The 230686-nt window shown below is 43.4% G+C and carries 177 protein-coding genes, 3 tRNA genes and 5 pseudogenes (1 of these 185 only partly in view); 153 read left to right on the forward strand and 32 right to left on the reverse strand.

The features are described 5' to 3' along the window. The first annotated feature begins 75 nt into the window (after positions 1–75). The 8 genes from AC0YN7_RS01755 to AC0YN7_RS01790 all read left to right on the forward strand — a co-directional run bounded on the left by AC0YN7_RS01755 (position 76) and on the right by AC0YN7_RS01790 (position 5961). On the forward strand, positions 76–1053 hold the full coding sequence (locus tag AC0YN7_RS01755) for an ABC transporter ATP-binding protein (protein WP_475808223.1): 978 nt from the start codon (positions 76–78) through the stop codon (positions 1051–1053). Next, positions 1053–1856: an ABC transporter permease gene (locus AC0YN7_RS01760; RefSeq protein WP_475808224.1), complete on the forward strand. Its 804-nt coding sequence runs from the start codon at positions 1053–1055 to the stop codon at positions 1854–1856. The genes AC0YN7_RS01755 and AC0YN7_RS01760 overlap by 1 nt, the downstream gene beginning before the upstream one ends. Before the next feature lie 5 nt (positions 1857–1861). Next, positions 1862–2644 carry an ABC transporter permease gene (locus tag AC0YN7_RS01765; RefSeq protein ID WP_475808225.1) on the forward strand — a complete coding sequence of 261 codons (783 nt, stop codon included), beginning with the start codon at positions 1862–1864 and terminating at the stop codon, positions 2642–2644. A 122-nt stretch (positions 2645–2766) separates the two neighbouring features. Then, the gene (hprK, locus tag AC0YN7_RS01770; RefSeq protein ID WP_475808226.1) at positions 2767–3675 is read left to right on the forward strand and encodes an HPr(Ser) kinase/phosphatase; all 909 of its coding nucleotides are present in this window, start codon (positions 2767–2769) and stop codon (positions 3673–3675) included. Positions 3676–3774: 99 nt separating this feature from the next. Beyond that, positions 3775–4227, forward strand: coding sequence for a GyrI-like domain-containing protein (locus AC0YN7_RS01775; protein ID WP_475808227.1), 453 nt, complete (start codon positions 3775–3777; stop codon positions 4225–4227). Positions 4228–4373: 146 nt separating this feature from the next. Then, positions 4374–5165, forward strand: a complete 792-nt coding sequence (locus AC0YN7_RS01780; RefSeq protein ID WP_475808228.1) for a PhzF family phenazine biosynthesis protein — start codon at positions 4374–4376, stop codon at positions 5163–5165. Positions 5166–5169: 4 nt separating this feature from the next. Beyond that, positions 5170–5424 (forward strand): DUF2164 domain-containing protein, encoded by a 255-nt coding sequence (locus AC0YN7_RS01785; protein ID WP_475808229.1) that lies wholly within the window; start codon positions 5170–5172, stop codon positions 5422–5424. A 60-nt stretch (positions 5425–5484) separates the two neighbouring features. Beyond that, positions 5485–5961 carry a GNAT family N-acetyltransferase gene (locus AC0YN7_RS01790; protein ID WP_475808230.1) on the forward strand — a complete coding sequence of 159 codons (477 nt, stop codon included), beginning with the start codon at positions 5485–5487 and terminating at the stop codon, positions 5959–5961. 630 nt (positions 5962–6591) lie between these two features. Here AC0YN7_RS01790 and AC0YN7_RS01795 read toward each other — a convergent pair. From AC0YN7_RS01795 to AC0YN7_RS01810, 4 genes are all read right to left on the reverse strand, one after another. Next, positions 6592–7464 (reverse strand): carbohydrate ABC transporter permease, encoded by an 873-nt coding sequence (locus AC0YN7_RS01795; protein ID WP_475808231.1) that lies wholly within the window; start codon positions 7462–7464, stop codon positions 6592–6594. Positions 7465–7487: 23 nt separating this feature from the next. Next, a complete protein-coding gene (locus AC0YN7_RS01800) occupies positions 7488–8345 on the reverse strand; it encodes a carbohydrate ABC transporter permease (protein ID WP_475808232.1) in 858 nt (285 codons plus the stop codon). 122 nt (positions 8346–8467) lie between these two features. Further along, positions 8468–9835: an ABC transporter substrate-binding protein gene (locus AC0YN7_RS01805; protein WP_475808233.1), complete on the reverse strand. Its 1368-nt coding sequence runs from the start codon at positions 9833–9835 to the stop codon at positions 8468–8470. 463 nt (positions 9836–10298) lie between these two features. Continuing rightward, positions 10299–10904: a DUF2087 domain-containing protein gene (locus AC0YN7_RS01810; protein WP_475808234.1), complete on the reverse strand. Its 606-nt coding sequence runs from the start codon at positions 10902–10904 to the stop codon at positions 10299–10301. A 234-nt stretch (positions 10905–11138) separates the two neighbouring features. Between AC0YN7_RS01810 and AC0YN7_RS01815 the strand changes: the two genes are divergently transcribed. From AC0YN7_RS01815 to AC0YN7_RS01905, 19 genes are all read left to right on the forward strand, one after another. Beyond that, positions 11139–11585, forward strand: coding sequence for a carboxymuconolactone decarboxylase family protein (locus tag AC0YN7_RS01815; RefSeq protein WP_475808235.1), 447 nt, complete (start codon positions 11139–11141; stop codon positions 11583–11585). A gap of 104 nt (positions 11586–11689) precedes the next feature. Beyond that, complete coding sequence (locus AC0YN7_RS01820; protein WP_475808236.1) at positions 11690–12631, forward strand: RNA polymerase sigma-70 factor; 942 nt, start codon at positions 11690–11692, stop codon at positions 12629–12631. Positions 12632–12675: 44 nt separating this feature from the next. Then, positions 12676–12804, forward strand: a complete 129-nt coding sequence (locus tag AC0YN7_RS01825; protein WP_475808237.1) for a hypothetical protein — start codon at positions 12676–12678, stop codon at positions 12802–12804. A 16-nt stretch (positions 12805–12820) separates the two neighbouring features. Continuing rightward, a complete protein-coding gene (locus AC0YN7_RS01830; RefSeq protein WP_475808238.1) occupies positions 12821–13138 on the forward strand; it encodes a nucleoside triphosphate pyrophosphohydrolase in 318 nt (105 codons plus the stop codon). Between the two features lie 80 nt (positions 13139–13218). Next, positions 13219–13566 (forward strand): hypothetical protein, encoded by a 348-nt coding sequence (locus AC0YN7_RS01835; RefSeq protein WP_475808239.1) that lies wholly within the window; start codon positions 13219–13221, stop codon positions 13564–13566. Positions 13567–13862: 296 nt separating this feature from the next. Beyond that, positions 13863–14558 carry a response regulator transcription factor gene (locus AC0YN7_RS01840; RefSeq protein ID WP_475808240.1) on the forward strand — a complete coding sequence of 232 codons (696 nt, stop codon included), beginning with the start codon at positions 13863–13865 and terminating at the stop codon, positions 14556–14558. Next, a complete protein-coding gene (locus AC0YN7_RS01845) occupies positions 14555–15946 on the forward strand; it encodes a sensor histidine kinase (RefSeq protein ID WP_475808241.1) in 1392 nt (463 codons plus the stop codon). Before AC0YN7_RS01840 ends, AC0YN7_RS01845 begins: the two co-directional genes overlap by 4 nt. Positions 15947–15958: 12 nt before the next feature. Then, complete coding sequence (locus AC0YN7_RS01850) at positions 15959–16738, forward strand: hypothetical protein (protein ID WP_475808242.1); 780 nt, start codon at positions 15959–15961, stop codon at positions 16736–16738. Positions 16739–17174: 436 nt separating this feature from the next. Continuing rightward, positions 17175–18551 carry an ABC transporter substrate-binding protein gene (locus AC0YN7_RS01855; RefSeq protein WP_475808243.1) on the forward strand — a complete coding sequence of 459 codons (1377 nt, stop codon included), beginning with the start codon at positions 17175–17177 and terminating at the stop codon, positions 18549–18551. 97 nt (positions 18552–18648) lie between these two features. After that, a complete protein-coding gene (locus AC0YN7_RS01860) occupies positions 18649–19767 on the forward strand; it encodes an ABC transporter ATP-binding protein (protein WP_475808244.1) in 1119 nt (372 codons plus the stop codon). Positions 19768–19781: 14 nt separating this feature from the next. Continuing rightward, positions 19782–22772, forward strand: a complete 2991-nt coding sequence (locus tag AC0YN7_RS01865; RefSeq protein WP_475808245.1) for an extracellular solute-binding protein — start codon at positions 19782–19784, stop codon at positions 22770–22772. Beyond that, a complete protein-coding gene (locus tag AC0YN7_RS01870; RefSeq protein ID WP_475808246.1) occupies positions 22762–23757 on the forward strand; it encodes a carbohydrate ABC transporter permease in 996 nt (331 codons plus the stop codon). Before AC0YN7_RS01865 ends, AC0YN7_RS01870 begins: the two co-directional genes overlap by 11 nt. Continuing rightward, entirely contained in the window at positions 23754–24665 is a 912-nt protein-coding gene (locus tag AC0YN7_RS01875) for a carbohydrate ABC transporter permease (protein WP_475808247.1), read from the forward strand. The genes AC0YN7_RS01870 and AC0YN7_RS01875 overlap by 4 nt, the downstream gene beginning before the upstream one ends. 18 nt (positions 24666–24683) lie before the next feature. After that, entirely contained in the window at positions 24684–26792 is a 2109-nt protein-coding gene (locus AC0YN7_RS01880; RefSeq protein WP_475808248.1) for a YIP1 family protein, read from the forward strand. Continuing rightward, positions 26792–29170 (forward strand): DUF5696 domain-containing protein, encoded by a 2379-nt coding sequence (locus AC0YN7_RS01885; protein WP_475808481.1) that lies wholly within the window; start codon positions 26792–26794, stop codon positions 29168–29170. Before AC0YN7_RS01880 ends, AC0YN7_RS01885 begins: the two co-directional genes overlap by 1 nt. A gap of 4 nt (positions 29171–29174) precedes the next feature. Beyond that, a complete protein-coding gene (locus AC0YN7_RS01890; protein ID WP_475808249.1) occupies positions 29175–30047 on the forward strand; it encodes a carbohydrate ABC transporter permease in 873 nt (290 codons plus the stop codon). Positions 30048–30059: 12 nt separating this feature from the next. Next, positions 30060–31049, forward strand: a complete 990-nt coding sequence (locus AC0YN7_RS01895) for a carbohydrate ABC transporter permease (protein WP_475808250.1) — start codon at positions 30060–30062, stop codon at positions 31047–31049. Positions 31050–31129: 80 nt separating this feature from the next. Next, positions 31130–32410: a Gfo/Idh/MocA family protein gene (locus AC0YN7_RS01900; protein ID WP_475808251.1), complete on the forward strand. Its 1281-nt coding sequence runs from the start codon at positions 31130–31132 to the stop codon at positions 32408–32410. A 242-nt stretch (positions 32411–32652) separates the two neighbouring features. Further along, on the forward strand, positions 32653–38385 hold the full coding sequence (locus AC0YN7_RS01905) for a discoidin domain-containing protein (protein ID WP_475808252.1): 5733 nt from the start codon (positions 32653–32655) through the stop codon (positions 38383–38385). 281 nt (positions 38386–38666) lie between these two features. Here the strand turns inward: AC0YN7_RS01905 and AC0YN7_RS01910 are convergent, their stop codons facing one another. Continuing rightward, the gene (locus AC0YN7_RS01910; RefSeq protein WP_475808253.1) at positions 38667–39833 is read right to left on the reverse strand and encodes a GGDEF domain-containing protein; all 1167 of its coding nucleotides are present in this window, start codon (positions 39831–39833) and stop codon (positions 38667–38669) included. A gap of 222 nt (positions 39834–40055) precedes the next feature. On the opposite strand from AC0YN7_RS01910, the gene AC0YN7_RS01915 reads away from it, so the two are divergent. From AC0YN7_RS01915 to AC0YN7_RS01925, 3 genes are all read left to right on the forward strand, one after another. Further along, positions 40056–41189, forward strand: a complete 1134-nt coding sequence (locus AC0YN7_RS01915) for a glycosyltransferase family 4 protein (RefSeq protein ID WP_475808254.1) — start codon at positions 40056–40058, stop codon at positions 41187–41189. A 28-nt stretch (positions 41190–41217) separates the two neighbouring features. Next, positions 41218–42504, forward strand: a complete 1287-nt coding sequence (locus AC0YN7_RS01920) for a metallophosphoesterase family protein (RefSeq protein ID WP_475808255.1) — start codon at positions 41218–41220, stop codon at positions 42502–42504. A gap of 905 nt (positions 42505–43409) precedes the next feature. Continuing rightward, positions 43410–46940, forward strand: a complete 3531-nt coding sequence (locus AC0YN7_RS01925) for an AAA family ATPase (protein WP_475808256.1) — start codon at positions 43410–43412, stop codon at positions 46938–46940. A gap of 28 nt (positions 46941–46968) precedes the next feature. Here AC0YN7_RS01925 and AC0YN7_RS01930 read toward each other — a convergent pair whose 3' ends face one another. Both AC0YN7_RS01930 and AC0YN7_RS01935 read right to left on the reverse strand, forming a co-directional pair. Next, positions 46969–48009, reverse strand: coding sequence for a YkvI family membrane protein (locus tag AC0YN7_RS01930; RefSeq protein WP_475808257.1), 1041 nt, complete (start codon positions 48007–48009; stop codon positions 46969–46971). Positions 48010–48133: 124 nt separating this feature from the next. Then, positions 48134–48859, reverse strand: a complete 726-nt coding sequence (locus AC0YN7_RS01935) for a hypothetical protein (RefSeq protein ID WP_475808258.1) — start codon at positions 48857–48859, stop codon at positions 48134–48136. A 231-nt stretch (positions 48860–49090) separates the two neighbouring features. Here AC0YN7_RS01935 and AC0YN7_RS01940 point away from each other — a divergent pair, with 231 nt between their 5' ends. From AC0YN7_RS01940 to AC0YN7_RS01955, 4 genes are all read left to right on the forward strand, one after another. Continuing rightward, a complete protein-coding gene (locus AC0YN7_RS01940; RefSeq protein WP_475808259.1) occupies positions 49091–49660 on the forward strand; it encodes a xanthine phosphoribosyltransferase in 570 nt (189 codons plus the stop codon). An 83-nt stretch (positions 49661–49743) separates the two neighbouring features. Continuing rightward, positions 49744–50064, forward strand: a complete 321-nt coding sequence (locus AC0YN7_RS01945; RefSeq protein ID WP_475808260.1) for a hypothetical protein — start codon at positions 49744–49746, stop codon at positions 50062–50064. Positions 50065–50167: 103 nt separating this feature from the next. Next, a complete protein-coding gene (locus tag AC0YN7_RS01950) occupies positions 50168–50392 on the forward strand; it encodes a hypothetical protein (protein ID WP_475808261.1) in 225 nt (74 codons plus the stop codon). Positions 50393–50474: 82 nt separating this feature from the next. Further along, positions 50475–50858 carry a TFIIB-type zinc ribbon-containing protein gene (locus tag AC0YN7_RS01955; RefSeq protein ID WP_475808262.1) on the forward strand — a complete coding sequence of 128 codons (384 nt, stop codon included), beginning with the start codon at positions 50475–50477 and terminating at the stop codon, positions 50856–50858. 174 nt (positions 50859–51032) lie between these two features. Here the strand turns inward: AC0YN7_RS01955 and AC0YN7_RS01960 are convergent, their stop codons facing one another. Continuing rightward, positions 51033–51203: a hypothetical protein gene (locus tag AC0YN7_RS01960; RefSeq protein WP_475808263.1), complete on the reverse strand. Its 171-nt coding sequence runs from the start codon at positions 51201–51203 to the stop codon at positions 51033–51035. Between the two features lie 334 nt (positions 51204–51537). Here AC0YN7_RS01960 and AC0YN7_RS01965 point away from each other — a divergent pair, with 334 nt between their 5' ends. Together AC0YN7_RS01965 and AC0YN7_RS01970 are read left to right on the forward strand one after the other, a co-directional pair. Further along, positions 51538–53292, forward strand: a complete 1755-nt coding sequence (locus AC0YN7_RS01965; protein ID WP_475808264.1) for an ABC transporter ATP-binding protein — start codon at positions 51538–51540, stop codon at positions 53290–53292. After that, complete coding sequence (locus AC0YN7_RS01970; protein WP_475808265.1) at positions 53276–55099, forward strand: ABC transporter ATP-binding protein; 1824 nt, start codon at positions 53276–53278, stop codon at positions 55097–55099. The genes AC0YN7_RS01965 and AC0YN7_RS01970 overlap by 17 nt, the downstream gene beginning before the upstream one ends. Before the next feature lie 75 nt (positions 55100–55174). Here AC0YN7_RS01970 and AC0YN7_RS01975 read toward each other — a convergent pair whose 3' ends face one another. Next, positions 55175–56365: an MFS transporter gene (locus AC0YN7_RS01975; RefSeq protein ID WP_475808266.1), complete on the reverse strand. Its 1191-nt coding sequence runs from the start codon at positions 56363–56365 to the stop codon at positions 55175–55177. A 186-nt stretch (positions 56366–56551) separates the two neighbouring features. Here AC0YN7_RS01975 and AC0YN7_RS01980 point away from each other — a divergent pair, with 186 nt between their 5' ends. The 14 genes from AC0YN7_RS01980 (at position 56552) to AC0YN7_RS02045 (ending at position 79547) form a co-directional block, all read left to right on the forward strand. Beyond that, on the forward strand, positions 56552–58660 hold the full coding sequence (locus tag AC0YN7_RS01980) for a methyl-accepting chemotaxis protein (RefSeq protein ID WP_475808267.1): 2109 nt from the start codon (positions 56552–56554) through the stop codon (positions 58658–58660). A gap of 296 nt (positions 58661–58956) precedes the next feature. Next, positions 58957–60066 carry a GntR family transcriptional regulator gene (locus AC0YN7_RS01985; protein ID WP_475808268.1) on the forward strand — a complete coding sequence of 370 codons (1110 nt, stop codon included), beginning with the start codon at positions 58957–58959 and terminating at the stop codon, positions 60064–60066. A 450-nt stretch (positions 60067–60516) separates the two neighbouring features. Further along, positions 60517–61887, forward strand: coding sequence for an ABC transporter substrate-binding protein (locus tag AC0YN7_RS01990; protein WP_475808269.1), 1371 nt, complete (start codon positions 60517–60519; stop codon positions 61885–61887). 96 nt (positions 61888–61983) lie between these two features. Next, positions 61984–64917: an extracellular solute-binding protein gene (locus tag AC0YN7_RS01995; protein WP_475808270.1), complete on the forward strand. Its 2934-nt coding sequence runs from the start codon at positions 61984–61986 to the stop codon at positions 64915–64917. 94 nt (positions 64918–65011) lie between these two features. Then, positions 65012–65884 (forward strand): carbohydrate ABC transporter permease, encoded by an 873-nt coding sequence (locus AC0YN7_RS02000; RefSeq protein WP_475808482.1) that lies wholly within the window; start codon positions 65012–65014, stop codon positions 65882–65884. A 5-nt stretch (positions 65885–65889) separates the two neighbouring features. Next, a complete protein-coding gene (locus tag AC0YN7_RS02005; RefSeq protein WP_475808271.1) occupies positions 65890–66759 on the forward strand; it encodes a carbohydrate ABC transporter permease in 870 nt (289 codons plus the stop codon). Positions 66760–66775: 16 nt separating this feature from the next. After that, entirely contained in the window at positions 66776–68839 is a 2064-nt protein-coding gene (locus AC0YN7_RS02010) for a YIP1 family protein (protein WP_475808272.1), read from the forward strand. Positions 68840–68855: 16 nt separating this feature from the next. Beyond that, entirely contained in the window at positions 68856–71390 is a 2535-nt protein-coding gene (locus AC0YN7_RS02015) for a DUF5696 domain-containing protein (protein ID WP_475808273.1), read from the forward strand. Then, positions 71383–72291, forward strand: coding sequence for a carbohydrate ABC transporter permease (locus tag AC0YN7_RS02020; RefSeq protein ID WP_475808274.1), 909 nt, complete (start codon positions 71383–71385; stop codon positions 72289–72291). Before AC0YN7_RS02015 ends, AC0YN7_RS02020 begins: the two co-directional genes overlap by 8 nt. Before the next feature lie 117 nt (positions 72292–72408). After that, on the forward strand, positions 72409–73365 hold the full coding sequence (locus tag AC0YN7_RS02025; RefSeq protein WP_475808275.1) for a carbohydrate ABC transporter permease: 957 nt from the start codon (positions 72409–72411) through the stop codon (positions 73363–73365). Positions 73366–73506: 141 nt separating this feature from the next. Beyond that, positions 73507–74793: an alpha-L-fucosidase gene (locus AC0YN7_RS02030; protein ID WP_475808276.1), complete on the forward strand. Its 1287-nt coding sequence runs from the start codon at positions 73507–73509 to the stop codon at positions 74791–74793. A gap of 47 nt (positions 74794–74840) precedes the next feature. Then, the gene (locus AC0YN7_RS02035) at positions 74841–75863 is read left to right on the forward strand and encodes a carbohydrate-binding family 9-like protein (RefSeq protein ID WP_475808277.1); all 1023 of its coding nucleotides are present in this window, start codon (positions 74841–74843) and stop codon (positions 75861–75863) included. 6 nt (positions 75864–75869) lie between these two features. Beyond that, positions 75870–78485: a transglutaminase family protein gene (locus AC0YN7_RS02040; RefSeq protein ID WP_475808278.1), complete on the forward strand. Its 2616-nt coding sequence runs from the start codon at positions 75870–75872 to the stop codon at positions 78483–78485. Between the two features lie 30 nt (positions 78486–78515). Further along, positions 78516–79547 (forward strand): glycoside hydrolase family 18 protein, encoded by a 1032-nt coding sequence (locus tag AC0YN7_RS02045; RefSeq protein WP_475808483.1) that lies wholly within the window; start codon positions 78516–78518, stop codon positions 79545–79547. A gap of 1415 nt (positions 79548–80962) precedes the next feature. Here AC0YN7_RS02045 and AC0YN7_RS02050 read toward each other — a convergent pair. Both AC0YN7_RS02050 and AC0YN7_RS02055 read right to left on the reverse strand, forming a co-directional pair. Beyond that, complete coding sequence (locus AC0YN7_RS02050; RefSeq protein WP_475808279.1) at positions 80963–82855, reverse strand: ABC transporter ATP-binding protein; 1893 nt, start codon at positions 82853–82855, stop codon at positions 80963–80965. A gap of 334 nt (positions 82856–83189) precedes the next feature. Next, on the reverse strand, positions 83190–84233 hold the full coding sequence (locus AC0YN7_RS02055; protein WP_475808280.1) for a LacI family DNA-binding transcriptional regulator: 1044 nt from the start codon (positions 84231–84233) through the stop codon (positions 83190–83192). 107 nt (positions 84234–84340) lie between these two features. Here AC0YN7_RS02055 and AC0YN7_RS02060 point away from each other — a divergent pair, with 107 nt between their 5' ends. The 6 genes from AC0YN7_RS02060 to AC0YN7_RS02085 all read left to right on the forward strand — a co-directional run bounded on the left by AC0YN7_RS02060 (position 84341) and on the right by AC0YN7_RS02085 (position 92050). Then, positions 84341–87475 carry a glycoside hydrolase 5 family protein gene (locus AC0YN7_RS02060; protein WP_475808281.1) on the forward strand — a complete coding sequence of 1045 codons (3135 nt, stop codon included), beginning with the start codon at positions 84341–84343 and terminating at the stop codon, positions 87473–87475. An 85-nt stretch (positions 87476–87560) separates the two neighbouring features. After that, complete coding sequence (locus AC0YN7_RS02065) at positions 87561–88880, forward strand: glycoside hydrolase family 125 protein (protein WP_475808282.1); 1320 nt, start codon at positions 87561–87563, stop codon at positions 88878–88880. A gap of 106 nt (positions 88881–88986) precedes the next feature. Then, positions 88987–89871, forward strand: a complete 885-nt coding sequence (locus AC0YN7_RS02070) for a sugar phosphate isomerase/epimerase family protein (RefSeq protein WP_475808283.1) — start codon at positions 88987–88989, stop codon at positions 89869–89871. Positions 89872–90302: 431 nt separating this feature from the next. After that, complete coding sequence (locus AC0YN7_RS02075) at positions 90303–90848, forward strand: hypothetical protein (protein WP_475808284.1); 546 nt, start codon at positions 90303–90305, stop codon at positions 90846–90848. 511 nt (positions 90849–91359) lie between these two features. Continuing rightward, complete coding sequence (locus tag AC0YN7_RS02080; protein WP_475808285.1) at positions 91360–91563, forward strand: cysteine-rich CWC family protein; 204 nt, start codon at positions 91360–91362, stop codon at positions 91561–91563. A 52-nt stretch (positions 91564–91615) separates the two neighbouring features. Continuing rightward, positions 91616–92050 carry an N-acetyltransferase gene (locus AC0YN7_RS02085; protein WP_475808286.1) on the forward strand — a complete coding sequence of 145 codons (435 nt, stop codon included), beginning with the start codon at positions 91616–91618 and terminating at the stop codon, positions 92048–92050. A 272-nt stretch (positions 92051–92322) separates the two neighbouring features. On the opposite strand, the gene AC0YN7_RS02090 is transcribed toward AC0YN7_RS02085, so the two are convergent. The 3 genes from AC0YN7_RS02090 to AC0YN7_RS02100 form a co-directional block, all read right to left on the reverse strand. After that, complete coding sequence (locus tag AC0YN7_RS02090) at positions 92323–92865, reverse strand: ribonuclease H family protein (RefSeq protein WP_475808287.1); 543 nt, start codon at positions 92863–92865, stop codon at positions 92323–92325. Between the two features lie 414 nt (positions 92866–93279). Then, positions 93280–93366, reverse strand: a complete 87-nt coding sequence (locus AC0YN7_RS02095) for a putative holin-like toxin (RefSeq protein WP_268760193.1) — start codon at positions 93364–93366, stop codon at positions 93280–93282. Positions 93367–93961: 595 nt separating this feature from the next. Beyond that, positions 93962–94048: transfer RNA gene (locus AC0YN7_RS02100), tRNA-Leu, on the reverse strand. Between the two features lie 159 nt (positions 94049–94207). Between AC0YN7_RS02100 and AC0YN7_RS02105 the strand changes: the two genes are divergently transcribed. Then, positions 94208–95110 (forward strand): divergent polysaccharide deacetylase family protein, encoded by a 903-nt coding sequence (locus AC0YN7_RS02105; RefSeq protein WP_475808288.1) that lies wholly within the window; start codon positions 94208–94210, stop codon positions 95108–95110. Here the strand turns inward: AC0YN7_RS02105 and AC0YN7_RS02110 are convergent. Continuing rightward, the gene (locus AC0YN7_RS02110; protein ID WP_475808289.1) at positions 95075–95779 is read right to left on the reverse strand and encodes an N-acetylmuramoyl-L-alanine amidase family protein; all 705 of its coding nucleotides are present in this window, start codon (positions 95777–95779) and stop codon (positions 95075–95077) included. The genes AC0YN7_RS02105 and AC0YN7_RS02110 overlap by 36 nt on opposite strands. A 130-nt stretch (positions 95780–95909) precedes the next feature. Here AC0YN7_RS02110 and AC0YN7_RS02115 point away from each other — a divergent pair, with 130 nt between their 5' ends. Beyond that, the gene (locus tag AC0YN7_RS02115) at positions 95910–96104 is read left to right on the forward strand and encodes a YqzE family protein (protein ID WP_475808290.1); all 195 of its coding nucleotides are present in this window, start codon (positions 95910–95912) and stop codon (positions 96102–96104) included. On the opposite strand, the gene AC0YN7_RS02120 is transcribed toward AC0YN7_RS02115, so the two are convergent. From AC0YN7_RS02120 to AC0YN7_RS02130, 3 genes are all read right to left on the reverse strand, one after another. Continuing rightward, positions 96095–96994, reverse strand: a complete 900-nt coding sequence (locus AC0YN7_RS02120; protein ID WP_475808291.1) for a hypothetical protein — start codon at positions 96992–96994, stop codon at positions 96095–96097. The genes AC0YN7_RS02115 and AC0YN7_RS02120 overlap by 10 nt on opposite strands. A gap of 124 nt (positions 96995–97118) precedes the next feature. Then, positions 97119–98066: a YqhG family protein gene (locus AC0YN7_RS02125; protein WP_475808292.1), complete on the reverse strand. Its 948-nt coding sequence runs from the start codon at positions 98064–98066 to the stop codon at positions 97119–97121. Next, positions 98063–99886, reverse strand: coding sequence for a DEAD/DEAH box helicase (locus AC0YN7_RS02130; protein WP_475808293.1), 1824 nt, complete (start codon positions 99884–99886; stop codon positions 98063–98065). The genes AC0YN7_RS02125 and AC0YN7_RS02130 overlap by 4 nt, the downstream gene beginning before the upstream one ends. 276 nt (positions 99887–100162) lie before the next feature. Between AC0YN7_RS02130 and AC0YN7_RS02135 the strand changes: the two genes are divergently transcribed. From AC0YN7_RS02135 to AC0YN7_RS02160, 6 genes and pseudogenes are all read left to right on the forward strand, one after another. Then, positions 100163–102793, forward strand: a complete 2631-nt coding sequence (locus AC0YN7_RS02135; protein WP_475808484.1) for an adenosylcobalamin-dependent ribonucleoside-diphosphate reductase — start codon at positions 100163–100165, stop codon at positions 102791–102793. 462 nt (positions 102794–103255) lie between these two features. Further along, on the forward strand, positions 103256–104623 hold the full coding sequence (locus AC0YN7_RS02140) for an extracellular solute-binding protein (protein ID WP_475808294.1): 1368 nt from the start codon (positions 103256–103258) through the stop codon (positions 104621–104623). Positions 104624–104956: 333 nt separating this feature from the next. Continuing rightward, entirely contained in the window at positions 104957–109624 is a 4668-nt protein-coding gene (locus AC0YN7_RS02145; RefSeq protein ID WP_475808295.1) for an OmpL47-type beta-barrel domain-containing protein, read from the forward strand. A gap of 212 nt (positions 109625–109836) precedes the next feature. Further along, positions 109837–109959: pseudogene (locus AC0YN7_RS02150) on the forward strand (CsbD family protein); the annotation flags it as partial. A 752-nt stretch (positions 109960–110711) separates the two neighbouring features. Next, positions 110712–111158: pseudogene (locus AC0YN7_RS02155) on the forward strand (winged helix-turn-helix domain-containing protein); the annotation flags it as partial. A gap of 64 nt (positions 111159–111222) precedes the next feature. Further along, positions 111223–111510, forward strand: coding sequence for a hypothetical protein (locus tag AC0YN7_RS02160; protein WP_475808296.1), 288 nt, complete (start codon positions 111223–111225; stop codon positions 111508–111510). Positions 111511–111708: 198 nt separating this feature from the next. Here the strand turns inward: AC0YN7_RS02160 and AC0YN7_RS02165 are convergent, their stop codons facing one another. Then, on the reverse strand, positions 111709–112239 hold the full coding sequence (locus AC0YN7_RS02165; protein WP_475808297.1) for a hypothetical protein: 531 nt from the start codon (positions 112237–112239) through the stop codon (positions 111709–111711). Between the two features lie 181 nt (positions 112240–112420). Here AC0YN7_RS02165 and glf point away from each other — a divergent pair, with 181 nt between their 5' ends. The 6 genes from glf (at position 112421) to AC0YN7_RS02195 (ending at position 121892) form a co-directional block, all read left to right on the forward strand. Continuing rightward, entirely contained in the window at positions 112421–113545 is a 1125-nt protein-coding gene (gene glf / locus AC0YN7_RS02170) for a UDP-galactopyranose mutase (RefSeq protein ID WP_475808298.1), read from the forward strand. Between the two features lie 63 nt (positions 113546–113608). Next, positions 113609–114394, forward strand: a complete 786-nt coding sequence (locus AC0YN7_RS02175; RefSeq protein WP_475808299.1) for a hypothetical protein — start codon at positions 113609–113611, stop codon at positions 114392–114394. A gap of 328 nt (positions 114395–114722) precedes the next feature. Then, the gene (locus AC0YN7_RS02180) at positions 114723–117179 is read left to right on the forward strand and encodes a GH39 family glycosyl hydrolase (RefSeq protein WP_475808485.1); all 2457 of its coding nucleotides are present in this window, start codon (positions 114723–114725) and stop codon (positions 117177–117179) included. A gap of 353 nt (positions 117180–117532) precedes the next feature. Further along, entirely contained in the window at positions 117533–118645 is a 1113-nt protein-coding gene (locus AC0YN7_RS02185) for an alpha/beta hydrolase (protein ID WP_475808300.1), read from the forward strand. After that, positions 118645–119514 (forward strand): phosphatase PAP2 family protein, encoded by an 870-nt coding sequence (locus AC0YN7_RS02190; protein ID WP_475808301.1) that lies wholly within the window; start codon positions 118645–118647, stop codon positions 119512–119514. Before AC0YN7_RS02185 ends, AC0YN7_RS02190 begins: the two co-directional genes overlap by 1 nt. Then, positions 119511–121892, forward strand: a complete 2382-nt coding sequence (locus AC0YN7_RS02195; protein ID WP_475808302.1) for a glycoside hydrolase family 3 C-terminal domain-containing protein — start codon at positions 119511–119513, stop codon at positions 121890–121892. Before AC0YN7_RS02190 ends, AC0YN7_RS02195 begins: the two co-directional genes overlap by 4 nt. Before the next feature lie 189 nt (positions 121893–122081). Here the strand turns inward: AC0YN7_RS02195 and AC0YN7_RS02200 are convergent, their stop codons facing one another. Continuing rightward, entirely contained in the window at positions 122082–122441 is a 360-nt protein-coding gene (locus tag AC0YN7_RS02200) for a winged helix-turn-helix transcriptional regulator (RefSeq protein ID WP_475808303.1), read from the reverse strand. Between the two features lie 137 nt (positions 122442–122578). On the opposite strand from AC0YN7_RS02200, the gene wrbA reads away from it, so the two are divergent. The 7 genes and pseudogenes from wrbA to AC0YN7_RS02235 all read left to right on the forward strand — a co-directional run bounded on the left by wrbA (position 122579) and on the right by AC0YN7_RS02235 (position 131685). After that, positions 122579–123190 carry an NAD(P)H:quinone oxidoreductase gene (gene wrbA, locus AC0YN7_RS02205; RefSeq protein ID WP_475808304.1) on the forward strand — a complete coding sequence of 204 codons (612 nt, stop codon included), beginning with the start codon at positions 122579–122581 and terminating at the stop codon, positions 123188–123190. 180 nt (positions 123191–123370) lie between these two features. Then, positions 123371–124303 (forward strand): DMT family transporter, encoded by a 933-nt coding sequence (locus tag AC0YN7_RS02210; RefSeq protein ID WP_475808305.1) that lies wholly within the window; start codon positions 123371–123373, stop codon positions 124301–124303. Between the two features lie 116 nt (positions 124304–124419). Then, entirely contained in the window at positions 124420–125079 is a 660-nt protein-coding gene (locus AC0YN7_RS02215) for a mandelate racemase/muconate lactonizing enzyme family protein (RefSeq protein ID WP_475808306.1), read from the forward strand. Positions 125080–125104: 25 nt separating this feature from the next. Then, positions 125105–125494, forward strand: a pseudogene (locus tag AC0YN7_RS02220) (sulfatase/phosphatase domain-containing protein); the annotation flags it as partial. Between the two features lie 964 nt (positions 125495–126458). Next, entirely contained in the window at positions 126459–128027 is a 1569-nt protein-coding gene (locus AC0YN7_RS02225) for a response regulator transcription factor (protein WP_475808307.1), read from the forward strand. Positions 128028–128123: 96 nt separating this feature from the next. Further along, positions 128124–129827 (forward strand): sensor histidine kinase, encoded by a 1704-nt coding sequence (locus AC0YN7_RS02230; protein ID WP_475808308.1) that lies wholly within the window; start codon positions 128124–128126, stop codon positions 129825–129827. Positions 129828–130056: 229 nt separating this feature from the next. After that, positions 130057–131685, forward strand: a complete 1629-nt coding sequence (locus tag AC0YN7_RS02235; RefSeq protein ID WP_475808309.1) for a type 2 periplasmic-binding domain-containing protein — start codon at positions 130057–130059, stop codon at positions 131683–131685. 89 nt (positions 131686–131774) lie between these two features. On the opposite strand, the gene AC0YN7_RS02240 is transcribed toward AC0YN7_RS02235, so the two are convergent. Both AC0YN7_RS02240 and AC0YN7_RS02245 read right to left on the reverse strand, forming a co-directional pair. Next, positions 131775–133571 carry an ABC transporter ATP-binding protein/permease gene (locus AC0YN7_RS02240; RefSeq protein ID WP_475808310.1) on the reverse strand — a complete coding sequence of 599 codons (1797 nt, stop codon included), beginning with the start codon at positions 133569–133571 and terminating at the stop codon, positions 131775–131777. Continuing rightward, positions 133571–135514 (reverse strand): ATP-binding cassette domain-containing protein, encoded by a 1944-nt coding sequence (locus tag AC0YN7_RS02245; protein ID WP_475808311.1) that lies wholly within the window; start codon positions 135512–135514, stop codon positions 133571–133573. Before AC0YN7_RS02245 ends, AC0YN7_RS02240 begins: the two co-directional genes overlap by 1 nt. Positions 135515–135740: 226 nt before the next feature. Between AC0YN7_RS02245 and AC0YN7_RS02250 the strand changes: the two genes are divergently transcribed. From AC0YN7_RS02250 to AC0YN7_RS02260, 3 genes are all read left to right on the forward strand, one after another. Further along, a complete protein-coding gene (locus AC0YN7_RS02250; protein ID WP_475808312.1) occupies positions 135741–136430 on the forward strand; it encodes a response regulator transcription factor in 690 nt (229 codons plus the stop codon). Further along, entirely contained in the window at positions 136417–137571 is a 1155-nt protein-coding gene (locus tag AC0YN7_RS02255; RefSeq protein WP_475808313.1) for a sensor histidine kinase, read from the forward strand. The genes AC0YN7_RS02250 and AC0YN7_RS02255 overlap by 14 nt, the downstream gene beginning before the upstream one ends. Before the next feature lie 217 nt (positions 137572–137788). Beyond that, positions 137789–139216 (forward strand): sialate O-acetylesterase, encoded by a 1428-nt coding sequence (locus AC0YN7_RS02260; protein ID WP_475808314.1) that lies wholly within the window; start codon positions 137789–137791, stop codon positions 139214–139216. Positions 139217–139307: 91 nt separating this feature from the next. Here the strand turns inward: AC0YN7_RS02260 and AC0YN7_RS02265 are convergent, their stop codons facing one another. Next, positions 139308–139514: a DUF3502 domain-containing protein gene (locus AC0YN7_RS02265; protein WP_475808315.1), complete on the reverse strand. Its 207-nt coding sequence runs from the start codon at positions 139512–139514 to the stop codon at positions 139308–139310. A gap of 87 nt (positions 139515–139601) precedes the next feature. On the opposite strand from AC0YN7_RS02265, the gene AC0YN7_RS02270 reads away from it, so the two are divergent. From AC0YN7_RS02270 to AC0YN7_RS02375, 22 genes and pseudogenes are all read left to right on the forward strand, one after another. Then, the gene (locus AC0YN7_RS02270; RefSeq protein WP_475808316.1) at positions 139602–140057 is read left to right on the forward strand and encodes a response regulator; all 456 of its coding nucleotides are present in this window, start codon (positions 139602–139604) and stop codon (positions 140055–140057) included. Between the two features lie 331 nt (positions 140058–140388). Further along, on the forward strand, positions 140389–140844 hold the full coding sequence (locus tag AC0YN7_RS02275; protein ID WP_475808317.1) for a hypothetical protein: 456 nt from the start codon (positions 140389–140391) through the stop codon (positions 140842–140844). Between the two features lie 239 nt (positions 140845–141083). Then, positions 141084–142715, forward strand: coding sequence for a type 2 periplasmic-binding domain-containing protein (locus AC0YN7_RS02280; protein WP_475808318.1), 1632 nt, complete (start codon positions 141084–141086; stop codon positions 142713–142715). A gap of 319 nt (positions 142716–143034) precedes the next feature. Continuing rightward, positions 143035–143142, forward strand: coding sequence for an AraC family transcriptional regulator (locus tag AC0YN7_RS02285; RefSeq protein WP_475808486.1), 108 nt, complete (start codon positions 143035–143037; stop codon positions 143140–143142). A 134-nt stretch (positions 143143–143276) separates the two neighbouring features. Then, the gene (locus AC0YN7_RS02290) at positions 143277–144248 is read left to right on the forward strand and encodes an ABC transporter permease (protein WP_475808319.1); all 972 of its coding nucleotides are present in this window, start codon (positions 143277–143279) and stop codon (positions 144246–144248) included. Further along, the gene (locus AC0YN7_RS02295; protein ID WP_475808320.1) at positions 144242–145111 is read left to right on the forward strand and encodes a carbohydrate ABC transporter permease; all 870 of its coding nucleotides are present in this window, start codon (positions 144242–144244) and stop codon (positions 145109–145111) included. The genes AC0YN7_RS02290 and AC0YN7_RS02295 overlap by 7 nt, the downstream gene beginning before the upstream one ends. Positions 145112–145239: 128 nt before the next feature. After that, positions 145240–147159, forward strand: a complete 1920-nt coding sequence (locus tag AC0YN7_RS02300) for an alpha-galactosidase (RefSeq protein WP_475808321.1) — start codon at positions 145240–145242, stop codon at positions 147157–147159. Between the two features lie 9 nt (positions 147160–147168). Then, positions 147169–147339: pseudogene (locus tag AC0YN7_RS02305) on the forward strand (formaldehyde dehydrogenase, glutathione-independent); the annotation flags it as partial. Between the two features lie 132 nt (positions 147340–147471). Beyond that, the gene (locus tag AC0YN7_RS02310) at positions 147472–149400 is read left to right on the forward strand and encodes an alpha-galactosidase (RefSeq protein ID WP_475808322.1); all 1929 of its coding nucleotides are present in this window, start codon (positions 147472–147474) and stop codon (positions 149398–149400) included. Beyond that, on the forward strand, positions 149397–151673 hold the full coding sequence (locus tag AC0YN7_RS02315) for a hypothetical protein (RefSeq protein WP_475808323.1): 2277 nt from the start codon (positions 149397–149399) through the stop codon (positions 151671–151673). The genes AC0YN7_RS02310 and AC0YN7_RS02315 overlap by 4 nt, the downstream gene beginning before the upstream one ends. A 52-nt stretch (positions 151674–151725) precedes the next feature. Next, positions 151726–152745, forward strand: a complete 1020-nt coding sequence (locus tag AC0YN7_RS02320; RefSeq protein ID WP_475808324.1) for a Gfo/Idh/MocA family protein — start codon at positions 151726–151728, stop codon at positions 152743–152745. 105 nt (positions 152746–152850) lie between these two features. After that, positions 152851–154491 carry a ThuA domain-containing protein gene (locus AC0YN7_RS02325; RefSeq protein ID WP_475808325.1) on the forward strand — a complete coding sequence of 547 codons (1641 nt, stop codon included), beginning with the start codon at positions 152851–152853 and terminating at the stop codon, positions 154489–154491. 81 nt (positions 154492–154572) lie between these two features. Beyond that, the gene (locus AC0YN7_RS02330; RefSeq protein ID WP_475808326.1) at positions 154573–157731 is read left to right on the forward strand and encodes an Ig-like domain-containing protein; all 3159 of its coding nucleotides are present in this window, start codon (positions 154573–154575) and stop codon (positions 157729–157731) included. A gap of 117 nt (positions 157732–157848) precedes the next feature. Then, the gene (locus AC0YN7_RS02335) at positions 157849–159123 is read left to right on the forward strand and encodes a Gfo/Idh/MocA family protein (protein ID WP_475808327.1); all 1275 of its coding nucleotides are present in this window, start codon (positions 157849–157851) and stop codon (positions 159121–159123) included. A 296-nt stretch (positions 159124–159419) separates the two neighbouring features. After that, complete coding sequence (locus tag AC0YN7_RS02340; protein WP_475808328.1) at positions 159420–159575, forward strand: hypothetical protein; 156 nt, start codon at positions 159420–159422, stop codon at positions 159573–159575. Continuing rightward, positions 159554–159928, forward strand: a complete 375-nt coding sequence (locus AC0YN7_RS02345; protein ID WP_475808329.1) for a hypothetical protein — start codon at positions 159554–159556, stop codon at positions 159926–159928. The genes AC0YN7_RS02340 and AC0YN7_RS02345 overlap by 22 nt, the downstream gene beginning before the upstream one ends. Beyond that, positions 159922–160152: a hypothetical protein gene (locus AC0YN7_RS02350; protein WP_475808330.1), complete on the forward strand. Its 231-nt coding sequence runs from the start codon at positions 159922–159924 to the stop codon at positions 160150–160152. Before AC0YN7_RS02345 ends, AC0YN7_RS02350 begins: the two co-directional genes overlap by 7 nt. A 690-nt stretch (positions 160153–160842) precedes the next feature. Then, entirely contained in the window at positions 160843–161358 is a 516-nt protein-coding gene (locus tag AC0YN7_RS02355) for a C40 family peptidase (protein ID WP_475808331.1), read from the forward strand. A 620-nt stretch (positions 161359–161978) separates the two neighbouring features. After that, on the forward strand, positions 161979–162758 hold the full coding sequence (locus AC0YN7_RS02360; protein ID WP_475808332.1) for a creatininase family protein: 780 nt from the start codon (positions 161979–161981) through the stop codon (positions 162756–162758). Positions 162759–162788: 30 nt separating this feature from the next. Then, positions 162789–163619 (forward strand): SMP-30/gluconolactonase/LRE family protein, encoded by an 831-nt coding sequence (locus tag AC0YN7_RS02365; RefSeq protein WP_475808333.1) that lies wholly within the window; start codon positions 162789–162791, stop codon positions 163617–163619. 845 nt (positions 163620–164464) lie between these two features. Then, entirely contained in the window at positions 164465–165358 is an 894-nt protein-coding gene (locus tag AC0YN7_RS02370; RefSeq protein ID WP_475808334.1) for a DUF4275 family protein, read from the forward strand. Positions 165359–165400: 42 nt separating this feature from the next. Next, positions 165401–166198, forward strand: coding sequence for a lipid II flippase Amj family protein (locus AC0YN7_RS02375; protein WP_475808335.1), 798 nt, complete (start codon positions 165401–165403; stop codon positions 166196–166198). An 886-nt stretch (positions 166199–167084) separates the two neighbouring features. Here the strand turns inward: AC0YN7_RS02375 and AC0YN7_RS02380 are convergent. Continuing rightward, the gene (locus AC0YN7_RS02380) at positions 167085–167939 is read right to left on the reverse strand and encodes an SDR family oxidoreductase (protein WP_475808336.1); all 855 of its coding nucleotides are present in this window, start codon (positions 167937–167939) and stop codon (positions 167085–167087) included. A gap of 544 nt (positions 167940–168483) precedes the next feature. Between AC0YN7_RS02380 and AC0YN7_RS02385 the strand changes: the two genes are divergently transcribed. The 7 genes and pseudogenes from AC0YN7_RS02385 (at position 168484) to mnhG (ending at position 174827) form a co-directional block, all read left to right on the forward strand. Beyond that, on the forward strand, positions 168484–168900 hold the full coding sequence (locus tag AC0YN7_RS02385) for a DUF2203 family protein (protein WP_475808337.1): 417 nt from the start codon (positions 168484–168486) through the stop codon (positions 168898–168900). 240 nt (positions 168901–169140) lie between these two features. After that, the gene (locus tag AC0YN7_RS02390) at positions 169141–172014 is read left to right on the forward strand and encodes a Na+/H+ antiporter subunit A (RefSeq protein ID WP_475808338.1); all 2874 of its coding nucleotides are present in this window, start codon (positions 169141–169143) and stop codon (positions 172012–172014) included. A 2-nt stretch (positions 172015–172016) separates the two neighbouring features. Next, positions 172017–172355: a Na(+)/H(+) antiporter subunit C gene (locus tag AC0YN7_RS02395; RefSeq protein WP_475808339.1), complete on the forward strand. Its 339-nt coding sequence runs from the start codon at positions 172017–172019 to the stop codon at positions 172353–172355. Next, a complete protein-coding gene (locus tag AC0YN7_RS02400; RefSeq protein ID WP_475808340.1) occupies positions 172348–173844 on the forward strand; it encodes a Na+/H+ antiporter subunit D in 1497 nt (498 codons plus the stop codon). Before AC0YN7_RS02395 ends, AC0YN7_RS02400 begins: the two co-directional genes overlap by 8 nt. A gap of 23 nt (positions 173845–173867) precedes the next feature. After that, positions 173868–174203: pseudogene (locus AC0YN7_RS02405) on the forward strand (Na+/H+ antiporter subunit E); the annotation flags it as partial. After that, positions 174200–174484 carry a Na(+)/H(+) antiporter subunit F1 gene (locus tag AC0YN7_RS02410; protein WP_475808341.1) on the forward strand — a complete coding sequence of 95 codons (285 nt, stop codon included), beginning with the start codon at positions 174200–174202 and terminating at the stop codon, positions 174482–174484. The pseudogene AC0YN7_RS02405 and the gene AC0YN7_RS02410, both read left to right, overlap by 4 nt. Further along, a complete protein-coding gene (gene mnhG, locus AC0YN7_RS02415) occupies positions 174477–174827 on the forward strand; it encodes a monovalent cation/H(+) antiporter subunit G (RefSeq protein ID WP_475808487.1) in 351 nt (116 codons plus the stop codon). The genes AC0YN7_RS02410 and mnhG overlap by 8 nt, the downstream gene beginning before the upstream one ends. 369 nt (positions 174828–175196) lie before the next feature. Here the strand turns inward: mnhG and AC0YN7_RS02420 are convergent, their stop codons facing one another. Further along, positions 175197–175406 (reverse strand): DUF2536 family protein, encoded by a 210-nt coding sequence (locus tag AC0YN7_RS02420; protein WP_475808342.1) that lies wholly within the window; start codon positions 175404–175406, stop codon positions 175197–175199. Positions 175407–175550: 144 nt separating this feature from the next. On the opposite strand from AC0YN7_RS02420, the gene AC0YN7_RS02425 reads away from it, so the two are divergent. Beyond that, positions 175551–177230 (forward strand): hypothetical protein, encoded by a 1680-nt coding sequence (locus tag AC0YN7_RS02425; protein ID WP_475808343.1) that lies wholly within the window; start codon positions 175551–175553, stop codon positions 177228–177230. 404 nt (positions 177231–177634) lie between these two features. Further along, positions 177635–179029, forward strand: a complete 1395-nt coding sequence (locus AC0YN7_RS02430; RefSeq protein ID WP_475808344.1) for a M48 family metallopeptidase — start codon at positions 177635–177637, stop codon at positions 179027–179029. Positions 179030–179086: 57 nt separating this feature from the next. On the opposite strand, the gene AC0YN7_RS02435 is transcribed toward AC0YN7_RS02430, so the two are convergent. The 3 genes from AC0YN7_RS02435 to AC0YN7_RS02445 all read right to left on the reverse strand — a co-directional run bounded on the left by AC0YN7_RS02435 (position 179087) and on the right by AC0YN7_RS02445 (position 180721). Then, positions 179087–179163 (reverse strand) — tRNA-Pro (locus AC0YN7_RS02435). A 9-nt stretch (positions 179164–179172) separates the two neighbouring features. After that, positions 179173–179248: transfer RNA gene (locus AC0YN7_RS02440), tRNA-Thr, on the reverse strand. Between the two features lie 147 nt (positions 179249–179395). Then, positions 179396–180721, reverse strand: a complete 1326-nt coding sequence (locus AC0YN7_RS02445) for a hemolysin family protein (protein ID WP_475808345.1) — start codon at positions 180719–180721, stop codon at positions 179396–179398. Positions 180722–181018: 297 nt separating this feature from the next. On the opposite strand from AC0YN7_RS02445, the gene AC0YN7_RS02450 reads away from it, so the two are divergent. From AC0YN7_RS02450 to thiI, 10 genes are all read left to right on the forward strand, one after another. Beyond that, entirely contained in the window at positions 181019–181789 is a 771-nt protein-coding gene (locus tag AC0YN7_RS02450; protein WP_475808346.1) for a DUF1836 domain-containing protein, read from the forward strand. 209 nt (positions 181790–181998) lie between these two features. Further along, on the forward strand, positions 181999–182910 hold the full coding sequence (locus AC0YN7_RS02455; RefSeq protein WP_475808347.1) for a prenyltransferase: 912 nt from the start codon (positions 181999–182001) through the stop codon (positions 182908–182910). A gap of 29 nt (positions 182911–182939) precedes the next feature. Then, positions 182940–183668, forward strand: a complete 729-nt coding sequence (locus AC0YN7_RS02460) for a DUF6081 family protein (protein WP_475808488.1) — start codon at positions 182940–182942, stop codon at positions 183666–183668. A gap of 20 nt (positions 183669–183688) precedes the next feature. Beyond that, positions 183689–185092, forward strand: coding sequence for an ATP-binding protein (locus AC0YN7_RS02465; protein ID WP_475808348.1), 1404 nt, complete (start codon positions 183689–183691; stop codon positions 185090–185092). Continuing rightward, positions 185085–185783, forward strand: coding sequence for a response regulator transcription factor (locus tag AC0YN7_RS02470; protein WP_475808349.1), 699 nt, complete (start codon positions 185085–185087; stop codon positions 185781–185783). The genes AC0YN7_RS02465 and AC0YN7_RS02470 overlap by 8 nt, the downstream gene beginning before the upstream one ends. 64 nt (positions 185784–185847) lie before the next feature. Then, positions 185848–186588, forward strand: coding sequence for a YwaF family protein (locus AC0YN7_RS02475; protein WP_475808350.1), 741 nt, complete (start codon positions 185848–185850; stop codon positions 186586–186588). Between the two features lie 138 nt (positions 186589–186726). Next, positions 186727–187329 (forward strand): nitroreductase family protein, encoded by a 603-nt coding sequence (locus AC0YN7_RS02480; RefSeq protein WP_475808351.1) that lies wholly within the window; start codon positions 186727–186729, stop codon positions 187327–187329. Between the two features lie 191 nt (positions 187330–187520). Next, positions 187521–188201 carry a lytic transglycosylase domain-containing protein gene (locus AC0YN7_RS02485; protein WP_475808352.1) on the forward strand — a complete coding sequence of 227 codons (681 nt, stop codon included), beginning with the start codon at positions 187521–187523 and terminating at the stop codon, positions 188199–188201. Between the two features lie 93 nt (positions 188202–188294). Beyond that, positions 188295–189443: a cysteine desulfurase family protein gene (locus tag AC0YN7_RS02490; RefSeq protein ID WP_475808353.1), complete on the forward strand. Its 1149-nt coding sequence runs from the start codon at positions 188295–188297 to the stop codon at positions 189441–189443. Between the two features lies 1 nt (position 189444). Continuing rightward, positions 189445–190665, forward strand: coding sequence for a tRNA uracil 4-sulfurtransferase ThiI (gene thiI, locus AC0YN7_RS02495; RefSeq protein ID WP_475808354.1), 1221 nt, complete (start codon positions 189445–189447; stop codon positions 190663–190665). A 34-nt stretch (positions 190666–190699) separates the two neighbouring features. Here the strand turns inward: thiI and AC0YN7_RS02500 are convergent, their stop codons facing one another. Next, positions 190700–191398: a TerC family protein gene (locus AC0YN7_RS02500; RefSeq protein ID WP_475808355.1), complete on the reverse strand. Its 699-nt coding sequence runs from the start codon at positions 191396–191398 to the stop codon at positions 190700–190702. A gap of 141 nt (positions 191399–191539) precedes the next feature. Between AC0YN7_RS02500 and AC0YN7_RS02505 the strand changes: the two genes are divergently transcribed. The 7 genes from AC0YN7_RS02505 to AC0YN7_RS02535 all read left to right on the forward strand — a co-directional run bounded on the left by AC0YN7_RS02505 (position 191540) and on the right by AC0YN7_RS02535 (position 196794). Beyond that, a complete protein-coding gene (locus tag AC0YN7_RS02505; protein ID WP_475808356.1) occupies positions 191540–192199 on the forward strand; it encodes a TerC family protein in 660 nt (219 codons plus the stop codon). Between the two features lie 169 nt (positions 192200–192368). Beyond that, on the forward strand, positions 192369–192851 hold the full coding sequence (locus tag AC0YN7_RS02510; protein WP_475808357.1) for a hypothetical protein: 483 nt from the start codon (positions 192369–192371) through the stop codon (positions 192849–192851). A gap of 38 nt (positions 192852–192889) precedes the next feature. Beyond that, the gene (typA, locus tag AC0YN7_RS02515) at positions 192890–194731 is read left to right on the forward strand and encodes a translational GTPase TypA (protein ID WP_475808358.1); all 1842 of its coding nucleotides are present in this window, start codon (positions 192890–192892) and stop codon (positions 194729–194731) included. A 185-nt stretch (positions 194732–194916) separates the two neighbouring features. Then, positions 194917–195228: a YlaH-like family protein gene (locus tag AC0YN7_RS02520; protein ID WP_475808359.1), complete on the forward strand. Its 312-nt coding sequence runs from the start codon at positions 194917–194919 to the stop codon at positions 195226–195228. Then, positions 195225–195497, forward strand: coding sequence for a hypothetical protein (locus AC0YN7_RS02525; RefSeq protein WP_475808360.1), 273 nt, complete (start codon positions 195225–195227; stop codon positions 195495–195497). The genes AC0YN7_RS02520 and AC0YN7_RS02525 overlap by 4 nt, the downstream gene beginning before the upstream one ends. 17 nt (positions 195498–195514) lie before the next feature. Further along, the gene (locus AC0YN7_RS02530) at positions 195515–196558 is read left to right on the forward strand and encodes an LCP family protein (RefSeq protein ID WP_475808361.1); all 1044 of its coding nucleotides are present in this window, start codon (positions 195515–195517) and stop codon (positions 196556–196558) included. Positions 196559–196638: 80 nt separating this feature from the next. Beyond that, positions 196639–196794 carry a hypothetical protein gene (locus AC0YN7_RS02535; protein ID WP_475808362.1) on the forward strand — a complete coding sequence of 52 codons (156 nt, stop codon included), beginning with the start codon at positions 196639–196641 and terminating at the stop codon, positions 196792–196794. Between the two features lie 73 nt (positions 196795–196867). Here the strand turns inward: AC0YN7_RS02535 and AC0YN7_RS02540 are convergent, their stop codons facing one another. Further along, positions 196868–197374, reverse strand: coding sequence for a YhcN/YlaJ family sporulation lipoprotein (locus AC0YN7_RS02540; protein WP_475808363.1), 507 nt, complete (start codon positions 197372–197374; stop codon positions 196868–196870). A gap of 120 nt (positions 197375–197494) precedes the next feature. Between AC0YN7_RS02540 and AC0YN7_RS02545 the strand changes: the two genes are divergently transcribed. Both AC0YN7_RS02545 and AC0YN7_RS02550 read left to right on the forward strand, forming a co-directional pair. Next, entirely contained in the window at positions 197495–198826 is a 1332-nt protein-coding gene (locus AC0YN7_RS02545) for a PhoH family protein (protein ID WP_475808364.1), read from the forward strand. A gap of 177 nt (positions 198827–199003) precedes the next feature. Next, positions 199004–200314: an extracellular solute-binding protein gene (locus AC0YN7_RS02550; protein WP_475808365.1), complete on the forward strand. Its 1311-nt coding sequence runs from the start codon at positions 199004–199006 to the stop codon at positions 200312–200314. 17 nt (positions 200315–200331) lie between these two features. Here the strand turns inward: AC0YN7_RS02550 and AC0YN7_RS02555 are convergent, their stop codons facing one another. Next, positions 200332–201432, reverse strand: coding sequence for a coiled-coil domain-containing protein (locus AC0YN7_RS02555; RefSeq protein ID WP_475808366.1), 1101 nt, complete (start codon positions 201430–201432; stop codon positions 200332–200334). Between the two features lie 83 nt (positions 201433–201515). Between AC0YN7_RS02555 and AC0YN7_RS02560 the strand changes: the two genes are divergently transcribed. Then, on the forward strand, positions 201516–202688 hold the full coding sequence (locus tag AC0YN7_RS02560) for a class I SAM-dependent methyltransferase (protein WP_475808367.1): 1173 nt from the start codon (positions 201516–201518) through the stop codon (positions 202686–202688). A gap of 123 nt (positions 202689–202811) precedes the next feature. On the opposite strand, the gene AC0YN7_RS02565 is transcribed toward AC0YN7_RS02560, so the two are convergent. Beyond that, entirely contained in the window at positions 202812–203048 is a 237-nt protein-coding gene (locus tag AC0YN7_RS02565; RefSeq protein ID WP_475808368.1) for a DUF2626 domain-containing protein, read from the reverse strand. A 266-nt stretch (positions 203049–203314) separates the two neighbouring features. On the opposite strand from AC0YN7_RS02565, the gene AC0YN7_RS02570 reads away from it, so the two are divergent. From AC0YN7_RS02570 to ftsZ, 22 genes are all read left to right on the forward strand, one after another. Beyond that, the gene (locus AC0YN7_RS02570; RefSeq protein ID WP_475808369.1) at positions 203315–203965 is read left to right on the forward strand and encodes an RsfA family transcriptional regulator; all 651 of its coding nucleotides are present in this window, start codon (positions 203315–203317) and stop codon (positions 203963–203965) included. A gap of 192 nt (positions 203966–204157) precedes the next feature. Further along, positions 204158–205156, forward strand: a complete 999-nt coding sequence (locus AC0YN7_RS02575) for a ketopantoate reductase family protein (protein ID WP_475808370.1) — start codon at positions 204158–204160, stop codon at positions 205154–205156. A 6-nt stretch (positions 205157–205162) separates the two neighbouring features. After that, entirely contained in the window at positions 205163–205558 is a 396-nt protein-coding gene (locus tag AC0YN7_RS02580) for a DUF3397 domain-containing protein (RefSeq protein ID WP_475808371.1), read from the forward strand. 147 nt (positions 205559–205705) lie between these two features. Beyond that, positions 205706–207346 carry a bacillithiol biosynthesis cysteine-adding enzyme BshC gene (bshC, locus tag AC0YN7_RS02585; protein ID WP_475808372.1) on the forward strand — a complete coding sequence of 547 codons (1641 nt, stop codon included), beginning with the start codon at positions 205706–205708 and terminating at the stop codon, positions 207344–207346. 33 nt (positions 207347–207379) lie between these two features. Continuing rightward, complete coding sequence (locus tag AC0YN7_RS02590) at positions 207380–208645, forward strand: adenosylhomocysteinase (RefSeq protein ID WP_475808373.1); 1266 nt, start codon at positions 207380–207382, stop codon at positions 208643–208645. Positions 208646–209307: 662 nt separating this feature from the next. Next, positions 209308–210297, forward strand: a complete 990-nt coding sequence (locus tag AC0YN7_RS02595) for a DUF4349 domain-containing protein (protein WP_475808374.1) — start codon at positions 209308–209310, stop codon at positions 210295–210297. A gap of 239 nt (positions 210298–210536) precedes the next feature. Then, positions 210537–210974 carry a division/cell wall cluster transcriptional repressor MraZ gene (mraZ, locus tag AC0YN7_RS02600; RefSeq protein ID WP_475808375.1) on the forward strand — a complete coding sequence of 146 codons (438 nt, stop codon included), beginning with the start codon at positions 210537–210539 and terminating at the stop codon, positions 210972–210974. A gap of 30 nt (positions 210975–211004) precedes the next feature. Beyond that, positions 211005–211955, forward strand: coding sequence for a 16S rRNA (cytosine(1402)-N(4))-methyltransferase RsmH (gene rsmH / locus AC0YN7_RS02605; RefSeq protein WP_475808376.1), 951 nt, complete (start codon positions 211005–211007; stop codon positions 211953–211955). Positions 211956–211969: 14 nt separating this feature from the next. After that, positions 211970–212371 carry a cell division protein FtsL gene (gene ftsL / locus AC0YN7_RS02610; protein WP_475808377.1) on the forward strand — a complete coding sequence of 134 codons (402 nt, stop codon included), beginning with the start codon at positions 211970–211972 and terminating at the stop codon, positions 212369–212371. An 11-nt stretch (positions 212372–212382) separates the two neighbouring features. Beyond that, positions 212383–214725 carry a penicillin-binding transpeptidase domain-containing protein gene (locus tag AC0YN7_RS02615; protein WP_475808378.1) on the forward strand — a complete coding sequence of 781 codons (2343 nt, stop codon included), beginning with the start codon at positions 212383–212385 and terminating at the stop codon, positions 214723–214725. A 116-nt stretch (positions 214726–214841) separates the two neighbouring features. After that, positions 214842–216782 (forward strand): stage V sporulation protein D, encoded by a 1941-nt coding sequence (locus AC0YN7_RS02620; protein ID WP_475808379.1) that lies wholly within the window; start codon positions 214842–214844, stop codon positions 216780–216782. Positions 216783–216859: 77 nt separating this feature from the next. Next, entirely contained in the window at positions 216860–218347 is a 1488-nt protein-coding gene (locus tag AC0YN7_RS02625; RefSeq protein WP_475808380.1) for a UDP-N-acetylmuramoyl-L-alanyl-D-glutamate--2,6-diaminopimelate ligase, read from the forward strand. Then, entirely contained in the window at positions 218344–219759 is a 1416-nt protein-coding gene (locus tag AC0YN7_RS02630) for a UDP-N-acetylmuramoyl-tripeptide--D-alanyl-D-alanine ligase (protein ID WP_475808381.1), read from the forward strand. Before AC0YN7_RS02625 ends, AC0YN7_RS02630 begins: the two co-directional genes overlap by 4 nt. A 4-nt stretch (positions 219760–219763) precedes the next feature. Continuing rightward, a complete protein-coding gene (gene mraY, locus AC0YN7_RS02635; protein WP_475808382.1) occupies positions 219764–220720 on the forward strand; it encodes a phospho-N-acetylmuramoyl-pentapeptide-transferase in 957 nt (318 codons plus the stop codon). 75 nt (positions 220721–220795) lie between these two features. Beyond that, positions 220796–222247: a UDP-N-acetylmuramoyl-L-alanine--D-glutamate ligase gene (gene murD, locus AC0YN7_RS02640; RefSeq protein ID WP_475808383.1), complete on the forward strand. Its 1452-nt coding sequence runs from the start codon at positions 220796–220798 to the stop codon at positions 222245–222247. Between the two features lie 46 nt (positions 222248–222293). Next, on the forward strand, positions 222294–223391 hold the full coding sequence (spoVE, locus tag AC0YN7_RS02645; protein WP_475808384.1) for a stage V sporulation protein E: 1098 nt from the start codon (positions 222294–222296) through the stop codon (positions 223389–223391). A 6-nt stretch (positions 223392–223397) separates the two neighbouring features. Then, a complete protein-coding gene (gene murG, locus AC0YN7_RS02650) occupies positions 223398–224507 on the forward strand; it encodes an undecaprenyldiphospho-muramoylpentapeptide beta-N-acetylglucosaminyltransferase (RefSeq protein ID WP_475808385.1) in 1110 nt (369 codons plus the stop codon). Positions 224508–224809: 302 nt separating this feature from the next. Beyond that, positions 224810–225715 (forward strand): UDP-N-acetylmuramate dehydrogenase, encoded by a 906-nt coding sequence (gene murB, locus AC0YN7_RS02655; RefSeq protein WP_475808386.1) that lies wholly within the window; start codon positions 224810–224812, stop codon positions 225713–225715. Positions 225716–225730: 15 nt separating this feature from the next. Further along, on the forward strand, positions 225731–226999 hold the full coding sequence (gene murA / locus AC0YN7_RS02660) for a UDP-N-acetylglucosamine 1-carboxyvinyltransferase (protein ID WP_475808387.1): 1269 nt from the start codon (positions 225731–225733) through the stop codon (positions 226997–226999). Between the two features lie 215 nt (positions 227000–227214). Continuing rightward, the gene (locus AC0YN7_RS02665) at positions 227215–227967 is read left to right on the forward strand and encodes a cell division protein FtsQ/DivIB (RefSeq protein WP_475808388.1); all 753 of its coding nucleotides are present in this window, start codon (positions 227215–227217) and stop codon (positions 227965–227967) included. A 258-nt stretch (positions 227968–228225) separates the two neighbouring features. After that, positions 228226–229467, forward strand: coding sequence for a cell division protein FtsA (ftsA, locus tag AC0YN7_RS02670; RefSeq protein ID WP_475808389.1), 1242 nt, complete (start codon positions 228226–228228; stop codon positions 229465–229467). A 118-nt stretch (positions 229468–229585) separates the two neighbouring features. Continuing rightward, positions 229586–230686, forward strand: partial view of a cell division protein FtsZ gene (gene ftsZ / locus AC0YN7_RS02675; RefSeq protein ID WP_475808390.1) — the 5' portion only. 12 nt of this gene lie beyond the right edge of the window; 1101 of the gene's 1113 nt are visible here — the first part of the coding sequence; it begins with the start codon at positions 229586–229588; its stop codon lies beyond the right edge, outside the window.

Here is a 230686-nt window from a genome sequence, read left to right on the forward strand (position 1 = left end):
TGAATAAAAGGATAGACAAGTATATTTTGCTATGTTATTATACGTTTCCTATAACTAGAGCGGAGGTCAAAAAAATTGATTACGATAAGTGGTTTAAATAAAACCTATCAGGTTGCAAAGCGTTCGTCAGGACTAGGACAAGCGTTTAAGTCATTGTTTCGCAGGGAGTTCACCAAATTGGAAGCGCTTAATGATATTTCATTTTCAATCGAGCCCGGTGAAATTGTCGGCTATATCGGTCCTAATGGCGCAGGCAAATCAACAACAATCAAGGTAATGAGCGGCATCCTCGTACCTGACAGCGGGACATGTACGATCAAAGGCTTTACACCATGGAAGGATCGAGTCGCATACGTAAAGCATATCGGCGTTGTATTTGGTCAACGATCGCAGCTGTGGTGGGATGTTCCGGTAATCGATTCCTTCGAGCTGCTGCGGGATATTTATAAAGTGCCTGAGCAGGAATATCAAAGTAATTTGGCGCTGTTAACCGAAACGCTCGAGCTGCAGGAAATCATCCAAATGCCGGTTAGACAGCTCAGCCTAGGTCAACGAATGCGCTGCGAAATCGCTGCTTCCTTGCTGCATAGTCCGAGCATACTTTTTCTAGACGAGCCTACAATTGGTCTGGATGCGGTATCTAAAATTGCTGTTCGCCGATTTATTCGCAAGATTAATGAAGAGAAGGGTGTAACCGTCATTTTGACAACTCATGATATGAACGATATTGAAGCGCTGGCGCAGCGAATTATTCTGATTGGCAAGGGGAAGCTGCTCTATGATGGCAGTATTAATGGGATTCGCAATCAATTTGGTACACGCAAAACAATTACTGTTGAATATCGGCATCAAGCTGAGCCTCTTCAGGTGCCAGGAGCGGTGCTTGAATCATGGTCGCCTGAAAGAGCAGTGCTGAGTGTTGACACAGAGCAGGCGGTCATTTCAGAGGTGTTGATTCGATTGTCTGAGCAGGTGGATCTGCTGGATGTATCGATCGACACGATGCCGATTGAGGATATGATTGTACAGCTTTATAAGGAGCATCAAATATAATGAAGGCGTATGTATCGGTTTTTAAGCTACGTCTATATCATGGTTTGCAGTATCGCGCCGCTGCTCTCGCGGGAGTAGCAACACAGTTTTTCTGGGGCTTCATTATCATTATGGTATACGAGGCGTTCTACAGCGGATCATTAACGTCCAGTCCTATATCTTTATCCCAGCTAATTTCTTATGTATGGCTGCAGCAAGCTTTCTTAGCCTTTATAATGTTATGGTTCCGAGACAACGAGCTATTTCAGCTGATTACAAGCGGAAATATAGCATATGAGCTTTGCAGACCAAGCGGAATTTATGGATTATGGTATGCCAAGTTGCTTGCGCAGCGTCTGGCGAGTGCGCTTTTGCGAAGTATGCCCATTTTGGCAGTTGCCTTTTTTTTGCCTGAGCCATATCGGCTGCTGATTCCCTCAGATCTGGCCACCGCGCTGCTATTTATAAGCGCGTTACTAATCGGGCTGCTTATGATTGTGGCAATCTCCATGATGATGTACATAACGGTATTTTATACAATGTCTCCAACGGGGTCACTGCTGTTGTTTGGTGTAATCGGTGAATTTCTGGCGGGGATGATCATTCCGATTCCGCTCATGCCTGCTTGGCTGCAAACTATCGTCTATGTGCTTCCGTTTCGTTGGACGGCTGATTTTCCATTTCGCGTATACTCTGGTCATATTTCGAAAGAGGACGCGTTGATTGGAATACTCATACAGCTTGTTTGGCTTCTCGTATTGGTTGGAGCAGGAAGAATGGCTATGGCGAAATCGCTGCGAAGAGTAGTCGTACAAGGGGGCTGATGGAAATGACGCTTTATTTCAAATATGTATTTATTTTATTAAAATCACAAATGCAGTACAGAACCTCGTTTTGGCTGCTTACATTAGGGCAATTTCTTGTTCCTTTTTCTGTTTTTGCCGGTTTGTATTTTCTATTTGAACGCTTTGGACAGATTAAGGGCTGGGACTTTCAGGAGGTAGCACTTTGCTTCTCAGTTATTCATATGGCATTCGCAATAAGCGAGTGCTTTGCTCGCGGGTTCGATTCTTTCTCCAGCATGGTCGTAAACGGCGAATTTGACCGAGTATTAGTCCGTCCGAGGGGCACGATTATCCAAGTGCTTGGTTCCAGGTTTGAATTTACTCGTGTTGGGAGACTGCTGCAGAGCGCGATGGTTTTGATCTGGGCGATAAGTGAGCTATCGGTGGACTGGACCTTGCTCAAGGCGTTCACACTACTATTTATGATTATAAGTGGTGTATTTATTTTTGCAGGTATTTTTATACTGACGGCAACGATGTGCTTTTGGACGATTCAAGGGCTTGAGATCGCAAACATATTTACGGATGGCGGGAAAGAGATGGCTCAGTACCCGCTGAACATTTATCAGAAGTGGGTAACGCGGTTTTTCACCTTTATTATACCGTTCGGCAGCGTCAACTACTTGCCCTTGCTCTATATTTTAGACAAAACGACTGGGAATGAGCTGGTCTATATTTTATCTCCAGTCGCTGGAATCATCTTTATAATACCTTGTCTACTCGTGTGGCGTGTCGGTGTGAGACATTATCTGTCAACCGGCTCATAACGTCACTTTCAGCGTGTTAACAGTTGACGATTTCGTTACAGTGGCAGGGATATGGGATACGATGTAGAATATAATTTTAGAAAATGGCTCTGTTTTCATAGCAGCAAAGAGGAGGCAAGGCATTGAAATCAATCGTTGTAAGAGAGCTTGCTGAGCGATTCTCGTTAGAAGTGTTAGCAGGAGCGGATCAACTGGATCGTCATGTCATGAAGGCGCGAGCGTATCGTCCTGGACTCGAATTTGTAGGATATTTTGATTTTTTTCCGCAGGAGCATGTGCAAATTTTGGGCAAGAAGGAAATTAACTATTTGCACACATTGACTGAAGAGGAACGAAATCATCATATCGGTAATATTGTAAAATATCATCCGCCTTGCTTTGTCGTTACTTCTGGTCAGGATGGTTTGAAATATTTGACTAAGTATTGTGATGAGGAAGGTATCCCGTTACTGCGTACTAAGGTTATGACAGCATCGTTTATAGGTATGCTGGATGCGTATCTGCTCAAATCTTTGGCACCCGAAATCTCGGTTCACGGCGTTTGCCTTAATGTGTCGGGTATAGGCATTTTACTGCGAGGCAAATCAGGCGTTGGTAAAAGTGAAACGGCGCATACATTAATTAGACGCGGACATCGCCTTGTAGCTGATGATATCGTTGTGCTAAAAAAACTGAGCTCGCAAACGCTGCTTGGCAGTCATAATGAGAAGACAAAGGAATTTCTTGCTCTTCGCAGTGTCGGCCTTGTCAATGTGGTGCGATTGTACGGCAGAAAGGCTTTTCAAGACGAGACGCGAATTGTGCTTGATATCGAGCTGAGCATGTGGCGAGACAACGAGCTGAACAATGAACTGGAGCTGGAGCCTACATTCACGGATTATATGGGCGTACAGATCCCGCATATCGAAATTCAGCTGCAGCCGGGAAGAGATGTGGCAGGTCTAATTGAAGCGGCTGCCAATAATTGGTATCTAAAGCAGCAGGGCTATAGTGCGGTGGAAGAATTCATGAGGCGACTGGAATTAGATTGATTCACGTGCTTTCCATTTACTAGTAAACCATGATACACTATGGGCAGATAAAGCTCATCCTAGCGCACAAGTCCTGACAGATTAGAAGGAGGAAATCGCGTGGAAAACTGCTCAATCGTCACAAAGCCTGCACTCCAATTAATTGGAATTAGCTACTGCGGCCCCTATTCATCGTTTCCGGATGAGGCCATTCGGTTGCAATCCGAATTTTTGACACGAAAGCATGAGTTGAACGATGGATTGAAGTCTACGGTGCTGTACAGTCCGTATTTCGGTAATGAAGTGTTCGCGACATACTGGGCTTGTTACGAGGCGCAGCACATGGAAGAGCTTCCTCCAGGAATGGCTCAGTTTACGATCCCAGCACATCGCTATGCGATGGTTGCCTGCTCGAACAAACGTATTGGAGAAGGGTATGAGCAACTGAATATTTGGATAAACGAGATGCGATTGGAGAAGCATGAAAACGCCGTTTCGATCGAATTATTTTATATCGATGAGCATCATTTGGAGGAAGAGCCGGTCGAATTGCTAATTCCCCTCAAAGGATAACCTTTATAAGAACTTGCGCGTGAAATGTTAAGAAGAATGGGCGGCCATTCGTCTCTAACATTTACGAGAGCAGGTTCTTTTTTGTTTGGTCAGTCTCGAAGTGGTATATTTAAAAGATCTGTAATAATGAAAGGAATGATGGCACCATGCAAGTCGCGATCTTTATCGTAGATGCCTTTACCAAGGAGCGTTTTAAAGGGAATCCTGCCGCAGTATGTTTGCTGGATACTCCGCAGGAGGAGGGATGGATGCAGAAGGTCGCATCGGAAATGAATTTGTCCGAGACAGCGTTTGTTGTTCCTAGTGCGGATGGTTATGATCTGCGTTGGTTTACTCCGCGGGCTGAGGTCGACCTGTGCGGCCATGCTACACTTGCGGCCGCTCATACATTATGGGAGACAGGAGGGCTGTCTCAAACAGAAACGGCACGGTTCATGACGAAGAGCGGGCTGCTTACTGCGGTTTGTGAGAAGGATTGGATTGTGATGGACTTTCCTGCCGAGCCGCCAGAAGCATCTAATGTGCCCGAGGAGCTAGTGCAGGGACTAGGACTAATACCTCGGTTTGCCGGACGAAATCGGATGGACTATTTCGTTGAAGTGGACAGCGAACAGACGGTTCGTACGTTGAAGCCTGATTTTAAGCTGTTCGCAACGCTTCCAGCGCGTGGTGTCATTGTAACGAGCCGTTCTTCGAATGCTTCATTTGACTTTGTATCGAGAGCATTCTTTCCAGGTATAGGAGTCGATGAGGATCCGGTAACCGGTTCGGCACACTGCGCATTAGCTCCATATTGGGCCAAGCGACTTCGCAAGGAAGAGCTTGTCGGCTATCAAGCGTCAGAGCGCGGCGGCATCGTAAAGGTTAAGCAGGGTGGAGAACGCGTTTTCTTGTCGGGACAAGCAGTGACCGTACTTAAAGGAAAAATAGGGGGCTGAGAAGATGATAGGAATGAAACTGCCAAAGGAGCAGAGGGATCAGATCATTGAGCAGATTCAGCAGTTTTTTGAGCTGGAGCGATCAGAAACGATCGGAGCGCTTGCGGCGGGCGAAGTGCTTGATTTTATGATAAAGGAAATTGGGCCTCATCTGTATAATCATGCTATAAATGACGCGCGCACTACGGTGCTCGAACGGATGCAAACACTCGAGGATGAGCTTTACGCGCTGGAGAAACCGATTATAACGAGTCGCTAGATGGGCATTTTGTAGTATTATAAGACTATACAAGCTAGACATAACAAAAGGAGATTCAAAATGCCGACGATTATCGAGAAACGATTTGATCAAGAAATGCAAAATATACTACGTGATTTAAGCTCTGGCTATCATGCAGGTGAGTTGAGTAAAAGAGAAAGCTCGGAGCTGCCGAAGGATATCTATGTCATTGAAGTTGAAAATAGTATGGCAGGGTATGGCGTGATTTGGGAATATAATAGCGGCAAACAGCTCGTTCATAAGGCGGAAAATTATTATTTCAGCCCTGATGAGAAATATTTAGAAAGTGACTTCTATATAGATATCAAAAACAAAACCGACTTCATATTTATTGAGGCTTTGGATGTTCTGAAGGAATTTGAAGGCAAGGGATACGCTGCTTACTTTATGAACTGGTTAAAAGAGAAATACCCGAATAAAAAAATGTATGTGTATACGCTAGATAATACAAGGAATTTTTGGTACAAACAAGGATTTGAAGCTTTAGGGAGTACGGTATGGATGACTTATAATTAATGTTATTAACTCAACTTTCGCAGATCAAAAACGATCTGGAAATGTTTATATCCATGCGATTTTGACCTCATATTCAAGAGGCTTGACAAAGCGTAAACGTCTGTCGTCTTCCTTGGCGGCAAAGCAATGTTTCGTGCTAAATGTTAAGCCTATTATTAGAGTGAAACTTATAAATTCTTATTATAAAAAACGGACGGTTTGAATGGAATTTGTACAGTCTAATCGTCTTTTAATCCATTTCCTTTGTGTTTGAATGGAATTTATCCACTCTAATACGACGCTAGCAACCTTTTCAGGACCAAACAGTCGATTTGACTGGATGAAATACAGTCAAACTCCAACCCGGCGCTTAGAATGAAATTTTGATAGGATAAAATACAGTCAAACTGAGATAATCATCTACATCTATCCCTCATACAAGGTAATCCATTTTTAATTAACACTCATTCAAACACAATCCCAGCAATGGATCGCGTGTTTGCCCAGCCACATCAAGGGTTACCTGCCTATTTTAGGATGCGAAAGTTGAGTTATTAAAAAGGGCTTTCAATTAACAATTGCTAATCTACAAAAAAAGGCAAGTCAAGGAGGATAACGATCTCATTGACTTGCCTTTTTAATGTTAACTTACTAGCCTTTAACAGCACCTTCAGTTAAACCCTTCTCAATAAATTTCGAAATGAATAGATAAATAATCAATACAGGTATAACGGTAAGGGCTACTGCTGTTGCCATGAGACCGAAGTCAGTTCCATATTGCGAGCTGATTTCATTCAACAAGGCTACAATTGGGCGTACGCTCTCTTTATTAACAAAGATCAATGCAGAGAACAAGTCATTGTACGACCATAAGAACACGAATATACTTACCGATGCGAAAGCCGGTCTGGATACCGGGAAAAAGATTTTAATGAACATTTGCCATCTGTTGCAGCCGTCAATAAACGCTGCTTCTTCCAGCTCCTTAGGGATGGTAGCCATATAGCCTGCAATAACCAATGTAGCAAAGGTTAAATTACCAGCGGTTTGCGGCAAGATCAATCCCCAATACGTATTAACTAAACTCGTTTTAATGAGAATCTCATATACAGGAACGACAGTAGCAAAGGCTGGTACAAGCAAGGTTGCGTAGAGTAGCGAAAAAATGGCTCTCTTTCCCTTAAAGTTGAATCTAGATAATACATAGGCTGCTAGTCCGCCTAGCAATAATACGAATAATACTGTGCCTCCAGACATGATCAAGCTGTTAATGTAGCTTTTTCCTATCGATATTCGATCAAATGCATTCGTATAGTTAACTAACACCGGGTCCAAGGCTAATGAAAAGGATTTATTCATAACATCACTTGATATCTTGAATGAGTTGTTAACTATCCAGAATAGTGGATATATTGTCGTTAGGGACCATGCTGTCAACACAACATACATGAGGGTGGTTCCTAAACTAAACCGGCTTTGTTTTACTCGCCGAATTTTATGTTCATCATTAATGGTTTGTTGCATAAAAGTACACCCCTAATAACAGCTTAGTATGTGATTTCTTCGCTTTTTAACAAACGGTTGGCAAGCAAAGCTAGCAAAACACCGAAAACAACCATATAAATTGCAACAGTTGAGCCGTAACCGAAGTTTTGATCGACCATCGCTTTCTTATACATATAAGTTCCCAATACTTCTGTACCGTTCTGACCTCTTGAAACGACCCAAATGAACTCGAATACCTTCATAGTACCGGTAATAGCCAATGTAATAACAACCTTTATGTCACTCAAAATCAAAGGAATCGTCAGCATCGTCGTTTTCTTGAAACCTGTAATCCCTTCAAGCTTAGCCGCTTCATAATAATCAGCAGGGATTTTTGACATCGCCGTCAAAAATAATACAAAATAAAAACCAACATAATGCCATACCGTAGGAACGGATACTGCTTTCAGAGCATTACTTTCACTGAGCCAAAGCACTTTCTCTAATCCAAAGCTAGTTAAAATACTGTTTAATAGACCAAAGTTATAGTTGTAGAAGAGAACGAACAGTAACGAAATCGCTGTACCAGAAATAACAACTGGGAAGAAAAACACGGTACGGAAAAAGCCCTTGAACTTCGTAATATTATCAACGAGTACGGCAAGTATCAGCGCGATACCAACTTGAAAAACAATGACATAAAGCATAATTTCTAATGTGTGCAATGTTGCTGCACCCAGCAGCTTATCCGATATCGCCCGTTCATAGTTATCCCAACCAACAAAGTTCTTTTCAAAGAAGCCCGTTGTACGATAAAAGCTAAGATATAAACTTTTAAAGAACGGATAATAAATAAAGATCGACATTAAAGCTAGCATAGGGAACAAAAACATCAAGATATACTTTTTATCGCCCTTCATATTTATCACCTTTGATGTTTATTTTTCTTCCAGTACAGTTTAAATGATTACGCCGCCCGCACAGAGAAGAGGGGCGGCATATATCGTATTAGATCATAATGCTTATAATATTGAGACTATTATTATTTTTTAGCAGCAGCTGCCACTGCAGCATCCTCAATTGCTTTCGCTTCAGTAAGCGCCTCAGCAGGTGACTTCTTGCCAGTTACAACTTTTTGAACGTTTGCACGAAGTGTTGAGAAAGTTTCAGGTGAAACTTTGCTATCTACTGGGTTGTTGATTGAAGCGGATTTTGCAGCCATTGCAAAGCCATCAAGTGCCGCTTGTTTCAAACCATCAATTTGCACTTCAGCGGCAGGAGTACCACCGTTAGCAGTAGCGATTTTTTGAATAACAGCAGGAGAAGTCATATGTTTCAGCAATTCAACAGCAGCGTCTTTCTTATCTGCATTATCATAAGTAGCCTTAGGCAGGTAGAAACCAGAGCCGAATCCGCCAACAATGTCATTACCGCTGCCAGCTCCGCCTGGTACTACAGGGAAAGGAAGAACAGTAGTATTGTCAATTACATCTGGTTTGTCGCTCCAACCGCCAAGTGCCCATGAACCTTCAAGAATCATTGCTGCTTGACCTTGGCCGTAGTAGTTGGAAGCCATACCAAGATCGATTGTTGCAGCATCTTTAGGGAACGCGCCAAGATCATAAAGTTCTTTCATAGCCGCGTAGCCTTTTTCCCAGTTCGGTTCAATTCCATCCTTCAAGCCTTTATCTTGACCAGCTGGACCAGCTGCTGAAAGAATGAAATGCTCGATGATATAATGAGATTGGTCAAATGGAGCAGCCAATGGCGTGATGCCTTTAGCAGATAACGTCGAAACTGCTGTTTTCAACTTTTCCCAATCTGTAGGAAGCTCAAGTTTGTTATCAGCAAATATTTTTTTGTTAACGAACAAACCTTCATAGAAGCCAGTTAGTGGAGCTGCATAGATGTTGCCATCTTTTTGTCTTGCAAACTCAAGAGCACTTGGAGTGAAGCCAGCTTGCCACTCAGGATTAGCGTCAAGTACTTCATTTAGTGGAACTACTTTGCCTGCATCTATGAAGCCTTTAGCGTCAGCACCGATAAAGTAGAAGAGTAGGTCCGGCTCGTTGCCGCTGTTCATATCTGTGTTCACTTTAGTTCTGAAACCGTCATCATTAGCTGACATAGTGTCATTCACGATTTTTACGTTAGGGTTTTTCGTTGTAAACTCATCTAGAGCAGCTTGGAAGCTTTCACGAGCTGCATCGGTACCGCCAAATGTGGAGAATACGCGTAAAGTGATGTTCTTTTTAGGAGCTTCGGTTTCTTTAGGAGCATCAGTTGCTTTCGGGCTTTCACTTGGAGTGCTGCCGCCATTGTTGCTATTGCCACCATTGTTGCCACAAGCCGCCAAAAACATGGTGAATACTAACATCACACTCATAAGAACTAACGACGATCTTTTCACTTTGTAAATCCCCCTCAAAATTGTTTTTTGAAACAGGTTTGCTTTCTTGGTTGCCTACACAAATCTTATGACATGCGCAAGGAAGCGTCAGGGGGTTCATTCATCTAAATAAGGGAGAATATCCTAGGATAGAAATCATCTTTTTTTACCCTTTTTTCAAAACAGGCGACTATTTGATTTCCTTTTAATGGAACATCCACTCGAATTCATGGTAATAAATAGTTAAATATACTTGATAGCACTGTGCTGGCTTAGAAAAAACAGGATTGGCATTTTATCTAGTCATCTAACTAAACATCAGACTGCGATTTTTAGCAGATTCCTAAATAATCAAATATTGTCCCTTGTCATTTTTAATTATTTGTATACTATGTCTCGTGACTCCCAAGCATCTGACCTGTTTAATGTAGATAAAAATAAACCACTCCTAAGTTATGGAGTGGTTTATTGTTTGAATTTATCATCACGTTAAATCTTCCCACCTCGCCCACATTTCTTGTGGATTTAACTCGTAAATTTGATTTTCTCTAAACATGAATTGATGCATAATAAATTCCCTTCGTATTGTTGCGAAATCTTCATGGAAGTTTTTAATAAAATCATTGATTTCCTTCTCGCTGTACTTTCGACCAATTTCCAACTGGATGACTAGATGTTCCAATATAATAAGTTTTTTCTTCAGTTGAACGGGCATACTTTTCAATTTTCCTGCAGGTGTAATGAAGTTTTTAATGACGGAATCCTTTATGCGCTTATGATCTTCATGCAAAATATCCGTACATCCTTTGGAATTAGCTTTTTTATAAATCAAATTTTGTGTAGCGGTGGCGTTATCCTTGATGAAATAATGGTTTAGAGAAAAATAGATCGTGTTTTTATCTCTACGCTCGTTAATCAGACTAGCTTCACGCAGTTTCGTGGCATGGTGAGTTATTGTTGCGGGTGTAACACTTAGTTTTTCCGCTAAATGTTGACCATTAAGTTCTCCGTCAGCAAGCAGAATTAAAATTTTTATTCTTGTAGGGTCTGCAAGAGCCTTATGATAGCTGACTACCTTATCCAATTGCATGGGTTACAATCAACCTCCTATATCCTAATTTAACAAGTGTCTAATTTAAAGGTTATTAAATTAGATGATAGTATATTAGAGATAAACTGTCAAATAATAAGAAAATTAAACTGGAACTTATTTTGGATTGAACTAATGTGAAAAGCCGACTGTCATTCCTATATTTTATCGAAGTGTCACAAAATGAATAGGTTATTTGTCTAATAGGTATACGACAATGAGGAGGAGAATGAAATGAGCCTTAGATTCAACTATCGAACAGCTAATAAACCGGCATTTCAAGCTATGCTGGCATTCGATAAATATGCAAGCAATAGTAGTGTGGATAAAGTATTGTTCGAGTTGGTGAAAATTCGTGTTTCCCAAATTAACGGGTGCTCTTATTGTATCGATTCACATGCAAAAGATTTGATGAAGATGGGCGACCATGCGGATCGAATCCTACTGCTGAGCGTATGGCGGGAAGTTCCACTATTCACGGATAAGGAAAAAGCCGTACTGGAGCTCGCAGAATATGTGACAAATATATCGAATGCCGGCGTACCGTTGTCGGTATACGAGAAAGTCAGGGAGCATGTAGAAGAAATCGAATATGTAGACTTAATTATGGCCATTAATGTAATTAACAGTTGGAATCGGATTGCAATCTCTACCGGTATGTTTCCTGGATGTTTTAAGTGATAAAATGGAGATAAACGGTACTAGAAAGCGTCAATTTTTGGAGCCATCTTGGCTCCTTTTTGGCATTGTAGCAGGAATAACCTAAGTAGAGAGCAGGTGGCGCGTTGAAAAGTTCAATTATTGAGGATGATTTTCATGCTTCTGAACTTTCCGATCTAGACGATCTGTATCGGACATATAAAACATATGCATTTTCCATTGCTTATCGAATGCTCGGAATCGTATCGGATGCAGAAGATGCGGTTCAAGATTGTTTTACAGAGCTTCAAAAGAAGGAACTGAAAGAAATCAAAAATATAAAGGCCTATTTATCCAAAGTGATGACGAACCGCTGCTTGAATATTTTGCAATCAGCACATAAGAAAAAAGAAGTATACATCGGAGAATGGTTACCTGAACCAGTGATTGAACAATATGACTTGCCTGATCAGACTGTAGAACGTAAAGAAACTCTATCTTATGCTTATCTTGTCATGCTTGAACGTCTTACCCCGACGGAAAGAGCCGTTTTTTTGCTAAGGGAAGTATTTGATTTTGATTATGATACAATCTCAGATATTTTGGTTAAGTCAGAGACGAATTGTCGGAAAATATTCAGTCGAGCGAAACGGAGTATGCTTGCCGACTATACTGCAACTATAGCCTCGAAGTCAGTAAGGAAAATGCTCGTGGAGAGGTTTGTTTCTGCCTTCGATAATTATGATATAGAGAAGATGTTGGAGTTGCTGGCTGAAGATGCTGTACTTATCACTGATGGTGGAGGTAAAGTACGTGCAGCTATTAATCCAATCATTAACCAAAAGCGTGTTCTATCCTTGTTAACATCTCCCCGAGCTTTTCAAGCAATACGTAAATGGGATACTTCGATTGTGGAAATTAATAAGGAGATTAATATCGTTTATACTTATCAAGGTACTGTGAGAGGTGTAGTTTGTTTTGAATTGACGCTTGAAAGGGATCGTTTTCAAAACCTGTATATCTTATTAAACCCTGATAAATTAGATCATATTGATTTTAATCTTGTTCAAGCGTTAAAAATGCAATAACTTAAGTCTTTCCTCGCTTATAAAGTCTGAGAAAGAAACGCCAAATGCCTATCCATCCGGGATTTGAAATAGGAGAAGAGTTAGTTGAGTCTGAGAGGTCCATTATCTATCAACAAGCAGAAAATAGGATGCATGTTCAAAAGTCTTTGCTACTGTATTTGCTAAATCAGTGAAAAGGGGGATGGATTAATGATTGTCTATAACAAACTAATACGGGATAAAATTCCACAGATAATAGAGGAAGCAGGTAAAAAAGCTAAGGTTAGTATATTGGATGAGGATGAATATATGGAAATGCTAACTATTAAACTTCAAGAGGAACTAGATGAATATAAAGTAGCTAGCGGTGAGGAACAAATTGCGGAATTAGCTGATTTAGTGGAGGTTGTTTATGCGATATTAGATAATCATAACGTCAGTATAGCGGAATTTGAAAAAATTAGACTATCCAAAAAAGAAGAACGAGGTGGTTTTGAAGAAAAGTTGTTATTAAATAGCGTAGAGTAACCTTTGAAATCCTAACTGGCTTTGTTGTCTTAATTTAAGCCTCCTCGGCATAAATATGTGTTAAGAGGAGAGTGAATAAAGTGGACAATAAGGTTAAACGCTTTTATCAATTGAAGCAAAAGCAGAAAGAGATAGAACAAGAACTAACAGAATTACGAAGCGAGATCATAAGCCATTGTGCAGAACAGGATGTTTCCGATCTTGAGGTCGGAAGCTATCGGATTAAGCTTGTCCGTCAAGAACGGAAGGAATACGACGATAATAAGCTCTACGAGTCGCTGCCTGACCTAGAACTATGGCGTATGTTATCCAAACCGGATTCATCCAAGATAGCAAGCTTGATTAAATTGAATGTCATTTCGGAAGAGAAGATTAAAGATACATTTTCGATTAAGAACATAACGCTGCTGCAAGTGGATAAAAAGTGACTGATTCGTAATCATTAACTATAAAAAAGCATGAACCTAGCAACGAGTGAGTAAGAGAATGCTAACCATTTCGACAGGGTTGGAGCTCTCATCACTCGTTTTTTCTTTGTTTACATAGAGTGAAACCATAGAAATATCCTTGACGATTGGCAAGCTGAGGGATACGATAAAACCAAAGGTGCGCCTTTATCTGGGTATTATGGATGTCGTAACCTTCTTTTTTCTTAGAGGATAAAGATGTCCTTTTTTAATAAATCATTCGATGAAGCTTCATGAAAAGGGGAAAGAAATAAAACATGGAGATACTAATCGTGGAAGATGAAACATCAATACGAGACGTGCTGCAATCCTACTTTGCAAATGAAGGTTGGAAAGTAACCGTTTCCAAAAATGGGAAGGATGCTTTGGAGAAGGTAAGGACAACACGTTTTGATATGGTTGTGTTGGACTTGATGCTTCCAGGAATTTCAGGTGAAGAAGTATGTAGAAGCATTAGACAGTTTTCGAATGTGCCTCTCATTATGTTGACTTCGAAATCAAATGAAAATGATACGATTAATGGTTTGAATTTAGGAGCGGACGACTATATTACCAAACCATTTCGTATGAAAGAAGTAATTGCTCGTATATATGCTCTGCAGCGAAGGATACAGTTGATCACACCGGGAAAAGCAGTCCAAAAATTCAATCGCGGCCGATTTATTGTTTATTTTGAGTCCAAAGAAGTCATTGTTAACGGCCGATCTGTCAATTTAACACTAACAGAGTTTAAAATCATAAACATTCTTACCAAAAACCCGGGAAAATTGTTTAATAGACATGATTTATCCTTTGAGGTTCAAGGATACCGTTTTATTGGTGACGATCGCACTATGGATGCACATATCAAAAACATTCGTAGAAAAGTGGAGGAGGATCCTAAAGCTCCCACTTACATTAGTACAAAGGTTGGGGCTGGATATAAATTCAATTTTCAGCCAGATGACGAATGATGAAGCTTCCTGTTGTATTTAAAAAAACGTTGCCTGTCTATTTTATTGTCCTTGCAGCGTTATCTATCCTATTGATAACTACTATGTATATTCTATTTAATGTGCTATGGGGTCATCTTCTAACCAAATATAAAACGGAGTATTTAAAGGATCAAAGTCTTAAATTAGCTTACTCCTTCCATGACAAAATAACAAAGGAGCCGCCGACTGAACAAGAAATTTCCTGGGCATACAGCTTGTCTGAGCAATTTTCAAGCTGGGTGCGGTATACCAGCGCTTCTGGCAATGAAGTATGGCTAGACTCACTTACTGATCAGCATCCTTTGTCTAAACCCTACGTTGTAGAATTTCCTATGATTACTGATGGCGAGCTTATAGGCAAGCTTTCGATATATTACGATCTGAGCAAAGATAATTTTTTTCCGTACTTCACGATTTTGAATAATAATGCACTGCAATACGCAAGAAACGTCTTTTACTGTATGCTGTTGATTTCATTAATTATTAGCTTCCTTCTAGCTCTAAAGTTGTCCAGACCACTTCGAACGAGCTGGAAAAAGGCTAATAGGATATTGAGTGGCGATCTTGAAGCAAAGCTTCCGCTAGTCGGCACACTAGAACATGTAGAATTGGTTCAGACAATCAATTATGTGTTAATGGAGTTTAAACAACAGGAGAAGTGGCGCAAACAACTTATGCAGGATCTGACTCATGAGCTTCGTACACCGCTAACGTCTGTGCTCTCGCGTCTGGAAGCGATGTCAGATGGCATTTATCCCTTAACAGAAAGTAATATGAATAAGATTTTCTCGGAAATAGAGCGGTTGTCACGTCTGGTGAAAGATGTGGAAAGGTTATCTGAGGCTGAAGGAGCACGCTTTACTTTAAACTTAATGCGTGTCGATATGATGATGCTGCTGAAGGGTGTTCATGAGAACTTTTTTTTCCTTGCTCAAGATAAAAACATTACTTTTACTATCCATCAGGTGTATGTTCCATGTTATGCCGAAATTGATCCGGATCAGGTGATTCAAGTGCTATCCAATATTATTTCAAATGCGATCAAGTATACCCCTCGCGGGGGGCGTATCGAAATTGGTCTGGTGCCAGAGGAGCATGAAGCGGTGATCTACTGCTCGGATAAAGGTATTGGTATTTCCAGCGAAGACTTATCCTTGATTTTTAATCGTTTTTTTCGTGTGGATAAGTCTCGTTCAAGAGATAGTGGTGGACTTGGCGTTGGACTTAGCATTGCACGTGTTCTCGTAGAGGCACATGGTGGAGTGATGAGCGTGGAGAGTGAGCTTGGGGAAGGCTCAACATTCACAATTCGGTTACCGATCGTCTATAAAGCGGATCGCCAAGTCTTGGATGAACCGGCAAGCTAAGGAGGTAAGGTCATGCTCTTCCGTAATGCGTATGCCCAGTTGAATAGAAACTGGACAATCATTTTATACCCAATTGTTCTAGATATCTTTGCTTTGTTGGCAGGGTGGAAGCTCGGTGGGTTTAGCGGAGAACAGAAGTGGTCATTGAAATGGTTGCTCAATATGGGCTTACCATCATTAAGTCATTTATCCAATATCCCTTTATTCGCCAATACGATGGATTTTTTAAGAATATTTGGTCAAGAGGGGTCTGCAGTTTCCACTGTAGTTATTTTTCTTTTGTTGCTCGTTCTTTGTTTTGTTCAAGGTGGTTATATCACAGGATTACATACAATAGCATCGGATAATAAACCAAATTTGGCACAGTTCTTTCGCAATGGAAAAGCCTTCTTTATTCACTTCCTCCTATATAATATGATGGTTTATTTATTAAAAATAGGTTTCACACTTGGATTAACGGCATTTCTTGGGTCGGCAGGGCTCTTTCTTTCCTTACTCGTCTTTATTGCGCTTCGTATCGTATTTATATATTTAGAGTTTACGATGGTTGTCGATCGGTTGTCTTGGGATCAAGTGCTTGGAAAAAGTAGAGTGTATTTCAAAAGCTCGTTATCTCAAACCAGCGCTGCCATACTTGTTATGTATGTTAGTTCGGGGTTACTCAGCCTTCTGCTGCACCGATTGTGGAGTATAGAGGCGGTGATCGTAGGAGTGATCGTTTCCGCTTACGTCATGACGGGAATTCAATTGGCTTTCATGATGATTTTGGGTCAAACGAAGGCAAGGTTATAGACAAGTTATCTCAAAAATGAACACCGACCTTGTATATTTTATACAAAGTCGGTGTTTTATCCTTTCAGGGGATTACTGACAAGGGATGACAACATTTGCTGTCTTTACGTTTCTTATTGTCTACTTTTGTACTGTTCTTCACAGCAAATTCACACAGATCTCACCGTATCTTCACAGGATCCCTGTTATGATCAATTTAGAAAATGATTATCCACTTCATAACATCCGCTATTCTACTTCTTAAAGAAACAAAGGAGGAATTAAACGTTGCTCCGAAGAGGAGTAAACGAGGTGTGAGGTGAACGAAAAAGATTAAAGGAAAATGACTACGCTTACAAAATGTGATAACGGTTCCATACATGGCGTTAAGCTAGTCTGAATGGAAGCTGCTCGAAAGATTTAATAGTCGCATTTATTTGAAAAAGGGGGATTTTGAATGAACTACATTTTACGAAACAAAGTTGTACTCATCAGTATCATTGTACTGTTAACCCTCATCACCGGTGCATGCTCAAATGGAGGAAGTAATAAGCCAAGTAATAAACCCCAAGAGACCGCAGCGCCGAAAGATACGGCTGCAGCTGAGACAGCCAAGCCTGAGCCGCCGGCTGAGCCTGTAACGATCTCTGTAGCTTATCCGTGGGGTGAGGAGCAGTTTAATAATCGGTTTGGTCCGCTTGATGAAAAGCTGGAAAACATCGTTATTAAATGGATGGATGCTGCAGCTACGTATGAACGCTTGCAGGAGCTATTCGCTACTGGGGCTGAACCAGATATTATTATCGGAAATCATGGCTTTGCACCGTTAAACAGTCTCGATCTTCCAGAACCATTGGACGAGTTGATGGCAGCAAATAATTTTGACGAATCAAAGCTGGATCCATCACTTGTCGCTTATCTTCGCGCTCAAGATCCGGAGGGCAGACTTATGGGATTCCCTGATGGGCAAGGCGGGATATCACTATACTACAACAAAGAAATATTTGACCTATTCGGTGTTGCATATCCGGATCCAGAAAAAAGCATGACATGGGATGAGTTGCTCGAGTTAGCTGCCAAAATGACGGCTGAACGCGATGGGAAAAAATATGTAGGGCTGGAGTTTGGCTATGGTTCTAAGGATGGAGATACGTTGGTTCCATTATTAGAAATGGCCTTGAATAAAACGGATCCAGAAACAGGAGAAGTTCGCATTACGACAGATCCTGGATTCACAAAATACTTTGAATGGTTGAAAAAGTTTTATAGCATTCCAGGTATCATCGGTGAGCACACTAATGGAAAAAGCCTTTACAGGGAAAAGCTGGCAGCGATTTCTGTGTACTGGAATGGATCTCTCTTGGGCTTGGGAGACGCTGAGTTTAGAAAAAATTTGGATGTTGCTCCTATTCCGGTGTGGGCAGACGCGCCAACAAACGGTCCAATCATCGGTACTTCTCCAATGATTATTACGAAATTTAGTAAGCATAAAAACGAGGCATTTCAAGTGCTTGCAGAGTATATGTCGGATGAGAATCAGTCGAATATTGTGAAGAAGATGGCTTCTGGCCCTGCGGTTTCCAATCCAGAAATTCGTAAATTGTACGGAACTGACCGTGAAGAGTATACAGGTAAAAATACAGGTGCTTTTTTCAAAGTATGGCCGGCTCTCCCGAAAGAAAAATTCAGCAGGTATGATCAATATGTTGATTTAGGTGGTAGTTTAGCTAAGTTCGCCGATTCTGACAAGGATATCCCTACGTTCTTGCGTCAAGTGAAGGAAGAATCGGAAGCCAAAATTAAAGAAGCATTAGCGAGCGGAGCATTGAAATAACGTAAATGCAACTGTAGGTAAACCCGGATGATCGAATAATAAACTGCTAGGGGAGGGGCTTGCTCCTCCCTGCAGGTTGCGAAAGGGAGATTAGTCGTTGGCCAAAATATTATTCAACCATGTGTATAAACGATACGGGAAATATAAAGATGTGGCTGTTAACGATTTTAATCTTCATGTCGAAGATGGTGAATTTCTCGTTTTTGTAGGACCTTCAGGTTGCGGGAAGTCTACGACGCTGCGAATGCTTGCTGGACTCGAAGATATATCGGAAGGGGAAATATATATCGGTGACAATGTCATCAATGATTTCTCGCCTAAAGATCGAGATATATCGATGGTGTTCCAAAATTATGCCCTATATCCAAATTTGAGCGTGTATGAGAATATTGCTTTTGGCTTAAGGCTGCGCAGGCAGCCTAAGCACGAGATCGACTTAGCTGTGAAGCGAGCGGCTCGTGTATTGGAAATCGAAACTTTTCTCGATCGCAAACCAAGGGAATTGTCTGGGGGACAGCGACAGCGTGTCGCGCTAGGAAGGGCGATTGTTCGCACTCCGCAGGCTTTTTTGTATGATGAGCCGCTATCAAATCTTGATGCGCGGCTGCGTGTGCAAATGCGATCAGAAATTATTAGCTTGCACCGAAAAATGGGAGTCACGTCGATTTATGTAACTCATGATCAGATTGAGGCAATGACGATGGGGGATCGGGTCGTCGTTATGAATAAAGGTGTCATCCAGCAGGTTGATACACCAGAACGTGTTTACAATCGTCCAAACAACATCTTTGTGGCCAACTTTATCGGAAATCCTCCCATGAACTTTATTCCAGGTAAATTAGTTGTGGCGGAAGGCATTCTAGAATTTCACACTAGACGGTTTGCGCTGCGGCTAACGGATATACAAGCGAGTCAGATGAGAGAGCAAAATCTGATCGATAGAACCGTTATCTTGGGCATTCGTCCAGAGCATATAAGCTTCGAGGAGAGTGAAATCGAGAAGCACACGGACGCACTCATCTCAGGAGTGCTGGAATTCGATGAGTTTGTCGGATCTGACCGATATTACCATCTCGATATTGGCATGGAAGGTTTATTCGTTGCTAGAGCGCACCCTCGCTATCATTTCAATGATGGTATGAAAGTGACAGTTGCACTCGATATGGATAAAGCACTGTTCTACCATAGGGAAACGGAAAAACTGTTGACGGATTGACTGGAGGGAAAGTGATGGCAAGACGAAATGTGAAGAAAATAGTCAGTCTGATGACCTTCGTTGCATTATCGCTTACGATCATCAGCGCCCCGCATCATCAGCAGGGGAGTTCGATGGCTTATGCAGAGGAAGGGGCGACTTCCAGAGCAGTATATGAGGAAAGTGAGCTGCCGTCCAGTCTCTCTCCTGAACGAAATGAGCCATTCTATTACGAGGTTCATAAGCAATGGGAGAAAGATAGTGTTCCAGCGGGGACACAGACCATAGAAGTGACCTCTAGTCAATTTTCACGAAAATCAAACGATGCCGAGGTCGGCTCCTACAAGGAGAAAGATAATGTATTGCTGCTCTCCAAGTCAAGAGGATGGGTTGAGTACGAAGTAAATGTAGAGCAAGCGGGCTTATATGAGCTTAACGCCATGTATAACCCGATTGTTGTTGCTGAAAGCGGCGGTTTACAGCGCATTTTATTAGCTGTTCAGTTGAACGATTCTTATCCCTATGTGGAAGCCAGGTCGATGATGCTAGAGAGAAGCTTTAGCGATCGTAAACCGGAAAAATATGATGACAAAGGCAATCAGATACGATCCTTGATCGATGAAACGACAGACTGGAACGTTATGCCGTTGCGGGATACAAATGGAGCGTACGCAGAGCCAACACTTTGGCATTTCAAGAAGGGCAATAATATCATTCGCATAGAGGCGATGCTGCAGCCATTTGCACTGCAGTCGATTACGTTGAAGCCTCAAGCAGCGATTCCCTCTTACAAGGATGTTAAAGAAGCGGAGCCTGCATCTCCAACTCAAGACAGTGTCTCAGTCATACAACTCGAAGCTGAACAATTCAGTATGAAAAATGCTTCTTCGATTCAAGTTCAATATAATCGCGACCCTTTAACGACGCCAAAGTCGCTGAATACGATAAAATTCAATACGGCTGGGGGCTGGAGTTGGTATAAAGGCGGGCAAGCCATTACTTGGGAATTCGACGTCCCTGAGGACGGGTTATATAAATTAGGCATGCGCGCGAACCAGAACTTTCGCTCTAATTTGTCTGTCTATCGGACAATATCAATCGACGGTAAAGTTCCGTTCAAAGAACTTCTACACTATCCATTCCCTTATAGTTCGCGCTGGAAAGGGATAACTCTGCAAGATACGGAGGGCAAGCCTTATTCGTTTTATTTGACTAAAGGCCATCACACCCTTCGAATTGAGGCTAATTATGAGCCCTATATGCCACTTCTTGTTCAAATGGAGAGTATGCTGGACGAATTCCGCGATGTATCGGCTGATCTACGGACGGCTACAGGCAACCGAGAGGATCGTTATCGGGTTTGGGATGTTGAGAAGGATATACCGGGAATAACGGATCGTTTACATCATTTGGAAACCCAATTGCATGAGCTTTCTGATCAGATGATCATATTGAATGGAAGGGTAGATTCAATCTCTCAATCGTTTCTATCGAGCGCCAAAGATATCGAGGATATGCTGAGTAATCCGAATTCCATTCCAAATAGTCAGTTGGCGATCGGAACACTGCAGGAAAAACTAGTTAGTCAGCGCAGAGATTTGATGGATAGTCCACTTGAGCTCGATAAGATTGTTATCGCCCCCGTGGATGTGGATTTTCCAAAAATGACGGCGAAATGGTGGGAGAAATTGAAAGGGATGTTCTCATCACTAGCGTATTCTTTCGATGATCGCAATTCGATCGGAAGCGGTAAAAAGAGCGATGTAATCGACGTATGGATGTTTTGGGGTCGAGATTACGTTAATGAGCTTCAGACACTAGTGGATACGGAGTTTACGCCGAAATACGGTACTAAAGTAAAGATCAATTTAGTGCAGTCTCCGGATTTGCTTATTCTTGGTAATGCAGCCGGAGTTATTCCAGATGTAGCGCTTGGTGTTTCAAGCGGTATGCCCTATGAACTTGCCTTGCGAAATGCGGCCTATGATTTATCGAAGTTGCCTGGGGCCGATGAGGTGTTGAAGCGTTACAGTCCAGGTACCATGCAGCCGTATTATTATGATGGAGGATATTATGGTTTGCCGGAAACCATGAATTTTAAAGTGCTATTTTATCGAAAAGATATTTTAAAGCAGCTCGATTTGACAGTGCCGAATACATGGGATGATGTTTACAATATGATCCCGACATTGCTGCAAAATGAATACAACTTTTTTATCGAACCTGGTGATTTCTCGTATTTGTTTTTCCAGAACGGTGCGGATTTGTTTACACCCGATGGGTTATCGACTGCGCTTAATAAACCAGAAGCCTTCAACGCCTTTAAACGCTGGACTGATCTGTTCAATATGCATGGTCTAGAGCAGCAGGTACAAAGCTTCTACAATCAGTTCCGCAAAGGAACGATTCCAATTGGGATCGCAGATTTTAATCAATATATGCAGCTGCTAGTTGCCGCGCCGGAAATTATGGAAGATTGGGCTATTGCGCCTGTGCCTGGAACAGTAAGTGAAGATGGCACGGTTTCCCGCTGGATTGGAGGCTCGCAATCGGTAAGCTCAATGATGTTCAAAGCGACTCCAGAGAAGAAGCGGACGCAGGCTTGGGAATTTTTGCAATGGTATTTATCGGATGAAATCCAGACGAAGTTTGGCTTGGATCTCGAACAGTATAGCGGTGAAGCGTTTCGCTGGAATTCTTCGAATATAACGGCATTCGCCAATATGCCGTGGAACCCTGACGATTTGGAAGTATTTCTTGAACAGTGGCGATGGATGAAGGAGTTCCCAAATGTACCTGGCGGTTATATGGCTTCACGTGAGCTAGGATTTGCATGGAACCGTGCGGTAATTGATGGTGAGACGCCTCGACTCTCGTTAGAGAAAGCAGTGAGAGAAATCAATAGGGAGCTTATCCGGAAGCAAAGAGAATTCAGGATTATCGACGAGAACGGCAAAGCATTAAAGACGCTAGATTTGCCGCAGATCGTGGAGCCTTGGGAAGGTGCGGAACAATATGTCAAGTAAAGTGCATGCGAATACGCAGCATCTCCCGGAACAAAAAGTCGTAGTACGAAAAGTTAAGAGAGATACGAAGTCGAAGATTGTTGACTTGTTGGCCGATATATGGAAAGACCGTTTATCTTATTTATTTATTACGCCGTTCTTTGCAATGTTCGCCATCTTTATCGTCATACCTATCGCGGTAGGGCTCATGCTGAGCTTTACTTATTTTAACGCGATCGAATTTCCGACTTGGATTGGATGGCTGAACTTTCAAAACTTATTTTCACAGGATATTATTTTTTTGCAGCATGTCTTGCCCAATTCGTTCAAATTCTCATTATTTGTAGGGCCATTAGGATATATATGCGCTTTCTTGCTAGCTTGGTTTATCGCTCAACTGCCAAGCACTTTACGGATGTGGTACGCCTTGGCAATATATGCTCCTTCATTGACGGGAGGAATTGCGATCGGTGTCGTCTGGCAGGTGGCATTTACTGGTGATCGTACTGGGTATATCAATAGCTTCTTACTGAAATTTGGTTTGATCGAGAAGCCGATCCTGTTTCTTGCGGATAAAGATTATTTAATGAACATTATGATTCTTGTATCGATCTGGGGCAGTATGGGGATCGGGTTCCTTGCTTTGCTCGCCGGTATTCTAAGTGTCGACAAGCAGCTCTACGAGGCGGGCAAAATTGACGGTATTGCGAGCAGATTGCAAGAAATATGGTATTTAACGATACCGTCGATGAAGCCGCAGATGCTGTTTGCAGCGGTCATTTCTATCGTAGGTACACTGAAATCGGGGGGAGTCGGCACATCAATGGCAGGTAATCCAACACCGGACTATGCAGGCCAATTGATGATTAGCCATATCGACGATTACGGCTTTATACGGTATGAACTTGGTTATGCGAGTGCTATTTCAATCGTGCTGCTCATTATTATGTTGCTGCTGAATCAACTGCTCCGCCTCTTATTCGCTCCGAAGGAGGATGAGGAATGAAGCTGAGCCGACCCACTATTAGCAAGAGATTTGTATATTTTCTTGAAGATTTGCTCTCACAGGTAAAGAGTATCGATCGAACACAAATCGTCATATTGATTATGTTGACACTTCTGTCTATTTTCATGCTGCTGCCACTCGTTTATTTGTTTAATCATGCGTTTAAACCTCTTCACGAGCTGCTATTGTTCCCGCCCACATTTATCGTAGAAGAGCCGACATTACAAAATTTCACTGATTTGTTAGCGCTGACACAAAGTACAGCTATTCCGGTAAGCCGTTATATTTTCAATAGTGTCATCGTGACAGTTCTCGCTACAATCGGAATGGTGTTTACTGGGGCATTATGTGCTTATCCGCTATCCAAGCATAAGTTCCGAGGGAATAAGTTGTTCTTTGGCTCGATTATGGTTTCACTTTTATTCGCCACGGAGACCATTGCAATACCTCGTTATGTTGTTGTTCAAAGCTTAGGAATCATGAATACATATCTCGGGCATGTTCTGCCCATGATCGCTCTGCCAGTCGGAGTATTTCTGTTAAAACAGTTTATGGATCAAGTTCCGGATGAGCTGATCGATGCGGCCAAAATTGATGGAGCTTCGGAAGTACGTATTTTTTTACGTATCGTTATTCCGCTGGTCACGCCAGCTATGGCGACAATTACAATAATCGCGTTCCAAAGCGCTTGGGGTAATTCCGAAACGTCAGCGCTGTTCATGCAGGACGATGCGATGAAAACATTGCCTTTCTACATGGGCACATTGACATCGAATTTGGCTAATTCAGTTGCTAGACAAGGTGCAGCAGCTGCGGGAGCACTCATTATGTTTTTACCATCGCTAATCATTTTTCTAGTCAACCAGCGCAAATTTATCGCCACGATGGCGCATTCAGGAATCAAGTAAACGAAAGGGAGCGAAACGATGCACGCTTATCGAAGCCAATACAAGATCGTCCTTGCGCTCGTTTGCTTGATTGCGTTGACCGTGTTTCCACTAACGGCGGGAGCGGAGGTTCCTTATACAACCTTATCCAAGGACAGCTATAATCGGACCATATATACGCAGCCTGCTTATGCACCGTCAAAGGTAATAGCGCGAGATATATATATCGTGAATGAAAAAGGCGAAAGAACATATTCACCACTTAAAAGGCCGCAAGATGTTTTTATTGACTCCAAAGATGATATCTATATCGCAGATACGGATAATAACCGAATTGTCCATTTTTCTCCTGATGGAGAGGTTGTTCGAGTATTGACGATACCGGACAGTCCGCTAAATCAGCCGCAAGGTATTTTCGTTACGGGCAATGGGGAAATTTATATTGCTGACACTGGAAATAAACGAATCGTTCGATTGGATAAGGATGGCAAGCTCGTACAACAATATTTGCGTCCGAAATCAAAATTCATCAATGACACTTTTATTTACGAGCCAAAGAATATGGTTGTCGACAAGAGAGGCTTCTTGTACCTAGTGTCCAGCGGTAGTTATCAAGGGATCGTTCAACTCAATCCAAGTGGAGAGTTTTATGGGTTTTTCGGGACGAATACGACAGATGCTAGTTGGATGGAAAAAATACGAGTCGCCTTCTACACAAAGGAACAGCTAAGTAGACAAGTTAGCCTGCTGCCGTCCACCATCCGCAGTGTTGACCTTGATTCGGATGGATTCATTTATTCCGTATCGGGATCGTCATCTGAGCAGGTGAAAAAACTAAATATTCGCGGCAATAATGTGTGGAAGAATTTATCGTTTGGGCAGAAAACCAGATACACCACTTCATTGAAAAAGGAACAGGAATTAGCCGATATTACTGTCGATCGGAACGGTAATATGACGGTTATCGATAAAAATGGAAATATTGTGCTGCAGTACGATTCAACGGGGAAAATACTATTTTATTGGGTCGGTCCGGTCTCTGTAGGTACACCGCAGGTTGGCATCAATCAAAGTCCAGTGGCAGTCGCTTCTAATTCGAAAAACGAATTATTTATATTGGACGATGCACTTAATCTACTTCAAGTGTTCAAGCCAACCGAATTCGGAGCTGCGGTTCATACCGCTTATAAGCTGTCGCAGGAGGGTAAATATCAGGAAAGTGAAAGTCATTGGAATAATGTGGTTAAATTGAACGCCTTGTATTCACCTGCTTACAAAGGGCTGGCACAAGCTGCCTTCTATAAAGGAGACTTTGAACGAGCGCGGCAGCTTTACAAGTTGGCTGGTGATTCGACCGGTTATTCTGATTCATTTTGGCAACTTCGACTGCAATGGTTCCAAAAGAATTTTCCATTGCTCGCTAATAGTGTAGTTATTTTTGCTATCGCATGTATGATTTGGTCGTGGCTAAATAAAAAAACGCGTATTCAATCCCGGCTCAAGCGCAGATTCCGAAAGAAGTGGAAGGAATTCAATCTGATTCGACAACTCAAGCATGCCTTCTTCATCTTAAAGAACCCACTGGAAGGGTTTAGTGATTTGCGATATTTGAATCGGGGGGGCTATATTAGCGCCATAATTCTACTTGTTACCGTAGTAGTAATGCTTTTGGTCAAAACGTATTATACAAGCTTCACATTTAATCCAATTCCAAAAGCGGACCAAAGCAGCACCTCGATCTTGACGATTTTTATCGTTACTTGGACTTCATGGGTCGTATGTAATTTTTTAATTGGCTCTATTTATCAAGGTGAGGCTCGCTTTAAGGATGTTTTCGTAGGGAGTGCTTACGCATTGATGCCGATTGCTATGCTAGGGCTGCCTTTAGCTCTTGTATCCAATGTCATGACGATGAGTGAATCATCCATCTATCAATCTCTTGAAATGGCTATGGTCATATGGAGCGGCATGTTGTTTTTTTGGAATATCCAATCCCTCCAAAATTATAGTGTTGGAGAGACGATCGTTAATGTGCTGCTGACGAGTTTTGCCATAATTATATTGTGGGTGCTGATCTTCATCTTTATCGGCTTGTCCTCCCAGTTGCTTAACTTCATTTATACGATTTATCAGGAGGTGACGATGTGATGAAAAGGATTTTTAGACAACGCTGGCTGTTACTTACTTTGTTAGCAGTCGTGCTGATCACCTCCGTCACGATTATGATTGTAGCTGCAGAGTCCAACGATAAAAAGACGGCAACAGGGATGGCAGATGCGCAGTCATCAGCGACAGTAGAGCAGAAAACGGAAGCTACTAAAACAACTACTGATGCGGTAAAAGAAGAACCAGTGAAAACTGTAGTTGCGCAAAGCGGTCAAGGAGACGTCTTAAAATCGCCGTTACCGGATGAGAGCTCTTTCGAAGCTATGGCGGAGAGTGACCGGCTACAATTAAAGGCTGATCCACAAACCGGACATTTTGCCGTGACAGATAAATCATCCGGAGAGATATGGAGGTCTTATCCTAATCCTGATGGATGGAGCGATGAGCAAACTACGGCAGCTTGGAAACAACATTTACAATCTCCTTTTATGATGCGTTATGTAGAATTTAATGTCCGAAAGGATTTGGATGTTGAATCGAATTTTATTGCACAACAAGGTAAAGTGACATCATTTAAGAAGACAGAGGATGGGTTCCGAATTGTATACGAGCTTCCTAATCTTGGATTTGTCATTCCTGTACAGGTAAGGCTGAAGGATGATTATGTAGAAACCAATATATTGCAAGACGGACTTATAGACGAGAAAATCATTTCGGAAACAGAATCTGGGCAAACAAAAGATCGGAAAGCTAGACTTGTCGCTATTCGTTTGTTCCCGTTCCTCGGAGCGGAGACGTCGGATCATGAGAATGGGTTTTTACTTATCCCTGATGGACCGGGCGCATTGATCGATTTTAAGAAGGATCAGCCGAATCTGATCAACTTCTACAATGAACGTGTCTACGGTGATGATTGGGCTTACAGCTCTAGTTTCTCTAAAAGGCAACCAGTCAAAATGCCGATTTTCGGTATTAAATCAGGTAAACAAGCCGTACTCGGTATTGTGCAAGAAGGTGCAGAATACGCCAATATATTTGCCGTTCCATCCAAGTCATTCAGCGCATACAATTGGGCTACAACAGAGCACCAATTCCGGTTCAAGTTTTTCCAAACAACTGACAAGAAAGGATTTAATGGTTTTTATACGTATAATCAAGACCTGATTGGCGGTGACCGGGCTACGCGCTATTACTTTATCAGTGGTGACAATCCAGATTATGTTGATTTGGCGGTTCGCTACAGAACTTATTTGATGGAAGAATCAGGTATGAACCAACTGCAAGGCAACAGTGAGAAAATACCGCTGCATCTAAATCTGCTTGGAGGAGATATAGAAAAGGGCTTTCTCTGGGACTCCTATTTACCACTTACGACAACCTCTGAGGCCAAGGGTATTGTACAGGAATTGAACAGTCTTGGTGTTGAGCAAATGTCGATTGCCTATATGGGTTGGCAAAAAGGAGGTTATAGCAAATACGGGTCTCAATTTCCAGTTGACGGTAAACTTGGGGGCAATGGCGGTATGAAGACATTCGTCGATTACGCCCATTCCAAAGGGTTTCCAGTCTATCTGGATGGCAGCGCGTATTCCTTTAACAACTCCGGAGGAAATGGCTTCCGAAAAAGCAGGGATGGATTAAGAGATTTAAGTTCAACAGTCGTACAGTTTACCAACAAAACAGTGTCAGCTCTTACGATCGTCGGTCCGAAGTTCATGGAGAAGGTTATAGATAAGGATTTAGATAAGGTCAAACCATTAAATGTAGATGGTTATTTGTATGGGCATACGATCGGTACCTTCCTTAACTCGGATTACAACGAGAAAATCGCAGTGATGCGGCCGGAAGCTCTAAAAGTACAACAAAATATTATGAAGAAAACAAAAGAAACACTCGGCAGTGTAAGAGTAGATGCAGGCAATATGTATACGGCCCGTTATGTTGATCATATGTATGGCATGTTTAGCGATTATTCGTATGATATGTTTGTCGATCGTATCGTACCTTTCGAACAAATAGCATTGCATGGGCTCGTATCCTATTCACACAATTATGCCAATCTGAATGGAGACTATAAAAACAATTACTTGAAGGGTATTGAATACGGTGCTGAGCCATCGTTTTTAATTACGCATGCGCTTTCGAATAAGCTGTTGAAGTCCAGGTCATTAAGTAACTTTTACAGCACCAATTATAATGATTGGATGGAAGAAATGGTGTCTTTATACCAGCAATACAATGAAGCACTAAACGGTTTGCATAACAAATTTATTGTAGGGCACCGCAAGCTGACGGAGGATGTATTCGAAACGACCTATTCGAACGGAAGGCGAATTATCGTGAATTACAAGGACGTCCCTTATTCAAGTGATGGAATTTCCGTGAAGTCGAAAGATTTTATCGCTTTGGGAGGGGAATGAAACGATGAATAAACGAATTTTAAGCGGAAAAACGATTCGGAACATGGAAGGTATGTTATTCATCTTTCCTTGGCTGCTTGGCTTTATGATATTTTTAGCTTTTCCGCTCGTATTTTCGCTATACATGAGTTTCCATAACGTAAAAGTGCTTCCGAAAAAAATGGTATATGACTATGTGGGTCTCAAATATTTCAAAAGTATATTGTTCGAGAGCTCGGCGTTATATGACAATATTATTCCTTTTTTTCAGGAAGCGGTTGTGATGATTCCGATCATCCTTGTATTTTCTTTATTCTTAGCTATGCTTCTGAACCAGAAGCTGCCTGGGAGAATGCTATTTCGAGCAATTTTCTTTCTCCCTGTAATTTTCTCGACAGGCTATGTACTAACGGAATTCATCAATCAAGGTCAAGGAAGCCTCGGATTTCTTGACCGATATGAGCTATCCAGCTATTTGGATCAGTTTCTCGGAGATAGCTCATGGACGAATCCAATTAAACAAGTATTGAATCGTTTTGTACTCGTATTGTGGTTCTCAGGCGTACAGATCATCATTTTTCTGGCGGGGCGGCAAACAATCTCCTCTTCTGCCTATGAATCCGCTCGTATCGATGGAGCATCGCCATGGGAAGTGTTTTGGAAAATTACGTTACCTGCGATGTCTCCTTTCATTTTGCTGAACTTGATCTATACGGTCGTGGATTTATTCACTTATCCGTTTAATCCGATAATGGATTTGATCGGTAGCGGTCAAGGATCATATGGCTTTAATAGTGCTTTAGTTTGGATTTATTTTATGATCATTATTGTATTTCTGTCCATTGTCGTTCTCTTCTACGTTAGAATCAGCCGACAGCGCTCTGGAATGCGGCGATAAAGGAGGTATTTCATGTTAACTAAAGTGAATGACATCAAGAGTAAATGGTCGATCAAGCGAGAGCTTGGACGTAGATCGGGAGTCAAGAACAGAGCTCGGCAAATCCGATATGCGCTATTAGGTCGGGAAATCAATAATGGCTTAATGTTTAAAGTGATTCTTTACGTAATATTTCTGGAGATTTCGTATATTTATATACAGCCGATTTTGAAAATGATCGTCAAGATGGTAATGAGCAGCAAGGATATTATCGATCCGACTATTACATGGATTCCCTCATCGATATATATGGGGCATCTGTCAGCTGCTTGGAATGTATTGAATTATGACAAATCGGTAATGATCAGCATCATCGTCTCTTTGTCTGTAGCCATCTTTCATTGCATTTCTTGTGGTTTTGCTGGGTATGCATTCGCTCGTCTTGAATTCCCGTTCAAACGATTCATATTTTGCTTACTGATTGTCGCATTTATCATCCCGCCGCAAGTTATTATTTTGCCGTTGATTCTCGCATATCGAGAGCTTGGCTTGGATAATTCACTCATTTCGTTAGTCATACCAGCATTATTCGGCTTTGGAGTAAAAGGATCACTGTTTGTGATCATTTATCGGCAATTTTTCAAGACCCAGCCAAAGGAGCTCGAAGAGGCTGCGAAAATCGATGGTGCAACCGCGATTAAATTTTATATTAAGGTTATGTTTCCACTAGCCATGCCAGCTATTATTGTTGTTTTCTTATTTTCCTTCGTATGGACTTGGAACGATACGTATATGCCGCGTATGTTCTTAGGGGGGGCGGAGGATGTGCCGCTGGCCGTACAAATGTCACGTCTTGGTTTATTGCTTGATAACATGGTCAAAACATCAGGGATGACACAATATGTAGTTGAACCAATTAAAATGGCTGCGAGTTTCTTGACTATTTTACCGCCGCTGCTGATCTATTTATTCGCTCAGCGCTATTTTGTGGAAAGTGTAGAACGGACGGGATTGGTGGAGTAGGAATTACTCGAATAAAGTTTATGATCGGCGTGGGCGCAGCAGTTATAGAATAATGATATGACAATAGGGGATGAGAGATATTGAGTAAAATCAAGGTTGCCTTAATCGGTGCTGGTCTGCGAGGAATGATCTATACCAATTACGCTTTGAGCTATCCTGATGAAATGCAGCTAATTGCTGTGGCTGATCCAAACCGTGATCGTGTAAATAAATTTAAGAAGGCTCATAGTATCGAAGAGGATATGTGTTTTACCGATTGGCGAGATATGCTGGCACAGCCGAAGCTTGCAGATGCGGTACTCGTTTGCACACAGGACAAAATGCATTACGAGCCGACGATGGGAGCTTTGGAAGCAGGGTACCACGTCCTGTTGGAAAAGCCAATGTCGCCAGATCCGCAGGAATGTTTCGATATGGGAGAGAAGGCGCGAAGCTTAGGGCAAATTTTGTCGATTTGCCATGTGCTGCGTTATACAAAGTTTTTTGGGACGATTAAGCGGCTGCTGGATGAGGGCGCGATCGGACAGCTTATGTCCATTCAGCACAATGAAAATGTTGCCCACTGGCATCAAGCACACAGCTTTGTACGCGGTAATTGGCGTAACTCCATAGAGTCTAGTCCTATGATATTGGCGAAATCGTGCCATGACTTGGATATTCTGCTCTGGCTTGCAGGTGATGACTGTGTCAGAGTATCATCCTTTGGCAGTTTATCGCATTTCAAAGCGGAGAATGCTCCGGAAGGTGCACCAAAGAGATGTACGGACGGATGCCCTGTTTCGGATAGTTGTTTGTATTATGCCCCAAATATTTATATTACTGAGGAAGACAGCTGGGTAAAGTGGGCTCTTAGTGATGATCAGAGTAATGAATCACTTCTTAAAGCATTGCAGGAAGGTCCATACGGACGCTGTGTCTATCATTGTGATAACGACGTTGTCGATCATCAAGTTGTCAATATGGAATTTGCAAACGAAGTAACCGCAGTGTTCACGATGTCGGCATTCACGAAGGATTGCACTCGGACAATTAAGCTTATGGGCACAAAGGGTGAAATTCGCGGTGCGATGGAGAAGAGTGAGATCGAATTGATCCGGTTCGATCAAGACAAACCAGAGCTGATCTCGCTTGATGTTTTAAGTGATGATATGGGTCATGGTGGTGGCGACGGCGGCTTAATTAAGGATTTCATAAAATTGGTGAAAGGCGAGAGCAGTGGCAAAGGACTCACCTCAGGAGAGACCTCTGTTCAAAGTCATTTGATGGCTTTTGCCGCGGAACAAGCGAGGGTCACGAAAGAGGTTGTTCATTTAGATACCTTCTCGAAACATTTTAAGGACCTTTATTCCATCTGCGATTAGTGACCTACTTCCATTTCAAAAGAAAGAAGTCAGAGGTAAAGGGGATGTGCTTCGTCAAAGTCTGTGAGTTTGCGTGAGTGGAGATCGTAAGCGCCGTAAACCTAAAGGGGAAAGTCAAATCGAGAAGTACGATTCAAACCGCTGTAATTGGCTTACAGAAAATTTACTAAAGAGAAAGAGAGGCAGACGGAGAAAGAAGCAAGGTTTACAAACTTTTGAATAATGAAAGTGAGGTCTAATTAATGAGAAGAAAAATGTTAAGTTTAATTCTTATCTTGAGTCTTTTCTTATCCGTCGCATCTCTACCTGTTCATGCGGATAGTGGCACCGAAAGTAATACGGATAGTGGTGTAACTAATGACATTGCTAGTGAAGTTGCTAGTAACGTGGTTGACTTCTGGGTGGTCAACTCGTTGAAAACGGTATATAGATCCAGTACCATTCCCGCGGAAGCAATCCAAAACATTTCCTTAGTGTCAGCTAAAAACGAATATGAAAGCGCTATAATCGCAGTTAGAAATAAAGAGGCATTTGAAATTACTAAAGTAGAATTCTCAGACTTGGTATCAGCATCAAAAGAAATAATAGCTGGCAGTAATCTTGCTTATCATTTTGTGGAATACGGATTAGAGGATACGATTAAAGAGAATTATATCTTTCCAGATAGAGCGGGGAAGCCTATCTATCCAGAATCTGAGATGCCTGATCCGCTATCCAACGAAGTATCCATGCTAGTAAAGGCCAATTCAACCCAACCCATTTTTATTACTAACTATGTTCCTACATCGACTGCACCTGGAACTTATAGTGGTACAGTTATTGTAAAGACATCTCTAGGAGACTACATTGTACCTATCCGTGTTGAAGTTGCCAATGTTGAAATCCCTAAGACCAAAGAAGCTAATTTCATCAATTATCAATGGTCAATGACCAATGGTTTTGGGTCTGATGGGTATCAATACGGTGAAGGAGTTAATGAGAAGGGATATGACGTAGGAGAGTATTATTATGGCGTGAAGACTTACAGTAAAGAATGGTTCGAACTAATGAAGAATTACGCCAAAACAATGACGGACTACAGACAGAATATGATATGGATACGAACAGACCTATTGCTGAATGCGAAAGGAACTGATCTTAAAGCATTCGAAAAGGGTATTCCTGATAAAATTGACTGGTCGATGTTTGATCAATATGTTCAGACTTTTATTGATAAGGGTGTCACTGATTTTGCTAATATTCATTTGATCAGACAACTGAAGTATATGCCTGAGAACGAACATCTGTCAGCCGATATGTGGAAAACAGGAGTGCCTGAAAAATTACCAGTAACAGATGCATTTCTTACTAATTACTTGACTGCTCTTAGTAAGCATGTGCAAGAAAAAGAAGAGTGGAAGGACATTACATGGTATCAGCATATTTTAGATGAGCCTATTACAGATAGCCAAAAGAATTTCTGGACGTATGTGGCGAGAAAACTTAAAGAGGTTGCGCCAAAGTTTAAAACAATGGACGCAGATCCAAACGGTATACTGATGGCCGAAAGCAGCAAGCCTTATGTAGACGTATGGGTTCCACTAACACCTGCTTTCCAAGAGAAGAAAGAGCTGTACAAAGCGGAGCAATTGGTGGGCAAAGATATGTGGGTTTACACTTGTGAAGTAAATACGCCTCCATGGTTGAACCGATTTTGGACCCAGCCCACTTTAACAGGTAGGCTTTTGTTCTGGAATCTTAGCCAAGATGGTGTTCAAGGTGCTTTGCACTGGGCGTGGAACGCATGGTATGTAGGGCCTTGGAGTGGTGACTCCTCTATTGTCTATCCAGACACGAAAAATATGGGAGTCAAAAGCTCACTGCGTTATGAAGCACAAAGGGATGGCATCGAGGATTACGAGCTGATGTTCAAAATCAAACAAACCAATCCCGAACTAGCGAAGCTTATCGCTGATAGCGCAGTAAGTCCGGACGACCCAAGAAAATATACGCTTGACCCTGAATACATCAAGACGCTTCATGATTACTTGGTTAAAGCGGCAGCAGGTGAGGATGTCGGCGATATTTCTTTTGCTACCAGTCCATATTCGGGCCAAGAAATTCCAATGACATATATGGCTGACAGCAGTAACAGCGTTCTCAAATATACAGGCAGTTGGTATGACAAGATTAGACAATATGCCTATCAGGACGGTGTTAAATCTACGACAACGATCAATGATGCAGTGGAATATCAATTTAGCGGCACTGGCATTGATCTTGTAGTTGAGAAAAATAACGGAGCAGGGAAAATAGCTGTCTATTTAGATCAAAATGATCCAGTAATTCTGGACGCGTATGAGTTAGTGCAGCATGATTACATCACCATTTACAGTATTCGCAATCTTTCACAAGATCAGCGGCACACCATCAAGGTTGTGAATCTAGAAAATAAAAACCTTTATATTGATGCTTTCCGTGTACAAATGGATGAAGGGCGACTCCTGACGCTGATTCAGACCTACAACGAGGCATTGAAGAAGAACAACAACGACTATACTGAGCAGTCATGGTCACAACTAGCCGTCGCCATGTACAGCGCCAAGAATCTCATCGATGGGAACTCCAACGATGAAGCGGCCATGACAGAGGCCACAAATGCGCTGACGCAGGCAATGGCTGGTCTGGTGAAATATCCAAATTATGCGCTTGGCACCAAGGTTACCGCGTCGGAATCTTACAAAGACGGCAACTATGACCTAAAGGCCGAAAACGCGGTAGATGGCGATAAATCCACCTGGTGGGCTACGAAGAACGATTCTGTCAGTGCGACCTTTGAGTTAGCGCTGATAAGCGAAGCAAAGATTAACCGGCTGGTTCTATATGAATACGGCATTTATAACAATCTGAAAACGGTTACCGTCGAGTATAAAAGCGGAGACATCTGGACGGCGGTTTCCAATGCAAAAAAACCTGTATATTCAGGCCAGTCCCGTACCGTCATGTTTGATGAAGTGACGGCTAGTGAATTCCGGCTGACATTGACGACGGTGAATCCTGGGGAAGGCTTGAATTTCAGCGAAATCCAACTGCGGTACGCGCCGCCGATTATTGCGGCCCAGGCGACGGCGACCAATTCCGATGACAGTAATCCCGCCTTCAATTTGGTGGATGAGGACCCTGCCACCGCCTGGCTCTCCGACGGCAGCGAGAAGCAGTCGGTGATCGAAATCGACTACGGTGTTGCCAAGATCATCAATACAATTACAGTAGACGAGGCCAAGCAGACAACCGGCAAGCTCAAGACCATTCAGGTGGAGTACTGGGACGGCACGGAGTGGAAATCGCTGAAAACGGTGGACTGCGCAAAGCTACCGTACAAAAAGAATATTTTCTTTGAGTCTGTCATCACCAGCAAGATTCGGCTGACCGTGAAGACGGACACGAATGGAGCCATGAAAATCAATGAGATCACCGCTCTGGAATCCGCCGCTGCGGATATGCCGCTGGACACGGGCCTGATCGAGTTGGAACCGAATGTGGTGCCCAACGAGCACCAGAAGACGATGGTAGATCGCGGATACACAATGTTCCTCCACTTTGGTCTAAATACATTCACCGAGAGCGAATGGTCTTACGGCGATCTCTCTCCCGCCACATATGCGCCGACCTCCATCGACGCGGATCAGTGGGTAAAAACCGCCATGGAAGCCGGTATGAAGACCGTGCTTCTGGTGACCAAGCACCACGATGGCTTTGCCCTGTGGGACAGCGCCTACACTGATTACGATGTCGGCAATCCGGAGTCTGGAAGCCACATCGATGTATTGCAGGCGGTCTCCGACGCCTGCAACAAGTACGGCATTAATATGGGCGTCTACTACTCTGCGTGGGACAACAATTGGGATCGAAAAAACGGTAAGGAGAATGACGCCAAATACAACGAGTACGCCAGAAATCAGTTGTCGGAGATCATGAGCGGCAAATACGGCCTCAAGGACGAAAAAGGCCGTGGCGTTATATCAGAGTTGTGGATCGACGGCCAATGGGCGAAGGAAGCCCCACGGTGGGAATTTAGTAAACTATACGACACGGTCAAAGAACTCCAGCCCGAAAGTCAGGTTGGCCTGAATTGGACGATCGGAAGCACCGATGGCACGGTGAAAGGCATACCCGATCATAAGGAGGGCGACAACATCTACTATTTCCCCTCTGATTTTAGATTGGGCGACGGCATGGAGACAAGCGACAACGATCCGAAGCTCTTTACCTATCGCGGTCAGACCTATTACCTCCCCTTCGAGGCGACTCTGGTGCTCAACAGCTCTTGGTTCTGGCATACGGGTTATGGCACAAAGCCGTCCATGTCTCCGTATAGTATTACAGCCAAGTACAATAAATACAAGAATGAGGGCAACGTCCTGGTGCTCAATGCCGGCCCCAACCGCCAGGGCAAAATCGAACAGGCTGACATTGATTCGCTGTACGCCGCCGCCAGAAAGCTCGGCATAGCCAGCGGAGATGCATTGAAAAAGAACATTATGGATTTGGAGGACAAGATTTACGGTCGTAATCTCGCGCTGAACGCGACGGGTGCTTCCGATCAAACGTATACGGAGCTTGCCGTTTATGGGGTCGAAAAAATGTTCGACGGCGATTCCACCACGCGCTGGGCTTCGCGTGGCGGCGATACGGACAGCACCGCGAAGATCACCCTCGCCGGGGAGAAGACCTTCAATACGCTGGTGCTAACGGAGGACTCAAAATTCATCGGAAGAACGGACAGTGTCACGATTCAATATGAAAAAGATGGTCAGTGGATCGACATTCAGACAAAAGCGAAGCTGCAAAACGGAATACTGGCTGTCGCACTGGAGACACCGTTGACGGCAACCCAACTGAAGTTGATCGCAATCGACGAGCAAGAGAGTGGCCCGACGTTCTCCGAGTTCGCGCTGTATATGGTAGAATACGGGGCGCTGCCAGAGATCGAGGCTGCCGCAGAAAAATCAGCGCTGAAGGTGGGGGAGAGCACCCAGCTTGTTGTGCAGGATTCGGTGGACAAAGTGGATTTGATGAAAAACGCGAAGTTCGAATCCAAGGATAGCACTGTCGCAACGGTGGATGCTGCAGGTAAGATTAATGCTGTTGCCGTTGGTAAGACTGACATCACTGTCAAGGTGCAGCTGGTGGGCAAGACGTTCACCAAGCAAGTGCACGTGACTGTCACAAACAGCGATGAGATCAAGCCCGTTCCGGGTGAGACCGCGGCCACCCAGTATGAGATCAAAGTGACTCAGGCCGAGGGCGGTGTTATCAGCCCGGCGAACGTCAAGGTCGACAAGGGCGGCAGCGCCTCGTTCACCATCAGGGCCAACGACGGATACGTCATCAATGACGTGCTGGCCGACCGCAAGTCCGTGGGCGCTATGACCAGCTACACCTTTAATAAGGTGTCCGATAACCACACCATCACCGCCGTCTTTGCTAAGGGCGAGAAGCCCGCAGCCAGCTTTACCGATGTGAAGTCTGGAGACTGGTTCTATGAGGCGATTCAATATGCAGTATCCAACAACATCATGCAAGGTGTCTCTGCTACAAGCTTCGCGCCTGAGGCCAAGACCACCCGGGCAATGGTTCTAACCATGATGTACCGGCAGGCAGGATCGCCCAACGCGACCGGTCAGGGCAACTGGTACAACGATGCACGGAAGTGGGCCGTGGAGAACCATATTTCCGATGGTACCAATCTTACTGACAATATTACTCGCGAGCAGCTTGTGACCATGCTGTGGCGGGCGAGTGGCTCGCCAAAAGCGGATACATCCATCGTGGGCAGCTTCGCTGACGGCGGCAATGTGAGCGATTGGGCAATGCCGGCGTTTGCTTGGGCGATTTCCAAGGGCATCTTGATCGGCAAGGGCCAGAACAATCTGGACCCGCAGGGCACGGCCACCCGTGCCGAAACCGCCTCAATCTTCATGCGGCTGAACTGATTTAGTTAGTCTCCTATTTCATTCTAAAGCACGAACCCTGACAGCTGTCTATCAAGGTAGCCATGGCGAGTTCCACCAACTTGTTGATGATCGTCGGGCTCGATTGCGGCCATATGGTATATGATTGCAGTAGGAATAGGCGGGGCAAATGCTGCTCCGCCTATTCTTTATTGTTCGTAAGTTCAAATTAAGGGGATACAATCCATGTAACGGAAACAATAATGGCAGCAGATGCTATTATTATCGGTACACCAATACACCTTTTACTCATCGTATCGAAATCATATTTTTTTGGAGGCAGGCATTGATTTAAACGCAGTCACTTTATTTTTCCCAGTTGTCTTAGAGTGGTACATCGCTTCATCAGCATGCTTAATCATTTCTTGAACAGCAGCTGCCTCCTTGTTCGTACTGAAGCCGACGCTTATCGTAACCATGGTTTCGTCCTGTACTCTTCGGCGGATGGATTCCGCTACAATTTCTGGCTTCACACGCTCTATGCTAATGCAGGCGAGCAGCTCCTCGCCTCCATAACGTCCGGCCGATCCGATGCCGCTTGATTCCTCTTTAATAATCTCAGCGACTTGCTTTAGTACACCGTCCGCTTTGTGATGGCCATGGGTGTCGTTTAATCTTTTGAAATTATCAATGTCACAAAATAGTACAGCCATCGGCTTGTTCCGCCGCAGCAATTGCTCGGCTTTGGATGAGAAATGTCGACGATTATAAAGTCCTGTCAAGCCATCCATTATGGATGATTGATAAGTGGACATTAATCGTTCAATGACCCATTCAAATAGCAAAATAAACAATAAGCTGAAATAAATGATCGGCAGCAGCTGGCTAAGTAAAATTAACCAAGAAAGCGAGCCATGAAAAACGTAGGCATTAGCAAGTCGCGCGAGCTCACAAACAAAAAAGACGATAAGGCTCGTATAATATTTGGAATTCATGTCGGCTTTTCTCGTATCAAGCATAATTATAAAGATGACGATTAATCCGTAAAAGTCGAGCGCTGGAAACGTAAACGATTCAGAACTCTGGAACGTCTCTGTTGTAAAAGGCGTTATGAAAAATTGAATGCCTGCAATGATAAACGTCATCATAATCATAATAATAAAAGGAACGACTTTCAGCTGGGCCGAGCGATGCGTATATAATTTCAAGAATACAAAGTTTATAATAATGAAAGAGATTACTTGCAGTATGGTGGATGATAAATATAACCACGGAGACAAAGACCAACCCGGATAAGCGAGAACAACGAGCAGACATTGTTTGACGATTATAAGTGGTATTGCTGAGATGAGCAGCCGATAAATCCGTTTGTTGCGATAACTCACATAAAGCTTTACCGACATGAAGAGCATTAAGAAGAGGATAACGATTACAGCTGATGATGAGAAAAGTTGTCCATTGGGCCCTGTTAGCCATTGTATAATTGTCATTTGTTACCCACCATAATCTAGTATTTAAGTCAGCAGCTTTACAGAAACATATGTTCTAATATATCATGTTTTACGGCAGACGTATATCCGAAGGTAACGAAGTTAGTTTTGCGAAAGCAAAACTTTGAGGTATATGCTTACGAGGTTTTGCGAAAGCAAAACTTTAAGGTATATGCTTACGAGGTTAGTTTTGCGAAAGCAAAACTTTAAGGAGATGGGAATATGAACATTTTACAAGCGTTGTTTTTTCCACCGGAGCAGCCGGGCGGGGTTTCATCAATGGTTCCGTATATTCAAGAGCGGTTCACAAAGATTGGTTGGCAAATGGAGCTATTCTCACTTCCTAAGCGGGTTAGAGGCAAAGGACAAGAAGAAGTAGTATTTGAAACATTTGATCACACCGCTTATAGCGGTAATATAATAGTAGATAAATATATTCAAACCTATCGAGACTATGTTTGGTGGACGCGTATGCGCATCAAAAAGTGTTATGACATTATTCATGCTCATCATCCTATAGCGGCACTTGTTATGAAGCAGCTCTTCCCAGATACGCCATTGATCGTTACGATTCACTCCAGTTATGAGCGTGAGCTTATTTTGAACGGAAAAATAATAGAGGGTGGACCTGAGCATCGATTTCTAATGAGCCTTTATGGGGAACTAGAGGCGAAAGCAGACCAGATGCTTACTGTATCCGAATCGTTCCGTACTTACCTTTCACAATATGTGAAGGATGCGGATCGCTTCAAGGTTATCCCGAATGGTTTCGATGAAAAACGTTTTAAGCCGATAGCGCATGAAAATGCGGTAACTCAGCTCATTACGGTGTGCAGACTCGTTCCTGCAAAAGGGCTTGATATTTTGCTGCATGCTTGTGCGGAGCTAAAGCGTAGAGGTCATCCTTTTGTACTGCATATTATCGGTGACGGGCCGATTCGCGAAGAGCTTGAAGCTTTAGCTGTCGGGCTGGGATTATATGACGATATTATTTTTTATGGCTATATGCTTCATCCAGAGGAATTTATGCCGTTCTTCGATGTGTTCGTATTGCCATCACGCGCAGAAGCTTTCGGTTCAGTGTTTGCTGAGGCAGCCTTATGCTCACTAGCGCTTGTCGGAACGAATGTAGGCGGGATTGCAGAGCAGATTGATGACGGTATTAACGGTTTGCTTGTGCCGCCTGAAGACCCGATGGCATTAGCATTAGCTTTGGAAATGGTCGTAACAGATCCTACTTATCGTTACAATTTGGCACGGTCTGGTTCGGATAAGGCCAAAAAAGTATATTCACTAACGCGCGTCATTGCACAGATGAAAAAAGTATATATCCAATTTAAGCCAGAGCAACAGTAATCACTATATCGGAATAGGTGGGGATGGAATGGCAGTACCGTTTCGATTCATCCATGCTGCAGATTTACATTTGGATAGTCCTTTTCGCGGGCTGGCGAAAGCGCCAGAACAGGTTCGTGAGTCATTAACCGACTCGACGTTCGCGGCATTACGACATTTAACAGAAACCGCGATTCGTGAGCAGGTCGACTTTCTTGTGCTCTCAGGAGATCTGTTCGATGAAGCGGATCGCTCTTTACGGGCGCAGCTAATGCTGGTGAGAGAATGGGAGAAGCTGGAGAAACATGGCATATCGGTGTTTGTTATTCACGGCAATCACGATCCGTTGAACGGTGTAAGGGCAGAGCTCAAGCTTCCGAAGACGGTGCATGTGTTTGGTGCGGATCAAATGGAATACCGGCCAGCTTATCGCAAAAGCGGTGAGTTGGCTGCTTTTGTTTACGGCAGATCTTATGGGACACGTATCGTGACGGAAAATGTAGCGGCGAGCTATCGGATTCAGCCGGAGGCACCTTTTCATATCGCATTGCTGCATGGCAATGTAGACAGCGATGGTACGCATGATCCTTATGCGCCTTGCACGCTGGATGAGCTTATTGGAGGCAAAGGGTTTGATTATTGGGCGCTTGGTCATATTCATCATCGAAGGGTACTGCATGAATATCCTCATGTTGTCTATGCAGGCAATACGCAAGGAAGAAATCCCCGTGAAACGGGAGCTAAAGGCTGTTATATCATTGATGTGACTGCGGCAAGATCAGTAGAGCTTTCATTTGTGCCGCTAGACGAAGTACGCTGGCTCGATCACTCATTGTCTATCGGAGCAGCGGGTACTGAGCATGAGCTTCTTCAACAGATAGACGCGATGATCGAACAGCTCGCTTCAGAGGCAGATGGTCGTTCTGTCATGCTTCGTATTTATTTGACGGGAAGCGGTCCGATGCACCAGAAGCTTTCTGAGCCAACCGTAATTAAGGCTTTACTAGAACAGCTGCAGGAAAATCGGCAACTTGCTGCAGGTGAAACATGGGTATTTGTATATGCGCTTGAGGTAGATACTCATATCGAGCTGAACCTGGATGAGCTTGCTAAGGAAGACAGCTTTGCTGGCGAGCTTTATCGACTCAGTGATCAGCTTGCGGGAGACGAATTAGCTTGGCGTGATTTTGCTAAGGAATCAATTAGCTCGCTTTCTGGCAACGCGAAGCTGGGAAGGTTATTGCGAGACAAGTGGGACGAGCTTCCTGAGCGGTGGCTGGAGCAGGCAAGGGAGCTGACTTTAGCTCTTATAGCGACTGAGGACCGGGACGGTTGAATGTTTTGGAAGTGAGGTTTGTTTGACAAAATAGCTTCTCGGTATTGGAATGGGTAAGGTGGTAATGAGGTAAGGTGGTAATGAGGTAAAAGATATTGAGATATTGAGATATTGAGATATTGAGATATTGAGATATTGAGATATTCAGGTAAAAATATTGAGATATAGAAGTAATACGATTCGTATGCTCCTTTCTTGATCATCTTAAAGTGAAGCTGGACATCTGGGTCCGACATTATTAGCAGCGATAGTCGATCAATAGTCTTCATTTGCTCTTCAATAAAGTATAGAAGTATAGAGGTATAGAACTATAAAAGTATTGAATTTATGAGGTAATGAGGGAAACTCACTGTTTAGTGAGGCTAATCTCATTAATATCAATAATGTAGGGTGTTGGGTTCTGTATTGTGAGGTATCCCTCATTCCCCATGAGGGTAGCTTCATCGCTAGTGAGGTTTGCCTCACTAATTCAGAAATCGAGAAACAGATGCTTTTAAAATAGTGAACCTAACCTCATGCTTATGAAGATTATCCTCACAATCCAAAGAAACTCGACTAAAGCGGGTCACTTATCTAACGTCAATTCATAAAAAAATATTAAATCGTAAAAAAAATATCATATCATACCAAAAGTATCTCATCACACCAAAATATCTTAATACACCAAAAGTATCTCATTATACCAGAATATCTTAATATACCAAAAATATTTTATCATACCCAAAGTATCATAAGAAGTAATTCACCACAAACGCCTATCTCTATTTACATTGAGCTTGTGGCTGTCATAAAAAAATCTCCTTCGAAAGGAGAAGGGAAGTAATCTGGATGGTTCGAGGAAACTATTGCCCGATCTGCCTCAGTTAATTCCGAGAGGCTATAAAACCTTTGAGGAGGGAAGATTCGTGAAGCTTTTGGAGGCTGAGATTGACGGTTTTGGTCAGCTGTATGGGAAGCGGATACCGCTTGATGCGTCTGTCATCATCGTGTACGGACCGAATGAAGCTGGCAAAAGTACAATGTTTGGATTTATTAGGTCCATGCTTTATGGCTTTGCCAAACGCGGACAAGCTATTGAACGTCAGGAGCCGGTAAATGGCGGCAAGCATGGCGGTAGATTATTTTTTGTCGATCAGAAGGGTAATCAATATGTGTTAGAGCGTTATTCAGCTGACGGTTCCGGCAAGCTTAAGCTTCGCGGATTAGGCGCGTTTGAGAAAGCGGGAAAGCAGCTCGATGAAGGACATGGGGCGTTAAAATACAAGAGCGTTGAAACGGATGTTTCTAAGACTGCGAGCGCACTATACAGCAGGACAATTTCAAGAGATGAATTTGATCAGTTCGTTGAAGAAGCTGTTCTTACTCAGGCTGAGTGGGAACGAAGGTTTCTTGGGGGGATCAGTGAGCGGCTTTTCCGTCAATTGTTCGCAGTGACACTGACAGAGCTGCAAGAGGTTGGCGCCTTGTCAGGAGATGAGCTTGGGCGCTATTTGTACCAAGCGGGTTGGGATAGTGGAAAGGCTATCGCTGCTGCGGAAAAAAAACTAATGGTTGAAATGGAAGCGTTGTTTAAGCCGCGCGGCACGAATCAACCAATCAATCAGCAGTTGAAAACGCTTGATGAGCTGGATGCGACTCTACGAAAACGGGCGGACGCGATTACGGCTTATAATGAGCTGACGCAGCAGACAGAAAAGCTTGATTTCTCTTTGCTGACCCTCGAAGCTGAGCTGCCACTGAAAGAAGCGCGGCAGTTATTGCTGAACAAGGCTTGTGCAGTAAGACCTCTATGGCTCCGTAAGCAGAAGCTGTTGATGGAACGACAAGCGGTAGCCTACGCGTCCAGCCTTTCGTCCCATGAAGAGAAAAGCTGGGAAGACCAGATGAGGCAGCGTGCAGAGCGGCGAGACGAAGTTGAGCAATATCGGCAAAAAACTTTGCTATTAGAGCTTCAACTTCAAGCTTTGAGCTATGACATAAGGTTTATACATATTGCAAATGAAACAGAACAGCTGCTACAGACTAGTGAAAGTATGCGGATGTTAAAGCTAGACAGCACTGAGCTAGAAGCTGAGCTGCGTGAAAATGACGAGGCGATAGCCCGGTTAGTAAGCAGCATTGCGCCGGAGTGGACGGAGCGTCAGCTGCGTGATTTTCATGTGACCGTAGCTGACCGCGATTATGTTCGAAGCGCGAGGCAGCAGGAAACGGATATCGTACGGACGGAGGAACGGTTTGCTGCTGAGCTGGATTCACTCAAGCAGCAGGAGCGAGATGCCGCTTATGCGTGGGAAGAAGCGGAGCTTGCAATCGAGCGCGAGGCCGAGCGGAGCGAGCAGGAGAGCGAGAATGGGTTTGTTCTTTTGCCGCGCACGAGAGAAGTGCTGCGAGGGGCGTGGAACGCCCTGGATGCTGCGCTGCGCGAGTGGGAGATCGAGCGGGTGCGCACTGCCGGCGCCGCTGCAGCTGCCGACGAAAGTAAGGCAGCTGGCCGCGGTGCGGCAGCAGCAGGCCGAGGCGGAGCCGGCCCGATGTGGGCTGCAGCGGCGGGCGCAGGCGGAGCAGCGCTGGCGCTTGGTTTTGCTGCGCTGAGCGGAGCAGGCGCGGGCGAAGCGTTTGGAGCAGCCGGAATGGCTGCGTTGGCGCTGGCGGTAGCAGCGCTAGTGTTTGTAATTGCGGCGCTGGTGCGGAGCCGCGGCGTGAAGGATGACGCAGGAGCAACGAGACATGCGGCAAAACGATCTGGAAGTCCTTCGGTGGTAAACCCAGCTGAATATGCAGCTAATAAGGCTAACGACAGGACTGCGTTCAACGAGGGAAGCGAGCGGGAGCACGCTTTGACAGCTGGTGGACGAATGCGGTCACGTTTTGGCGGTGGAGCATTCGAACGGAATACAGCAGAAGGCGGAGTGCTAAAAGAGCTAGAGCAACGCGTCTTTGCGGCTTTAACATTGCTCGTAAGGGAACCTAAGGAGGCTGCAGCGGTATTAATTGCTGTACCGCTTGCAGCCCAATCGAACCAATCAGCTGAGCACATACTCGCAGCTGAACAAGCGCGCACACAGCTGCGCGCCGCAGTCGACACCCGTCTCGAGGCGCTGCAAAGCAGCCAGCGCCTCATCGACAATAGAAGCGAGCACGCGCGCCGAGTAGAACGGCTGCGCGCGATGCTCGCAGAGCGCAGCGAGGCCGCCGCCGCCGCTGCGCAAACGAGACAAGCCGCCGCCCGGCAATGGGCCGGCTGGCTTGCAGCTCGCGCGCTGCCGGCATCGATGTCGCCGTCAGCCGCGCTCGAAGCGTTCGAGCTTGCCGAGCAAGCGGTGCAGCGGCTGCACCAATATGATCGACTAGCGGCGAAGAAAGCCGCTGTCGATAAACAACTAGCCGCCTTCGCTGCGCAGGCGGCCAACTTGTGCGAGTGCTTCGAGGAAGCTTCTCGCCAGCTTGCAGTTGACCCTGCGCTCGCATTGCGACTGCTGCATGCCGAGACACGCCGGCACGCAGCAGCCGAGCTTGAAGCGCGCCGCATTGAAGCGCGGAGTGAAGAGCTGCTGATTGCGCAGCAATCGGCAGAAGCGCGGCTGCAGGAGCTGCAAGCAGAACTCGCTGCTCAAATGCTGGCAGCTGGTTTAAATAGCGAAGCCGAATATGAAACAGCTCTTGAGCATCGTCGTTTAGCGGCGGATATAGATTTGGAGATCTCCCAGCTGAAACTAGAAATAACAGCAGGAATGTCTGATCAACGGATTGCCGAGTTGGAACAGTTGTTTGCGGATAATGACGAGCAGCAGCTTCTAGCCATCCATGAAATGTCACTGACAGAGCTGGCTCAGCTCGAACAACAGAAGCAGGCGTTGCTTGAACAAAGGGGGAGATTGAGACAATCGCTGGATCATTTGCTTAAGGAAGAGGAGCAGCAGCGTCTGCTTTCACTAAGAGAAATGACATTGACCCAGTTGGAAGCAGACGCGGAACGTTATGCTGTACTTTCAATAAGCGCGGCATTAATTCGAAGAACGAAAAGGGTTTACGAGGAGGAGCGACAGCCGGTTGTGCTGCGTAAAGCTTCTCATTTTATCGGGAAGCTGACGGATGGGAAATACAATCGCGTGCTGACCACACCGGGAGAGCCAGGTATTCACTTAGAATCTTCGGAACGGCGGGTTGTGGATAGCGGGCTCCTCAGCCGAGGAACAGCGGAGCAGCTGTATTTAGCTATGCGATTTGCATTGGCAGAGGAGGCGTCACAGACGGTAAAGCTGCCGCTTTTGCTCGATGATGTATTCGTAAACTTTGATAGAGGCCGCCTTCAAGCAGTAACGAAGCTGGTAGCTGAGCTCTCAAATGATAGGCAAGTAATTATCATGACCTGCCACGAGCATGTGCGAGACGCTTTGCTCGAGCGGTGCCCTAACGCAGTGCTCATCCCCATGTAATTAGCCGCTGTATTTGTTTTTCCCTTAGTCAGCGCTGTGCCACACGCTTACGAATGATGAGAACGAGCCAAGCCATGCTGATTACGCCAAATAACGGATAGAGCGTCCCAAGTAGCGTTCCAAAGCCGATTTGACTTGTGATATAACAAATGACGAGCACCAAAAAGGTTAATAGGCTGCGCGGCCATTTCAAGCGTTCTTGAAGCTGTAACGTAAGCCCGTAGATATCTGCGATGAGCGTTGTAAATATTTCGGCGAAAATAAGAAAGACATAGATGAGCTGAATGCTTTGACCAAGCTGCTTGGCAATTCCGCCCATCGGTATGGAATACTGCTGGATGTCAGGCATGTGAACCGATAAAGCGATATGACCTGCGAGCAGCATGAAGCCAATCCCGATACTGCCGACCCAAGACCCGGCGATGATAACCTTCCGATCTTGAATTTGCGAGCCGAGAGGCACGAGCACCGCTTGTGACATCGACAGGTTAAACGCGGTATATAGAAAGGGAGCGGCCCATGCCGCCCAAGGGGAATAGTCGCTCTTTAATGTCAAAAACTTATCCGCGCCCGGTGTTTGAAATGTATTAATGATAATAAATACGGTGAAAAGCAGCATGATAGGCACAACAATAGCATTAACCGTAAGTATCGCGTTCATCCCTTTGCGAAGAAAAAAATAACAAGCGGCCACAGTAATAAGCAAACCGGATTGATAGGATATATTCCAATGCTCATTAAAAATAGTGCCGGCTCCAGCTAGCATAACGGCAGTTACACCAAGTAGAATGACGAGCATGAAATGACTGATAAATCGTCCGTATTTATCTCCGAAGAGCGCCTTGTTTAAATCCTCGTAGGATTTGGCGCGGATCTCACTCGAAATGAGCATCATTTTTGTTCCGAGCCAGATGAACAGCGCCGTTGACAGCATAATCGTTAAAGAGCCCCAATAGCCAAACCTAGTAAAAAATTGTAAAATCTCTTGACCGGTGGCAAAGCCGGCTCCTACGATTGTTCCTATATAGGTCGAAGCTATTTGCAGTACCTTACCAAAACGTTTCCACATCGTCTTCCGTCCTCCGTTCGATAACCCATCTCTATTAAGATAGTATGTCCGAAGGAGGACAGGCATGACATTTTTACATAATGACTTCTTTTATTACATAAATGGTTGCCGATAAATTAGCAGTTCATTTACTTTGCTTCAGCAGCTTAATCGAAACGATCTGGTCATGCTCTGGATCTAAATCAAGCTTGAGAAATGCGCCCTCTGCAACGTATGTCAGCAAAAAGGTAGTTTGCGTTTTTGGCTTGCCCAGTGTCTTAATCGCTTGACTAGGTGTATCTCCGATTTTTAAGCTGCTTAAGCCGGTTGCAATTTCTTTGCCATAGACTTCTATGTAATGGATCGAGCTATTCTCGTTGATCCCAACCGCGAAGCCGTCATATTCAAGTACCTCAATCGTCTCTTCTTCCTCTTCAAGCTTATAACGATCCTTTTCCTTGCCAAAAAGTTTAATAACGCTTTTGGAACTATCGCCGATTGCCATACCGTTTAATTTAGGATGAGTCTGTGACCATTTTGAAGCATTGCTTTCGATTTCTACATTTGCTTTCCCTTCGTCACGAAAATTCGACAATTCCGCATTCGTGTCAGTCGTAGTATCTGCTTTATTAATATGAGGCTCCTGCGAGCTCGTATTGGCTTTATCTTCAATATAAGTTTTTTGAGGACTGTTGCCCTCATCCTCTATAGGCTCATTATTTACGCTCGTATAGTTCGAATAATTAGAATCAGGCACATCTGTCGGAGTCGTAATTGAGCTTTGACAGCTTGCTAGTAGGATGATCAGCAGCAGGGAAGCAATCACCGTTTGTACAGCTCTTGAGCTGTTTTTAATATATGGCTTCATCATTCATACTCCCTCCCGTTTAAGCCTGCCTTTAAATGTACGGCTTGTTTTATTCTCTCTAATTAAGACGTATAATAATAGGGGGAAGTTGCTCTTTTTTTGTTATTGATTTGAAAATATTACCTATAGAGACAATCATTTATTTTGATTATTAAAGATGTGTTTGTTATGGTTGCACTTTTTGCCTGACCTATGGTACGTTAACCAAAAGGATTTTCGTGGAGGTTATGAAAGATGGATAGATTAAAACAACGTATTTTGGAAGAATCATCTGTATTGTCTGATAATGTGCTTCGGATGGACACTCTGCTCAATCAGCAGGTGGATCCAGCCTTGACTATGGAAATGGGACAAGAGTTCGCTAAACGTTTTGTAGAAGATAAAATTACGAAGGTGATAACGGTTGAGTCATCGGGTATTCCTTCTGCTTTTGCTACTGCTTACACGCTCGGAGTACCGCTAGTATTTGCCCGTCGCAAAAAAACATTGCTTGCTGATCCGGATGCCTACTGCGAGCGAGTGCCTTCATTTACAAAAGGAATGGTAACTGATATTTTGGTATCCAAGCAGTTTTTAAGCAAGGATGATCGCGTGCTGTTCATTGACGATATTATTGCAAACGGCGATGCTGCGCGCGGACTTATAAAAATTATTGAGCAATCTGGCGCTACGCTGGTAGGTCTTGGAATTGTAGTGGAGAAATCGTTCCAAGCAGGCGCTAGATCATTAAGGGAACAGGGGATTAGAGTAGAACCGCTCGTGCGAATCTCATCATTGGATAATGGTGAAATTACATTTGAGTAAACTATTCCAGAGCAAATACCCTTTTCCCAACCGACATTATCGCTTATAATAATACAGAAGTGATAGAGGGGGAGGCACAAGTTATGGGGGAAATGTCTGCTGATTTTATGTATGCTAAGCTGACTGATGCTAAAATTCATTTTGAACGCGCACTAGATTGCAAACATACGGAATTTGATGATTTATATCCTTATATGATTGAGCACCCGCAGTTTTTCTGGTACAAACGTTATGTAGCTTGGTCTGAGCTGCTCACTATTGTGAAGCTGTCCGAGGAATTGTCTATTGAATGGCGTGAGCAATTTACAGATCGACAAGGCGATTATATTAGTAAGCGTGTGATGTCATCGCGCGTTCTTGATGAATGGTATGAAACGAATGACGCGAAAGAGCATGCTGGCTAGTATTATATAGACGCTTTTGCCACTTAGCGAAGTGAACCTCAATGATTAGCGCGAGCAATCATTGAGGTTTTTCAAAATATAAGCAGAGGCAGGAGTGTATGAATTGATTAGCGAAGAGCAATTGGACCAGTTCCGTTTAAGCGGTGAGTCTGTCAGAGTAGTTAGGGACGCGATTGAAAAAAACGACGTGGTTGGGATCGTTGTCGCATGGGATGATTCGACTGTTGTCATTCGCAGGCCAAATCGTCGTGTTGTGAAAGTTAGCCGCGAACATAGCTATACCTTTGCTTCGGAGGAACGTATCAATCCCTTTGAGGATGCTACATAGAGTATACGGTTTGAAACAATCGTAACCGATCAACTAGATAGATCAATTGTTTCTAATCTTCAATACCTAAGGAGTGATTCAAATGAAATGTCCAGTATGTGATAACGTGCGTATGCGTGAGGTTGTTAAGGATGACGTTCTTATTGATGTATGTCCCGATTGTAAAGGGGTATGGCTTGATCGAGGAGAGCTGGATAAGCTGATGCAAGGCGTACGCAATTTGCAGCAAGACGTAGAACGTATGGAGCAGCAGGTAAACGATATTCCGACCTTTACACCACAAGCGCAGCCACAACAGCAACAGTCACCACAACAGCAGCATCCACCCTTCCAGTCTCAAGGCTTTGGACAACAGAGTTATGGCCAACAAAGCTATGGCTACGATAAGCACGGTTACGATAAATACGGTCGTCCTTATAAGAAGAAGAAGACCGTTTTGGACGTCTTTGGAGATTTATTTGATTAATTATGATTAAGAACGTAAACCATTATGCAAGAGCCTCAATCCTTATGGGACTGAGGCTCTTGTTATGTAATCACTTGAGCAGAAATCTGTTCCTTTTTAATCACATATACGACTCGATCTTTTTTTATAAAGGCTGCTTTCCTGTCATGAACGGTAGAGCAGCCTTGTTGTTACTTAAACTTCATCTTTGGGGATACCATTTAAACTTGGGACATAATCGGCAGCTTTATTGCTTGTCAACGACTGAGCTTCTTCAGTGAAGTGAGCGTTATTTTGTTGATTGTCTTTCTTATCAGCACGATTATCTGCGCGGTCCATTTTTGAATCAGCGTTATTTTTGGGCATGACATACACCTCCATCTTCTCACATCTAGTATGAGAAGAAGGTTTGCATTTTATCCCAGACGTTAAGAACTATCGACTAATCGAGCCGCAACAAAATAGGTTTCAACTTCGTATTTTGGTGAATGGACTGTTCATAATTAGCAGAGTTAATAATTCATTGGCGATCAACCACTAAATGGAAAAAGGTGTATAATGGGGAAAACAGCACAAATCAGAACAAGGCTCATCGCGATGGAATCAGATCAGGGCGGTCTACTACTCATCGCTAGTTTGTTGAAGGCGTGGAACCGGACGGGTCTTGTGGAGTAAATAACGGATAGGAAGTGATATTCTTTTGAAGTCACAGAGGCTGTTGGTCGATTTTTTTAAAGAGACATGGCATATTTATTTTTTTTCGATTTTGTTTCATTTAATAGCGAATAGCATTAATGTGCAATTTCCTAGGGTGCTCGGCGACTTTACCAATGCTCTTGAGACGGGAAAATTATCAAAGTCATCTGTAGTGAATTACAGCTGGTTATTACTCGGAATTGGGGCAGGCTTTGCCCTTATTGGGGGCTTAGCGCAATATTTGGTCATGTATGTCGGTCGATTATTCGAGTTTATGACACGTAGAAGGCTATTCAATCATTTCACTGAATTAAGTGAAAGCTTCTATTCGAAAAATGGCGTAGGCAAACTGCTCAGTTACTTTATGAATGACGTGACCTCAGTTCGGGAATCGATCTCGATGGGTGTCAATCAGACGGCCGGGGCGACTATCCTGTTGATTGCTACGGTCACGATGCTGCTGCTTAGCGATATTCCTGTCTACTTAATTATCGCTTGTATCATTCCTCTGCTTCTCATTCCAATTATCGTCGTAAAATTTGGTCCTGTAATCCGTAAGCGCTCGCTAAAGGTTCAGGAGTCGCTTGGCGTTATGACGGAGTCGGCTGAGGAGCAGTTCGGCGGTATTCGTGTAACCAAAAAATTCGCAGTAGAATCGATTATGAATCGCAGATTCGGTGAGACGGTCGACCATATTCGTGACAATCAGCTGAATCTGGTACGTGTCTCTTCCTTCTTTCAAGCACTAATCCCGTTTCTGGGCTCGGTGTCGCTTATTATAGGGCTAACGCTAGGAGGCTATTTGACGATCAAGAATCAAATGTCGCTAGGGAGTTTTGTCGCACTTATGTTTTATATTCGGATGCTTATGAATCCTCTGCAGCAAATTGGCAACGTTATTAACACGATGCAGCGGTCACGAGCTTCACTGGAAAGGCTGAATGAATTGTTAAGCAAGAAGCCGGATATTAAGCAGCTTAAGGATGCACTTGCTCTCGATTTCCGACATGCCGGCATACACATTCATAATCTATCTTTTTCTTATGAGGATACCAACAAAGAAGCGCTTCGAAATATCAGCCTGGACATCAAGTCTGGAACGACAGTTGGCATCGTTGGAAGAACGGGCAGCGGCAAGACAACGTTAATGAAGCTGCTGCTGCGCACGTATGACCCTCCACCAGGAACAATTTGGTTCGATGAGACGGATATACGGGATCTGACTTTAGAAAGCTTACGCAATCAGATTGCTTATGTGCCGCAGGATGGCTTTCTGTTCAGCACAACGATTAGGGAGAACATCGCCTTTTATCGGCGGGATGCAGCGCTTGATGAGGTAGAAGAGGCAGCTAAGCAAGCGCAGATCTACAACAATATTATTGATTTTCCTAATCGATTTGAGACGAAGCTCGGAGAGCGTGGCGTGACGTTGTCAGGTGGACAAAGACAGCGAACCAGTCTGGCGAGAGGCATTATCAAGCAGTCACCTGTTATGATTCTTGATGATAGCGTAAGCGCTGTTGATGCCGTTACCGAGACCGATATTATTGAATCCATCCGTGCAAGCAGAAAAGGGATGACGACGATTTTGATCGCGCATCGAATTAGCGCGTTGAAGCATGCCGATGAAATTATCGTGATGGATGAGGGAGAGATCGTTCAGCGAGGCACACATGAGCAATTGCTCGGGCAGCAGGGACTTTATGCCACGCTCCACTCGATTCAAGAGGAGGGAAGTCAACATGCCGCAGGCCATTAAAAATTGGCAATTGGATCAGAAGGCGGATCTTAATGGACCAGCCGCCAAGCCCAAATATATTTCTACCTTTCGAGTGTTATCAAAGTATATCAAGCCGCATCGATTAGCGTTTATTGGTGTGTTCTTCAGTACGATTATTGCAATCGCGGCAGAGCTGCTTCAGCCCTTTCTTGTGAAAATCGCAATCGATGACAATCTAATGGCTGGCAAAAACTATAGTGGGTTACTCGTTATTGGCGGCGTATATTTATTACTGTCATTACTGAGCCTGCTATTTACTTATATACAAAATAATTTATTGCAATACGCGGGACAAAGCATCGTTGCTAAAATTCGCAAACAGCTGTTTGAGCATATTTCGAAGCTGTCGATGTCCTATTTTGACAAGGTGCCAAGCGGCAGTCTCATTACTCACGTATCTAGTGATACAGAAGCTTTGAATCAGTTCTTTAACCAAGTGCTGTTAAGCTTGCTTCGAGACGGGATGACACTCATCTTCATTATTGTGCTTATGTTCCAGCTGGATGTTTCGTTAACGCTGTATTGTTTAATTTTACTGCCGATTATCGCGTTGATCGCTATTGGATTTCGATCGTACATGCGTAAAACTTATCAAATGGCTCGAACTCGTCTCTCTCGTCTCGTAGCGTTTGTAGCGGAAAATTTATCAGGCATGAACCTGATTCAAGTGTTTCATCAAGAGCGGGAGCAGGGAAAGCAATTCACTGAGCGTAACAATTCCTATTTTCAGGCCAATGTGCGGGAGATCCGCACGAACGTGCTGTTTAATCGATCCTTTGAAATTTTGAGTAATATATCGATCGCATTAGTAATCTGGCTTGGTGGATCGGCTGTACTTGATTCTGCGATAGAGTTTGGCGTACTGTATGCATTTATTACCTATATTCGCCAGTTTTTTCAACCGATTAATACGATAACTCAGCAGTGGAATACACTGCAGGCGGCTTCAGTCGCGGTGAACCGGATCTGGGGCATTTTTGCGATAGCGCCAGATGTGAAGGATAATTCGATAACAAAAGAAATGACGGTATCGGATGTAGAAGGACGGATTGATTTCAATCAGGTTTCCTTTGCCTATACTCCTGAAAGTCCGGTTATTCGTAATCTGGACCTTCATATTCAAGCAGGGGAAATGATCGGCATCGTAGGTACGACCGGAGCAGGCAAGAGCTCGCTAATTAGCTTGTTATGCCGTTTTTATGATGTGCAGCAGGGCAGCGTGCTTATTGATGGAATGGATATTCGAGAATTACCGCAAGCTTCTCTTCATCGAATAGTTGGTCTTGTGCAGCAGGAGCCATATTTATACTCGGGTTCGATCCTTGATAATGTACGATTGTTCGATGAGACAATCTCGAGGGAATCGGTTATACGAGCATGTGAATTTGTTGGTGCGGATACGTTGATTTTGCAAATGAAAAATGGCTACGACTCTAGACTCTCTGAACGAGGCAGTGGTTTATCTGCTGGGGAGCGACAGCTTATCTCGTTCGCTAGAATTATCGTGTTTGAGCCCAAAATACTAATTTTGGACGAGGCGACAGCTAATCTCGACTCACATACGGAACAGCTTATTCAATCAGCACTTCAGCTTGTTTCGGTAGGAAGAACAACACTAGTTATTGCTCATCGATTGTCAACGATCATGCAGGCGAACCGCATTTTGGTCATGAAGAAGGGTGAGATTATCGAATCTGGTACACATACCGAGCTGCTAGAGCATGGAGGCTATTATGAGGAAATGTACCGCCACTCGCAGGGGAGCGCGATGACAGAGGCTGGATAAGCGCATCCGAGTTACAAACAAATAAAAGGGTTGAACAGGATCAAACACCTGTTCAACCCTTTTTACTTCTTCAAACTACGAGGATGCTTGTTTTGATACGGACGATTTTCGATTACCGACTTTCCAGAAAACCAAACCGAATAGCACCATACATAGAAGCGCTATGATCGAATTGTACATAAACACCCGGCGAATTCCAAAGTTTGTAGTTGCGATGCCTCCGGCAAAGCTTCCGATGATACGCGCAACGCCCAGATTCATAAGTCCGTTGAACGTTTGACCGCTCGCTTTTAACTCCTTAGGCACTTCTTGATTGATGTAAGTTGCCATCGTTACAGAAAGAACGATAAAAATAAGGCCGTGCAGCGCTTGTACAGGAAGCACCCAAAGCGGTGCGTCGATGAAGGAAAACAGATACCATCGCAGTGCGGTTGCCGCGGCGGCGCCTAATAATATAAAAGGAATTTTCACACGCTTGAATATTTTATCAGCAAATAATAGAAAGGGGACCTCGCTGAGTGATGAAATAACCATAGACCACCCAAGCATAACGTTATCTCCGCCTAGGTCCTTAAAATACATCGGGAAAAACGAATAATAAAAACCAAGGGTAATCTGAAGTATAAAATTTATTCCGAAATAAAGCATTAACATCCGGTTTCGAAACAGTACAAAAAATGATAGTTTCCGGCCTTGAGATTGATGACCTTCAACCTTCGGGAATTTTAACACTAGCAGGAAGGAGACCACTATAATGCTAGAGTAAACCGCAAACAAGGAGCCTATATGATTTTTGGAAATGATACCGAACACAAGAGACATCACAGCAAATCCGATTGTACCTCCCAAACGTATATGCCCAAAGCTGCCTGATTTTTTTTTGTCCAATACTTCTAAAGTAATTGTGTCACTGATGGCAAAGATAGAGGTCTGGAAAAATGTGAAAATGCAAATCATCAGTAAAAGATAAGCAAATTGGTTCGACAAGGGATACAAAATCATCGTAATTCCACTGCCCGCCAGTAAAATAAGTAGGATGATGTTTTTTGTTTTAGCCCGGTCGCCGAGTGAGCCCCAGAGCGGCTGAGCCAGAATGGCAACGAAAGGTCCAAAACTAAGCAATGTTCCAATTTGTATAGCAGAGAAGCCGATATCCTGGAAATAGACAGGTAGGAATGTTCCGTACACCGCATTGCCGGCATAAATAAACACGTAGAATAACAAAAAGTAATTCAAATTGGCCTTAAAAGCATTACTATTTTTCATCCAAACACTCACCTTTAAACGAATCGTTATGATTTAGCATTATACGGAATTTTATTACAAAAGGATAGAGTAATCATCAACAATCTTTTGATTGAAATAGTTAAAAAGATGTAGGTATATATACCTATAATTTATTTGTGGTATTTTGTCGATTAATGTCATATCAAACTAGATGGAGTTGAGCATATGGCATTGTATAGAAAGCTTTCGTTAACAGTAAAATTTATAGCAGTAGTGGGTGTATTCATTGGGATTGTATTTGTCTCTATTTTGCTAATAAATCTTCAACAGTTAAGGGAAATAAGCATAAATGATGGAGAGCTTACAGCACAAATAGCGGGTAAGGATTATGCTAAACAATTTGAAAATACAGTTATTCGCATGAATACATTACTGAACACTTTATCTGAAATGATGCTCGAGACAACAAAACATCAAAAACTCTCTCGTGAGGATGTTGTTTCTTTACTGAAGGGGGTGCTGGAGCAGCATCCAGAGGCATTGGCAATCTCTACACTTTGGGAGCCTAATGCATTTGATAATAATGATCGGTCGAATGTGAATAAGACACAGTATGACGATGGGTCTGGCCGATTTATTCCTTATGTCGTTCGCGAAGGCGATAAAATAGTTGTTGAGCCTTTGAAGAACTATGAGACAGCAGGCGAAGGCGATTACTATCTAATACCAAGATCAAGTAAGCAGCTTACATACATGGAGCCCTATTCTTACGAAGTAGCAGGAAAAGAGATCCAAATGATGTCTGTCATCCAGCCGATATTGGATGAATCTGGTAAATTCCTTGGAATTATCGGGATAGATCTTTCAATGGAATATTTGCAGGCGGAAGCAAAAAAGTATAAGCCGCTTGGCGGATATGTTTCTCTTATAACTGCCAGCGGGATGTACGCGGCTAATCCAAATGATCTTGAGTCTGTTCTTCAGCACTACGGTAATTCTCCGGAAAAGGCTTCATTGTGGGAACAAGTGAAAAGCGGGAAAACGTTAAAGGGTTATACGAAGAATTCCAATGGAGTTCAAGTACTACGAACCTTCGAGCCAATATTAATGCCTGGCAGTGAGCAGATCTGGTATACGCAAGCATCGGTTGATAAAGAGACGATTTTGGAGAAGTATACGCAAGCCAAGCTCGAGGCTATTATCTCGGCGGTTGCAGCGATGCTTGTATTAGCAGTAATCATGTTTTTACTCATCTGGAGGATGGTTGTGACGCCTCTTCGAATATTAACAGAGAAGCTGCAGCTAATGGCGCAAGGTGATCTGACTCAGCAATTGCAGGTCCGTACAGGTGATGAGTTTGGAAAAATGTCTGGTCATTTCAACGAAATGACAGACAAGCTACGAGGGATGTTCGCGCTCGTAGCGGATTTATCGATGGCAGTTGGAGCGACCTCCCAGCAGTTAACGGCTAGTGCCGAGCAGACTGGGAAAGCGGCTGAGACTATTGCGGTTTCTATTGCTCGTGTAGCTGAAGGAGCTCAACATCAGAATGATTATGCGTCAGAATCTTCTCAAGCGATGAATGAAATGACGCTTGGCGTGCAGCGTATTGCTGATTCCTCGTCAACCGTATCGGAATCGACCCATGAGGTTGCCGAGCAAACGAAACAGGGAAGTATTCAGCTTCAAGAGGCTGTTTCGCAGATGGCAGAGCTTGAGCGTTCGGTAGAGGAGACGGGAAATGCGATTGTACGGTTAGGTGAAAGGTCTGTAGAAATCGGTGGGATGATTGAACTAATAACGAATATTAGTACACAAACTAACCTCCTTGCACTAAACGCGGCAATCGAAGCATCAAGAGTCGGTGAGCATGGCAGAGGTTTTGCTGTTGTTGCTGCGGAGATCCGCAAGCTGGCAGATCAAACGAAAAATGCGGCGGTACAAGTAACTGGGCTCGTAGAGCATGTACGTATCGATACGAATAAAGCTTCTCAGGCTATGACGGTAGGCAGTGAGAAGGTACAGCAAGGGGTTAGGAGTGTAACGGAAAGCGGTGTTCTATTCGAATCTATCCGTGATGAAATAAACCTAGTAAATGGACAGATTCAAGAGGTGTCCGCTGCAGCACAAGAAATGACGGCTAGTACGGAGCAAATTTCAGCGAGCGTTTCCCAGCTTGCGGATCTAGCATCGGAGGCCTCGTCTGATTCTCAGAACGTTGCAGCAGCCTCTGAGGAGCAGCTTGCCTCCATGGAGGAAATTTCCTCTTCAGCCGAAGCGCTGAGCAATATGGTGCAGGAGCTGCTGGAGAAGCTGTCTTATTTTAAAATATAAGACGATCTTATAGTAATAGAACTAGGTGAGTTAACATTAATCTGATATAATAGAACCAGATGATAGGGCTTCGTTGATTATACTATAGGACTGTTGGAGTGAAAAAAAGGGATGAAGATTGTCTTTGGACTAATCGCATTCCCTTTTTCACATAAAGCTAAGCTTATTTAATTTAGTATGTTAATGATTATAACAATAATGGTTGTTTGAAGCTGACTTGCATGGTCTGACTTTTCACACTCTAGATAATTTGATATACTTAATTTACGATGAACAAAGTAGAAAAGAGGCTAGTCATGCCGAAAGATGCCAGACCGCTGTATAGTAGAATATATAAGGATCTGAAAAACAAGATTGAATCAGGGGAATATAAGGTGGAAGAACAGCTTCCAACTGAAAATGATCTCGCTGAGATGCACGGAGTAAGCAGAATCACTTCAAAACGCGCACTTATAGAGTTGGAACGTGACGGGTTGATCTATCGAAAAAGAGGAAGCGGCAGCTTTGTCAAAAAAATAGACAACCGTACGCCGCCGTCAATCTCAGAGAGTATGATTATCTCGATGATTTTGCCATATGCGGTTTCGAATGGTTTGTTAGCTTATATTCATGGCGCGACGGAGTACCTGGACGATAAGGGGTACTATCTAACGATCCATTCGAGCAACTGGAGCACTGAAAAAGAGAAAGAGCTCATATATAGTCTGCCTAAGCGCGGTATCTCGGGCATTATACTATACCCAGTCAGTACATTAAAAAATCTTGATGCTGTATATTCGCTGTACATGAACGGACAGCCGATAGTGACAATCGACCAGTATTATGACAATGTTCCTGTAGGAAGTGTAACGTCTAATAATTTCAAAGGCGGTTACATGGCTACATCTAAGCTAATTGAACTAGGGCATAGGTCTATTGCCTTTATATCAAGCATTAATCTGCAATATAGAACCTCCGTCAGGGATCGATTTTACGGTTATTGCAAAGCGCTAAAGGATGCGGGTATACCAATTGATGGAGAAATCGTCATTGACGATTTTGTGGAAATATATGAATCGCCAGGAAAATTGGAGTTCATTCAATCGCTAATAGATCGTTTGCTCGAGAAGGGTGTTACTGCGATTCAAGCCGAACATGATCATTTGGCTGTAGACCTTGTACGTACAGCTATTGAACGGAACGTATTGGTGCCGAAAGAGCTGTCTATTGTAGGTTTCGATAACCACGAGATTTCCGCAAACATCGAAATACCAATTACGACAATCACACAAAATTTTTATGAAATAGGCAAGCAAGCAGCTGCGATGCTTGTGGATCAGATTAATAATGGAATCGTCCAGAAGCAAAACAAATTAGAGATTGAAGTGGAATGGGTCGGTAGGCAAACAACTGGTCCTGCCAGTTAGGGCAAAGCTTTTTTTAGGCATTGCTGGATTGGACGCCTTTAGTTTAATTATTTGATTTACCTATACATTTGCTAGTACCCGCTGAGAAGCGGGTATTTTTTTGTTTCAACTGAACGCTATAGACAGCGTTGTTGCGTGACTTATAGATAGGTTTAGGGTCTATTTTTGATGTGGTTAAAAGTATACCAAATGTTAATGAGTAAAAATATGTTATGCCAACATATTTACAGAAAACAACAAAGCGAATATAATGGGATAAATTCCCCGCCGGTTGTTATACCTAATTATTCTAGCGGGGTACGCATTAGTTTTTCCATATGGAGAAGATGGAAAGGACAACACTATGTGAATGCGCTTACATGTTGGAGGTGAATCGAGGCAAGGAAAGGCAAGGCAAGGGCTGTTCATTTGAAGTGCATTCTAAATTCCATTTAAAAAAGGGGTAATCGTATGCAAAAATTTAAAGCGCTTAATTTACTTTCTATCATCCTTGTTTTAGTACTTGTTTTCACAGGTTGCAGCAGCAATAGCGGGGGTAAAGGGGAAGAGGCTCCTACGAATGCTCCAACAGCAACAGCGGCACCAGAAGAAACGAAAGTTCCTGAAGAAGAAGTTATAGACATGGGCGGTAAGCCGATCAAGATTGCGGCATGGTGGAACGCTGACCCGCGTGCAGTTGCAGAAGCGGATCGCGATGCTTATAACCAAAAAGAGATTGAAGTTATTGAACAGGTTGAGAAGAAATACAATACAAAAATTGAGTTTGTAACACTCGACTACAACCAATACGTTGAGCAATTCACTACAACATCGTTAGCAGGTGATCCCTTTGCAGACATCGTTCGCATGGAATTGTTCTGGGCGTTCCCGAAGCTTGTAAAAGACGGCTTCATAGCTCCATTTGAGGATTACATTACGATCGACAAAGATAAGGTACCGGCTTGGATGATTGAAGGCGGTACGTATGATGGCAAACAATATGGACTTACAGAGAGCTCCCCTTCAGGTTTTGGGGTATGGTATAACAAAACATTATTCCAAAAGCTAGGTCTTGAAGATCCTTATGAACTGCAGAAAAAGGGTGAATGGACTTGGGATAAATTCGCTGAAGTCGCGAAAAACGCTACGAAAGATTCGGATGGCGACGGTAAACTGGATACAGTTGGTTTGAGCGCTGGACATCAAGATCTTTACAATATGTATGTTTATTCGAACAACGCTTCGGTAGATGTAGCGGAAGACGGTTCTTCGAAAGTTTCGATTGACAGCCCGAACGCGATGGAAGCTGCACAAGCGTTCTATGACTTGTACAATACTCACAAAGCGGTTGATACAGCCGGCCAGAAATTTGTGGATGGCAAAGTAGCAATGACGCTTCATTTCACGTGGGAAGTTGACAACTTTAAGAAAAACATGACGGACGAGATTGGCTTTGTGTTCTTCCCGAAAGGCCCGAAAGCAGAGAAATATACAACTTTTACGCCGTTTGGAAACATGTGGACTGTAGCGAAAATGTCCAAAAATGCGGAAGTGGCTGCTAAAGTAATGGATGAACTAACATTGTGGAGAACAGTTTATCCAGATGTTCAGGAGATGGTCAATGAATCGCAGCAAGCAACATATCCTTCTGCTGAAATTGTAGACACCGTAAGAGAAATGGCGAAAAATGTAGAGTACATGAGTTACAACGTTTTACCAGGAGCTGGTACTATTCTTACTGAAGCTACTAAGAATATGGCTGAAGGAAAAGAAACACCTGCTACGGCAATTGAGAAGATTAAGCCGCTGCTGGAATCTGCAATGAAGCAAATTTTGGAGTAACTCTGAAGTAAGTATCATTTAACGCTCTCATACGATGCACCTTCATGCCATTGTGCTGAAGGTGCACGTGTAAGAGGACGGAGAGGGGAGCTTCAATTGCGCCAGTCATTCAACATTAAAAAATATGTAGCGATCTGCTGTTCAGCAGCGTTGACCATAGGTTTATTGGCGATTGCGCCGCCGACATCAAGCATTGAGGCAGAAGAGAAGACTGTCGAGACGGGTGAATCATCACTGGCGATCGAGGAGACGTTTAGTGCAAACGGATATGACCGATATCTCGATGGATACATAAATGAGGCCAAACCAAAGCAAGTCATTCGAGTTGAAGCTGAACATTATGAGAAAGTTGAAGGAATGGAAGCTGCGCCATTTGAGGATGGTAGCGGGAAAAACGGAAGTGCCGTGCTTGCAGATGAGTCAGGCACAATTAGCTGGAAGCTCGAAGTGAAAAACGCGGGGCTCTACAACATCAAACTACGTTACTTCAATATATCGGGGAAAAATTCGGATATTGAGCGAGAGCTTCGAATTGATGGGCGTACGCCGTTCGCAGAGGCGAACAGTGTTTTTTTGCAAAGAGCTTGGAAGAGTGAAACTAGTGAAATTAAACGAGATAATCGCGGTAACGACATTCGTCCAGATCAAGCCGAAGTGTCAATCTGGCAAGAAGCTACACTTCGCGATATAACTGGTTATTATGAAGAGCCTTATTATTTTTATTTAAGTGAAGGCATTCATACTCTGTCATTAACCTCATTGAAAGAGCCAGTAGTTATTGATTGGATCGAATTATTTCAGACGGAGCAGAAGATTGATTATAAGGATCAATTGGACGTATATAAGCAGAACGGCTATAAGGAAGTTTCCAATGCTTTCATCAAATTGCAAGCTGAGGACGCTGTACTAAAGTCGAGCTCGACACTATATCCGATTATGGACCGTTCGCCTACTTCAGAGCCTTATCATGCCTCGAAAATGCGCATGAATGCGATTGGCGGCACGAATTGGAGAATGCCTGGTCAGTGGGTAGAGTGGGAAATTGAAGTACCCGAAACTGGTTTATATCAAATAGCGATGAAAAGTAAACAAACGGCAAATAGAGGACTTTCATCAACAAGGTCATTATACGTTGACGGGAAGATTCCATTTAAAGAAGCTAGTAGGCTTTCATTCGATTATAGTGGTGATTGGCAAATGAAAGTAGTTGGCTCGGAAAAGAAGGAGCCCTATTTATTCTATTTAACGGAGGGGAAACACCGTCTGCGGATGGAAGTCACGCTCGGAGAGCTTGCTCCGATATTACGGACTGTAGAATCCAGTGTGTTAGGGCTGAATTCACTTTACCGTAAAATCATTAGCTTTACCGGTGTGGTACCGGATCCATTCCGGGACTATCAATTAGAGAAACGGATACCTGAGTTAATAGACGAGTTGGTTCAACAAAGTAAGACGATTAAAGAGGTTGCTGCGTTACTTCAAGGTTTTGACGGTAAAGCGAGCGAACGGACAGCGTTGCTTCAAACAATATCGTACCAATTGGATGATATGGCGAAAAATCCGGATTCGATTCCGTTGCGTCTGGAGTCTCTCAAGACGAATGTAGGTGCGCTCAGCACATGGATGATGCAGGCGAAGGAACAGCCGCTCGCTTTGGATTATCTTCTTGTCACGTCACCTGGCGCAGATTTGCCGAGAGCGAAAGCGACTTTTTTCCAAAAGATTGTCCATGAGAGCACATCATTCTTCTCGTCTTTCTTCGAGGATTACAGCAGCATCAGTACAGCAGAAAATGAAAATGGAAAAGAAGCTATTTCTGTATGGGTACTATCAGGACGAGACCAAGCTCAAACTATAAAGAAAATGATCGACAATGATTTTACATCGGAGACGGGCGTTCCGATTAATCTTCAGCTTGTATCCGCTAATGTGCTGCTATCCGCAACGCTTGCAGGTAAAGGTCCAGACGTGGCGATACAGGTGGGTAATGATGTTCCGGTAAACTTTGCGATGCGCGGTGCGCTCCAGGATTTATCCGTATTCGAAGATTTTAATGAAGTAATTAAACGGTTCCAACCGAGTGCGATGGTTCCCTATCAGTATTTAGGCAAATATTTCGCACTGCCAGAACAGCAAATATTTCCAGTTCTGTTCTATCGAGAAGATATTCTGGGTGAACTTGGGCTAAAAGTTCCTGATACGTGGCAAGACGTTTATAACATGATCCCGGTGCTGCAAAAGAATAACTTGCAGTTCGGTATGCCGCAGACTTCGCTTGATGCAGCTGCAGTAACTGATCAGATGCCGCCAAATCCGGCCTATACGATGATGCTGAATCAGAGCGACGGTGAATTGTACCAAAATGACGGAAAAATCAGTGGGCTAGATACCGAGGTATCCATTCAAGCGTTCCGAAAGTGGACTGAATTGTATGCGAACTATAAGCTGCCGATTACGTTTGACTTCCCGAACCGATTTAGAACCGGGGAAATGCCTATAGGTATTGCAGATTACTCTACATATAACAATTTAAGTGTCAGTGCACCGGAGATCCGAGGCTTATGGGATTTTGCTCCAGTACCAGGCGTTCGCATGGATAATGGAGAGGTGCGCCGTGAAGCTCCAGGTCGCGGATTCGGTGCCGTCATGTTTAAAGGTACTGAGAATAAGGAAGATGCATGGGAGTTTATTAAGTGGTGGACGGCAAAAGAGGCCCAGGTAGATTTTGGTCTTGAGATGGAAGGATTGCTGGGTATATCCGCTCGTTACCCTACCGCCAATATTGAGGCGCTCCAGGAGTTGCCTTGGCCAACAGCCGACTTAAAGAAACTGATCAATCAATGGAACTGGGTAAGGGGAATTCCGGAAGTTCCGGGAGGATACTTTACAGGCAGACATTTAGACAACGCTTTCCGAAGAGTTGTTTTACAGGGGGATGACCCAAGGGAGACGATTGATCAATACGTTCGGTTTATTAATGAAGAAATTACAATCAAACGAAAAGAATTCGGGCTTCCAATAGAGAAATGAGGGGATTCTAATTCAAAGCACAACTCGTGAACGTTCCGCAGTGAACGCGCAGCCCCAGCAAAAGCCGACGAAGCTGAAAACTTTATTACAAGAAATGAAGTTAAATAAGCATTCGTATATTTTATTGGCGCCGTTTTTTATTATTTTTTTCCTATTTACTGCGTTTCCGGTCGTTATGTCTCTATCGCTAAGCTTTACGAACTTCAATATGCTTGAATTTCCGCGTTGGACCGGATGGGACAATTATGTACGGTTATTCGTCAAGGATGATGTGTTCCTAATCGCTTTAAAAAATACATTTTTATTCGCAGCGATTACAGGTCCTCTCAGTTATGTCGCATGCTTTATTTTCGCATGGCTCATTAATGAGTTACCTCCGAAGATTCGGGCTCTCATTACGCTAATTTTATACGCTCCGTCCATTGCAGGAAACGCGTTTATGATTTGGCAAATTATGTTTAATGGAGACTCGTATGGGTACTTCAATTCATTCTTAATGCAGTGGGGCGTTATATCGGAGCCGATTCTTTGGCTTCAAGATCCTAAGTATATGCTTGGAATTGTTATGCTCGTTCAGCTTTGGTTAAGCTTGGGAACCGCTTTCCTTGCCTTTATTGCTGGTCTCCAGGGCATTAATCAGACGTTGTTTGAGGCAGGAGCTATTGATGGGATTCGAAACCGCTGGCAGGAGCTTTGGTTTATCACGCTTCCATCCATGAGGCCGCAGCTCATGTTTGGAGCGGTAATCCAAATAACGACCTCGTTCGCGGTTGCCGAGGTAAGTATGTCTCTGACGGGTTTCCCAAGTACGGATTATGCAGCGCATACCATTGTTACGCATCTTATGGACTATGGTACCATCCGTTTTGAGATGGGATACGCATCAGCTATAGCCACTGTACTGTTTGGGCTTATGATTGGTATGAATCTTATAACTCAGCGGCTTTTAAAGAAAGTGGGTGAATAAGCACAATGTTTCTACGGTGGTTGTTGCCTAAGCGTATAAATCGTTCTATCAGTGTAGACATTTTACTTTTTCTAATGATCGGTTCTGTAGCTGCCTTCATGGCCTTGCCGCTTGTCTTTGCCATTAGCAACGCATTTAAGCCTATGGATGAAATTTTCGTGTTTCCACCACGGTTTTTTGTTAGAAATCCGACGTTGGAAAACTTTTTTGACTTGTTGCATCTGTTTAGTGATTCATGGATCCCGTTTTCACGATACTTATTCAATACGTTTTTCGTTGCAGTAGTAGGAACGTTTGGCCACGTCATTTTAGCGTCGGCAGCAGCTTATCCGCTCGCGAAACATAATTTCCCGGGAAAAGGTTTATTGTTTAGCATCGTCGTTCTGTCACTGATGTTCTCGCCTCATGTTACGTCAATTCCGAACTACATGACGATGTCATGGATGGGGTTAATCGATAGCTATAGCGCGTTAATAATACCTGCATTCGGGTTTTCGCTGGGCTTGTATTTAATGAAGCAATTTATGGATCAAATTCCAGATACGTTGATTGAGGCAGCGAAAATCGATGGAGCATCCGAGTACCGGATTTTCTGGACGATCGTTATGCCGATGGTTAAACCAGCTTGGCTTACGCTAGTTTTGTTTTCATTTCAAAGATTGTGGGCTGCAAATGCTGGAGCTCAAACGTTTATTTATAGTGAGCAGTTGAAGACGATGGATTATGCGTTCAGTCAAATCGTTCAAGGCGGTATCGCCAGAACGGGAGTATTTGCAGCTGTGACTTTTCTAATGATGATGGTCCCAATCTGTGTATTCATTTTGACTCAAAGCAATGTCATGCAAACCATGTCGACCTCGGGCATGAAGGATTAAGAGGGAGGGCAACGTTTTGAGAATAAAAGGTATTCTTGGGGTCCTCATTGCCCTGCTGCTATGTTCAGCTTTTCCAACAGCATCATTCGCTTCTACAGATACAGGATACACTTATTCCTATGATTTTGAGGCTCGCCCTGCACCGGTGCCGTATTTATCGTCAAGAACGATCGACGGCGTGCAGTTGAATGTTGGTGCGTTTCGTTCACCTAGTGATATTTTCATCGATAAGGACGGAGCTTTGTACATTGCTGATACTGGTAATCACAGAATCATTATCGTGGATCAGGATACTAAGCAAGCCAAAGTAATCGATGGGTTCCAAAATAAAGGTGTTGAAGACCATTTTAAAGAGCCGCAAGGCGTGTTTGTAGACTCGGAGAATGGACATATATTTGTATCGGATACATTAAATCGACGGATCGTCGAATTGACCGAGGACGGAAGCCTTGTTCATGTTGTTGAAGAGCCGAAGTCATCACTCATCCGCAACAACTTTCAATTCGCACCTACTAAGCTTGTGCTCGATAAAGCTAAGCGAATGTATGTTGTCAGCAAGGGATCGTATGAAGGACTAATGGAATTTGATGGGGACGGAAAATTTACAGGGTTTATCGGTACAAACCGAGTGATGTTTAATCCGATTGATCTTCTCTGGAAAAAGATTTCAACGCAAGAGCAGCGGGAACAAATGATTTTGTTCGTGCCGCTCGAGTTTAATAACGTCGATATTGATGATGATGGGTTTATGTACACCACTACATCTGAAGTCGGTTCGAACGAGCCTGTTAAACGATTGAATCCATCAGGGGTCGATATTTTGCGACGAGAAGGATTTCATCCGCCTAAGGGTGATATTCTAACTACGCAAACCGGAAGTGTTAAAGGTGGCTCAACATTTATCGATGTAGTATCCGAACGGGCGGGAATTTATAACGCTCTCGACTCAAAGCGAGGCCGGATTTTCACCTATGATAAAGATGGTCAATTGTTGTACCAGTTTGGTGGAATCGGCAGTCAGCTTGGGAGGTTTAAAGCTCCATCGGCGATTGACTCGTTCGAGGACAACATCTATGTCTCGGACCGGATACTTGGAACGATCACTGTTTTTGAACCGACTATTTATGGTAAAGCAATTCGCGAAGCTGTCCTTTCTCATTACGACGGAAAGATGGAGCAAGCTGCTGAAGCATGGAGTAAAACGCTTCAACTAAATCGAAATAATGAGATCGCTTATATCGGAATAGGGAAAGCGTTGTTAAAGCAGGACCGTTACGTAGAAGCGATGGCCCAGTTTGAACTCGGAAACGATCGGAACTATTATTCGGAGGCATTCAAACGTAACCGTGAACTGTGGTTGGAAAGAAATTTCGGTTATCTTGTAGCAGTCATTGCATTGGTCACTGCTGCTATACTGCTTGTTAGAAGAAGGTTCATATCAGCAACTACGGCTAATTATACGGATAGAGGAGTATGGAAAAACCCGTTCTACACAGCTGTTCATCCTTTTGATGGATTCTGGGAAATGAAATATGAGCAAAAGGGCAGGGTCAGAATTGCCTTGGGCATACTGATCGGACTTTTTGTTACGATCATTATAAAACGGCAGTTCAGTGGGTTTATAGTGAACTACAATGATCTCGCTGAATTTAATAGTTTTGATGAATTGAAATTTGTGGTGCTTCCATTTATTCTATGGTGCGTGGCCAACTGGTCGTTAACGACACTTATGGAAGGTGAAGGTTCCTTCAAAGATATCATCATGGCAACCGGGTATGCACTTCTTCCTTTAATTATCATTTATTTACCGCAGGTTGCACTCAGCCATGTCGTGACTGTGGAAGAAAGCACTTTCTATTACTTACTAAATACAGTTGCAATGTTATGGACAATATGGCTATTGTTTGTAGGCACGATGACGGTGCATCAATATACGCCAGGTAAAACGATAGTTACGATGCTTCTTACGCTTGTAATGATCGGTATCATTTTATTCTTATCTTTATTGCTATTCAGTGTAGTGCAGCAAATGCTTTCCTTCATAACATCCATATACAATGAAATCATATTCCGCATATGAAAGAGGGGGGAATAGCGTGAAAAAAAACGGAATTATGCTATTAGCCGCCTGTATCCTAGTGCTCGGGGTTGTAATCGGGGGATATTTGAACCATAAAAACACCGATTCCAATCAAAAAGAAACGCTTGCCGATTCAGTGGATTCTCAAGATGACGCAGCAACAAAATTAGTCTCCTTAACAGGCACAGCGATGGAAAACGGTATGATTGAAGCGGCACAAAATAAAGCGCTTTCTCTCTACATTCATCCGGGAACGACCGAGATTGCCGTACTAGATAGGGCATCAAATGAAATGTGGTACTCGAATCCTCAAGATTTGAAGTCCAATGAGAAGATTACGCCGCTTTATCAATCTTTGTTGGCGTCACAGCTGAAGCTTTCCTATTTTAACGAAAAGGGACAAGTCAGCACGTTTAATAGTTTTGACGACAGTGTGAGTAAAGGGCAATTTGAAATCGGAAAAGTCGACAAAGGTGTAAAAGTTATCTACACGCTTGGTACTGTAGTCAAAGGTCTCGATGTCATTCCGCTCGCAATTAGCGAGAAACGCTTTAATGAGGAAATCATTCAGAAAATTGAAGATGAGAAGACTCAAAAAAGTTTAACTTATAAATTTGCCTTTAATAAAGAGAAAAAAGTCTACACACCTAGAGTGATGCAACCTTTCGTAGTAGAGGAAGTAGCAGGTATATTACAGTCAATCGGGTATACCAGTGAAGATGCTGCTCAAGATAATAAGGAAAACGGATTCGAAAACATTTCGACAGCGAAATCGATTCAATTCAAGGTTTCGGTTGTCTACTCTTTGGAAGAGGATCGTCTTGTCGTATCTGTACCAACGAATGAGCTCGAATATCCCACAAAATTTCCAATTCTTTCACTTAATGTATTGGAATACTTCGGCGCCGCAGGCTTGAAAGATCAAGGTTATATGTTTGTACCTGACGGTTCCGGTGCACTTATTCAGCTCAATAACGGGAAAACGGCGGCAGATCCTTATAAAGCATCTGTTTATGGTGAAGATTCTGCGATCATTCTAAAAGAGAAGTTGCAATCGAATATGCCGGTCCGTATGCCTGTCTTCGGAATGGTCAAAGAAGGTCATGCTCTGATGGGAGTAATTGAAGAGGCAGATGCATTTGCAAGCATAACGGCAGATGTAAGCGGCCGAAATCATACTTATAATTATGTGTCGCCTCAATTCAATCTGATGGTTGCTGACCAAATTTCACTGACCTCCGGTAAAGATACAAGCGCAATCCCAGTATTTCAATCCCGTATTTATGAGGGAGATCTTAAGATCAGCTATAGCTTTCTGAATGGTGAGTCAGCTTCTTATTCAGGTATGGCGAAGCTTTACAGGGAAAGACTTGCGGACCAGTACGGATGGGAGAAAATTTCTACAGACACAAAACTTCCATTTGTATTGCAGGTTGAAGGAGCATTTCCTCGGAAGCAATCGTTTCTCGGCGTTCCATACGAAAGCGTTGAGACTTTAACGAAATACAAGGAAGCGACTGAAATCTCTGAGCAATTGTTGCAAGAGGGTATCTCGAATATTCATCTTCGCTACTCTGGATGGTTTAACGGAGGTATACGGCACGAGTCTCCGAAAGACATTAAATTGGACTCGAAGCTCGGTGGGGCTCGCGAGTTTGAGAAGCTAAAGAAATTTTCGAATGATAACGGCATTACGTTATACCCTGATGTTGCTTTCTTGAAAAAGTATAAAGGCTCATCAGATGTGGCAATGTTTTTGAACAAGAAGAAAGCCAAGGTGTTTGAATATCATCCCGTTTATTATTCGGAGGACAAAAGCCGCTTCTTGAACTATGTTCTCTCACCTTTGGCTCTTGAGCCTACTGTTGAAGCTTTCTCTAAGAAGTACAAGGATCTCGGTGTAACAGGATTATCGTTACGAGACCTTGCTGCTGACCTGAGTTCGGACTTTACAATCGAAGGGATGGTCGATCGGCAACAGTCGAGAAACTTAGCTGAGCAGCAGACGGAAAAATTAGGATCGAGTGTGGATCAAATCATGGTCTCAGGTGGAAACGTGTATGCGGCATCTTATGCCGATATCGTCGTTGAAGCTCCTCTCCAAAGCAGTAGGTATATGATTATTGATCAGGATGTTCCGTTTTATTCCATGGTGTTGAATGGCTATATCGATACAGCAGGACAACCCTGGAATATGAATATGGAATCCGGACGTCAAAAGCTGCTAAAGGCTTTAGAGACAGGTTCATCTGTATACTATGATTGGTTTTATGCAGAGCCTTCTGTTGTGAAAGATACAAAGTACGATTACCTATTCTCTGGCTACTATAAGGATTGGTTGAACGAAGCTTCAGCGTTATATGAAGAAGCGAATGGTGTATTGCAAAGTGTAAGAGGGCAAACCATTCTAACTCATGAGAAGCTCGCGGAAGAAGTATATCAAACAACTTACGAGAATGGATTTAAGATTATAGTAAACTACGGAAATCAAGCGGCCGCAATTGACGGAATTCAAATTGATGCTGAAGGTTACTGGGCGGGGGGTGGCTAAATTGTTAAAGAAAAGGTTATCGTTGGAACAAAAAAAAGCATGGTACGGTGTGTTATTTTCGACACCGTGGCTGATTGGGTTTGCCTTTTTGTTTCTAATCCCGTTGATCCAGTCCTTTCGGTACAGTATCAGCACATTAAAACTTGCATCAGGCGGCTTTGTAACTGAATATGAAGGTCTTGCAAACTTTAAGGCTTTACTATTTACTCACCCGACGTTCAACAGGGAAATAGTGGCGGCAGTAAGCAAGATGCTGGTCAATGTGCCGATCATTATTATTTTCAGTTTATTCGCAGCTGTTCTTTTAAATCAGAAGTTTAAAGGACGTACGTTGGCTCGCGCAATTTTCTTTCTCCCCGTCATTATAGCTTCTTCTGCTATAGCGGGAATAGAATCGAATAATTTCATTGCTAACATTATGCAATCTGCGAGTGGCGCAACCGAAGAAGGAGGCAGCTTCCTCCAAAGCTTTGAGCTGGAGAAGATGCTGCTTGAATCGGGTATGGGCAAAGGCTTCGTCTTTTATTTAACGAGTGCAGTGGATCGGATTTATGAAATTATTAGCTCATCCGGTGTGCAAATCTTAATTTTCCTAGCGTCGCTTCAATCCATCTCTCCTTCTTTGTATGAATCTGCGAAGATGGAAGGCGCAACGGGTTACGAAATCTTTTGGAAAATTACGTTTCCTATGATGTCACCGCTAATTTTGACGAACACCGTTTATTCGGTTATCGATTCATTCAACAATAACAGTATGAGCGGGTTGATCTCGAAGACTGCATTTGCACAATTCGAATTCGGTCAAAGCGCGGCTATGTCATGGATCTATTTCTTAATCATCTCCTTGCTATTGTTAATCATTGGCTGGATCATCTCTAAGAAAGTATTTTACTACGATTAATTCAAATATAAGAATTTATAAGTTTCACTCTTATAATATGCTTATAATTCAACGCGGAACGAGCTTTGCCGCCAAAACGGCGACAGCCGTTTACGCTTGGATAGGGAGGTGTGGGCTATGCAAACGAGATTGCAATCGATTCAGAAGTCGATTAATAATAGGAATCCTTTAGAATTCGTCAAGCGATGGACTTGGATCGCATTTCGAGGGCTGCTGGTCACAGGTTTGTGTTTTATTATTCTTTATCCCCTTTTTCAGAAATTATCTGTTGTGTTCCGTGACAAGGCAGACATGTATGACCCAACGGTACTATGGATTCCTAGAAATTTTACGATGGAAAATGTGATGATAGCAATGGAAAACATGAATTATTGGGTTGCTTTCAAAAACACATTTATCATCTCGACGGGTACGACTATCCTGCAGGTGCTGTCATGTGGTCTAGTCGCGTATGCGTTCGCTCGCTTGCGTTATTGGGGCAGTGAGGTGCTGTTTTTCCTAGTCATCTTCTCTATTATTGTTCCGCCTCAAACCTTGATGATCCCTACGTATTTAACGTACCGCTACTTTGATTTCTTCGGTATTCTTGGCTGGTTCGGTAAGGATGGTATCAATTTGATTGATACGGTATGGCCTTTCATAATGTCTTCATCATTTGCTGCAGGATTGAAGAATGGTCTGTACATCTTTATTTTCCGCCAATTTTTCCGGGCGATTCCGAAGGAGCTTGAAGAAGCGGCTTATGTGGATGGCAGCGGGATCGGGGCTACATTCTTTCGCATAATTTTGCCGAATGCGGTATCTGCGATCATTACAGTCGTCTTATTCTCGTTCGTATGGCAATGGAATGACAGCTATTTCGTGTCGCTCTTCTTCAATAAAGAGCCGGTGCTCTCAACACAAGTGTCTGCTTTAACGGCGGAAATCTTTCAAAACGTTACTGGCGAACCTCTGTATGTGTCGATGATCTTAAATACTGGAACGCTGCTTGTTTTGGCTCCATTGATTATTATGTATATTTTCGCACAACGATATTTCGTTGAAGGTGTAGAACGAACAGGTATTGTTGGATAACAAGGTGAAACGGCTGTCGCCGTCCTTATGGCGGTGGCGCGTTTCATTCCGGAGAAATATAGGGGCAGCCTTTAGCCGTATTGGCATAGGGTGAGGATTTGAGATTACAATATTAACTAAATAGGGCAGGTGCTAATAGATATGCAAAAGTGGTTCGAGGAAGCAAAGCTAGGTATTTTTATTCATTATGGTATTTATGCGGTAAATGGGATTTCTGAATCATGGTCTTTCTATAATGGAAGAGTTTCCTATGAAGATTATATGAAACAACTAGATGGCTTTACGGCGTCGAAGTTTGATGCTGACAAATGGGCCGATCTAATTGAAAAATCAGGCGCGAAATACGCTGTTCTTACGACGAAGCATCACGATGGGGTAGCGTTGTGGGACACGCAATATAGCGACTTAAACGTTGTGAAAAAGACGCCGGCAAAACGGGATCTTATTAAAGAATACGCGGATGCTGTTACGAAAAGAGGAATTCGCCTTGGTATGTATTATTCTTTGATTGACTGGTCGCATCCTGATTATCCAAGTGTATATGGCGGTGGTCAGGTGCCCGAGGATCTAAGCACTGTTAATAGGTTTTGCAGTCCTACTGACGGCGTTCAGGATGAAGAAAAATGGCAGAAGTTTTTAGAGTTTAACAATAATCAGTTGAAAGAAATTTTAACGAACTACGGTAAGGTTGATCTTTTGTGGTTCGATGGAGACTGGGAAAGAAGTGCCGAGCAGTGGAACTTGCCTGAGTTCAAGCAGTACCTTCAGTCATTTAACCCTGAAATTATAATCAATTCGCGTCTGTCGGGACATGGTGATTACAAAACTCCAGAGCAAGGAATACCGATTACGCGTCCAGAAGGACCATGGGAATTCTGTACAACGATCAATAGTTCTTGGGGTTATGTACCGACGGATAATCGTTATAAATCGTTGAACCAGATCATTAGAATGTTTTGTGATTGCATCACTTTGGGTGGCAACATGCTGCTGGATATTGGTCCTATGGAAGATGGAACGATCGATAAGAGACAAGAGGATATTTTGCTAGGCTTGGGAGAATGGATAAAAACACATGAAGAAGCTGTATTTGGTACAGATGAAGGAATTATGCCGCGTTATTTTCTAGGTGGAAGTACAATCTCTAAAGATAAAAAGACATTATACCTGTTTGTATACGATGATCCTAAAGAGAATGTATGCTTGAAGGGACTATCAAACCCGATTAAAAAAATTACCGTTCTTCACTCTGGGAAAGAACTAACACATGTAATTCATGGCGGGGTGCCTTGGTTCAACATTCCAGGTACAACATGGATTCATATGACACCTGAAGATGCTCATAAGCAGGTGACTGTTCTGAAACTAGAGTTTGATGAAGAGCTGGATATGTATGGCGGTTCTGGAGCTGTTGTGACACATAACTAGTAAAACCAAAGTTATCTATTAGATCCGAAGACTATGGAGGAGAAGAGATGAATCATAGTGGAGTACCGGAGCCGAATATTGAATATGCTCCAAAACATTATATGTGCAGACGAGCGTCAGGTCCGCTTGTTCTAGATGGTCGTGTGGATAAGCCGTTCTGGGCAGATGCGGATTGGACGGATGATTTTGTCGATATCGAAGGTGATCTTCGTCCGATGCCTGCTAAGCAGACTCGTGTTAAGATGCTGTGGGATGACGAATATTTCTATTTTGCTGCGGAATTAATAGAAGATCAGATCTGGGCTACGTTGACGGAGCGGGAATCAGTCATTTTTTATGATAACGATTTTGAAATTTTCATAGATCCTGATGGGGATACACACCAATATTATGAATTTGAGATCAATGCGTTGAACACAGTGTGGGATTTAATGCTCGTTAAACCGTATCGTGACGGAGGACCTCCAGTAAATGCATGGGATATTAACGGACTTCGAACGGCGGTACATATTGATGGAGAGCTTAATCGACCAGGGGCGGATAATCGGAAATGGAGCATTGAGGTAGCTATGCCTTGGACTAGCCTGCGTGAATGTGCATCCAATGGTCGTCCACCGGCGAACGGTGAATTTTGGCGAGTTAATTTCTCCCGCGTAGAATGGCGCACGGAGGTCAAGGATGGCGAGTACAGTAAGGTGCTGAATCCGGATACAGGCAGGCCTTATCCTGAAGATAACTGGGTTTGGTCTCCAATGGGTATTGTCAATATGCATTACCCTGAGCTGTGGGGTTATGTCGTGTTCACTGACGAAGGGGGCCCCGAAAGTTTCCAGCTGTCAACAGATGAACGAATCAAGTGGGAGCTTCGCAAGCTGTACTACCGCGAACGCAATTATTTTGCGACTCATGGACAGTTTACCAATGATGGACAGCTGTTGATGGGCGATGAGCAGTGGAGCATTTCACCGACGATTGAGACGACCAGCAAACTATTTCAAATTTCCGCGCCATCATCGGATGGGCTTGCAGCCTTTTACATCAGGGAAGATGGAAAGCTATGGAAGGAGTAATTAACTTTGACTATTCAGACCTCAGTATTCTCTTTGAATAAAGGAACGAAGGAGCAGATCGAACGGAAATTTCTTGAGAAAAAGCAGCTCGCTAAGGCGAGAGAGCATGAACTGTTCGATGTGTTCCAGGAGGAGCTAACAGAAGAAGAGACGTGGGCGCTTAAATACTTATTTGCTTATATGCCAATGAATGATTTGGCCGATTATTCTGGCTCCTTATTTCTAAGTCATGTACGTCTAACGCTGGACATTCGCAAGCAGGTGCCTTGGGGGAAAGTTGTTCCCGATCAGTTATTCCTGCATTTCGTATTGCCGTACCGTGTAAATACAGAAAATATAGAGGATTCACGTGGTATATTGTATGACGAATTAGCGGCTAGAACCTCTCAACTATCTATGGCGGAAGCTATTCTGGAAACGAATTATTGGTGCCATGAGAAAGCAAATTATATTGGCAGCGATTTGCGGACGATATCTCCATTGACTATGATTCGCAATGCGCGAGGCCGCTGCGGGGAGGAGTCAACTCTCGCGGTTGCGGCTCTGCGCAGCATTGGTATTCCTGCTCGCCAGATTTACACGCCGCGCTGGGCGCATTCAGACGATAACCATGCTTGGGTTGAGGCTTGGGCTGATGGACGCTGGTATTATATCGGCGCATGCGAGCCGGAGCCACGGTTGAATCAAGGATGGTTCAGTCCGCCTTCACGGAGGGCAATGCTCATCAATACGCGGATTTTCGCAAATTACGAAGGTCCTGAAGATATCACGCTTGCGGATGAGTGGTTCACAGAAATCAATTTATTGGAAAACTACGCGCCTACGCGGACGATTACTGTTTCTGTAAAGGACGAGCAGGGTCGGCCAGTCAGCGGAGCGGATACACATTTCCAGTTGTATAACATGGCAGAATTTTATCCGATTGCCACTCTGCCGACGGATGAGAGGGGCGAAGCATCATTCAAGACAGGCTTCGGAGATCTGCTCATTCGTGCGGTAAAGTCAGACTTGTGGGGAGAAATGAAAGTTTCCGTTGCGGATAGCGAACGCTTCGAGATCATTCTAGATCGGAAGCGTCAACCTGAAGGCTCGGCAGACTTTGATATGGTTCCGCCGCCGGAGCGCGAGGGTGAGGCTGTTGCTCCGCTTTCCGAAGAGAAGATTCAGCTTTTTAATTGCCGTGTCGAAGAAGGAACGAAGATTCGGACTAATTATGAGGATTCCTTCTTAGATGAAGCGCAAGCAACGGAATTAGCTCAAGCTGTTGGACTTCCGCCGGAGCGGGTGTGGGATGTCCTGCGAAAGGCACGTGGGAATAGTCGTGAGATTGCTGCATTTCTGCAGGAACGCACTTTTGAATATAATGAAATGCCGCTGCGGCTGTTGGAAAGCATGAATGAGAAGGATCTGATCGATACATTCTGTCCTACGCTTGATGATCATCTGATCGGTTCTCTTGCACAACGAGGAGAACTCTCGGAAGAGATATTTATCAAGTACGTTCTCTGTCCGCGTGTGTTGTATGAAATGATCGTGCCTTACAAACGTTTTTTCCAAAATGCGTTTACGGAAGAGGAATCGGACGCGTTTAGAGCGGATCCTTCTGCGCTTGTCAGGAGACTGGATGAAGAGTGTGAGGTCTGGAACGATATTCCTAACTTGGTGGGCAAGGGTACACCGGTTGGCACTTTCCAGATCAAGAAGGGAGACCGAGCTTCCCTCGATATTTTATTCGTAGCCATTTGTCGCAGCCTGGGTATCCCGGCACGTCTGCATCCGAGCCAACATAAACCGCAATATATTGTGAACGGCAGTTGGAGAGATGCGTTATTCACACAGGAATCCTTGCTGCAGACAGAGAAGAAGGATAGCGGCACGCTGCAATTGACAAGAGACAGCAAATCTTCGGCAGAAGCTCCAGACGCAGCTTATTGGAACAATTTCACGTTCGCGCGTCTAGAAAACGGAATCTACAAAACGTTGTTTTATCCGTATGGAAAATTAGATGTATATAATGAACCATTCGAAGTCGAAGAGGGCTCATACCGAATCACTTCGGGTATTCGTCTGAAGGACGGAACCGTAAGGGTACGCTTAATTTATTTCGAGGTGCGCGCTGGGGAACAAACGGATGTTCAGCTATCATTCCGTGAGGCGCCGCTTGACATTCCGGTTCTTGGTACATTCGATCGGAATAGTACATTCTCCCTTTTAGATGGAGATGAGAAGACTTTTGGAGAACTGGTTGGTACAAACGGTGCGATAGTCGCTTGGATTGAGCCTGAACGGGAGCCTACTAAGCATTTGATCCGTGAAATGTCCGAGCTTGCTGTTCCGCTTACTGAATTTGGTGCTCCCGTCCTTCTCGTCGTTGGTGATAATCAGTGGACAGCATCTTTCGATCCTTCCAATTATCCGAAGCTGCCGTCAGGAGTCATTTTTGTCAGAGATACTACCTATGATTCATTACCTGACTTTATATCGCAGCCTTCGGCGAATGAGGCGGGATTCCCGCATCTATTCGTGTTAGATGACAGAGATCAAATCCGTTATACAGCGTCAGGGTACAAATTAGGTTCCGGTAAAGATGCATTGCAGGTTTTAACTGGAGTAAAAAAATAATAGATATAATAACAGGAGTGAACCAAATTGATGAAACAGAAATACATTGTGGCTGGTTATGTCGTTGATTCCAATCTTAACGAGATGACACAGGAAGACTTAAAGAAATTGACTCATCTAAATGTAGCGTTTGGTCATGTTCTGAACGACAAGATCCGCACGGATCATATGAAAAATATGGACGTTTTGCAGGAGATCAAACGCGAACACCCTGAGCTGACCCTACTTTTGTCTGTCGGTGGATGGAGTGCAGGAGGCTTCTCAGAAGCTGCTGCTACTGAAGAGGGAAGAAAAAGTATGGCCGATTCCGCAGTTCGCGTATTGAAAGATTACCCCTTTGACGGCATCGATCTGGATTGGGAATATCCTTGTTATGGAGAAGCTGGCATTCATTCGAGTCCTGATGATAAGACGAATTTTACGTTGCTTCTTAAGACGATGCGGGAAGCGTTGGATCGTAAAGGGGCTCAGGATGATCGGCATTATTTGCTTACTATTGCCGCGGGAGCTGACCAGTATTACGTAGATGGTACGGAGATGGATAAAGTTCAAAATTATATTGATTTTGTTCAATTAATGACCTACGATATGCGCGGTGGATTTCAAATTTTGACGGGTCATCATACGAGTTTATATACTCCGAGCGGGGATTTATTCCGCATTAGCACGGATGCCTCCGTTAATATATTCGTCCGTGCGGGCGTTCCAAGGGAGAAAATCGTGATTGGGGCGGCATTCTACTCTCGCGTGTGGCATCAAGTTCCAGATCGAAATAACGGGCTTCTCCAAATGGCTGGCACTACAGGTGGCTATGGGCCGGACTTCACCGTTCTTTCAGCGGATTATATCGATAAGAATGGATATATCCGCTATTGGGATGAAGAAGCTTGTGCACCGTTCCTATTCAATGGCAGCAGCCTCATTTCCTATGATGATGAAGAATCGCTTCAGCACAAATCGACTTACGTAAAAAATAACAACTTAGCTGGCATTATGTTCTGGGAATACGGTTGTGACAAGACACATCGCTTACTTGATGCCATCCATAAGGGATTGAAGTAATAAGCATAGCAACAAACATAAGCTAATGAATCAAACAGATACACCCGTTGCTGAGACGATGAGGTGTATCTGTTTATATTCAGTTATGCCCCTTATTGGAGAATGATAGAATGCTAGAATGCTAGAATGCTAGAATGCTAGAATGATAAGAAGGGGAAGATGGAAGAAGATGATGGTAGATGCGCTTCTCTGTCTGCTGCTTTTCTCTGTCCACTGCTTTTCTATGCCTGATTAGTTTCAATAATTGACACTAACTGAGAGTAAAAAGGGTAAGATGCGATTTAGTATCAGAGAATGAACTTAATTGCTAGCTTAGCTCGATTCGCGCACTCCATGAGGTCGATTAGTTATAAATTCTGAAACTAAATCGCCTTCCATAAAAACTCTCAGTAGTGTCACATTTTGAACTTAATTATCGCCTACGACCCAGCCACCGAGTAATGGAGCAACGTAGAAACCGAGCAGCCCAGTAACCCCGCAACCACGCAACTAAGTAACCCAGCAACCCAGTAACCACGCAACTAAGTAACCCAGCAACCCAGTAACAAAGTAACCCAGTAACAAAGTAACCCAGTAACACAACAACCCAGCAACGGAGTAACGTAGCGACCGAGCAACCCCGCAACCCCGCAACCCCGCAACCCCGCAACCCCGCAACCCCGCAACCCCGCAACTATGTAACCCAGCAGAAATGAATGTTTACTCTCACAGCGATATCATAACAATCATATCAATCATATCAATCATCGATCATTTGTATGACAGTCGAGACTATTCGTTTTCCTTCTCATTTTGTGATCATTCTTTTCTGTATTTGAATTCCTTAAAATGGTTAATCCAACAGGCTTGCAGGAAATAGACAAAATCCCTTGAGAATGCTCACCAAATGGGGGGGCATATTCAAGGGATTTTGTTGAAATTTGAGGTTCCAAACAATGGGAGAAGTTAAATCTATCTTAACCGCAGTTGACTATATATCATACAAACAATGCTTAATAATAACACCGCAGTTGACTGTATATCATACAATCGACGCCTCATCCAAATGTCGAATTTAACCTCAGATTGTATTTCATGCAAGAAAATCGTCCATTTGTTAGACAAAGAGCTTCTAGATGCCTATTAGATTGTACTTTTTCCATTCAAACACATTATAAAGGGAAGTATCGGGTGTTTGAATGGACGATATACACTCAAATCTCCAGACCCTTTTCGATTGGTCAAAAAGAACGAAGGTAACTGTATTCCCGCTACGTCCAGTCACGTCCGCCCGAAAAGGGTTTCATGTAATCGAGTAATGATTTTCGGGATGATCCATAAATCTGCTTAGTGATCACCCCGGAATGGCCGCATTTGCCATAAAGCGCGATGAAGCCGGTTACGCTTGTTGGCTAGATACATACTAGTGACTGGTGCTACACGCCGCTAAGAATCTCTTCGGGTCGCATTGCGTTTAATTGCAGTTCATAAAGCTGACGATACAATCCTCCTTCAGCCAAAAGCTGTTTGTGGCTGCCTCTCTGCACAATATTGCCGCCGTCTACTACCAGTATTTGATCAGCGCGGACGACTGTAGCTAGTCGATGGGCGATAATGAAGGTGGTTCTGTTTTTCATCAGTCGTTCCAATGCTTCCGTTACTAAAGCTTCCGATTCCGAATCGAGCGCCGAGGTCGCCTCATCGAGAATTAATATTTTTGGATTTTTCAGTAAAGCTCTCGCGATCGCTAGCCGTTGTTTTTGGCCGCCGGACAACCGCATGCCTCTTTCTCCAATGATCGATTCGTATCCATCCTTGAAATCGGCAATAAACTCATGAGCATTAGCGGCTTTCGCGGCTGTCACGATTTCCTCCATCGTCGCTTTTTCACGTCCGTATATCAAATTATCCTTGATTGTTCCAGAGAACAAGACATTGTCTTGCAGGACGATGGCGATATGCTTCCTAAGCTCTTCTAGCTTGTAATCTCGCACATCCATGCCATCAATGAAAACCGCGCCTTCAACTGGATCATAGAACCTTGGGATAAAATTGATCAAGGTAGACTTGCCCGCACCGCTGGGTCCTACTAATGCGATCACATCTCCGGAATTAGTTTTGAAGGAAATATCACTAATCCCAATCCGTTTTTCGATTTCGACATCCGGATGTTTCGGAGGAAGATGCGTTGGCATCCAGTAAAATTTTTTGGGCGGCTTTTCTCTTTCAACAAGATCGGGATTTGTCCGTTGGTTATGTGTATCTTTATAAACTAAATTTCGTGTGATATATGTATAGGTGACGTTGCGAAACTCAACTTCCCCTCTGCATTCCGGCATAAGAAGCGCATCAGGACTTTCCTCAATATCCGGTTGTTCATCAAATACTTCGAATATCCGTTCGATATTTGTGACAGAGTTTTGAATCGTTACGTTCACATCGGCGAAGCGTTGAATGGGACCATAGAGGTTGCCTAGAAGCATCTGGAAAGCGATGATCTCCCCGGCGCTCATTTTACCTTTCAACACCATGCCTCCGCCGACAAGCCAAATGACGATGCCGCCGATATGTGACAACGATTCGCTAAGTCTCCCAAGAATGTTTGAAAACAAATGCGCGGCGACCGTGTGGCGAAAGTGCTGCTCGGTCTGCTTGTTAAACCTAATCTTCTCATGCTTCTCTCCATTAAAGGCTTGCACGATCCTAATTCCGCCCATTCGTTCCACCAACGTACCCGAAACCCGCTCCATCTGCCGATGCACGGATCTCCATGTTAGGCGAATCCAAACATTCATATTCGTGAAGGACAAATAATAAAAGGGCAGCACACATAGTGAAATCAAAGTAAGCGTTACATCCATTCGAAATAGGAGAAAGCCGGCGAACAGGACCATAAATAAATCGAGCACTAAATTGATGATTCCGCCGCCAATGAGGTTTTGTGCTCCTCCGACATCATGAATCACCCTTGATGCGACGCCGCCTACCTGTCTTTGATCATAATAGCTTACCGACATTCTCTGCAGATGGTCATACAATTGCTCACGCAAATGCATCATCATTTTATTGCCGAGAATGGCCGAGATATAGTTTCTTAAGAAATTCAGCAGCACGCCTAAAAACAAAATAGAGGACATAAGGAGCACGGTGTTCGTTAACCGTGAGTAATCATCGTCAATCAATACGTCGTCGACGAGAATTTGGGTGAAAACAGGCATGGACAGCGGCGCCGTAAACTGTAAAATGCCGATCACGATGATGACGAAGATCATCGACCAATAGGGTTTGGCCCAAAGGATATAACGTTTGATTGGACTAATGAGTATCACATCTCTTCTAGATATATTTTATAAAAGTCTTAATCATCTTAGCTAATAATGAAAAGGGATACAATAATTGTATGGTATAACAAATGTAAGGGATTGAAAGGGTGAGGGCGAAAAGGGTGGGATACCTGTAGGTTTCAAGGCCTAACGCGACAATTTCGATGATTATCGGCTAGTTTAGCATTATTTCCATTTTACTTTGCACAGTGAAAAGCGTTAAATTAGATGATTTGAGATGGAAAGTGGATATAACCAATTCTAGTCTACTATTAAAAAAAATAGGCAGCACAGACCCGAAAGGACAAAAAGGTCAGTGCTGCCTATTTCTTGTAAACTGTTACGCCGAATCCCGCGGAATCAATGTGGCGGAAAGCTGGATGTTTTCACTTGGTGAGCCAGGTCGTTCGATACGCCGTTGAAGCGATTCGATAGCGCGGTGGCCTAGCTCCTCTTTACAAAGATTTACTGTCGTTAACTGCGGAGATGTTAGAGCGGCTGCTTCAACGTTATCGATTCCAATTACGCGGCATTGATCCGGAATAGACCAATCCATCTGCTGCAGCCTCCGCATCCATTTAATTGCGATGTCGTCATTGGCGCCGATCCAAGCATCTGGCCGTTCCTCCAAAGGGAGACTGGAGAGTCGCTCGGCAATGGCGTCTTGCCATCCCCCTTCTTCGTAAGAAATATCCCACTCGAGCAGCTTCGTTCCTTTGGTGCCATATTGTTCCATAGCAAGCCTGACACCGATACGCCGCTCGGAAAAGCTGACGGAGCGGCCATTGTCACCAAGAAATACGATAGTCCGGCTTTGCTGGTTTAATAGATGGCGCGTGACGTTTATTCCCGCCTCGATATTGGCATGATTTACCGAATCACAAGCGAGCAGCGGCTCGTTATGATCAACAAGAACTAGCGGTTTTCCCGTACGAGCCATTCGCTGCAGTGCATCATAAGGATATGAACCCATTACAATCAAGCCAAGGCAGCTGCTCCAATCCAAATGCGGCGCTATCGCTTCCTGAGGGGATTGCGCCGTATTAGGAGAAAACGCAAAGTCATGGGACAAAATGACATGCTGCCATCCCCTTTCGTTGCATCCGGAGATTAATCCTCCCAAAACCCGCTGCCAATAGTAAGGGTCGCCGTGATTGGATTGATTAATGCAGATCAGAACAAAGGTAGAAGCAGAGCCGGTGGATGCTGGGGCTATGTCATGATCCTGTCGTGGAAGCTCATAACCTAACGTCCGGGCGAGCTCTATAACGCGTTCACGCGTCGTCTGACTTACGCCGGATTTCCCGCTCAAAGCCCGGGAAACGGCGTACTTCGATAAACCGAGTTGATCGGCTATCTTTTGTATCGAAATTTTACGTGGCATATGTATCTCCTTGACGTTTATTACTAAAGGATTTAGACTGAAAATATCATAACGTTATTATACTTTATAATAACAAAAATAACAAACGTAATTAACTGGAGGTATATATGAAAATATTAGTTTTTTACGATGAAAGGTTTCCTTATGAAGGAGCCCGTCCCACTCAACAGGTATTGAAGGAAGCTTCCGTTTGGGCGGAAATCAGCAATGCGGATACGTTGTCAGATCGACTGGCTGAGGGAGGCTGGGATGCGTTAATTCAACTGCATGGATCCTATTTCCCTAAAGAGGCATGGCAATCTGTTAAATCGCATCTGGAGTGCGGTGGCGGATTGGTACATACGGGAGGCGTTCCGTTCCGCAAGCCTGTCGTTAAGGTTGATGATGCTTGGAGGATTGAGAGGGAGCAAATTGCTTACCATCAGCTATTGAACATCCACGACGCATTGCCTGTTAATGTCGATAAGGTAGAGCGATTAGTCGCCTCTAGTGAATTTTCAGTTATTCAAGGCAGTGAAAGTCTATTTGGGATCGAACCGACTTGGGGATTGACACTTCATCCAACGAAATCATGCGATGTGCCAAGTGAAATGGGATCTGGCGGTCCGATGGATGCTCATATTTATCCGTTGCTCGTGGGTGTTGACCGCGATGGAAGAGAGAGAGCCGCCTCAATCGTATTGATTGAGAACACGAAAGGTGATTACGCAGGCGGGCGTTGGGTGCTTGTCAACCAAACTTTGCAAGCGCTCTTCTGGAGCGGCGGCGGCCTTGCATTGCTAAAAGAGCTTGCCGAATTTACGGGACGCGGTGTAACCGAATTGTGGCTAAAGCCGAGTTATGCCGTTTATGAGACAGGTGAACAACCACAGCTGATACTTCAATTGCAAACGCTGTCTCGCACTGCTGCGGTTAATCAGAACTGGTCGTTCGAGCTGTCAATTGGAATGGAAGGACAGACTCCAGTCTGGACCGGAACCGTTCAAGCTCAAACGGGGACTGATCGACGGGATTTGCAGCTGCTGCGTATTCCCGTACAGGTTCCAACGGAAGCGGGTCTATACCATATCTGCTGCAAAGCAAGTTCGGATGCAGGCGACACCAGGTATATGACGCAAGCATATTGGGGTATGGACAGAGAGCTGTTGCAAAGCGGGGAGATGCTGGAATGCGGCCGCGATTACTTCATTCGCGGTGGCCGTCCAATGCCGATTGTTGGAATGACCTATATGACCTCTGATGTATCGCGTAAGTTTCTCCATCTTCCGAATGTAGAACGTTGGGATCGGGATATGGCTGAGATGAAGCGCGCGGGCATTAATCTAGTACGTACCGGAATCTGGACAGGGTATCGTTCGATTATGTTCACTGACGGTCATGTGGCAGAGGATATAATGCGAGCAATCGATGCTTTCGTATTGACGGCAAAGAGGCATGAGCTTGAGGTGACGTTTACCTTCTTCTCGTTTGCGCCGGAAGCTTGGGGTGGCGTCAATCCGTATTTGGATCCAAGAGCGTTAGAAGCGCAGAAGCGGTTTATCGCTTCTATCGTCTCCCGTCATCAAGGAACGAAAAACGTGCACTGGGATTTGATTAATGAACCGACCCTCTTCGATCCTGCGCGGCTCTTTGAAGGGCCGCGAGCATTAGCAGACCGATTTGAACGTAAGGCGTTCTCCGATTGGCTGCAGGAACACCACAATAACGATATAACCGTACTTCAAGAACGCTGGAATATGACGCCAGATCAACTGCCGTCGTTCGAATCGGCGATGCCGCCCGACTCGAATGATACACAATTCGACAGTGTGCTCTTTCCGAAGAAATGGGCGCGTTGGCTCGACTTTACATTGTTCACAATGGACATCCATAACCGCTGGGCGTCTGAGCTGACAGCCACCATTCGTCGATCGAATCCGAAGCAGCTGGTGACGGTCGGACAGGATGAGGCGCTAGGCGCACAAAGACCTTCACCGTTCTTCTATGCTCCGGCTGTGGATTACACGACGGTACACAGCTGGTGGCTTATGGATCAGTTGGTATGGGACGGCATATTTGCTAAGACGACTGATAAACCGAATCTGATTCAAGAAACCGGGATCATGCACATCCAAAGACCGGATGGCATAGCGAAGCGTTCCGAAGAGGAGCTGCGCAACATCCTCGAACGGAAATATGCTTATGCGTTCTCAACAGGCGGTGCTGGAGCCGTACAATGGATTTGGAATACGAATTACTTTATGGACAACGCGAACGAATCAAATATTGGCGCGCTTAGAGCCGACGGAACTCAAAAGCCGGAGGCGGATGTTTCCTACGATTTCGGACGATTTATAGGTGAGATCAGCGATCTATTCGAGGGACGAGTGCTGGAAGATGTTGCGGTCGTTTATCCGTATTCCAACGATTTTTCAAACCGCAAGCTTGCTTTTGGATCCACCTCACAAGCAACAAGGGTACTCACTTACGGGATGAACATACATCCTCGAGGAATCGGAGAGTACCAATTGGAGGATCTGGAGAGGGAGCCTGCCAAATTGATCATCGTGCCAAGCCCGCATAACTTCAGCGATGAGGCTTTTGATCGACTGGTTGAGCTTGCGAAGAAAGGAAGTACAGTGCTGTGGACGGGTCCGCTTCGCAGAGATGCCTACTGGGGACCAGCCAATGAGCGTCTCCAAGCTGAAATTGGCGAGACGATACACGGCAACGTTTTGCGTGAGGAAGCTATGCTGCTGAATGGGAAGCTATATCCCGCATCATTCGGGGATCGTAAAATCGGGACTGTTGCTATAGATGTTCCGGCTCGCGGCAATGACACGGCAAACAATAGCGGTGCACTTAGTCCAATTACAGTGGAGATTGGAGAAGGACGCTTCATCTGGTGTCCGCTTCCGTTGGAGCTGAATGACAGATGGGAACCGATACAAGCGCTGTATTCGGAAGCAGCACGCATATCAGGTGTCCAATATGAGCTTGAATGGTTAAACGGCGGGGAGCTTCCGGGAGTATATGGAAGAAAGCTTCAATTTGCGGAAGGATGTCTATACATTTTCGTATCCGAATACAGCAGTGATACCGACATTCAGGTACGTGATCCACTTACAGGAGCTGATTATGCGTTTACGTTGGATAGAGAAAGAACGGTAATGTTTGCCGCAGACCTTGAAGGACGATTGCTTTCCGTATACCGACCGGACCAGCTGAACGTGCAAAGCGGCAGCGTCAAGTCTGCTATATAAACAATCCATATAAGGAAATTGGGAGAATAGACGATATAAGACGCTGTTCGCAGTATCGAAGCCAATACAGAAGGAGTTATGTCATTTGGAACAATTTAAACTACCGAAAATAAGTCTCCCTCCACTGGAGCTGCCGAAAGCGATTATGCAAGTGATAGAAGAAGCAGAGGAGAAGCTGGCCAACCGTCCCAAACTGCTGCAGCTGTTTCGGAACTGTTTTCCAAATACGCTAGAAACGACAACAAAGCTGATGGACGATGGCACGACTTTCGTCATTACAGGGGATATTCCTGCCATGTGGCTTCGCGATTCAGCCGAGCAAATCATTCATTATATACCGTTCGCGAAGGATGATGCAGGGCTGCAGCGTATTATCTCGGGGTTAATCAAACGTCATTCCATGTATATCAGTATCGATCCTTACGCTAACGCCTTTAACGAAACGGCTAACGACTGGCATTGGGACGCAAACGATGATACGGACATGTCACCTTGGGTTTGGGAACGTAAATTTGAATTGGATTCGCTTTGCTTTACTATTCGACTTGCCTATATGTATTGGAAAGAAACGGGTCTAACCGATATTTTTGACGAGCAGTTCAAAAAGATGCTGCGCTCTATTGTCGACGTATGGAAAACAGAGCAGCGCCATTTCGAAAACTCAAAATACCGTTTTATGCGATACAACTGTCCGGCTATAGATACATTGCGTAACGATGGATACGGGATGCCTGTCAATTATACAGGAATGATATGGTCAGGCTTCCGTCCGAGTGACGATGCTTGCGACCTGCATTTCAATATTCCGTCCAACATGTTTGCCGCTGTATCACTTTCCCAAATGCAGGAGATGGCGAAATGGGTGTACCGCGACGAAGCATTTGTTCAGGAAATGAAGCGTCTGGAGGAGGATGTTCGCCACGGAATAGAGCTTTACGGGATGTACAACCATCCAACATACGGGAAAATTTACGCTTTTGAGACCGATGGGTACGGCAACTACTGCTTAATGGATGATGCGGGTACACCAAGCTTGCTGTCGATTCCGTATATTGGATATACGGACGTTAATGATCCAATCTATCAAAACACGCGCCGGTTTATTTTAAGCAAAGAGAATCCGTTTTATTTTGAAGGGAAAGCTGCGAAAGGTATCGGAAGCCCTCATACACCGCCGGGATACGTCTGGCATATGGCGTTATCCATGCAAGGCCTAACCGCAGCGACAGATGAGGAAATGCGGGAGATAATCGATTTATTGGAAGCTACGGATGCTGATACAGGTTTTATGCATGAGGGCTTTCATTCTGATGATCCGAAGCAGTTTACGCGTCAATGGTTTGCGTGGTCGAACAGTCTCTTTTCGCAGCTCATTAATCAGGCAATGATGAAGGGTGTTTTGTAACTCTTTTAGTTTTTGTAACTTATCTAGCTTTTGAAACTTCAATATATCTAGTAACTATTAGCTGCTCTAATGAAATTAAATTTGATTAATAGGATGGGTGGAAGCGATGAAGGTTGGTCTTAGCACATATAGTTTGTTGAACGCTTTGAAATCAGGGGAAATGACAATATTGGACGTTATCCAATGGATTGCTGACAATGGCGGTGAGCATATGGAGTTAGTCCCTTACGGTTATACGGTCGAAGATAATGTGGAGTTGGCGGATGCAATCCGTGAAAAAGCGAAATCGGTAGGCATTGAATTGTCCAACTACTCCATGCCGGCTAACTTCGTACAGCCAACAGAAGAAGCGTTCGAGGAAGAAATGGCACGTGTGAAAAGACATGTCGATGTCGTGAATCGGATGGGTATTAAGCATATGCGCCACGATGTAACAGCCTTTACTTTGCCGAAGGAATGTATGACTATTGCGTGGTTCGAGGAAAGCTTGCCGTTGATTGTAAAAGGCAGTCAGATCATTGCCGATTACGCCGCGCAGTTTGGAATTACGACTACAATTGAGAACCACGGCTTCAGCGTGCAGGCAAGCGACCGCGTCCAACGAGTCCTTCATGCGGTTGATCGGCCTAACTTCAAGACGACGCTTGATATCGGCAATTTCATGTGCGTTGATGAAAACCCGATTATTGGAGTAATGAAAAACTTACCGTATGCTTCACTCGTTCATTTCAAAGATTTTTATTTCCGTTCGTATGACGAAAATCCTGGCGACGGGGTATGGTTCTCTACAACTCATGGAAACTTCCTGCGCGGAGCGATCGTTGGACACGGAGACATTCCGATCCGAAAAATCGTGAAGCTAATTAAGGAATCGGGATACGACGGCAATATTACAGTGGAGTTCGAAGGCATGGAGGAATGCAAGTCCGCTTCCAAGATAGCGATGGACAATTTACGTCGCTTCTGGCAGGAGGCTGACGTCAAGCAATAATTGGCGTTTTCAAAGAGAGCTGGATAGCAAGCTTGCAGGGACGCAGCTGCCGAATTAGGTTGGTCTGCAAAAGGATGTACATGGAAAGATAAGCGATCCGGTATTAGAGAAAGTAATAATGCCAAAGATTGCGATATGACACTAATTGAGTAGTTTCAGAAGCATCTCTTATAGAGGTGCTTTTTGCGTTTTTAAAGGTTCTTATTGATTAATTTAAACGTTTGTTAAATAATTGAGGAAATGGAAAAGAAGCAGGAAACCCCTATGAAACTCTACTTTATTATCTTCATGAACAAGCGCATTTCCCTATAGGGAAAGCACATCCAGACTGCGATTTAACAATGAAATTGCAACGATAAGGATACTTACCAATATTACGAAATATAGTACAATGGGGTAGGGATTAAACTTTTATTAAAGAATGATTTTATTTGAAAGTAGCGAAGAAAATGATTGAATTTCTACGGAATAAAGGAATTAAAGCGTACAACGAAATTTTAGAGATAGCAGAGCAACCTAATTTACTGTTTTCAAATGACAGAGAACAGTACAACGCGGAAGCCAAATATAATGTTTACACTATTCATAAGCTAAACAAATTGATTAAGCAACAAAGTATTTCTTTAAGCGAGCTAGATTGTATATTTAGCTTTATCGAAACGTCATGGTGTGCTTACTTAAACAAGCATTTTAGTGGCAAAACATTTGTTTTTTACATGTGGGGAGATTATCTAATACCAGCTATTAGAGTATCAGTAATTTCTTTTTATAAGAATTTAGAATTGCCTTTTGGATGCGAACTGAATAAAGTAAACGATAAAAAAGATGTGCTTAGTAAGTACCAAGAAACAGCTAAGTTTGATGGAGTAACTGTTCTTGAAGCGGATGAATCAGAGATAAATAAGGATGAAACTGAAAGCAATTATATACTTACTGTATACTTTAAAATTATTGAATCATGTTTGTTGATTGACTAATATAAGGTATCTCAAACAGAAAATGATTGCCGAGTGACAAGGAAAAACGAGTAGTCTCGACAATCCTTCATTTTGTCGAAAGGATATCGCTGTGAAAGCACATATTCATCTTGCGGCTTTCAGGCAAAGACTCTCATTAGTTCCACATTGTGAAACTAATGAGAGTCTCTGTGGAGTTCGAGGCGAATTAGTTTCACAATGTGGAGCTAATTTACCGGAAAGAGGATTCGGATTGAGCTAACCCAGCAATTAATTTCATTTCCTGAGACTAAATCGAAGCTCACCCTTTTGCGGCCTCAATTAATTTCAAATATTGAAACTAAGGGAGCATAGCAGAAAGCAGGTATGCAAGCTAATATTCAATCGCATTGCTTATTTAGCACGGAAAATAGGAATTACAACATGTCTTTTTCAAAATAAAAGCCAAGTAGCTGACTATAATATCAATGATTGAACCAATAAAATATGATTATATCAAAAGCATATCATTATTATGTTGAGGTGACGAAATGTGAATAAAGATATCAGACAAATAGATCATCGGTACTGCCCATTGTGTGACCGTGAAAACCATTGTAGTGTCGAAAGAGGTGAATGTTGGTGTTTTCACACAAAGTTGCCGCAAGAACTGCGAGATCGAATACCAGAAGAACTAAGAAATAGAGTTTGTATTTGTAGCAAATGCGTCGAGGAATACAAAACACAACAACTGTGACACTTTCGAATTAAGATCTGTTTTTGAAAATCGAAGTTAGGTGGGATAGGTAATGGTTTTGAGATCATTTACAAATAATGATTTGGATAAAATGGTGAAGATTTGGCTTGATGGATCAAAACAGGCTCATGATTTCATTGATGAAGATTATTGGGAAGAAAACCAGATAGCGATGAAAGACTTATATTTTCCTATGTCTCAGTCGTATGTCATAGAAGAAGATGATATTATAGTGGGTTTTATCTCTATAGTTGATAACTACTTAGCTGCTTTATTTGTCGATGCAAACGAGCAAGGTAAAGGGTATGGGAAGATGCTTCTAGAACAAGTTAAAGAGCAGAAAGAACATTTGGAATTAAAGGTATATCAAGAAAACAAAAAAGCTCTTGGATTTTATTTGAAAAATGGCTTTGTTATTTCGGAAGAATCAATTGATGAAAATACTTCTGCTAAAGAGTATGTTATGACTTGGAAAAGAGAGGAATGATCAAATAAATGGTCAATTTTATAAGAAGGTGAGGATAATTGACTACATTCTGGACATTCCAGACAGAACATGTCTGGGAAAAGTTTAAGAATCAAAAATGCACTATTAGATTCTAGATATTTTCCAAAGTTATGGTGTTTTTATATAGACCTTAAATAAAGCATGGACTTTATTGTGCGAACGGGAAAAATTTACTTAATAGAGAGGCTTCATCTGACTAGAAGACTATTTGAAATTCGAGTATCGAGAATTTTCTTATCTATCAAGGGGATTTATTTAATTGTGAAACCTTCCTGCTCATACTTTTTAGCAACTTGTCTAGACGCATTATGAGCCATTCTGTGTAAATGATTATTTTTCTTGTGTTTGCTAATGTACTTTACACGTACTTCAACCTCAGGAAACCTATTTTTCAAATTAGCTAGACAAGATAATATTTCATCTCTTGCATTTTCATGATGCGGATGTGGAAAGTAGTCTTTTGATAAAATTCGTGTTATAGAACTACAATCAGTAAATATGATTGCTGCTTTCGGTTGATGCTCTGCTAGTGCTTTTGCGAGTATTTCAAGACTGTAAACGATAGCTTGTAATTCACCGTAATTTGAACCTCCATCTTGTTCAATTAGTAGTTTCTTGGAGGTAACATTTATAGTCCGATTATAGACAAAACAGCAAGCTACACCATGATCATTTCGTGCAGCAAAACCAGCGTAATCGCAATAAAGGAAAATTATTCCTTTGTTAAGAATGTTTTGTCTTAAACTAGGGTTGTCATATGCTTTTTTTATCAATATGTCCTTGGTTGAATGCAATGGTTGGTAGTTCTCCTTTAATGAGATAGTATTGAGAGAAGTGCTATGCGATAAGGATAAACCTAAAGACTAAGATTTAAACATATGCTCAGTGAAATGTTAAGTATTGGATTTAGTTATTCTATCTGTTTCATTTTCATAGATATAGGAAGACATGCGGTTAAAAGACCATTTCGAAGTAAATGAAATAAAGTATTCGCGAGTGTGTTAACTAGCAGGGGCAAGGAATATTCCAGTTCGAGTTTTAGTGGTGAGCCAAACACTTGGAGTGTAAAAAAGTAATTAATCACATGATTGATTGCTTACTTATAAAAAAAGTCAGATCAATTGAGATGACCTGACTTGTACGACGGAGGCTTGTAAATGGCGGATTTATTTAGTATGGTTTCAAACCAAAACTAGTGCCAAGTTAGATCATTTCCTCTTGTCAATATAGGTTAACAGTGTGAGTATAAATAACCCAAATGCAAACATGATTGAAAGAGCTTGAAATATATCCATGCTTACAACCTCCACCTTTCTAGTGAGGTGTCCGCCGTGTACAAGTCGCCTAATGTAAACATAATGTATATTGGGTATATATGGAAGTGTATAATGGACTAAATAGATGTGAGTGTTTATTCTACATAAAGTGATAAGATGGCTATTTATACTATAAATATGTAGGATTAATGTGACTTATCATGGGACATTAGCAGGTGAGGAAATATATCGCATACTAGTAACTGAGACTACAAATATAGATAACAGTGTATTAATGATCAGGGTGTTGGATCAAACGTCGGTCAAATTAATCATAACCACACTGAACATAATTTATATGTGATTGAATGACTGTTTAATAAAGAGCACGGAAGTGATTCTTTGTTAAGTAATTAACTTGTCAAAACCTTTAGGGTCAAGACTATCAGGAGTAATTTCACTGAATGAAATTGCTTCTTTTTTTGTTTTCGAATTACAAGACAGACATATATCATATTTCGTTTTTTTCTCATTGAGTTTTTGGAATTGGGGGTCGCTGTGATTGGCAAATAAAAAAAGGTTCTGGTAAGCCTATTTATTACTAGGCTTCCCAAAACCTTTAAAATTGTTTAGTTGGTGCGGTCGAGAGGACTCGAACCTCCACGGCTGTTACACCACTAGAACCTGAATCTAGCGCGTCTGCCAATTCCGCCACGACCGCAAATATTGTGTCAACAGAAAATATATTACCATGCTGGTAAGGCGACAGTCAAGTTAATTATTCAATTAATTATTCAATTATTTATCTGTTTATTTTTCAAATTAGAGCATATTTTTCCTCGACATCACAAACAATAAAAGGATAGAAAGAGGTGGGGTAATGATGTATGAGCAAAGCGATACAAATAATAACTGCTATATGAAAAAGTCATCACAAATTAAGGCTAGACCATACATACGGATGACTACTACACTATGCTTGTCTATGGCCTTATGTTTGGGAAGTGGAGTAGTAAAAGCAGAGGTAACTTTGGAATCATCCTCTGCTGGAATGATTCCTGCGCCTGAGCAGCAACAAAAACGCACCTTGGCGATTGTAATTGATGATTTTGGCAATGACATGAAAGGCACAGATGAAATGATGAAGCTGCCTGTCAAATTTACAGCTGCGATCATGCCTTTTATGCCGACAACAAAACAGGATGCAGAAGAGGCTCATCGTCTCGGTCATGATGTCATCATACATATGCCGATGGAGCCGAATAAGGGGTTAAAGAAATGGCTTGGACCAGGTGCGTTAACGGTTGATTTAACAGACGCGGAAGTACGTCAACGTGTGGAAGAAGCTATCCGTAATGTTCCTCATGCAGTAGGTATGAACAATCACATGGGGTCTAAGGTAACATCAGATGAACGAATGATGCGGATTATTCTTCGTGTTTGCAAGGAGAATGGTTTATTTTTCCTAGATAGCCGAACCTCTTACAAAACAGTTGTCCCAAAAATAGCGGCGGAGCTAGATGTCCCAATTGTCTCAAATGATGTTTTTCTGGATGATGTTCACACCATCCAGCATATAACCAAGCAAATTGATGTACTGCGTAAACATTTAGAATCCCACGTCAGCTGCATCACAATTGGACATGTAGGCGTTTATGGTGACAAGACGGCATCTGTCCTGAAGCAATCTATACCTGTGCTGCAGCCGAACGTACAATTCGTAAAATTGTCGGAGCTTATTCGTCCATCAGTGAGTGATCCATTTATACTGCCGAATTCCTGAGGCAATTGCACCTGCAATTTCCAGCTGCTTGCGCGAATCTGTTAACATGGCTCGATCGGCTTCACTGCTTATAAAACCCATCTCGACAATAACAGCTGGCTGGTGAACGCGCTTCAGTAAATAGAACGGCTTTCCTTCCCTTGGGAGGAAAGCTGTATTTTGCTGTCTGTTTAGCGCATCTTGAATACAAAAGGCAAGCAGGGCGCTCTCTCCATGCAATTGGTGGAGGACAAGCGGCCCGCGTTTTGACTTGTTTTTGGCTGAATTAACATGCAAGCTTACGAGCAGCTCACTGTCAATTTCTTCTGTCAATTGGCGACGGTGTGACAAATCCTTCAAATGTCTGGAGCGACTAACATGCCAGCGGTTATCCTCGCTTAACGCATAGTCGCTTGTACGATTCATAACGGCTGGAATACCTTGGCTCCGCAGTAACACATATAGCTTCTTAGCGATAGCTAAATTAATATCCTTCTCCAGTGTATCGCCAGATGAGGCGCCGCCGTCGATGCCACCGTGTCCAACGTCAATAATGACAGTTGTTGATGGCAGTACCCAGTTATCGGTAGCAACCGGCAGCAGCGGCCATGCAGCCGATGAAACTGTGGTGACGTTAACGAGTACAGCGATCAGCATACAGTTAAAAGCTAATAGTATTTTTCGCAGCATAACAAATGTTCCTCCAAACACTTAGGTGTGACATTAGCGTGGCTGTTTTGAGGGGAACTCATGCATGTTTACATTCGGATAAAACGGGGCAACCTTATAATATCTTATTTAAGCATGGAGGGTGAAGCAAATGGCAAAAAGCGATGAGTATGTTAAATATGTTACAGAGCAATTTATCACTTATATCGAAACTCCCCGGGAAGAGCGGAAGCAAATAAAAACGTCAGCCAAAGCGAGTAGAGAGCCATGGATGACGCGGTGGTTTGGTTGGGGTCCAATAAGTGTCATACTTTGGTGGCGAGGTCGAACGGAGCGTCACCGGTAAAAGTCGCCATTATCCATTAATAGACTAAATGGTAAGTATCTGCGATCGGAGCCATCTTCATTATTTTCTAGAGCTATAAAAATAATGCCATTGTCCCATTTGTGGTAGCCTGTTATGGACCACACATACAGCATTTGTCCATCGAACAGTTCAGCTATGTAGCGGAGCTGTTCTTTGTTATTCAATTTATTCAATAAAGAAGAGTATGAGTTGGCTTGTAGCATGAGTGGTTCCTTGGTAAGCCAAGGCATTTTGCCATAAGGATCAAAGGAAGCTATTGTAACACTTTTAGATAGCTTCGATTTTGTTGGGAATGGCTTTAATGACGATGATTGGTGCTCTATTTTGCTTGCATTAATCCATCCGTCTGCCTCCACAGGAAGCTGTTCACCAGTAATAGCATCTGTAAAATAGGTTTCTTGATTCGTTGTTACCTTCCATGCAGCGAGCAGCGGGTTAATATAGATAGCTTCTATTTGATTTGCGGGCTTAAGCAGCTCTAGCTGCTTGATTGAACGCTGCATAGTCTGTACTTTAAATGGCGAATCACTGCCGATGCCGTATTCTCCTAACTGATACCCGCCCTGATCGACAGCGTTAATGACCAAATATCCAACGACCTGCTCCTTCTGTTTAACAAGGACGAGCCAGCTATGTGTGCCAGGACCGAGAGGGGAAATGTCCAGCGTTGCGAGCTTCCACTTCTCAAATTGCGGCTGATCCGCTAGCTCCTTAACCCAACGTTCGGCTTGCTGTTGAATCGATTGATTAGCCTTCTCCAAATTTGTTGTAATCGCAGCAGTTGCTGACTGATTTTGCATTCCACTGGAAAAAAGTAATACAGTGCTTAGTATACAAGCGGTTATTATTCGAAATAACTGTTTTCGCATATTCAATCACCTCTGTTCCATTGTATAGGACAAGCTTTAAGAAGGCTGTTGCAACCTGTCGCGTAACGGCGGTCACTATACCGCCGTTTTTTGACGTATGGCAACAGATATCGTCTAATGCTTGTCAGTCGATGCCTTCCAAATGAAAGATGCCGCAATTTATGGCGGATGAGGTCACTCTAGGCTCATACTGCCAGCGGATTTCAGCTTGTCGCTGTGTAAACTGCTCTTGAATTGCAGGCTTTGTTTCCTCAGTCGCATGATTAATCAGCGGCTCGTAATAAGAATTGACTCGATCAAGCTCATCTTCCAGCCTAGCAGAGGCCGATTCGGCCCAGCTATAATCATAAGCTCTAAGCTTACGCTCCAATACTTGCTCCACGATTCCGAGTGCTTTATTGAATGAAATGCCATTTCTCGTAATGTGAATATTAGCCGGAAGACGCGGAGTCAGCTTATGCGATAACAATCGGTCGTAAAATTGCTCGACACATTGACCGGTTGCCAGTGAAACACCAAAGCTATGAATTTCCTCACGCTTCTGATCACAGGCAAACTCGACTCGCATATTAACGCCCAGCCAGGCGGTATAGGGAGTAGAGCTGAATGGCGTGCTGCTCCGTTTTTCTGGTTCTTGGAATAAATAGACGTAACTACCCTTCGCCTTGGCGGCATCGAACAACTGGTCGAGCTTGCGCGCACCGAAAAATAAATCCTCGCGAGGTACGCGTACAGGTGCAGCTAAGCTTCCGTGTATGAATCCAAGTGAACGCCCGAGCGCAGCATTAGCAGCTGCGTCAGCCTCTGTTACGGCAGTCTCTGCTTTCTTTGCTGTTTCTAGTTCAATGGTCATATCATATTTTTGCTTGTCGGTGACAAATAAGAAGGTCATCGTTTCGGGCTCTGAGCCTACCCGATCCACGAAGCTCCAATAGTAAGGTCGATTCGTTAGCTCCCGATCGGCGGCGGGTGACAGTTTAACTGTGAAATGAGATGGTGATTTTTCTAAAATAGAACATTCTGTCGCTTCCAAAAAACGATTTACAAATTTGTGCACCTGTTTCTCGTTCAAGGCCGCACCTCCACCGTTTGTCCAAGAGAATCAAAATTAACAATTAAATTAGGAGCCGTCTCTACCGTCACTTCACTCGTTTTCACCTCGTCGCGAATACGGCTGAGCGAGGAACCTAGGTGATTAATTTTCTGCTTCAGCTCGTTATCGCTACCGGCTTCCAGCAGCAGCCGAGCAAGTCTCTGCTCTATCGAGCCGTCACTTTTTTCAAAGCGTTCCAAAATATGATCAAGCTCACCAATGACAAGCTCGAATAAGTTGATTTTCTCATGCAGCAAACCGACGATATGCTCTTCAATCGTTCCGATTGTGCATAAATTATAAATTTTTACATCCTCGGTTTGACCTAGACGGTGAACGCGTCCAATTCGCTGCTCCACTCGCATTGGATTCCATGGCAAATCAAAATTGATCATGTGGTGGCAAAATTGCAGGTTAATACCTTCGCCTCCGGCTTCTGTTGCTATCAGAATTTGAGCTCGACCGCGAAACAAATCCATCATCCAATCCTTTTTACCTCGGTTCATGCCGCCGCGGTAGGGAACAGCGATCATATTTTGCGCTCGGAAAAACTGCAGCAAATATTCTTGAGTCGCTCGATATTCGGTGAAAATAATGACCTTGTCATCCATTTCCTTGACAAGCTCCATCGCTTTCTCTGCTTTCGTATTCGCTTTAATGCTCCGAATTTTCTCGACAAGCTCCCAGATCTTCGGACGCATCGGAGAATCCTCGGCTGTTTTTTTGAAGAGATTCACTAGAGTCAGAAACACTGCGTCGCGGCTGCTGCAAACCTCACGCTGCAATGTGACAAGCGACAGCATGCTTGTCATGTCACCGCCGCTCTCGTCATAACGCTCCTTCACAAAGCCAGTGACTGCGTCATAGAGCGCCTTTTCTTCTTCGGAGAGGTTAAGCGGAATGTTCTTCACTATACGTTTCGTGAAGTTAATGCCTCCATCTCCGCGGCGATTGCGGATCATTACGCCCGATAATGCTTCATGCAGCTGCTCCTCATTTTTAGGCAGACGTTTATCGACTACGAAATTCGCGGCAAATTCACTTTGTCCACCAAGCTGGCCAGGCTTTAGAAGCGTAATGAGATTGAATAGCTCGTCCAGATCATTTTGGATCGGAGTAGCTGTGAGTAAAAGACAATACTTTTTGCGCAAAATATTAGCGAATTGGTAATTCGTCGTTTTTTTATTTTTGAGCTTATGCGCCTCATCGATAATGATTAGATCATAGTCGATACTGAGTACGAGCTCGCGATGCGGGTCGCGTTTGGCGGTATCTATCGAGGCTACGACGATATCGTATCCCCAAGTATGCGCCTTTTTCTGGGCTACAGCCGATATCCCAAACTTCTGATTCAGCTCTCGCACCCACTGAAGCACTAGCGATGCAGGTACGAGAATTAATACCCGTTTTGCAAGACCGCGAACCATATACTCTTTTAAGATGAGCCCAGCTTCTATTGTTTTGCCTAGACCGACTTCATCTGCCAAAATAGCACGACCGCCCATTTCGTGCACGACTTTGCGGGCTGTACTAATTTGATGCGCCATCGGCTCGAATGCCGGAAGTGTCCGTAAGCATTGCAGTTGATCGAAGCTTTCAATGCGTTTCGACTGCTCAGCTTCCATCGCAAGCTGATACAAGGTCCAATCGTCCCAGGGGCCACCTCGCGTCGTACGATTTTGCAGCTCTTCAAACCATGTACGATCATACTGTAAATCAACAAGCGGATGCAGCTTGCGGCTGACTATAACTGAACCTGTCTCAGCTGATGCAGCTTGTGGTGTTGTATTAAATGACATTAAGATCAGCTCCTTCCGCAAAATAAGGGATAAGTTATATGTAGTATTGCCTTTTCATTAGAGAATAATAAGAAGCCTTCTAAAATAGAGTATGGACAAGCATAGACGTGAGAGAAGGCGTATAAGCGGATAAGCTTTAGAAATTTAGCCACATATGAATGTGTATATCAATATGTTGTGTAGTATAATTGTTTTAGACCACAATATATTGTGCTTTGAGCATATATTGGGATACATATGGCTTGGTGCGCAGTGAATAGAGGAGGAATTATATTGCTGGAAACAACACAAGTAAATCGGTTAGAAGGACTGAGCGAAAAAATATTTTTGGATCGATACGCTTGGAAAAACGCTGATACGAACGAAACGAAGGTCGGTGACGTTGTACTTGTTCTGACGAAGGAGGATCCGAAATTCCCTGCAAAGGAAGTTGGCGAAGTAGTGGCGCGACAAGGTAGCGCGGTTACGGTGAAGCTGCGTAGCGGCGATATCATTGAATCGACAGTTGAGAAGTTGACGCTAACGATAGAGAAGACACCTGTAGAGATGTGGGAGCGGCTCGCGGGCGCGATGGCTTCCGTAGAAGTCACCGAGGATAAGCAGCAGGAATGGCGAGAGAAATTTAAATATATTTTGGAAGATTGGAAGCTAGTTCCCGGAGGACGAATAGCAGCTGGTGCAGGAGCAAGCGAGGAGCTGACGTTGTTCAACTGCTACGTCATTCCTTCACCGAAGGACAGTCGGGGCGGAATTATGCAAACACTCACGGAAATGACTGAAATTATGGCGCGCGGCGGCGGTGTAGGAATGAATTTATCTTCGCTTCGTCCTCGCAGAGCAATCGTTGCCGGCGTGAACGGTTCTTCCAGCGGTGCGGTATCATGGGGCGGACTGTTCAGCTACGCGACGGGGCTAATTGAGCAGGGAGGCAGCCGTCGCGGAGCATTAATGCTGATGATAAATGACTGGCATCCGGATGTGCTTGAATTCATAACGATTAAACAAACAATGGGTCAGGTGACCAATGCCAACTTATCCGTATGTGTAAGCAATGCTTTTATGAAGGCTGTCAAAGAGGATCTGGATTGGGAGCTCGTATTTCCGGATACGAAGGAAGTGGATTATGATGAGATATGGACGGGTGATATTGATAAATGGCGAGAACTTGGTAAAAAAGTAATTCACTATAAGACCGTGCGCGCGCGTGATGTATGGCAGACGATTATTGAATCCGCTTGGAAATCTGCTGAGCCCGGTATCGTATTTATGGAATACTACAATCAGATGTCGAACAGCTGTTATTTTAACCCGATTATTAGTACGAATCCGTGTGGTGAACAAGGCTTGCCAGCTTGGGGTGTTTGCAATTTATCAGCAATCAACTTATCTAAATTTTACGATGAGGAAAGTCATGATGTGGCGTGGGATGATCTAGCCAAGGTGACGAGATGGTCGGTACGATTCCTCGATAATGTAATTGATAAGACGCCGTATCATTTTGAGGAAAACGAGCAAAACCAGAAGCTAGAGCGGCGTATAGGGCTTGGTACAATGGGGCTTGCGGAGCTGATGATTAAATTAGAAATTCGATATGGCAGTCCGGAGTCGTTAGTATTCTTAGATAAGCTGTATGCGTTTATTGCGCGTGAATCCTATTTGGGATCGACTGAAATTGCTGGGGAGAAAGGTTCGTTTAAAGCTTTTGATGCGGTGAAATATGTTCAGAGCGGCTTTATGAAAAATATGATTGATGAGTTCCCAGAGATTGGAGACGCGGTTGCGGAACGCGGAATGCGCAATGTTACAGTCATAACGCAAGCACCGACAGGCAGTACAGGTACGATGGTCGGCACGTCCACGGGAATTGAGCCTTATTTTGCATTCGAGTATTATCGTCAGAGCCGACTTGGATTTGATAAGCAATATGTGCCGATTGCTGCGGAGTGGAAGGATGCTCATCCTGGGGAGGAATTACCGGATTATTATGTGACATCAATGAGCTTGTCGGCAGAGGATCATATTCGCGTACAAGCTGCCATACAGCGCTGGGTTGACAGCTCGATTTCGAAAACGGCGAATTGTCCGGCTGATTTTACGGTGGAAGAGACAGGCAGACTATATGAGCTTGCTTTTGAGCTGGGCTGCAAAGGGGTAACGATCTACAGAGACGGAAGTCGTGATGTTCAGGTGCTGTCGACGAAGAAGGAAGAGTCGGCGGAAGAAAATACGAAGCTGGCAGATGATCAAGGGTCAGAGAAGGAAGATTCACCTGTTATAAATAGCAGTGAGAAGCCTAATGACGCTGACTTAGAGGTGCTAACGGCTTCAAATCTACGGGCGAATCAAGTGCTGGATAAACAATATAAACGTCGCCCGCAAGTTTTACGTGGCGCTACTTATAAGGTCAATACGCCCTTCGGTATGGCATATATAACAATCAATGACTTGAACGGCACACCTGCTGAAATTTTCTTAAATGTAGGCAAAGCGGGTTCGGATGTTTTCGCCATGGCAGAAGCTTTAGGCCGAGTTTGCTCGTTATTTCTGCGTTACGGTGAGCATGGCAATAAAGTGAAGCTGCTTATTAAGCATTTGAAGGGTATAGGAGGCACGGGTGCGATCGGCTTCGGTGTTAATCGTGTAGAATCCATCGCTGATGCGGTTGCGAAGTCATTGGAGATTCATACGGAGAGCGGTGAAGAGCACGCTGCGGCGATTGAAAGTTCTGAATTGTTAGGGATGAATTCTCAGGCAGATGAGTTACCTCCAGAAAAGCTAATTGAATCAAGCGTTCAAACGAAAGGAGAGGGCTCGCGCGATCTCTGCCCGTCATGCGGCTCCGCTACATTGATCAATATTGAGGGCTGTAAGCAGTGCAGTAATTGCGGGTATAGCAAGTGTAATTAGGGGTAGAGACGATCATTCTGATGGAGGATTGCACCGGTCCACTTTGATATCAATTTCAATTTTTCGCCTATAAACAACGTCTTTCGTTTTATAGGGGAAGGGATGGAGTTGACCTGCTTACTTATTCTGACGAGGTTCTTCTCCAAATTCCTCGAATTACCAGGCTCAACAACATATAATGTGAACAGCATGGCGATCTATAAGGTTTCATTCCACGAGTTGGAGGCTTTATGCCAACGTTATGGAACTGGTTAGTAGTATAACGGCAATGAGGGGGCTGTCCCGAAGCAGAGTAATCTGCTAGGAGCAGCCTTCTTCGTTGAGAGTATGAGAAATGATAGACTCTGGTTTATATAATATGCGTTGTGGTAATCATTCTATCATTTTTGTATACTATATATGAACCAGGAGTTATCAGGAATATAAAAGAGATTTTAAATCATGCTTTAAGGAGCAGGCAAGATGGCTAAACCGGACCGAAATACATTTCAGAATCGATTGAATGAGCTGCTGAGTTCCATACGTCAGAACATTGTGAGCGGAACTTACAAGCCCGGCGATTTTCTGCCAGCGGAGACGGCTTTGGCGGACCAATTCCAACTCAGTAAAAATTCCGTACGCATTATATTGGAGAAGCTGAGAGAGGAAGGGCTCATCATCAAGCTTCCTAGAGTTGGCACCCAGGTAGCTGCGAGGCCTCAGCAGAAGGTAGTTCGCTTCGGCGTTTACCCTTCGCTGTATGAGGAAGCGAATATAGGCGAGCTAATTGAAAGGTTCGAGAAGGCTCACCCATCCATCAGGATAGAGCAGTTAAAGCTGCCATACTTTCAGGCAGAAAGCACGAAACAGCTGCTGCAATCAGGCATTGTGGACGTGATTACATTGAATCACACGGATTATTTACATTTTCAAGAGTTTAAGAATCTGCATGTGCTCGAACATTTTACTCCTCAGCAAGAGGTGTATCCTTTCCTGAATGCCTTATTCGCAACCGATGAGGGAACAGTAGCCGTGAGGCCGTTTATCTTTTCTCCGGTGGTGCTTTGTTACAATAAAGAACATTTCCAGCAGCGTCGGCTGTTCGAGCCGGACAGCAGCTGGGATTGGCAGGATCTGCGCGAAGCACTGGGCAAAGTCGCTGCCCCCAACCGCTTCGGCTTGTTCTTTCACATATCCTCCTATACGCGTTGGCCGATCTTCTTCTTGCAGAATCAAGTGAAGTTCCAGAGAGACGAAGAGGGGCTTCTGTCACTCACCGACCCGGATGCGCTTAGTTTATTGCGCTTTCTTCGTGAGCTGATTCATGAAGAGGGGATGTTCCCGCTCGTGATGTCGTTCGGGGAGCATGATGCGGAGAAACTGTTCAAGCAGCAAAAGGTCTCGGTTATTCTCACAACCTATTATCGATTGAATCAATTAAGGGATGCAGAGTTTCCGTTCGATATTGCCCAACTTCCCAAATCCCGCTCCCATGACACGCAGCTTCTGACCACTGGCATTGCGGTAGGAGCAATGTCCGCTCAAAAGGAGGAGGCCAAGTGTTTCGCGGATTTCCTGCTGTCCGAAGAAAGTCAGACCTTCATCCGACGTCATTCGTTCAGTCTGCCATCGAATAAATGGGTGACGGAGACGACTCAGCCTGAACTACCGAACAAGCCTGCACGACTCGAGCTCCATAGGGAGCTTATTCCCCACTATGCGACTCATGATCGTCTGCAGCTGTCTTTTGATGAGATACAGACACTGGGCGGTTGCTTGGGACAGTACTTTTCCGAATTGGTCGATGAAGAGGGATTGATTCGTTTATTCAATAAACAGTTGAAGTTGTAAAAGGAGCTTATTTGATGCAGAAGTAAGCAAAAAGGCCTGGGCGAAGGTGTATTCCTTCACTCAGGCTTTTTTTTCTTTTTTTGGAACTACAAAAAACCAATTGACCTAAAAAAATTGCATATGCTATTATGAATACAAAGTTACATATACTACATATGAACCACGATGAAATCGTTTACAGTCAAGACGGAAACTAGGGAGGATGATAATAAGGACGTGGTTGCAGTAGATCCCGGATTCGTTCCCGTAATTTGAGGAAGGACGTATAAAAAACCGTCTCGATCTGTAAGCGTCACCATTCAGTGTTAGATCTTAATATAAGGAGCTGAGAAAATGTTATCCAAACAGATCGTAAAAAAGTCGCGTAAACTGATGACCAAAATGTTGGTCGCTATTTTAGGAATATCAATATTCGTTCCCATCTTGCCCCAAACAACGGTCGAGGCGGCACCAACTCCCGTAGTTCCGTTGCTATTCTCTTCGCCAGAAGATATTGGTCCAATGGTCACCTCACCTAAAGCGTCAGATGCTGTTTTTGGAGTAGAGGATGGCAAGCAGGTTATGTACACAACCGTAACAGGTGATCCGGGACTATTTAGCGTAGTGGATATGGAAAATTACAGCTTGATCCGCACTGTTCCGTTACCTGAAGGGGGCAGTTCAAACAGTCATGTGATCGATTCTAAAGGGCAAGTATATATGGGTTCAAAAAATGGACTATACCGCTACTCCCCTGTCACTAAACAAGCAGAGAGACTAGCAGGCATAGCAGGTGCAAGCGAACTATACGGACTCTCAGTTGATGAACATGACAATATTTACGGAGGTACATTTCCGACAGCCAGTATTTTTAAATATGACACTACCGCAAACAAGCTCACCGTATTTGGCCGGATTTCAGATGGCAAGGATTATATAAGAGCGGTAGCTTACTATGATGGGTATCTGTATGCAGGCACTGGAGCCGTCGGTGAATTGTATAAAGTCAACCCGAACGACGGCAGTAAAGTACTCATTCCTTTTCCAAACGTTCCGCAGTATACAGAAGAAAAAGTTATGCAACTTTATTCCATTAGTATCGTGCGAAATTATATGTTTATTCTATTGAGTTCACAGAGATTGCTCATTTATGATTTGGATGCTCAAGCTTGGCTGCCCGAGTGGTCATCGGTGGAAGATCTCGATAGATATTACCGAGGGATGCACGTCTCGCCAGAGCTGGATGGAAAAGTGTATTTAGGCATGGAAGGGAAAATTCAGACATTCGATCTGGAAACGCGAGAAATTACACCGACTAATCTTGAATTCTCTACGTACCTTCGCCAACCGGGATGGGTTGAGATGAATGATCCTGAACTTCCCGGTAAATCACTTGCTACGGTCTTAACTAATGGCGGGATTTCGGTACTGAACTTTACGACCAATACTGTAAAAACTTTTGAACCCGTTGTACCTGGAACACCCGTATCTATACAATCCTTGGAGTTAGGTCCTGAAGGCTTGTTATACAGTTCTGGTTATCTGGGTGCTTATGGAGCGCGCTATAACATCGAGAATGGTACCAAAGAGTTGTTCAGTATGGGGCAAGCTGAGGGAATGACTCCATATGGTAACAAAATGATGTTCGGAGTATACCCGGCTAGTTTTATACATGAGCTAGATACAACTCTTCCACTAGAACGGAATATTAATCCGAAGATCATTCATCATATTGAGGATCAACAAGATCGTCCATTCGTGATGGTAACGGGTGATGATTTGTTATTCAATGGAACCATCCCGAAACTGGGTGAATTAGGTGGTGCTCTTACTATCTACGACGGTTCGACTTGGGAAACTCATCGAAATGTCGTACAGAACCAGAGTATCATGGGGCTTGCGTACCGAAAGGGTGCGGTCAAAGGCGAGGGTTTATTGTATGGATCTACCACGGTATGGGGTGGCTTAGGAATAGAACCAAGCGCGCCAGAAGCAAGAATGTTTGTTTGGGATGTTAAAACGAAGAAAGTAATAAAAGAGTTTACTCCAGCTATTCAGCAGGCAGGTGGGGTAAAGCCAAAGGCAATAGGCGGATTGTCGTTCGGTCCGGATGGATTATTATGGGGGGCTGCCTATGGTACCCTGTTCGCAATGAATCCAGATACTTATGAAATTGTTAAACAGAAAGAGATTATATCGACCAATTGGGTATTCGGTCACTATTGGGTTCCGGTGAAACTGCGTTGGGACAAAGATGGCTTCTTGTACACGACTCTAGGCAGTACCGTAACAGTTGTGGATCCCAAAACAATGGCGCATGTAACCATTCCTGGAACGAAGACCAACCTTATGGTCGTAGGAAAAGATGGCAACATTTACTACAACGAAGCAGCCATTTTGAAGAAAATTACTGTAACTCCAGGTAATCCACCAACTTACGTCGATGTGGAGGTTCCTGTAGTGAATGGCAACTTCGAGGAAGTAAACCAAGATGGTACAATTCCAGGTTGGGAACGGCTTGCATCTCATACGAGTGCTGCAAATTATGAAGTAACGAACGAGAATTCGTACGAAGGTACCCGCAGCTTGAAGATCACGGATACTTCGATTGAAGCAGAAACGGGTGTTATCTCTATTCCGTTTCCAGTCACCCCGGGTTTGGAGTATAAAGGGAAAGCTGATATTTACCTGAACAGTGGACGAACCATTTTTGCGATGAGATATTACGATTCGGAAGGGAAGGAAATCACATTAACGCCGGCACCTGCGAACTACTTCACGTCCCCGAGCGGGCAGTGGGCCCAAGCAGAATTCAGCTCGATAGCGCCAGAAGGCGCGGTGACGGGCAAATTGGTCTTATTCTGCTCACTAGCTTGGATTGGCACCTCCTACTTTGATAATGTCAAAGTATATAAGAAGATGATAACGGATGCTCCGCCAGCAGGTCCTGTAACACAAGAGCTGGATGTAACGAATGCAGGCTTTGAACAGCCACTGAGTGCGAACGGTACGATCGCGGGCTGGTCGATCCGCAAGCCAGAGACTCACGTTGGCAAGCAAGCCGCTATTGAAGTTTCAACGGATCAGGCGAAGAGCGGGAGCAAGAGCCTGCGGCTGTTTGATAATGAGACTGCTCTGGAGGTAGCGGTAGATTCTGGATTAGTTCCTGTGATTGGAGGAAGAACATATACTTCATCCATGGATGTATTCCGTACCAGCAATCCACCAGGCCGCTCTTCCAATCGTCCCATTATGCAAGTTCGTTACCATGACGCAACGGGTAAAGAGATGGCAGTCGTTCCAGGTATTACGATGAGCAAGGAAGTAACGACAACGATTAATCAATGGGGTAATATGTCTCTTACGACTCCAGCACCGGCTGGAGCCAAATTCATTCGATTGATTATGGTTGGAGCAACAGCTTTTGTTGCATCCGCCTATGTGGACAATGCATCTGTAGCTACCATAGTTGCCCCAGAGGAACGCACTGAGCTTACGTTGCGAAGAGAACCTGTTACTAATGTAACCGAGGGAACGGATATTACTTTCAATGTGACTGCAACGAACGGTTCGACGATTGTGGTTAAAGAGGGAGACCTCATAGTAGCCCAAGCGAGCGGAGCGGGTGAGGATACACGAGTAACCGTGACGATTCCAGGTCCTGCAGCAGGTGCGCATAATTATAATGTTTATGCACATGTGATCGGTCTCGGTAAAAGCACAGCTATTGAATTACCTCTTGTAACCGTGCAGGCTGATCAAACCGCTCCAACCATTACGATTGACGGGGTGGCTGAGGGTAAAGATTATACAGACACTGTCATGCCGACCGTAGCTGTATCGGATCAAGGCAGCGGTGTGAAACAGTTGACTGTATTGCTGGATGGAAAGCCGTGGGTGGAAGGTGCTGCCGTAACCGCAGCGGGTGCTCACACACTATCTGTAACGGCCGTGGACAAAGCCGGTAACACTGCTACAAGAGAGATCCATTTTAGTCTATATACGAGCACGATTCTTACAGTCGACAACGCGGTAGGGGTATATAGCGACGCTACGCAGCTTAATGCCAAGTTAATGGATCGAAGCGGTGCCCCTATAGTCGATTCAACAATCACGTTCCAAGTGAACGAGGAGGTTGTGGCTACGGCGCAAACAGATGCGCAAGGGCAGGCAACTGCAATGTACACTGTGGCAATCGGTACAACTAATACGACCAACGGGCATAACGTCATCAACGCTGTGCATATGCAGAATGAAAGCAAGTTCCTGCGTAGTGCAAGTAACACAGCACAATTGACGGTGAGTAAGGAGAACGCAATCATAGCCTATACGGGTGACCGTCAGGCAGTCGAGACGGGTACTCTGCTTCTCGCCGCACAAGTACAGCAGGAACAGGACGGAAGTCTTGGCAAGCTAGATGGATTGCCAATCAGGTTCATTGTTCAGTCCATTAGGATGGATGGTTCAATAGTGCCTGTAGTTGTACCGGGTTTACAGGAAATATATAGAACCGACAGTCAAGGGAATGTATCTGTCAATATGTCGTTGCCTGCAGGGTTGTACGAAGTTCGTACGGAGCTTGTGGAGAATGGGTACTATATGAACGCGTCTGCGGTTACCGACGTGGCAGTAAACAATAAGACTGACATAGAAGTGAAGATTAATGGTTTTATCCATTTGCCGGCTGACAATATGTTCGGGCGCATCGGGAACAAATTGCATTTCGATGTTAAGCTGAGTCCGGAGAAGAAAGATAGATGGAGAATGCACGTTGAGCCGAAGGGTTTTGATGTGGATGTAAAAGCTGTGGATTGGGTAATTGTCACTGAAGGTAGCGCGTATCTGCAAGGCACGAAGAGAGTAGATGGTGAGGATTATACCGTGCGGTTGATCGTATCGGAGGGTGGAAAAGGACAAAAAGAAGCCGTATCCATCCAGGTTTGGAACGGAAATGAACCTACAGGTGACCCTCTGATTAATCTAACAGCGGAGCTATCCGGAGAAATCAAAATCGGAAAGTAATTTTCCGAGGTGGTAGCTTCCTAATAACTCATAAGAACAGAGCGGGATGCTTGTACAATATCAAGCATCCCGCTCTGTTTGTGTCTCGCAGCAGCTACTCAATCAGCTTAGAATCTTGAATGCGATCAGAAGCGGAGCTAGCCAGGTTCGCAAGATCCTGTTTGAATCCTTGCTTGATAGGGTAATATGGATATACCATACAAAGGAGCTGAGAAGTGAAGGATCAGATCGGGAACGCTACCGATAACAAGTCCTTTCAAGCAGAGGGAAAAATCGATAAAGCCAAAGGTGAAGCGCAGGAGAAGATCGGTGAGTTGAAAGATAAGCTCGACTAGTTTTCGGCCTTCAATCAGTAAGAGGACGTTCAGCGCTCCCGCTCTTCGGGAGTTAAGAACGCCCTTTTTCTTATGATCATGTTGAAGCCTCACAGGGTCTTAATTCCACTCGAAAGAGAAATAATAGAATAGTTAAATTTGAAGTTACTACTTAGGTCTAGTATATTGTTCTCTCTGGAATCTGTAGTGTGATTTTCTGCTTTCCACAAACGATATATCCGTGTTCTTTGCTGCTTCACTCCTGCTTTTTATGGAAGCTTGAATTTTAGGGGTACCTCGCGACAAATAAGCCATTTTACTATTGTTTATTTGGTCCATTTCATTACTCAGGCACTAATTAGCCCATTTGACTATCCCTTATTTCCCCATTATGAACCGATAATCTTAAAGCTAGCCCAATAACCAATAGTAAAACTTGCTATCCCAGAAAGAACCGTCTTTTCCGCCCCAATTACCTATACTAGCACTGGTTAACCGATCTCCATTTTCCTAATTAGTAATAAATTTGGATAAAATCAGAGGTCAGAAAAGGCTTTACCCGAACCGAAGAGCAATTGGAGCCCATCTGCCGGACAATAGTTGTCATTTCTCAATGTCAAGAATATGATCCGATCGCCGACGAAGGGAATTTTTGAAACAATACAGCCTTAGTATCTATGATGAATTCTAAGAACAGCGTATACTGCTAGGTAAACAAAGCATCGATTGGTCCACTTACTCAGATTAAATGAAACAACCTAAACTCCCAATAAGAAATTGATAAAATCTTGGGCTTCGCTATCGGTGGTGACGATTATATAACAAAGCCATTTAGTCCCAAAGAAGTGGCATACAGGATTAAAGCTCAGTTTAAAAGAGCTGATTATCAGCAGGTTGAAGAAAAAGTGGATCCCGTCATCAAGGTTGGTCCATTTGAATTTAATGAAGAAAGAGTCGAAATAAGAAAGCATGGGGAAATTATTGAATTGAAAACCAAAGAACTGGGTCTGTTTACTCACTTACTTAAGCATCCTAACTATATTATTAGTAAAGAAAAACTTTGTTATCAATTATGGGGTGAAGATTTCTTTGGCTTTGATAACACAGTGATGGTATACATCAGAAGATTACGAGAGAAAATTGAGGAAGAACCTTCAAATCCAAAGTACCTGATCACGGTGAAAGGCTTGAGATATAAGCTTGTGGTAAAGGATGAATAGCCTATGAAATGGAGGTTGACAGGGCGGTTTTTGGTAACCGTTATATCGATCTGTAATTTTAGTTGTGTTCATCAACATTCTTCTCATCGTGGGATTGTTTATAGTCCAATCTGCTTTAGAGGGACCCATTTTTATTAATAAAGAAACCTCTGCCGAAGCCGTGACCCGACGTTTCCAGGAACAAGTTGTGATCTCCAATCATCAGGAGACCATTACCGAAAAAGGCAAAGAGGACCTCATCCATAATAAAGCATGGATCCAAAAACTAGACGAAGATGGCAAGCAAGTCTTTGGTTATCGAACACCGGAAGACTTAAATGAAAAGTACACGCCCTTAGATATCATCCAATGATATATCAGCTGAAATCTATTATAGAAAGTCACTCAATATTAATGAAAACCAATATGAAGTTCATTTTTAATGATATATAAGCCCCATTCCTTAGAAAGAGCTCTCATATTCCCATTTCAAGTTTCAAGCAAAAAAGAGCCTCCCATAAAATAGAATGTGGAGCCCTAGTCTAATTTATTTCATTTGTGGATTTTTATTTTACGGTTTTTTAATCTTTTGGAAGTTTCCATAATCGATAACTACAAGATTACCTTTATTATCAAACCGGAAATTTTTCCACCTCGGTTCATCATTTCTTCTGTTTGTTAAATCGCGGGGATTTATTCCCTCCCTTAATAATTCGTCTCGCAATTTGTGTACTAAATCCCTGTTTCTCTCATTTTCAGCAGCAACGCCTTCGATATTCTCCATTATGCACCATCCATGGCCATAATCTATTACCTTGGCAAAATAACTCTTGACTGAGGGCTTTGATGATTCGTATAACATAACTTCTGATTGGATATCCTTTATACCCTTAACCGTAAAAGCAATTTTTAAAACAGAACCCTTTCTGAGGTCATAAACGATTCTGCTCCTTCCTCTGCCGATCACTTTATAAGAAAGCTTTAACTTTCGTAAAGCCTGTTTAGCAACGTATTTTTTTTGTCTAAGATCCATCTCCTCTACTTTTTTTATCCAATTCTCAATAGTAGCTAGATCGTCAAGTTTTAAATAGTTTTCTCCCATGAAAACCACCTCTTTAAAATATGTCCGTTACTAGTATCGTATTCATCTTTAAAAGACATGTGAAAACATTGGGAACGCTGGTAGTGACCAAAAAAAATTTTCAAAGACAGCACCTCTTTTACGATTTGGAATATACTAATCTATCACAATTATCGTAGCTTCTTGAAAGGAGTGTTGATTCATGCAAGTAGATTGGCTTATCGTTGGTGCCGGATTTACAGGTGCCACATTAGCAGAGCGGATCGCTTCGCAACTAGGCCAAAAAGTTTTACTAGTAGAGCAGAGGGATCATATCGGAGGCAATTCCTACGATTGCTACAACGAAGACGGCATCTTGATTCATAAGTACGGTTCGCATACGTTTCATACCAACTCCGCAATGGTATGGAACTACCTTTCTCGGTTTACAGAATGGAGACACTATTATCATCATGTTCTTGCCGTTGTGGACGGGAAGAAAGTTCCCGTTCCATTTAATCTAAACACGATTTATGCGCTTTTTCCCCCTAGATATGCGGAGAAGCTTGAGGATCTTCTCATTAAGAATTATGGTTACGGCGTAAAAGTCCCAATACTAAAACTTCGGGAAAGCGCGAGCGGAGACCTAAGCTTTTTGGCTGAGTATATCTATCAAAAGGTTTTTTACCGCTATACCCTAAAGCACTGGGAGCTGAAGCCGGAAGAGCTTGATCCATCTGTCACTGCGAGAGTACCGGTTTATATTAGCAGAGACAACCGGTATTTCCAAGACACTTATCAAGGTATTCCAAAACATAGCTACGCAGCCCTTTTTAGTCGTATGCTGAATCACCCAAACATTAAACTACTATTGAACACGGACTATCGCGAGATTATTGGAGAAGTTAAGTTTAAGCGCATGATCTATACAGGTCCAATCGATACTTTCTTTGATCGCAAGCATGGGACACTTCCTTACCGGAGCCTTCGCTTTGATTTCCAAACTTTGAATCAAGAATATTACCAAGAGGCCGGAACGATAAATTACAACACCGATTATGATTTTACCCGTATACTCGAGCAAAAACACCTTACCGGTCAAATTTCTCCAAAGACAACGATAACCTACGTGTACCCTCAGCAATATAATCAAAAAACAGATCCTTATTATCCCATTCCACGCGCAGAGAACAAACAGCTCTATAACTTATACTTGAAGGAAGCAGAAGAGATCAAGGATAAAGTGCTATTCGCAGGGCGGCTGGCAGATTATAAATACTATAATATGGACCAAGCGGTGGCACGTGCTCTAACACTGTTTAAAGATATTGCGGAAAAAAAGATCTAGTAGAGTGGATTAAAAGCAGCAAGAAGAATGAATAAAGTAATTTTAGTTTAGGAGGCGGACTTTATGATCTGTTTCTCATTAGTAGCCCATGAAAACGAAAAAGCTGTCATGGATCAAATAGACAATATTCGTCAATTTATTAAAAAAGATTACATGGTTGTATTGTATAATGGCGGTCCAAATGAAGATTTCGGCAAAGAAGTTACACTAAGATATAACGAAGTTAAGCTTTGCCCTTATAGCAAACCACTGCAATACAGAAAAACCGGAAGAGTTTTATACGACGTAACGAGATGGCTGAAGTCTATGGATATTCACTACGACTATATTGTCTACTTGGAATCAGATACGATGTTTATAAAACCCGGGTTTGATAAGTACCTGTATAAAAAATTGAAAGGTTACGATTTTATAGGGCAGCATTGGAGAGTATATAACCCTAAAAAAGATAGACCAAGATCCCCTGGGACGAAGTCTATGTTCAAAAACTGGAAAAAGTGGGAACCATTTTTCAAAGAAAAATATTTTTGTAAAACATCAAATCCTTTTCAAACCTATAGTTATGAAATGATTCAAAAAATCTTGAAGATCATAGATGGAAAAAAACTTGAGAAATTATTAGAATCTACCAAGGTCGAGGCCTTAGGTGAAATGATATTCCCGACTTTAGCAAAAAAATGTGGAGCAAAAACGCGGACATATCCCCGGTCGTTCAAGTTATTTAATCATTGGAAGCCGGAACTCGATAAGGATACGGTGAGTAAAGCTTTTAAAACAAGTGAAATTATGTTTATACACCCTGTTAAAAGTGATCGTGTCCGCAGCTGGATCATGAAGAAGACAAAATAAAGAGGACTGCTGGGGGATCGTGCTTCCTTCAAGCATTTCGATTATTCCTTATCACAGGTAAAACAAGAGCCCTACCCTAAAATATTCTAGGGAGGGCTCTTTCTTGTACATCTAACCTATAAGGGAGATCAAGCTTCTAAACTCCAGCTCGTCAAACTTCCGCGCTACATTATTACGTTTCTTTATATTATGAAAGGTAAATTTGCTTTCATGGGTTTATATGATACGATTTTGGATGAGGCAAGCAATGGTCTGGATTTCCTACTGTCATACGTTAGAATCGTGCCTGGCTGTCTGTCTATTAAGATACATTCATAGGAGGTTAGGTATGCAAGAAGATACATTGGCAGCCTCGGATTTTCGGTTTTCAATTAACCTCCCTGACGACTCTATCGCTTCCTGGCATCAGGAACTAGAGGTGATGTACATCTTGCAGGGAACTGGGGTATTACAGCTGGATGAAAATCAGTTTGCCTATGAAGTTCGGCAGGATGACATTATTGTGTTGAACAGCTACCAATTGCACCGCTTGGAAATGCAAGGTTCGGGCAAGGCACTGTCGTTGTTTATCTCACCCGCATTTTTGGCGTCCTTTTGTCCTGAGATCGAAAGTATTATTATCGAGTGTAAGTCTTTTCTGTACCCGAAGGAGGAGCAGGCACGCTTTAATTTACTCCGCAGTGAGTTCGCCAGCGTATTCCAGGCCTATTACAAAAACGAATCTCGTTTGCCTATATTACTGCGCAGTCGCGTGGGGGTGCTGCTGAACAACTTAGTGCATAATTTTTTAGAGCAGCACAAGCATACGGATCCCTCTAGATCCTCAAGCAGGGAAAGGTTGCGCAAAGCCACCGATTATATCCACCGACATTATCGGGAAAATATTTCACTGAGCGGACTAGCCACCACTATTTATTTAAGCAGCGCCTATTTGTCACATTTATTTCAGAAACAGCTTGGTCTTACATTCACTGCCTATCTAACCAATGTCAGGTTGAGTCAGGCAGTGGCTCTGCTTCGTAGTGAAAGAACGATCACGGACATCGCCTCAGAAGCTGGGTTTCCAAGTGCCAACGCGTTGATCGACGCCTTTAAACGGTGCTATGGCGTTACACCAGGGCAATACCGTCGTGTAAATAACAATGATGCCGCTGAGCCTAAGGAGAACGGTACCGCTAACGAGGGATTTTCGACCGATTTTTCTTCACTGATGCGACATTTGCATCAACCCGAGCAATCCATTGTCCGACCTCAGGTCAACGAGGTACATGATCTGCATGTGGACATTAGCCGTAAGATTCGGACGTTGAGTCATAATTGGCGGACGTTGGTAAATGCAGGATATGCCAAAGATCTGCTGAATGGCGCGGTGCAGGCGCAAATACGAAAGATGCAAAAGGACATTGGTTTTCGCTATGTTCGTTGTAAAGGTTTGTTGGACGATGACATGATGCTGTATGTCAGCAAATTGTCGGGCAGCGTGGATTATAACTTTGTTTATGTAGATGAGGTACTAGACTTCATTCTTTCAGTGGAGTTAAAGCCTTTTGTGGAATTCAGTTATATGCCATCTGCATTAGCGAGGGAAGCCGTGTTTCCATTCAGAAGGCCAAGCATCCTATCTATGCCCAAGAAATTAGACGAATGGCTCGCCCTCGTGACTTCCCTTGTTCGGCATTTCATTGACCGATATGGGATTGAGTCAGTGCGGGAATGGAGGTTCTCTCCCTTCATGAGTCCTGAGTTTTCGGGCTATGGTGTGTTTACATTGGAAGAATTCTGGGTGCTTTACCGAGAGACCAGCCGCGCGATCCGAGCTATCGATCCGCAACTGCATATCGCTGGCCCAGGTTGCAGCATTGATTCGAGTGATTATATTAGTGACTTTCTAGTGGCTTGCAGCAAGGATAACTGTATGCCCGACACACTGGCTCTAGGTGCTTATCACAGCATATTACCAGATCAGGAAGACACAGGTCTACAGCTTATGGCAGAGGATGAAGCTTTTCCTCTTGCGGCAAGCGGCGATGAGCAGTTTTTGGGGCACGCTTTGCATAAGGTCAAAAAGCTGTTGCGCCAACGCGGTTTCGGCAATCTGCCCGTGATTCTTGAAGAGTGGAGCAATAGCATCTGGCAGCGTGATTTGTGCAACGACACCTCCTACAAATCCGCCTTTCTTTTCAAAAACATACTGGAAAACTACGATCAGTTTGAGGCTATGGGATACTGGACGCTAAGTGACCATATGGAGGAGATCGTTCCTTCGGCGGAGCTTTTTCATGGCGGGTTTGGTTTATTCACTCGCGGGGGATTGTCCAAAAGCTGTTATCGCGCCCTGCAGTTGTTGCGGTATGCAGGCAGCAGCCTGGTAGCTGAAGGCGACGGGTATTTTATAACTTCTTCGAAAGGTGAAATACAGATATTCATTTATAATTATTGTCATTATGATACACTGTATCGCTACCGTCATACCACTCACCTGACCCAAACCGAACGGTACAATGTGTTCAATATACGGAATACCCGTCAGTACCACATTCGTCTGGACGGTTTAACGCCGGGTGTTTATACAGAGCGCAGGTATTCGGTAGGTCCGGCTGGGGGAAGTACCTTTGACGAGTGGCTGAATATGGGTGCGCCCAAGGAAATGCGTCCAGAAGAATGGTCTTATCTTGAAAATCGGTCCCTGCCGCTATTTCAAATGCGGTCGCAGCAAGTGACTGCGAATTTTGTGGTAAATGCTATTGTTCAGCCGCATGAGGTACAAGTGATTCTACTAACGTGATAAACTGAAAATAATACAACGAGGATGACTTTGTGTCGTCCTTTTTGTTTTTTTATATAGTATTTTTGCTCTCGACTGCAAATGTGGAATCGCTCTCATTTGAAGTGATAAAAGAAGAATATTAGAAAAGAAATAATGCGATATTTTTTCTGAAAGCTCAAACATATAATTGAGTTATGGCAAACCTACTACAACTATGCCATTCAACAACTAACATATAGAAAAATTGAGCTTATTGAAAAAAAACTTATACGATCATGATGGTATCGCATTGGTGCTGATTCTTATTATCTACTCAATCTACAAACTAGACGAAATCTATCCGAAAATAACATTCGAAAAGGAGTATCAACATGGAACGCAAATATTCTCAACAGCTTCTTACGTCTATTCTTGAAAGGCAGCATGTAATTAATGAAAACGGACTGGATATCCTGATTAAGCCCATTCCTGAAACCGATGAGCCTGGCGTGCTGGATCCTCGGTTATATAAGAGTATGGAGCCAATGCTGAAAGGCTTCAAGGGCATGGTGATTAAGATGATGATGAAAGGCAGCCGGAAGAAAAATATCCAAAAAAGCGCAGCTCAAATGCGTAGGATGATGAATGGCGTGAAGAGCATTTCGATCACTGAAGGCGTTGATGTGAAGCATGCTACAGTTCAGAACGGCGATGTGGCGGTCCCAGTCCGCATTTATACCTCGCAAAAGAAGAAGGTAGGCTTGCAGCCTGTGTTCTATTTCATCCACGGAGGAGGTTTCGTGGCAGGAGGACCAGAAGTGGTGGAGGAGATCTGCAAGCTTGTGGTTGCGAATACTGGCTGTGTATCGATTCAGGTGGATTACCGCCTAGCTCCGGAAAACCCATACCCTGCCGGGCTCGACGACTGTTATGCCGTGTTGAAATGGATTTATGCCCACGCCGAAGAATTCAATGGTGACCCGCATCGCATCTGTATCTCCGGTGATTCCGCAGGTGGGAACCTAGCCACGGTGTGCGCAATGAAGGATCGGGATGAGGGAACCCAGATGGTGAAGGCGCAAGCACTGCTATATCCAAGTGTGGACGCAGCAGGTATGGAGGGACATATGCAACGCAGGGATGTTTATGAAATATCCCCGTCTCAGGATAAATCGATTCGTTCGATACTGGATATGTTTAGCGGCGCTATAGGAAATGTCACATTGGGCGAATATTTGGGAGTGCCAGATGATTCAATCCCTTATGTGAGCCCGCTGCGAGGAGATCTGAAAGGGATGCCGCCTACCGTCATTTTGTTCGGCGAATATGACTTTTTGCGTATAGAGGATGATGCGTATGCATTAAAGCTGAAGGATTCAGGCGTCAAAGTAAAAACGATACGGTACAAAGGACTTTCACATGGTTTCGCCGATCAGGTGGGTGTCACACCGCAAGCGGAAGATAGTTTGATTGAAATTGGAAAATTCATGTTGGAGAATGTGTAATGAGAAAATCGAAAAGCGAAGCCATTGTGGTTTTGTTGCTGGTCGCAGGTGCTTTGGCTGTGTTCAGTTTTTTCGATCTTGCTATTTTGATGTCAGTAGTGAATCCCTCCAGCGTGTATGGTAATCTGTTTCAAATTGTTGGCGAAGCACCTAATTATTTATTAGCGCTATTATCTGGAGCTGTGCTGCACCTGTATCATGATGGGCAGTCACCTGTTGTAAAGGTGTTGACCAGTATAGCGGGAACGCTGGTGTTACTGCTTGGCGCATTGATGGGGGCCTTGATGCCAGTGAGTTATGCAGGCAGCAACCATACATTCGTTATGGGAGCGATCTTCCTGCTGCTCATGGCAGGAGCAATCCTGTTGGTGATCCGCTTGCCCAAGAATAAACGCACAGCAGCCCGGCGGCTCGCGTCGATGGGTGCAGTATGGTTCGTCAGCTTACTGCTGTTGCTGAATTTCCTGAAAATGGCCTGGGCGCGTCCACGCTTCCGTGATATGACAGATCCGCTTCTGGAATACATACCCTGGTACTTGCCAAACGGTTTTACAATAGATGACGCATACATGTCGTTTCCATCCGGGCACGCGGCGCAAGCTACGGTCATTCTCATGCTCACGATGTTGCCATTCATGTTCCCAAAATTGCAGGGCAAAGCAGCATGGCTTATTTTTATTTCTTATGGCTGGATCGTGCTCGTTGCATTCAGCCGAGTTGTGATGGGCGCACATTTTCCTTCCGATGTGATTGCTGGTTTTTTCATGAGTTGGTTGTTGTTTCAGCTGTGGAAGCGCGTTTTTTTCAATTCAACAACGATACGGCAGGACTATATCGCTTTGCGAAAATCGAAAGGAGCATCAATATGAAGAAATATGAGATGAAAGCAAAAGAAATACTAGCGCAAATGACATTGGAAGAGAAAGCTGCCTTGTGCAGCGGCAGCAATTTCTGGCAAACTAAAGGAATGGAACGCCTGGGCATAGACAAAGTGATGGTAACTGATGGGCCTCATGGCCTGCGCAAACAAGGTGGCAGTTCCGATCATTTGGGGATCAACCTTAGCGTGCCTGCAACCTGTTTTCCTACCGCCGCAACGACGGCTTGTTCCTTTGATGCTGACCTGCTTCGCGAGATGGGTGAAGCACTGGCCGAAGAATGTCTGCAAGAGAATGTAGCCGTTGTTCTCGGACCTGGCGCCAACATCAAGCGCAGCCCGCTGTGTGGACGTAACTTTGAATACTTTTCCGAAGATCCGTTTCTCACAGGGGAGTTATCCACTTCGCTTATCAAAGGCATCCAGAGCAAGGGTGTAGGAACAAGTATGAAGCATTATGCAGCCAATAATCAGGAGACCCGCCGTTTGGTGGTGGACTCGATCGTCGATGAACGGGCTTTAAGGGAAATCTATCTGCCTGCTTTTGAGAAAGCGATAAAGAAAGCGCAACCATGGACCATCATGTGTTCTTATAACCAGATCAATGGGGAGTACGCAAGCCAAAATAACTGGCTGTTAAACCAGGTGCTGCGTGATGAATGGGGCTTTGAAGGCCTTGTGGTGACCGACTGGGGTGCAGTTGTCGATCGTGTGAAGGGCACGGCTAGCGGATTGGATTTGGAAATGCCATATGCCGGACCTGCAAATGACGAAGCCGTAGTACAAGCCGTTCAGGACGGCAGCTTGGAAGAGGCTGTGTTGGATACCGCAGCGCTTCGCATGCTGTGCATGTTGCTGGCTGCGAAAGACAACGAAAGAGAAGGATACCGATATGATGCGGATGCTCATCACCAATTGGCTCGCAGGGTGGCGACTGAAAGCACTGTGCTGCTGAAAAATGATGGAAATCTGCTGCCATTGCAAAAAGGAACCAAGCTGGCGGTGCTGGGCGAATTTGCAGACAAGCCGCGTTATCAAGGTGCTGGCAGCAGCCGCATTAATCCGATTCAATTGGAAAATCTGTGCGGCATTCTGAAGGAGCGTGGGGAAAGCTTCATCTATGCTCAGGGCTACTCTACAAATGGTGATGCGGCTGATGAAGCATTGCTGTCCGAGGCAGAAGAGGTTGCCAAATCGGCCGACATCGCGATCGTATGCATCGGACTGCCCGATGAGTACGAGAGCGAAGGCTTTGATCGCGAGCATATGCGTTTGCCTGACAGTCATGTCACACTTCTACATCGTACCGCTGCTGTCAATCCCAACACAGTAGTGCTGCTGTTTGGAGGCAGCGCCGTGGAAATGCCTTGGCTGGGCGATGCCAAAGCACTGCTCATGCTGTATTTAGGCGGCCAAGCCGGCGCCAGCGCAGCTGCGGATCTGCTCTTTGGAGATGCAATACCAAGCGGTAAGCTGGCTGAAAGCTTCCCTTATAAACTGGAGGACAACTCCAGCTATCACTACTTCCCTGGGGGAGAGAAGACCGTAGAATATCGGGAGAGCATCTATGTGGGCTACCGCTATTACGACAAGGCTGGAAAAGATGTACAGTTCCCATTTGGGCACGGTCTGTCATATACGAGCTTTGAATACAGCGGTCTCACGCTGGAGAAAAAGGACAATGACGTGGTAGCTAGCGTAAAAGTAAAAAATATCGGCGGCGTTGCGGGAGCTGAAGCCGTGCAGTTCTATGTCAGCCAGAAGAATCCTTCGGTATTCAAGCCTGTAAGGGAGTTGGGCGGTTTTGCCAAGGTGATGCTGCAGCCTGGTGAGGAGAAAACCGTATGTGTCACGTTGTCCACTCGCAATTTTGCCTATTACGATGTGGATACCCAAGCATTCGTAGTGGAAGCAGGAGATTATATCGTGGCTGCAGCGGCATCTAGTAGAGACATTCGCTGCGAGCAAAGCATCACGCTTGAAGGCACTTCTCCAAAGGAGGCGCAGCATGCTGCGTACGCGACACTGTCTAATGGGGATTTCATCGTATCAGATGAAGATTTCGCGAGCTTATATGGTAAACCGCTGCCGCCTTCTTCCTATCAGCCTGGGGATCCCTACACGCTCAACTCTACCCTTGGCGAGATTGCAGTCACCAATACAGGCAGGGCTTTAATCGAGCAGATGCAGAAGCAGATGAGCGCGATGGTGAACACAGAAGGAGACGAAACGGCAGGCCGCATGATGCAGCGTATGATGGGTGAGCTGCCGGTCCGAGCATTGGCAATGTTCAGCGGTGGGGCCATGAGTCCACAGCAGATTCAAGGGATAGTGGATGCAATTAACTACGAAGTTAACTCAAATAAATAAAATCTGATTTAAGCAAGCTGGCATCCTTATAACTTGGATGCCAGTTTGCTGTTTGTATGGACTTACACAAGAGGATATATGCGATGAGAGCTGCCAAACTGCAAGTAGGGGATGAAATTCGGATTATATCTCCATCAATGAGCATGTCCATGATTGCCTTAGGCGGATTATCTAATAGCATTTTCTCGCTCAGTTGATATTCGTCTTTTCAAGATCATTGATCTGCTCTAAGCGAGATAAGTGATCTATACCCCACTTTTGCAGCGAATTTAAAATCGGTATAATACTACGTCCATATTCAGTAAGTGAATATTCTACTTTAGGGGGTACTTGTGCATATACTTTTCGATGAATAATATCATGATTTTCAAGATCTTTTAAGTGAGATGTTAACATTTTTTGAGTGATTTCAGGGATAAGTCGTTTTAACTCATTAAAGCGTACTGATTCAGATTGCGCCAATTGATACAATATCATCGGCTTCCACTTCCCAGTAACGATTTCTATTGTCGAATAAGCTCCTGGACAACTGCCATTACTATCATCCATAACTCCTTAACCTCCTTCAACGGTATCCTTTAAGAAACTATACCACATTAATGTGCGTACTTTTCAAGCTTTACTAAAACTATCATAATAATCCTTGTAGCGAACAGAATCAATTAAATAGCTGAGGAGAGATTAACATGTCTAATGTAAAACTTGCGGTAATATATTATAGTTCAACAGGCACCAATTATCAATTAGCACAATGGGCGTCCGAAGGTGCACTCGAAGTTGGCGCAGATATAAAAGTATTAAAAATCCCGGAACTTGCACCCCAATCTGTCATCGAAAAAAATCCGGCTTGGAAAACCCACGTTGATGCTACTCAGAATGTCCCTGAAGTATCTTTGAGTGATATTGAATGGGCAGATGCCATCATTTTTAGTATACCTACACGATTCGGCAATATGCCATCGCAAGTGAAACAGTTCCTTGACACAACTGGCGGACTTTGGTTCCAGGGCAAAACAGTGAATAAAGTTGTAAGTGCTATGTCCTCTGCACAAAATGCTCATGGCGGACAAGAAGCCACTATCTTATCTCTTTATACGTCGATGTATCATTGGGGGGCCATCGTAGCTGCGCCGGGTTATGCTGATCCATCCGTTTATGTAGCGGGTGGTAATCCGTATGGTACAAGTGTAACCGTTGATCAGAATGGACATATGGTCGAGGATGTAAAGGAAGCCGTGAAATATCAAGCACGCCGTACCACTGAAATAGCAAAATGGGTAAAACAAGGTAAAAACTGATAATCATGTTTATGACTTATGCTGTGTAGACTACCCCGCGGCACAATTATCCGCGGGGCTTTTCCATACTTGACGAAGCGCAGCTCGATAGGTGCCAAGCGGATTATAGAATCTGGCCATGTCCCAGATCTAAATTTCAGTTGTCACCGTATTTCAATTCTTGTATTAGGAGTGGTTTCCATGTCTGTAAAACCAAAAGTCGCAGTATATGCTGCGGCTCTCTTATTTGCCTTTATTATTGGTTTTTCTTTCCTGTTTGTTAAATTTTCTCTTATTGCGGCTGATCCGATCGATACGTTGGCACATCGATTTACGGTATCGTTTGCGGTCATCTTGATTCATGTACTGTTCGGCTGGTTGAAGCTGAATTTCCGCCTCAAAGACGTTGTCAGCATTTTACCGCTTGCTTTATTTTATCCTACGCTGTTTTTCGCCTTTCAAGTGTTCGGTCTTGTAAACAGTTCTTCCTCTGAAGCCGGTATTATTCTAGCGTTAACACCTATTTTTACAGTGCTATTAGCCGGATTTTTTTTAAAGGAACATACGACGGCTTGGCAAAAATATTCCGTTTTACTTTCCGTCGCTGGAGTGATTTACATTTTCGTTATGAAAGGTACTTCTTTTAATCTTTCCAATTTTAAAAGTTTAGCGCTCCTGGTTTTATCCGCCTTATCCTTTGCGGTTTACAACGTATGGACACGTCCGCTGATGAAAAAATTCAAACCGATGGAATTGACGTTTGTCATGCTTATGATCGGTTTCATCTGCTTTAATGCGATGTCCGTAGTCAAGCACGCATGGAACGGCAGTATGCATATGTATTTCCAGCCGTTCACATCTCCGGTATTTGTGCTCGCCATTGTATATCTAGGGGTACTGTCTTCTCTAGTAACGTCGCTGCTATCCAATTTTGTACTATCCCGGATCGAAGCGTCAAAGATGAGCGTTTTCAGTAACCTGTCCACATTGATCTCGATACTAGCCGGTGTCCTATTTTTAAAGGAGGAACTGGGATACTATCATTTCGTCGGAGCGGTGATGATTTTAGCAGGGGTGCTGGGGGTAAATTTTTTGGATCCAACACGACAAAAGCAGGTTAGGGCAACAAAATAGCGTTGGTTTACGCTCGGGGCTGGTTGCCAATCTTCGTCAAATCAATACTTACTAATAAAGAAGCTAAAAGAGGCCAAGGCAATTGTTCAATGGGTCCTGCTAGGGAGATGGAGCCAATGAAAATAGTAAAAGTAGAAAGCTTTGTATTGCACGTACCAATTACTCCGCCGATTACGGATTCGATTAATATTGCAACTCATTGGGGACTTGCAGGTGTACGCATATTTACCGATGAAGGTTTTGTTGGTTATGGCTATACAGGAACTTGTGCACATGGTGATGATATGATTGTCGATACGATTGATCGTTATTATGCACCTTTATTAATTGGCAAAGAACCATTTATGGTTAAAGAAATCTGGGACGAGCTGCGTTTTGGAAAAATGCATTGGATTGGTAGAGCAGGTGTTACTCATATGGCATTGGCTGCAGTGGATATTGCGCTTTGGGATATTATGGCGAAGGCTTCGAATAAGCCGCTCTGGCAGTATCTTGGCGGACATAAATCCAAACAAATAAAAGCTTACAATACAAACGGTGGCTGGCTGAATTGGTCCAAAGAACGTTTGATTAAGGATGTTTCTGAAATTGTCGAGCAAGGCTTTACTGGAGTCAAAATTAAAGTGGGAAAATCAGATTCACATGAGTATTATGATCGGTGTAAAGCTGTACGCAAGGCGATAGGAGATCAAACTATTTTCATGATCGATGTGAACCAACAGTGGAATATCAACACAGCTATGACGTGGGGTAAGAAGTTAGAGGAGTTTAGATGATTACAGAAGGAGGTCGGATCATGGCGATATGCTGGGAGATCACAATTTGTGGCGTAAAATATATGCTTACGAGGGATTAGCGCATATACCGCTTTTGATCAAAATGCCTGCATCATTTGGCAAACAGAATTCGCATGTTGAATCTCCCGTCACGCTACAAGACATCATGCCTACTGTCTTAGCAGCAGCAGGTTGTCATATACCGGAAAAAGTTGACGGCAAAAATATGATTGAACTTATGTACGAGAAGCAGTTAGCTTGGCGCTCGTATATCCCCGGTGAACATAGCACATGTTATTCGGAAGAACAAGAGATGCAGTATTTGACGGATGGTAAAATGAAATTCATCTGGTTGCCGCTCTTGAATGTGAAGCAATTGTTCGATCTGAGCTCGGATCCAATGGAATGTCACTGAGTTGAAGATTTGGTGTTGATGTGATCTCTGGAATAAAAGCATTTTTCTCAAGTCCGCCTTTATGGGACAGTCTCTTTACATCAGTCATAAGCCCCTCTATAATGAATCGTGCATGATTTATTATGGGGGGGCTTTTTTTGCCTGTGCATGTTCACACACCAGAAAATCGATATTTTAGTTCCATTGGCGACGACCGTTAGTTCTCCTTTTCGTATTTAGATGAGCAAATCATCGAGGAGTTTCCGGAAAAGTGTATAATAGGAGGAACGTACAGCGAAATCGTTCTCTCAGTTGAAGTAAAAGTGCAAACGTTCGGTATACCTAACTTCCAACAAGCAACGGTGGGATCCGGCTATCAAATAAAGAAAACGTTTGCAGATAAAAGAATTTACAGCTTTAATGAATGTACCTGCTGCCAGTGATCTGAATGTAGACGGTAAAATAGACATTGTTGATCTCGCAGCTGTTGCTAGATTGATACTAGGATAACTACGAAAGGGGGGAGAGTGCAATACCTACCCCATCCTATAGAAATTTTAAAGGAGAGATATAACGAATGAAAAAATAACTGCTGTGTTAATTGGGGCTGGACAAAGAGGGGCTGGTTCTTACGCTCCTTACGCTCCTTACGCATAGAAATATCCAGAAGAATTGATCTAGGAACTGAATTGCATGGACATGGCGGCGGCGATGAAGGTATAATGCGAGATTTTGTGCGACTCGTGCAAAGTGGAGGCTTTGAAAAAGGGCTTACTGGAGCAGACGTTTCTATTAAAAGTCATCTTCTTTCATTTGCTGCAGAAAAATCACGAGTAGAAAGCCGTACCATACTGATGAGTGACTATTTAGAAAAATTAATAAGGAAATGAAAGTGATGAAAGTAAACGAGCTTGTTCAAGGAAACCTTTGATCCTGGGAGTGAGGTCGGAGGTAGAACAAATGCTTGTCATGGAGGGAAAGCGACATGTTCAACATGCTAATCGTAGACGATAACCGGTTGGAAAGGGAAGGAGTCAAATTCCTAATCGATCAGTTCGAATGGAAAATGAACATTGCCGAGTCAGACAGCGGGGAGTCGGCAATAGCATACCTTGAAAGCCATCCTATTGACATTTTGCTAACAGATATCAAGATGAGGGCGATGGACGGGCTGCAGCTTGCTGAGAAAGTAAGGGAGAGTTATCCGGGCGTGAAGATCATTTTCATGAGTGCGTTCGGTGAATTCGAATATGCGCAAAAAGCGATCGACCTGGATGCCATCCAATACATATTGAAGCCGGTCGAGATCGGCGAGTTTATGCGTGTCGTTTCCAAGGTGATTCGATTATGTGAAGAGGAAAGGCAGGAGCAGGAAAACCAGAATAAAATGCTTGAGGTATACGGGAAAGGGCTCCGGTTCGAGAAGGAAAAACTGTTGTATGACATCATATACGGAAAAAGTCTATATAAGGATGGAGAACAGGATCGTGATACCGTTTTCGATTTTAACGGCTGCCGGTATATGCGGATGGCTTTGCTTGATGCGAGCACCCGTTTGTTTGACCGTTCGGACTTTGACATCGGGCAAAGCATCGAGGCGGTAATCAACCGTAAAGTCGACATTCTTCACTTGAACGAGCGGCAAAGTCTTCTGTTCTATGAAGGCTGGGAGGAGGAAACGGAAGAGGAACTGCTTCTAGCGGGGCGAGCATGGATCGAACGTTTAAAGGAAGAAAATGGGGTCGACTTTTGCCTTGTGTTCAGCAAGCTGATCGAGCGTCTCCAGCACATTCAGAAGGAATACGCCGATATGGAAGCGATACTGGCCAACCGGTTTTTCATGGACGGGGGAGCGGTCTTCTACACTGGAAGCGTACACGGCGGCGAAACCGAAGGGGCCGAATACGCGGCTAACGTGCTGAACGAATCGATGAGTTATATACAGAGTCAACGAATCGGGGAAAACGACCAGAAGAAGCTGTATGCGCTTATCGAATCCGTTCGAAGCCACGCGTACTATTCCGAAAACTATGTGAAATATGTGTTTATGGAGATGCTCAAAATCGCGATCGGCCCTGCTGCGCTGCAGCATGTAAGCGATTTTACGATCGGCTTGGACAGAATCTACAATGCGGCGACATTAAACGAGCTGCAGAGTGCCATCATTCCAATCATGGCTGCATATACCGGAGGCAGCGGAAGCTCGTCGGATTCGCTGCGCAAGGTTATCGATGATGTCGTTCACATGATCGAGCAGGACTACGGCAGCGACATTTCGCTTGAAAGTCTTGCGCAATCCGTCTATTTAAGTCCAGCATACTTAAGCCGCTTGTTCAAAAAGCAAACGGGTAAAAGCATTATCAAACATATTACGTCCGTCAGACTGGAAAAGGCGGATCAACTGCTCCTAGAATCGAACAAAAAAATAACAGATATTTGCCGTGAGGTCGGGTATCACAATTTTGCTTACTTTTCCTCCTTGTTTAAGAATCATTATGGCAGGACGCCATCCCAATACAGGGAGGAGCATGAGAGAGGTGTTTCAACATTGTAAGTCCGTGCCGGAGGGTGCTGTCAAATAGAAGCGTAGTATGTAAGGATTTATTGCAAGCGTATACAGAGAGTGAGGGTTTTAAACGGGGGGACGATTGTGAAGAGAAGGATGAGCTGGGTTTTCGATAGGCTGAAATTCAAGCAAAAGCTGTTGTTGTCATATTTGATCGTCATCATTATTCCCATTCTGGTGCTTGGTATCTACTCCTATGTGCAGTCCATGCGACTGCTGAATGTTCAGGCGATGCAAGGAGTCGAGAAAAATATTGAAACGGCAGCCGATAGCATTGGCTACAGAATTGAACATTTTAATAATCTGGTCTATCTGGTCATCGGAAACCGGGCGATTCAAGGGATTCTCTCTCCCCAAAACGAAGGTCTAGCGAATCTATCGGAACTATCCACACAATTGAAAGATATTCTGGATCCGTATTTCAGTATGCTTATGACTATGAATCAGGGGATTACTAGGCTGACCCTTTTTACGGAAAGGGACATTCCGGAATATGGAGATTATTTGCGGTCGTCCGCCGCCGTGCTTGAAGAAAGCTGGTATAAGGAAGCGGTAGCCAAATTCGGCGTCCGTTGGTACGTCGATCGTTCGGGAAATGATTCCGGGACAGAGGTTGTCCTTGTGAGCAAATTTCCAGAAACGTTCGAGTCAGGCAGCCATCTTCTTTACATGCGATTGGAAACTGCCAAAATCGTCGAGGAAGCAGCCAAGCTGCTGCCGGATTACCCAATTATCATCAAAAGCCGGGATGGAAGCATCGTATTTTCAAGCATAAGCGAGGACGTAAATTCGTCACATACGGCTATTGCTGATGTAGCGGGAGGCGTCTCCATGATAAACGGTAAGGAAATGATGGTTTTCAAGCAGGACATCGCTAAATCGATGTGGACGCTCTATTGCTTTGTGCCAGTTGGCCAGGTGTCGGGTAACGCTGCTCCGATCCTGTATGCCACCTTTATTGTGATCGGCATTTGTATTGTTATCCTTATAGTAATAATTTCTATTTTCGCGAATGGTATGATCCGTCGCATCTATAGGCTTAACTCGTGGATGAAAAGAGTGGAAAAAGGCGAGCTCGAAATAGACGTCTATAGCACGTCCCATGATGAAATCGGCGAACTTACCAAACGGTTCGGCAATATGCTTCTCCGCATCAACGAGCTGCTCCACGAGGTTCGGCACAAGGAACTGATCGCTCTGCAAGCGCAGCTGAACCCACATTTTCTGTACAATACGCTTTCTGCGATCAACTGGAAGGCGCTGCAAACGAAATCTTACGAAATCAGCCGCATCGTGACCGCGTTGTCAAAATTTTACCGAACGGCCCTAAACAAAGGAGATGACTTCATCTCAATCCGCCATGAAGTGGAGAATGTGAAATCGTATTTGGACATCATGCTGAATACGAACGACAACAGCTTCGACGTCATGTACGATATTGATGAAGCGGTCTTCCAATACGATACCGTCAAAATGCTATTGCAGCCGCTGGCGGAAAATGCGATCATTCACGGACTTAACCTAAAAGAGAAAGGAGAGGGCTTGTTAACTGTTTCTGTAAGCATGGGAGAAGGGACGGTTGAATTTGCCATTATGGATAACGGGCCGGGGATGGAATTGGATGTATTGTACAAAGTCAGGAAAATGCAGACATCTGGCTACGGGCTCCGAAATGTCAACGAACGGATCAGGCTGCATTTCGGTACTAGTTACGGATTATCTGTGCAAAGCGAACCAGGGCACGGAACGACGATGAACATTTCAATTCCGGTTCATACGAGGCAGTAGGTGCAGTCTTTGCATGGCGGGCGATGAACCGGACAAGAAAATGATATGGAAATCGAATAACTGATAATGATGCCCATTTTGTCACGTGCTACAATTATCTCACTAAATGAATGCGTATTCATTCAGCAAAAACAGCTGCAAGCGACCGTCATCATACTTTCCATTCTTCCGATGCTCATCGTCTATCCGTTTCTACAGAAGTATTTCACAAAAAAAGGAGAGGGCTGAATTGAAAAAGAAGAATATGGCGTTATTCTTGTTTCTCTGTTTCGTCTTGCTCAACACGATATTGGCTGGATGTGCGAAGGAGACCGATACGGGAGGTCAAGACGGATCGAAGCAAACGAAAAACGCATCTAAAACCGGTAAGCCTGCTGAGAAGACGAAGCTGCACTTTTGGTCGTTTTATCCTGAACAAACGAAAATCGATGGCTATTACATGAATGTACTCAAAAATAAATTCGACTTTGACGCCGATTTTTATACAGCCTCGCCAGACACTTCAAAGGAAAAGCTGAATTTGGCGATTGCATCCGGCGATATTCCAGATTGGTGGAAAGGTTTGAGTTTCCAGGAATATGACAAGTTGATCAGTCAGGACGTAGTAGCGGAAATCAAGCAGGAAGATCTGGAACAGTACGCCCCGAAATATTTAGCTTTCATCACGAAAATATTGGGGGACGATCCATTTAAGTATTTACGCAGAGACGGGAAGATCTACGGTTTGCCAGGATTATGGGATTTAGGCCCTACTGGGAAAGTTGTCGGCTTCCGGGAAGATTGGCTGAAGAAGGTAGGAGTGACCAATACACCGGAAACTCTCGAAGAAATGGAAGCTGCGTTGACGAAATTCCGGAACGACGATCCGGACGGCAATGGTAAGAAGGATACGTACGGACTTACTGGAACAGCTTCGGACACCAACGACTTATTCGATTATGTTTTCGGAGCGTTTGGCGTTTATCCGGGAGCATTCACCGAAGAGAATGGCAAAATCGTTCGTGGTGAAATATTGCCAGGTGCGAAGGAAGCTTTGACAGTATTGAGCCGTTGGTATGAGAACGAACTGATAGATCCTGAGTTTATTGTAAATAAAGGAAGCAATGTTCAGGATAAAATGGTTCAGGAAAAGGCAGGGGCTGTCTCGGATTATTGGTATGGCCTCGCTCCGGATGGCGTATTTTGTTGTAACGATATTTATGCAGCGCTGCATAAGAAAAATCCGAACGCCAGCTTTGCACTTATACCCGGTCCCAAGGGGCCAGATGGAAAGCTCGGCATGGTGCAGGGGAACGCGCTGTTCGGCGTCGACATCATGTTCGGCAAACAATTGGAAGAAGATCACGATAAAATGATCAAATATTTGCAGGTATTCGAGTTCACTTCGTTCGAGATCGATGCGAAAATCGCAAGTACATACGGAGAGGAAGGGAAAACATTTAAGAAGACCGCTGATGGAGACTACGAATTTATCCCGCCGTTCGACGATCAGAAAGAAAGATGGAAATATGGCTTTGACGGTGCCTACTCAATGCCCGGCGGCTGGAACGACGACTTCAACGAAGAATTGGTCGCTTTCGATACGAAAGACAAATCGTTGATTCCCGTTCGTAACAATCTGATTAATATGGGCAAGGGCAAGTACGATATTCTCGGCCCAATCGATAAGCCGATATTTAACAATTACAATGAAAGGTTGGATAAGCTGGCGATGCAAACGTACCTCGACATCATTACGGGCAAAAAGCCAGTCAGTGAATTCGATAACTTTGTGGCCGAATGGAACAAGATGGGCGGCGACAAGGTGATGGAAGAAGCGCAGCAGGCTTATGAGAAGCTAATGAATCAATTAGAATAACTGGTGCGTATATTTACGGCATGCCTCAACTGAGGCATGCCGTATCTTTTCGAAATAGGACCGACTTAGCTTCTCTCTTTCAATGGATATTACTTTCTCAACGCTACAGCAGGCTCTGTATGGATTAACTTGTGGCTGGCTATTATGCTAATTACAATAACAACAACGCCTGTGGAAAGTATGGATAGTAACATTTGTAATGGGGTAATGATAATTGCTAAATTGAATACCATACTGATTAAATAAGTACAGCCAACGAGGACAGCATTAAAAATAGACGACATTGCCGATAAAAGCAGATTTTCGCTGACAATCATTTTTTGTATAGTTCCTTTATTAAATCCCAAAGCCGACAGTAGTCCTAATTCCTTGTATCTCGAATTTTGCAGTTTGATAAGTAGCACTATACTGATAAACAAACCAAAGGTCAAAATTAAAATAGAAACGATAAAAAACAAGCGGCTAAGACTGTTGAACGTACTTTGCAAAGCTCCTACTTCTTTTGCTGAAGTTTTACTATCGATTTTTTTGTCAGCTAGCATTTGACTTACTGATACAATATCTTCAAAGTCTTTTACATCGTAACTAATGGAATAGTACTTATCACCATCTCTATTTTTATAAAAATCCTGTTCAATATCGGAGCTTACAAAGAAATCATCGTAGCCTGCATTAAAAATGCCGCTTATCGTAAGCGTGTATTCTTGTCCACTATGTTTTAAGGTAAGTTCTTTACCAAGCAAGTTATTGAAATCATTTCCAAATTTTTTGGCAAGGCTCGGACTAAGTGCTATTTCCTTTTCACCTGCTTTTGGCATAGCACCGTAAGACATATTTTCAGTAGCCTTTGGCATTGGGTATTTTTCTGCTATAGCTTCGGTTTTTTCTCCCAGCCTCAAAGTAACATCCGTTATTTTGTATTGATAATAAACATTTTCGATACGCTCATCGGATTTCAGCAATTCAAAAACGGTTCCGTCATCCTCATATTTGATATAGCCGTTGTTAAAGGCGGTGTTCTTATCTTTAAAATCTGAAATAGACTTCTCTATAATATTGCCCGAAGATAGAGACAAAATAAATGCAAGGATACCAATGGAAATTGCCAGACTAACAGTCATATAGCGTGAGATATGAACATTGAAGTTCTTAAGCCCTAGCTTGAACGCAGATACTTTGACAGCCATATTTAAGCTGAGTTTATTATCACCGGTAATATCTGTTTGAGTGTCGAGATCTTTTGCAATAATTTTTCCGTTCTCGATATAAATGACGTCATCTGCAAAGCTACAAATCTTTTGATCGTGAGTAATCACAATAACCAAACGGTCTTTTGAAATCTCTTTTAAAAGCTCCATAATTTCATTGGAGTTGCTGCGGTCTAATGCTCCTGTAGGCTCATCTGCTAAGACAATACGAGGATTACTAATTAACGCTCTTGCAATAGCAGCTCTTTGCTTTTGACCGCCCGAAAGATTTTCAATTTTTTCATTCGTTTTTTGTGATAATCCTAGTTTACTTAACAGTTGTTCGGCATTTTTTCTATTTTCCTCTTCACTTGAATTATTTAGCTCACAAGCAAGTAAGACGTTTTCAAGTACGGTATATCCGCTTAGAAGATGGTAGTTTTGAAAGATAAATCCGATATTATCTCTGCGATACGCACACAATTCATCGGCGTTCAGTTTGTTTATAGAAGTACCCCAAACCGTAATATCACCGTTGTATAGGCTGTCAAAGCCTGCAATCATATTAAGCAGAGTGCTTTTACCTGAGCCCGATGCACCTAAAAGACAAATAAGTCCTTTGCTTGGAAAGGTATAGCTTGTATCATCAAGAATAAGTGAATGGCCATATCCTTTTGTAAGGTTATTAATCTGAATCATTATTGGTCACCTGTCTTCAAAGCTGTGGTTGTATTAGTCTTTATGATGGTAATAGCAGTTGTAAAGTAAGCCACAACGGCTGCTAAAGCAATCAACAGCACTCCCGTAAACAACATCTTTGAATGAAGAATGTTTACGCTGAACAAGCCATTGGTGGCTAAATTGATAAGAGGTGATGTAACAAGCATCAATAGGATTGCTGTAATGGTTTGTGTTATCATTTCCGTCAAATTAAGCAAGTTCAAATGAGCATGATTAAAGCCGCTGATTTTATAAATAGCAAATTCTCTTTTTCTCATAAAACCTGTGATAAGAAAGATGGAAATAACCATTACGACAGACAATATTCCTATGAGCACACTTGCAGAGCCTGACTGTTCAGTTGTCTGCTCATTTAATCTAACAATATCCTCAACAAGCTCAAATCTGCCAAGAGGGACAATGCCTGTTTCGTTAAGCTCGTCTTTAATGGAAATCATATCAACAGGTGTCTTTGCTCGAATAAGAAAATTCACTGTGTCATTTTTAATTTCTGCTTGTCCTCTCATATCGTCAAGTGCAACTTTGCTGAAGAAGAAAGAGTCATCAACGGTAAGCTCTTTCAGTTCCCCTTGATAGTCATAATAGACAGTAGTATCTGCAACACCGACTATAGTTGCGGTTATGGATGTCTCTTTTAAAACAGGCTCACCGGTATCCCAATTGTATACAGAACCGCTAAAATCAATTTCTTTCCCTATTGCTTGCTCGTTTGTTATTCCCAATGTTTCAACAAAACGATCTGGGACAACAACCTCGTTGTCTTTGCCTGTCGGCATTTTTCCTGCTACCAGCTTATTGATTGACGGAGTACTGCCTGTTTTTTGTATGTTATATACTTTGTCATTAACCGATACTTTTATATCATCAAACGCTTGTAAAAAAGCAGTAAAGTCAACACGCTCATCGCCTGCATATTTGTCATATAAGCCACCAATATCCTGTGTTACATCAGCGTTCGGCTTTTCCTCCTCATTACCGCTTGATCCTGCCGCACTCATAAAACTGCCAACTATACTAATATCTTTAAGTCCTTCGCCATACGTATCTATCAGCTCATCGAACTCGCCTTGACTGCTGCTTCCAATTGCGCCGCTTACAGTGGTAAGACATAATATACCTGCAACCATTAGAGCAAGGGTGGATACTAAAAATCTCCCAATTTTTCTTTTAACATTCGATTTGGTGATTGCAAAAGCATTTTTGATAGATAAGCGGTGACTTTGATCGTATTTAAGATTTTCTGTTTTAGTTACAATTTCTTGTGGTACTCCAATCAATTCTCCCTTATCCAAGTGTATAATATTAGATTTTTTATCCATCAAATTGGTATCGTGGGTTACAACTATAACTATTCTGTATTTAGAAATAGCTTTCAGAATATCCATTGTTGTTTTTGCTGTTTTTTCATCCAAGGCACTTGTTGGCTCGTCTGCAATAATAACCTTTGGATTTTTCATAAGCTCTCTTGCGATGGCAACACGCTGTTTTTGACCGCCCGAAAGATATTTCACTTTTTGATGTGCAAGGTCAATTAAATTGAGGTCGTTTAGAATCGTTTCAGCGTTCTTTTGATTTTGATAATTTTTCAAATACTGTGGCAGCAAGATATTCTCTAAAACCGATGAATCTTCGAGTAAATTAAAATCCTGCCAAACAAATCCGAACATATTGTTGTAATAATAGCTTTTTTCATTGGAGGTTAATTGTTTAATGCTCTTACCGCAATAATAAGCCTCGCCATCAAAATCTTGTTCCATACCGCTTAGGATTTTTAGAAGAGTAGTTTTACCGCTGCCCGAAGCACCGACTATAAAATTTAATCCTTTTCCCATTGTAAAGGAAATATTATTCAAAGCGAATTCGCCGTTATATTGTTTGGATACATTCTTAATTTCAAACATTTGTTTACTTCCTCTCTGCTATGTTGTTTATTTTCACAATCGACAGTTTCCCATCATTTTTAATTGGGTTTTTGAATATCCATTTTTGTTCCTCCTAAACTTGATGCAACCATCGTATAACAAACGATGTTAAATCCCTGTTAAGTGATTTTCTTTGTTTTGAATTAACTTCTTAACATAGATTTAACCTATACTTAGGTACAATAGTAAAAGAGGTGATTTGCGTATGAGGATACTTATTGTAGAGGACGAGCTTGATTTGCAAGAAGCGATAGCAGATGGGCTTAGAATAGATGGTTATGCAGTTGATACCTGTGACAACGGTGAAGCTGCTTACGAGCTTTTATATGACGTCGATTACGACTTGGTTGTACTTGACTTAAATCTCCCGAAAATGGATGGGCTCGAGGTTTTAGAAAAGATACGAGATGAGAAGCCGGAATTAAAGGTACTCATTCTCAGTGCAAGAAGTAGTGTTAATGACAAAGTAAAGGGCTTAGACATAGGGGCAAATGATTATTTGGCGAAGCCATTTGATTTTGCCGAGTTGGAAGCAAGAATACGAAATTTATTAAGGCGAAAGTTTGTGCAAGAAAGTAGTATGCTTTCCTGCGGTGCAATTAAAGTGGATTTATCTAAGCGTATTGCAGTTGTTAATGAAAATGAAATATCACTTACAAAAAAAGAATTTGCATTGCTTGAATATTTCTTGCTTAACAAGGATAGAGTGGTTAGCCAAGAAGAATTGATTGAACATGTTTGGGATCAGAATGCGGATAGCTTCAGTGGTGCTATACGGGTTCATATTGCAACCCTTCGAAAGAAGCTGAAAGCTGTTTTAAACAATGACCCCATCGGAACGAAAATCGGCGAAGGATACTTGTTATCAGATAAGGCTGGTGATGCTAATGCTTAAAAAAATGCCAATTCGATTGCGACTTACTGTTATGACCGTTGCACTTTTGACTGTTTGTTGTGTAGGTCTTACCTTAATACTCAATTATTCTGCTGATAGAATGGCTACAAGGATCGATGCAACTTTGTTATTGCCAGCACAAGAGATCGGCGAAAATGGATGGGTTGATGAAAGCTCACAATCACCGTCAAGCAGCATAATTACTCCAGTTCCATCTGTTGATTCCCAAAAAGCAAGAATGGATTTTACAATGGAAAGCATTATTTATTTGCTGTTAGTTATTGTTAGCGGGGGATTTTTAACCTACTATATTTCGGGCAAGGCATTAAAACCGCTTGCTATGCTAAATGGGCAAGTGAAAAACATAAATGTGCATAATTTATCTGAAACATTATCTGTGCCGCCTACAAAGGATGAAATTGCAGAGCTTACAGTAACATTTAATGAAATGACAGATAAACTGGATAATGCTTTTACGATGCAAGGAAGGTTTTCTGCAAGTGCCGCCCACGAGCTTAGAACACCTCTTGCTGTGTTACAAACAAAGGTTGATGTATTTAAGAAGAAAAAAGCTCATACAAACGAGGAATATGATGCTCTTATTTCCGTTATTGAAAAGCAAACAAAACGCTTGAGAGGACTCGTCGGTAACCTGTTAGATATGACGAATATGGACGATAAAGGTGAGCAAAGCAGCATTTGCGTAAAGGATATTTTTGAGGATATTATTTCCGAGCTTTCTCACATAGCTAAAGACGAAAATGTTACGCTGTCCTTAGATTGTGATAATAGCATTGTTACTGGAAACACTGACTTATTATATCGTGCGTTTTATAACCTCGTGGAAAACGGAATTAAGTACAATATTGATGGCGGCATGGTTGAGGTTGTTGTAAACAGATTAAGTAAGGAACAGGTTTCAATCAAAATTAAAGATACAGGTATAGGCATTGACGAAATAAACAAAAAGAATATATTTGAGCCTTTTTATCGTGTTGACAAATCACGCTCCCGTCAAGTGGCTGGTGCGGGCTTAGGGCTTTCGATTGTTGACAGTATTATCAAAAAACATAATGGTACAATTACTGTTACCGATAATAATAATGGCGGAACTTGCTTTAATGTAATCTTAAAAGGGTAAGGGATACGGTGAATCATATCAACAAATAGTGGGAAAGCGGAGAGTAGAATTAGTTATTGGCTCATAACTTATGTCTCGATAAGTCCACAAGCAAACGATATTCATAATTTAAAGAAAAGCCTATTTTTTGGATACCCTAATTTCGATTTATTCATAGAAAACCTTGATATTTCGTGATTTCAGATATTGTAAGTTCATGTATAATAAATGGGTGAAGTTGGATCAATCAACGAAAAAGGTCGTGATACTAATAATGGGACAAATTGGGGCAATAATTCAACAAGGTCCGCAGCATTGGGCGATTATTCAACAAGAAAAAGGGTTAGGAAGTATCTTTTTATCAGGTGTTTGGGCTGCACCGACGGAGACCACAATAAGCAATGCTCAGGTATTCGCACGAATAGTTAATGAAGATGATGGCAGGATAATAGTAGCTTGGCACCCGTGTGTTATGCTTGAAGGGGAGTCATGGGAAATTACCTTGAATGAGATTCCAGCAGGAGGACTATATCGTCTCGAAACCTGTCTGCAAATCGACAAACAACCTGCTTTGGAATGGGCTGCTCGAGGTGATATGATCCATCATATTGGTGTTGGTGATCTCTGGGTAATCGCTGGCCAAAGCAATGCTGCAGGATATGGAAAAGGTCCATTTCAAGATGCACCACAGCTTGGAATTCATCTGTTGCGTAATAGCGGGAGATGGGATTTGGCATCCCATCCTTTTAACGAAGCTACAGCTTCCATCCATTTTGAGAATAGAGAAGGCGCTAATCCAGGTCATTCCCCATTTTTGGCTTTTGGTAAGATGGTTCAGAAAGAAATAGGCATCCCGATTGGTTTAATCCAAACCGCCCTTGGCGGATCTCCTTTAAAGTCTTGGAATCCAGATGAGGATGGTTACTTATACCGCAATATGATGAATATTATCGCATCTGTAGGCGGGAAAGTTCGTGGGATATTGTGGTATCAAGGTTGTTCAGATTGCATTCCTGAAGAGTCTTCCAACTACTTGTCACGTTTTGAAAATATGGTTCAAACTATCCGTCGTGATATAAACATTGTGGATTTGCCAATAATAACGGTTCAGCTTAATAGATGTACAGATACAGCTTCTTTGGAGAAAAATCTATCATGGGGACGTGTGCGGGAGGCCCAAAGACAAGCTGCTTTTACAATACCAAAAGTTTATACAATACCAGCTTTGGATTGTCCATTATCAGATGGAATACATAACAGTCCTGCTGGAAATATGATCATAGGTGAGAGAATGGCTAAAGCCGCAATAGCTCATATCTATAACCAAGCTCGGGTATCGGCAGATGCCCCAAATCTATCTTCTGCTACTTGGCTGCTCGAAAATAGTATTTCTAGCATTTGTTTGCGGTTTGACGGCGTTTCAGGTTATCTTACTGCTATAGGTCCGACGGATCCAGTGTTTTCAGTTGAAGACGTAAATGGAGAAATCGAGATTAGCAAATGGGAAATAACATCACACAATGAGATTAAACTGAGCTTGTCAAGATCTCCACAAGGAGATACTTTTGTGCATGGTGCATATGAAATGAATCCCTCCAGTCATTTACCGGTAGATACGGGCACATATATGCCGATGCTTGCATTTTATATGCAGCAAGTTCGGTAAAATTGTCGTTAATTGATGCAATAGGAAATGAAGAAAGCGGACATCCATAGGGAATGTCCGCTTTCTTTTTTTTATAAGGCTATGAGATTAATTACTTTCTCCAGGCATCATATTGAGCTTGTTTTTCTTTGATGATGTCATCTACGCCAGCCGTTTTCAAATGCTCGAGGAATTTAGGAACAGCTGTAGCAGGGTCAACAGATCCATTACTGATTGCCGAAATCATCTCAGTAGTTACGGAAGCGACGTTGGCCATTTGCGTTTTTACAGGAGACGGGTCAAATACAAAGCCTGACAATGGAGAAACATCTGCAGTTTTATCAGTTGACGCGAATGTATGCTACTATCTGCTATCATTTGATACGGCAGAGAAAGGATGAATATCATGCATAAAATGCTAGTTGTCGATGACGATCGTTCCGAAAGGGAGGGGGTCAAATTTTTGATAGATCAATTCAACTGGGGGCTGGAAATAGTTGAAGCAGATTGTGGAGAAGCAGCGCTCGAGTATATTCGCAATCACAACGATATCGATATTTTGCTTACGGATATACGAATGAGAGAACTTAACGGGCTGGAGCTTGCACAGAAGGTTAAGGAGTTATCGCCGCATACAAAAGTAATATTTATGAGCGCTTACGGTGAGTTCGAGTATGCTCAGAAAGCGATCGATTTGAAAGCGCTTCATTACATACTAAAGCCGGTGGAAATCGGAGAATTTATGCGTGTTGTCTCGAATGTAATTCAAATATGTGATGAAGATAAGCAAGAAAACATGAAGAAAGAATCGAAGAGTTGTATTGGAAAGGAATTCGTTACGAGAATCAAAAGTTTTTTATGATCTTATTCACGGTAGGGGGATCATTGCGGAAGAGGATAGCGAGTCTCCGGATACAGTCATCCACTTTAGCGGGTATCGTTATTTGCGGATGGCGATGATTCATGCAGAGAGCCGTTTTTTTGATATGCTAGATCTCGATATCGAAACTGAGCTTGTGGGAATGACCAGCGGGAAAGCCGACTTTGTGAATTTGAACGAGTTACAGTAGAACAAGAAGAGCTGGCTATTCGCGCGTTTCAGATTTAAGCAAAAGCTGTTTCTATCGTATCTGATCGTTACTATTATTCCAATGATGGTACTTGGAATTTATTCGTACAGTCAATCGAAGGTATTGCTCAAAAATCAAGCGATGCAAGGCATTGAAAGAAACATTAGCACGCCTGTGGATTGCATTGCTTACAAAATGGACTTGTACAATAATTTAATCAACTTGATTGTCGTTAATCGCACAATTCAAAATGTCGTATCGATTCCTAAGGGGGAAACTCCCGATTTATCGACATTTGTCATTCCATTAAAAGAGTATTTGGATCCGTATTTCAGTTTGATGCGGGCGAGCTATAACGGGATCGAGAAGCTAACAATCTATACTGAAAGTCCGGTTTCGGAATATGGCGATTACTTGCGCTCAGCAGATGGGGTGTTCGATCAAAGCTGGTATTATGCTGATTATCATTTCTTTGTTGGCCAATGGGATGCTGTGGCGCATATACAGGTTGAATCATTGGAAGTTGGTTCAGAAATTGATGTCACTCCACTCTGCAGGGTAATGAAGGCACAACCATGATGATCACGATCCCTCAGACTGCAATGGACACGGCATCCATTTGATTGGTCAAAAAAACGAAATGAATATCAAATAACTGATAATGCTGACCAATTACCCTCATGCTATACTTTTTATACAAAATGAATGCGTTTGCAAAAGTATTTTGTAAGCGGTATTATGCTAGGTGCTATGAAGGGTTGATCATAACACGTTAACCTTGAAATAGAATATTTAACAATAAGGGAGAGGGGTTTAATATGAACAAAAAGAAATATGGTTTAACCGCAATCATTTTCATTGCTTTGATGATTACTCTGATTAGCGGATGCGGCAAAGGTTCAGATTCGGAAGGATCGAAGGACAAGGGTCAAACCGGACAGTCCACTGATCAAGAAAGTAACGAAGGAAAATCGGGTAAAGAAACAGAGAAAATGAAACTAAAGTTTTTTACTTATTACCCTGAGCAAACTAAGGTAGACGGATATTTCATGAACTTCCTTAAAAACAAATTTGATTTCGAGGCAGAATTTATTGCAACGTCTTCTGAGGCCGCCAAAGAAAAGTTGAATTTAATGCTTGCTTCCGGGGATATTCCCGATCATTTCGGAGTGGGTAGCTTTGAAGAATATGATAAGATGATCAAACAAGGGGTTGTTGCTGAAATTAATCCCGAAGACTTGAAAACCTATGCACCTCGTTTTTGGGATTTCTTGCATAAAGTAGCCGGGGACGATCCTTTTATGAATACGAGGAGAGACGGCAAGGTTTACGGTATTCCAGGACTTTGGGATTTGGGTCCGCATAATCAAGCGCTTGCCTACCGTGAAGACTGGCTGAAAAATGTGGGGATTACAAAAACTCCGGAAACACTCGAGGAAATGGAAGAGGCATTGACAAAGTTTGTTAATGATGACCCGGATCAAAATGGAAAAAAAGATACTTATGGAGTTACCGGTACGGGTAACGGTCTGTTCAGCTATGTGTTCGGCGCTTTTGGCGTATATCCGGGAGCATTCACTGAGGATAATGGACAAATCGTCCGTGGTGAAATTTTGCCGGGTGCCAAGGAAGCGTTAACGGTTCTAAATCGCTGGTATAAAAACGGCCTTATCGATCCAGAATTTATTGTAAATAAAGATAATAATGTTACAGATAAAATGGTTAACGAAAAGGCAGGAGCGGTCGGTTCGTACTGGTACTTCTTCACTGAAGATGACGTCTTTTGCTGCAACGAAGTCTATGCAGCACTTCACAAGAAAAATCCGCAAGCTAGTTTCGTATTGTCGCCAGGACCCAAAGGTCCTGAGGGCAAGTATGGGATGAGTCAAAGCAATCCGGTGTACGGAGCGGTCAGTGTGTTTGGAAAGCAGTTGGAGAAAGATCGTGATAAATTCATTAAATATCTTCAGTTATTCGATTATACGTCTTTCGATCCGGAAGCTTTAGTCGCTAGGATGTACGGTGAAGAAGGTGTAACATTCAATAAGACAGCTGATGGCGGATTCGAATTTATTCCGCCATACGATAATGAACAAGAACGGTGGAAATACGGCTTTGCCGGCGCTTATTCCGTTCCGGGCTCATGGAATGACTCTTATAATATGGAACTTGCGGCACTTACTGCACCCGACAAATCGAAGCTGCCGCTCCGCAATGAATTGATGAACATGGGAGCAGGAAAATACGAAATATTGCATGGCGTAACGAAACCGATCTATAATGAACTTCATGAAAGATTGGAAAAATTAATGTTGAAAACGTTCACTGATATGATTACGGGCAAAACGCCGGTCAGCGAATTCGACAAATTTGTTGATGAATGGAATAAATTGGGTGGAGATAAAGTCATGGTAGAAGCGCAAGAAGCCTATGCCAAATTACAACAATAATAGCTTCCAGTAAAATCATTAAGAAAGGTGTAAATCAAGAGCTCAGCGAGAGCCCCTTGATTTACACCTTTTATTTATACGTCTCAGCTCGATATCGAACCTTTACTAAGGGGAATGACCGGTGGGATAGCTGACTTCGTAAGTTTGAATGAGGTACAGAGCGTTTTATTATATGAAGACAAACCGGACGAAACCGAAGCGGATATGCTGCTGATGGGGACATTTTTGGTTGATTTATTCAAGGAAAATCATAACGTAGACGTAAGTATCGTAATTAGTGGACTTATTGAAAATCTCGGGCAAATAAGCAGCGAGTATAATCAAATGGAAAGAGGTTGGGTATCCAAACTTTGCTTATTTTTCTTCGTTGTTCAAAAACTATTACGGGAAAACGCCAACCCAATATAGAGAAGAATGTGGCCTATGAAGGTGCAAGTCTGATTCGACAGAAAAACAATAAAGAAGTCAAATAACTGATAATGCTGCCCAATTACCCTCATGCTATACTTTTTATATGAAATGAATGCGCATTCATAATGAACATGGAAGGAGAGAAACACGATGAGTAAAACGACAGCAATAACCCCGCAGCCCAATTGGGAAGGACAATTGAAGACTAAGAACACCAGATCTAAACTGTATGCGGTAAAAAAATACCGGGCATTAATAATCATGATAATTCCGGCCTTGCTGTACGTCACTATTTTCAATTACATTCCAATTTATGGGCTGGTGCTTGCATTTAAAGACTTTCAAATTACGAAAGGTTTCTTTGATAGTCCATGGGTAGGCTTCGCTCATTTTGAGAAAGCGTTTTCAGATCCGGGATTTTATGAGGTACTTAAAAATACGGTAATCATCAGCTTGTACCGTATGCTGTGGGGTTTCCCTATTCCGATTTTATTCGCGATCATGTTAAGTGAGATTAACAATGTGAAATTCAAAAAGATTGTCCAGACAGCTTCATACCTGCCCCATTTTATTTCATGGATCATTTTGGGCGGTATTTTCATGAGCATCCTTTCTTTGGAGGGGCCGGTCAATGCGATACTTGGACTTTTTGGGGTCGATCCCATTTTGTTCATGGCTGATAATCAATATTTTCGCGCGATTCTTGTCGCAACGTCAGTTCTAGCTGGATTCGGCTGGAGCTCGATCATTTATTTTGCGGCAATTACGGGCATCGATCCGACTTTGCATGAAGCTGCCGTTGTTGACGGCGCAAGCCGGTTCAAGCGAATGATCTACATTACGATTCCGATGTTATTTCCAATCATCAGTATAATGCTCGTGTTATCGATGTCAGGTATTCTCGATGCCGGTTTCGACCAAATTTTCAATATGTACAGTCCGCAAGTGTATGAAGTTGCTGACATTATCGACACCTATGTATACAGAAAAGGTTTAGTCGATATGGATTATGGATATGCGACAGCGGTAGGTTTGTTTAAATCAGCGATAGGTCTAATCTTGATGCTGTCGATGAATGCACTAGCTAGAAAGATTGGAGGCAATGATAATACATTATGGTAAACGGGAATAAAATAGCAGATATATTTCTGTATACAATCATGACGATTATTTTGATTGTCACATTGTATCCATTCTGGACACAACTCGTCATCTCGCTTGATGGCGGGAATGCCGCCTATAATTCATTTATGCTGTTTCCGAATCCGATCACGTTTGACAGTTATAAGCTCGCATTTGATTTTGATGCGTTATGGGTCGGTTATAAAAATACGATTATTCGGACTGTCTTGGGTGTGGCCATTAGTGTCTTAGCAACTGCTATTACGGCATATCCATTGTCGAAAAAAGATTTTCCGCTTAATAAATGGATTACGCGATTCATGTTGATCCAATTTATTATCGGAGGCGGGTTAATTCCTAACTACTTGCTTATCAAGTCGCTCGGGATGTATAACACCATATGGGCACTAGTCATTCCCGGTATGATCGGCACATTCAATGTATTGATTATGCGTAACTTCTTCAGATCGTTGCCGGAAAGCTTGGAGGAATCGGCGATGGTGGATGGTGCTGGATATATGACAATCTTCATTAAACTCATTCTTCCCTTATCCATGCCAATTATTGCTACGATCGCATTGTGGGTAGGCGTTGGACATTGGAATGCATGGTTCGACGCCTTGATCTATACGAATGACACGAATAAAGAAATGCTGCAATTGGTACTACGAAGAATTATTATCCAAAATAACCCAACTCAATTCACTGATATTTTAGCGAAGTTGGAAAATAAAAACCCTTATTCTGGAAGACAGTTGCAGGCCACAGTTATCATCCTTTCAATTCTTCCGATGATTATTGTTTATCCATTTCTACAGAAGTACTTTGTAAAGGGTATCATGCTGGGTGCTACGAAGGGTTAACCATCAACTGTAAGATTTTGAGATGGAGCAATGGGATAAGATCATGCGGCCTTCAATTGAAGGTCGCATTGTGTTGAGGTAGTGGTATACACTCTTTTCACTTATGAATTATGAGAGGGGATTTTATTGTGAGCATATCTATTAACAATCAAACCATTATCATACAGAATGATTTTATTTATCGAGAAATCGATATTTCCGCAGGATTGGCCACGATCGCATATAATATTCGTCCGAATGGCGAGCAGAGGGGGGATTTCTGGTACCCGATATTTTCATTTGAGTCGAGCCTTCCTTACGAAGCAGCAGTGACGATCGGCGGTAAAACATATGAGGCCGGACCGTGGAAACACTGGAGAAAGTGGAACAGGGAAGGGGATTTTTCTGTTACCAATGTCGAGCAGGGCAGAGGCACCTTCGGCGATACGCTGCGTTTGACCTGTGCAGGGCGTCACGAGGGAGTGCCGCCGGTCGAACTCGTTATCGAATATGAAATTGCCGACGATCTTCCTATGTTAACGAAAAATGTACGCGTGTACAATGTTTCATCCGCTCCTCTTACCATAGATAATGTAACCGTTGACATTGTCAGAATGTTTGAAGGCTCCGAGCTGTCGGTGTTCAGTGACTACTACTGGAACATTCAAAAGGAAGATGATTATTACATTTCGTTCTCTCGGCTTGAGTTTCCGAAACCGATTGATATGGAGCTATTACCGGGACAACAGTTTGAAACATTCAAGTGTTATGAAGCGGTTACAGCAGGTGACAAAGACGAGGCTTCCATCATCTTACACCGACTTTACAAAAAAATTGCGCCATGGATTACAACACCACAAATCAAGCGGGTCGTATCCACATGCAATTCGTACGAGGAGCTCGTGACATTTGCCGACGAATCAGCCGCAGACGGCTTCGAATCGGTGGAGTTATTTGTAGGGCAACTGTTTACAAATACCGGAGACTACATTCCTCGCCCGGATCTATTCCCAAATGGGGAACAAGATCTGAAGAAGCTGGTTGATTATTATCACAGCAAAAATTTAACGGTTCTTCCATATTGCTCGACCACAATTGCTTGGCATTCTAGCGAGATTTGCAAGACACACCCGGAATGGCAGTATCTAGGTCCTGACGACCTCCGCTATTCACCGGAAGCGCTAGGCAATATGTGCTACCAGTCTCCATGGGGCGCATATATCAGGGAGAAGCTGCTCCATCTTCTCGATCATATCGGGTTTGACGGTCTTGCAATTGATGGGCCTTATCATGGACTTCCTTGTCTAGCAACCGATCACGATCATGCCAATCCACAAAGTGTGGAATTTATGAACTGGATGTGGGAAAAGCGCTTTTTCAAAGAGGTTGTGGACAGGAATAAAATGATCACCGCCCCGCAAGAAATGCAATCGATGTTTCTTGGTTTAAGTCAACGGCCTGGCGGCTACCGCGAGGAAGATCAAAATGTAATGGGCGGCATGCGACTTGTTACACAAACACGGGCGTTCGTATACAATGCACGGTATAAAGATCCGGCATGCGCAACATGGACATCCTGTAACCTGGAGTTGTACCACGGACATAGTATTGAGCCGTCGGAGGAAAACACAGCTACTTACGATCACGCGCTTGGGGGTATGTTCGGATACGGGCATAGTAGTACATTGTACGGTAAGAAGACCTATATCGGAGAAAATACGAAGGAAATATTCCTAAAATGGACTTCATTTTATAAGAAATATCGAAAAACATTAGCCGGTGAAATGGTACATTTGGCGCGACCGAACGGATTCGAACCGGATGCGGTGATGCATGTATCGACAGAAGCGGAAATTCCTGCGGTTCTTGTTGTGTTTAATCCAGTGAATAGTGAGAAAAGTATTACATTAGAATTACCGCTGAAGTATGCAGGGTTTGCCGGTGGAGAAACCGTCCACGTTCAGGAAATCGGTGCGGTGAAGCTGGATTCGCGTGGTCATGGCATCGTTACACTGACGCTTCAACCCAATGAAATCGTTACGCTGGAATTCAATCGGGAAGGTTGTTAGCGTGAATAACTGAAATACAACAGAGAATTGATGATGGCGATCATGAGCGGACGTGCGCAAATTGCTAAAGCTGTGAATGCCACACTAATTTCTTTAAATGATGCTCCAAAAGCATATGAGGATTTTGATCGTGGGGTTTCACGGAAGTTTGTTATTGATCCAAATGGACTTGTTAAATAATACTCTATTGACGATTTTTGTATATTCTAATCCATATTTACACATTAATACTTAGCTGTTAAAATCTACGGGTATTATCTATCTGATGTAAATTAATAGAAGCGCTAAGACAATTAGGAGGCATTACAGACAATGGGAATAACAGTCAAGGATAAAAAAATTGTCATTCAGAATGCATTTATTAAGCGTGAAATGGATATTTCGGAAGGTTTAACGACAACCGTGTTTCACATCCGGCCAAACGGCGAAAAGAGAGGGGAAGGCTGGTATCCCGTCTTCGCATTTGAAGGTTCGCTTCCCTTTGAAGCAGCGGTAACCATTAATGGGCGCACTTATGAAGCGGGTCCGTGGACGCACTTGAAGGAATGGCATGAGCGGCAAGGTTCTTTTACGGTTACGCAGGTCGAACAGGACAGAGGAAGCTTTGGCGATGTGCTGCGCTTGTATTGTAGAGGACGCGAGGCAGATTTCCCCGTGGAACTCGTCATCGAATTTGAGATTGCGGATGATCTGCCGTTGTTAACGAAAACAGTTAAAGTAAACAACATTTCTGGGTCACCAGTAACCGTGGACAACGTAACTGTCGATATGGTGAGACTTTTTGAAGGCAAGGTCGAGTTGTCTGTCTTTAGCGACTATTATTGGAATATTATGAAAGAAGAAGATTTTTATATGGGGTTTACGCGCCTTGAGTTTCCGAAGCCAATCGGAATGATGCTGCAGCCGGGCCAAAGCTTCGAGACGTTCAAGTGCTATGAGGCCGTTACTTCCGGCAATCGGGACGAAGCGTCCATTATCCTGCACCGACTGTATAAGAAGATCGCTCCGTGGATTACAGAAACGCAGATCAGGCGGGTCGTTGATAAATGCTCTACCTACGATGAACTTATGCAAATTGCGGATCAGTCCGTAGCTGACGGCATTGAATCAGTAGAACTTTTTCTAGGCCAACTGTTCACGAATACGGGTGATTACATCCCGCGTGCCGATCTATTTCCGAACGGTGAAGAGGATATAAAGCGGCTGATCGACTACTACCATGAGAAGGGCTTAACGGTTATTCCTTACTCATCCACGACTATTGCTTGGCATGGGACTCAAGTTTGCGAAGACCATCCCGATTGGCAGTATTTAGGCCCGGATGGCATCCGATACAGCCCAGGAGGGCTTGGGAATATGTGCTACCAGTCACCTTGGGGTGATTATATTGAGGAGAAGCTGCTTCACTTACTCGATTATTGCGGCTTTGATGGACTGGCTCTCGATGGACCTTATCACGGTCTACCGTGCCTAGCGGATGATCACAAGCATGATACGCCGGAAAGCGTTGAATTTATGAACTGGATGTGGGAGAAGAAATTTTTCAAGGAAGTCACCAAGCGTGGCAAAATATTGACGGCTCCGCAGGAAATGCAAGCGATGTTCCTTGGCATGCACCAGCGTCCTGGCGGTTACCGAGAAGAAGATCAGTTCACGATGGGCGGCATGCGTCTAGTGACTCAAACTAGAGCGTTTATGTTCGATTCCCGCTATAAAGACCCGTCATGCTCGACATGGACGTCTTGTAATCTCGAAACCTATCATGGCCATAGCATAGAGCCTTCAGAGGAAAATACAGCTACGTACGACCATGCGGTGGGCGGTATGTTCGGTTACGGGCACAGTGGGGTTCTGTACGGCAAAAAATTATATATCGGTGAAAATACGAAAAAGGTTTTTGATAAGTGGATTCAGTTTTATAAACGCTATCGCAGCACTTTAGCGGGCGAAATCGTTCACTTGGCGAGACCTACTGGATTTGAACCGGATGCGGTCATGCACGTGTCGTTGGAGGCAAGTGTACCTGCCCTTCTTGTAGTGTTTAACCCATTGGAAGAGGCTAGTAGCATCACGCTTGAGCTGCCTCTGAAATATGTGGGCTTTGCCGGAGGAGATGTGGCAGTCGTTGAACAGCTAGGGCCTATTAGTCTGGATAGTCGCGGACACGGTATGGTTACGCTGCAGCTAAAGCCTAATGAAATCATGACATTGGAAATTAATCGAAATGGCGGTGTAGAATGATCGGCGACTTGAACCTAAGACTTGGACAAAACGATTGTAAACTAGCATTCTCTCTGACGAAGTTTGACGGTGTTGTTCCGGTTCAATCGGTGAAGACCGATTGTAATGAGTTAGGCAGCAAGCAGCAGATTAGGTTGGAACAATCGCTGTGGCAAATAAGTTGTTCGTTTGCAGAAGTGGAAGCGAATGAGAACGCGATCGATGTTAGCGCTACATTCAAGGTTCTTGAAGGTTCAGTAAACGAAGCAAGTATTTCGGTCCATATGGAGATGGAACAGTGGTCGAAGGAAAACTACGTCCTGATGCCGGCAGCGGCATATAACGGGAATCGGTTTAAGGTGAGTGAACAGGAATACCCGCCGATGCTGAGCAAGGAAGATGAAATCGGGTTACACATTCCGACAACAATTACTGATGTACCGCGATTGAATCAAAATGAAGGCGTATCCAAGATGGAACTGAGAACAGGGGATTTATCGACCCCTGCCGTCGGTTTCTTCAAGCGGGAGCAGAAGAAAGGTTTCTTCGTGTTAACGACGCAAGTAACATCACTCGGCGATTCGGGAATTACGATGGAGGAAAATGAGGACAGGACAAAAGCGATCCTATCGCTTTCGGCTCCGTCTGTTAGAAGTATCAAGTACAGCATGTGCAGTACAAAGGAAAAGTCGGATGACCGTGGAGCCGATTTTCGCGAGAATGATGAAGTAACTATGACATTTAGAATGTATTTCTTTGATTGTCCCGACATTCCAGCTCTATTCGATTATTTTACAACGATTCGGAAAGACTTGACCGGCAGCACAAGCCTGCGCCATGAGATTCCTTTCTCCGAGGCGTGGAATATCATCGAAAAGAAATATAACCAGGATAATTGGCTGGAAGATTATGGTTTTTATCGGTCCTCGACATCGCCGGATCCGACTTTCGGGGAATGGCAAACGGGCTGGGTAGGTGGAGGTATTAGCACATTACCTCAGCTTATGATCGGATCAGAACTTTCCAAAGAGCGAGCTCGCAAGACGATTGACTTTATGTTTAACACGATACAGGCTCCATCTGGCTTCTTTTACGGCATGTATTGCAAAGGAAGGCTTCGCGGGGACGCATTCAGAGCACACGATGAAACGAATATCGTCCTTCTTCGGAAAAATGCGGATGCCATCTATTTCCTAGTTAAACAGTTCATGTTGCTGGACAAAATGCAGGAAGAGATTCCGGCTAGCTGGAGAGAAGGACTGTTAAAAGCATGCGATGCCTTTGTACGCTTATGGATTTGCAATGGGCAGTTCGGGCAGTTCATCGATGTGGACAAGGAACAAATCGTCATCGGTGGTAGTGCGAGCGCAGGTATTGCCTCCGCTGGATTGGCATTGGCAGGGGTGTACTTCGACCGGGCCGAATATTTGACAGTCGCGGAGCAGTCTGCCGCCCATTACTACAACCAATTCATCAGACAAGGTGTATCGACCGGAGCCCCCGGGGAAATTTGCCAGTGTCCGGATAGTGAATCGGCTTTTGCGTTGCTCGAATCCTATGTCGTTATGTATGAAGCGACGGGAGCGACCAAGTGGCTGAAAATGGCGGAAGAAGCAGCAAAGCTATGTTCGACTTGGAGCGTCTCGTACGATTTTGAATATCGCGAAGGAGCCGAATTCCGTGATTTTGATTTACGGGCAACGGGAGCTGTTTGGGCCAGTGTGCAAAACAAACATGCGGCGCCGGGAATTTGCACGTTTTCCGGAGATTCACTATTCAAGCTTTACCGCGCAACTGGCAATCCATTCTACTTGGAGCTAATCCGTGAAATTGCTCATAACTTGCCGCAGTATCTTTCACGTGAAGATCGTCCGCTTCGCATTACTTGGGGCGGCAGTAAGTCTGACAAATTTTCTCCTCCAGGCTGGATGGGAGAGCGTGTCAACACGAGCGACTGGGAAGGAAAAGAGAACATCGGCGAAGTGGCAGGCGGTTCATGCTGGTGTGAGGTTTCCATGATGTTGACCTACATTGAAGTGCCGGGCGTTTATATTCAGACAGATACAGGTTTGGTTTGTGCAATCGACCATATCGATGCGGAAGTCGTTGAAAATAATGAGTCGGAGCTCCATGTCTCCTTATTCAATCCAACGAAATTTGCCGCTCAGGTTAAAGTGTTTGCTGAGCATACTGATGATCGATCGAAACCGATGGGAGAGCTTGCGTTACTTGACTGTCCGACAGTGGTACTAGAGCCTAACTCGACACAGATCCTTACTTTCAAAAAGAACTAAGAACCATCGTAACGGAACGACGACTTATGTAGATAGAGGAGAGAGGCTACGGATGTACAAAGTAGGCGTTATTGGTATAGGACATATAGCTGCATTTTATGGATCACCAGAGGATAAGGAGCCGTATTGCCATGTGGGCGGGATTCGATTTAGCGATCGCGTCAAGCTGGCAGCAGTGTGCGATCCTTCGATAGAGGCTCAGGACAAATTTCGCGAGTTATGGGGAGGGGTGTTTCCGGACATCAACTATTTCGCGAGTAGTACGGAAATGCTGAAGGAAGACCTCGATATAGTGGCCGTTTGCGTGAGAGGACCACTTCATTATCGGGTGATGAAGGAAGTATTGGCAGCCAAGCCGAAAGCTGTATTTTTGGAAAAGCCTCCTACTTGCTCTTTGGCCGAAATGGATGAGCTTATAGCTATTGCTGAGAGTCATGGCACAAATATCATTGTCTCCTACTCCAGACACTGGACTCCGCGTATTCTCAGATTGCAGGAACTGGTCAAGGGAGGCTTGATCGGCGATGTGACGAAGGTTGTCGGATATAGTGGTGGAACCGTATTATCGTTTGCTATTCATACAACAGATCTCATTTGCCAATTTGCCGGATACAATCCGAAATCCGTTTACGCAACTGGACAAGTCAGCGAAGCGGGAGAAGATGGTTACGAGTCTGAGCCTACTTATGATGGCATGATTATTGAATTTGAAAATGGTGTGACCGGCATTCAAGTGGGAGACAGAGGCACGTACGATCAAATTTACTGTGATGTACACGGTACTAAAGGTCGGATGCGCGTAGGCATGTATTTAGATCCGGCAGTGGTAATGAATGATGGGACTGCGATCGATTTGGATACTCTTGGCTTACCGGAAGGACAAAGTGTATTCACCGTTGCTTATAATCAAATTGCTGATTATTTGGACGGTGGGCCTGTACCACATTGTTCGCACGATGATTTCAAAGCAGTGAACGAAATCGGATTCGCAGCCATTGAAAGTATGCACTCCAAACAGAAAGTGGAACTTGCAACGATGAATCGCACCAGAAAAGTGTTTGCGAACGGCTAATTTGAATGGACGTCCGGTAATCACGACCCGGTTATACACGTTCTTCATTACGGTGAAGGGCGTGTTTCTAAATTATATAGTATATAAACATGGGAGGTTATTTGCATGAAAAACATATTGTATATATACGGTGGTCCTGATTTTCATCCGACGAAAGCGGCTGGAGAAGTTTTGGGGAAGTTGATCGATTCAAGAGAAGGATATAGTTTGGAGACTACTGAAGATTTTGATACGCTGACCCGTCTGCATGAAGGGAAATATGCAGCGGTCGTGTTGTACACAACCGGATTTGCAGACGAGCTCACGCCGGAACGTGAACGCGGGTTGCTTGAATTCATTTCGGGTGGCGGCGGATTTGTAGGTGTTCATTCCGCGGCAGACAGCTTCCGTAACAATCGCCAGTATATCGAGATGCTTGGCGGCGAATTTTTGACACATCCGGAGCATCACAGCTTTAAGGTGGACATCGTGAATACCGATCATCTCATTACGACAAGGATGAAATCGTTTGTAATTGATGATGAAATGTACCATTTGCAAAGCTATGATGCTTCCAAAGTGACGGTACTTGCAGAAACAAACTGGCAGGGCAAGAAGATGCCGCTTGCCTATACGAAACCATACGGTCAAGGTAGGGTCGCTTATTTGGCGAATGGCCACGACTTAAAAGCATGGAACCATCCCGAATTTCAGAAGATGCTTATGCGCGCTATCCGTTGGAGTGCGGGTGAAGAGAAGACTACTGAGAAAATCCGCTGCGGTTTGCTAGGGTTCGGTCCGTCTTTTAATATGGGCGCGGGACATGCGAGTTGGATCGCTCAAACCGATGGCATGGAAGTGGTTGCAGTTTGCGATGCTTCACCGGAAAGGGTGGAAGCAGCCAAGCAGCAATTTCCTGGTTTGAAGGGGTATTTCACCAATTTGGACGACATGCTGGCTATGGATGTAGTAGATCTTGTCGTGAACATTTTGCCGCACCATCTGCATGCACCGCTTGCGATGAAATGCCTTGAGGCTGGTAAAAATGTCGTGTTGGAAAAGCCGTTTTGCTTGACGGTGGAGGAAGGGAAAGCATTGATTCAGAAGGCTCGGGAGAAAGAGGTAATGTTGTCCGTCTTTCATTGCAGACGATGGGATGATGACTATATGCTAATCCGCGAGCTGTTGAATAGAAATTTAATCGGCGATATTTTCCACATCGATTATTCGGCAGTTGCCTATGGGCAGCCGGGCTTTAACTGGCGCTCCGATAAAGTGGTCAGTGGCGGAATTATGTACGATTGGGGTGCGCATATCATCGACTGGATTCTCAATTTGATTCCTTCCGAGATGACGCAACTGATGGGCAATTTCCAGAAAAGAGTATGGCATGCGGTAACGAACGAAGACCATGGCAAAGTGAACATCCATTTCAAAAATGGGGTTACGGTTGATATTATGTTCTCTTCCATAGCAGCGATCAAGCGGCCAAAGTGGCAAATTCTCGGCACCCGAGGCAGTATTGAAATGAACTCGCAGGACGAAATCTATTTGACAACGATAGTGAACGGCATTCGTCAGCACAGCAAGATTGACCGGATATTTGAAACGGACTGGAAACAATATTATTGGAATATCGCCGACCATATGCACTTGGGTGAGGAATTGATCGTAAAACCCGAACAAGCACTGCGGATCATCAGTATTTTGGAAGCAGCTTCGCAAAGCTCGGATTTAGGGCGAAGTGTTACTCCTGAGGTGCTGTGATAAGAGGGAGCATGGCTTAACACTTGTAAGGCGCGACTGTAACGAAGCTTGATACTATTATGTGAAATTGAGGTGCAATAGATGGATACGAAAGAAACACAGACTCTTTACCAAATTGCAGCAGGAAATCTGACCGTTGAACTCGATGAAAGAGGACGAATTGTCGGTCTAATTAATCTTGTAGACGGTACAAATCATATCAAGCAGCAGTATTTGGCATATTTAATAAAGCTTGTCATGGATAAACAAGAGCTGTTGCCCGTGTCGATGTCGGTTGACGATGAGACATACACTTTTCATTTTGACAAAGGTATCGAAGTATCGATTAAGGTCGTATCGAAGGATACTTACGCAACTTTTGAAGTTACACGTGTTGAGAAATCCGGGAACGATATAGAAATGCTCATATGGGGTCCTATTACCACGAGTATTTCCCAAACGGTCGGCGAAGCCGTTGGTGTCGTGTATGATGATCGTTTTGCGATAGGGATTAAAGGATTGAACGACAAGTCACAGGGTGGATTTCCCCATGAATATCAACAATTCGGTTATCCCGAGGGACCAGGACCAACAAGATTTTCATATGATTGGAGTTCGGCATCCAAAACAGATTGGGGAAGCGTTCTGCAGGTATATACTTTGGACTCTACGAAAGTAAGAATCAGACCTGTCAGAAGACATCAAGACGATGTATTTATAGATAAGCAACAAGTACCTCCAATAGCAGGCTTTGATGGAATATTAGAAGGTTCGAAAATTGCATTATATGGTTGTTGTGTGGATACTTGCGAATTGGAAGATGCTAAAGCGGCTATGAAGAACGCTGTTTTAAGTACCATTTCCGATATAGAAATAGGCGAGGACCAGCCGCATCCTATGTTGAACGGCGAATGGCAAAAGACGAATCCAGAAGTAACCATGCCCTATTTTATTTCAGGAGACCTTTCTATTGATTCAATGGATGAATTCGCGGGCTTTGCTAGCAAAGCCGGAATAAAATACGTATACAGAGATGGCGTCTTTGAAAGCGATGGTCATTATCGATTCAATTCTTCTTTCGAAAATAGTGATGCCGGAATGAAAAAGGCCGTAGACAAAGCCGCAGCGAATGGGATTAAAGTCGGCGTACATACGATGGGCCCGTTTATTGCAGGTGGGGATCCTTATAATACGCCTATTCCACATCCAGGTTTAGCTAGCGGCGGTTCTGCAAAGATCACGCAAGAGCTTTCAGATACAGGCATGGAAGTTTTTGTGGATGATGATTCGATATTTAGAGGTGGAAACGGAAGTTATATTCAAATAGACAATGAATTAATGTCCTACTCCTCCATAACACAAATGAGCGCAACAGAATGGAAATTAACATTGGCCGGAAGAAACCAATGGGATACCCTTCAAGTGGCACATCATGCTGGTGCAACCATTAAAAGAATCTGGCAAAATTCTTATGGAGGTACGGTCGGAGGACATGATGTTATAGCCGAGACTTCCTTGCGTTTAGCAGAAGCATTCAATAACACCGGTTTGAGACAAATCTCATTTGACGGACTAGAAGATGCGAATGCAGCGGGATATAGTTTGTATCAAGGGAGTAAGTTGGTCAACGATGTCTATCGAAACTTAGTCAATAAAGAAGATTATATCAATGATTCAAGTAATTTATATCCAAATATTTGGAGTGTAAGCAGCAGAATGAACTGGGGAGAGCCTTGGGGCGCTGCTATGCGCGAAGGTATGATTGAATATCGTTATATGAATCAATATTACTATGAGCGTAATTTTTTCCCTAGAATGCTAGGCTGGTTCCAATATCATGGTGGTGCTTCAACGATAGATGTGGAATGGATGCTTGCCAAGTCAGCTGGATTCGATGCGGGTTATGCACTTGTAACTTCACTCGATGCCTTAAGAAATAACGGCAATAATGATGAGGTTATGCATGCCATTAAGCAATGGGATATCGCTAGAAGAGACGGGGCCTTTACAAAAGATCAGCAAATTCGTTTACGCGAGCAAAAAAGAGATTGGCATTTAGAGACGATTCGGGATGGTGAACGATGGAATCTATATTCGATTGATTACGCTGCTAATCCAGTGTCCTATTCAGCACATACACAAAACATCATTTCGTATACGAACAAATACCACGATCAGTCAATAAGAATCGAGTTACGCGCCCAAAATGGTGATGTTACAAACCCAACCTTCACTAGTGACCATGGAGATGAAATTTCCTTCAGCCTAACGTTAACGGATGGTAATTATCTGATTTATGAGGGTGGAGACAAGGCGAAAATATTTGATGGTAGATGGAAGTTATTACGTACTGTAGAAGCAGTAGGCGAAGTCACTCTTAAACAAGGTACACAAAAACTAACCTATACTCATGAAGGTGATGGAACAGCCGCTCTAAGAGTACTAACTCAAAGTTTACCTGAAGAAGTGTTTGTCGGAAACAAGCAAGCTCCGCTTGCGGACATAGAACTAGATGTAGAAGCAGTGAATGAAACGACTATTAAATTAGATATTATAGCACGATCTGATAAGGGCAATAAGCTTGATTTGACTAACGCAGTTATCAAAGTGGAAAGCTCAAATCCTGGTGTAGTAGCAGCTCATTCGCAAAACCAGCTAGTTGCCTTATCAGAAGGTGAATCAAGTATTGCAGTATCGGTATTTTTGGACAGTAATTCTGTAACCAAATCTCTCTCTTTGAATGTAGATAGGAATGGAAATATATACCTTGAAGACTGCTTGTCAGTAGTAGGAGCAATTAAAGCAATCATGCCTATTTTCTCTGTAAATACGTATATTGATGTGAAGCCAACTTTACCTGAAACCGTTAAGGTGCTAACGATCCAAAATGAGTATAAGGATGCAGCTGTTTCATGGGATGAGATTCCATCCGATCAATATGCAGTATCAGGTTCATTTAAGGTAAAAGGAATTATTGCTGATTATGCTTCATCGGCAATTATTTCGGTAAAAGTAGCCGGTGAAGACCCGGATAAGGTTAATAAAACAGCGTTAAGAGACAACATTGCAAAATCAAAATTATTGTATTCAAACGAAGAAGACTACACGGTAGAAACTTGGGCAGCACTACAAGAAGCGCTTGCAGCAGCAAGAGTTATAGAAGCTGATCCTGGTGTTACGCAATTACAAGTTAAAGAAACAGTGAGTGCGTTAAGTGAAGCGATGGCTGCAATGAAAAATGTCGAGGCCGGTATAGGCTGACAACGAATTGTGGGGAAGGCTGAGCGCCTTCCCCTTATTTTTTTGTAAGTATTGGGAGATCAGACCGCAAAAAATAGGATACATAACATCATTAGGGTCTTAAGAGAGGAGCAAGATATGAAGAAAATTACTGCAGCATTAATCGGAGCAGGGCAAAGAGGGATGGGTGCTTACGCACCCTATGCTTTACAGTATCCAGAAGACATTCAATTCGTTGCCGTTGCGGATAGCGATCCTGAGCGAAGGGAACGATTCCAACAATCTCATAATGTTCGGAATGAGAACTGTTATTCAAGCTGGGAGGAGCTGCTGGCAGGTCCGAAGCTAGCCGACGCCATTCTCATTTGTACACAGGATAAGATGCACTTCGAGCCTACGCTGAAAGCATTGGAGAAAGGGTACCATGTTCTCTTGGAAAAACCGATGTCACCCGATCCATTAGAATGTATCATCATGGGGGAATATGCTGAGAAATATAATCGCGTATTTTCGATTTGTCATGTACTTCGATATACAGACTTTTTTGCAACGATCAAACAGATCATCATGGATGGTAGAATTGGTAAACTCGTTTCGATTCAACATACTGAAAACGTAGAACATCGTCACCAAGCACATAGTTTTGTAAGAGGAAACTGGAGAGACTCGGAAATTTCGAGCCCCATGATTCTGGCAAAAAGCTGCCATGACATGGACATTTTACAGTGGCTTGTTGACGCAGACTGTACTAAAGTTTCATCCTTTGGTTCCTTAACTCATTTCCGCAAAGAAAGTGCGCCAGAGGGTGCTCCTATGTACTGTTTGGACGGATGTCCTGTACAGGACACTTGTCCCTATTATGCACCTAAAATGTATATAGAACGAGATGACTGGGTGGGAGAAGTGCTTCGCTCTGTCGTCAGCAATGACACAAGTGACGAGGGTGTGCTTCAAGAACTGAAGAAAGGACCTTATGGTAGATGCGTGTACCATTGCGACAACAATGTGGTCGATCATCAGGTCGTGAATATGGAATTCGCCAATGAAGTGACCGTTTCGTTCACGATGAGTGCCTTTACTTATGAAGGCGGAAGATCAGTGAAGTTGATGGGCACGCTAGGTCAAATAAGAGCTGATATGGAGAAAAATATTATTGAAGTAACGAGCTTTATTACGAGACAGACAGAATCAATCCATCTGGACACAGACCTAGCAGGGCATGGAGGCGGCGATACAAGTATAATGAGAGATTTTGTTCGCCTTGTTCGGAGTGATGGCAAAGAAGAAGGACTTACAAATGCAGATGTTTCTGTGAAAAGCCATCTCATTGCGTTCGCTGCCGAAAAATCTCGTCTGGAAAGCCAAGTGATTGTGATGGCTGATTATATCAAGGAATTAAAGAACAGTAGATAACTTCGTTCGCTTTTATCGAAACGATATCCGGAACTGGTTGTGGTGCAAAGCACTAATATGTGAAAAAACGAGATCGGCAGCCTTGAGCAACGCTCCTGTTGTTTCTATATACCGACGCCTTGAAACTTGCATTTCGGGAAATAACTGATTCGATAAATTAGAAATTGCCGTTGAGCTGAGAAATGTTAGCATGAGAGTTGTGAGACAACATTATCAGAACGGATCTTAAATGCCAATTACGCTATGATTGGAAATCAACTAGCCAAATTGCGCGCGCCTGAGGGGGACCCTCATAGTTGGACAGAACATTTCAACGAGGGGATGTTCTCGGCTATTCACATTTGGCAGGAGATGTGTCCAATCAATTTCGAAGGTCTCGTGCAATTAACGCTTGGCGGTTCGATGCATATCTCGCATGGCAGTCTGCAACATGGTCGCGTTCGATATTTTGATGCCGCGAAGAAGAGGCCAGGTCTACCGCAAAGTATTCTGCATTGGTCGAGAAGCTGACTTCGGATTCCGTAACGATTCATCTGGTCAACACGAGCTTGTTCGATTCGAGGGAGCTTATCATCCAAGCACTAACTTTCCTGATGTTTATTGCTTTGCTGCCGCAGGCTGGGTTTGCAGTGGATGCTCCATCGTAAAAGAACCCGGTGTCTATACGACTTCCAAATTTACCGACATAAAAGACGTTTCATCGTGGGCGGTTGACCTAGTAAGCGCAGCGACTGAGCTTCACTTGGTCAAAGGCCGTTCGGAGACCGGCAGCAACAGCAAAATGAGCGTGGACTTATTTTGTTGAATAATCCAGAAAATTATCCATTGCAATCGTATGTGCAGCAGATGGTCATTCAGATTAATTCGGATAATATTAGTTCAGATCAATTAGAGGAGCTGGCGGAGCTATCAGACAATACATTAAATGCAGCCAAAGCTGTGGTGCTGATGGTGCCGATGCTAATCATCTATCCGTTCTTGCAACGATATTTCGTTCATGGCATTACGTTAGGTTCTGTTAAAGAATAAAGGTTCCTGGAAAATGGGGAATGGACGGTTTTCGTTCATTGCCTATTTTTTTGTTTTCTTAGATTATGCGATTACTTGCTTATCGCCAACATTAATGCTTGATTACTTAAAGTACTATGCGCTACGGGCAGGGACGAGCGGGCGGGTAACCGGTAACCAGTATTCTCTTTAATGAAATGGGAGGAGGGAAAGGTAGCCTATCAGCGTATTAGAGTGGATATTGTACAGTCAAACAATGGATATTGCATGTTCCTGCGTATTTGAATGGAAAAGATACATTCAAATAGGTAGTTAGAAGCTTATTGCTTGCGAAACAGACGATTAGCTTGTACGAAATACAGTCTGGGACAAATAAATGGTCTTTGATGTGGAGCTAATTGTATGAAATACAGTCAAATACGGCAATTGAAGAGTAGATTTTTCGCGTTTAGGTTGCCGCCATTACGTTATAAATCAAAGAAAACGAAAAAAATTGCATTTTAACACATCGATAAATAGACAACAAGAAAGAAATTATTCATTCATTATGGCTTGATCCACCAAAACAGAATAAAAACCGCATTACAGCAAGCTTTGCATCACCTTTTTACAAAACGATGACGTTTTCATTCCAATTTTTGTAGGTTTCTTACCCATTAGAAAGATATTTATAATACACATGAGACTAACAAAGAGGAGAGATAATATATTATGAAACAAGGATTTAAAACAAAAGTCGCAATCTTAATGTTAGCCGTCAGCATACCAGCAACTTCTTTATTAGCGAGTGTCGATGCTGCCTCAGCATCAGTAGAAGCAAAAAGAGATAAGGTAGTCAAAACTGCAATATCTCTGACAAATAAGGTTGATTATGTTAACTGGAGAGACAGACAAGAAGTACGAGCACCATATAAAACAGACTGTTCCGGCTTCACGTATCTTACGTACAGACTTGCAAATGTAGGAGTAAAGCTTGTTAACAAAGATGATGACGATCAAGCTAAAGTTGGCCAGAAGGTATCATGGGGCAACTTAGAAAAAGGCGACCTGGTTTTCTTTTGGCTAGACAGCAAAAATAAGAAGGATGTAGGTCATGTTGGAATCTACATTGGCGATGGAAAAATGATTCACAACATTACCCCTAAAAAAGATGTTATTATTTCAAACATTTATAAGAATAGCTATTACAAAGACAGATTTGTTGTAGCAAGACGAGTAATTAAGTAATCGCATTAATGAGAAGAAGCTTTGTAAGGGATATAATATCCCGCAAAGCTTCTTTTTTTATTTTAGAATTCCATTAACATTGTGTTGTGCTATTTGCTATTACTTAGTTGTATCGTCATCGAAAACCATTGATATTCTAAATGAATTTTCGACTAATAGAGATTATTATACTCATATATGAATCTTTTTCGAAATTAACAAAAAATCAGTCCGATCATGCAAAGATTTTGGCTCTTTTTTCCCTTAACATGAAAGCTAAGTTCGATTAAATGACTAAGGGGGCTTCATTGTATGACTAATTAAATTCGCACGGTAGTTGTAGGGTTGAATGATCTAGAAGTCGGCGGATGCCTGGCATTAATGCATTGATTACTCCATATATACTTATGAGAGAATTGCATCTACATAATAGTTTGACGGGACTTATTATATTGGATAGCTTGGGCGTGAGCGTGTTTTTTCTATTGCTGCTCGGAGGATTCATGCAGTCATCTAGTTGAAATTAATCAATTGCCAGTATGAAGAAATGACTTAATTCATTCGAAGAGTCATGGAGATTTAATTTGCAATACAGAATAGGTTAGCGGATCGGTTTATTCAGTGAATGGAGGTATATAGCTATGAAAGAAATTTATATGCATTATCTGACAAGAGAAGAAATTTCGGAGAAGGCACTTAATGGCTGCGCCATTGTTGTGCCGCTCGCGGCGACTGAGCAGCATGGACCGCATTTGCCTGTATTTACCGACAGCTTAATATGCGAGCATATTGTTTCTGGTGCAGTACGCGCTGCTGTTGAGGCCGTTGATGTGTTAATGGCTCCTGTCATCACGATAGGCTGCTCCCAGCATCACTTGTCATATGGTGGGACGATATCATACACATCCATGACCTATATGCAGATGCTGAGGGATATCGGAGAAAGCCTAATTACCGACGGCTTCAAAAAAATCATATTCATAAACGCGCACGGGGGCAACGAGCCGATCATGATCCAGACGGTTAACGATCTAGTAGTAAAACATCCGGTATGGGTGGCGTGTACAGCTTACTGGAGCGTTGCAAGATCAGCCATGACTGAGTTGAATGCTGCAGAGCTTGGAATGGTGCCTGGACATGCGGGTGGCTTCGAAACAGCTGCCGTTATGGCGCTTAATCCGCAGCTTGTGCGAACCGACCGCTTAGGTACAACTCATACGATGAGAGAATGGCTTAATTCGGGAACACTTGGAACCTTTATCGGGAAACATGGTGAGTTGACGGGATTCGATGGTTATACCGATGCCCCGCATAAAGCAACAGCTGAAGCGGGACGCGTTTTTTTAGATGCGATTTCGAAATGTGTTGCGGATTGGTTAGTAAACGTCGTACAGACGATGGATAAAGGCGGCGCAGTATGAAGAATGGCGAATCGCGGCGGAGGCGTTTAGTTGAATCATTTTATTGTGCAACGATTTACTGATCCAAAGACGTTTACTGTGGGAATTGAGGGGCCTGCTTGTGATCGTGAAGGCAATATTTATGCTGTTAATTATGAAAAGCAGGGTACAATCGGCAAAATTACACCGCAGGGAAAAGGAAGTATCTTTGTTGAGCTGCCAAATGGGAGCGTAGGTAATGGCATTCGGTTCAATCGAGCCGGCGAGATGTTCATTGCCGATTATGTTAATCATAATATTATCAAGGTTGACATGTATACACGAGAGATAGTAATCCATGCTCATGAACCACGTATGCATCAGCCTAATGATATTTGTATCACGAGTGAAGATGTTATATTTGCCAGTGATCCAGATTGGACGAACAGCAGTGGGAATCTATGGCGGATTAACACCGATGGGACTACGGTTTTACTGGCTGACGATATGGGTACGACTAATGGGATTGAGGTTAGTCCTGATGAGCAAGTGCTGTATGTGAATGAATCTGTACAGCGTAGAATATGGGCTTTTTCATTAGATGAAAACAACGATATTAGCGGCAAAAGGCTGCTTATCGAGTTTCCTGATTTTTCTCTGGATGGAATGCGCTGTGATACAGCAGGGAATTTGTATGTAACCCGCATTGGCAAGGGGGTGGTCGCCAAAATTTCACCCGCAGGTGAAGTACTGGCAGAAATCCCGCTCGAAGGGAAGGATTGCACGAACCTTGCTTTCGGCGGTCCAGAAGGAAAACACTGCTATGTCACCGTTTCTGACCTTGGCAATATTCAGGTATTTCAGACGGATATTGCCGGACGATGCTGGGAAATGTGGCGATGATAGAGATTTTCCAGAAATGAAGTATTTAATGCCGGAACCCTTCGAAAGCATAGGAATACAAGGACAACCTGTCCCGCATTACATATTCTATAGACCCTTACCTTAATACGTACAACTATTTTTAACTTCTGGGTTTGTGTTGGATGGAATGGAAGAACCAAGCTTCGAAAGAGAGAAAGTTAATAACAAGTTTGATTGGTATGATATTCCGCCCGTCATTATTTTGTGTTTTAAGAAACTAAAACCTGTCACGCTTGTTGATTATCCTAACACTTAAAACGGTAGCTTAACGGATTCACTAATAATCGCTTCAGTGTCCACTGCCTTATTAGCTAATCCCGCATAGTTTCAAAATTTGCACTTAAATGCGGCTGCAAGAGGGAGAACTGCGATTTAGTTTCAGAGGGTGAACTTAAATGCGGGGCTGGCTCAATCCGTGCCCACCTTCCGGTGAATTAACTGCATATTCTGAAACTAATCCGCCTCTACTAGCATAATGACTCTCATTAGATTCACAATGTGAAACTAATATAACTCATCTCCAAACCGCCAGAAGAATATGTACTTTCAATGCAATATCCTATCGACAAATAGAGGTTTGGTCAAGATCACTCCACTTTCATTGTCACATGGCAATCATTCCCGCTTCCAGATAGATTATTTTGATTAATCAGTATGCGTGATAATAAAATGAAATATTTATAAAAACGGTTGCTTCGGCAGTCGTTTTTTATTGAGTTGAGTATGGGATAAATATGGAAACAATACGCCGTTTATCATTTTTGGAGTATAATGGAAGGAGAATTGAGGAAATCAAGCGACTAGGTTGTTTAGGAGGTTAGTGAATGTTTCCTAAAAAGAGGCATGTAGCAATTGACTCTGAAGGTTGGGCTGACAATGAAGAGGAAGGTCAAGTAAGTGTGGTTGTGACTTTTCCTGATCGTACAAGTTGGATGTCTCATTTCTATACTTTTAAATGTGTTGAATCTATTCGCCAGAATTATCTAAGTTTAGGAAATAAACCGTATATGTGGGCATCTAATCCGCTAATCTTAGTGGATAACATAAGTAGAGGGCGTATTGAAGCAGTAATTGATGAAATTATCGCAAACGATACTTTTGAGTACATGTTTGAATTTTTTTGCCCAGTACTGGAAAGAGAGCTTGATCGATACCCCAAAGGGTTCTTTGACGATCAATGTGTGATGGATCAAGATTTTGTTATCAAATATGCAAATACGCTTAAACAAATGCTAGACCATTCAAGTAATAAGATGAAGGATGAAGTCAAGCAATTTCTATTTGGTGAACGAGACGAGGGAATGTATAATCTGAATCTGCTGGCTGTGCTTCAAGACAGGAATATTATCGTTTCCCAGCTGAATAATCAAGGACCAGAGTTAAGAAGTAAGTGGGCAAACAATTTTGCAAAAGGCTTAAGCTATGAAGAACAACAATCGATCTATTTTGACCATTTTTTATGGCATCTATTTAGTTATAAAAGAAGACCGTGTTTGATAAAAGAACAGGCCATAGAGGCTTTTAATCATGTGAAAAAACAACAATGTTATATCTTCTATCAGGATTTGGATCATGCGTTGTTCGTTATCAATGGGGCTGATTTAGATTTGGATTATTTTGAAATGGATTCTGATATCTACATCGTTGATAAAGATTTTAAATGGACATACGTAAAGACACATGAATCGGAACTCGGGCCGTATTTTTGTTATTTGTAAAGGAGTTAACGTTATTACTTTATTAGGATGAGGTGTGTTTGTTTGTTCGAACAAGTAGTCATTGTTGCGCTATTTACCTTTATTATTCATCTCTCAGAGACACTTACATATTCGCTTCGCTTAGCAGGAGTACGTTTAGGGAAATTAGCAGTATCCTTGTCTTTGACTGGAATCATTCTTTTAATATCAAGAACAGCAAATATGGTTCAAGGACCACTTACAGGCAAAATCATTGATTTCGCAAAAATAAATCCGGATTTTGATCTCATTACTCATTTTCGGATTATAATTGGTTCAGCTACAGCAGGGACATTTGTTGCTTTATTACTGTTTCCGTCAGCTGTTTTTCTTGCTTCTAGAGTAATATCCCATTTAGAAGTAGCAGGTTCCATTCCACAAATGATCCGTTCAGCCGTTTCCATTCAAAAAATAAGTAATACAAAATACCATTTACGCCCTCCAAAGCTATCGATGCTGTCACGATTAAGAATCGGAGGCATTCCTAAAAGGATAGTAATTCTTAATTTAGTGGTTACTGCTATTTATACAATAGGAGTATTAGCCGCTTTACTTGCTTCTACATTTACAATAGAATATTCGACGGCTGCAACACAAGCTTCGGGTCTAATCAATGGGATAGCTACGATTTTACTAACCATACTCATTGATCCGCAAATTGGTTTAATTACGGACAAAGTTCTTCGGGGCGAAAAAGAGGTCGCTGCGCTTAATAAGATTTTTGGATTATTAATGATATCCCGATTATTGGGAACCGTCTTTGCCCAGCTATTACTGGTACCAGCTGCTTATTGGATTAAATGGATAGTGTCTGTTATATAGAATATCCCTCTTCAAGGAGGTATTGATAAGTGAAATATTCTATCATCGGGTTGATTGCTTCTGTGGGGTGCATCATTCTTAGTGGCATGTTTTTGTTCTGGAATCCATATTCATCGTCATCAGCGGGAGTGGATACTATTCTTAGCTTCTTTATCACTTTAATTTTACCTGCGATTTTAGGCGTCATAAACTCTTTTATGAAAAATCGTTTTCTCATGTATATCATATTTATATGGTCATTACCTTGTGGACTTTATTTATCTATTGCTTCAGTACCAAGTATCTGGAACCTCTTTGGTTTAGTTCTGATTCTATATTTCGTTGCTGCCTTCCAGATGACGAGAACAAAGAGAAGTGTAACGAACTAAAAGAGTAATGATAAAAGCTAGATAGTTCCAAAAGTGGTTATTCATCAGTAACACATTAGAATGGATATTGTACAGTCAAACAGCTGAAATTTTACTTTCCTATGTGTTTGAATGGAAATGATACAATCTAATAGGTATTTAGAAACACTTTGTCTGCGGAATGGACGATTAGATTGGATGAAATACAGTCTGAGGTTAAATATGTCGTTTTGATATAGAGTTAGTTGTATGAAATACAGTCAAATCTGAATATGATGAGTAATATTTTTCCATTATCAATAAACCTTTAATCTCAACGTGCAAACTTCTCCAGGGACAGCGTCTCACAGCGGCGAATAGGATCTGTTTCATTCCGGATAGCAGCAGCTCACAGCGGCGAATAGGATCTATTTCATTCCGAATAGCAGCAGCTCATTTAAAGCCTCGCGTCGCTCTTTGTCAACGAATGCGGTAGTCCAGTACTTTATTTACTTGTCCTAGACTACCGCTTTATATTTTGTATTGTTCAGTCTAATCCTTTACTTTCCCTTTCGCGTCAACTCAGCAAGCGTATTCCACTGTTCAGAAGTAACCTCTGATAAACTATTGAATTGACCTGCGCCCTGCAGCCATTCGCCTCCATCAATGGTAACGACCTCCCCGTTAATATAAGCTGCATAATCAGATATTAAATAAGCCGCCAAATTAGCAAGCTCTTCTTTATTACCGACCCGCCTAAGAGGAATTCGACTTAACATTTTCTCTTCCAGTTCGGGAGTAGGCGAGAGACGGGACCAAGCGCCTTCCGTTGGAAAAGGCCCTGGTGCTATGGCGACCTGCCGAATGCCATAAGGTGCCCACTCTACAGCAAGGGAACGGGTAAGGGCTAAAACGCCTGCTTTTGCTGCAGCGGAAGGAACGACGAAGCCTGAGCCAGTGGCAGCATAGGTCGTTACTATGTTAAGCATAGTTCCACCGCGTCCTTGCTCAATCCATCTTTTTCCGACCTCTAGGCTCGTATAGAAGGTACCATGCAGGACGATATTTAAGACGGCATCTACTGCTCTGGGTGAGAGGCGCTCGGTAGGACTTATGAAGTTACCAGCCGCGTTATTAATGAGTACATCAATATGTCCAAAATGAGCTTCCACCGCTTCAATTAATTCGAAAACTTGCGCAGGGTCTCGAACGTCACAGCTTTTGTAAAACACTTCATTTCCAATAATGCTCATTTCAGAGGAAGCCTGTTTCAACACCTCCTCACGTCGGCTGGCGATAGCGAGTTTAGCGCCTAGCTCTAGAAACTTTTCCCCCATAGCACGTCCAAGCCCAGTTGCGCCTCCTGTAATCAGCACTACCTTATCCTTCAACAGATCACTCGAAAAAGCTCCCATTCCTCACTCTCCCTAGAACCAGAATGATTCTGCCATAATTCTCAGCATACTTATTCATATCAACTCTAAGAGCAGCTTAGAAGTGTTACAATTTTGTAATGGATACTGTCACATCAATCGATAGCTCAGCATATCACTTTCTTATATAATTATTCAAATAACGGATATAAGGAGAAAGAGATATTTTCACTCCTATTTGGCATTGGATTTTTTTGTTTTTATCGAACGCGGAGAAGAAAGGAAAGTAATCCGTTCTTGTATATTTACGCAGAGCCTTTATTCTGCTTATAATTGGTATTATTCATCACTATTTTCAATCAGGTGATGCGTTACTCTATTATACAATCATTAGTTTGCTGCTAATCCCGTTTTACCGAGCATAGGCTATCGTAGACCTAATAGTAGGAATAGTACTGATCGCGGCTGGTTGTTTTTTTGGATTTCCTGTATTAACACGAAAAATAACGAAATAATCGATTGCGTTAAGTAGAATGGAAATCGGTGACGCTTTCTAGTAAACTTAAAAGCAAGGAGTGGATGCATAATGGAAAATAAAACGTTTACGCTGAGTGAAGCAAATGCGCTGCTGCCTCAGTTGAAAGTAGATTTAATTAGACTTCAGACATTATCAAAGCAATTTGAGAAACAGTATACAGAGCTGCAAAACGAAAAAAAAGCATACATGCAATCATCGGTTCAGGCTGTCGCTATACAAGATCCGTTTTTCGAGGCGGAAGGCCAGCTTGAGTTTATGCGTATTGAAGCTGATCTGTTAATTGAAAACTTTAATCGAAAAGGTGTTCACCTTAAAATGATTAATCCGGGGCTGATTGACTTTCCTGCGGTACTGAATGGCGAGGATATTCTGATTTGCTGGAAAGAAGGCGAAGAGAGCATCGGCTACTATCATGGCTTAAATGATGGATTTGTCGGCCGTAAGCCGCTGCCTGATACTTTATAAATAGCGTAAATATTCTTGACAGTAATAAGCTGACAAGGATATACTAATCATGCTTTTGCCAACAAACGAATAATTATGCTTTACCGGAGGAGCCTGCCAACAGCGGGCTCTTTTTGCGTTTTTTTGGAAATTTAAGAGAAAAAGACGTACTTTTAATGGAAATTGGAGAAGCTTATGGAGAAGTGTTTTTATGCGTTTCGAAGTAAATTTCGTTTCACAAAAATTTAAGGAGTGGAAATATTGTCTCTACTGCACATCGCTATCATTTTACCTTTCTTATTTGCAGCATTAGTCCCATTCCTACACAAATGGCTGAATCGTATTCACACAGGCTGGTTTATACTGCCTTTGCCAGCATTGCTCTTCGTTTTTTTTGTTACGCATATTCCTTCCATACAGAATGGAGAGAGCATGATGGCGGTAATCCCATGGATTCCGTCGCTAGGCGTTAATTTTACGGTTTATTTGGATGGACTAAGCTTATTATTTGCTCTACTTATAACGGGAATCGGAGCTCTCGTTATTCTATACTCCATTTTTTATTTAAATAAGAGGAAGGAAGCTATTCATTCTTTTTATGTTTATCTGCTCTTATTTATGGGGGCTATGCTTGGAGTCGTGATTTCAGACAATATGATGGTGCTTTACGGGTTTTGGGAGCTAACAAGCATTTCATCTTTCCTTCTGATCGCTTTTTGGCATAAGAAGGAGAAGTCGAAGTATGGCGCCTTGAAGTCACTACTAATTACTGTGTTTGGCGGCCTGTCGATGCTGGCTGGATTTGTCCTGATGTATGTTATGACGGGTACATTCAGCATCAGAGAGATTATTGGCAATGTAGATTTACTTGCTGGAAACTCCTTATTTATTCCCGCAATGCTTCTTATTTTACTCGGCGCTTTCACGAAGTCAGCACAGTTTCCCTTTCACATTTGGCTGCCGGATGCGATGGAAGCTCCAACTCCTGTAAGCGCATATCTTCATTCCGCAACGATGGTCAAAGCGGGTCTTTACTTGGTAGCGAGGTTTAGTCCCATATTTGCCGGGCAAGCGGAATGGTTCTGGCTTGTATCCGTCTTTGGGATCGTGACCTTGATATATGGTTCTTTTCGAGCGCTTAAACAAACGGATTTGAAGGCAATACTTGCTTTTTCAACGATCAGTCAATTAGGTCTCATCATGAGCTTGCTTGGTCTTGGATCAGCGGCCGCGTTCTACACGGGTACAAGTGATTCTTTGTTTTATGCGAAGGCAACGATGGCTGCTATTTTCCATCTGATCAACCACGCCGTATTCAAAGGTGCTTTGTTCATGGTAGTTGGCATTGTTGACCATGAAACGGGAACAAGAGATATTCGAAAGCTTGGCGGTTTAATGTCTCTCATGCCGGTTACTTTCTCAATTGCCTTAATAGGAACGTTCTCTATGGCAGGATTGCCGCCATTCAACGGCTTTTTAAGTAAAGAAATGTTTTTTACAGCGGTGCTGAATATTATGCAAATGGATATTTGGAACATGCAGACGCTGAGTGTGTTATTCCCGCTCATCGCTTGGATAGCCAGCATATTTACATTTGGATACAGCATGATTTTGCTTTTCAGAACGTTTACAGGTAAAGCACAGCTCGAGAAACTCGAGAAGAAACCACATGAAGCACCAACAGGGATGCTGATTTCTCCTATTGTATTAGCTTCTTTAGCTGTTGTGTTCGGTCTGTTTCCAAATATATTGTCTTATTCATTGATTGCACCGGCGATGGCGGCGATACATCCACAGCTGTTGCAAGCGAGGGAGCGATTTGAGGTTGAAATTCAATTTTGGCATGGCTGGACGACTGAAATTTTTATGACAATAGGTGTTGTCCTATTAGGGGTAATACTATTAAAACTTCACAAACGATACAGAGTTCTTAATCAGCCTGTTATTAATCGTATCTCATTAAATCAATTGTATGATTCGGGTCTTCAATTGCTTGATCGATGGTCCAACCGAATAACGAATACGTATATGACGGGTTCAATCCGTCACTATGTCATCTACATTTTTGTTTTTCTAATCGCAGCAGTAGGTATTACGATGGCGGGCCCTGTGAATATTTCGTTTGACAGTTCGAACTATGCTCCAATGTCAACTTACGAAGCGATTATTATTGCGGTGCTGTTGATTTCGGTAATTGCCGTGCCATTCGCCAAGTCGCGATTAATGGCCATTATTTTAACGGGAACGGCTGGTTACATGGTCACCTTGTTTTTTGTTATTTTCCGTGCGCCGGATTTGGCGTTAACCCAAATGGTCGTAGAGACGGTGTCGGTTGCGTTGTTTCTCCTGTGCTTTTATCATCTTCCTAAATTAAAAAAAGAAGTAGCAACTATTCGATTCAAGCTATCAAATTTCCTGATCGCGCTCGGTGTCGGAATAATTATGACCCTTATTGCACTTAGCGCTAGCAGCAGCAGGTCGTTCGAGTCCATTTCCGACTTTTTCCTCAAAGAAAGCTATAATTTGGGCGGTGGAAAAAATGTTGTGAACGTTATACTCGTAGATATTAGAGGTTTCGATACGTTATTTGAAATCGTAGTGCTCGCAATCGCCTCTTTAGGCATTTATGCCTTAATCAAGCTGAAGCTAGATTCTAAAGAGGAAGCAAAGCAGACTAAGCAAGAGAGAGAGCATGAATACGCTGTTTCTGCAGTCAAAAGTAATGACGTCATTCTTAAAACAATTGCAAAACCCGTCGTTATTATGATTTTGATATTCTCTCTCTATTTATTTTATGTCGGTCACAACAAACCAGGCGGAGGGTTTATTGGAGGTCTTATCACGTCAGGAGCGTTTGTATTGCTTGCAATGGCGTATGGTATGAAAACGATCCAGAAGGTCATTCCGCTCGATTTTCGAAAAGTGACGGCAATTGGATTATCGACCGCCTTGTTGACGGGTATAGGGTCCTTCTTTTTCAAAGTGCCCTTTTTAAGCCATACCTTTAATTACTTTGATATTCCGATAATTGGACATGTTGAGCTGGCTACAGCGCTCTTGTTTGATCTGGGTGTGTATCTGACTGTGGTTGGTATTACGATGACCATAATTTTGACAATAGGGAGGGATAAGTAGCAATGGAGCTATATATGTCACTTGCGATTGGTGTAATATTCACAGTCGGTGTTTATCTCCTATTATCGAAGAGCTTGCTGCGCATTATATTGGGCACTTCTCTTCTAACGCACGGCGTTCACTTGCTGCTGCTGACCATGTCTCGTTTAAAGACAGGTGCGGCACCGCTGCTTGGGGATAAAATAATGTCCTACGTCGATCCTTTGCCACAGGCTCTTATTCTTACATCGATCGTGATCAGCTTCGGTGTAACCTCGTTTTTCTTTGTGCTCGCCTATAAGGCTTATCAGAAATTAGGGACGGATGATATGGAGCAGCTAAGGGGGAGCGAGGATGATTAACTTGCTAGTATTTCCGATCCTAATCCCTTTGTGTACAGCTGTTATCCTTATCTTTCTTAATAAGAAGGTAACTCTGCAAAAATGGATTAGCGCGATAAGCATGGTTCTTAATGTTGGTGTTGCCATTATGATCTTGTACAAGGTTCGCGAGGAAGGGATTCAGACGCTGCATATGGGAGGCTGGCTGCCGCCTTATGGAATTGTGTTCGTAGCTGATATGCTCTCCGCCATACTCGTGCTTACAACCGCTATCGTAAGTTCATTTTGTTTGTTTTATGCGTTTAGCAGCATTGGCAAGGAGAGAGAGCGCTATTACTTCTACCCGTTTTTTCAATTTTTGCTCGTTGGAATAACCGGCTCGTTTCTTACGGGCGATTTGTTCAATTTGTTTGTCTGCTTCGAGGTTATGCTCATTTCATCTTATGCGTTGATCGTATTGGGAGGAACAAAACGTCAGCTTCGTGAAACGTTAAAATATATATTGATCAATATTATTTCGTCTACATTATTTGTTGCGGCGGTCGCTTATTTGTATGGTGTTGTTGGAACGCTTAATATGGCCCACTTATCACTTCGTGTGGCGGAAGCGGGTCAGAGTGGCGTACTGAACGTCATTGCGATATTGTTTATCGTTGTCTTCTCGCTCAAGGCGGGTTTGTTCTTGTTCTTCTGGCTGCCTGGCTCTTATAGCGTGCCACCCGCAGCAGTTACGGCTTTGTTCGGGGCATTACTGACTAAGGTGGGCTTGTACGCGCTAATACGTATGTTTACCCTCATTTTCTATCATGAGCCATTAGTGACACATAGCTGGATCGGATGGATGGCTGCAGCCACCATGATTTTAGGTGCGATTGGGGCGGTTGCCTATTCTGATATCCATCGCATTATGAATTACAATGTCGTAATCAGCGTCGGCTTCATCGCCTTTGGACTGAGTGTAGCTACGAAGGAATCATTGGATGGCGCTATATTTTATTTGCTGCATGACATGATTGCCAAAGCGCTGCTGTTTATTTTAGGTGGAATGATTATTAAAGCGTCCGGCACTAATCATATTAAGGAAATGGGCGGCTTAATCAAACGTTTTCCTTTAATGGGATGGATGTTTCTGATAGCTGCGCTAGCGATTGCGGGAATTCCGCCATTTAGCGGCTTTGCAGGTAAGCTGATGATAATTCGAGGTGGATTATATGATCAGGCATACTGGTTAACGGCGATTTCGCTCGGTTCAAGTTTAATCGTGCTTTATTCCTTAATTCGAATCTTTATGCTCGCATTCTGGGGAGAAGAGAAGCACCAGACAGAACAGAAGCTGCAGATAGGACAGACTCCAGTAGTTAGCAGGGGAATGACCCTTTCCGCATTCGGGCTGTTTCTCATTGTGATTCTTATGGGCTTTGGTTCGGAATGGGTATACCAGTTTGTATCCGAAGCTGGAGATACGTTGATCAATCCGACCATTTATATTGACGCCGTATTAAAGGAGTAGTGGAGATGGTCATGCATATTGTATTTTACATCAAAAAAATAGGACCTTTACTTAAGCTGCTGATCTTGTTTAACAAAGAGCTGTTCATATCGAGCTTCGCTGTAATCGGACAAATAATACGTCCAAAGCTTGCGATACGTCCAGGCATCTTCGCCTATAAGACGGAGCTGGAGTCAGACTGGGAAATAACGGTGCTTTCCTGTCTCATTTGCTTGACTCCAGGGACACTTACATTAGATGTATCTCATGATGGTCGGACTTTATATATTCATGCGATGGATATAGAAGACAGAGATATACTCTCAGATCAAATTAGAAATAGCTTTGAGCTTGCTATCATGGAGGTGACCCGGTCATGATCACACATTTTCTGACGGCTTCATTGATCATATTATCGTTTTCAATCATTGGCTGTATGTATCGTTTGCTAAAAGGACCATCTATGGCGGACCGAATTGCGGCATTAGATACAATCGGCATTATTTTATTGTCGATGATCGCGATTATTTGTATGCTGCTCAAAACTGTTGCCTATATGGACATTATATTGTTGATAGGAGTTCTTACATTTATCGGTACAATAGCATTCTCCAAATATATCGAAAGGGGTGTCGTTATTGAGCATGGAGATGATGAGTAAGATTGGCGAGCTGCTGATTGGACTATTGATATTGTCAGGAGCTTTGATTTGCGCGTTAAGCGCGTTTGGCTTGATCCGGCTGCCAGACGTCTATTTACGGTCACATGCGGCGACCAAAAGCGCGACGTTAGGCGTACTGTTAATCCTCTTTGGAGGGTTCCTCTATTTTATGCTTTATTTGGATCATGTTAGTGTGAAGCTGCTTCTAGGCATTTTATTCGTATTCATAACTTCGCCTGTTGCCGGACATATGAATGGACGGGCGGCCTATCGGACAGGGGTTCCATTATGGGAGAAAAGCGTTTATGATGACCTCAAGTATGACGTAAAGCCAAAAAAATAACGAAGATGTAATTCGATACGACTAGATAACATTCAAATAAAAAGACCATTGCTTCTCGATCGGAGAGAGGCAATGGTCTTTCTTTAATAATCGGGGAGTATAAGATTTATTCATGATCCCTTTGTATGTAAGCGATTGAAAGCCGGTTAGCATGGATTTTGTACATTCAAAAGTCCATCTATCTCATTTTTTATTGATTGAATGTAAAATATCCAATCAAACACAATGTTTGGGACCATTTAATCGTTGCATACATGATTTGGTTGGATAAAATACAGTCTAACTCAAAAATTTCACTTTTGATGGAGCTTTGATTGGATGTAATACAGTCAAACTAAACTAGGTATCGTTACTTGGGCAACAAATTAATCATTTCTTAGCTTTAAAATGAACAACAGCTGTATAGTGTACCTTCTCCGTCTTATGGTTAAACACAGCATGATGGCTGACCGTAAATACATCGAGCATAAGCGCCTTATTATTTTGAACCTGCTGGTCGATTTTGAGTTCTAATGTTTTTAGGTCGTAGGCTTCAAAAAATTCTATTTTATTCTCCAATAAATCCAAGCGAAAATCCATTTCTTTATCTCCTGTCGATTATAGCGTTTATTATCTCTTTTCCTTTATTATACATGGCACTTGATGAGGTTACCAATCATATTATCAATGACAATTGCATAATAAGAGGTTATAATTGGTGCAAATTAGGAGGAGGTACATGAAATGGAAAATGATTTATCGCTCTCGCAACGAATTTGGAAATATAAGCTTCACTATATTATTGTTATTCCTGCATTTATGCTCTTATTTATTTTTAAAATATGTCCATTAGTATACGGGATCTTGTTGTCATTAACTGATTTTAAACCGTTTCTAGGTATTTTCAATAGCGAATGGGTTGGTTTTAACAACTTTGATTATTTGTTTAAAGAACGCAACTTTCTAAATGTCCTGACCAATACACTAGTAATAAAAATCCGATATATCTTAGTCAGTGGTGCAGCTGCATTCATAATAGCGTTAGCTTTGAGTAGTATAAGCTCCAAATGGCTGCGACAAGCCTTTGCTTCCTTGTTTCTAATTCCATTCTTTATTCCGTCTGCAGTTTTCGCCTATATTGCCATTTTTCTCGTTTCACCGTCACAATCTCCATTCCTTCAAGGGGAACTATTCGTATTGGCTGATCCTGCACTCTTCCCGCCTTATCTGATATTTGTTGAGGTGCTCAAAACCTGTGGCATCCCGATCGTGATTTCTCTTGCTGCTATTGCTTCCAAGCATGCTTCGTCTTCGGCTAGCATGTCGTATAAAGCGAGTTACATTCAAATGAATGTCATACCTGCGCTCAAAGCGGTTGCAGCATTCATGATTATTCAAATGTCCGTCCTATTATCTACAGACCCCGAGCTTATTCATAGCTTGTTAAATCCTTTGGTTTATGAAAGCGGGGATGTCCTTAGTACGTACAATTTCAGAACGGGTTTACTGAATATGGAAGTCAGTGTCAGTGCAGCAGCAGGAGTTATACAGTTTGTTATTCAATTGTTATTAACGATAGCTGCCTATTTTATAATAAAAGGATCGTTCTTTAGTGAGCTATTTAGCAGCTTTTCACCAAATGTCGATGTTCTGGCTAACAATAAAGGTCGGAGCTTAGCGGGAACAATTATTACGGCATTATGCGCCATTGTTGCGCTGCTTCCGATCTACTTCTTATTTGTATACCCAGTTGTAGCAGGCAAAGAAGAAGGGAGCATCACATTATTTGAACTGCTCCCCATAGGAAACGTCATTCTTTTCCTGTTTATAAATTTTGCGGCAGTGATGATTTACTTGCTTATCACAGTTACTCTTGCTTATCCGCTAACTGTGAAGAGTTTACCTGGCCGCGGGCTATATAAACTAGTTTTGATCGTTCTATTAGTAATGAGTGCAGGGTCAGTGAATGAGTATATGTTCTTTCACAATATGGGGATAACAAACACGATATTTCCTCAGCTTTTTACGGGGTTCTTTAATCTCGTAAGTGTGTTTGTTCTAAAAAGTATTTTTAATAGTAAATACAGCGCTTTGAAAGCTGATGCTGAGACTGGTGGCAGAGGTGAGTTAAACACGTTTTTTACAATCTTCATTCCGAAAATATGGAAGCCGTTACTAGCTCTCGGCATCCTTCAATTCGTATCCTTATGGAATTCATATTTACCTTCTTTGATGTATACATCAAATTCACAAGCGTATTCGCCCGTAATGAGATTCATGCAGCTTATGCAATCAGGTGAGCAGAATGTTCCTTTAGTGTTACAAATGGGAGCGCTGCTTAGCGTGCCAGCACTCTTATTGTTTCTATTATTCCGCAAATGGATCACATCGGAAGTAATGATTAGCCAATATCGCAAACTGTAGTCCACTATTTATAAGTTGGTTTTGTTCAAATTGAACTTTATTTCGATCAGCCCCCTTGCTAATAAGCTTAGAATAATTGAAAAATTGCTAAATTGTTAACGGTTTGGATGAATTTATTCGAAAATATGTTGTAAAATAAACGCAATAGATAAAGGGAGGCAAATGTAGATGGATGTTCCTGTTGGAATTTGGGTTGTTTCTGGCGTTATCGTTTTATTGCTTTCTTGGATGACCTTATGGATCACGAAGAAAGCATATTCCAAAAAATGGGATGACTCTGATCAATAGAAAACTGAAAATGGAGAGGGGCTCCCAGGCTAATAAGCCGGAGCTTCTTTTTTTTTACACGCCAGAAGGGAATTCGTGTATACTATTGGTATTGTTTTTAGAAGGGGTTGTATGAATTGAGTCCGAACTACACAGATCCATCACTTATTCATCGGAAGGAGAATCGGTATTATGTAATTGCATTAATTTTTAGTATTTTGGTGTATTTCGCTTTATTTATTTCGATTATCGGATGGTTTATTATACCAATAATAGTCCTTCTGCCACTTCTCGCCCAAGCGATTATGATGGCGAGTATCCGAATAAATGGCGTCCGTATTACACCGCGGCAGTTTCCAGAGGTATATGAAGAGATACAGGCACAGTGCAATAAAATGGGCTTCTATAAGGTGCCAGACATATACGTTATGGAGTCCAGCGGTGTACTAAACGCATTCGCATCGCGTTTCTTTGGACGAAATATGATCGTGCTCTACTCGGACTTATTTGAGTTGATTCAAACGGGAGGAAGCAAGGAGGTTTCCTTTGTCATTGCTCATGAGCTGGCCCATATTCAACGGAATCATTTAACTAAGCAATTGTTCATCCTGCCTGCATTATGGTTTCCGTTCATTGGTGAAGCCTATTCGCGCGCTTGTGAGTATACATGTGATCGGATGGCCACATACTACTGTGAAGATGCTGAGGCGGCGATGAATGGCTTGACGATTTTGGCAATTGGCAAGTCACTGTACAAAAAAGTTGATCGTGAAGAGTATGTTATGCAGTGCAGTCAGGAAAAAGGGTTCTTTGTTTGGTTAGCAGAAAAGCTGTCCACACATCCTCCGCTGCCAAAACGCATTCATGCAATCCAACAATATATGGGTATTAGCTCACAAGTTGTGTTTCGCACCTCCAAAGTGGGCATTATTGTTGTCCTTTCCATCGTAGTTGTCATTGTAGGCGCAGCCTCAGTAGGTGTTATTTTCGCTGATAACATTACAAAGATAACAGAAACCTTCTTGGAGTCATCTGAGGATGAGTTGTTAGGAGCCGCTTTAGAAGGCGATTATGATCGTGTACAGCAATTGCTGGACTCTGGAAGCAATCCGAATATATCGGATGAAGAGGGCTGGACAGCGCTTATGTGGGCCGCACAAAATAACGACACGGCAATTGCTGGAGCTTTAATTGAGGCAGGCGCTGATCTGGATTTCGCAGAGTACACGTATGAAGAAACAGCATTAACTGTTGCATTGTACAATGACAGTAAAGAGATCGTTGCATTGCTGCTTGACCACGGAGCAAATCCAAATTTGCAGGACAGCAATGGCTGGACGCCGTTAATGACCGCAGCGACGAATGGGTTTATCGAAGTTGCTCAGCTGTTATTGAATGCAGGAGCAAATCCTGCTTTAACAGATGACAGTGAGAGAACAGCAGCCGATTACGCAGTTGAAAGCGGATTTGATGATTTAGCGGAGCTGCTGCTAGCGACAGATGAACAATTAGAAAAAAAGAAAGAAGCTTGATTTCTCAAGCTTCTTTCTTTTTTTTCTATATATGTATTTCATTTGTTCAATTCTCTATGGTCGGGACGACACGATTTGAACATGCGACCCCCTGGTCCCAAACCAGGTGCTCTACCAAGCTGAGCTACGTCCCGAGAAAGAAGTGGTGCCGTCGAGAGGACTTGAACCCCCAACCTACTGATTACAAGTCAGTTGCTCTACCAGTTGAGCTACAACGGCACGTGTTATGTGTGAGACACAAGATGTATTATTACACAGAATATTATAGAATGGCAAGTGTTTTTTTTAAAGTTTTTTATTTTTATTAAAAATAGCTATAAAAAAGGCCACCCGCATTGTTGGAATGGCCTTTTGATAGGAAATGGTTTATGCAGTTTCACTTTCAATTTCGGACTCATCATCTTTATCCTGAAATTGCATTTCCACTTTGCGTATCCTATTTTTACTCGTTTCACGAATAATAAATTTGTATTGCTCGTAAAAAAGCTCTTTCCCCGGTTTAGGATCCTGGACTTGACTATAAAGCCAGCCGCCAACCGTATCAACATCCTCATCCTCGAAGTTCATGCCTGTTAGGACAGTAAGCTCGTCTAGTGAAACTTTGCCATCAAGCAGGTAGCTTGTATCAGAGAGCTGTTCGACTTCTTTTCTTTCGTCAGCATCGAATTCATCTCTAATTTCACCGACTATTTCTTCAAGAATATCTTCGATCGTAATAAGTCCAGAAGTTCCGCCGTATTCATCTACAAGAATAGCGATATGAACGCGTTCTAGCTGCATTCTTTTGAGAAGCATTTTGACTGGTGTAACCTCAGATACGCTAAGTACAGGATAAACGATCTTCTTGAAATCGAAACCTTTGTCTTGCTCAAGCTCCAGAAATAGCTGCTTCGTATTAATCATGCCTACAATGTTGTCTTTGCTCTCCTGTGCAACCGGGAAGCGTGTATATTGTTCCTTACGTATAATGTCCATGTTATCTGCCAGTGATTTGTTTGTATATAAACAAATCATATCGGTGCGCGGCACCATAATTTCTTTGGCAAGCAATTCGTCAAAAGCGAAAATTCGGCTAACGTATCCATACTCCGTATTGTTAATTTTACCGCTTTGGTAGCTCTCGTTAAGAATAATTTGAATCTCTTCTTCGGAATGCGCTTCTTCATTCTCAGTAGCAGGTTTAAGACCAAACAGACGAACTAATGCATTAGCAGAGCCGTTTAGTAACCAAATGAACGGAAACATAATTTTGTAGAAAAGAATAATCGGTTTTGCTGTATGAAAGCTAATAAATTCAGCCTTCTGAATAGCCCATGTTTTTGGAGCAAGTTCACCGATTACGACGTGAAGAAACGTTACTGAACTAAATGCGATAATAATGGATAAGATATGACTATAATCACCACTAATATTCCAGTTTTCAAATAAGGGTAAAAGCAATAGTTCAACTGTTGGTTCTCCCAACCAGCCAAGCCCGAGTGCTGTGATTGTTATACCTAATTGACAGGCTGACAAGTAGGAATCCAAGTTGCTCGTAACCTTTTGAACGGCAAGCGCGTTCTTCCGGCCCTCAAGCACTAACTGATCAATTCTGCTTGAACGTAGTCTAATAATTGCAAACTCCGTTGCGACGAAAAAAGCAGTTAATAAAATAAGAAGAGCAATCATGAATAAACTAAATCCTATACCCATTTCCGTTTCTCACTACCCTTTTTTTTATAGATTTTTGAATGCATATAAACTACTATAACGAATGATTAGTGGTTGTGACAAACACCATATCCAACGTTAACAGACGTTAAAGCGCTTTGAGAGCGATTATTCGATAAGCAAAAGCTTATTCTCATTGATTTTCGACCCTTTACAACTGTCTTGCTCGGACATATGATGAGTTCATAAGAACTTGTAACATTTAAAACATATCCAGTGTGGTCAGAAGTGTTCTTTGCCACTATTGATTCATATTATTTTGCAAAAGGAGGAGCGACTATGGTATCTTTTACGCTTACTCGAAAAGAAATGGCTTGCTTGCTGCTTGCTATGGATGGGAGCTTTGGTCAGAAGCCGCTCCAAGTTCTGCATTCCGCATGGAGTAAGACACATCAATCCGAGCTGAAGGAAGGAGCAGTACTGCCCTCTTTTCTTGCTATGATATTACCGCCAATTGTTGAGAAGCTGATTAAAGGTAATGAAATGAAGGGTTTATCTCTTCATGAGATTGCGGATTTGGGACAGCTGATAGAATATTCGAACCTTTCGATTACATCGATGCAAAATTGGGTTAAAAGAGATTTTAAACGTTATTTTGATTGTCCAAAGGCTGGCAAAAAATATTCATTAAACCAAGCGGCGCTTTTATTTATCATTGATGATTTGAAATCTAACCTAGATTTTGAATCGATACGCAAGCTGCTTGAAATTGTTTTAAAAAAACCTGAGGATGAGACGGCTGATTTAGCTGGTCCTTTAGAACTCTATGCATCTTACACGAGTATGTTTGAAGAGCTTGATGCGAATAATGACCAACTGCTCGATATATCCGGACAATTGAGAGGAAATCCTCATCGGGATTCAATAACTGAGCGAGTCATTCGTACTTCTGCCAACCAGTTTGCAAGTCGACTGCCTAATTTATCCGACCAGCAAAGGGAATCGGTACGTAATTTATTGCTCATTGCTGTTATTTCTATTCAAACCTCCTACTTTAATTCCATATCGAGACGATATTGCAATGCTACCATATTCCTTAATCAGCAGTAGATGTAGAATGTTAGTTTTATGATCAAGTAAAAAATGCGGTATCAGGCAGGCACAACCCAGTTTAGCTTAAGTGGGTTATGCCTGCCTTTTTAACGATATAACCTATTTGCCGATTCAGGATTCATATTAAATCCATCGGTTATCAGTTGACTACCAGTGAACAGTAGTGGTTCAATTGTACTAAAGACAACGTAGAGGGGATTGCAACAATGTTTAAACAATTTTTGAAGGCATCTAGGGTTCGTGTTATTCCGGTTATGCTTATTCCGGTTGCGTTAGGCGCGCTGGGTGCCTATGTTTGGAATGGAATATTTAATCCGCTGCTGTTTGCCATTACACTGCTTGGAGCTGGGGCAGCTCATTTATTTTCCAACATGATTAATGATCTTTGGGATTATTATAATGGAACGGATATCGAAGCGTCGACGACGGAAGGGGCAATTTCAACCAACTCTGGTTATTTGACCAAAGGGACGTGGAGCATCCGTGTATTTGCTGCTGTTACATGGTCATTGTTCGCCATTGCAGCTATATGTGGTATTATACTTAGTGTTTATAGCGGTTGGCCGGTGCTCGTATTCGGCGTGCTCGGCGCTTTGATTGCATATTTCTATGTGGCTCCGCCCATTCAGTTTGGATATCGAGGCAAAGGATATAGCGAAATTGCGATCCTGTTGTCATTTGGCATTTTGCCGGTTGTAGGCGCTTATTATGTACAAACTTCATTGCTTGATCACCGGGCGCTGCTTTTGTCACTGCCAATCGGACTGCTTACGACTTTAATTTTGTTTAATCACCATTTCTTGCATTGGCAGGCTGATCGGCAAGCAGGCAAGAAGACGCTGGTTGTCGTCTGGGGCGAACGTCGAGCGTTGTTATTCTCTCGAGCGCTGCTCGCGCTGGCCTATTTATCGCTCGTTCTATGTGTAATAACAGAAGCGCTTCCAATCTTCGCTCTACTTGCGCTACCTACCGCTATTCCGCTATATATGGTGTATGGGAGATTGACTTCATCCAATGAGTCTAGAGCGTATTTGCCTTTAATGGGAGCATCGCTACGAGCAACGATTCAATGCGGATTAATATTAATTTTATCTTTAATTGTTCAAGGACTTTTGTAATAAACTCAACTTAGAAAGAGGGTCAGATGATGGAAAAGCAATGGACATTAGGCGATTTTCATACGATATTAAACGAGGGAGAAGTATGGAAGATAGGCGGATTTCCACTTCCTGACGGTTCCTTCTGGCAGTATCGCGAGCCGAACGCGGTCGTTATCGTTCGCAATGGTATTTTATATGTGCGGGCTCCGCTAAGCCGTTCTAATGATCAAATCCAAATTCTAGATAACGCAAAGCATATGTATTATTCAGCTGAGCCTGTAAAGGTGCCCGAAACAGGAGAAATAAGCTTTGAACTGCAAATTCGCGCTCGTTCACAAAATACAGCGCCAAATGATTTGTATGATGGCTTCGTATCCTTGAATTTGTTGGATTTTTCTACTGGTGGAGCATTGGACTTTTTTGCTAGCAATGATAAATATGCAAGTGTGTACGCAGTACTGCCGTTCCCAGGAGTGCAAGTGCCTGAGACAGACAAAACACGATATTTTTGCGTATTCAAAGAAGATACAGATTTTGAGGCAAGAGAGTTCAATACTTATAAAATTTCGTATAATCGATCTGCTGATGAAGTGGTTTTCTTTATTAATGGCAAGGAGATACGCAGGGAACGTGATGTGCCTGTCAAATTTAATCAATTCACCGTTGCGCTCGGCATAATGACAGAGAAGGATTTAACGCCGGAGGGCAGCGTTTCTGTGCATGATCAAGTTATTATAGGTGAATGGTCGCCGATTAAGATTGAAATAAAAGAGTAGGTTAGTGAAGGGGCTGCCATATGTTATTCGTTCTTGTAGCTTTATGGGCTGTTGCGTCTATTATATGGCTTTCAGATCGACGAGCTGCCATTAATCATTGGCTAGGAGCTGTTGCTTTTTCTGGAGGAGCAGGCGCACTTGCAGCTGTATTGGATATGCTATGGATTCCAGCAGCGGCGGAAGCGGGAATGAATGAAGCGGGGCAGCTCTTGCTTTACAACGTTCAGGCGTTATCCTCGCTATGTTCTTACTACGGTCTCCCCTATTTTGTTCTTATGTTCGCACAAGCTTATCAACCAATTGATTTACCTAAGCCATTACAACGGCTTGTTCCGTACTTACTTTTGCTGCCCATAGTAGGCTGCATTTTGTTTACACCTCACTACACGGAGATGTATCCGATCAGCTTTAAAGTAGTTGTGTGGTGGGCTGTTCCTTATATCTGGTTGGGTACTATTCAAATATTGCTTAAAAAACAACCCCATGCCGCATTTTCGCGCACGCACTGGATTATTTGTTTCGCGTTAATTCCGCCGGTTCTGTTTTGTTCAATCATGAACTATTTGCTGCCAAGCCTAGGGATGCTTCGAATGTGGGTCTACAATACGTGGATTGTAGGATTAGGTGTTGCTGTGTTCGTTATCGGACTATTCACCTATGGCTTCATGGGAGTCCGAATTATGGTTGATCGCCGCAGATATGATTCTACCTTGCGAGCAGTCACATCAGGGACAGCGATATTAAATCACGCGATCAAAAATGACGCCGGTAAAATACGCCTATTCTCTGAAAAGATGAAGTCATATGCGATATCATCCGACCAGACTGAGCTGTTGGCAGATGTTGAAACAGTACTCAATGCTTCTCGTCATATGCAGGAGATGATGCAGAGGGTACATCGCCGAACAGAGGATTTAGTGCTACGGATGGAAAAAGCGGATATGTCAACGCTTATTAGGAATACATTGAAGTCATATGAGCCTGTTCTTGGGGAGGTTCGTTTGAACAGCAGCTTAGCCGAAGGGTGGATATGTACAGTTGATACCGCGCAAGTCAGCGAAGCGCTTGGCAATATTATAGGTAATGCGCTTGAGGCGATGAAGGGTGAAGGTGAGCTGCAAATACATTTTACAGAAACAAAGCGCGAGCTCATTATTGAGGTTCGCGATACAGGTCCTGGTATAGATAAGAGGGAAATTGCCAAAGTGCTTGAGCCGTTCTATACAACGAAGAGCGTCAACGACGTCAATTTTGGTCTTGGCTTGCCCTATGCCTATCATGTAATGCGCAAGCATAAGGGAATGCTGCTGCTTCAAAGCAAGGTTGGAAAGGGGACCTCCGTTTATATGAACTTTCCGAAGCGGAATGTTCGAGCGGAGAAGGCAAGCTTCATTCAGACGCAAGGGAGAGAAGTGCATGGATAACATTCGTTTGTGGATTGTAGAGGATGATCCGGATTGGCTCCGAGGACTTACTGATTATTTAAGCAGGGAGCAAGATATTGATGTCGTATGGACAGCTAGCCGAGCGATTGATGTGCGTCAGGCGCTTATAGAGCAGCAGTCGTCTCAAACTGCAGTTGATGTGGTGCTAATGGATATCATGCTGGACGGACATCCTGACGGCATTGTGCTAGCTGAGGAAACCTCTGTCGCAACTGGCGCTCGCGTCATCATGCTCACTTCCATGGAGGAGAAGGAGCTTATATTCCGTTCCTTCCAAGCAGGCGCGATTGACTACCAAATCAAATCAGATTTTGAAGGCTTGCCGGCAGCCGTTAGATCTGCTTATAAAAGTCAATCCCCTATAAATAGTGCGGTTGCAGAGCGAATGCGCGAGGAGTTTAGACGTTTGAAGCTGCTTGAGCGTGAGTTTGAGGTGAAGAAGCTGAACGATCTTATTACTCCATCAGAGCTGCAGCTGCTGGATTTAATTGATAAGGGCTATACGCAGCCGCAAATTGCAGACAAGCTGGTTGTTTCGATCCGAACAGTCAAAAATCATGTCAACCATATTTTGAAAAAAATGAATTTGACAGGGTCGAGGGAGGCAGCCAGCAAAGTAAAGGAAATGGGCTTATTTCATGAGAAGCATGATAAGGATAGTACCATGTGATGATGGTACTATTTTTTTTTTGCAGTTTTTTTACAATAGGAGTAAGAAGAGAGGAGGGAGAAGTATGGTTTTTGAAGTATTCTCTACCGCACACAACAGTGCATTGACAACAGCGGCTTTGGTTTTTGTCTCTATTATCGTATTTCGGGAGCAACTGAGACGACCAAAGTTGAATCAAGCGTTCCGATATGGATTAGCGCTGCTATTACTATGCTGTGAGGGGTCACTCCAAATGTCTTATATACTGGAGCATCGCTGGGATGTTGGATCACTGCCGTTTCAGCTATGCAGTCTGACGCTCCTGTTGTCAGCTGTCCTATTAATTACGCAGAACAGGAAGTTTTACGCGATTATCTTTTTTCTAGGCAGCATGGGCGCTTTGCAAGCGTTATTGACGCCTAACTTAGACGAGACATTTCCACACTTCAGATACTTCCACTTCTTTCTCGCCCATATCGGCATTATCAGCACGGCAATATATATTACCGCTGTAGAGCGATATCGACCTCGTTTTAAATCATTGCTAGGTGCTTTGCTCTGGCTGCATGTACTGGCTATTCCGGCTTTTCTTACGAATGTTTGGTCGGGAGAAACGAACTTCATGTTTCTCGCCCGTAAGCCTGGTACAGGCTCTCTGCTCGACATACTATCGCCGTGGCCATGGTATATACTGCAGCTTGAATTTGTAGCATTCTTATTGTGCTTGCTATTGCTGTCGATGATTTCCTTATTGGACGTAGTACGCCGCAAGAAGAAGTTGGTAACTCTTATTTCACGTTTAAATTTATTTAAGGCTTGGAGATAATAATCGGAGTTGCTTGACAACAAATAATAAATAATATAAAGTTACTAACAATAAGTAATCAATTTTATTTTAAATGGTTACTAAATTAAGATTTGAATCGCAGAAGCGGTCACACACAACTGAAGGGCAGGAGAAACAATGACATCACAAGCATTTATGGATGCAGTTAAAGTAAGACGTTCGATTTACAGCATTAGCAAGGAGTCGCCTATTTCCGATGAAAAAATTGTAGAGCTAGTGCAAGAAGCTGTTATGCACACGCCATCATCATTTAATTCACAGAGTGCACGTGTTGTCGTTCTGATTGGCGAAAATCACGATAAGTTCTGGGATATAACAACAAATACGCTGCGCGCTATTGTGCCTGCAGATCAATTCGAGCCAACTGAGCAAAAAATGGGCGCGTTCAAAAACGGCTACGGTACTGTATTGTTCTTCGAGGACAAAAAAGTAGTAGACGGGTTAATGGAAAGCTTCCCGGCCTATGCACATAATTTTCCGATTTGGTCGCAGCATGCATCAGGTATGCACCAATTTGTAGTATGGACTGCACTTGAGAACGAAGGTTTTGGAGCATCACTTCAGCACTATAACTCATTGATCGACGAAGAAGTGAAATCAACTTGGTCACTTCCGGATTCTTGGCAGCTAGTTGCTCAAATGCCTTTCGGCAAAAAGACCGCGGAAGCTGGCGAGAAGCAATTCCAACCGATTGATGAGCGCGTAAAGGTGTTTAAATAATATTTAAGTCCTATTGATGTGAAGAGCGGACCGTACCTAATGCAGGTAGGGTCTGTTTTTTTATACTGGTCGATTGCTCTAAAAACATGTACAATTAAAACCGATATACTATTCATAGTGTTTCCGATTTATTCTCAAGCAATGAAAATGATTACTACATATAGATGAATCAACACATCAAGGAGGAAATCATGAGTATCGACCCACGTACAATAAAAACAATATTGCAGCTTCAGCTTGCCCCTAGTCTTGATTTTCAAACGACCTCAAGTCCGTTGAATTCATCAAGCGGCGAAGGCTCGGCAACTTTATTTGACAGCTTGTTGTCTCAATATATGTCTGACATGTCTGCAGAGAGCGGTTTGAATACTCCAGTTTTGCCTAGTGAGGCGCTATCTCAATTGTCTGCGCTTAATGGCTTACCGAATTTCTCTTACGACGATCTCAATACGAATTCTACAATAACTGGTTCAGGAAAATATGATGCTCTTATTCAGCAGGCTTCGTCCAAATACGGTGTAGACGCATCGTTAATTCAAGCCGTTATACAGACTGAATCCGGATTTCAGGCTGATGCGCAATCAGGTGCAGGCGCCAAAGGGCTGATGCAGCTTATGGATGGAACAGCAAGAGGTCTAGGCGTAACGGATTCCTTCGATCCAGCACAAAATATTAATGGAGGAACAAAGTATTTATCTTTCCTGCTGCGGAAATATAATGGTAATGAACAGGTCGCTTTGGCTGCCTATAATGCAGGCCCAGGGCGTGTTGATAGACTAGGCATCCAGACGGATGAGCAGCTTATGGACAACCTTAGCTCGCTGCCTGAAGAAACGCAGCGATATGTTGCCAAAGTGTTTAATGCTCGATAGTTAGCGTCTATTAGATCACGAAAAGGCGTTCTGCACAGCTGCAGAGGCTTTCGTTGATCTTTTTCTTTTTAAGAGAAGGGAGATTATTGGAGTATGCTATACTTTGATCATTGCGCATCAACACCGCCATATGAGGAAGTTGTCCAAACGATGATGGAGGTTATGAAATCGCAATATGCGAATCCCTCGTCTATTCATCGTTCCGGAGCGAATGCGAATAAGCTAATCGAGCGATCACGTTCATTATTAAAAGAGCAATTACGTACTAAGAACGGCAGATGGATATTTACTTCTAGTGGTACAGAATCGAATAATTTGGCTCTGAAAGGAATTGCCAAGCAGTATCGCAGTCGTGGAAATCATCTGATTACCACGCAAATTGAGCATGCTTCCGTTTATGAAACGTTTGGGCAATTAGAGCAGGAAGGATTCCGTGTAACCTATTTGCCTGTAGATGAGTTTGGCCATGTGCGAGCTGAACAAGTGATTGAAGCATTGACAGATGAAACAATACTTGTAAGTGTCATGCATGTAAACAATGAAATAGGCTCGATTCAGCCGATTGATGAAATAGGTCACTTGCTAAAGTCCTATCCTAAACTATTTTTTCATGTTGATGCTGTACAAAGCTTAGGCAAGCTGCCAATAGAGCTGGAAGAATGGGGTATTGACCTTCTAAGCGGGTCTGCACATAAGCTCCGCGGACCGAAAGGTGTCGGATACCTTTACGTACGTGAGGGCATTACACTCTATCCGCTGCTGACTGGGGGCTCTCAGGAGGGCGGTTTACGCCCTGGCACACATAATGTCCCAGGAATCGTTGCTTCAGCTAAGGCACTGCGGATGGCGGTGGAATCGATGAAGCCGCGTATGGATCGTATCGCTCAATTAAGAAGCATGCTTGTAGAGATTATTCAAGCTATACCTGAGCTGAAGCTAAACAGTGGAGACCCTGTTGCGCCGCATATTGTTCACTTCTCGTATCCGGGTATGAAGCCAGAGGTCATCATTAATATGCTGGAGCAGCATGATATAATGGCATCAACAAAATCAGCGTGCTCTTCGAAGGATGATAAACCAAGTCGAGTGCTTCTTGCTATCGGGGCAAGCTCAGCACATGCTGCCGGGGGCGTTCGCATTAGCTTAGGAGAAGAACATGAGGAGCAGGATATTTTAAAACTTGGTGAAGTGCTGCAGCTTGCTATTAAAGAATTGAAGCCGCTTGAGAGGAGATTGACATAAATTGCTTTACGATCAAATCATACTTCGATACGGAGACTTAACAGTCAAGGGACGTAATCGAAATAAGTTCGAGAAACGGATGCTTGATCAAGTTAAGCATGCGTTGATCGAATATGCTGATATTACGTATTTACAGTCATTTGGGCGATTATACGTCAAGCTGAACGGTCATCCATATAAGCCAGTGCTCGATCGCTTGAAGGATTTATTTGGAATAGCGTCTCTTAGTCCTGTCGTAAGCACAGAGCTGGACCTTGAGAAAATACGTGCGGCTGCTATAGAGGTTATGCGCTCGCTTCCGAAGGAGCCAGCTACATTTAAAGTTAGTGTGAAACGGGCTTGCAAGAAGTTTCCTCACAATTCGCAGGAAATGAATCATTTGGTTGGAGGGCATATACTTCGCGCCATGCCGGAGCTTAAAGTCAATGTGCGTCAACCTGAGGTTGAGCTTCGAGTCGATATTCAAGAAGAAGCCACATACGTGTTCTACGAGATGATCCCAGGCGCAGGAGGATTTCCATTTGGCTCAAATGGAAAGGGAATGCTGCTGTTATCCGGCGGCATTGATAGTCCGGTAGCGGGCTGGATGGCATTGCGTAAAGGACTTGAGCTGGAAGCGGTCCATTTTCATAGCTACCCGTTTACGAGTGAAAAGGCGAAGGAAAAGGTCATTGAGCTGACAAAACGATTGTCGTATTTTAGCGGAGAACCGATCAAGCTTCATCTTGTACCGTTTACGGAAATCCAAACAACATTGGCAGGGGCTAAGCATGATAAACTGATTATTACTTTGATGCGACGAGCTATGCTGCGGATTACGGAACAATTAGCGGAGCTTAATGGAGCAAAAGGTATTATTACTGGAGAGAGTCTTGGCCAAGTAGCAAGTCAGACGCTTTCGAGTATGAATGTTATCGGACGCGCAACCGATCTGCCGTTGCTTAAACCGCTTATTATGATGGATAAGCAGGACATTATACGAGTAGCTGAACAAATTGGAACCTTTGAAACGTCGATACTGCCATATGAAGACTGTTGTACTTTATTTTTGCCAAAGTCGCCAAGCACGAACCCTAACCTGAAAATTATTGAGAAAGTGGAATCTCTAATTCCTAATCTCAGTGAACTGATTAAAGCCGCTGTAGAAGGGACAGAGCAGATGGTGATATCACAAGGCAGCCTTATATCCGAGCAAGCAGCCGGTGAAGATAGCTGGTTTTAATCGATAAATGGACAAGAAAAAAAGCAGCAATCCCTTAATGGGATTGGCTGCTTTTTTGTTGCTCTTTTTGTTTCTTGTGATTGTTGGTCCATACTCCAGCTCCTATAACCGCAATAATGAGTAAGACAATGAACGTCCAATAGATTAAGGTGTTGGTCTCGAAGAAATCCTTAAATGATTGTTCATGTGTAATCATTTTTGCAGCTGTGTATGCTAGAACGGCAGAGCCTACATATACAATCCATTCGAAGCGGTTGATCAGTTTAATGAAGAGGGTGCTTCCCCATACTACGACTGGAACGCTTATAATTAGTCCTAGAATGACAAGCAACGTATCTCCGTGTGCTGCGCCTGCAACTGCGATAACATTATCGATTCCCATCGCGGCATCAGCGATAATGATTGTACGAATCGATTGCCATAATGTGTTGCCTGACTTAATGTCATCATGAGGGCTGTCTTGTACAAGTAATTTATAGGCAATCCAAAGCAATAACAATCCTCCAACGAGGTTAAGCCAAGGGACGGCCAGCAATTGTACGACAAGCAGTGTAGCAATTATACGAATTCCTACTGCGCCGGCTGTACCCCAAATGACTGCTTGCTTTTGTTGTTCTTTAGGCAAATTACGTGCTGCTAATCCAATTACAATGGCGTTATCACCTGCTAAAATCAGGTCGATAAATACGATTGTAAGTAGCGCTGAGAAAAACTCGATTGAAAAAAGATCCATATAATGTTCCCCTTTCCATTCCTTACATGTCCTGCTCAAGCTCTAAAATAAATACGATTGATTGGTGTGAATGATTCATTTTTTTTTTGTACATATTTCCCACAGCTTGTTCATACAGCTGATAAGAGGGGGGAATGTGTAATGGACAACCTGCTTATTTTTATCGAAATTATATTAATAAATGTTTTGCTGAGTGGGGACAATGCAATTGTAATCGCTATGGCTAGTCAGCAGCTTCCGCAAAATCAACGAAAGGCAGCAGTTTGGTGGGGTGCTTTTGCCGCAGTGGCTCTGCGCTGTATATTGACCCTTGTTGCTATAAAGCTGCTTCAGGTGCCTTATTTGCAGGCGATAGGCGCAGTTCTGTTGTTTTATATTGCAGTTAAGCTGCTGGCGGATGCAGGTACTCAGCATGGTACTCACAATGTCAAAAAGTCCAAAACGATTGGTCAAGCCGTATGGACAATCGTAACAGCAGATTTTATAATGAGTCTCGACAATGTACTTGCAATTGCCGCTGTTGCAGAAGGTGATCCAGTTTTAATTTTACTGGGTATTGCACTGAGTATACCTATGATCGTGTGGGGCAGCCAGATGTTAGGGACCTTGCTTCAAAAATTTCCCGCGCTTTCATATATTGGGGCAGCCCTGTTAGCTTACGCTGCCGGGGGAATGCTAATACATGATCCTGGATTAAATAATTTGTTGTTTCATGGATCTAAAACCCTTGCTGAGGCCATCCCGCTGCTGTGCGTACCGCTCGTAATCGCGCTTGCTGTAATGAAAAAAAAGCCGATTTAAAGGTTTTTTAGGCAAACTGCGACAACTAAAATGTAAATGTAACGTTTTTTTTTATTCATATACGTGCTTCGCTCTGGTATTTTCGACTTAATTCCTATAAACTAATATAGATAAAAACTGTCGTCTTTCGTCGAGTAGTGCGATGGACGTTGTAAGGAGCGGAACGCGAATGCCTAATAACAAATATTCCGCTGGAATTATTTTGCTGTTAGCCGGGGTCGTTATATTGTTCGGCAAATTAGGAGTATTCAGCTTTCTGGGTGCAATCTTCTGGCCGTTGCTGGTGTTGATTCCTGGAGTGCTGCTGCATGTGCTATATTTCGGCAGATTAGTTCCTGCAGTCGTGCTTGTACCTGGTGGAATGCTCGTCGTGTATGCCCTGTTGTTTATCGTTTGCAACTTAGTTGGATGGGATAGCTTGAAATATTTGTGGCCGCTGTTTATTTCAGGAGTAGCAGCTGGTCTTTACGAATATTATTTGTTCGGTTCATCCAGGCCGCGTGTTGTGCTTACAGCATCGATTGCGCTTGCTGCCGCATCAGCTGTATTTATTGTTATTGTACTTCTGTGGAGCTGGGGAATTTATGCGATTGCTGTTGCGTTTATTGCAGCGGGTGTTTGGATGATGCTAAGCAAACGTAGACGTTGGTAAGTGTACGAAATAAAAAACAAATGGAGTGGTTAGAAGTTATGCAAGCAAGAGAGAATTTACGGAATATCGCGATTATTGCCCACGTTGACCATGGTAAAACAACATTGGTTGACAAACTGCTTCAACAATCTGGAACATTTCGTGAACATGAAGCAGTACAAGAGCGGGCAATGGACTCCGGAGATTTAGAGCGTGAGCGCGGTATTACGATTTTGGCTAAGAACACTGCTATTAACTATAAGGAATTTCAAATCAATATCATGGATACTCCTGGACATGCTGACTTCGGCGGCGAGGTAGAGCGTATTATGAAGATGGTTGACGGTGTTCTTCTAGTCGTTGACGCATTTGAAGGCTGTATGCCGCAAACGAAATTCGTTTTGCGCAAAGCGCTTGAGTCGAATCAAACACCAATCGTTGTCGTTAACAAAATTGACCGTCCAAATGCAAGACCAAGTGAAGTTGTAGATGAAGTTCTTGACCTATTCATCGAGCTTGGCGCTAGCGACGAGCAGCTTGAATTCCCAGTTGTTTTTGCTTCCGCTCTAATGGGTACATCCAGTCTTGATCCTGAAAAGCAGGATGAAAACATGGAAGCTTTGTATGAAACCATTGTAAGCCGCATCCCATCCCCAACAGAAGATGTTGAGAAGCCGCTGCAATTCCTCGTTACATTACTCGACTATAATGAATATTTGGGTCGTATTGCGATTGGACGCGTCAACCGCGGTATCATTCGTCAAGGCCAAACGGTTGCGGTTATGACCCGTGAAGGCGGCGCGAAACAAGCAAGAATCGAGAAATTGTTTGGTTTCCAAGGCTTGAAGCGTGTTGAAATTGCAGAAGCGGGAGCAGGCGATATCGTTGCGATTGCAGGTATTCGTGAAATCAATATCGGTGAAACAATTGCTGATCCACAAAATCCAGAAGCTTTGCCAGTTCTGAAAATTGACGAGCCTACACTGCAAATGACGTTCCTCGTTAATAACAGTCCTTTCGCGGGCCGCGAAGGTAAATGGGTTACTTCCCGTAAGCTTCGTGAGCGTCTATTCAAAGAGCTTGAGACAGACGTATCACTTCGCGTTGATGAAACAGATAGCCCAGATGCTTTTGTTGTTTCCGGTCGTGGCGAGCTGCATCTTGGTATTCTTATTGAGAACATGCGCCGTGAAGGCTTTGAGCTTCAAGTTTCTAAGCCTGAAGTTATCGTTAAGGAAATTGATGGCTCTAAGAAAGAACCTTATGAGCGTCTATTGATCGACGTTCCTGAGGAAAGCATGGGCGCTGTTATGGAAAGCCTGGGAACACGCAAAGCAGAAATGGTTAATATGATCAACAACGGTACGGGTCAAGTACGTTTGGAGTTCATTATTCCAGCTCGTGGATTGATTGGATATCGTACAAACTTCCTGACATTAACACGTGGCTACGGTATTATGAACAATGCATTTGACAGCTATGGTCCACTTGCGGGTGCAAGCGTGGGCGGCCGTCACCAAGGTGTTCTAGTAGCAAGTGAAAACGGAACTTCAACTTTCTACGGCATGATGGGAGTAGAAGACCGCGGAATCCAATTCTTGGAGCCAGGTACAGAGATTTATGAAGGCATGATCGTCGGCGAGCATACACGCGAGAACGACATCATCGTTAACATTTGTAAAGTGAAGCAGCTTAACAACATTCGTTCAGCTGGTAAAGATGACACAGTTACGCTGAAAAGCCCGCGTCTATTCTCACTTGAGCAAGCGCTTGAGTATTTGAATGATGATGAGTACTGTGAAATCACTCCGAAGACGATCCGTCTTCGCAAAAAAATATTGAACAAGAGCGAGCGCGAGCGTGCGGAGAAAAACCGCAAAAACGCTGCAGCTAGCGTTTAATACCAATAGGTAGTCGTAAACTAAGGTTTTGCTAACGCAAAACCTTAGTTTATTATTTAAGAAGCAGGTTTGTATCCACAAACCAAAGCACACGCTTACGAAGTAGGTTTTGTATTCACAAAACCAAAGCACACGCTTACGAAGTGGGTTTTGTATCCACAAAACCTTTAAAGGAGGTAAGTTACATGCAACAGTGGTTGAGCGACCACAAGCTCGTATCGTATTTATTAATACTGGGCTTTACGATATACATATTTAACAAAGTATTTCGCGCACAGCAGAAGCTGCCGCTACTGAAAGAAATACTAGTTTATGCGTTGATTTTGTTTGGATCATTTGTATTGATGATTCTGCAAGTAGATAAGCTGCCAATCATCCAATGTTTAGGGATAGCTGTACTTATGATGCTTATGCTGCGCGGTCGTCAGTTATATGACAAATGGAAGGGCGGCAAAACAGCCGAACCATCACCACCGAAAGCAGACTCAGGCAAATGAAGTTTGAGGATGCATTATTCAATTGGCTTCAAATTAAGTTAGTCGCAGACGCCCGCCCTGAGGATCAGGCCGCCATCGATACTCTTGTTTTTTTTACTCAAATTTTGACGGAGGATCATGGTCTGACCAGTTTTGTCATTACAAAAACAGATGAAACAATGATTCATGTGAAATACGAAAAGGATGGCCGCTCTAAGTTGCAGCTATATCCGCGAGAGTTAGGGGCACAGCTGTTAACAGATATCGAATCCAATCCTAAATACAACTAAGCTTGTAGGTGAAAAGGATGAGTCAAGGATCAACACCCATTCCTTCAAGAACGAGCTCGCGAAAAACAACCAAGCCAAAAAAACAAAAAAAGCGTAAAAAACGTTCTATTCTCAAAACGTTTATGGTGCTTCTATTTGGGCTGTTGCTCATTGTAGCCGGAGCTTTTGCTTATTTGGTATTTAAAACGGGTGGCGCGCTTGAAGAGATAGGGGTAGACAACAAAACGGTCGTTATTCCTGCTGGTGAGTCAGTAGAGGAAAAGCCAGTTGCAATGGTTCTAATGGGCCTAGATTCACGGTCGCACGGTGGCGGTTTGAATACTGATGTTATGATGGTGGCTGCATTTAATCCAAAGACTAAGTCGGCAACAGTTATTTCCATCCCGCGAGACTCAAAGATTGACGTAGAAGATTATAAAGCAAGAAAAGCAAATGCATTTTACGCCAACTTTTATTCGGCTGCAATTCATGATGGTATGAAGAAGGAAGCGGCGCAGGCTGATGCTAAGCAAGAAGTACGTACCGTATTTAGCCGTTTATTTGGAATTGATATCAAATATACCGCTGTTATTAATTTTCAAGGATTTGTTGATATTGTAGATGCACTTGGCGGCGTTGAAGTTGATGTCGATATGAGGATGAAATACAAGGATACGAGGGACGGTACAGATATTGATCTCCAAAAGGGACTTCAAACTTTGAACGGGGACGAGACGCTTGATTTTGTCCGTTATCGTCAATCCAATAATGGTAAAAATATGTCAAGTGACTTTGAACGCAACCAACGTCAAAGTCTAGTGATAGGTGCTTTAACTGACAAGATGAAGTCGATTGGCGGGATTCCAAAAATCGGCAAGGTAATCGATGCTGTTGGTAATAACTTGAAGATAGATATGCCAACGAAAGAAATTCAAAAAATGATGAAGACATATTTTGGTATTGGCAAAGAGGATATTACTTTCATTGCGCTTGAAGGCAATTGGAAAAGTCCTTATGTTTATTTAGACGATGCAAGTCTGGATGCGGCTAGCGCAGCATTGAAGTCAAAATTGGCTGAATAACCATAGACGAGTGTTAATATCATAGATATAATAAGGTACAGAGGCCATTTTTGAATCCTTTTCAGAAGGAGGTCACGCGGATGACCGAAGCCGTAGCAGCGCAATTAGAGCAATCGATTGAATCTATATATAAGCTGCGGCATGCTGTTGATGCGCGCTCACACCTTATTGTAAGAAATAAACAAGCGGCTGTACCGTTTGATCTAGAACGGTTTGCCGCATTTAAGAAAGCCTAGTGATAGCTCACTAGGCTTTTTGTGTCTTCAGAGCTGTTTACATCTTTTTATTCATCTTTGGTGCTTCCTTTAATTAGGGTTCTTGTGGCGGTAAAACATCACGTGGCATCTGAGGGATTATGCGGCCTATTATGTCAGCCATCTCTTCTGCAAAGCCTTCAATAGGCCGTCCGCGCTTAATGTCAGCACCCATTTCATTAAGTCTCTGGTATATATCGATATCTGCCGTCACAAGAGCATCTATGCCGTAGGGGTCTTTGCGGAAAGCTTCAGCAACGGAATATTTAATAGTACCTACCCTGGAACGCTCGAGTTTGCTGTCAACATCAATACCAACAATTGCTGTATTTCCGAATACGACACAATTTGCATTCGTAACACCGTCAATTCCTTTTGCCAACTGCTCCAGATGTGCCGCAACCTGATTTGAATTGACTATCTCCTTTTTACCAGGATTGCTTTGCTGAGCCCTGACACGGCTATTATTCTGTGGAGAGGGTGATGTTTCATTTCGAGCGACTGTACTACAGCCAGTCGCTGCAAACACAATAATGATCGCTACAGTGAGCCATTTTAACATGTTAGCCACCTCTTTTTTTCTTTGAAAATCGCATAATCTCACCGATCAGCCATAGTTTACCCGCAGAAACTTAAGGATATGTATGTCTTCTAATGAATTTCCAACGCCGGGAGGGTTCACATGAAAAAAAAATTTGTGCTCGATACTAATGTATTGCTTCATGATCCGCAAGCGATATTTGCTTTTGATGATAATGAGGTCATTATTCCCGCGGTTGTGTTGGAGGAAATCGATTCCAAGAAGAGGCTTGCTGATGAATTAGGGCGAAATGCGCGCACCATTTCGCGCTTGCTGGATCGTATGAGAGAGAAGGGGCATTTGCATGATGGCATAGAGCTTCCAAGCGGAGGATTGTTGAAGGTTGAGCTTAATCATCGGAGCTTCATTCGCGTTCAAGAAATGTTTGGTGAAATGTCTAATGACAATCGCATATTAGCAGTTGCTCTAAATTATCATATGGAGCAAGAAAATGAGCAAGAAAAGCAAAGCATCGTTTTGGTTAGTAAAGATGTACTTGTACGAATTAAAGCAGATGTGCTGGGCTTGCAGGCGCAGGACTATTTATCCGATCGGGTTGTTGATTCGACTGATTTTTATGCTGGTTATATGACGCTTTACGTTCATCCATCAGTAATCGATGAGTTTTATACGTATAGATTTTTAACTGTTAAAACTCTGCAGCTAAACTTCCGGTTAAATCCGAATGAATTTGTTATTTTGAAAGATGAGATGGGTACCTCAAAGTCTGCCCTTCTAAAGGTAAGTCAAGATTGCGCGAGGCTTGAGCCTCTATTTCTCAGCAATGAACCAATATGGGGAATTGCTGCGCGCAACGCTCAGCAACGGATGGCGCTTGAATTGCTCCTAAACGACGATGTGCCGCTTGTTACGCTTTCAGGTAAGGCTGGTACGGGAAAGACGCTTCTCGCGTTAGCAGCGGGTCTGCTGAAGGTTGAGGATGAGCATAAGTATAAGAAGCTGCTAATAGCAAGGCCGGTTGTGCCAATGGGCAAAGATATTGGCTACTTACCGGGGGAGAAGGAAGAGAAACTTCGACCATGGATGCAACCGATTTATGATAATTTGGAGTTTTTATTTGATACGAAGAAGGCTGGAGATATTGACAAAATATTGATGGGGATGGGCAGTATTCAGGTCGAGGCGCTTACCTACATTCGCGGAAGATCAATTCCTGGCCAATTTATCATTATTGATGAGGCACAAAATTTAACGAAGCATGAAGTGAAGACGATCGTATCGCGTGTCGGTGAAGGCAGTAAAATTGTACTTATGGGTGATCCTGAGCAAATTGATCATCCATACTTGGACTCCATTAGTAACGGCTTGACGCATATTGTGGAAAAATTCAAAAATGAAGGGATTAGCGGTCACATGACACTTGAGAAAGGCGAACGTTCCAAGCTGGCGCAGCTTGCCGCTGATTTGCTTTAACATCAAGAGGGAAGTGGCTTAGAAACGTTATAGAAAGAGACGATCATCTTCAATGGTGATCGTCTTTTTTTGAGCCACAATGTATTCTTGGACAAAAAGGCTAATTATTGCTATCCTATTTTTATTGGACATGGATATGCATTTATTAATTTTAATAATCAGGAGAGGAAGAATACTGTGTCTCCCAGAAAATATGTGCCGTTTATTATCGGTGCGTTACTGTTAGCGGCGCTTATGCTTACTCAGTTCTCACAAAATTCAGATCCTGCTAATATCAGCAAGCCTGACGGCAAGCAGATTGATCCGCCGGCACCTAACAAGCTTAAAGTTGAGAATATTGTAGATATAAATGTAAACGTTTCCTTGACGGCTGAGCAATTTGAACAACTGACAGAGCTGCATCAGAATTTTATAAAGAAATATCCTAATATTCAAGTTAATTTAAGGAATGTACCGTCAGCTGATGATGCGTACACCTTATGGGTCGAGCAAAGCTTGCAGGGCCGAGGTGTTGATGTAATGCTGATGGACAATGGCTGGGTCAAGCCGTTTGCGGTACGCGGATTTTTAAAGCCAACGGAAAGTATGATGACAGGAGATGTGTTATCGGACCAAATGGCAGCATTGCTTGATCCGTTGAAATGGAACGGCTATATATGGGGAGTTCCTGAAAGCATTAATCCGTATATCGCCATATGGAACAATGCTTTATTAACGGAGGCTGGGTTTAAAAAGCCGCCGTCCGACTGGGCTTCTTTTCAAGCGGTCACAGAGAAGGTCTTAGCATTAAAGGCGGAGACAAGTCTAATCAATTTAAGTTCAGGCGATTTGCAACAACAGCTCGTATGGCATTCATTATTCCAATCCGATCGATCAAATATCGTTAATCTACACTCCTTAAATGAAGAGCAAGCTGAACGGCTTCGGTGGCTCGAAACGATAGAGGCTAGCGTTAGTCAAATTCGAACGGACGACGTAAGTAATATAAGTGAAGCCATGATGGCAAACAAGCTGCTTCTAGCTATTTTGCCTTGGAACGTCTATGAGAAAATGTCTACAGTTGTTCAGGAGGAGGTTATGATTGACCGTAATAAGATTTATTTTCCATGGTTAAATGGCCGGAGTTATGTAATCTCTTCCAGTAGCGAAGTAGTGGAGGAAGCGACACTTTGGATTCAAGAAATGACGAAAAAGGATAATCAGCAGAAAGCTTATGAAGAATCAGGTCAACTGCCTGCAAGAGCATCCCTTTATACAAGCAGTCATTTCGAGCAGACGGATCAGTCGCGGATTCCGCCAAAGTGGTGGTTTGATATCTTAAATGAGAAGCAGTCGGATGAACAATTAGCATTGCCGGATCCGGAATGGCCGGAGCGGTGGCAGCTATGGAAGCAGCAATGGCTGCAGTATTCGCAAAATAATGTCGAGATCGAGTCTTTTATAGAAGCGTTGAATAATCAGAAAAAAGCTTCTTCAGTCAGCGACTAAAGAAGCCTTTTTCTGATTTATAGACTAACAGTCAGCTTTATTATCATTTCACCGTCCTTTAATTCCACTGAATTAGCTTTAAGGAAGGAAACGATTAAATTCGGGTAAAAGCCGAGATCGAACTCTTCTTCTAAATCTTGACGAGTCGTATCCGGTAATGAAAATCCATTAAATAATAGCTCATCCACATGAAATATAATGCCAGCCTTAGGTTCCTCTTCTATTGTATAATGCCCGCTTACACTAATCTCCATATTATCTCGTTTACCATATGCGATAATTTTGCCTTCTTTAAATTGGAATGAAAAATTGTCGAAAATAGCATTTTGCTCACGCAGAAATTCATTCAAGTCTTGCTCTGGTACGCGTATCGTATATTGAAATCCTTTAATTTCAAGCAGTTCTTTATTGTTTTGAATCCAGTCGGGCAGTTGCTGCATGGCTTTTGACAAAGCGTGAAAATACTTTTTGACCTCAGCTAAGCCAGCTGACTCCCAGTAATTGTTAAGCTCTTTGATTAATAATCGAATTTTATCAGCATCTGAACGTCCGACTAGCTGCTCTTCGAGCTGTTTTTCTAATACGAGTACGCGTTCTCGCTGTGTTTTTAGCTGTTGTTCCATGGCAATTAGGTTTGATTGTCTCGTTTCAAGCTGCTCATATCCGTCCTTTATCTTTCTGTATTGCTTGACATATGTATTCAAGGTATCCTTATCGTGAGCAAGTATAAACTCAGCGTAATCGAGCATTTGAAATAAATCAGATAAAGTATCAAAGGATAATAGTGCCGCGAACAAAAAGTCTCGTTCTCCCATATAGTAAGCCCGCAGGACAGCTCCGGCTTCCTCCTGCTTGCTTGAAATTTCCTGCTCTTGCTTAATTAACTGCTGTTTTGTGTCGGACATTGTTGACTTAAGCTGCTCCTGCTGCGCCTGAATACGGACGATTTCCTTATCAATCTCTGTTACGGATAAGCTTTTCTCAAGCAGTGAGTGTATATCTTCATCATAGACCGGCTGAGGTTCGGCTAATACGGGCAGCTTGATCGCGAGCATTACGAAAAGAAGTGCTGCTGTTGCAGCTAGGGTGACACGATTATGTAATTTGGGTACTATCAAAAGGCATCCTCCCTCCTCAGCTTTCATTTTATGCGGCAATCAAATCTATTATATCTTACATTTAGAAAAGGATGAACCTAACGATGAAGTTTAACAAGCTTGCGCTCTCCATTGAAAGGGAAATCGCTATTAGTTCCATGACTGGCTGGTACTCGGATCAGAATGGAAGGAAGATGACTGTCCCATGTATTTCGTTTTTTCAGTATATGAATGACTGCTTATACAATGCAGAATATGGTTATTATCGTTCGGGACCGATTCGAATAGGTAAAGATGGCGATTTCTATACGAGCTCAGCAATAGGCCGAGTTATGGCAGAAGTGCTTGCAGGCTATATCATTGAATATGGGCGATTAAAGGGAAAACCGCTTAAGCTCATTGAATGGGGGGCGGGAACAGGGCGCTTGTCCGCTCAGATTGCGGTTGCCTGCAGTGAACGAAGTGAGGATTCGGATAAGCAATTTACTTGGATTCAAATTGAAGATAACCCCTCGCATGTTGATGCGGGGTATAAAGCATATCATAAAACATATTCAGCCACTGCAGGCCGACCAGCTAATTCTCCGATTTTTGCGACTTCAGATGAAGCCTTTCGAGCGAGTTGGCTGCAGCAGCCCGCAATTATACTCGCTAACGAGCTTCTTGATGCTTTTCCGGTACATAGGGTGCAATGCGTGAACAGAGAGATCATGGAGTTAGGCGTCGCTGGTACAGCAGAACAGGGCTTTTATTATGTATATATGCCGCTCACTGATCCGCGAATTAGCGGCTGGCTTAAGCGTGATGGAATAACATTAAGGGAAGGGCAACTGACGGAAATTGCTTTAGCGGCGGCGGATTGGTTACAGAGGCTTGGAGCTGTGATGAAGGAAGGGCGTGTTGTTCTAATTGATTACGGTCATGAAACAGCGGAATATACAGCTGAGCATCGCATGAACGGTACTTTAATGTGTTATTGGCGGCATCAAGCAAGCGATCGCCCCTTTTTACGGATTGGCGAGCAGGATATAACAGCGCATGTGCCTTTTACGTTTGTTCGTCATTGCGCGGAGGAATGCGGATGGCAAGTGGTCAGTTATTCGACGCAGAAGCAGTTTTTGATGGATCATGGTGTTGTAGAGCTGCTGCAAAATCATTTCGATCCTGACCCGTTCAGTGAGACCTCGCGAATGAATAGAGCGATCAGACAGCTGCTGATTAGTGACCAGATGAGTGAAGCGTTTAAGGTGATGGTGCTTGAGAAAAAAATAATTTGAAAACACGAAACGGTGTCTGCCCAGACTAGGGTAGACACCGTTTCGTTTTGCTTCTGTTTAAGGCTTGCCGAGGCAAAAAATATATAAAAACAATTATAAGTTTGGACTTATAATTCTATATATTTAGAACGGCAGACTCATCTTGAATACAGACCAGTAAGTGAACCCCACGAAAGAAATGATCATATATCCCCAGAACATTACTATGTATGTTCTTTCAGAGAAGTTCAAGTAGCCCAAAAATACGAAAGCGATGGTTTGAGCGAAAAACAATAATGCGAATTCCGTCATATGGCCTGCGAAAGCCATTAGTCCAATTACCAAAGTCCAAAAGCCAAGTACTCGATACATGCGTGCCAAGATAGCATCCCCCTTTCGCTGCGACCCGATTTTCTAATGCTCATTATAACGTTTAGTGAAATAAGTGTAAACCTTTAACCGTGACGAAATCGCAAACTTTTTGTTCGCAATTGACGCTCATACATCTAGTTTGTTCAAATAAACAAGCTAACATGTATGAGTGTTAGAAAATTTGGTTATACAAATTAGTATCCAATAGATTCTATGAACTCTACCAAGGGCATAGAGATAAAGTAAGCGCCTTTACGTTAGGAGGTTTTTGTTGCATGACAGCAATTAGACAAGATGCGTGGAGTCCAGACGATGATCTTATTCTCGCCGAGGTTACACTACGCCATATTCGAGAAGGTAGTACACAGCTTGCCGCTTTTGAAGAGGTAGGTGAAAGAATTGGACGCACTTCAGCAGCCTGCGGGTTCCGTTGGAACAGCTGCGTTCGCAAAAGGTATGAGGATGCTATTCAAATCGCAAAGCAGCAGCGACAGAAACGTAATTATTTAAGAAAACAAACGAATATTGCTACACCTCATGTTTCATCCATATCTATTTTTGAGACGGATGAACGGAGCTTTAAACCGGATACGGTTTCATTAGAAGAAGGCTTGTCGGTCGATGCCGTTATACGCTTCCTTCGTGGTTGGAAGTCGACTTACCAAGATTTATCGCGTCAGATCAAGTTGTTTGAGAAGGATATGAAAGAGAAAGACGATGAGTTATATCGACTGCGTGAACAAAATGAGAGATTGTCCAAAGAGGTAAACAATGTTCAGACTGATTACCGCGCTGTAAACGATGATTACAATACGCTCATTCAAATCATGGATCGTGCGCGGCGCTTGACAGTGCTGACAAATGAAGATGAAGCTAGACCCAGATTCAAGATGGATGCTAATGGCAATCTAGAACGTATTGAATAAGTGGAAAAGATGAGTTTAGAAGAGAGGCCTTCCTATATATAGGAGGGTCTCTCTTTGCGTATAGTTGCGTTGAATTAAACAGATTTGTTACGATGAACGAAAATATTATGCTAGATGCGCAATTTCGCATACATAAACGGATGGGGGATCTCAAGTAGTGTCCCTTAGATTCCTTATCTTGGAGGGGTACCTTTGCTAATCGATATAATAGGCGGCGGATCGATAGGTCTACTTTACGGAGCCAAGCTAGCAATTGCAGGTGCAGATGTTACAGTGTGGACAAGAAGTCAGGAGCAAGCGGAGCAGCTTCAGCTTCATGGAGTTGTATTACAAGACGCGGATGGAGAAGGGGAGCAGCGTGTTGAAGTGAAAGGAGCTTGGTTTCACGATGTGAATAGTTTGTCATCGGTATCCAAGGAGAGTCAGTTGAAGCAATATCGTTGGATTATTGTTGCAGTTAAGCAAACGGATTTGAATAATGAGCTGCTTGAACAACTTAATGACTTAGTGGCTGGCAGCACAGAACAAATGGTTTCGATTCTTTGCCTGCAAAATGGAAGCGGTCACTTGGAGAGAGTTCAGAACGCAATTCCGCATATACCTGTACTTGCAGGTGTGACAACCGAAGGGGCTAGAAGGATGGATGATCGCACCGTTCGCCATACAGGCAAAGGGCAGCTTTGGATGGGGGAATGGGATGCAAATAAGCGAAATACTGACATGTCTCTAGAAAAAAAGAAGAATATGTTAGTTTTATTGCTGCAAACGGCAGGATTTACCGCTTTACTGTCGAATGACATGGAGAATCGTATTTTTCAAAAGCTGCTCATCAATGCTGTAATTAATCCATTAACCGCGATGTTTGATGTTAGGAATGGCGAGCTGCCGATTCATCCAGCTCGTGAGTCGCTGATGAGAGCGCTATATTTGGAAACGGAACAGATTTTATTGAATGCCGGGATGGCTGCTTCTGTAGACGGCTGGCAACAAATTATAAACGTGTGCAATCAAACCAGTGATAATGTCTCTTCCATGCTAAGCGATGTTCGAGCAGGCAGGATTACGGAGATCGAGGCTATCAATGGAGAAGTCGTCAGATTGGCCGAGCGATTAGGGCTGTCTGCTCCGCTAAATCAAGCAGCAGTTGTAATCATTGAGGCTTTGAATCCGAAGCTGAATTTAAAGGAGTGATTGATCTTGGGTACGATATGGGAATCTATAAAGCCGATATATGCTTATTTATCGATGGCACCCATCATTCCGTTCGCTATCATATTATTTGGTTATGGTGCCTATATTCAAGATCGTAAGAAAGCACTCCGTTTGGCCATGGATGTAACAACAGCATTTCTAATTGGATCTGTATCGGGTCTATTTAATGTTTTGTTTGGCGGTCAGTTCGGCTTTTACGGCATATTATTATTTATGGTGCTTGGCGGGGGACTGCTTGGCAACGCACAGTTCCGTAAGCGCGGCAGTATCGACGCGAAACGTATTTTTCGAACGGTCTGGCGGTTAAGCTTTTTTACGATGGGCCTGCTATATATATTGTTTATGTGCATCGGAATCGGGAAAACTATACTTGTTGCTTAACAGAAATATGGAAATAAAGAACGCCTCATTAATTAAGGGGGCGTATTTGCTTTGACGGGTGGCTTCACGTTTGTGTACAATTACGAGGGTAAGCTAATTATGTAGGGTCGCAATGACGACGAACAAGCGGGAGGTCAAAACTACGCGATGAAAATAGAATCGTATTCACTGCCGATCACTCAGCCTCTGGCGCAGGCCTATATCGAGAAGACAGATAGCCGTGTGCAAGCATTATATGGCTATCATGCTGGTGTGGAGCAGGATTGGAATAAGCGGATGAACCGCTTAGATAATAGCCGTGCTGCAAGAGCAGACTCAGTAGCATTAGCAAAAGCACTTAGAGCTTATAACGAGGGCGTAAATGCAGCACCAGAAGCATTAGCGGCTATTGCTACAATTGCAGAAGGAGCACCGGTTGTAATTGGAGGACAGCAGGCTGGATTATGGACTGGGCCATTGCTTGTTATACATAAAGCGGTATCCATTATTGGAGCGGCTAAGTCTGCGAGCGCTCAGCTCGACCGAGCGGTTGTCCCAGTGTTCTGGATTGCTGGGGAGGATCACGATTGGGACGAGGCGAATCACGCTTACTTTTTGTCGGCGGAGCAAGAGCTGCGCAAGCTATCAGCAATGAGGCCGGAAGGTGCCCGCACTTCAGTAAGTCGTACTGCGATTACTGCTGAAGCTTGGGAGCAATTGCTGATGGAGCTAGAGCAGACATTGCCACATTCCGAGTTTAAACCGGTATTGCTGGAAGAACTTCGTCAGATGACGATCACTTCCAACTCGTTGTCAGATTTATTTGCATTTATATTAAGCCACTTGTTCAGCAAGGAAGGTTTAGTGCTGCTCGATGCGGATGATCCGAATATTCGTCGTTTAGAAGCGCCGATGTTCAAGCAAATAATCGAACGGAACGATGATTTAGAGCAAGCGTACACAGCTGCAGCAGAACATGTTAAGCAGCTAGGGTATTCTTTACAGGCGGATGTAACTGCGGGTAGCGCGAACTTATTTGTTTTTCAATCTGCTAATGGCGACGAAAGAACGCTGTTGCATAAACGGGATGGATTGTTCCAGGATCGAAAGGGTATTGCTTCATGGACAAAGGAGCAATTATTGCAGCTTCTCGACGAGCAGCCGGAGCAGTTCAGCAACAATGTGCTGACACGCCCGCTCATGCAAGATTATTTATTCCCTGTGCTTGGTACGGTGCTAGGTGCTGCAGAAATTGCTTACTGGTCGCTAACTGGCGAGGCGTTTAGAACATTAAATATGGAAATGCCGATCATAGTGCCTCGTATGTCCTTTACGCTTATTGAAGGGACAATTGCTAAGCACATGCAAAAATATGAACTATCCTTCGAGGATGTTATGCTGCATTTTGATGAGCGTAAAGCGCAATGGCTGAAAGAGCAGGATGGCTTATCGATCGAGCCGCGATTCGAAGAGGTGAGCAAATCCTTCGAGCAAATGTATAAGCCGCTGCTCGAACTTGCAACAGCCGTACAACCTTCTTTATCGAAGCTGGGTGATACGAATTTGCAGAAGATATTGGAGCAAATCAACTATATGGGCTCGAAAACAGTTGATGCTTTTAATAAGCAATTCGAAGCCTCGACTCGCCAGCTTGATCGTATTAATTTGTCGCTTATGCCAGCTGGAAAGCCGCAGGAGCGCGTGCTTAATATGACTGCTTATTGGAATCGATATAATATGTTATGGCTTGATAAATTGTTAGAAGCGCCCTATAGCCGCACTGGCGGGCATCAAATTGTATATTTATAAATCGAGCATCATAATTCAGGAGGTTAATTCATAATGAGTACAGCAGACAAAAGTATTATTGCTGATCTTGCATTAGCGCCGGACGGCCATCTTAAGATCGATTGGGTACGCGCGCACATGCCGGTTCTAAATACGATCCGAGAGCAATTTGAGAAGGAACAGCCTTTTAAAGGCTTAAAGGTAACTATAGCGCTACACCTGGAAGCTAAGACTGCTTATTTGGCTAAAGTCGTCAAAGCAGGTGGTGCGGAAGTTACTATTACAGGCAGCAACCCGTTATCAACACAGGATGATGTTTGCGCGGCTCTCGTTGAGGACGGCATTACCGTTTTCGCAAAATATAACCCGAGTGCTGAAGAATTTAAAGAGATGAATATAATGGCGCTTGAATCAAAGCCTGATCTCATTATTGATGACGGCGGCGATCTCGCTACAATATTACACGCTGAACGAAGTGATTTGGCTGTCAATCTGCGCGGCGGTGCAGAGGAGACGACGACGGGTATCATCAGGTTGAAGGCGATGGAGAAGGATGGCTCATTAAAATTTCCTATGGTCGCGGTTAATGACGCGTACTGCAAGCACTTATTTGATAACCGCTATGGCACAGGACAATCGGTATGGGATGGCATAAATCGGACAACGAACCTGATGGTTGCAGGTAAAACAGTTGTTGTAGTCGGTTACGGCTGGTGTGGCAAGGGCGTAGCGATGCGCGCTAAGGGTCTAGGCGCAAACGTTATTGTTACTGAAATAGATGCTATCAAAGCGGTTGAAGCGTACATGGACGGATTTGCAGTTATGCCAATGATCGAAGCGGCTAAGATAGGAGAGTTTTTCGTTACTGTAACAGGAAACCGCGATGTTATTCGTGGTGAGCACTATGAGGTAATGAAGGACGGTGCCATTATTTCAAACGCGGGGCATTTTGACGTTGAGGCGAATAAGGTGGAACTTGCTGCAATGTCGTCGAATGTTCGTACCGTACGTCGCAATATTGAAGAGTACAAGCTCAAGGACGGACGCAGCATCTATTTGCTGGCTGAAGGGCGACTGGTGAATTTGGCAGCAGGTGACGGTCATCCAGCGGAAATTATGGATATGACGTTCGCGCTACAAGCTATTGCTCTAAAATATGTGAATGACAATTATGCTGCAATTGGAAATCAAGTCGTTAATGTGCCTTATGAGCTTGATGAGCAGGTTGCTCGCTTGAAGCTGGAGGCGCTTGGCTTCGGAATTGATAAGCTAACGGAAGAGCAGATTGCTTATTTAGACAGCTGGAAAGAAGCAGAATAAACGCATAGTAAAGTGTAGATGAAAAGCCGCGAGCAATCGCGGCTTTTTTTGCGTTAGATAATGGTTTGTGCAATTGCACGCCTGTAGATTGACCAATATAAGGTATCTAAAAAAACGGTTGCTCGGTGAGTAAATAGAACGATTGTTTACAACTATCTATCTATTAGTCGATAGGATATTGCTTTACAAGTGATTGATCATTGGCAGCTTGGAGGCCATATTCAATTAGTGTCACAATGTGAGTCTAATGAGTATTCTTATGGAAATAGTGATGGTGTAATTTCAGAATATACAACTAATCCATCAAAAAGAGGGCGGAGATCGCGTTCAACCAGCAATTACGTTCATCCGTTGAAACTAAATCGCAGTTCACCCTATTGCAGCCTCATTTAGTTTCAGAATTTGAAACTCTACGGCGTACGCGTAAACGGATGGGTCTTTTTCTGGCGGCATAAGCTCGTTTCACTGCGAAATATAGGCAGAGTATAAACGTAAAACGAAACTTATACTCTCCTATATGTATACAACCCTTTTTCGTGCTCTTTTTTCTTGATATTAGTTTCGGTATTAGGATAAGAAACAGGATTTGTGTCATTTATGGAAAATGTAACCTTTTAACTTCAGGCTTCGTCTGAAGTTAAAATAGCAAAGGGGGGCTTTTGTTGCAAACACATAAAAAGAGGAAAAGTGTATGGGTCGTAATTATTATTGTAATGTGTTTTATTGCGGGATGCTCAGCTAGTGATTCCAATAAATCTAGTTCGATCAGCTACTCACTAAGTGAAGCGGATTCGAATGCAAAGAACGACAGTGTGTCGAAAGATGTTTCAACACCGGAAGTTGAAAGCGGAGAATCAGCTGAAACTGCTGTTGGAGGCGGCGGAGGGATCATCGATGGTAATCTGACTAATACAGGAGGATTTATTCAGAAAATCATTTATACCGCAAACTTGAGTATGCAGGTAGGGGATTTAGCTAAAGCAGCATCAGAGCTGGATAAAGCTATCGAACATATCGGTGGGTATATTTTGCAATTTGAGGATACGAAGCAGAATGGAGAGATCGGATCCAGCTACACAATCAAAGTGCCTGCCGCAGGATTTAAATCATTCATTGATCGCGTGGAACAAATCGATCATCGTTATTTTGAGAGAAGCATCGGCGGGAAGGATGTTTCAGAAGAATACGTAGATCTGGAGTCAAGGCTCAAAGCTAGGCAGCTAGTCGAAGAGAGACTGCTCGCGATGATGGAGAAAGCTGTGAAGGCAGATGATTTATTGAAGTTTTCTGAGCAGCTGTCAGCGGTACAAGAGGATATTGAACGGATTAAAGGCAAAATCCGCTACTTGGATAATAACGTAGCTTTCTCGACAGTTGAACTGCGAATGACCCAAACGGATCAAGCAATTAAGGCGGATGATTCGGATAAACAAGCGCTGGGCGGTCAAATGTCGAGCGCATTAACAGGAAGCACAAAGGTCGTCGTGGATGGACTAAAGCTGCTGCTTGTCATATTGGCAGGAGCTTTGCCAGTGGTAGTTCTCATCGCAATTATAGCTGTTCCGATCATTTGGTTGTTGCGAAGGAAGAGATTAACTAAGTTGAAAGATGCCGCACATTCAGGAAATGAGCAGCAACCACCATCACCTTAACTATTAACCTAATAAATTAATACATGCGAAACGTCTGCCGCCGTCCTCTACGGATAAAAGCAATCGTTTCGCGTAGATATGAAAGCATGGAATAAATGAAAATTTATTAATGTGCTTATATATTTTAAAAAAATCCTGCTCATTGAGCAGGATTTTTATTTTAGGTGGCGAACTATTCTATCTTAGTGGGGAAAAGTGGGGCAAAGTGGTGGACATAGGGGAAGAGGTGGGGCGATCATATGTTTATGGGGGAATATCAACATAGCATTGATGAAAAAGGCCGCATCATCATTCCATCTAAGTTCCGCGAGGCGCTAGGCACCTCATTTATTGCAACACGTGGTCTTGATAACTGCTTATTCGTTTATCCAATGAGCGAGTGGGGAGTGCTGGAGCAGAAGTTAAAAACGCTGCCGCTTATGAAATCTGACGCGCGCGCGTTTACTCGTTTTTTCTTTTCCGGCGCTACCGAATGCGAGCTCGATAAACAGGGAAGGGTAAACATACCCAGCCATCTTCGTGAATACGCGAAGCTTGATAAAGATTGTATGGTGCTTGGCGTGTCTGGCCGCGTGGAAATTTGGAGTAAACAGACGTGGGATGGCTACTATGAGCAATCTGAGCAAACCTTTAACGAAATTGCCGAGAAGCTCGTTGATTTCGATTTTAACTTCTAAGGTTGGACAACATGAATGGAGGGCTGAAGCGTGTTTCAGCATATTACAGTGCTTTTGGAAGAAGCGGTTGACGGTTTGGCTATTAAGCCAGACGGAGTATACGTCGATTGTACGCTTGGAGGAGCGGGTCATAGTGAGTTAATCGCATCCCGCCTAGGCGATGGAGGGCGTTTAATCGCATTCGATCAAGATGATCTAGCTCTGGAGAATGCTCGTATCAGGCTTGCTCCATATATGGATAAAGTAACGTTGGTCAAAAGCAACTTTCGCGATTTAGAGCAGGAGCTTCACGGCTGTGATGTTGAGTTGTTAGATGGTATCCCACAAGTTGACGGTATTCTGTTCGATCTAGGTGTATCCAGCCCGCAGCTTGACGAAGCGGAACGGGGATTTAGCTACAATCATGACGCGCCGCTCGATATGCGTATGGATAGAGATGAAGTATTGACAGCCTACGAAATTGTGAATACATGGGATGAGCGTGAGATTTCTCGAATTCTGGATCGTTACGGCGAAGAAAAGTTCGCTCGTTCTATTGCCCGTAGAATTATTAAGGAAAGAGAAAACGCACCGATTGAGACTACGGGCGTTCTTGCGGAATTAATCAAAGAGTCTATACCCGCTGCTACAAGACGGACCGGAGGACATCCTGCCAAGCGTTCCTTTCAAGCGCTGCGCATTGCGGTCAATGATGAGCTAGGAGCAGAAGAAGAGGCGCTTGAACAGACGATCAGATGCTTGAAGCCAGGCGGAAGAGCATCGGTTATTACTTTTCACTCGTTAGAAGATCGAATTTGTAAGCAGATGTTTAGTAAATACGTCGAGAAGTGTACTTGTCCAACTGATTTTCCGTTATGTGTTTGCGGTAATGAAGGGAAGATGAGGTTAATAAATCGCAAGCCGATATTGCCGAGCGAGAGAGAGCTTGAGCTCAATCCTCGCGCTAGATCAGCAAAGCTCAGAGTAGCAGAAAAACTGTAAGAGGGGGATTTGAAATGGCGTATATAAATGGGAATTTAGCTCTTCAGCCAAAGCGCAAGCAGGAGCAACAGCCAGCTATCCGCGAGACGAAACGAGTCGTTGTCACCCGCAAAACGATACCTGTACAGGAAAAGCTGCTTTATATGTTCACTGTACTTATTTGTGTTGCCGTTGCCGGCGTTATTATTTTTAGATATGCTCAAATCTATGACATGAACTTAAAAATCAAGCAGCTCAACAATGAATACCAGACGATGAATGTTGAAATGGAAGTATTAAAGAAACAAGTCGAGAAGCTGAGTGATCCGGAGCGTATTCGTAAAATGGCCGAGTCACAAGGTATGGTCAGCTCACTGGAAGGCGGCATAACGGTGCAAACCGCTGACAAAGAACTTGAGTCAGCTATGCGTGAATAGGGTGATCGAAAATGAAGAAACGAATTAAGTTGCGAACATTGCTGTTTGGAGGGATAATGACCCTCCTTTTTGTTATTTTAATAGGACGAATCTATTATGTTCAGGTGATAGACGGCGCATTTTGGTATGGAAAAGCAAAGGAGCGGTGGTCAGCATCTGAAGTACTTACAGCGAAACGGGGCTCGATTACGGATCGCAATGGCAATATGCTGGCTATGGATGCTATTTCGTACAACGTTTCCGTTAATCCGAAGGCGATACATGAAGCTGATATTGTTGAGGAGGTCGTAAAGGGTCTGCATGATATTTTGAAGATACCTGAGGCTGAGCTTCGCAAGCAAGTGACGATGAAGAAGGAAAACGGAGACTATTACGTGAACCGAGAGCTGAATAAAGGAGGTTTGCATCTTGAGAAGGAGGTTTCTGACCAAATCGTTGAATTTCGGAATGAATTGAAGAAAGATTTGAAAGAGAAGAGTAAGAAGGATGTAACTGATGTAGGTATCTATTTAACCGATTCTTGGAATAGGTATTATCCGAGAAACACACTAGCCTCTCAGGTAGTTGGTTATATAGATAAAGAAGGTGTCGCAAAGACTGGCATTGAAGCTTTTTTTGATGAACAGTTGAGAGGCGAGAATGGTTATATTAAGTATGAGAAAGATGGCAAACGAGTTCAACTGGCGGAAGGCGATGTTGACTTTAAGGCAGTCGAGAATGGACAAGATATTGCCTTGACTATCGATAGTGAAATTCAGCATTACGTCGATGAAGCGTTGAGAGAGGTCGTTGCAAAGTACGCGCCCAAAAGTGCTACGGCTATCGCAGCCGATCCGCAAACAATGGAAATTTTGGCTATGTCAAATATGCCTGAACATAATCCGAACGAATATTGGAAAAACAACGCGAGCTCTTATAACCATGCGATTAAATCGTTGTATGAGCCAGGCTCCACATTTAAGATCGTGACGTTAGCAGCAGCAGTGGAGGAAGGCATCTTTAATCCGAATGATACGTTTAAATCGGGTCAAATTAAACTTCCTGGCGTACCGAAACCGATTCGTGATATTAAACGTGAAGGCTGGGGGAATATCACATATCTCGAAGGCTTAAAGCGTTCCAGCAATGTTGCGTTTGTCAAAATAGGTTATGAAGGTCTTGGAGAGGAAAAGCTGCGTAAATATTTTAATGATTTTGGATTTGGACAAAAGACGGGCATAGAGCTAGGCGGGGAGCTGGCAGGCTCCATTAAATTCAATAACAAAAGTGATGTGGCTAGAGCTCCGATTGGACAAGGCGCTATTACGGTTACACCGATACAGCAGGTGGCCGCCGTAGCAGCGGTTGCCAATGGAGGGAAGCTGCTTCAGCCACAAATTGTGAAGAGCATAACGGATCCGGTAACGAAAACAACAACAAATAGAGAGCCTAAATTAATTCGTCAAGTGATCTCTCCGGAAACTTCACGTTTGACTAGCGAATATTTGGAGCAGGTCGTATCCGATTTGGAGATTGGATCGGGTAAAAATGCTTATATTGACGGCTATCGCGTTGCCGGAAAAACAGGGACAGCACAAAAGGTTGTAAATGGTAAATATTCGGACGACAAATTTGTGGTGTCATTCATCGGCTATGCACCTGTTGATAATCCGAAAATTGTTGTCTATGTCCTTGTAGACGAACCTAATGATCCCTTGAAAGGGGGCGGCGCGGTTGCAGCCCCTGCCTTTAAGGAGATTGTGTTGAAGAGCTTGCGTAAAATGGGCGTACCTCCGAATTTCAAGGCAGATTCGGATTCGACGAAAAAGGAAATTTCGGTTAAAATTCCTAATCTGACAAAGCTTAACGTCCTTGAAGCTAAAACGCAGCTAAAAGAGAAGGCATTCAACTATGAAATTGTCGGTAATGGGAAAACTGTACTGCAGCAAATACCGCCAGCAGGCACTTCTGTTCATCCTACGCAGCGAATTTATTTAATTACGGAGCAACAAGATAAGCTGACTGTACCGGATTTAACCGGCGCTTCACTGCGAGACGCGCTCGAGATCACTTCATTAATTGGCGTTCGTCTTATTACAGAAGGTCAGGGCTATGTTGTCTCGCAGGAGGAAGAAATAGTTAATTACAAGCGAGTATTAAAGGTTAAGCTAGAGCCGCCGGTAGGAGGGAAAGGAGTCGTAGTTCCATCCGAAGCAGACTCAGAAGAAGCTGCAAACGATGGAGAGACTGGTTCTGAATCTGGTTCAAATGATGAAGCTGGAAACGATGTTCAGCAGAATGCCAATCAGGAAGCTGGGTCTAATAATGGATCGAATGAGTCCTCTAGCCCAAATCAAAATGCTTCAGGAGAGTAAGCTGTTAGGAAACGACCATCATTAAAGCTTGTTCTATCCCTCGCTTGTCCCGAATAGGCTGGGAATGAGCGTTATGTGCGCTCCTTCGAAACAGTCAGGCGAAGGGGGAACGAGTGATGAAAGTATCCAATGTAACGGTTAGACGCCGCTTGTTCATTGTGCTTTTACTAGCAGGCTTGTCATTTATAGCTTTGTGTCTCAGGCTAGGCTATGTCCAGTTATGGCAGGGCACAGAATTAGCGGAAAAGGCGGAGAACTCCTGGAGACGTGACATTCCGTACGTCGCGAAGCGAGGAGAGATCATTGATCGAAATGGTGTTAAACTCGCTTACAATGTTAGTTCTCCAACGGTTTGGGCAGTTCCAGCGCAAATTAAGGAGCATCAAGCAACAGCTGCGAAACTTGCTCCATTGCTCGATATGTCTGAGGAAAAAGTGTATAAATTAATAAAAACGAAAAAGATGATCGTGCAGTTGAAGCCGGGCGGGCGGAAGATGAACCTGGAAAAATCGCAGCAGATTCGTGAACTCAATCTATCTGGTATCGTGGTAGCTGAGGATAATAAGCGGTTCTATCCTTTCGGAAGTCTTGCAGCTCATGTTCTCGGTTTTACCGGTATTGAAAATCAAGGCTTAACTGGAATTGAAGCGATGTACAATACCGAGCTGAGCGGGGTAGGCGGAAGTGTCTCCTTTCTAGCGGATGCCGCTGGGCGTCAAATGCCTAATTCTTCCGATACGTATACGGAGCCTAAGGATGGCTTGACTGTTCAATTAACGATAGACAAACAAATCCAGACAGTAATGGAACGCGAGCTTGAACAAGCGATGACGAAGCTGCAAGCGAACAGCATACTTGCGATTGCAATGGATCCGAATTCGGGTGAAATTCTTGGAATGGCTAGCAGACCTACTTATGAGCCGGATAAATACAAGGAGGTATCTTCAGAGGTCTATAATCGCAACCTTCCGATCTGGATGACGTACGAGCCGGGTTCTACCTTCAAGATCATTACTCTCGCAGCGGCCATAGAGGAAAAGAAGGTTGATTTGAAAAATGAGCGGTTTTTCGATCCTGGCGCGATTGAAGTAGGCGGGGCTAGGCTTCGCTGCTGGAAGAAAGGCGGCCATGGCAGCCAAACATTTCTAGAGGTTGTAGAAAACTCTTGCAACCCTGGATTTGTAACGCTTGGTCAGCGCTTAGGAAAAGAAAAGCTGTTTGATTATATTAAAAACTTTGGCTTTGGTGCTAAGACAGGCATTGACATCGGCGGTGAAGCAAACGGAATTTTGTTCAAGCTAAAGCAGGTAGGTCCTGTAGAATTGGCAACAACCGCTTTCGGTCAAGGTGTATCCGTAACGCCGATACAGCAAATTGCGGCTGTGTCCGCTGCTATTAATGGCGGTACCCTCTATAAGCCCCATGTAGCTAAAGCTTGGATTAACCCAGAAACGAAAGCCATTGTAGAGACAATTGAGCCGGAAGCCGTGCGTAAGGTTATTTCGGAAGAAACATCGAAGCAAGTTAGAGAAGCACTTGAGAGTGTCGTTGCCAAAGGGACAGGAAAAAACGCCTTTATCGATGGATATCGGGTAGGTGGGAAGACGGGAACCGCCCAAAAGGTTATTAACGGACGCTACTCAACAAGCGAGCATATCGTTTCATTTATAGGTTTTGCACCGGCGGATGATCCGAAAATCGTCGTTTATGTAGCGGTAGATAATCCGCAAGGCATACAGTTTGGAGGCGTAGTAGCGGCGCCTATCGTTCATAATATTATGGAGGATGCGCTGTCTATTCTCGAAATTCCAGCGCGTGAAAAGCAAATTGAACGCATTTATAAATACGGTGAAATTCCAATCGTAACCGTTCCTAATTTAGTGGGCAAAACAGTATCCGATATTTATGAAGACATGAATATGAATTTTAATCTTACTTCGGCTGGTTCCGGCAAAACGGTTATTAGACAGGCGCCTGCAGCAGGAACGCGTGTTGACCGCGGTTCAACGATCCGTATCTATTTGGGCGACGACGATAATATATCCCACTCACATTGACTATAATGTTAGTTAACGGGAGTGCTAACGGCAGCATATAGTAAAACCGTCGGCGCTTGAGGGAGGAGTTGAAGCGGATGCGTTTAAAGGACATTGCGGCACTGCTAATGACGGCGAGGCTTATTGGCGATGGAGAAACGGAATTGACCGGTATTGAAACGGACTCGCGAGAGATTAGCGAGGGTCAATTATTTATCTGTTTGCGGGGGCACACCTACGATGGCCATCAATTTGCTCCCCAAGCAGCCGCAGGCGGAGCAGCAGCATTCATCACGGAACGAAAGCTTTCTTTGCAAATGCCGCAAGTTATTGTGAAAGATTCTAGGCTTGCCATGTCGATAATTGCTGATTATTATTATAAGCATCCGAGTAGATCGATTAAGCTTATTGGCGTAACTGGAACAAACGGAAAGACAACGATCACTTATTTAATTGAGCAAATCCTTAATGATCATAGTAAATCCACCGGTGTCATTGGCACGATTGAAAGACGGTATGCGGGACGTACCTTTCAAATGTCTGGAACAACTCCTGAGTCTCTTCAATTGCATCGGTATCTTAGTGAAATGCGTGATGCAGGCACAAGCTATTGTGTGATGGAGGTCTCATCCCATGCGCTTGAACAGGGAAGGGTGAAGGGCTGCCGCTTCCGGACGGCTATTTTCACGAATTTAACTCAGGACCATCTCGATTATCACAAAACGATGAGCCGTTACGAAGCAGTTAAGGGATTATTTTTCTCAAGGCTAGGCAACGTTTATTCGAGTGAAGCGGATGAGAGATCTTACGCTATTTTAAATGTGGACGATGCGGCATCTCTGCAATTCGCTCACTTAACCGCGGTAGAGTATATTACCTATGGCGTTGATAACGATGCTGATGTGCGAGCTTCGAACATTTGCATAACAGCTCAGGGGACATCGTTTCATGTCAGCACATTTCGAGGGGAAGCAGACATCGCTTTGCAAATGGCGGGTAAGTTTAACGTGTATAACGCGCTTGCTGCCATCGCTGCTGTTTTAATAGAAGGAATTGAGCTGTCTGCTGTCAAAGCGAGTCTTGAAGCCATTCCAGGCGTCCCAGGACGCGTAGAATCTGTTAATGAAGGACAGAGCTTTGCGGTGATCGTCGATTATGCGCATACGCCTGATGGACTCGATAATGTATTGCGTGCCGTTCAACAGTTTGCTGAGAAAAGGATAATATGTGTATTCGGCTGTGGAGGGGACCGTGACCGGACTAAGCGTCCATTAATGGGACAGATAGCCGCTCGATATGCTGATTATGTGGTTATTACATCCGATAATCCGCGAACAGAAGCACCGGAGCTTATTTTAAAGGACATAGAAGAGGGGCTTACTGGCGGTAATATAGACCCAAGTAAATACGAATTAATTGCGGATCGAAAAGCTGCCATTCAAAAAGCGGTTGAAATGGCAAGCCAAGGAGATGTAGTATTGATTGCGGGGAAAGGTCATGAAACGTATCAGGACATTGACGGAGTCAAGTACCCGTTCGACGACAGAAAAGTTGCGAAAGAAGCGATAAGGGGAATCATACATTGATTAAACGTACGTTAAAACAAGTTGCCGACATGTGCGGCGCCATCTACAAAGGAACTGATAAAGAGCTTCTCATAGCAGGTGTGACAACTGACTCGCGGCGAACAGAAGCGGGTCAGTTATTCGTGCCGCTCGTTGGCGAGCAATTCGACGGACACGCATATTTGGAGCAAGCGATAAATAACGGAGCTGCAGCTGCCTTATGGCAGAAAGGCCGCGAGGTGCCGACAATGGATAAGAGCATACCGCTTCTTATAGTTGGCGATACGCTTGTAGCGCTGCAACGGCTCGCCGCTGCTTACCGCAGCGAGCTTGTTGTTCGCGTAGTCGGCATTACTGGCAGCAATGGCAAGACGACTACAAAGGACATGACAGCAGCTATTCTGGGCACAACCTACCTTGTGCATAAGACGGAAGGGAATTTAAATAATGAAATTGGACTTCCGCTAACCGTCCTGCAGCTAGATGAGGATACAGAGGTTGCGGTACTTGAGATGGGAATGAGCGGCTATGGCGAGATTGAGCTGCTTACTAAGATCGCCCAGCCTGATGCAGCTATAATAACGAATGTTGGTGATGCTCACCTTCTACAATTAGGCTCAAGAGCAGGTATAGCCAAGGCGAAGCTGGAAATAGTTTCGGGACTTGGAGAGGATGGCTTGCTTTTATACAATGGTGATGAGCCGTTGCTAGAGGAGGAGCTTCAACGTTTAGCTATTCCAGCCAGTATTGTCAAGCGAACCTTTGGTTTATCGGAGCACAATGATTGGTCGGCGGCAGAAATCGTCATTGAGCCTGAATCGTCAACCTTCAAAGCAACATTTGAAAATACTTTAAGCGGAATAGGCACCGTTCAAATTCCGGTACCAGGCAAGCACAATGTTAGCAATGCTCTTGCAGCCATTGCGGTCGGCCGCTTTTTCGGTGTTCCAGCTGCCAAAATAATTGAAGGCTTGAGCACGATGAAGCTAACGGGCATGCGGATTGAACCTGTTCGCGCATTTAATGGAGCTATGATATTGAATGATGCTTATAACGCGAATCCGACTGCAGTCAGAGCGGCTATTGATCTTGTCGCTCAGCTGGACGGCTATCGCCGCAAGTGGGTAGTGCTTGGCGATATGCTGGAGCTTGGCCCAGATGAAGAGAAGCTGCATTTTGAAGTGGGTTCCTACATTACTCCTAGCAAAGCAGATGCTGTGCTTACGTATGGTCCTCTATCGAAGCAGATTGCCGCTGGTGCAAGGTCGAGTTTTTCTCAGGAAGATGCAGATAGCGCAGTTCAGCATTTTGACGACAAGGAAAAGCTTGCTGAATGGCTGCGCGGTCAAATTCAGCCCTCAGATATCGTGCTCATCAAAGGCTCACGCGGTTTGCGGATGGAACAGATTGTCCAAGCTTTAGAGGTGGGGTGAGGATATGGACATGATGGTCATTTTATTTTCAATCGGTGCTTCGTTTCTGCTAGCTGTTTTGCTCGGACCATTGTTCATACCGCTGCTTCGGCGTCTGAAGTTTGGTCAGCAAATTCGTCAAGATGGTCCAGAAAGTCATTTGAAAAAAAGCGGTACCCCGACTATGGGCGGTATCATAATTATGATTGCGCTCATGATTGCATTTTTGAAGTTTGCTGATAAAACGCCAGAATTTTGGGTGCTGTTAACTGCATCGCTTGGGTTTGGCTTAGTCGGCTTCTTAGATGATTACATCAAAATTGTATTTAAACGTTCACTAGGTTTAACAGCAGGGCAGAAGCTGTTCGGTCAACTTCTGTTCTCGATTATTGTTTGCGCGTTGCTGTACAATATGAACCATAGCACTGAAATTACAATTCCAGGCACAGCCTTCGGAATAGATCTAGGCTGGTTTTACTACCCATTTGTTGTTATTATCATGTTCGCGGCAAGTAATTCTGTGAACTTTACAGATGGGGTAGACGGCTTGCTGGCAGGAACAAGCGCGATTGCATTTGGTGCTTTTACTATAGTGGCTCTTCAAATGTCCGCTCATGAATCGGCTGTGTTCTCAGCAGCTATGGTAGGAGCGGTGCTTGGTTTTCTAGTATACAACGCACATCCGGCTAAAGTGTTTATGGGGGATATGGGATCGCTTGGCATAGGTGGCGGTATAGCTGCAGTAGCGATTTTAACTAAAACAGAGCTGCTTCTAGTAATTATCGGCGGCGTATTCGTATTAGAAATGCTATCGGTTATTTTACAGGTAGGTTCATTTAAGCTTCGTGGCAAACGTATTTTCAAAATGAGTCCGATTCATCACCATTTTGAGCTGAGCGGCTGGTCAGAATGGAAGGTTGTCTCTGTCTTCTGGCTCGTTGGACTTGTGCTCGCAGCGCTTGGACTTTTTCTTGTCATATAAACTTAGAAATTTATAAGAAAGCGGCTCTCGCTTGGGCGGAGCCGCTTCATGTATCCATAGAAGGGACTGTCATTTATGAACCATCCGACATCTTATCAAAATCAACGAGTTGTCGTACTAGGCTTGGCTAGAAGCGGGGTAAGCGTTGCGAAAGTATTTCACCAGCTAGGTGCGGAAGTTATCGTTAACGATAAAAAGGAACGTGAATTATGCCCCGAAGCGGATGAGTTGACTGCTTTGGGCATTTCTGTGCTATGCGGGTATCACCCGGACGATCTAGTTACCGAAGATACGGCTCTGCTGATAAAAAACCCAGGTATACCTTACACAGCTCCTCCCTTACAGCGAGCGGCTGAGCTTGGTGTAGAAATAATTACGGAGGTGGAAGTGGCTTATTGGCTTTCACCGGCGCCTATTATTGGTATAACCGGATCGAATGGCAAAACGACGACGACGACTTGGATCGGCGAGCTGCTTAGTGAGGCTGGTTTAAAGCCGATTATCGCGGGCAATATCGGTCGTCCGCTGTGTGAAGCGGCACTTGAAGCCGCCGAGGAGCAATGGATCGTTGCGGAGCTTAGCAGCTTTCAGCTAAAAGGAACGAGCTCGTTCCGGCCGCGTATCGCGCTGCTGCTTAATATTGCTGAAACGCATCTCGATTACCATGGTGACATGGACGATTACATTAACTCGAAAGTAAAGCTGTTTGATAATCAGACGGAAGATGATGTAGCGGTTATCAATTGGGATGATCCCGAGTGCAGAGCTTTGTCTGCACTCTTAATAGCTCAACTACTGCCTTTTTCTCTTTATGAACGTTTGGAGCAAGGGGTGTACATCGAGCCTCCTTACAAGCAGGATCAAGACTATTCAGTTGAGCAAGCTGAAAGGGAGATAGCTCCTGTCGATAGACAAATCGTATTTCGGACAGCTAACGGCGCTGAAGTGAATATATTGCCAGTAAACGAATTAGGCATTCCAGGCCGCCACAACACGGCTAACGCGCTTGCCGCGATTGCAGCGGCTCTTGCTGCAGGTGCAGAGCCAGAACAGCTGGTGACGCCTTTGAAGGAGTTTAAAGCAGTAGAGCATAGGCTGGAACTTGTTTGCGAGGTCAATGGCGTCAAGTATTATAATGATTCTAAGGCGACGAATTCCGTTGCAACGATAATTGGGCTTCGTTCATTTGAGGCGCCAATTGTACTTATAGCAGGCGGACTTGATCGTGGTTCGGATTATATGGAGCTGATTCCGTTATTCCGAGATCGGCTAAAAGGGATAGTTACTTTAGGTCAGACACGTGAGAAGCTTGCTCACGTTGCGAAGCTGGCAGGTTTAACGAAGGTGGAAATAGTCGAACCTGTTGAGGACGCCGAGCGAGTTCTTCAGCAAGCGGTGATGCAAGCAGCGGCTATGGCGGAGCCTGGTGACATCGTATTATTGTCGCCGGCATGCGCCAGCTGGGATATGTTTGCTTCTTACGAGCAGCGAGGGAGCATTTTTAAAGATTCGGCGCATACCTTGTAAGTAGGGGGCATGTCCCTACTTTCCCATGCTAAGAGGTGTGTTCGCTATGGTAAAAGCGCGGTCTGCCCCGGATATTTGGATGCTAACTGCAATCGGGTTAATTCTTACGATCGGGCTCATAATGGTGTATAGCGCAAGTGCCGTACTGGCTTTTCATGAGTTCGGCGATCGGTTTTATTTTGTGAAGCGTCAGGTGCTATTTGCAGGACTTGGTGTAGGTGCGTTAATATTTACAATGAATACACCCTATACCATATGGAAGAAGTGGGCGCCTGCTGCCTTGCTAATCTGCTTTGGACTGCTGATACTCGTTCTAATACCGGGTGTGGGCGTTGTTCGAGGAGGTGCGCGCAGTTGGCTTGGCATAAGCTCATTTGGCATTCAACCCTCCGAATTTATGAAGCTGGCGATGATTATATTTTTGTCAAAGTGGCTGTCTGAGAAGCAGCAGACCATTACTTTGTTTACAAAAGGGCTGATGCCGCCGCTTGGACTAGTCGGTCTAGCCTTTGGTCTCATTATGCTGCAGCCAGATCTTGGAACGGGAGCAGTTATGCTCGGCGCTTCTCTGCTGCTAATTTTCACAGCTGGCGCTCGAATGGCTCATTTGGGCGGTTTGGCGCTTGTAGGTGTGGCTGGATTTATTGGACTTATAATAGTTGCGCCATATCGACTCGCTAGAATTACGAACTTTCTTGATCCTTGGGCTGACCCGCTTGGCGGGGGCTATCAAATCATTCAATCCCTTTATGCAATCGGTCCTGGAGGACTAGTAGGGCTTGGTCTTGGGATGAGCCGTCAAAAGTACAGTTATTTGCCGGAGCCGCAAACCGATTTTATTTTCTCTATATTGGCGGAGGAGCTCGGCTTTATTGGCGGGGCTACACTTATTTTATTGTTTTTAATTCTTATATGGCGCGGCGTTCGTGCAGCGATTGCGGCACCCGACACTTTCGGTAGTCTGCTTGCTGTCGGCATTACAGGCATTGTCGGTATTCAGGTACTTATAAATATTGGAGTCGTTATCGGTATGATGCCGGTTACGGGAATTACATTGCCGCTTGTTAGCTACGGCGGTTCATCACTGACGCTGCTATTGACAGCGTTGGGTATTTTACTTAATATATCCCGTTATTCGAGGTGAGGTTTCATGCGTATTGTATTAACCGGCGGTGGAACCGGCGGTCATATTTACCCAGCGCTCGCTGTAGGCGAACATATGAAGCAGGAGAACCGTGACACCCAGCTTCTATACATCGGGACATCGCGCGGTTTAGAAAGCCGAATTGTACCGGAGAAGGGCGTTCCCTTTGAAGCGATAGATATTACAGGCTTTAAGCGCAAGCTTTCTTTCGATAACGTAAAAACGATTATTCGATTTTTGAAAGGCGTACAGCGCTCAAAGCAGCTGCTGCGTCAATTTAAACCTGATGTAGTTGTGGGAACTGGCGGTTATGTATGCGGTCCTGTCGTTTATGCTGCCGCCAAGCTGGGCATTCCTACGTTTATTCATGAGCAAAATGCCATTCCAGGCTTAACCAATAATTTCTTGTCTTCCTATGCAAGTACAATAGGTGTCAGCTTTAAGGAATCGCTGGGCCATTTTCCGAAGGCAAAGCGTACAATATTTACGGGTAATCCTTGTGCCACTAATGTGCTTAATGCTGCTTCTGGCAAAGGATTAGAATCGCTAGGCTTGCCGCCGCGCAGTAAATTCGTGCTAATGGTGGGAGGCAGCCGAGGCGCTAAAGCAATCAATGAAGCAATGATATCAATGGCACCTTTGCTTGCTTGCATGCCAGACGTCTACTTTGTATTCGTAACGGGTGAGAGCTATTTTGAATCTACTTCAACTCGAATATATCAGGCAGTTCCTGCTGGGACAAAACAGCTTAAAGTACTGCCTTATTTGCATAATATGGCCGATGTGCTTGCGGATGCGACAATCGTTGTCAGCCGCTCTGGAGCCTCATCGCTTGCAGAAATGACGGCGCTTGGTTTACCGTCTATTCTTATACCTTCGCCCAATGTTACGAATAACCATCAGGAAGCTAATGCGCGCAGTTTGCTGGAAGCAGGCGCTGCTGAGATGGTGCTGGAGAAAGAGCTCTCAGGAGAAAGTCTGTTAGCGCTTATTCAAGAGGTCGTTCAGGACGAATTGCGAATGAAGCAAATGTGTAAAGCATCCAAGCAATTAGCGGTACCAAATTCTGCCTCTTTAATCGCGGCGGAATTAGAAAAGTTGATCCAGAGAAGATAGGCGAAACATAGGCGACTGTCACACAAAAGTCTATAAGGGCATAAGATACACTATATTCGTGATAGTCGCTCAGAGGGTAGGTTAAAGCAGCTGAAGAGTCCTTTTGAAGGAGAAATTTGCTTTCGAAAATGAGACAGCGAATCGAATTGCGATATCAGCTATGACAGAAAAAGGCATGCTTACGAAGTAGGTTTTGCTACACAAAACCAAAGCGAAGCTTACGAAGCTAGTTTTGCTACGCAAAACCAAAGCGAATGCTTACGAAGTAGTTTTGCTACGCAAAACTTAAAGGAGGTTCACTAATGAAATCATTTAAAGCGGAATTGGAGCAAGCCGATATCGGCGAAATCCTGTACAATGAACCGCTCTCGAACTATACAACATGGAAAATCGGCGGTCCTGCCGATATATTAATCCTCCCTCGTGGCAAAGAAGAGCTAGTGTCTGCAGTTCGTCTGATGTATAAGCATCAGATAGCTTGGACCAATCTCGGCCGAGGCTCGAATATGCTGGTGAGTGATAAAGGGATTCGCGGTGTTGTGATTAAACCGCACAACGGGTTAGATTTCGTGCGATTCGAAGGCTCGCTTGTTACTGCAGGCGCTGCTTATTCGTTTATTAAGCTATCTGTTATGTCGGGCAAAGAAGGACTTACCGGTTTGGAATTCGCAGGGGGAATTCCAGGTACGGTAGGCGGAGCCGTCTATATGAATGCTGGCGCGCACGGGTCGGATATATCACGTATTTTTAAATCAGCTGAAATTGTGCTGGAGACAGGGGAATTGGTTCGTTACGAACATGGCGACATGGATTTCTATTACCGTCACTCCATTCTGCATGAGTTAAAGGGCATTGTACTGGAAGCTACCTTTGAGCTTGCAGAAGGTGATCGGAAGGAAATTGCAGCAGCGATGGCCTCGTACAAAGAGAGAAGGCTGCGGACGCAACCTCTGCAGATGGCTTGTGCAGGAAGTGTATTCCGTAATCCTCCTAATGATTTCGCAGCTCGACTCATTCAAGAAGCGGGATTAAAAGGGGAGCGCCTCGGTGGTGCGCAGGTCTCTGAACAACATGCCAATTTCATTGTTAATACCGGGCAAGCGACAGCTGAAGAAGTTCTCGCCCTCATGACAAACATTCAGAGTACGATTCAGGATCGCTACGGGATTCTGTTGGTGCCGGAAGTATTGGTAGTGGGTGAGCGGTAATTCGGAGGTGATACATTGGACAAATTGGTGATTGAAGGCGGGAAACCTCTCTCAGGAACCATAGTTATCCAAGGAGCGAAAAATGCCGCTTTGCCGATATTGGCAGCCAGTTTATTGGCTGATGGCACTACTACAATTGATCATGTGCCAGAATTGCTTGATATCGACGTCATGCTGAACATTTTGCGCGAATTAGGATGCCGCGCCGAGCATTCGGGAGGTACAGTTGTGCTGGATACGGAAACGGCACATACGCCCCATGTTCCGGAATCGTTAATGAGACAGATGCGCTCTTCTATTTTTTTAATGGGCCCGTTGCTCGCGAGGTTTGGTGAAGTACAGGTTTACCAGCCAGGCGGTTGTGCGATCGGCGAACGAAAGATTGATCTTCATTTGCAAGGGCTTCAGGCGCTAGGTGCAGAGATTGAAGAAATGGGTAATCAAATTATTTGCCGAGCCGAAAAACTGAGAGGCGCCGATATTCATCTGAGCTTCCCTAGTGTTGGCGCAACGGAAAATATTATGATGGCCGCTGCTCTTGCTGAAGGCCGTACGACAATCAGCAATGCGGCACGAGAGCCGGAAATTCAAGATTTGCAACATTTTCTAAATGCGATGGGCGCAAAAATCATGGGCGCCGGAACAGACACCATTACGATAGATGGGGTACAGTCACTTACATCATGTCGATATAGAGTTATTCCGGATCGTATCGTGACGGGGACAATTATGGTGGCGGCTGCCGCAACACGCGGTCAGGTAACGCTTCTTAATACACAACCCACTCACTTATCCTCCCTTATTCATGTTCTGCGACGTGCAGGTGTTCAAATTGTCGTCGACGGTGATATAATTAAAGTCGGCAGTGCATCCAGATGCAAGGCTGTCGAGAGAATTGTAACTTCTCCTTATCCTGCATTTCCTACGGATATGCAGTCTCAGGTTATGGTTTTGCTAGCACTCGCAGACGGTGTGAGCATATTGAAAGAAACGATCTTTGAAGGCCGCTTAAAGCATGTCGATGAATTGTCTCGAATGGGTGCCGACATTCGTGTAGATATGAACGCCGCGTTTATTAGAGGAGTGCCTCGTCTTTATGGAGCGACGGTGGAAGCAACCGATTTGCGCGCAGGTGCAGCGCTGGTTATTGCAGGCTTAGCCGCGCAAGGCAGAACAGTAGTGGAACAAATCCATCACATTGATAGAGGTTATGACAGAATCGAGACGATGCTGTCAAGGCTGGGAGCACGTATATCACGTTATTCCCCCGTTCCTAATAATTAATAATATGCGCAAGAGCAGCAAGTTAGAAACTGCCGATCCCCGCCTTATCAAAATAGTTTAAGGCAAAGCTCTAAGCGGGATCGGAAGTTTCTCATGAAATATAAGAAGGTACACGCAAAACAAGGATAAGATGCTTATATTTCACTGTGAAACGGCAGCTTCCCCAACAAATGGGCCGAAGTTAGCCGTTTACGCTTGGAAAGAAGGGACAAGCTATGAGCGGGCAGATGCCTGTACTGAAGGAACCTACTCCAAAACGCAAAGGCAACAAGAAGCTGCTCGCCATTCTCTTTTTATTATTTATTTCGTTGCTTGCTGTTTTGTTTTTTAATTCATCTATCAGTAAAATAGCTGAAATTCAGATTGATGGAAATCGGTTTGCTACTCAAAAGGAGATAGGACAGGCGGCGGCAGTTTTAGTGGGAGACGCTTTTTTTCGAACATCAACTGAAACTATTGAAACGCGAATTCGCACTCTACCTCAGATTAATGAAGCAACCGTAGTGAAAGTATTCCCTGGGATCATTAAAATAACGGTCAAAGAGTATCCGGCTGTAGCCTTCGAGTTGTCAGATCAAGGGGAAATGACCGCTCTTTTGTCGAACGGATCGAACGTTGATGCGAGCAATGATGAGCTGTTACTAGTGGATAAGCCTGTGCTTTCGGGTTGGTCGGACAAGGATCCGGTTAAAGCGGAACTTACAAAGCAGCTAGGCAAAATTTCAGCAAAGCAATTATCTGATCTATCTGAAATTATTCCGTTTCCTTCGTCCGCTTATCCAGACCGGATTAAAGTGTTTACGCGTACGAGATTCGAAGTGATAACCGCTGTATCCGTCTTGGGTGAGAAAATCGAAGCTTTAAACGCTGTCATCGAAACGCAAGAGCCTGGTAGAATCACGATGCTTCTTGCGGACACGTACGAACCTTTTAACAAAGAGGATCCAGAAAATATCGATACTGAGTAAAAAATAGACTACTCAATAGCATGAAAGAATGGTAGAATTTTAATTACAACATTTAAGCTCGATGAACTTGGATAACATTAGGAAATACTGACTTCGCTAGGGGCGAAGCTCAATTGTAAATGAAAATTGTGAAAAACTTGTTGAAAAAAGAGGGAAAATATTAAGAGCGTTGAATATGTAGAAAGACCTTTAGAAAAAGCAATCATTATTATTGTAAAATGAAAAAATAATTTTTATTTGAAACGGAGGTGCCGCGAGTTGAGCAGCAACGACATCATCGTCAGTTTGGACATCGGTACATCCAAGGTTCGTGCTATTATTGGTGAAATGAATAATGGATCCATTAATATTATTGGAGTTGGATCTGCCGACTCGGAGGGTATTCGCAAAGGAGCAATTGTAGATATTGACCAGACTGTCCAGTCGATTCGTAATGCGGTAGAGCATGCGGAGCGTATGGTAGGCATTCAAATATCAGACGTATACGTGGGAATTCAAGGCAATCATATTGCTTTGCAAACCAATCGTGGCGTTGTTGCAGTATCCAACGAGGATCGTGAAATTGGCGAGGAAGATATTGAACGAGTACTTCAAGCGGCTAAAGTTGTCGCACTCCCGCCGGAGCGTGAGATTATTAATTTGGTTCCAAAACAATACTTAGTTGACGGTTTGGAAGGGATTTCTGATCCGCGCGGTATGATAGGGGTTCGTCTTGAGGTTGAAGCGACAATCGTTACAGGAACGAAAACTGCGATACATAATTTAATGCGTTGTGTTGAGAAAGCGGGACTTCGTATATCAGGCGTTATTTTGTTATCGCTAGCTTCTGGAGTTATGGCGCTGACTAAGGATGAGAAAATGATGGGAACTGTACTGACGGATATCGGTGCTGGTTCTTGTACGATTGCGATTTATGATCAAGGCGGATTGGTTGCAACATCAACCTTGCCAATCGGTGGAGAATACGTAACGAACGATATTGCATACGGCTTGCGTACGCAAAGTGATCAAGCAGAGAAAATTAAACTCAAATATGGCTGCTCCAATGTGAATGATTCCGCTGAGGACGTGAAGTTCAAGATTGTTCGCATGGGCAGTAATGTGGAGAAAGAATTTTCTCAGTCAGACCTAGCGAGTATTATTGAACCTCGTATGCAAGAAATTTTTCACTTAGTTCGTGAAGAGGTTCGCAAACTAGGGTATGGAGATAAAGTAAACGGCTATGTGCTTACAGGAGGCGCGGTATCGATGCCAGGAACGCTGGCATTGGCACAATCCGAACTGGAATCATCTGTCCGAATCGCACTTCCTGATTATATCGGAGTAAGAGATCCGGCATTTAGCAGTGGAGTAGGCATGATTCAATATGTGTCGAAATATATGGGAGTTCGTGGATCCGGAACAGTGAAGAAACCAGCAAGCCGCAAAGCGGGTCCAGCAACTTCATCCAAACCCGGTATGTTCGAACGATTAAAAAATATGTTTAACGAGTTTATTTGAAAATATAAGATACTATAAGTTTCATTTTTTATACGATGCTTATATTTCAACGCGGAACGTTGATGCGCCGCCTCAGGGCGGTGTTAGTCGTTTACGCTTGACTGGGGGAAAATGAAGGATGTTGGAATTCGATTTTGATCTTGAGCAGCTTGCTCAAATAAAAGTAATCGGTGTTGGCGGAGGCGGCAGTAATGCAGTTAACCGTATGATAGAATTCGGCGTTAAGGGTATAGAGTTTATTACCGTTAACACCGATGCTCAAGCGCTTCATTTGGCTAAATCGGAGCATAAGCTGCAAATCGGCGATAAGCTCACACGCGGTCTAGGTGCAGGAGCAAACCCAGATGTAGGAAACAAAGCAGCTGAGGAATCTCGTGAAATCATTATGAACCAGCTTAAAGGTTCAGACATGGTGTTCGTAACTGCTGGTATGGGTGGCGGAACGGGTACCGGTGCAGCACCTGTAATCGCAGAAATAGCACGTGAGTGCGGAGCGTTAACAGTAGGTGTTGTAACACGACCATTTACATTTGAAGGTCGTAAACGTTCAGGTCAAGCTGAGCTCGGTATTGAAGCTCTGAAAGAAAAAGTAGATACGCTAATTGTTATTCCGAATGATCGATTGCTAGAAATTGTTGACAAGAAAACACCAATGCTCGAAGCTTTCCGCGAAGCTGATAACGTATTGCGTCAAGCTGTACAAGGTATCTCCGATCTGATTCAAGTACCTGGACTTATTAACCTTGACTTTGCAGACGTGAAAACAATCATGACTGAACGAGGCTCAGCTCTAATGGGTATCGGTATTGCAACTGGCGAGAATCGTGCAGCTGAAGCTGCCAAGAAAGCAATTATGAGCCCGCTCCTAGAAACATCAATTGATGGAGCTCGGGGCGTTATTATGAATATTACTGGCGGCAGCAACTTGTCGCTATATGAAGTGAATGAAGCGGCTGAAATTGTAATTTCGGCATCCGATCCGGATGTAAATATGATTTTCGGCGCAATCATTGACGAAGATCTAAAGGATGAAATCAAAGTTACCGTTATAGCAACAGGCTTTGAGCAAAAGGCGCCTGCACCTGTACGTCGTGCTCCGCAAGCTGAGACGGCACCTGAAGCTCGTCAAACGAGTAATGCCTCGACTGTTAAGCCTTTTGGAGCTAATACATCAAGCGATCAGCTTGAGATTCCTGCATTCCTGCGCAACCGCCCGCGG

It is taken from the genome of Paenibacillus sp. J31R122, from assembly GCF_056269185.1.

Bases quoted from the DNA above. Each gene is read 5' to 3' on its own strand.
- AC0YN7_RS01760 (WP_475808224.1), top strand. From the start codon at position 1,053: ATGAAGGCGTATGTATCGGTTTTTAAGCTACGTCTATATCATGGTTTG.
- AC0YN7_RS01765 (WP_475808225.1), top strand. From the start codon at position 1,862: ATGACGCTTTATTTCAAATATGTATTTATTTTATTAAAATCACAAATG.
- AC0YN7_RS01780 (WP_475808228.1), top strand. From the start codon at position 4,374: ATGCAAGTCGCGATCTTTATCGTAGATGCCTTTACCAAGGAGCGTTTT.
- AC0YN7_RS01785 (WP_475808229.1), top strand. From the start codon at position 5,170: ATGATAGGAATGAAACTGCCAAAGGAGCAGAGGGATCAGATCATTGAG.
- AC0YN7_RS01790 (WP_475808230.1), top strand. From the start codon at position 5,485: ATGCCGACGATTATCGAGAAACGATTTGATCAAGAAATGCAAAATATA.
- AC0YN7_RS01795 (WP_475808231.1), bottom strand. From the start codon at position 7,464: ATGCAACAAACCATTAATGATGAACATAAAATTCGGCGAGTAAAACAA.
- AC0YN7_RS01800 (WP_475808232.1), bottom strand. From the start codon at position 8,345: ATGAAGGGCGATAAAAAGTATATCTTGATGTTTTTGTTCCCTATGCTA.
- AC0YN7_RS01810 (WP_475808234.1), bottom strand. From the start codon at position 10,904: ATGCAATTGGATAAGGTAGTCAGCTATCATAAGGCTCTTGCAGACCCT.
- AC0YN7_RS01815 (WP_475808235.1), top strand. From the start codon at position 11,139: ATGAGCCTTAGATTCAACTATCGAACAGCTAATAAACCGGCATTTCAA.
- AC0YN7_RS01825 (WP_475808237.1), top strand. From the start codon at position 12,676: ATGCCTATCCATCCGGGATTTGAAATAGGAGAAGAGTTAGTTGAGTCT.
- AC0YN7_RS01830 (WP_475808238.1), top strand. From the start codon at position 12,821: ATGATTGTCTATAACAAACTAATACGGGATAAAATTCCACAGATAATA.
- AC0YN7_RS01840 (WP_475808240.1), top strand. From the start codon at position 13,863: ATGGAGATACTAATCGTGGAAGATGAAACATCAATACGAGACGTGCTG.
- AC0YN7_RS01845 (WP_475808241.1), top strand. From the start codon at position 14,555: ATGATGAAGCTTCCTGTTGTATTTAAAAAAACGTTGCCTGTCTATTTT.
- AC0YN7_RS01850 (WP_475808242.1), top strand. From the start codon at position 15,959: ATGCTCTTCCGTAATGCGTATGCCCAGTTGAATAGAAACTGGACAATC.
- AC0YN7_RS01855 (WP_475808243.1), top strand. From the start codon at position 17,175: ATGAACTACATTTTACGAAACAAAGTTGTACTCATCAGTATCATTGTA.
- AC0YN7_RS01865 (WP_475808245.1), top strand. From the start codon at position 19,782: ATGGCAAGACGAAATGTGAAGAAAATAGTCAGTCTGATGACCTTCGTT.
- AC0YN7_RS01870 (WP_475808246.1), top strand. From the start codon at position 22,762: ATGTCAAGTAAAGTGCATGCGAATACGCAGCATCTCCCGGAACAAAAA.
- AC0YN7_RS01875 (WP_475808247.1), top strand. From the start codon at position 23,754: ATGAAGCTGAGCCGACCCACTATTAGCAAGAGATTTGTATATTTTCTT.
- AC0YN7_RS01880 (WP_475808248.1), top strand. From the start codon at position 24,684: ATGCACGCTTATCGAAGCCAATACAAGATCGTCCTTGCGCTCGTTTGC.
- AC0YN7_RS01885 (WP_475808481.1), top strand. From the start codon at position 26,792: ATGAAAAGGATTTTTAGACAACGCTGGCTGTTACTTACTTTGTTAGCA.
- AC0YN7_RS01890 (WP_475808249.1), top strand. From the start codon at position 29,175: ATGAATAAACGAATTTTAAGCGGAAAAACGATTCGGAACATGGAAGGT.
- AC0YN7_RS01895 (WP_475808250.1), top strand. From the start codon at position 30,060: ATGTTAACTAAAGTGAATGACATCAAGAGTAAATGGTCGATCAAGCGA.
- AC0YN7_RS01905 (WP_475808252.1), top strand. From the start codon at position 32,653: ATGAGAAGAAAAATGTTAAGTTTAATTCTTATCTTGAGTCTTTTCTTA.
- AC0YN7_RS01910 (WP_475808253.1), bottom strand. From the start codon at position 39,833: ATGACAATTATACAATGGCTAACAGGGCCCAATGGACAACTTTTCTCA.
- AC0YN7_RS01915 (WP_475808254.1), top strand. From the start codon at position 40,056: ATGAACATTTTACAAGCGTTGTTTTTTCCACCGGAGCAGCCGGGCGGG.
- AC0YN7_RS01920 (WP_475808255.1), top strand. From the start codon at position 41,218: ATGGCAGTACCGTTTCGATTCATCCATGCTGCAGATTTACATTTGGAT.
- AC0YN7_RS01930 (WP_475808257.1), bottom strand. From the start codon at position 48,009: ATGTGGAAACGTTTTGGTAAGGTACTGCAAATAGCTTCGACCTATATA.
- AC0YN7_RS01935 (WP_475808258.1), bottom strand. From the start codon at position 48,859: ATGATGAAGCCATATATTAAAAACAGCTCAAGAGCTGTACAAACGGTG.
- AC0YN7_RS01940 (WP_475808259.1), top strand. From the start codon at position 49,091: ATGGATAGATTAAAACAACGTATTTTGGAAGAATCATCTGTATTGTCT.
- AC0YN7_RS01945 (WP_475808260.1), top strand. From the start codon at position 49,744: ATGGGGGAAATGTCTGCTGATTTTATGTATGCTAAGCTGACTGATGCT.
- AC0YN7_RS01955 (WP_475808262.1), top strand. From the start codon at position 50,475: ATGAAATGTCCAGTATGTGATAACGTGCGTATGCGTGAGGTTGTTAAG.
- AC0YN7_RS01960 (WP_475808263.1), bottom strand. From the start codon at position 51,203: ATGCCCAAAAATAACGCTGATTCAAAAATGGACCGCGCAGATAATCGT.
- AC0YN7_RS01970 (WP_475808265.1), top strand. From the start codon at position 53,276: ATGCCGCAGGCCATTAAAAATTGGCAATTGGATCAGAAGGCGGATCTT.
- AC0YN7_RS01975 (WP_475808266.1), bottom strand. From the start codon at position 56,365: ATGAAAAATAGTAATGCTTTTAAGGCCAATTTGAATTACTTTTTGTTA.
- AC0YN7_RS01980 (WP_475808267.1), top strand. From the start codon at position 56,552: ATGGCATTGTATAGAAAGCTTTCGTTAACAGTAAAATTTATAGCAGTA.
- AC0YN7_RS01985 (WP_475808268.1), top strand. From the start codon at position 58,957: ATGCCGAAAGATGCCAGACCGCTGTATAGTAGAATATATAAGGATCTG.
- AC0YN7_RS01990 (WP_475808269.1), top strand. From the start codon at position 60,517: ATGCAAAAATTTAAAGCGCTTAATTTACTTTCTATCATCCTTGTTTTA.
- AC0YN7_RS02000 (WP_475808482.1), top strand. From the start codon at position 65,012: ATGAAGTTAAATAAGCATTCGTATATTTTATTGGCGCCGTTTTTTATT.
- AC0YN7_RS02005 (WP_475808271.1), top strand. From the start codon at position 65,890: ATGTTTCTACGGTGGTTGTTGCCTAAGCGTATAAATCGTTCTATCAGT.
- AC0YN7_RS02025 (WP_475808275.1), top strand. From the start codon at position 72,409: ATGCAAACGAGATTGCAATCGATTCAGAAGTCGATTAATAATAGGAAT.
- AC0YN7_RS02030 (WP_475808276.1), top strand. From the start codon at position 73,507: ATGCAAAAGTGGTTCGAGGAAGCAAAGCTAGGTATTTTTATTCATTAT.
- AC0YN7_RS02035 (WP_475808277.1), top strand. From the start codon at position 74,841: ATGAATCATAGTGGAGTACCGGAGCCGAATATTGAATATGCTCCAAAA.
- AC0YN7_RS02045 (WP_475808483.1), top strand. From the start codon at position 78,516: ATGAAACAGAAATACATTGTGGCTGGTTATGTCGTTGATTCCAATCTT.
- AC0YN7_RS02055 (WP_475808280.1), bottom strand. From the start codon at position 84,233: ATGCCACGTAAAATTTCGATACAAAAGATAGCCGATCAACTCGGTTTA.
- AC0YN7_RS02060 (WP_475808281.1), top strand. From the start codon at position 84,341: ATGAAAATATTAGTTTTTTACGATGAAAGGTTTCCTTATGAAGGAGCC.
- AC0YN7_RS02070 (WP_475808283.1), top strand. From the start codon at position 88,987: ATGAAGGTTGGTCTTAGCACATATAGTTTGTTGAACGCTTTGAAATCA.
- AC0YN7_RS02085 (WP_475808286.1), top strand. From the start codon at position 91,616: ATGGTTTTGAGATCATTTACAAATAATGATTTGGATAAAATGGTGAAG.
- AC0YN7_RS02095 (WP_268760193.1), bottom strand. From the start codon at position 93,366: ATGGATATATTTCAAGCTCTTTCAATCATGTTTGCATTTGGGTTATTT.
- AC0YN7_RS02105 (WP_475808288.1), top strand. From the start codon at position 94,208: ATGATGTATGAGCAAAGCGATACAAATAATAACTGCTATATGAAAAAG.
- AC0YN7_RS02110 (WP_475808289.1), bottom strand. From the start codon at position 95,779: ATGCTGCGAAAAATACTATTAGCTTTTAACTGTATGCTGATCGCTGTA.
- AC0YN7_RS02115 (WP_475808290.1), top strand. From the start codon at position 95,910: ATGGCAAAAAGCGATGAGTATGTTAAATATGTTACAGAGCAATTTATC.
- AC0YN7_RS02120 (WP_475808291.1), bottom strand. From the start codon at position 96,994: ATGCGAAAACAGTTATTTCGAATAATAACCGCTTGTATACTAAGCACT.
- AC0YN7_RS02130 (WP_475808293.1), bottom strand. From the start codon at position 99,886: ATGTCATTTAATACAACACCACAAGCTGCATCAGCTGAGACAGGTTCA.
- AC0YN7_RS02140 (WP_475808294.1), top strand. From the start codon at position 103,256: ATGGCTAAACCGGACCGAAATACATTTCAGAATCGATTGAATGAGCTG.
- AC0YN7_RS02145 (WP_475808295.1), top strand. From the start codon at position 104,957: ATGTTATCCAAACAGATCGTAAAAAAGTCGCGTAAACTGATGACCAAA.
- AC0YN7_RS02165 (WP_475808297.1), bottom strand. From the start codon at position 112,239: ATGGGAGAAAACTATTTAAAACTTGACGATCTAGCTACTATTGAGAAT.
- glf (WP_475808298.1), top strand. From the start codon at position 112,421: ATGCAAGTAGATTGGCTTATCGTTGGTGCCGGATTTACAGGTGCCACA.
- AC0YN7_RS02175 (WP_475808299.1), top strand. From the start codon at position 113,609: ATGATCTGTTTCTCATTAGTAGCCCATGAAAACGAAAAAGCTGTCATG.
- AC0YN7_RS02180 (WP_475808485.1), top strand. From the start codon at position 114,723: ATGCAAGAAGATACATTGGCAGCCTCGGATTTTCGGTTTTCAATTAAC.
- AC0YN7_RS02185 (WP_475808300.1), top strand. From the start codon at position 117,533: ATGGAACGCAAATATTCTCAACAGCTTCTTACGTCTATTCTTGAAAGG.
- AC0YN7_RS02190 (WP_475808301.1), top strand. From the start codon at position 118,645: ATGAGAAAATCGAAAAGCGAAGCCATTGTGGTTTTGTTGCTGGTCGCA.
- AC0YN7_RS02195 (WP_475808302.1), top strand. From the start codon at position 119,511: ATGAAGAAATATGAGATGAAAGCAAAAGAAATACTAGCGCAAATGACA.
- AC0YN7_RS02200 (WP_475808303.1), bottom strand. From the start codon at position 122,441: ATGGATGATAGTAATGGCAGTTGTCCAGGAGCTTATTCGACAATAGAA.
- wrbA (WP_475808304.1), top strand. From the start codon at position 122,579: ATGTCTAATGTAAAACTTGCGGTAATATATTATAGTTCAACAGGCACC.
- AC0YN7_RS02210 (WP_475808305.1), top strand. From the start codon at position 123,371: ATGTCTGTAAAACCAAAAGTCGCAGTATATGCTGCGGCTCTCTTATTT.
- AC0YN7_RS02215 (WP_475808306.1), top strand. From the start codon at position 124,420: ATGAAAATAGTAAAAGTAGAAAGCTTTGTATTGCACGTACCAATTACT.
- AC0YN7_RS02225 (WP_475808307.1), top strand. From the start codon at position 126,459: ATGTTCAACATGCTAATCGTAGACGATAACCGGTTGGAAAGGGAAGGA.
- AC0YN7_RS02240 (WP_475808310.1), bottom strand. From the start codon at position 133,571: ATGATTCAGATTAATAACCTTACAAAAGGATATGGCCATTCACTTATT.
- AC0YN7_RS02245 (WP_475808311.1), bottom strand. From the start codon at position 135,514: ATGTTTGAAATTAAGAATGTATCCAAACAATATAACGGCGAATTCGCT.
- AC0YN7_RS02250 (WP_475808312.1), top strand. From the start codon at position 135,741: ATGAGGATACTTATTGTAGAGGACGAGCTTGATTTGCAAGAAGCGATA.
- AC0YN7_RS02255 (WP_475808313.1), top strand. From the start codon at position 136,417: ATGCTAATGCTTAAAAAAATGCCAATTCGATTGCGACTTACTGTTATG.
- AC0YN7_RS02270 (WP_475808316.1), top strand. From the start codon at position 139,602: ATGCATAAAATGCTAGTTGTCGATGACGATCGTTCCGAAAGGGAGGGG.
- AC0YN7_RS02280 (WP_475808318.1), top strand. From the start codon at position 141,084: ATGAACAAAAAGAAATATGGTTTAACCGCAATCATTTTCATTGCTTTG.
- AC0YN7_RS02290 (WP_475808319.1), top strand. From the start codon at position 143,277: ATGAGTAAAACGACAGCAATAACCCCGCAGCCCAATTGGGAAGGACAA.
- AC0YN7_RS02295 (WP_475808320.1), top strand. From the start codon at position 144,242: ATGGTAAACGGGAATAAAATAGCAGATATATTTCTGTATACAATCATG.
- AC0YN7_RS02310 (WP_475808322.1), top strand. From the start codon at position 147,472: ATGGGAATAACAGTCAAGGATAAAAAAATTGTCATTCAGAATGCATTT.
- AC0YN7_RS02315 (WP_475808323.1), top strand. From the start codon at position 149,397: ATGATCGGCGACTTGAACCTAAGACTTGGACAAAACGATTGTAAACTA.
- AC0YN7_RS02320 (WP_475808324.1), top strand. From the start codon at position 151,726: ATGTACAAAGTAGGCGTTATTGGTATAGGACATATAGCTGCATTTTAT.
- AC0YN7_RS02325 (WP_475808325.1), top strand. From the start codon at position 152,851: ATGAAAAACATATTGTATATATACGGTGGTCCTGATTTTCATCCGACG.
- AC0YN7_RS02330 (WP_475808326.1), top strand. From the start codon at position 154,573: ATGGATACGAAAGAAACACAGACTCTTTACCAAATTGCAGCAGGAAAT.
- AC0YN7_RS02335 (WP_475808327.1), top strand. From the start codon at position 157,849: ATGAAGAAAATTACTGCAGCATTAATCGGAGCAGGGCAAAGAGGGATG.
- AC0YN7_RS02345 (WP_475808329.1), top strand. From the start codon at position 159,554: ATGGTCGCGTTCGATATTTTGATGCCGCGAAGAAGAGGCCAGGTCTAC.
- AC0YN7_RS02355 (WP_475808331.1), top strand. From the start codon at position 160,843: ATGAAACAAGGATTTAAAACAAAAGTCGCAATCTTAATGTTAGCCGTC.
- AC0YN7_RS02360 (WP_475808332.1), top strand. From the start codon at position 161,979: ATGAAAGAAATTTATATGCATTATCTGACAAGAGAAGAAATTTCGGAG.
- AC0YN7_RS02370 (WP_475808334.1), top strand. From the start codon at position 164,465: ATGTTTCCTAAAAAGAGGCATGTAGCAATTGACTCTGAAGGTTGGGCT.
- AC0YN7_RS02380 (WP_475808336.1), bottom strand. From the start codon at position 167,939: ATGGGAGCTTTTTCGAGTGATCTGTTGAAGGATAAGGTAGTGCTGATT.
- AC0YN7_RS02385 (WP_475808337.1), top strand. From the start codon at position 168,484: ATGGAAAATAAAACGTTTACGCTGAGTGAAGCAAATGCGCTGCTGCCT.
- AC0YN7_RS02395 (WP_475808339.1), top strand. From the start codon at position 172,017: ATGGAGCTATATATGTCACTTGCGATTGGTGTAATATTCACAGTCGGT.
- AC0YN7_RS02400 (WP_475808340.1), top strand. From the start codon at position 172,348: ATGATTAACTTGCTAGTATTTCCGATCCTAATCCCTTTGTGTACAGCT.
- AC0YN7_RS02410 (WP_475808341.1), top strand. From the start codon at position 174,200: ATGATCACACATTTTCTGACGGCTTCATTGATCATATTATCGTTTTCA.
- mnhG (WP_475808487.1), top strand. From the start codon at position 174,477: ATGAGTAAGATTGGCGAGCTGCTGATTGGACTATTGATATTGTCAGGA.
- AC0YN7_RS02420 (WP_475808342.1), bottom strand. From the start codon at position 175,406: ATGGATTTTCGCTTGGATTTATTGGAGAATAAAATAGAATTTTTTGAA.
- AC0YN7_RS02425 (WP_475808343.1), top strand. From the start codon at position 175,551: ATGGAAAATGATTTATCGCTCTCGCAACGAATTTGGAAATATAAGCTT.
- AC0YN7_RS02445 (WP_475808345.1), bottom strand. From the start codon at position 180,721: ATGGGTATAGGATTTAGTTTATTCATGATTGCTCTTCTTATTTTATTA.
- AC0YN7_RS02450 (WP_475808346.1), top strand. From the start codon at position 181,019: ATGGTATCTTTTACGCTTACTCGAAAAGAAATGGCTTGCTTGCTGCTT.
- AC0YN7_RS02455 (WP_475808347.1), top strand. From the start codon at position 181,999: ATGTTTAAACAATTTTTGAAGGCATCTAGGGTTCGTGTTATTCCGGTT.
- AC0YN7_RS02460 (WP_475808488.1), top strand. From the start codon at position 182,940: ATGGAAAAGCAATGGACATTAGGCGATTTTCATACGATATTAAACGAG.
- AC0YN7_RS02465 (WP_475808348.1), top strand. From the start codon at position 183,689: ATGTTATTCGTTCTTGTAGCTTTATGGGCTGTTGCGTCTATTATATGG.
- AC0YN7_RS02470 (WP_475808349.1), top strand. From the start codon at position 185,085: ATGGATAACATTCGTTTGTGGATTGTAGAGGATGATCCGGATTGGCTC.
- AC0YN7_RS02475 (WP_475808350.1), top strand. From the start codon at position 185,848: ATGGTTTTTGAAGTATTCTCTACCGCACACAACAGTGCATTGACAACA.
- AC0YN7_RS02480 (WP_475808351.1), top strand. From the start codon at position 186,727: ATGACATCACAAGCATTTATGGATGCAGTTAAAGTAAGACGTTCGATT.
- AC0YN7_RS02485 (WP_475808352.1), top strand. From the start codon at position 187,521: ATGAGTATCGACCCACGTACAATAAAAACAATATTGCAGCTTCAGCTT.
- AC0YN7_RS02490 (WP_475808353.1), top strand. From the start codon at position 188,295: ATGCTATACTTTGATCATTGCGCATCAACACCGCCATATGAGGAAGTT.
- AC0YN7_RS02500 (WP_475808355.1), bottom strand. From the start codon at position 191,398: ATGGATCTTTTTTCAATCGAGTTTTTCTCAGCGCTACTTACAATCGTA.
- AC0YN7_RS02505 (WP_475808356.1), top strand. From the start codon at position 191,540: ATGGACAACCTGCTTATTTTTATCGAAATTATATTAATAAATGTTTTG.
- AC0YN7_RS02510 (WP_475808357.1), top strand. From the start codon at position 192,369: ATGCCTAATAACAAATATTCCGCTGGAATTATTTTGCTGTTAGCCGGG.
- typA (WP_475808358.1), top strand. From the start codon at position 192,890: ATGCAAGCAAGAGAGAATTTACGGAATATCGCGATTATTGCCCACGTT.
- AC0YN7_RS02520 (WP_475808359.1), top strand. From the start codon at position 194,917: ATGCAACAGTGGTTGAGCGACCACAAGCTCGTATCGTATTTATTAATA.
- AC0YN7_RS02525 (WP_475808360.1), top strand. From the start codon at position 195,225: ATGAAGTTTGAGGATGCATTATTCAATTGGCTTCAAATTAAGTTAGTC.
- AC0YN7_RS02530 (WP_475808361.1), top strand. From the start codon at position 195,515: ATGAGTCAAGGATCAACACCCATTCCTTCAAGAACGAGCTCGCGAAAA.
- AC0YN7_RS02535 (WP_475808362.1), top strand. From the start codon at position 196,639: ATGACCGAAGCCGTAGCAGCGCAATTAGAGCAATCGATTGAATCTATA.
- AC0YN7_RS02540 (WP_475808363.1), bottom strand. From the start codon at position 197,374: ATGTTAAAATGGCTCACTGTAGCGATCATTATTGTGTTTGCAGCGACT.
- AC0YN7_RS02545 (WP_475808364.1), top strand. From the start codon at position 197,495: ATGAAAAAAAAATTTGTGCTCGATACTAATGTATTGCTTCATGATCCG.
- AC0YN7_RS02560 (WP_475808367.1), top strand. From the start codon at position 201,516: ATGAAGTTTAACAAGCTTGCGCTCTCCATTGAAAGGGAAATCGCTATT.
- AC0YN7_RS02570 (WP_475808369.1), top strand. From the start codon at position 203,315: ATGACAGCAATTAGACAAGATGCGTGGAGTCCAGACGATGATCTTATT.
- bshC (WP_475808372.1), top strand. From the start codon at position 205,706: ATGAAAATAGAATCGTATTCACTGCCGATCACTCAGCCTCTGGCGCAG.
- AC0YN7_RS02590 (WP_475808373.1), top strand. From the start codon at position 207,380: ATGAGTACAGCAGACAAAAGTATTATTGCTGATCTTGCATTAGCGCCG.
- mraZ (WP_475808375.1), top strand. From the start codon at position 210,537: ATGTTTATGGGGGAATATCAACATAGCATTGATGAAAAAGGCCGCATC.
- ftsL (WP_475808377.1), top strand. From the start codon at position 211,970: ATGGCGTATATAAATGGGAATTTAGCTCTTCAGCCAAAGCGCAAGCAG.
- AC0YN7_RS02615 (WP_475808378.1), top strand. From the start codon at position 212,383: ATGAAGAAACGAATTAAGTTGCGAACATTGCTGTTTGGAGGGATAATG.
- AC0YN7_RS02620 (WP_475808379.1), top strand. From the start codon at position 214,842: ATGAAAGTATCCAATGTAACGGTTAGACGCCGCTTGTTCATTGTGCTT.
- AC0YN7_RS02625 (WP_475808380.1), top strand. From the start codon at position 216,860: ATGCGTTTAAAGGACATTGCGGCACTGCTAATGACGGCGAGGCTTATT.
- mraY (WP_475808382.1), top strand. From the start codon at position 219,764: ATGGACATGATGGTCATTTTATTTTCAATCGGTGCTTCGTTTCTGCTA.
- murD (WP_475808383.1), top strand. From the start codon at position 220,796: ATGAACCATCCGACATCTTATCAAAATCAACGAGTTGTCGTACTAGGC.
- spoVE (WP_475808384.1), top strand. From the start codon at position 222,294: ATGGTAAAAGCGCGGTCTGCCCCGGATATTTGGATGCTAACTGCAATC.
- murG (WP_475808385.1), top strand. From the start codon at position 223,398: ATGCGTATTGTATTAACCGGCGGTGGAACCGGCGGTCATATTTACCCA.
- murB (WP_475808386.1), top strand. From the start codon at position 224,810: ATGAAATCATTTAAAGCGGAATTGGAGCAAGCCGATATCGGCGAAATC.
- AC0YN7_RS02665 (WP_475808388.1), top strand. From the start codon at position 227,215: ATGAGCGGGCAGATGCCTGTACTGAAGGAACCTACTCCAAAACGCAAA.